The sequence below is a fragment of the Bacillus sp. ISL-41 genome (assembly GCF_018613235.1).
GTDB lineage: Bacteria > Bacillota > Bacilli > Bacillales > Cytobacillaceae > Mesobacillus.
On record NZ_JAGGQP010000029.1, the window covers coordinates 1 to 230,686 of the forward strand.

212 protein-coding genes, 1 tRNA gene, 1 other RNA gene, 1 riboswitch and 2 other annotated features (1 of these 217 cut by a window edge) are annotated in these 230,686 nt (G+C 43.2%); of the genes, 56 read left to right on the forward strand and 158 right to left on the reverse strand.

Annotation, left to right across the window (positions count from 1 at the left end):
• Positions 1 to 74 precede the first annotated feature (74 nt).
• Both J7I80_RS14170 and J7I80_RS14175 read right to left on the reverse strand, forming a co-directional pair.
• A complete protein-coding gene (locus tag J7I80_RS14170; protein WP_192470117.1) occupies positions 75 to 1,250 on the reverse strand; it encodes an acetyl-CoA C-acetyltransferase in 1,176 nt (391 codons plus the stop codon).
• A gap of 62 nt (positions 1,251 to 1,312) precedes the next feature.
• Positions 1,313 to 3,694 (reverse strand): 3-hydroxyacyl-CoA dehydrogenase/enoyl-CoA hydratase family protein, encoded by a 2,382-nt coding sequence (locus J7I80_RS14175; RefSeq protein ID WP_214739219.1) that lies wholly within the window; start codon positions 3,692 to 3,694, stop codon positions 1,313 to 1,315.
• A 240-nt stretch (positions 3,695 to 3,934) separates the two neighbouring features.
• On the opposite strand from J7I80_RS14175, the gene J7I80_RS14180 reads away from it, so the two are divergent.
• Complete coding sequence (locus J7I80_RS14180; protein ID WP_214738990.1) at positions 3,935 to 4,066, forward strand: YuzL family protein; 132 nt, start codon at positions 3,935 to 3,937, stop codon at positions 4,064 to 4,066.
• 56 nt (positions 4,067 to 4,122) lie between these two features.
• On the opposite strand, the gene J7I80_RS14185 is transcribed toward J7I80_RS14180, so the two are convergent.
• Positions 4,123 to 5,040 (reverse strand): proline dehydrogenase family protein, encoded by a 918-nt coding sequence (locus J7I80_RS14185; protein WP_214738991.1) that lies wholly within the window; start codon positions 5,038 to 5,040, stop codon positions 4,123 to 4,125.
• A gap of 217 nt (positions 5,041 to 5,257) precedes the next feature.
• Between J7I80_RS14185 and J7I80_RS14190 the strand changes: the two genes are divergently transcribed.
• Positions 5,258 to 5,542 (forward strand): hypothetical protein, encoded by a 285-nt coding sequence (locus J7I80_RS14190; protein ID WP_214738992.1) that lies wholly within the window; start codon positions 5,258 to 5,260, stop codon positions 5,540 to 5,542.
• Positions 5,543 to 5,568: 26 nt separating this feature from the next.
• Complete coding sequence (locus J7I80_RS14195) at positions 5,569 to 5,916, forward strand: spore coat protein (RefSeq protein WP_214738993.1); 348 nt, start codon at positions 5,569 to 5,571, stop codon at positions 5,914 to 5,916.
• Positions 5,917 to 6,574: 658 nt separating this feature from the next.
• Here the strand turns inward: J7I80_RS14195 and J7I80_RS14200 are convergent.
• The 5 genes from J7I80_RS14200 to J7I80_RS14220 are packed head-to-tail and all read right to left on the reverse strand — an operon-like array spanning position 6,575 to position 10,494.
• A complete protein-coding gene (locus J7I80_RS14200; RefSeq protein ID WP_214738994.1) occupies positions 6,575 to 6,817 on the reverse strand; it encodes a YusU family protein in 243 nt (80 codons plus the stop codon).
• 17 nt (positions 6,818 to 6,834) lie between these two features.
• Positions 6,835 to 7,596, reverse strand: a complete 762-nt coding sequence (locus tag J7I80_RS14205; RefSeq protein ID WP_214738995.1) for an IucA/IucC family C-terminal-domain containing protein — start codon at positions 7,594 to 7,596, stop codon at positions 6,835 to 6,837.
• Positions 7,593 to 8,414 carry an ABC transporter ATP-binding protein gene (locus J7I80_RS14210; RefSeq protein WP_251027773.1) on the reverse strand — a complete coding sequence of 274 codons (822 nt, stop codon included), beginning with the start codon at positions 8,412 to 8,414 and terminating at the stop codon, positions 7,593 to 7,595. Before J7I80_RS14210 ends, J7I80_RS14205 begins: the two co-directional genes overlap by 4 nt.
• 23 nt (positions 8,415 to 8,437) lie before the next feature.
• A complete protein-coding gene (locus J7I80_RS14215; RefSeq protein ID WP_214738996.1) occupies positions 8,438 to 9,493 on the reverse strand; it encodes a FecCD family ABC transporter permease in 1,056 nt (351 codons plus the stop codon).
• Positions 9,490 to 10,494, reverse strand: a complete 1,005-nt coding sequence (locus tag J7I80_RS14220; RefSeq protein WP_192470109.1) for a FecCD family ABC transporter permease — start codon at positions 10,492 to 10,494, stop codon at positions 9,490 to 9,492. The genes J7I80_RS14215 and J7I80_RS14220 overlap by 4 nt, the downstream gene beginning before the upstream one ends.
• A gap of 282 nt (positions 10,495 to 10,776) precedes the next feature.
• Between J7I80_RS14220 and J7I80_RS14225 the strand changes: the two genes are divergently transcribed.
• The 4 genes from J7I80_RS14225 (at position 10,777) to J7I80_RS14240 (ending at position 15,726) form a co-directional block, all read left to right on the forward strand.
• Positions 10,777 to 11,739 carry an ABC transporter substrate-binding protein gene (locus tag J7I80_RS14225; RefSeq protein WP_214738997.1) on the forward strand — a complete coding sequence of 321 codons (963 nt, stop codon included), beginning with the start codon at positions 10,777 to 10,779 and terminating at the stop codon, positions 11,737 to 11,739.
• A gap of 270 nt (positions 11,740 to 12,009) precedes the next feature.
• On the forward strand, positions 12,010 to 13,554 hold the full coding sequence (locus tag J7I80_RS14230) for a spore germination protein (RefSeq protein ID WP_251027774.1): 1,545 nt from the start codon (positions 12,010 to 12,012) through the stop codon (positions 13,552 to 13,554).
• Positions 13,555 to 13,576: 22 nt separating this feature from the next.
• Positions 13,577 to 14,665 (forward strand): GerAB/ArcD/ProY family transporter, encoded by a 1,089-nt coding sequence (locus J7I80_RS14235; RefSeq protein WP_214738998.1) that lies wholly within the window; start codon positions 13,577 to 13,579, stop codon positions 14,663 to 14,665.
• Entirely contained in the window at positions 14,662 to 15,726 is a 1,065-nt protein-coding gene (locus tag J7I80_RS14240; RefSeq protein WP_214738999.1) for a Ger(x)C family spore germination protein, read from the forward strand. The genes J7I80_RS14235 and J7I80_RS14240 overlap by 4 nt, the downstream gene beginning before the upstream one ends.
• A 36-nt stretch (positions 15,727 to 15,762) precedes the next feature.
• On the opposite strand, the gene J7I80_RS14245 is transcribed toward J7I80_RS14240, so the two are convergent.
• The gene (locus J7I80_RS14245) at positions 15,763 to 16,938 is read right to left on the reverse strand and encodes an FtsW/RodA/SpoVE family cell cycle protein (protein WP_214739000.1); all 1,176 of its coding nucleotides are present in this window, start codon (positions 16,936 to 16,938) and stop codon (positions 15,763 to 15,765) included.
• A gap of 611 nt (positions 16,939 to 17,549) precedes the next feature.
• On the opposite strand from J7I80_RS14245, the gene J7I80_RS14250 reads away from it, so the two are divergent.
• The 6 genes from J7I80_RS14250 (at position 17,550) to J7I80_RS14275 (ending at position 23,196) form a co-directional block, all read left to right on the forward strand.
• Complete coding sequence (locus J7I80_RS14250; protein ID WP_214739001.1) at positions 17,550 to 18,332, forward strand: undecaprenyl-diphosphate phosphatase; 783 nt, start codon at positions 17,550 to 17,552, stop codon at positions 18,330 to 18,332.
• A 703-nt stretch (positions 18,333 to 19,035) separates the two neighbouring features.
• A complete protein-coding gene (locus J7I80_RS14255; protein ID WP_251027775.1) occupies positions 19,036 to 19,950 on the forward strand; it encodes a substrate-binding domain-containing protein in 915 nt (304 codons plus the stop codon).
• Between the two features lie 4 nt (positions 19,951 to 19,954).
• On the forward strand, positions 19,955 to 20,815 hold the full coding sequence (locus tag J7I80_RS14260) for an ABC transporter substrate-binding protein (protein WP_214739002.1): 861 nt from the start codon (positions 19,955 to 19,957) through the stop codon (positions 20,813 to 20,815).
• Positions 20,816 to 20,875: 60 nt separating this feature from the next.
• Positions 20,876 to 21,574: an ABC transporter permease gene (locus tag J7I80_RS14265; protein WP_214739223.1), complete on the forward strand. Its 699-nt coding sequence runs from the start codon at positions 20,876 to 20,878 to the stop codon at positions 21,572 to 21,574.
• On the forward strand, positions 21,571 to 22,302 hold the full coding sequence (locus tag J7I80_RS14270) for an ABC transporter ATP-binding protein (protein WP_214739003.1): 732 nt from the start codon (positions 21,571 to 21,573) through the stop codon (positions 22,300 to 22,302). The genes J7I80_RS14265 and J7I80_RS14270 overlap by 4 nt, the downstream gene beginning before the upstream one ends.
• A 141-nt stretch (positions 22,303 to 22,443) precedes the next feature.
• Positions 22,444 to 23,196 carry a (S)-benzoin forming benzil reductase gene (locus J7I80_RS14275; RefSeq protein WP_214739004.1) on the forward strand — a complete coding sequence of 251 codons (753 nt, stop codon included), beginning with the start codon at positions 22,444 to 22,446 and terminating at the stop codon, positions 23,194 to 23,196.
• Between the two features lie 84 nt (positions 23,197 to 23,280).
• On the opposite strand, the gene J7I80_RS14280 is transcribed toward J7I80_RS14275, so the two are convergent.
• Positions 23,281 to 23,832, reverse strand: coding sequence for a PH domain-containing protein (locus J7I80_RS14280; protein ID WP_214739005.1), 552 nt, complete (start codon positions 23,830 to 23,832; stop codon positions 23,281 to 23,283).
• 151 nt (positions 23,833 to 23,983) lie between these two features.
• Here J7I80_RS14280 and J7I80_RS14285 point away from each other — a divergent pair, with 151 nt between their 5' ends.
• The 3 genes from J7I80_RS14285 to J7I80_RS14295 all read left to right on the forward strand — a co-directional run bounded on the left by J7I80_RS14285 (position 23,984) and on the right by J7I80_RS14295 (position 25,969).
• Positions 23,984 to 25,333, forward strand: a complete 1,350-nt coding sequence (locus J7I80_RS14285; protein WP_214739006.1) for a sensor histidine kinase — start codon at positions 23,984 to 23,986, stop codon at positions 25,331 to 25,333.
• 51 nt (positions 25,334 to 25,384) lie between these two features.
• Positions 25,385 to 25,687 (forward strand): hypothetical protein, encoded by a 303-nt coding sequence (locus J7I80_RS14290; protein ID WP_214739007.1) that lies wholly within the window; start codon positions 25,385 to 25,387, stop codon positions 25,685 to 25,687.
• Positions 25,688 to 25,813: 126 nt separating this feature from the next.
• The gene (locus J7I80_RS14295; RefSeq protein ID WP_214739008.1) at positions 25,814 to 25,969 is read left to right on the forward strand and encodes a hypothetical protein; all 156 of its coding nucleotides are present in this window, start codon (positions 25,814 to 25,816) and stop codon (positions 25,967 to 25,969) included.
• Positions 25,970 to 26,007: 38 nt separating this feature from the next.
• Here J7I80_RS14295 and J7I80_RS14300 read toward each other — a convergent pair whose 3' ends face one another.
• The 4 genes from J7I80_RS14300 to J7I80_RS14315 form a co-directional block, all read right to left on the reverse strand.
• Entirely contained in the window at positions 26,008 to 26,199 is a 192-nt protein-coding gene (locus J7I80_RS14300) for a hypothetical protein (RefSeq protein ID WP_214739009.1), read from the reverse strand.
• A gap of 84 nt (positions 26,200 to 26,283) precedes the next feature.
• Positions 26,284 to 27,201 (reverse strand): DUF7916 family protein, encoded by a 918-nt coding sequence (locus tag J7I80_RS14305; protein WP_214739010.1) that lies wholly within the window; start codon positions 27,199 to 27,201, stop codon positions 26,284 to 26,286.
• A gap of 106 nt (positions 27,202 to 27,307) precedes the next feature.
• Positions 27,308 to 28,684 (reverse strand): N-acetylglucosamine-specific PTS transporter subunit IIBC, encoded by a 1,377-nt coding sequence (nagE, locus tag J7I80_RS14310; RefSeq protein ID WP_214739011.1) that lies wholly within the window; start codon positions 28,682 to 28,684, stop codon positions 27,308 to 27,310.
• 294 nt (positions 28,685 to 28,978) lie between these two features.
• Positions 28,979 to 30,184 (reverse strand): membrane-associated sensor domain-containing protein, encoded by a 1,206-nt coding sequence (locus J7I80_RS14315; protein WP_214739012.1) that lies wholly within the window; start codon positions 30,182 to 30,184, stop codon positions 28,979 to 28,981.
• Between the two features lie 185 nt (positions 30,185 to 30,369).
• Between J7I80_RS14315 and J7I80_RS14320 the strand changes: the two genes are divergently transcribed.
• Positions 30,370 to 31,389: a YeiH family protein gene (locus J7I80_RS14320; RefSeq protein WP_214739013.1), complete on the forward strand. Its 1,020-nt coding sequence runs from the start codon at positions 30,370 to 30,372 to the stop codon at positions 31,387 to 31,389.
• A gap of 320 nt (positions 31,390 to 31,709) precedes the next feature.
• Here J7I80_RS14320 and J7I80_RS14325 read toward each other — a convergent pair whose 3' ends face one another.
• Positions 31,710 to 33,077: an FAD-binding oxidoreductase gene (locus J7I80_RS14325; protein WP_214739014.1), complete on the reverse strand. Its 1,368-nt coding sequence runs from the start codon at positions 33,075 to 33,077 to the stop codon at positions 31,710 to 31,712.
• Positions 33,078 to 33,146: 69 nt separating this feature from the next.
• Positions 33,147 to 34,175, reverse strand: coding sequence for a ThiF family adenylyltransferase (locus tag J7I80_RS14330; protein WP_483297706.1), 1,029 nt, complete (start codon positions 34,173 to 34,175; stop codon positions 33,147 to 33,149).
• A gap of 145 nt (positions 34,176 to 34,320) precedes the next feature.
• On the opposite strand from J7I80_RS14330, the gene J7I80_RS14335 reads away from it, so the two are divergent.
• Positions 34,321 to 36,162 (forward strand): aldehyde ferredoxin oxidoreductase family protein, encoded by a 1,842-nt coding sequence (locus J7I80_RS14335; protein ID WP_214739015.1) that lies wholly within the window; start codon positions 34,321 to 34,323, stop codon positions 36,160 to 36,162.
• 348 nt (positions 36,163 to 36,510) lie between these two features.
• On the opposite strand, the gene J7I80_RS14340 is transcribed toward J7I80_RS14335, so the two are convergent.
• From J7I80_RS14340 to J7I80_RS14350, 3 genes are all read right to left on the reverse strand, one after another.
• The gene (locus tag J7I80_RS14340; RefSeq protein ID WP_214739016.1) at positions 36,511 to 36,783 is read right to left on the reverse strand and encodes a MoaD-like domain-containing protein; all 273 of its coding nucleotides are present in this window, start codon (positions 36,781 to 36,783) and stop codon (positions 36,511 to 36,513) included.
• A 1-nt stretch (position 36,784) separates the two neighbouring features.
• Entirely contained in the window at positions 36,785 to 37,057 is a 273-nt protein-coding gene (locus J7I80_RS14345; RefSeq protein ID WP_214739017.1) for a ubiquitin-like small modifier protein 1, read from the reverse strand.
• An 88-nt stretch (positions 37,058 to 37,145) separates the two neighbouring features.
• Complete coding sequence (locus J7I80_RS14350; RefSeq protein WP_214739018.1) at positions 37,146 to 38,033, reverse strand: selenium metabolism-associated LysR family transcriptional regulator; 888 nt, start codon at positions 38,031 to 38,033, stop codon at positions 37,146 to 37,148.
• A gap of 164 nt (positions 38,034 to 38,197) precedes the next feature.
• Positions 38,198 to 38,439 (forward strand) — a binding site (T-box leader).
• A 96-nt stretch (positions 38,440 to 38,535) separates the two neighbouring features.
• On the opposite strand from J7I80_RS14350, the gene brnQ reads away from it, so the two are divergent.
• Positions 38,536 to 39,867 carry a branched-chain amino acid transport system II carrier protein gene (gene brnQ, locus J7I80_RS14355; RefSeq protein ID WP_214739019.1) on the forward strand — a complete coding sequence of 444 codons (1,332 nt, stop codon included), beginning with the start codon at positions 38,536 to 38,538 and terminating at the stop codon, positions 39,865 to 39,867.
• 47 nt (positions 39,868 to 39,914) lie between these two features.
• On the opposite strand, the gene J7I80_RS14360 is transcribed toward brnQ, so the two are convergent.
• Entirely contained in the window at positions 39,915 to 40,457 is a 543-nt protein-coding gene (locus tag J7I80_RS14360) for a GNAT family N-acetyltransferase (protein ID WP_214739020.1), read from the reverse strand.
• A gap of 214 nt (positions 40,458 to 40,671) precedes the next feature.
• Between J7I80_RS14360 and J7I80_RS14365 the strand changes: the two genes are divergently transcribed.
• Complete coding sequence (locus J7I80_RS14365; protein WP_214739021.1) at positions 40,672 to 41,304, forward strand: DsbA family oxidoreductase; 633 nt, start codon at positions 40,672 to 40,674, stop codon at positions 41,302 to 41,304.
• A gap of 63 nt (positions 41,305 to 41,367) precedes the next feature.
• Here J7I80_RS14365 and J7I80_RS14370 read toward each other — a convergent pair whose 3' ends face one another.
• From J7I80_RS14370 to J7I80_RS14380, 3 genes are all read right to left on the reverse strand, one after another.
• Positions 41,368 to 44,481 (reverse strand): MMPL family transporter, encoded by a 3,114-nt coding sequence (locus tag J7I80_RS14370; RefSeq protein ID WP_214739022.1) that lies wholly within the window; start codon positions 44,479 to 44,481, stop codon positions 41,368 to 41,370.
• A 1-nt stretch (position 44,482) separates the two neighbouring features.
• Positions 44,483 to 44,938, reverse strand: a complete 456-nt coding sequence (locus J7I80_RS14375) for a MarR family winged helix-turn-helix transcriptional regulator (RefSeq protein ID WP_214739023.1) — start codon at positions 44,936 to 44,938, stop codon at positions 44,483 to 44,485.
• 148 nt (positions 44,939 to 45,086) lie between these two features.
• Positions 45,087 to 45,515, reverse strand: a complete 429-nt coding sequence (locus J7I80_RS14380) for a cell wall hydrolase (RefSeq protein ID WP_214739024.1) — start codon at positions 45,513 to 45,515, stop codon at positions 45,087 to 45,089.
• Positions 45,516 to 45,772: 257 nt separating this feature from the next.
• Here J7I80_RS14380 and J7I80_RS14385 point away from each other — a divergent pair, with 257 nt between their 5' ends.
• Positions 45,773 to 46,039, forward strand: coding sequence for a DUF2188 domain-containing protein (locus J7I80_RS14385; RefSeq protein WP_483297707.1), 267 nt, complete (start codon positions 45,773 to 45,775; stop codon positions 46,037 to 46,039).
• 91 nt (positions 46,040 to 46,130) lie between these two features.
• On the opposite strand, the gene J7I80_RS14390 is transcribed toward J7I80_RS14385, so the two are convergent.
• The 3 genes from J7I80_RS14390 to J7I80_RS14400 form a co-directional block, all read right to left on the reverse strand.
• Positions 46,131 to 46,694, reverse strand: a complete 564-nt coding sequence (locus J7I80_RS14390) for an FAD-dependent oxidoreductase (protein ID WP_214739026.1) — start codon at positions 46,692 to 46,694, stop codon at positions 46,131 to 46,133.
• A 113-nt stretch (positions 46,695 to 46,807) separates the two neighbouring features.
• Positions 46,808 to 47,722, reverse strand: a complete 915-nt coding sequence (locus tag J7I80_RS14395; protein ID WP_214739027.1) for an ABC transporter permease — start codon at positions 47,720 to 47,722, stop codon at positions 46,808 to 46,810.
• A 217-nt stretch (positions 47,723 to 47,939) separates the two neighbouring features.
• A complete protein-coding gene (locus tag J7I80_RS14400) occupies positions 47,940 to 48,371 on the reverse strand; it encodes a DUF2935 domain-containing protein (RefSeq protein WP_214739028.1) in 432 nt (143 codons plus the stop codon).
• Between the two features lie 132 nt (positions 48,372 to 48,503).
• On the opposite strand from J7I80_RS14400, the gene J7I80_RS14405 reads away from it, so the two are divergent.
• Positions 48,504 to 49,226, forward strand: a complete 723-nt coding sequence (locus J7I80_RS14405; RefSeq protein WP_214739029.1) for a YwaF family protein — start codon at positions 48,504 to 48,506, stop codon at positions 49,224 to 49,226.
• A gap of 124 nt (positions 49,227 to 49,350) precedes the next feature.
• On the opposite strand, the gene J7I80_RS14410 is transcribed toward J7I80_RS14405, so the two are convergent.
• Entirely contained in the window at positions 49,351 to 49,893 is a 543-nt protein-coding gene (locus tag J7I80_RS14410) for a hypothetical protein (RefSeq protein WP_214739030.1), read from the reverse strand.
• 196 nt (positions 49,894 to 50,089) lie between these two features.
• A complete protein-coding gene (locus tag J7I80_RS14415; RefSeq protein ID WP_214739031.1) occupies positions 50,090 to 50,617 on the reverse strand; it encodes an RNA polymerase sigma factor in 528 nt (175 codons plus the stop codon).
• Positions 50,618 to 50,864: 247 nt separating this feature from the next.
• Here J7I80_RS14415 and J7I80_RS14420 point away from each other — a divergent pair, with 247 nt between their 5' ends.
• Positions 50,865 to 51,272: an LAGLIDADG family homing endonuclease gene (locus tag J7I80_RS14420; protein ID WP_214739032.1), complete on the forward strand. Its 408-nt coding sequence runs from the start codon at positions 50,865 to 50,867 to the stop codon at positions 51,270 to 51,272.
• 503 nt (positions 51,273 to 51,775) lie between these two features.
• Here J7I80_RS14420 and J7I80_RS14425 read toward each other — a convergent pair.
• From J7I80_RS14425 to J7I80_RS14505, 17 genes are all read right to left on the reverse strand, one after another.
• Positions 51,776 to 53,287 (reverse strand): TniQ family protein, encoded by a 1,512-nt coding sequence (locus J7I80_RS14425; protein WP_214739033.1) that lies wholly within the window; start codon positions 53,285 to 53,287, stop codon positions 51,776 to 51,778.
• A gap of 94 nt (positions 53,288 to 53,381) precedes the next feature.
• Entirely contained in the window at positions 53,382 to 54,539 is a 1,158-nt protein-coding gene (locus J7I80_RS14430; RefSeq protein ID WP_214739034.1) for an AAA family ATPase, read from the reverse strand.
• The gene (locus J7I80_RS14435; RefSeq protein WP_214739035.1) at positions 54,539 to 57,202 is read right to left on the reverse strand and encodes a DDE-type integrase/transposase/recombinase; all 2,664 of its coding nucleotides are present in this window, start codon (positions 57,200 to 57,202) and stop codon (positions 54,539 to 54,541) included. Before J7I80_RS14435 ends, J7I80_RS14430 begins: the two co-directional genes overlap by 1 nt.
• A 161-nt stretch (positions 57,203 to 57,363) precedes the next feature.
• Positions 57,364 to 58,692, reverse strand: coding sequence for a TniQ family protein (locus tag J7I80_RS14440; protein ID WP_214739036.1), 1,329 nt, complete (start codon positions 58,690 to 58,692; stop codon positions 57,364 to 57,366).
• A gap of 338 nt (positions 58,693 to 59,030) precedes the next feature.
• On the reverse strand, positions 59,031 to 59,351 hold the full coding sequence (locus tag J7I80_RS14445) for a hypothetical protein (protein WP_214739037.1): 321 nt from the start codon (positions 59,349 to 59,351) through the stop codon (positions 59,031 to 59,033).
• 72 nt (positions 59,352 to 59,423) lie between these two features.
• Positions 59,424 to 60,659 carry an MFS transporter gene (locus tag J7I80_RS14450; protein ID WP_214739038.1) on the reverse strand — a complete coding sequence of 412 codons (1,236 nt, stop codon included), beginning with the start codon at positions 60,657 to 60,659 and terminating at the stop codon, positions 59,424 to 59,426.
• Positions 60,660 to 60,714: 55 nt separating this feature from the next.
• Entirely contained in the window at positions 60,715 to 62,085 is a 1,371-nt protein-coding gene (locus tag J7I80_RS14455) for an NAD(P)-binding domain-containing protein (protein ID WP_214739039.1), read from the reverse strand.
• Positions 62,086 to 62,097: 12 nt separating this feature from the next.
• Positions 62,098 to 62,595, reverse strand: a complete 498-nt coding sequence (locus tag J7I80_RS14460; protein WP_251027777.1) for an arsinothricin resistance N-acetyltransferase ArsN1 family A — start codon at positions 62,593 to 62,595, stop codon at positions 62,098 to 62,100.
• A 16-nt stretch (positions 62,596 to 62,611) separates the two neighbouring features.
• Positions 62,612 to 63,064 carry a MarR family winged helix-turn-helix transcriptional regulator gene (locus J7I80_RS14465; protein WP_214739041.1) on the reverse strand — a complete coding sequence of 151 codons (453 nt, stop codon included), beginning with the start codon at positions 63,062 to 63,064 and terminating at the stop codon, positions 62,612 to 62,614.
• Between the two features lie 13 nt (positions 63,065 to 63,077).
• The gene (locus J7I80_RS14470) at positions 63,078 to 64,208 is read right to left on the reverse strand and encodes an NAD(P)-binding domain-containing protein (protein ID WP_214739042.1); all 1,131 of its coding nucleotides are present in this window, start codon (positions 64,206 to 64,208) and stop codon (positions 63,078 to 63,080) included.
• A gap of 237 nt (positions 64,209 to 64,445) precedes the next feature.
• Positions 64,446 to 65,396: a thioredoxin-disulfide reductase gene (gene trxB, locus J7I80_RS14475; RefSeq protein ID WP_214739043.1), complete on the reverse strand. Its 951-nt coding sequence runs from the start codon at positions 65,394 to 65,396 to the stop codon at positions 64,446 to 64,448.
• 43 nt (positions 65,397 to 65,439) lie between these two features.
• On the reverse strand, positions 65,440 to 65,868 hold the full coding sequence (locus J7I80_RS14480) for a protein-tyrosine phosphatase family protein (RefSeq protein ID WP_214739044.1): 429 nt from the start codon (positions 65,866 to 65,868) through the stop codon (positions 65,440 to 65,442).
• A 318-nt stretch (positions 65,869 to 66,186) separates the two neighbouring features.
• Complete coding sequence (gene arsA, locus J7I80_RS14485) at positions 66,187 to 67,956, reverse strand: arsenical pump-driving ATPase (protein ID WP_214739045.1); 1,770 nt, start codon at positions 67,954 to 67,956, stop codon at positions 66,187 to 66,189.
• Positions 67,957 to 67,971: 15 nt separating this feature from the next.
• Positions 67,972 to 68,325, reverse strand: a complete 354-nt coding sequence (gene arsD, locus J7I80_RS14490; RefSeq protein WP_214739046.1) for an arsenite efflux transporter metallochaperone ArsD — start codon at positions 68,323 to 68,325, stop codon at positions 67,972 to 67,974.
• 60 nt (positions 68,326 to 68,385) lie between these two features.
• Positions 68,386 to 68,805, reverse strand: coding sequence for an arsenate reductase (thioredoxin) (arsC, locus tag J7I80_RS14495; RefSeq protein ID WP_214739047.1), 420 nt, complete (start codon positions 68,803 to 68,805; stop codon positions 68,386 to 68,388).
• A 19-nt stretch (positions 68,806 to 68,824) separates the two neighbouring features.
• Complete coding sequence (locus tag J7I80_RS14500; RefSeq protein ID WP_214739048.1) at positions 68,825 to 70,120, reverse strand: arsenic transporter; 1,296 nt, start codon at positions 70,118 to 70,120, stop codon at positions 68,825 to 68,827.
• 15 nt (positions 70,121 to 70,135) lie between these two features.
• Entirely contained in the window at positions 70,136 to 70,480 is a 345-nt protein-coding gene (locus J7I80_RS14505) for an ArsR/SmtB family transcription factor (RefSeq protein ID WP_214739049.1), read from the reverse strand.
• A gap of 277 nt (positions 70,481 to 70,757) precedes the next feature.
• Here J7I80_RS14505 and J7I80_RS14510 point away from each other — a divergent pair, with 277 nt between their 5' ends.
• Positions 70,758 to 71,084, forward strand: a complete 327-nt coding sequence (locus tag J7I80_RS14510; RefSeq protein WP_214739225.1) for a YnfA family protein — start codon at positions 70,758 to 70,760, stop codon at positions 71,082 to 71,084.
• A gap of 14 nt (positions 71,085 to 71,098) precedes the next feature.
• Positions 71,099 to 71,299, forward strand: a complete 201-nt coding sequence (locus tag J7I80_RS14515; RefSeq protein ID WP_214739050.1) for a hypothetical protein — start codon at positions 71,099 to 71,101, stop codon at positions 71,297 to 71,299.
• A gap of 152 nt (positions 71,300 to 71,451) precedes the next feature.
• Here the strand turns inward: J7I80_RS14515 and J7I80_RS14520 are convergent, their stop codons facing one another.
• The 14 genes from J7I80_RS14520 to ltaS form a co-directional block, all read right to left on the reverse strand.
• Positions 71,452 to 71,682 carry a thioredoxin family protein gene (locus tag J7I80_RS14520; RefSeq protein WP_214739051.1) on the reverse strand — a complete coding sequence of 77 codons (231 nt, stop codon included), beginning with the start codon at positions 71,680 to 71,682 and terminating at the stop codon, positions 71,452 to 71,454.
• Positions 71,683 to 71,701: 19 nt separating this feature from the next.
• Positions 71,702 to 72,703, reverse strand: coding sequence for a permease (locus tag J7I80_RS14525; protein ID WP_214739052.1), 1,002 nt, complete (start codon positions 72,701 to 72,703; stop codon positions 71,702 to 71,704).
• Positions 72,696 to 73,067 carry an ArsR/SmtB family transcription factor gene (locus J7I80_RS14530; protein WP_214739053.1) on the reverse strand — a complete coding sequence of 124 codons (372 nt, stop codon included), beginning with the start codon at positions 73,065 to 73,067 and terminating at the stop codon, positions 72,696 to 72,698. Before J7I80_RS14530 ends, J7I80_RS14525 begins: the two co-directional genes overlap by 8 nt.
• A 120-nt stretch (positions 73,068 to 73,187) precedes the next feature.
• Complete coding sequence (locus J7I80_RS14535; RefSeq protein WP_214739054.1) at positions 73,188 to 73,835, reverse strand: response regulator transcription factor; 648 nt, start codon at positions 73,833 to 73,835, stop codon at positions 73,188 to 73,190.
• Positions 73,825 to 75,708, reverse strand: a complete 1,884-nt coding sequence (locus J7I80_RS14540; protein WP_214739055.1) for a histidine kinase — start codon at positions 75,706 to 75,708, stop codon at positions 73,825 to 73,827. The genes J7I80_RS14535 and J7I80_RS14540 overlap by 11 nt, the downstream gene beginning before the upstream one ends.
• Positions 75,705 to 76,628 carry a substrate-binding domain-containing protein gene (locus J7I80_RS14545; RefSeq protein WP_214739056.1) on the reverse strand — a complete coding sequence of 308 codons (924 nt, stop codon included), beginning with the start codon at positions 76,626 to 76,628 and terminating at the stop codon, positions 75,705 to 75,707. The genes J7I80_RS14540 and J7I80_RS14545 overlap by 4 nt, the downstream gene beginning before the upstream one ends.
• Before the next feature lie 135 nt (positions 76,629 to 76,763).
• Positions 76,764 to 76,958: a twin-arginine translocase TatA/TatE family subunit gene (locus tag J7I80_RS14550; RefSeq protein WP_023625864.1), complete on the reverse strand. Its 195-nt coding sequence runs from the start codon at positions 76,956 to 76,958 to the stop codon at positions 76,764 to 76,766.
• 14 nt (positions 76,959 to 76,972) lie between these two features.
• The gene (locus tag J7I80_RS14555; protein WP_214739057.1) at positions 76,973 to 78,049 is read right to left on the reverse strand and encodes a 4Fe-4S dicluster domain-containing protein; all 1,077 of its coding nucleotides are present in this window, start codon (positions 78,047 to 78,049) and stop codon (positions 76,973 to 76,975) included.
• A gap of 24 nt (positions 78,050 to 78,073) precedes the next feature.
• Positions 78,074 to 78,685 (reverse strand): TorD/DmsD family molecular chaperone, encoded by a 612-nt coding sequence (locus J7I80_RS14560; protein WP_214739058.1) that lies wholly within the window; start codon positions 78,683 to 78,685, stop codon positions 78,074 to 78,076.
• A gap of 19 nt (positions 78,686 to 78,704) precedes the next feature.
• On the reverse strand, positions 78,705 to 79,388 hold the full coding sequence (locus J7I80_RS14565) for a 4Fe-4S dicluster domain-containing protein (RefSeq protein ID WP_214739059.1): 684 nt from the start codon (positions 79,386 to 79,388) through the stop codon (positions 78,705 to 78,707).
• A 19-nt stretch (positions 79,389 to 79,407) separates the two neighbouring features.
• Positions 79,408 to 81,951 carry a molybdopterin-dependent oxidoreductase gene (locus tag J7I80_RS14570; protein WP_214739060.1) on the reverse strand — a complete coding sequence of 848 codons (2,544 nt, stop codon included), beginning with the start codon at positions 81,949 to 81,951 and terminating at the stop codon, positions 79,408 to 79,410.
• Positions 81,952 to 81,978: 27 nt separating this feature from the next.
• Entirely contained in the window at positions 81,979 to 82,929 is a 951-nt protein-coding gene (gene nrfD, locus J7I80_RS14575) for an NrfD/PsrC family molybdoenzyme membrane anchor subunit (RefSeq protein WP_251027778.1), read from the reverse strand.
• 86 nt (positions 82,930 to 83,015) lie between these two features.
• Positions 83,016 to 83,261 carry a helix-turn-helix domain-containing protein gene (locus tag J7I80_RS14580; protein WP_214739061.1) on the reverse strand — a complete coding sequence of 82 codons (246 nt, stop codon included), beginning with the start codon at positions 83,259 to 83,261 and terminating at the stop codon, positions 83,016 to 83,018.
• Positions 83,262 to 83,411: 150 nt separating this feature from the next.
• Positions 83,412 to 85,352: a lipoteichoic acid synthase gene (ltaS, locus tag J7I80_RS14585; RefSeq protein ID WP_214739062.1), complete on the reverse strand. Its 1,941-nt coding sequence runs from the start codon at positions 85,350 to 85,352 to the stop codon at positions 83,412 to 83,414.
• Positions 85,353 to 85,550: 198 nt separating this feature from the next.
• Here ltaS and J7I80_RS14590 point away from each other — a divergent pair, with 198 nt between their 5' ends.
• On the forward strand, positions 85,551 to 86,099 hold the full coding sequence (locus J7I80_RS14590; RefSeq protein WP_214739063.1) for a recombinase family protein: 549 nt from the start codon (positions 85,551 to 85,553) through the stop codon (positions 86,097 to 86,099).
• Positions 86,100 to 86,252: 153 nt separating this feature from the next.
• Here the strand turns inward: J7I80_RS14590 and J7I80_RS14595 are convergent, their stop codons facing one another.
• From J7I80_RS14595 to J7I80_RS14615, 5 genes are all read right to left on the reverse strand, one after another.
• A complete protein-coding gene (locus J7I80_RS14595; protein ID WP_214739064.1) occupies positions 86,253 to 87,059 on the reverse strand; it encodes an SIR2 family protein in 807 nt (268 codons plus the stop codon).
• A gap of 164 nt (positions 87,060 to 87,223) precedes the next feature.
• Positions 87,224 to 89,551 carry an RNA polymerase recycling motor HelD gene (gene helD / locus J7I80_RS14600; RefSeq protein WP_214739065.1) on the reverse strand — a complete coding sequence of 776 codons (2,328 nt, stop codon included), beginning with the start codon at positions 89,549 to 89,551 and terminating at the stop codon, positions 87,224 to 87,226.
• Between the two features lie 173 nt (positions 89,552 to 89,724).
• On the reverse strand, positions 89,725 to 90,144 hold the full coding sequence (locus J7I80_RS14605) for a universal stress protein (protein WP_214739066.1): 420 nt from the start codon (positions 90,142 to 90,144) through the stop codon (positions 89,725 to 89,727).
• 16 nt (positions 90,145 to 90,160) lie between these two features.
• Positions 90,161 to 91,609 carry a SulP family inorganic anion transporter gene (locus tag J7I80_RS14610; protein ID WP_214739067.1) on the reverse strand — a complete coding sequence of 483 codons (1,449 nt, stop codon included), beginning with the start codon at positions 91,607 to 91,609 and terminating at the stop codon, positions 90,161 to 90,163.
• Between the two features lie 165 nt (positions 91,610 to 91,774).
• Entirely contained in the window at positions 91,775 to 93,241 is a 1,467-nt protein-coding gene (locus J7I80_RS14615; RefSeq protein ID WP_214739068.1) for a SulP family inorganic anion transporter, read from the reverse strand.
• Positions 93,242 to 93,557: 316 nt separating this feature from the next.
• On the opposite strand from J7I80_RS14615, the gene J7I80_RS14620 reads away from it, so the two are divergent.
• The 4 genes from J7I80_RS14620 (at position 93,558) to J7I80_RS14635 (ending at position 98,331) form a co-directional block, all read left to right on the forward strand.
• On the forward strand, positions 93,558 to 94,169 hold the full coding sequence (locus tag J7I80_RS14620) for a class I SAM-dependent methyltransferase (protein ID WP_251009764.1): 612 nt from the start codon (positions 93,558 to 93,560) through the stop codon (positions 94,167 to 94,169).
• A gap of 940 nt (positions 94,170 to 95,109) precedes the next feature.
• Positions 95,110 to 95,280, forward strand: coding sequence for a hypothetical protein (locus tag J7I80_RS14625; RefSeq protein WP_214739070.1), 171 nt, complete (start codon positions 95,110 to 95,112; stop codon positions 95,278 to 95,280).
• A gap of 73 nt (positions 95,281 to 95,353) precedes the next feature.
• Positions 95,354 to 96,616, forward strand: coding sequence for an MFS transporter (locus J7I80_RS14630; RefSeq protein ID WP_214739071.1), 1,263 nt, complete (start codon positions 95,354 to 95,356; stop codon positions 96,614 to 96,616).
• A gap of 479 nt (positions 96,617 to 97,095) precedes the next feature.
• A complete protein-coding gene (locus J7I80_RS14635; protein WP_214739072.1) occupies positions 97,096 to 98,331 on the forward strand; it encodes an IS110 family RNA-guided transposase in 1,236 nt (411 codons plus the stop codon).
• A 394-nt stretch (positions 98,332 to 98,725) separates the two neighbouring features.
• Here J7I80_RS14635 and J7I80_RS14640 read toward each other — a convergent pair whose 3' ends face one another.
• Together J7I80_RS14640 and J7I80_RS14645 are read right to left on the reverse strand one after the other, a co-directional pair.
• Positions 98,726 to 98,983 carry a hypothetical protein gene (locus tag J7I80_RS14640; protein WP_214739073.1) on the reverse strand — a complete coding sequence of 86 codons (258 nt, stop codon included), beginning with the start codon at positions 98,981 to 98,983 and terminating at the stop codon, positions 98,726 to 98,728.
• 248 nt (positions 98,984 to 99,231) lie between these two features.
• On the reverse strand, positions 99,232 to 99,795 hold the full coding sequence (locus J7I80_RS14645) for a hypothetical protein (protein ID WP_214739074.1): 564 nt from the start codon (positions 99,793 to 99,795) through the stop codon (positions 99,232 to 99,234).
• 627 nt (positions 99,796 to 100,422) lie between these two features.
• On the opposite strand from J7I80_RS14645, the gene J7I80_RS14650 reads away from it, so the two are divergent.
• The 3 genes from J7I80_RS14650 (at position 100,423) to J7I80_RS14660 (ending at position 105,012) form a co-directional block, all read left to right on the forward strand.
• Positions 100,423 to 101,139 (forward strand): hypothetical protein, encoded by a 717-nt coding sequence (locus J7I80_RS14650; protein ID WP_214739075.1) that lies wholly within the window; start codon positions 100,423 to 100,425, stop codon positions 101,137 to 101,139.
• Positions 101,140 to 101,496: 357 nt separating this feature from the next.
• Complete coding sequence (locus J7I80_RS14655; RefSeq protein ID WP_214739076.1) at positions 101,497 to 104,067, forward strand: AAA family ATPase; 2,571 nt, start codon at positions 101,497 to 101,499, stop codon at positions 104,065 to 104,067.
• Positions 104,068 to 104,127: 60 nt separating this feature from the next.
• Positions 104,128 to 105,012 (forward strand): hypothetical protein, encoded by an 885-nt coding sequence (locus tag J7I80_RS14660; protein WP_214739077.1) that lies wholly within the window; start codon positions 104,128 to 104,130, stop codon positions 105,010 to 105,012.
• 694 nt (positions 105,013 to 105,706) lie between these two features.
• Here the strand turns inward: J7I80_RS14660 and ssrA are convergent.
• From ssrA to J7I80_RS14730, 14 genes are all read right to left on the reverse strand, one after another.
• Positions 105,707 to 106,042, reverse strand: a transfer-messenger RNA (tmRNA) gene (gene ssrA / locus J7I80_RS14665).
• Between the two features lie 156 nt (positions 106,043 to 106,198).
• A complete protein-coding gene (gene smpB, locus J7I80_RS14670) occupies positions 106,199 to 106,666 on the reverse strand; it encodes an SsrA-binding protein SmpB (RefSeq protein WP_023613945.1) in 468 nt (155 codons plus the stop codon).
• A 161-nt stretch (positions 106,667 to 106,827) separates the two neighbouring features.
• Positions 106,828 to 109,218, reverse strand: coding sequence for a ribonuclease R (gene rnr, locus J7I80_RS14675; protein ID WP_214739078.1), 2,391 nt, complete (start codon positions 109,216 to 109,218; stop codon positions 106,828 to 106,830).
• Positions 109,219 to 109,303: 85 nt separating this feature from the next.
• On the reverse strand, positions 109,304 to 110,050 hold the full coding sequence (locus J7I80_RS14680; protein ID WP_214739079.1) for an alpha/beta hydrolase: 747 nt from the start codon (positions 110,048 to 110,050) through the stop codon (positions 109,304 to 109,306).
• Positions 110,051 to 110,222: 172 nt separating this feature from the next.
• Complete coding sequence (secG, locus tag J7I80_RS14685) at positions 110,223 to 110,456, reverse strand: preprotein translocase subunit SecG (protein WP_102264285.1); 234 nt, start codon at positions 110,454 to 110,456, stop codon at positions 110,223 to 110,225.
• A 356-nt stretch (positions 110,457 to 110,812) separates the two neighbouring features.
• Complete coding sequence (gene eno, locus J7I80_RS14690) at positions 110,813 to 112,111, reverse strand: phosphopyruvate hydratase (RefSeq protein ID WP_214739080.1); 1,299 nt, start codon at positions 112,109 to 112,111, stop codon at positions 110,813 to 110,815.
• Between the two features lie 25 nt (positions 112,112 to 112,136).
• Positions 112,137 to 113,675, reverse strand: a complete 1,539-nt coding sequence (gene gpmI, locus J7I80_RS14695) for a 2,3-bisphosphoglycerate-independent phosphoglycerate mutase (RefSeq protein ID WP_214739081.1) — start codon at positions 113,673 to 113,675, stop codon at positions 112,137 to 112,139.
• On the reverse strand, positions 113,668 to 114,429 hold the full coding sequence (gene tpiA / locus J7I80_RS14700) for a triose-phosphate isomerase (RefSeq protein WP_214739082.1): 762 nt from the start codon (positions 114,427 to 114,429) through the stop codon (positions 113,668 to 113,670). Before tpiA ends, gpmI begins: the two co-directional genes overlap by 8 nt.
• Positions 114,430 to 114,602: 173 nt before the next feature.
• Complete coding sequence (locus J7I80_RS14705) at positions 114,603 to 115,787, reverse strand: phosphoglycerate kinase (protein ID WP_214739083.1); 1,185 nt, start codon at positions 115,785 to 115,787, stop codon at positions 114,603 to 114,605.
• Between the two features lie 128 nt (positions 115,788 to 115,915).
• The gene (gene gap, locus J7I80_RS14710; protein WP_214739084.1) at positions 115,916 to 116,923 is read right to left on the reverse strand and encodes a type I glyceraldehyde-3-phosphate dehydrogenase; all 1,008 of its coding nucleotides are present in this window, start codon (positions 116,921 to 116,923) and stop codon (positions 115,916 to 115,918) included.
• A gap of 49 nt (positions 116,924 to 116,972) precedes the next feature.
• Positions 116,973 to 117,998 (reverse strand): sugar-binding transcriptional regulator, encoded by a 1,026-nt coding sequence (locus tag J7I80_RS14715; RefSeq protein WP_214739085.1) that lies wholly within the window; start codon positions 117,996 to 117,998, stop codon positions 116,973 to 116,975.
• 123 nt (positions 117,999 to 118,121) lie between these two features.
• Positions 118,122 to 118,382, reverse strand: a complete 261-nt coding sequence (locus tag J7I80_RS14720; RefSeq protein WP_214739086.1) for a glutaredoxin family protein — start codon at positions 118,380 to 118,382, stop codon at positions 118,122 to 118,124.
• Positions 118,383 to 118,622: 240 nt separating this feature from the next.
• Entirely contained in the window at positions 118,623 to 119,966 is a 1,344-nt protein-coding gene (gene rpoN, locus J7I80_RS14725; protein WP_214739087.1) for an RNA polymerase factor sigma-54, read from the reverse strand.
• A 449-nt stretch (positions 119,967 to 120,415) separates the two neighbouring features.
• A tRNA-Arg gene (locus tag J7I80_RS14730) sits at positions 120,416 to 120,487 on the reverse strand.
• Between the two features lie 342 nt (positions 120,488 to 120,829).
• Here J7I80_RS14730 and clpP point away from each other — a divergent pair.
• Positions 120,830 to 121,435, forward strand: a complete 606-nt coding sequence (clpP, locus tag J7I80_RS14735) for an ATP-dependent Clp endopeptidase proteolytic subunit ClpP (protein ID WP_192470052.1) — start codon at positions 120,830 to 120,832, stop codon at positions 121,433 to 121,435.
• A 53-nt stretch (positions 121,436 to 121,488) separates the two neighbouring features.
• On the opposite strand, the gene J7I80_RS14740 is transcribed toward clpP, so the two are convergent.
• The 7 genes from J7I80_RS14740 to J7I80_RS14770 form a co-directional block, all read right to left on the reverse strand.
• On the reverse strand, positions 121,489 to 121,746 hold the full coding sequence (locus J7I80_RS14740) for an HPr family phosphocarrier protein (RefSeq protein WP_041967465.1): 258 nt from the start codon (positions 121,744 to 121,746) through the stop codon (positions 121,489 to 121,491).
• A gap of 23 nt (positions 121,747 to 121,769) precedes the next feature.
• The gene (gene whiA, locus J7I80_RS14745) at positions 121,770 to 122,717 is read right to left on the reverse strand and encodes a DNA-binding protein WhiA (RefSeq protein ID WP_214739088.1); all 948 of its coding nucleotides are present in this window, start codon (positions 122,715 to 122,717) and stop codon (positions 121,770 to 121,772) included.
• Positions 122,718 to 122,845: 128 nt separating this feature from the next.
• Complete coding sequence (locus J7I80_RS14750) at positions 122,846 to 123,829, reverse strand: gluconeogenesis factor YvcK family protein (RefSeq protein WP_214739089.1); 984 nt, start codon at positions 123,827 to 123,829, stop codon at positions 122,846 to 122,848.
• On the reverse strand, positions 123,826 to 124,719 hold the full coding sequence (gene rapZ, locus J7I80_RS14755; RefSeq protein WP_214739090.1) for an RNase adapter RapZ: 894 nt from the start codon (positions 124,717 to 124,719) through the stop codon (positions 123,826 to 123,828). Before rapZ ends, J7I80_RS14750 begins: the two co-directional genes overlap by 4 nt.
• A gap of 31 nt (positions 124,720 to 124,750) precedes the next feature.
• On the reverse strand, positions 124,751 to 125,209 hold the full coding sequence (locus J7I80_RS14760; protein WP_214739091.1) for an NUDIX hydrolase: 459 nt from the start codon (positions 125,207 to 125,209) through the stop codon (positions 124,751 to 124,753).
• Between the two features lie 507 nt (positions 125,210 to 125,716).
• Positions 125,717 to 126,667: a thioredoxin-disulfide reductase gene (gene trxB, locus J7I80_RS14765; protein ID WP_214739092.1), complete on the reverse strand. Its 951-nt coding sequence runs from the start codon at positions 126,665 to 126,667 to the stop codon at positions 125,717 to 125,719.
• Between the two features lie 222 nt (positions 126,668 to 126,889).
• Entirely contained in the window at positions 126,890 to 128,398 is a 1,509-nt protein-coding gene (locus J7I80_RS14770) for a tetratricopeptide repeat protein (protein WP_214739093.1), read from the reverse strand.
• A 392-nt stretch (positions 128,399 to 128,790) separates the two neighbouring features.
• Between J7I80_RS14770 and J7I80_RS14775 the strand changes: the two genes are divergently transcribed.
• On the forward strand, positions 128,791 to 129,762 hold the full coding sequence (locus tag J7I80_RS14775) for a nuclease-related domain-containing protein (protein WP_214739094.1): 972 nt from the start codon (positions 128,791 to 128,793) through the stop codon (positions 129,760 to 129,762).
• A gap of 43 nt (positions 129,763 to 129,805) precedes the next feature.
• Here the strand turns inward: J7I80_RS14775 and hisIE are convergent, their stop codons facing one another.
• From hisIE to hprK, 13 genes are all read right to left on the reverse strand, one after another.
• Positions 129,806 to 130,492, reverse strand: coding sequence for a bifunctional phosphoribosyl-AMP cyclohydrolase/phosphoribosyl-ATP diphosphatase HisIE (gene hisIE / locus J7I80_RS14780; RefSeq protein WP_214739095.1), 687 nt, complete (start codon positions 130,490 to 130,492; stop codon positions 129,806 to 129,808).
• A complete protein-coding gene (gene hisF, locus J7I80_RS14785) occupies positions 130,489 to 131,247 on the reverse strand; it encodes an imidazole glycerol phosphate synthase subunit HisF (protein ID WP_214739096.1) in 759 nt (252 codons plus the stop codon). Before hisF ends, hisIE begins: the two co-directional genes overlap by 4 nt.
• Positions 131,247 to 131,978 carry a 1-(5-phosphoribosyl)-5-[(5-phosphoribosylamino)methylideneamino]imidazole-4-carboxamide isomerase gene (gene hisA, locus J7I80_RS14790; protein ID WP_214739097.1) on the reverse strand — a complete coding sequence of 244 codons (732 nt, stop codon included), beginning with the start codon at positions 131,976 to 131,978 and terminating at the stop codon, positions 131,247 to 131,249. Before hisA ends, hisF begins: the two co-directional genes overlap by 1 nt.
• A complete protein-coding gene (gene hisH / locus J7I80_RS14795) occupies positions 131,978 to 132,616 on the reverse strand; it encodes an imidazole glycerol phosphate synthase subunit HisH (protein WP_214739098.1) in 639 nt (212 codons plus the stop codon). The genes hisA and hisH overlap by 1 nt, the downstream gene beginning before the upstream one ends.
• A 111-nt stretch (positions 132,617 to 132,727) precedes the next feature.
• On the reverse strand, positions 132,728 to 133,315 hold the full coding sequence (gene hisB, locus J7I80_RS14800; protein ID WP_214739099.1) for an imidazoleglycerol-phosphate dehydratase HisB: 588 nt from the start codon (positions 133,313 to 133,315) through the stop codon (positions 132,728 to 132,730).
• A gap of 20 nt (positions 133,316 to 133,335) precedes the next feature.
• The gene (hisD, locus tag J7I80_RS14805) at positions 133,336 to 134,601 is read right to left on the reverse strand and encodes a histidinol dehydrogenase (RefSeq protein ID WP_214739100.1); all 1,266 of its coding nucleotides are present in this window, start codon (positions 134,599 to 134,601) and stop codon (positions 133,336 to 133,338) included.
• Positions 134,602 to 134,679: 78 nt separating this feature from the next.
• On the reverse strand, positions 134,680 to 135,303 hold the full coding sequence (hisG, locus tag J7I80_RS14810) for an ATP phosphoribosyltransferase (protein ID WP_214739101.1): 624 nt from the start codon (positions 135,301 to 135,303) through the stop codon (positions 134,680 to 134,682).
• Complete coding sequence (locus tag J7I80_RS14815) at positions 135,300 to 136,475, reverse strand: ATP phosphoribosyltransferase regulatory subunit (RefSeq protein ID WP_214739102.1); 1,176 nt, start codon at positions 136,473 to 136,475, stop codon at positions 135,300 to 135,302. Before J7I80_RS14815 ends, hisG begins: the two co-directional genes overlap by 4 nt.
• Positions 136,476 to 136,996: 521 nt before the next feature.
• Positions 136,997 to 137,536, reverse strand: a complete 540-nt coding sequence (locus J7I80_RS14820; protein ID WP_214739103.1) for an acyltransferase — start codon at positions 137,534 to 137,536, stop codon at positions 136,997 to 136,999.
• A gap of 1 nt (position 137,537) precedes the next feature.
• Positions 137,538 to 138,182, reverse strand: coding sequence for a pyrophosphatase PpaX (gene ppaX / locus J7I80_RS14825; RefSeq protein ID WP_214739104.1), 645 nt, complete (start codon positions 138,180 to 138,182; stop codon positions 137,538 to 137,540).
• On the reverse strand, positions 138,172 to 139,116 hold the full coding sequence (locus J7I80_RS14830; RefSeq protein ID WP_214739105.1) for a nucleoside recognition domain-containing protein: 945 nt from the start codon (positions 139,114 to 139,116) through the stop codon (positions 138,172 to 138,174). Before J7I80_RS14830 ends, ppaX begins: the two co-directional genes overlap by 11 nt.
• 73 nt (positions 139,117 to 139,189) lie before the next feature.
• On the reverse strand, positions 139,190 to 140,002 hold the full coding sequence (gene lgt, locus J7I80_RS14835) for a prolipoprotein diacylglyceryl transferase (RefSeq protein ID WP_214739106.1): 813 nt from the start codon (positions 140,000 to 140,002) through the stop codon (positions 139,190 to 139,192).
• Between the two features lie 173 nt (positions 140,003 to 140,175).
• On the reverse strand, positions 140,176 to 141,111 hold the full coding sequence (gene hprK, locus J7I80_RS14840; protein WP_214739107.1) for an HPr(Ser) kinase/phosphatase: 936 nt from the start codon (positions 141,109 to 141,111) through the stop codon (positions 140,176 to 140,178).
• A gap of 242 nt (positions 141,112 to 141,353) precedes the next feature.
• Here hprK and nagA point away from each other — a divergent pair, with 242 nt between their 5' ends.
• The 4 genes from nagA (at position 141,354) to J7I80_RS14860 (ending at position 144,918) form a co-directional block, all read left to right on the forward strand.
• The gene (nagA, locus tag J7I80_RS14845) at positions 141,354 to 142,523 is read left to right on the forward strand and encodes an N-acetylglucosamine-6-phosphate deacetylase (protein ID WP_214739108.1); all 1,170 of its coding nucleotides are present in this window, start codon (positions 141,354 to 141,356) and stop codon (positions 142,521 to 142,523) included.
• A 27-nt stretch (positions 142,524 to 142,550) separates the two neighbouring features.
• Positions 142,551 to 143,276 carry a glucosamine-6-phosphate deaminase gene (gene nagB, locus J7I80_RS14850; protein ID WP_214739109.1) on the forward strand — a complete coding sequence of 242 codons (726 nt, stop codon included), beginning with the start codon at positions 142,551 to 142,553 and terminating at the stop codon, positions 143,274 to 143,276.
• A gap of 484 nt (positions 143,277 to 143,760) precedes the next feature.
• Entirely contained in the window at positions 143,761 to 143,988 is a 228-nt protein-coding gene (locus J7I80_RS14855) for a DUF2164 domain-containing protein (protein WP_214739110.1), read from the forward strand.
• A 189-nt stretch (positions 143,989 to 144,177) separates the two neighbouring features.
• Positions 144,178 to 144,918 (forward strand): N-acetylmuramoyl-L-alanine amidase, encoded by a 741-nt coding sequence (locus tag J7I80_RS14860; protein ID WP_353050116.1) that lies wholly within the window; start codon positions 144,178 to 144,180, stop codon positions 144,916 to 144,918.
• A gap of 33 nt (positions 144,919 to 144,951) precedes the next feature.
• Here J7I80_RS14860 and J7I80_RS14865 read toward each other — a convergent pair whose 3' ends face one another.
• The 21 genes from J7I80_RS14865 to J7I80_RS14965 form a co-directional block, all read right to left on the reverse strand.
• Positions 144,952 to 145,308 (reverse strand): phage holin family protein, encoded by a 357-nt coding sequence (locus tag J7I80_RS14865; RefSeq protein WP_214739112.1) that lies wholly within the window; start codon positions 145,306 to 145,308, stop codon positions 144,952 to 144,954.
• Between the two features lie 3 nt (positions 145,309 to 145,311).
• Complete coding sequence (locus J7I80_RS14870) at positions 145,312 to 145,503, reverse strand: PspC domain-containing protein (RefSeq protein ID WP_214739113.1); 192 nt, start codon at positions 145,501 to 145,503, stop codon at positions 145,312 to 145,314.
• A gap of 28 nt (positions 145,504 to 145,531) precedes the next feature.
• Positions 145,532 to 146,644 carry a DUF4097 family beta strand repeat-containing protein gene (locus J7I80_RS14875; RefSeq protein WP_353050113.1) on the reverse strand — a complete coding sequence of 371 codons (1,113 nt, stop codon included), beginning with the start codon at positions 146,642 to 146,644 and terminating at the stop codon, positions 145,532 to 145,534.
• A gap of 11 nt (positions 146,645 to 146,655) precedes the next feature.
• The gene (locus J7I80_RS14880) at positions 146,656 to 146,970 is read right to left on the reverse strand and encodes a magnetosome magnetite crystal formation protein family (protein WP_214739114.1); all 315 of its coding nucleotides are present in this window, start codon (positions 146,968 to 146,970) and stop codon (positions 146,656 to 146,658) included.
• A gap of 615 nt (positions 146,971 to 147,585) precedes the next feature.
• On the reverse strand, positions 147,586 to 150,465 hold the full coding sequence (gene uvrA, locus J7I80_RS14885; protein WP_214739115.1) for an excinuclease ABC subunit UvrA: 2,880 nt from the start codon (positions 150,463 to 150,465) through the stop codon (positions 147,586 to 147,588).
• 7 nt (positions 150,466 to 150,472) lie between these two features.
• Entirely contained in the window at positions 150,473 to 152,452 is a 1,980-nt protein-coding gene (gene uvrB, locus J7I80_RS14890; protein ID WP_214739116.1) for an excinuclease ABC subunit UvrB, read from the reverse strand.
• A gap of 258 nt (positions 152,453 to 152,710) precedes the next feature.
• On the reverse strand, positions 152,711 to 152,944 hold the full coding sequence (locus tag J7I80_RS14895) for a CsbA family protein (RefSeq protein WP_041966402.1): 234 nt from the start codon (positions 152,942 to 152,944) through the stop codon (positions 152,711 to 152,713).
• Between the two features lie 169 nt (positions 152,945 to 153,113).
• Positions 153,114 to 154,355: an EAL and HDOD domain-containing protein gene (locus tag J7I80_RS14900; RefSeq protein WP_214739117.1), complete on the reverse strand. Its 1,242-nt coding sequence runs from the start codon at positions 154,353 to 154,355 to the stop codon at positions 153,114 to 153,116.
• 121 nt (positions 154,356 to 154,476) lie between these two features.
• A complete protein-coding gene (locus J7I80_RS14905) occupies positions 154,477 to 154,884 on the reverse strand; it encodes a GNAT family N-acetyltransferase (RefSeq protein ID WP_214739118.1) in 408 nt (135 codons plus the stop codon).
• The gene (locus tag J7I80_RS14910) at positions 154,877 to 155,557 is read right to left on the reverse strand and encodes an HAD family hydrolase (RefSeq protein ID WP_251027780.1); all 681 of its coding nucleotides are present in this window, start codon (positions 155,555 to 155,557) and stop codon (positions 154,877 to 154,879) included. Before J7I80_RS14910 ends, J7I80_RS14905 begins: the two co-directional genes overlap by 8 nt.
• Positions 155,558 to 155,670: 113 nt before the next feature.
• On the reverse strand, positions 155,671 to 158,127 hold the full coding sequence (locus tag J7I80_RS14915; protein ID WP_214739119.1) for a S8 family serine peptidase: 2,457 nt from the start codon (positions 158,125 to 158,127) through the stop codon (positions 155,671 to 155,673).
• Between the two features lie 563 nt (positions 158,128 to 158,690).
• Positions 158,691 to 160,118, reverse strand: a complete 1,428-nt coding sequence (locus tag J7I80_RS14920; protein WP_251027781.1) for a S8 family serine peptidase — start codon at positions 160,116 to 160,118, stop codon at positions 158,691 to 158,693.
• A 180-nt stretch (positions 160,119 to 160,298) separates the two neighbouring features.
• On the reverse strand, positions 160,299 to 160,955 hold the full coding sequence (locus J7I80_RS14925) for a response regulator (RefSeq protein WP_214739120.1): 657 nt from the start codon (positions 160,953 to 160,955) through the stop codon (positions 160,299 to 160,301).
• Positions 160,930 to 162,789, reverse strand: a complete 1,860-nt coding sequence (locus J7I80_RS14930; protein ID WP_214739121.1) for a GAF domain-containing sensor histidine kinase — start codon at positions 162,787 to 162,789, stop codon at positions 160,930 to 160,932. Before J7I80_RS14930 ends, J7I80_RS14925 begins: the two co-directional genes overlap by 26 nt.
• Positions 162,790 to 163,020: 231 nt before the next feature.
• Positions 163,021 to 163,950, reverse strand: a complete 930-nt coding sequence (locus tag J7I80_RS14935) for a peptide ABC transporter permease (RefSeq protein WP_214739122.1) — start codon at positions 163,948 to 163,950, stop codon at positions 163,021 to 163,023.
• Positions 163,947 to 164,795, reverse strand: a complete 849-nt coding sequence (locus J7I80_RS14940) for an ABC transporter permease subunit (RefSeq protein ID WP_214739123.1) — start codon at positions 164,793 to 164,795, stop codon at positions 163,947 to 163,949. The genes J7I80_RS14935 and J7I80_RS14940 overlap by 4 nt, the downstream gene beginning before the upstream one ends.
• 36 nt (positions 164,796 to 164,831) lie before the next feature.
• Positions 164,832 to 165,347 carry a hypothetical protein gene (locus tag J7I80_RS14945; RefSeq protein ID WP_214739124.1) on the reverse strand — a complete coding sequence of 172 codons (516 nt, stop codon included), beginning with the start codon at positions 165,345 to 165,347 and terminating at the stop codon, positions 164,832 to 164,834.
• On the reverse strand, positions 165,334 to 165,816 hold the full coding sequence (locus J7I80_RS14950; RefSeq protein WP_214739125.1) for a hypothetical protein: 483 nt from the start codon (positions 165,814 to 165,816) through the stop codon (positions 165,334 to 165,336). Before J7I80_RS14950 ends, J7I80_RS14945 begins: the two co-directional genes overlap by 14 nt.
• Positions 165,817 to 165,926: 110 nt before the next feature.
• On the reverse strand, positions 165,927 to 167,333 hold the full coding sequence (locus tag J7I80_RS14955; protein ID WP_214739230.1) for an MATE family efflux transporter: 1,407 nt from the start codon (positions 167,331 to 167,333) through the stop codon (positions 165,927 to 165,929).
• A 106-nt stretch (positions 167,334 to 167,439) separates the two neighbouring features.
• A complete protein-coding gene (locus J7I80_RS14960) occupies positions 167,440 to 168,324 on the reverse strand; it encodes a hypothetical protein (protein ID WP_214739126.1) in 885 nt (294 codons plus the stop codon).
• Positions 168,325 to 168,348: 24 nt separating this feature from the next.
• On the reverse strand, positions 168,349 to 168,867 hold the full coding sequence (locus J7I80_RS14965) for a hypothetical protein (protein ID WP_214739127.1): 519 nt from the start codon (positions 168,865 to 168,867) through the stop codon (positions 168,349 to 168,351).
• Positions 168,868 to 169,074: 207 nt separating this feature from the next.
• On the opposite strand from J7I80_RS14965, the gene J7I80_RS14970 reads away from it, so the two are divergent.
• Entirely contained in the window at positions 169,075 to 170,607 is a 1,533-nt protein-coding gene (locus tag J7I80_RS14970) for a multicopper oxidase family protein (protein WP_251027782.1), read from the forward strand.
• A gap of 334 nt (positions 170,608 to 170,941) precedes the next feature.
• A protein-coding gene (locus tag J7I80_RS14975) for an IS3 family transposase (RefSeq protein WP_214739128.1) occupies positions 170,942 to 172,275 on the forward strand; the annotation gives its coding sequence in 2 pieces (ribosomal slippage) (positions 170,942 to 171,314 and positions 171,314 to 172,275; 1,335 coding nt in all).
• A gap of 291 nt (positions 172,276 to 172,566) precedes the next feature.
• On the opposite strand, the gene J7I80_RS14980 is transcribed toward J7I80_RS14975, so the two are convergent.
• Positions 172,567 to 173,193 (reverse strand): NAD(P)/FAD-dependent oxidoreductase, encoded by a 627-nt coding sequence (locus J7I80_RS14980; RefSeq protein WP_214739129.1) that lies wholly within the window; start codon positions 173,191 to 173,193, stop codon positions 172,567 to 172,569.
• A gap of 100 nt (positions 173,194 to 173,293) precedes the next feature.
• Positions 173,294 to 174,352: a YncE family protein gene (locus J7I80_RS14985; protein ID WP_214739130.1), complete on the reverse strand. Its 1,059-nt coding sequence runs from the start codon at positions 174,350 to 174,352 to the stop codon at positions 173,294 to 173,296.
• Positions 174,353 to 174,636: 284 nt separating this feature from the next.
• Here J7I80_RS14985 and J7I80_RS14990 point away from each other — a divergent pair, with 284 nt between their 5' ends.
• The 4 genes from J7I80_RS14990 to chrA are packed head-to-tail and all read left to right on the forward strand — an operon-like array spanning position 174,637 to position 177,615.
• Positions 174,637 to 174,945, forward strand: a complete 309-nt coding sequence (locus J7I80_RS14990; protein WP_214739131.1) for a PadR family transcriptional regulator — start codon at positions 174,637 to 174,639, stop codon at positions 174,943 to 174,945.
• Between the two features lie 50 nt (positions 174,946 to 174,995).
• On the forward strand, positions 174,996 to 175,631 hold the full coding sequence (locus tag J7I80_RS14995; protein ID WP_214739132.1) for an ABC transporter ATP-binding protein: 636 nt from the start codon (positions 174,996 to 174,998) through the stop codon (positions 175,629 to 175,631).
• Entirely contained in the window at positions 175,631 to 176,425 is a 795-nt protein-coding gene (locus tag J7I80_RS15000; RefSeq protein WP_214739133.1) for an ABC transporter permease, read from the forward strand. The genes J7I80_RS14995 and J7I80_RS15000 overlap by 1 nt, the downstream gene beginning before the upstream one ends.
• The gene (chrA, locus tag J7I80_RS15005) at positions 176,422 to 177,615 is read left to right on the forward strand and encodes a chromate efflux transporter (RefSeq protein WP_214739134.1); all 1,194 of its coding nucleotides are present in this window, start codon (positions 176,422 to 176,424) and stop codon (positions 177,613 to 177,615) included. Before J7I80_RS15000 ends, chrA begins: the two co-directional genes overlap by 4 nt.
• Positions 177,616 to 177,886: 271 nt before the next feature.
• On the opposite strand, the gene iadA is transcribed toward chrA, so the two are convergent.
• Positions 177,887 to 179,050 carry a beta-aspartyl-peptidase gene (gene iadA, locus J7I80_RS15010; RefSeq protein WP_214739135.1) on the reverse strand — a complete coding sequence of 388 codons (1,164 nt, stop codon included), beginning with the start codon at positions 179,048 to 179,050 and terminating at the stop codon, positions 177,887 to 177,889.
• A 110-nt stretch (positions 179,051 to 179,160) separates the two neighbouring features.
• Positions 179,161 to 179,376: a binding site (T-box leader), on the forward strand.
• A gap of 83 nt (positions 179,377 to 179,459) precedes the next feature.
• On the opposite strand from iadA, the gene J7I80_RS15015 reads away from it, so the two are divergent.
• The 4 genes from J7I80_RS15015 (at position 179,460) to J7I80_RS15030 (ending at position 184,678) form a co-directional block, all read left to right on the forward strand.
• Positions 179,460 to 180,800, forward strand: coding sequence for a sodium-dependent transporter (locus J7I80_RS15015; protein WP_214739232.1), 1,341 nt, complete (start codon positions 179,460 to 179,462; stop codon positions 180,798 to 180,800).
• Between the two features lie 121 nt (positions 180,801 to 180,921).
• Positions 180,922 to 182,430 (forward strand): spore germination protein, encoded by a 1,509-nt coding sequence (locus J7I80_RS15020; RefSeq protein ID WP_251027784.1) that lies wholly within the window; start codon positions 180,922 to 180,924, stop codon positions 182,428 to 182,430.
• Positions 182,431 to 182,445: 15 nt separating this feature from the next.
• Complete coding sequence (locus J7I80_RS15025; protein WP_214739136.1) at positions 182,446 to 183,564, forward strand: GerAB/ArcD/ProY family transporter; 1,119 nt, start codon at positions 182,446 to 182,448, stop codon at positions 183,562 to 183,564.
• Entirely contained in the window at positions 183,554 to 184,678 is a 1,125-nt protein-coding gene (locus tag J7I80_RS15030) for a Ger(x)C family spore germination protein (protein ID WP_214739137.1), read from the forward strand. Before J7I80_RS15025 ends, J7I80_RS15030 begins: the two co-directional genes overlap by 11 nt.
• Before the next feature lie 81 nt (positions 184,679 to 184,759).
• Here the strand turns inward: J7I80_RS15030 and J7I80_RS15035 are convergent, their stop codons facing one another.
• The 8 genes from J7I80_RS15035 to J7I80_RS15070 form a co-directional block, all read right to left on the reverse strand.
• Complete coding sequence (locus J7I80_RS15035; protein WP_214739138.1) at positions 184,760 to 185,788, reverse strand: GGDEF domain-containing protein; 1,029 nt, start codon at positions 185,786 to 185,788, stop codon at positions 184,760 to 184,762.
• A 65-nt stretch (positions 185,789 to 185,853) separates the two neighbouring features.
• Positions 185,854 to 185,940, reverse strand: a riboswitch (cyclic di-GMP riboswitch).
• 149 nt (positions 185,941 to 186,089) lie between these two features.
• Positions 186,090 to 187,283: a PDZ domain-containing protein gene (locus tag J7I80_RS15040; RefSeq protein ID WP_214739139.1), complete on the reverse strand. Its 1,194-nt coding sequence runs from the start codon at positions 187,281 to 187,283 to the stop codon at positions 186,090 to 186,092.
• Positions 187,284 to 187,926: 643 nt separating this feature from the next.
• Complete coding sequence (locus tag J7I80_RS15045; protein WP_214739140.1) at positions 187,927 to 189,381, reverse strand: S41 family peptidase; 1,455 nt, start codon at positions 189,379 to 189,381, stop codon at positions 187,927 to 187,929.
• Between the two features lie 201 nt (positions 189,382 to 189,582).
• Positions 189,583 to 190,893 (reverse strand): murein hydrolase activator EnvC family protein, encoded by a 1,311-nt coding sequence (locus tag J7I80_RS15050; protein ID WP_214739141.1) that lies wholly within the window; start codon positions 190,891 to 190,893, stop codon positions 189,583 to 189,585.
• 71 nt (positions 190,894 to 190,964) lie between these two features.
• Positions 190,965 to 191,858 carry a permease-like cell division protein FtsX gene (ftsX, locus tag J7I80_RS15055; RefSeq protein ID WP_214739142.1) on the reverse strand — a complete coding sequence of 298 codons (894 nt, stop codon included), beginning with the start codon at positions 191,856 to 191,858 and terminating at the stop codon, positions 190,965 to 190,967.
• Positions 191,848 to 192,534 (reverse strand): cell division ATP-binding protein FtsE, encoded by a 687-nt coding sequence (ftsE, locus tag J7I80_RS15060; RefSeq protein ID WP_214739143.1) that lies wholly within the window; start codon positions 192,532 to 192,534, stop codon positions 191,848 to 191,850. The genes ftsX and ftsE overlap by 11 nt, the downstream gene beginning before the upstream one ends.
• Positions 192,535 to 192,978: 444 nt before the next feature.
• Complete coding sequence (gene cccB / locus J7I80_RS15065; protein WP_214739144.1) at positions 192,979 to 193,293, reverse strand: cytochrome c551; 315 nt, start codon at positions 193,291 to 193,293, stop codon at positions 192,979 to 192,981.
• Between the two features lie 50 nt (positions 193,294 to 193,343).
• Complete coding sequence (locus J7I80_RS15070; protein ID WP_214739145.1) at positions 193,344 to 194,207, reverse strand: YitT family protein; 864 nt, start codon at positions 194,205 to 194,207, stop codon at positions 193,344 to 193,346.
• Between the two features lie 540 nt (positions 194,208 to 194,747).
• Here J7I80_RS15070 and J7I80_RS15075 point away from each other — a divergent pair.
• From J7I80_RS15075 to J7I80_RS15085, 3 genes are all read left to right on the forward strand, one after another.
• Complete coding sequence (locus tag J7I80_RS15075) at positions 194,748 to 197,324, forward strand: CoA-disulfide reductase (RefSeq protein ID WP_214739146.1); 2,577 nt, start codon at positions 194,748 to 194,750, stop codon at positions 197,322 to 197,324.
• A 743-nt stretch (positions 197,325 to 198,067) separates the two neighbouring features.
• Positions 198,068 to 198,754, forward strand: coding sequence for a nuclease-related domain-containing protein (locus J7I80_RS15080; RefSeq protein WP_214739147.1), 687 nt, complete (start codon positions 198,068 to 198,070; stop codon positions 198,752 to 198,754).
• Between the two features lie 722 nt (positions 198,755 to 199,476).
• Entirely contained in the window at positions 199,477 to 199,923 is a 447-nt protein-coding gene (locus J7I80_RS15085; protein ID WP_214739148.1) for a hypothetical protein, read from the forward strand.
• Between the two features lie 347 nt (positions 199,924 to 200,270).
• Here the strand turns inward: J7I80_RS15085 and prfB are convergent.
• The 9 genes from prfB to flaG form a co-directional block, all read right to left on the reverse strand.
• Positions 200,271 to 201,381 (reverse strand): peptide chain release factor 2 gene (gene prfB / locus J7I80_RS15090; protein ID WP_214739149.1). Its coding sequence is split into 2 segments (ribosomal slippage): positions 200,271 to 201,308 and positions 201,310 to 201,381, totalling 1,110 coding nucleotides; the frame shifts between segments, so codons are not numbered across the junction.
• A 154-nt stretch (positions 201,382 to 201,535) separates the two neighbouring features.
• Positions 201,536 to 204,049, reverse strand: a complete 2,514-nt coding sequence (gene secA / locus J7I80_RS15095; protein ID WP_214739150.1) for a preprotein translocase subunit SecA — start codon at positions 204,047 to 204,049, stop codon at positions 201,536 to 201,538.
• Positions 204,050 to 204,268: 219 nt separating this feature from the next.
• A complete protein-coding gene (locus tag J7I80_RS15100) occupies positions 204,269 to 205,111 on the reverse strand; it encodes a DUF1028 domain-containing protein (protein ID WP_214739151.1) in 843 nt (280 codons plus the stop codon).
• A 108-nt stretch (positions 205,112 to 205,219) separates the two neighbouring features.
• Positions 205,220 to 205,765 (reverse strand): ribosome hibernation-promoting factor, HPF/YfiA family, encoded by a 546-nt coding sequence (gene hpf, locus J7I80_RS15105; RefSeq protein ID WP_214739152.1) that lies wholly within the window; start codon positions 205,763 to 205,765, stop codon positions 205,220 to 205,222.
• 175 nt (positions 205,766 to 205,940) lie between these two features.
• A complete protein-coding gene (locus tag J7I80_RS15110; protein ID WP_214739153.1) occupies positions 205,941 to 206,330 on the reverse strand; it encodes a DUF8042 domain-containing protein in 390 nt (129 codons plus the stop codon).
• Entirely contained in the window at positions 206,331 to 206,675 is a 345-nt protein-coding gene (gene fliT / locus J7I80_RS15115; protein WP_214739154.1) for a flagellar protein FliT, read from the reverse strand.
• Positions 206,675 to 207,076, reverse strand: a complete 402-nt coding sequence (gene fliS, locus J7I80_RS15120) for a flagellar export chaperone FliS (RefSeq protein WP_214739155.1) — start codon at positions 207,074 to 207,076, stop codon at positions 206,675 to 206,677. Before fliS ends, fliT begins: the two co-directional genes overlap by 1 nt.
• Before the next feature lie 23 nt (positions 207,077 to 207,099).
• Positions 207,100 to 209,175: a flagellar filament capping protein FliD gene (gene fliD, locus J7I80_RS15125; RefSeq protein ID WP_251027785.1), complete on the reverse strand. Its 2,076-nt coding sequence runs from the start codon at positions 209,173 to 209,175 to the stop codon at positions 207,100 to 207,102.
• A gap of 12 nt (positions 209,176 to 209,187) precedes the next feature.
• On the reverse strand, positions 209,188 to 209,547 hold the full coding sequence (flaG, locus tag J7I80_RS15130) for a flagellar protein FlaG (RefSeq protein WP_214739156.1): 360 nt from the start codon (positions 209,545 to 209,547) through the stop codon (positions 209,188 to 209,190).
• 136 nt (positions 209,548 to 209,683) lie between these two features.
• Between flaG and J7I80_RS15135 the strand changes: the two genes are divergently transcribed.
• Positions 209,684 to 210,544 (forward strand): DNA endonuclease, encoded by an 861-nt coding sequence (locus tag J7I80_RS15135; RefSeq protein WP_214739157.1) that lies wholly within the window; start codon positions 209,684 to 209,686, stop codon positions 210,542 to 210,544.
• 392 nt (positions 210,545 to 210,936) lie between these two features.
• Here J7I80_RS15135 and J7I80_RS23745 read toward each other — a convergent pair whose 3' ends face one another.
• The 16 genes from J7I80_RS23745 to J7I80_RS15215 form a co-directional block, all read right to left on the reverse strand.
• On the reverse strand, positions 210,937 to 211,173 hold the full coding sequence (locus J7I80_RS23745; RefSeq protein WP_483297708.1) for a flagellin: 237 nt from the start codon (positions 211,171 to 211,173) through the stop codon (positions 210,937 to 210,939).
• 221 nt (positions 211,174 to 211,394) lie between these two features.
• The gene (locus tag J7I80_RS23535) at positions 211,395 to 212,927 is read right to left on the reverse strand and encodes a flagellin N-terminal helical domain-containing protein (RefSeq protein ID WP_214739158.1); all 1,533 of its coding nucleotides are present in this window, start codon (positions 212,925 to 212,927) and stop codon (positions 211,395 to 211,397) included.
• 141 nt (positions 212,928 to 213,068) lie between these two features.
• A complete protein-coding gene (csrA, locus tag J7I80_RS15150; RefSeq protein ID WP_214739159.1) occupies positions 213,069 to 213,287 on the reverse strand; it encodes a carbon storage regulator CsrA in 219 nt (72 codons plus the stop codon).
• 6 nt (positions 213,288 to 213,293) lie between these two features.
• Positions 213,294 to 213,728 carry a flagellar assembly protein FliW gene (gene fliW, locus J7I80_RS15155; protein WP_214739160.1) on the reverse strand — a complete coding sequence of 145 codons (435 nt, stop codon included), beginning with the start codon at positions 213,726 to 213,728 and terminating at the stop codon, positions 213,294 to 213,296.
• A 14-nt stretch (positions 213,729 to 213,742) separates the two neighbouring features.
• Entirely contained in the window at positions 213,743 to 214,333 is a 591-nt protein-coding gene (locus J7I80_RS15160; RefSeq protein ID WP_214739161.1) for a DUF6470 family protein, read from the reverse strand.
• A 45-nt stretch (positions 214,334 to 214,378) separates the two neighbouring features.
• A complete protein-coding gene (gene flgL, locus J7I80_RS15165; RefSeq protein ID WP_214739162.1) occupies positions 214,379 to 215,269 on the reverse strand; it encodes a flagellar hook-associated protein FlgL in 891 nt (296 codons plus the stop codon).
• A gap of 10 nt (positions 215,270 to 215,279) precedes the next feature.
• Positions 215,280 to 216,860 (reverse strand): flagellar hook-associated protein FlgK, encoded by a 1,581-nt coding sequence (gene flgK / locus J7I80_RS15170; RefSeq protein ID WP_214739163.1) that lies wholly within the window; start codon positions 216,858 to 216,860, stop codon positions 215,280 to 215,282.
• An 18-nt stretch (positions 216,861 to 216,878) separates the two neighbouring features.
• The gene (locus J7I80_RS15175; RefSeq protein ID WP_214739164.1) at positions 216,879 to 217,349 is read right to left on the reverse strand and encodes a flagellar protein FlgN; all 471 of its coding nucleotides are present in this window, start codon (positions 217,347 to 217,349) and stop codon (positions 216,879 to 216,881) included.
• Positions 217,350 to 217,555: 206 nt separating this feature from the next.
• Positions 217,556 to 217,825 carry a flagellar biosynthesis anti-sigma factor FlgM gene (flgM, locus tag J7I80_RS15180; RefSeq protein WP_214739165.1) on the reverse strand — a complete coding sequence of 90 codons (270 nt, stop codon included), beginning with the start codon at positions 217,823 to 217,825 and terminating at the stop codon, positions 217,556 to 217,558.
• A 78-nt stretch (positions 217,826 to 217,903) separates the two neighbouring features.
• Positions 217,904 to 218,308 carry a TIGR03826 family flagellar region protein gene (locus tag J7I80_RS15185; protein ID WP_214739166.1) on the reverse strand — a complete coding sequence of 135 codons (405 nt, stop codon included), beginning with the start codon at positions 218,306 to 218,308 and terminating at the stop codon, positions 217,904 to 217,906.
• 28 nt (positions 218,309 to 218,336) lie between these two features.
• Entirely contained in the window at positions 218,337 to 219,026 is a 690-nt protein-coding gene (locus J7I80_RS15190) for a ComF family protein (RefSeq protein ID WP_251027786.1), read from the reverse strand.
• A 14-nt stretch (positions 219,027 to 219,040) separates the two neighbouring features.
• Positions 219,041 to 220,387: an ATP-dependent helicase ComFA gene (locus J7I80_RS15195; protein WP_214739236.1), complete on the reverse strand. Its 1,347-nt coding sequence runs from the start codon at positions 220,385 to 220,387 to the stop codon at positions 219,041 to 219,043.
• Positions 220,388 to 220,771: 384 nt separating this feature from the next.
• Positions 220,772 to 221,611 carry a DegV family protein gene (locus J7I80_RS15200; protein WP_214739168.1) on the reverse strand — a complete coding sequence of 280 codons (840 nt, stop codon included), beginning with the start codon at positions 221,609 to 221,611 and terminating at the stop codon, positions 220,772 to 220,774.
• A gap of 626 nt (positions 221,612 to 222,237) precedes the next feature.
• Positions 222,238 to 222,399, reverse strand: coding sequence for a sporulation histidine kinase inhibitor Sda (gene sda, locus J7I80_RS23345; RefSeq protein ID WP_353050114.1), 162 nt, complete (start codon positions 222,397 to 222,399; stop codon positions 222,238 to 222,240).
• A gap of 138 nt (positions 222,400 to 222,537) precedes the next feature.
• Positions 222,538 to 223,221: a response regulator gene (locus J7I80_RS15210; protein WP_214739169.1), complete on the reverse strand. Its 684-nt coding sequence runs from the start codon at positions 223,219 to 223,221 to the stop codon at positions 222,538 to 222,540.
• 81 nt (positions 223,222 to 223,302) lie between these two features.
• Positions 223,303 to 224,445, reverse strand: a complete 1,143-nt coding sequence (locus tag J7I80_RS15215) for a sensor histidine kinase (protein WP_214739170.1) — start codon at positions 224,443 to 224,445, stop codon at positions 223,303 to 223,305.
• 421 nt (positions 224,446 to 224,866) lie between these two features.
• On the opposite strand from J7I80_RS15215, the gene J7I80_RS15220 reads away from it, so the two are divergent.
• Positions 224,867 to 225,505 (forward strand): YigZ family protein, encoded by a 639-nt coding sequence (locus tag J7I80_RS15220; RefSeq protein ID WP_214739171.1) that lies wholly within the window; start codon positions 224,867 to 224,869, stop codon positions 225,503 to 225,505.
• Between the two features lie 295 nt (positions 225,506 to 225,800).
• Positions 225,801 to 226,817: an LCP family protein gene (locus tag J7I80_RS15225; RefSeq protein WP_214739172.1), complete on the forward strand. Its 1,017-nt coding sequence runs from the start codon at positions 225,801 to 225,803 to the stop codon at positions 226,815 to 226,817.
• Positions 226,818 to 227,035: 218 nt separating this feature from the next.
• On the opposite strand, the gene J7I80_RS15230 is transcribed toward J7I80_RS15225, so the two are convergent.
• On the reverse strand, positions 227,036 to 228,094 hold the full coding sequence (locus J7I80_RS15230; RefSeq protein ID WP_214739173.1) for a glycosyltransferase family 4 protein: 1,059 nt from the start codon (positions 228,092 to 228,094) through the stop codon (positions 227,036 to 227,038).
• 615 nt (positions 228,095 to 228,709) lie between these two features.
• On the opposite strand from J7I80_RS15230, the gene secA2 reads away from it, so the two are divergent.
• Positions 228,710 to 230,686: the 5' portion of an accessory Sec system translocase SecA2 gene (secA2, locus tag J7I80_RS15235; RefSeq protein ID WP_214739174.1), read on the forward strand. The gene runs 381 nt beyond the window's last position; 1,977 of the gene's 2,358 nt are visible here — the first part of the coding sequence; its start codon is at positions 228,710 to 228,712; the stop codon falls past the right edge of the window.

Below are 230,686 nucleotides of genomic sequence, written 5' to 3' on the forward strand. Positions count from 1 at the left end.
AGGAGTCTTCGCGCCTTCCACTACAATCAACGAGTGTAAAACTATAACATCAAGCTCTAATAGAGCCCTACTCTTTATAAAAGTTCAAATACTCCAGCTGCGCCCATTCCGCCGCCGATACACATCGTAACGACACCGAATTGTTCATTTCTGCGTTTCATTTCATGGATTACTGTTAAAGTCAGCTTCGCACCAGTTGTTCCCAGTGGGTGGCCCAAGGCGATCGCTCCGCCGTTCACGTTGACTTTATCTTCATCAAGGCCCAACTCGCGGATGACCTGGATTGATTGTGAAGCAAATGCTTCGTTCAGTTCGAATACACCGATGTCGGAAACCTGCAGTCCGGCAAGCTTCAATGCTTTAGGAATCGCTACCACGGGACCGATTCCCATGATTTCAGGCGGTACTCCGCCAAGCGCGAATGACCTGAATTTAGCAAGAGGCTTCAATCCAAGAGATTCAGCCTTTTCGCGATCCATGACCATGACTGCCGCTGCTCCGTCACTAGTCTGTGAGGAGTTTCCTGCAGTTACTGTGCCTTTAATATTGAAGGCCGGGCGCAATTTCGCAAGTGTTTCCATGTTCGTATCAGGACGTACACCTTCATCCTGTTTGAATTGGATGGTCTTTTCAACAAGCTTATTGTCTTTTCCTACTGTACGGAGGGTTACATCGACAGGAACAATCTCATCCTCGAATTTGCCTTCCTGGATTGCCTTTGCCGCACGCTGATGGCTTCTTACTGCAAAAGCATCCTGATCTTCACGGGAAATGCCATACTTCTTGGCTACTTCCTCAGCTGTATGGCCCATTCCCATATAGTACTGCGGGGCGCTTTCAGCCAATTTTGAATTCGGGCGGACGACATGGCCCATCATTGGAACAAGGCTCATTGATTCCGCACCACCAGCGATAATGGTGTCTGCATGCCCAAGCATGATTCTCTCTGATGCATTCGCAATCGCCTGCAGTCCTGAAGAACAATAACGATTGATTGTGATCGCCGGCACTTCATGTGACAGACCGGCAAGTGCGCCGATATTACGCGCCATATTCAAGCCCTGCTCTGCTTCTGGCATTGCACAGCCGATGATTAGATCATCAATGTTCCCTTCATAATTGCCTGCTCTTTTTAGAGTTTCTCTTACTACAAGAGCTCCAAGATCGTCAGGCCGGACATTAGCAAGAGTTCCTTTTTTTGCTTTTCCGACCGGTGTCCGGGCTCCGGCTACGATTACCGCTTCTCTCATCTCATTCCCTCTCTTTCCTTGGATGTTGTTAAAATATATTTCACTGTGAAACTATCAATCTATTAGTTACGCAAAGGCTTGCCTTTTACGAGCATATGCTGCATGCGCTGCTGTGATTTCGGTTCTGCCACAAGGCTAAGGAACGCTTCTCTTTCAAGGTCAAGCAAGTATTGCTCATCTACTTCGGTTCCGTATGGCACTTTTCCGCCGGCGATAACATACGCAAGCTTCTTCGCGATTTTCAAATCATGCTCAGAAATGTAGCCTGACAGATGCATCGTTTGAGCACCCAGCAGCAGGGTTGCATATCCCGGTTCACCGGTTACAGGAACTTTCTTTCTTACCGGTGCCTTATAACCGCTTTCATATAAATTCAATGCAGCCTGTTTCGCATCATATAACAAGTGATCGCTGTTAACGCTGATACCATCTGCTTCATTCAGGAAGTTATTTTCACGTGCTTCCTCACCTGAAGTAGAGACTTTAGCCATTGCGATGGTTTCAAATACTTTATTCGCAACCTTTTGAAGGTCAAAGTCCACACCTTTTGGCAGGCCTTCAAGATGCTTGATATAAAGCTCCTTGTTTCCGCCTCCGCCAGGAATCAATCCTACACCAGCTTCAACAAGACCCATATAAGTTTCCATGGATGCCTGGATATGGGCTGCCGGCAAGCACATTTCAGCGCCCCCGCCTAGCGTCATTCCAAATGGAGCAGCTACGATTGGCTTTGAGCTGTATTTGATTTTCATCGTCGTCTGCTGGAATTGGCGAACGACCATATCAAGATCCCAAATGTTATCGTCCTGTGCCTCCATCAGGATCATGGCCAGGTTCGCACCAACTGAGAAGTTCTTGCCCTGGTTGCCAATTACAAGACCCTTATAATTCTTTTCTACTTCATCGATTGCGAAATTGATCATCTGGAGGATGTCAGGTCCGATCGAATTGCTGTGGGAATGGAATTCCAGAAGGGCGATTCCATCACCAAGGTCAATCAGGCTTGCGCCGCCATTCTTTTTAATGACACCCTTTTGCTTTTTCAAAAGCTTCAGGTTAATTGCCTTTGGATTTTCTTCTACAGCTACGTATTCACCATTATGGTAATAGCTCAGTCTGCCATCTTCTTCTTTGTAGAATGATGTGAAGCCTTTTTCGACCATTTCTTTTACCCAGACAGGAACAGTCTTGCCTTCAGACTCCATTTTACTGATCGCTTTTTCGACGCCCAGTGCATCCCAAGCTTCGAAAGGCCCCATTTCCCAGCCGAACCCCCATTTCATTGCACGGTCAATCGCGACGATATCATCGGCAATTGTGCCTAGTAAATCAGCTGAGTAAACAAGCACTGGGCTGAAAATATTCCATAAAAGCTCACCCGCGCGGTCCTTAGCATAAACAAGCGCTTTCATTTTATTGGCAAGGCCTTTTTCCTGCTTCGCCATTTCAGTAGACGCTGTTTTTAATTTTTTTCGAGGTCCGTATTCCAGAGTCTGCGGATCCAATTCAAGGATTTCCTTGCCCTGCTTCAGGAAGAATCCCTGACCTGACTTACTTCCAAGCCAGCCGTTTTCAAGCATCTTCTTCATGAACTCAGGTACTTCAAAGACTTCCTTTTCTTCACCGTCAACCTGGTCATACACGTTTTTCGCGACATGCGCGAAAGTATCAAGACCAACTACATCCAGCGTGCGGAATGTTGCGCTCTTAGGACGGCCGATCATTGGGCCGGTTACAGAGTCAACTTCACCAACACTGTAGCCGCCTTTCACCATTTCTCTTACTGTTACGAGCAATCCGTAAGTACCGATTCGGTTTGCGATGAAGTTAGGTGTGTCCTTCGCTTCAACGACACCTTTCCCTAGCTGGTCTTCACCGAAAGTCTTCACGAATGAAAGGACTTCTGGGTCGGTATCTTTGGTAGGGATCACTTCAAGCAGCTTCAGATAGCGCGGCGGGTTGAAGAAGTGCGTGCCCAGGAAATGCTTCCTGAAATCCTCAGAACGTCCTTCCGCCATTGCCTCGACAGAGATTCCTGACGTGTTAGAGCTGATGATGCTTCCCTGCTTGCGGTATTTATCTACATCAGTGAAAACTTTCTTTTTAATATCAAGATTTTCAACAACTACTTCAATAACCCAGTCAACATCCTTGAGTTTTTCCATATCATCTTCGAAATTGCCTGCTTCAATTAGAGCAAGATTCTTTTTGGAGGCCAAGGGTGCCGGCTTTTGTTTCAATAACTTTTGCAGTGCTCCTGCACTGATTCGATTGCGCACCTGCTTGTTATCAAGTGTCAGGCCTTTCGCTTTTTCCTGTTCCGTTAATTCCCGAGGTACAATATCCAGCAGCAATGTCGGAATCCCGATGTTTGCCAGATGTGCGGCAATCCCTGATCCCATGACACCTGAACCAAGCACCGCTGCCTTTTGAATTTGTCGCATCAAATTTGTCTCCCCCTTTGACTCTTTTTGAATGAATACTCATTCATTTTTGCACCAAAAAAAATATGCATATAAATGAGCTCTGTTAATTACTACTATAAAATATTTAAAAAATTTCCGCAATAATAAGGTGCGGAAAAAAGAAAATTTTTTGAATCTTTAATCCCCATGCTTATTTCTCCTCACTTGGGCACTCTATAAAGGCAGTACTTTTATCTTTGAAAACACGGAGGTATGAACATGGCTAGATTGAAAAAGGATCCATCCAAAGCTGGCGTCAGCGCTGCCAGTGTAAAAGGAGATGCCGGCCCGTCTATGGGTAAAGGCGGAGAAAGAAAGCAGAACAGCCAGAACAGCCAATATAAAAAGTAGTCAAATCGGCTAGATCTAAATAAAACAGGCTGACAAATTTGTCAGCCTGCTGATCATTATTTCTTTAACATTCCTTTTAAAACAAATGCAACGTTTGCCGGACGCTCAGCAAGACGGCGCATGAAGTAACCGTACCAGTCTGTTCCGAATGGAACGTAAACGCGCATTGTATAGCCTTCTTCGGCAAGCTGAAGCTGCCTTTCCGGCATGATTCCAAACAGCATCTGGAATTCGAACTGGCTTTTCGGAATATTGTTTGCCTTCGCGAATTCCTTCGTGAAGTTGATGATATTGTCATCATGTGAAGCAACAGCAGTATAGTTGCCGTTCAACAGGTGCATCTTGATGATTTTCTTGAAATTTTCATCGACATCCTTCTTCTCAGGGAAAGCCACTTCCGGTGACTCTTTGTAAGCTCCCTTTACAAGGCGGAGGTTTGGAGAATATTGATTCAGGTCCTCAATATCTTTTTCAGTTCTGTATAAATAAGCCTGGATGACCGTACCGATGTTGTCGTATTCGGATTTCAGCTGTTTGAAAATATCCAGAGTCCTCTGGCAGCGCTCGTAGTCCTCCATGTCAATCGTCACAAATACATTATTCTCTTTGGCGGTATCCATGATCCGGCGCATATTATTCATGACAACTTTCTCAGAAATATCAAAACCGAGTGAAGTCATCTTGACACTCATTTGGGCATTTAATTTTTCGCGGCCAATTGCTTTTATCATTGCAATCGAGCTTTCGGCTCTCTCATTCGCTTCTCTTTCATTGTCGACAAATTCGCCAAGAAAATCGACAGTTGCCGCAAGGTTCTTCCTGTTCAGCTCTTTAATGACTTCCACCGACTGCTCGACCGTTTCGCCGGAAACGAAACGTTTTGCCCCTAGACGAAGGCCGTATTTCTTGGCCATCTTCGTAAAAAATTTATTTTTCGATAGAAAAAGAAAGAAGTTCCTCATTAATTGTTCCATAGCTTTTCCTCCCCTTAATGAAAACGATTACAATACCCTTTAAAAAAATTGCTTCATCTATATCTATTTTGCAAAATTATTTTATCACTTTTTATTAGCTTTGAATATTACTTTCGTAGGAAAATGTTCTTTTTTGACGAATCTTGTCCTGCATACTTTATTTCGGCCCGGGAACGATAATATCCGTAGGAATGAACATAAAACAGGAGGTTCTAATATGCAGCAGCAAAACATGAATTTTCAAGGCCAACAGCAAGGGATCATGCAGACGCCGCCGTCGGTTGTATCCACCAAAGATTCTTTATACTTAACAGATATGCTTTCATGGAATTTACTTGCGATGAAAAAAGCACATTTCTTTGCCCAACAGTGCCAGGACCAGGAGCTGAAAATGGAAATCGAAAAGTGCGGCCAAATGCACCAGAGACACTACCAGAAAATCCTTACACACTTGAACAGCCCGCAAAACCAGGCATATTCGCAAACGCCAGGAATGCAATAATCGAACTAGACAGGAGGAAAAAGCGGATGAACCAGAACCAGAATCAGCAAAAAATCCAGAATCCAGAAACTCAGGTCCAGAAGACACCGCAGATGAATGACCGTGATTTCATCAATGACGTTTTAACGACTGAAAAATACATGACTCAAGGTTATGATACTGCTCTTAATGAATTAAGCCACGACCAACTTTATCAGGATGTTCTCGCGATTTATACTGAAACAGCCAATGCCCAGCGCGACCTTTATAACCTGATGTTTAAGAAAGGCTGGTATGGTGTGGAAGCGGCAGACGCGCAAAAACTTCAGCAGTCACACCAGCAATTCCAGGGGTACTCAAATCAATTTCCTTATGGCGGACAGCAGCTTCAATAATGGAAGCTGTCATTATGAAGAATCGGGCTTGCTCTCCCGGTTCTTTTTTTGACGGACACTTTGCTGCGAATTCCTCACATTTCTGTCCGATAGAGCTCTTCTAACGGACACTTTTCTGCGAATTCCTCATGGTTTTGTCCGATAGAGCCCTTCTAAAGGACACTTTTCTGCGAATTCCTCACATTTTTGTCCGATAGAGCTCTTCTAACGGACACTTTTCTGCGAATTCCTCATGGTCCTGTCCAATAGAGCTCTTCTAACGGACACTTTTCTGCGAATTCCTCATATTTTTGTCCGATAGAGTCCTTCTAACGGACACATTTCCTCGAATTCCTCACATTTTTGTCCGATAGAGCTCTTCTAACGGACACTTTGCTGCGAATTCCTCATGGTTTTGTCCGATAGAGCCCTTCTAAAGGACACTTTTCCGGGAATTTCTCATGGTTTTATCCGATAGAGTCTATTTTTTTGCAAGCGAACTTTTTTCCTCCTTTCCCAATCTTTTGTTGCATGTTCCTACTTTTAGTGGTGGCTCTTCCCTTCCTTTTCTAGCTCTTTTCACTAATGATGTTTTGTTAAAACTTCGTTTGCACATCTTTTCACATTCACCGACAAAATAGCCGCAAAAAAAACCACCTCGCTAAGAGATGGTTCTTCGTTATTTCTGGCGTTTTTGCTCATTCAGTTCTTTGACTTCTGCTATAACGTTCTTGATCTGTTCCTTGGCATCCGGATATTCTGTATTCCAGTGCTTTGCCAGCGGAGGCATCGACTTGGCGATATGGCTGTACAATATCCATGTTTTTACCTTCTCGATATTTTCAGCCGAGCCTTCACCGACCAAAAGTTCTGTATATTTTTCCAGCAATCCATCGATTTGTTCTGTAAAATTTTTATCCATTTGAACACTCCCTTGTTTTAAGATCCGCATGTCCGTGGACAGGTTTTGCAGTAACTGCCTTTTTCCTTTAGCAGATAGCTGTAACAACAGGTTTTTCGTATCCTGATATAAGAATCTGCCTCTTCCTGATAAACTGGTTCACTGTAATACCTGGCGATTGGGTTGTTGTTATAGCGTCCGAACAACTTTCCGGGGGCCGACTTAATCAGAAAGGAAAAGTCATCTTCTGCCCTCATCATCACCTCGTGATCCTCGATCTGGCTTAAAATCTTTTCATAAAGCCAAAAAATATAGACTGCGACATTTTCCCATAGTATCAATTTTGAGATTTTAGCAGATTTTGAGATGGCATCCATGACAGGAAACAGATTATCCACAAACAAATGCCTGACTGCTTCCTTCCTCCACTCTTCCCGTTGCCCATAAGGACACACGTCTGTGCTTTTGTTTTTCAAATAAAACCCAGGCAGCCAAAGACCATCCTTTATGGCATCTGCCAGAATAATATTTTCCGGTGAAACATCCAGCCTTTTGTTAAAAGCCGTCATGGAGTACAGATACAGGACGGCAAGAAAGGCATGCCGTTTCATGAAAACGGATGCCGCCGTTTTAGCATCCGGAGCCTTCAGCCCTTCATTGAACCTTTCCAGATAAAAGCCCATTTCCGATTCATCCGTAAGCGGCCTGAAATCGATCTGGACATCCTTTTCAGGCTCGGAAACGACAAAACGGTAGTTGGCGAGAATCCCTATTTCAGCTGCTGTCAGTTCCGCCTTCATACGGGAGCTCCCACTTTGTCCCTGATGATGCGGCGGCCTTTGCCATGTGGAATGCAGAGCGGCGTGCCGAACAACGGATCGATGGTCACTTCACAATCCATTCCAAAAACATGCTTCACAAGCCCGCAGTTAATGACAATTTCCGGTTTTCCCTGGTCAAAAATCTTCTGGTCCTTGATCGCGACGATATTATGCGCGTATCGGCAGGCAAGATTCAGGTCATGCAGTACCATGACAATCGTTCTTCCCTCGTTTTCATTCAATTCAAAAAGAAGATCAAGGATCTCGATTTGATGAGTCATATCCAAATAGGTTGTCGGTTCATCGAGCAGGATGATATCCGTATCCTGCGCAAGTGTCATCGCTATCCAGGCACGCTGACGCTGTCCCCCGGACAAAGAATCGACTGTGCGGTCCTTCAGATGGTCAATCCCTGTTGCCTTCAAAGCGTTTTCCACACTTCTTTCATCCTCCTCCGACCATTGCTTCAGCCAGGTCTGGTAAGGATATCTTCCCTGTTTTACCAGCTGCATGACCGTCAAGCCTTCCGGTGCTAAGGGGGACTGGGGCAAGATCGCCATTTTACGGGCGACTTCCTTCGTTGATAGCTTGGAGATCGCCTCGCCTTCCAGAAGAATCGCTCCTGCCTGCGGCTTTAGCAGCCTGGCGATTGAACGGAGCAAAGTCGATTTTCCGCAGCCATTTCCTCCGATAAAAACGGTAATTTCTCCTTTCGGAATTTCTATGTCCAATTCATTTATGATAATGGAATCTCCATAGGAAAGCGTCAGTTTCTCCGTTTCAATTGCCTGGTTCATGTCGATTCCCCTTTCTGTCAGGTTTAAGAATTTCTAGTTTTATATAGCAGGTAAATAAAATAAGGTGCGCCGATTCCGGCGGTGAAAACGCCCGCAGGGACCTCCAATGGCGAAAACATTGTACGCCCGATCAAATCAGCCAGCATGACCAAGATCCCGCCAATTATCGCTGATACTGGCAAAAGTGCCCCGAATGCTGAGCCGACAAGCCTTCTCGCCATATGCGGAGCCATCAGGCCAACGAAACCGATTCCTCCTGCAAAAGCGACCGAACTGGCAATCAATGCCGTGCTGACAAGCAGCAGTACAAATCGCTGCCTCTGGACATGACCTCCAACACCTGTGGCTATATCTTCCCCAAGCTCCTGAACATTGACATTCCTTGCAAAAATAAATGCAATCAATAGCATGATGACTGTCCAAGGAACAAGCACGGCGACATTACTCCAGGTGGATCCATAGACCGTTCCCGTAATCCAGATATTCGCCTGGCTTGCGCGATAAATCGGGCCCATGATCATCATCAATGTGGTCAATGCCTGCATCATCGCGGATATCCCGATGCCAATCAATACAAGGCGCACAGGCGATACACCATTTTTCCAGGAGAGAAAATAAACAAGGAAAGCTACAATGGAGGCACCCGCAAAAGCTGCTACCGGCATCCATTCTATGCTCACCGTCAGTGCATTATTATCTCCGCTGAAAATTGCCAGGAATCCGACAACTGCCACTGCTGCGCCACCAGTGATCCCGAGGATATCAGGTGAAGCAAGCGGGTTCCTGATCATCCCCTGCAGGATTCCACCGGCTACGGCCAAACTGATGCCAACCATCAGGGCGACGATGATTCTCGGCAAGCGGAAGGATTGCACGACCAGTCTCTCCATATCGCTTCCGCCGCCAAAAAATACCGCAATTACACTCAATGGGCTTATCGCCATATCGCCCAGGCCCGTGCTGATGACAAATACGGCTATTGCCACCAACAGCATTCCCAAAAAAATTCCTGCTGCCTTTTTATCTATCAAGAAAGATACTTTATCCTTAAAAATCCTTAGACTTCTATACTGGCTCATTTTCCGTTGAACCCCTTTCTCGCTATATAAATGAAAAATGGAGTTCCAATCATCGCTGTCATGACGCCGACAGGGATTTCCTGAGGCATCAGCACGTATCGGGCAGCGATATCCGCTGCTAATAAAAGCATTCCTCCAAAAATTGCTGAGAAAGGTATCACCCAACGGTGGTCGATGCCGACTACCGCCCTAGTCAAATGTGGAATGACAATCCCGATAAACCCAATTGGTCCGGCTACAGCCACGGCTCCGCCAGATAAAAGGACAATGATGATGCCTGCACCGAGCTTTACAAAGCCAGTATTCAAACCGAGACCTTTCGCAACATCTTCCCCCATGGACAGCACGTTCATTTTCGAAGAAATTAAAATTGCTGCCAGCCAGCCAAAACCTAAATACGGAAGAACACTGACAAGCGTTTCCAGCTTACGCCCCTGTACTGAGCCAGCAAGCCAGTAGAGTACCTGCTCAAGAGCCGCCTCATCAAGAACAAGAAGCCCCTGGGTGAAGGAGGAAAACATTGCTGTCATCGCTGCGCCAGCAAGTGTCAGTTTCATCGGTGTCAATCCTTCACGTCCGGCAGAGCCGATCACATAGACACTGACTGCTGCCACGGCTGCACCCAGGAAGGAAATCCAGGCAAAGGCCTGGAGGCTGCCGACTGAAAAAATAGTCACAGCCACGACTACTGCAAATCCGGCTCCGGCATTCACACCAAAAATCCCAGGTGAAGCGAGCGGATTTTTCGTTAACGTCTGCATCAGAACACCGGCAATCGCCAGGCTCGCACCGACAGCAGCCGCAATCAGCGCCCGCGGAAGCCGGACGGATTGAATGATAATATGTTCATTGGAACCATCATAATCGGTGAACGCATTGAAAGCTGTTCCCCATGATGTATCGGTATAACCGTAAACAATACTTGCACATATTAAAAATAAGATAAAGATGATGGCCGCTACTAGACCGATCCATCTTTGGCCATTGGATTTCAGAAGCATGCTGGTTACCTTTCTTTCTGCCGGGAATACTGTTATCTATTCTTTCTTCTCAATAGCATTGATCACAGCTAATAAAAGTATTTTAAAAAGTTGCTTATGTTGTTAATTTAACTTTACGTGAAAAGAAGTTCCTTTTCACCAGTTTGGCTGACAAGTTCACAAAATCGTCAATGATTATGAAAATCATTATCAATTAGTGTTGACATCTTACTCTATTGCATTTTATCATAAGGATGCAGTAATTGAAAACGATTATCAATAACATTCTAGGAGGAACTACATATGAAAGTTTCAAAACATTTACTGGCTCTTATAAGCATCTTCACCGTCCTGCTTTTGGCAGCATGCGGCAGCAACGAAGATGATGCAAAGAATACAGCAGAAGCACCAAAGGAAAAGGAAGAAGGATACACAGTTGAACATGCAATGGGTGAGACCACCCTGGAAAAGACTCCAGAAAAGGTTGTCATCCTGACAAATGAAGGTACAGAAGCACTTCTTGCCCTTGGAGTCACTCCAGTCGGAGCCGTTCAATCATGGACAGGCGACCCTTGGTACGACCATATTGCTGAGGATATGAAAGATGTGAAAGTAGTTGGTGTTGAAAGCCAGGTTAATGTAGAAGCCATCGCTGCGCTTCAGCCAGACCTGATCATTGGCAATAAAATGCGCCAGGAAGATATTTATGAACAGCTTAAAGCAATCGCACCTACTGTTTTCGCAGAGGACCTTCGCGGAAATTGGAAGAACAACTTCGAACTTTACGCAAAAGCTGTAAACAAAGAAGAAAAAGGCAAAGAAGTCCTTGCTGCATATGACCAGCGTATCGAAGACCTGAAAGAAAAGCTTGGAGATAAGTTAGATACAAAAGTATCGATGGTCCGCTTCATGGCAGGCGATGTACGTATTTACCACAAAGATTCATTCTCAGGCGTTATCCTTGAACAGATTGGCCTTGCTCGTCCAGAAAGCCAGGATAAGGAAGACTTTGCTGAAAAAGGTGTAACTAAGGAAAGAATTCCGGCTATGGACGGAGATATCCTCTTCTACTTCACATATGATGAAGGCGACGGCAAAGCAACCGAAGTCGAAAAGGAATGGATTGAAGACCCGTTATTCCAAAACCTTGAGGTAGCGAAAAAAGGTGAAGTTCACAAAGTGGATGATGCCATCTGGAATACAGCTGGCGGCGTCATGGCAGCCAACCTGATGCTTGATGATCTTGAAAAACATATGTTGAAATAGGCTATTTTCTCAAACTTTGTTGCTTTTGATTACAAAATAGGATTGAATGACAACAATATTTACGAAAGCAGTTTTTAAATAAAATCCCCCCAAGATTTTATTTAACTAATCCCCTTCCCCATATATATAACAGGAAAGCCCGCAGAATCTTGCGGGTTTTTCTTTTTGTCCCTTCCCACTTCACGTACAAATCAAATCAAGAAAACAATCTTCATAATCCTCCCATTTCCGGAAAGAATAAGTGTAAATCCAGATTGGCGGAGATTAACAATGAGACATCCATTCAAGAAAAAACTGATGCAAGAAATCGAGAAGGAAGCTGCACGACAAGATACCGAAGGACAAGAGCCAGAGCAATATCTAAATGAGCACGAATGGGAAAAAGCGCTTTTAAAGTCACATGATTTTAAAAAGACTTTTTATGTGAATCAAAAATCAGAAAAAAAATTCTGCTTCTCTTTTATGTCAACTTTAGTAGATGAAAGCATCCTTCAGAACAATGCCCTCCCCTATCTGCTGGAAGGCGAATTAACGGAAATCGAGGATGTTAAAAGCCTGATCCCCATTGCTGATGTCCAGGTTTCAGATAAAAATGAGGATATTGAGACTAAATTGTTTAATGGATACGTCCTTTTAACTCTGGAGGGTGAAGAAAAATATTTTGCCTTTATTGCTGCCCAAAAAGAGGTTGTCCGAACAGTCGCGCAGCCCGAGGTAGAGTTCAGTGTAATCGGACCAAAGGAATCTTTCGTTGAGTCCCTGGACCATAATCTCAATATGATTCGCAAAAGGGTCCCAGTGAAAGAGCTCGTCATTGAAAATTACACGGTAGGCTCCCTTTCCAAATCGGGTGTGGCGATCCTCTATATTGATGGGATTACAAACAAAGATAACGTCAATACTGTAGTTCAGCGGGTCAGAGATATCGAGTTTGATGAAATCACCGATAGCTCCTATATCGTCCAGCTGATTTCAGATAACCAGAACTCTCCTTTTCCGCAGCTGCTTGATACCGAAAGGCCGGACAGGATTGCGGCAATACTTGCAGAAGGTAAAGTTGCCATCCTTGTAGATGGTTCGCCGCACGCATTGATCGGACCAACGACCCTGGTTGAATTTTTCGGGTCTTTCGAAGACTATTTCCTGAATTATTTATTGTCTTCTTTTTTCCGGCTGATCCGTCTATTCGCCGTTGCGTTCTCGATCCTGATCACACCGATTTATGTAGCAGCCCTTTCCTATCATTATGAATTGATCCCGAAGGACCTGCTAAGTACATTGATTACGTCAAGAAGGGAGATTCCACTTCCTCCTATCCTTGAAGCGTTGTTCCTTGAGTTGACGATCGAGCTATTGCGTGAGGCCGGGGCCCGCCTGCCAACCAAGGTCGGCCAGACGATCGGTATCGTAGGCGGAATCGTAATCGGGACTGCTTCTGTTGAAGCAGGTCTGACGAGTAATGTCCTGCTGATCATTGTCGCACTGGCAGCGCTGGCATCTTTCACTACACCTGTGTACCGGATGGGCAATACAATCAGGCTGCTGCGGTTCCCGTTCCTGTTCTTCGCTGAACTTTGGGGAATGCTGGGAATCGTCGTTTCCTTTTCGTTCCTCCTGGCCCACCTGCTTCGCCTTACATCATTGGGCAGGCCTTTCCTGGAACCTTTGTATCCTCCTAGGGTGAAGGATTTCAAAGATGCAATCATTCGATTGCCTTTTACCATGCAGTATAATCGGCCACAATATTTAAGAACAGAAAATCCAGTCCGTTTTAGTGAAAAAAAGGCAAAGCAAAAAAAGGACATCGATGAGTGAGCATTGGAGGTTTTGAAATAGCATGCAGCAGCCAATACCTGAAAGATTGCAAGTATCACCATTTCTCGTTCTCTACTTAATCATGTCCATGCAGATCGGCATCGGGGTTCTTGGCTATCAGCGCATCATCGCGAAGAATGCAGGTTATGATGCATGGATTTCAGTTCTTGCTGCTGGCTTAAGCATTCATGTCATCGTTTGGATGATCTATAAAATTTGCGGTACAGTTGAAGGAGATATTGTAGCAGCCCATGCCTTTGTTTTTGGCAAAAAGATCGGCATTCTCCTAAATATGGTCTTCATTGTCTACCTGCTGATTTTTGCACTGGCTGTCTTAAGGACTTATCTAGAAGTCGTTCAGGTATGGATGTTCCCTGAAATCAGCCCTTTTTGGTACAGCCTAGTCTTTTTGATTCTCTCAGTTTATATCGTTTTTGGCGGTTTTCGAACCGTAACCGGTATAGCTTTTTTCTGCATCGTCCTTCCGAGCTATCTGCTGCTGACGTTTGGCTTTGCACTCAGCTATGCTGAATTCAGGAATCTGCTGCCGATACTCGATCATTCTTTAAAAGACATGGCGTTAAGTGCGTTCAATATGTCCCTTACGTATATCGGGTTTGAAATACCGCTATTTTTCTATCCATTTATCAAGGATGCACCTAAATCACAAAAATGGGCCCATCTAGGTGTTTTCTTAACCACCATTATCTATACAGTAATGGCGATTATAACTTTTACTTATTTTTCAGAAGCACAGCTGGCCAAATCCATCTGGGCAACACTTGAAATGTGGAAAATTGTCAGCATGCCCTTTGTTGAACGATTTGAATATATCGGCATTGCGAACTGGAATTTGATTATCCTTCCGAATATCTGTATTGCACTTTGGGGTGCCAGCATGATTTTAAAAAGATCTTTTAAGCTGCGGCAAAAAAAAGGAGTGATTGCCCTCGCACTCATTTGCTTGATCGCCATACCTTTTTTGGATACAAGGGCTAAAATAAACTTGCTGAATGACTGGGTCGCACGAATTGGATTCAGTGTAACCTTCATCTATGTCCCTTTTTTATTTATCGCAACATTGATTGCCAAGAAGGTGAAAAATAAATGATGAAAAGGATTTTGGTCGTACTTTCGTTTTTTTCCCTTTTGCTTACAGGATGTGTCGAAAAGGAAATTATTGATGACGTTAATATCGAAATGGGCGTGGGTTATGACCAGAAAGATGATGAAATTGAGGGCACGATCATGGTCCCTATTTTCAATCCCGATAAGAAAATTGGGAATTTCACCTTTTCCGCAACAGCTTCGAGCAACAGGGATTTATTTCAGGAGATTCAGCGAAGGTCAGCACAGCCCATCGTAACAGGCTCCCTGGAAATTGCCATCTTTGGTGAAGAAATTGCTAAAAAAGGAATCAGGGATTTCATCGATGCTTTTGAACGCGATCCAAGCATCGGTGCCAGGGTATATTTTGCCGTCGCAGATGACAAGGCAAAAGAAATTTTAACTGGAACATATGGAAATAGAGGAAATGCCATTCATTTATCACAGTTAATAAAACACAATACTGAAACTCGTAATTTGCCGGTTACGAACATGCATCTCTATTTGTTTGAACTATATCAGGAGGGAAAAGATCCCTATCTCCCTATCCTGAAAAAAGAGGAGCCTGAAGTAATTGATATTACGGGAATTGCATTATTCAAGGATGACAAAATGGTGAGTGAATTGCCTTCCGATAAAATGTTCTTCTTTAAGCTTCTTACTGATAAATTCAGCGAAGGCTCATTTAAACTGGAAGTGGATGACAAGGATGTCGCAGTTAAAGATTTGGATTCAAAGAATAAGTTCAAACTAAGGAAACGGAAACCCTATGTTATAGATTTAGAAATCGAGATTAATGGACTTATTCGTGAGTATACTGGAACAATTGTGACACCTGAAGTGATCAAGAAGATTGAAAAAGAATTCGAGGACCAAGTCAATAAAGAAGCCACCGCAATGATACAGGACTTTCAGGAAATGGGAATAGATCCAGTCGGATTTGGCCAGTTTATTAAAACCAAAACAAGAGGCTTCGATTTTAAAAGATGGGAAGATGAATATAAGAATTTAACAGTGAATGTTAAAACCGATGTGATCATAACTGAGGTAGGGATAGTTGAGTAAGTGAAAGAGGGTGTCAATGTGGCACCCTCTTTTGTTTTATGCAGTAGTTGAGAACATGTATTTCTTATAATGGTACCGTATCGAGAAAATCAAGCTTACCGCGAGCATATTGCCCATTAACGAGCTGCCGCCGTAGCTGATGAATGGCAAAGGGATACCCGTGATTGGCAGAAGGCCTATCGTCATGCCGATATTCTGGAATACGTGGAAAGTGATCATGCTGATGACGCCGACACAGATGTAAGTATAGAAATCGTTTTTTGTTTCCATGCCAATCTTGGTAATTTGATAGATGAGCAGGAAAAACAAGCTTACGATGATACTTGCTCCAACGAAGCCGAATTCCTCCCCGATGATGCTGAATATGAAGTCAGTATGGCTCTCAGGCAGATACACTTCCCTTGTGCCATAGCCCTTGCCCACTGTTTCACCTGAACCGATGGCCAGCAGCGACCTCGTCAGCTGAAACCCGGTCGTGCTCTGGTAATTATAAGGGTCAAGCCAGGAATAGATCCGGCCAAATTGATATTCCTTTACACCAAGATATTTTTCGAGAATTTCAGGCTTCCAGATCACAAAATAAAATATGATTGAAATGAGTGTCAGACCTGTCCCAAAAATAGGCACAAGCAGCTTCCAGGTGATACCCGAGATAAAAATCATCCCAAGCATGATGGCAATATAAACAAGCGATGTACCAAGGTCAGGCTGCTGCATGACGAGCAAGAGCGGCACCATCGTGACAATACCGATTTTAATCAAAAGCCAGAAGTCCGTTTGCATCGATTTCAGCCGATATTTCTGATGGTGGTCGACAATCACCCGAGCAAGTGCCAGGATGATGAACACCTTCACCAGCTCGGAAGGCTGAAGGGTACCCATTGCCGGCACTCTGTACCAGCTTTTCGCCCCATTGATGACAGGAGCGATGGATGACGGTGCAACGATCAGCCCTGCCAGAAGGACCAGACCAAAACCATACGCATACCAGCTCAATTTTTGCAGCTGATCGGAGTCAAGAGTGATGACCGCGGTAATAATGCCTGCACCTATTATGTACCAGATGATTTGCTTGATCAAAAAGTTTTCAGAGCCATACTGCCCCGTCGTCTGGGCACTGTAAATGGCAACGCAGCTTGACAAAAATAATAAGATCAATATCGTAACCAGCCCATAGTCGAGCCGGGAATTCGTTTTAGGATTCGAAGTCATTTTTATACCCCTTTTATATGAAGGCAGATTCCATCTGACATTTGAGTAAGCTTTTATTAAGGCATAGAATTGAGCCAAAAATGAAGAACTGTTCAATACTTCATTATATTTTTTTCGACAATAAATCACAACTTCTGACTATGAAATGGTTAATATTACATATCAAAATATCTTTATTCAGGCAATTCGGCGGAGGGAAATGGATGAGGTTTCCTTTTGATTTTTTGCAGTTTTATTTTTCTTATTCTTTTTTGATAAAGGAAATAGAATGACGGACAGTTTCTTTGATTATTCCGGGGGTTGTGTCCGTTATGGCCTTGATGATGGACATTTTTTCTATTTTTTCTGGGATTTTTGTCCGTCATTACCTTGATGATGGACATTTTTTCCGGGTTTTCCCGAATTTTTGTCCGTCATTACCTTGATGATGGACATTTTTTCCGGGTTTTCCCGAATTTTTGTCCGTCATTACCTTGATGATGGACATTTTTTCCGGGTTTTCCCGAATTTCTGTCCGTCATGTAGGCTGCTGTAAATTTTACGTGCATAGAGATGGGACATGTTTCATAGCTTTGTAAGGGACAAAGTCTTTGAAAAAGTGGGGATTCTGTATGCTATCAAAAATTGAAGCTTTCATCCTTGGGATTATCCAGGGGCTGACTGAGTTTTTGCCGATCAGCAGTACCGGGCACCTTTATCTTGGCAGAAATTTGTTCGGCCTTGAGGAGGCCGGCCTGCTGCTCGATACGATGCTTCATGTAGGTACGCTGTTGGCAGTGTTTGTGTTTTATAGATATGAGTTTATCAAGATTTTGAAAAATCCCTTTGGAAAGCTGACCTTCCTCCTTGTTGTCGGCACGCTGCCGGCTGTCGTGGTCGGATTGCTGTTTGAGGATTACTTTGATGAGATATCAAAAACCGGCGTGACGATTGGCTGGGAATTCCTGATTACCGGGACATTGATGTGGTTCGCCGACTCAATCAAAAATGGACGCAAAAAAATGGACGATATCAGCTATACAGATGCGCTGGTGATTGGCAGCTTCCAGGCAGCGGCGATTTTTCCGGCGATTTCCCGTTCCGGATTAACGATTGTCGCGGCTCTTTGGCGTAAGCTCGACCGCGAGACAGCAGCCTATTTCTCTTTCCTGCTTTCAACTCCCGCAATTCTGGGAGCGATTGTCCTGCAGGGAAAAGATCTTTTCAACGGCGGAAGTGAGACGATTTCAATCCAGGCATTGTTGATTGGAATCATTTCAGCAGCGATTTTCGGTTATATTGCGGTAAAATGGATGATTGGCTATTTGAAAAACCATTCTTTGAAACCTTTTGCGATTTATGTGTGGGTCATGGGGCTTGTTGTTCTGTATTTTCAGTATGCAGGGCAGTTCTAAAACTTTTTATAGCGGAAATTTTATAGCGAGTTTTTATTTTTTATAGCGATTTTCTCTGTTTTATAGCGAAAATCCCATTTTTATAGCGAACTGGAAATTCCCTTGGATTTTTTCCAGTCCAGTTCACAAAAATGCACACCAGCGTAAAAATGGTGTGCATTTTGCATTTTATCAGCAGCCGCCGTCTCCGCCCATCAGGACAAGACCTTCACGATACTCGTCATATTCAAGTGCCATACCTTGAGTATAGTCGACGATATTGGATTCGATTGCGACTTGGATTTCGTTGATTACTGTTACATGATCATCTTCTTCCGGCTCCTCCAGAGCCAGACCAATCTGCGGGCCTCCTCAGCCAAAGCCGCCGAAGTATACGCGAATACCTTCTGCGTTGCGCTCAGCGAGGATCTCTTTTAAAATGTCGCGCGCTTTATCTGAAATCTGCATTCTCCCTTTTCCTTTCTTCATCAAATCTGTCTAGTGCTTAGTTTACCATGGTATCAATAATAAATACACAATACTGCCCGGAGTATTTTGTGAAGGTTATATTTGGAAAAAACAAACTCCTCCGTCTTAAATTGTGAACAACATGTGATTAGAACACGACAAAACTAAACGAAACTTAACAAAACTAAACAAAAAGTATACCCATCTACTAAATATTCTATTATATTTAGTTTAGGTTGAAAAGGAGGGAAACCATTTGCAAATCTACACTCCAGATGAAATCGCTTCCATGCTGAAAATCTCCAAGCATACTGTCTATGAGATGATTAAGCGTGGGGATCTTGCAGCCTTTAAAGTAGGCAATAAAATGCGTATCGAAGAAAGTGAGTTTGAGAGATATAAAACCAGTATGTCAGCAAATCCAGCCAAAGCCCAGGAATCAAAGTCCCTTCATTCATTGCAGCTCGCAGGCAGCCATGATTTCCTTGTCGAACAGCTGGTAAAGTACATAGCGTCTGAAGGAACAGGACTTTCTGTCACTCCCTCCTACATCGGCAGTCTGGAAGGATTGATGATGCTTTACAGGGGCAGTGCCGACATCGCTGCGGTCCACTTGCTCGACCCGGCATCACAGCAATACAATCTTCCCTTCATCCGCCAGCTTTTTGTCCATGAGCCGATCACGGTGATGAGGCTTGCTTCCCGGGACCAGGGCTTGATTGTCGCAAAAGGAAATCCAAAGAACATCACCGGTGTCAAAGACCTGGCAAGGGTTGATGTCACAATCATCAATCGGCAAAAAGGAGCCGGAACCCGCTTCCTGCTAGATTCATTCCTGGCCAGTGAAAAACTTGAGCCAGCCGCAGTCAAGGGGTATGAAAATGAAGAATGGACGCACCTTGGCGCGGCGGCCCATATCAGCAGAGGAACTGCAGATGCTGCCTTCGGAATCAGATGCGCAGCAAGCCAGCTTGGACTAGATTTCATCCCGCTCACGAAGGAACAGTTTGATCTTGTATTCCGCTGGACTCCCGAAAACAAAGATGCTCTCAAACATTTGATTGACCTGATCCAGCTCACCAATTTCAAGGACAGCATCGCGGACCTTGATGGCTATGATGCTGAGGAGTTCGGAAAAATCATCTATGGAAACCATTTATCGGAGGCATAAAACAATGAAACTGAAAAAATTATTTTCTATCTTACTTGTTCTTATGTTAGCTCTTGTAACCGGATGTTCAGATTCTGATTCTACTGCCAATGACCCAGAAAAGACTCCAAAAGTAGAAACAACGGATTTAATTCTTGCTACTACAACCAGCACCCAGGACAGCGGGCTGCTTGATGTGTTACTGCCTGAATTCGAAAAAGAAAACAACTACAATGTAAAAACAATTGCGGTCGGTACTGGCCAGGCACTTGAAATGGGAACGCGCGGCGAAGCGGATGTTCTGCTTGTCCACGCTCCTGCAGCTGAAGAGGAATTAGTGAAAAGCGGCGATGCAATCAACCGCCAAAAGGTCATGTACAATGATTTCATCCTTGTCGGCCCTGCTGAAGACCCAGCGAAAATAAAAGGTTCACCTGTTCCTGAGGCATTGTCGAAGATCACCGAATCAAAAGCTTCCTTTGTATCCCGGAGTGATGATTCCGGAACACATAAAAAAGAACTAGAGCTTTGGAAGAAATCCTCTCTTGACCCAAAATCCTTAGGCGATGCCTATATTGAGACTGGCCAAGGCATGGGTGCAACACTTAATATTGCCTCTGAGAAGACTGGCTATACCCTTACAGATCGCGCGACATTCCTGGCGCAAAAGAAAAACATGCCTGATACGCTAATTCTGGTAGAAGGCGATGAGAGCCTGCTGAACATTTATCACGTTATGCAGGTCAACGATGACAAGCATGAAAAAGTAAATGCAGAAGGTGCGAAGGCATTCGTGGAATTCATGACTGCCGATGATACAAAGAACATCATCAAGGATTTCGGCGTGGATGAGTACGATGAGCCTCTCTTCTTCTTGTTCGAATAAGATCACTGGTAATGTATAATCGTATTATGCAGAAAATTTAGAAGGAAAGCCTGATTGCGCATGGAACTTTTAATAGAAGGATTAAAAAAAGCTATAGAGATGATTCTGTCGGGCGATCCGGAGATTCTTGAAATTACCTTGCTGACATTGAGGGTGTCAATTACTGCCGTACTTGTGAGCACATTGATCGGCATTCCAACAGGGATGTTCCTCGGTCTCGCCCGTTTTCCAGGAAGACGGTTCATCCTTGCCATCATCAATATTGGCATGGGCCTCCCTCCGGTCGTCGCCGGCCTGTGGATCACCCTTTTCCTGTGGCGATCAGGCCCGCTTGGCGATTGGTCCTGGCTTTATACGCCAACAGCGATCATTCTCGCGCAGATCCTGGTTTCATTGCCAATTGTCACCGCGCTGACAAGCACGGCCTTTCAGCAGATCAATCCGAAGTTGATCTTACAGGTGAAAGCACTTGGAGCGACGAAAATCCAGCTTTATTGGATCTTAATGAAAGAGGTAAAGCTGGCGATTCTTGCAGCCATCATCGCCGGGTTCGGCCGGGTCATTGCCGAAGTAGGAGCTGCGATGATGGTAGGCGGCAATATCAGCGGCGAGACGCGAATCCTTACGACCTCAATTGTCATGGAAGTTTCGAAAGGCAATTTTGATATTGCCCTGGCACTCTCATTCATCCTGATGACGCTGGCGTTCATCATTACATTCAGTTTGACTTATTTACAGCAAAGGAAGCGGAGCCTATGACCCCACTGATTACTGTGAAAAATTTAGAAGTGAGAGCCGGGAAGAAAACCCTGCTCTCCATCCGCCATTTTGAGCTTCAAGAGGGGGAAGTCCTTGGGGTCATGGGACCGAATGGCGCAGGAAAAAGCACGTTCATCAAAGCGTTATCGATGCTTGAAAAACCTGCCCATGGTTCGATTTTTTTAAAAGGCCGCGATATCACGGTTGACCTGACACTGGAGGCGCGGAGAAAATTCGCTGTCGCGATGCAGCAGCCTCTCCTTCTTGATACGACTGTTTTCCAGAACATCGCGGTAGGACTGAAACTGCGCAGCCTTCCCCGCCAGGAAGTGAAAAACAAAGTTGCATACTGGCTCGATAAATTCCACATCAGCCATCTTGCCAAAAAACAGGCTGCCCATCTGTCTGGCGGTGAGGCCCAGCGTGTCAATCTGGCACGAGCGATGGTGCTGGAGCCTGAGGTCCTGTTTTTGGATGAACCATTCTCAGCACTGGACTTCCCCACAAAAATCCAGTTATTGAAGGATATCAAGTCGATCATCCAGCAGACGAAAACAACGACCGTTTTTGTCAGCCATGACCTTATGGAGTTGAAATACCTGGCCGGAACGCTGGCGATCCTGATGGATGGCGAGTTGAAGCAGACCGGTCCGACAGAAGAAGTGCTGTCATCCCCCAACACATCGACTTCCACTTTTATAAATGATTGGAAAAGCCTTATCAATTAGATTGTTTCAAGCATGGCCGCGGAAAGCCATGCTGTTTTTTTGTTTTATGGAAATCAGAAAAGTCTATTATCCTTAGCTATAAAAATCCGGATATAGTATGATTCAATGCAAGCATAATTTTTACATAAAGGAGTGTATATAATGAAATATGCAATCATCACAGGTGCTTCAAGAGGGCTCGGAGCTTCTGCAGCACAGAAAATGGTGTCTGAGGGAATTCATGTGATTACCGTGTCCCGGAGTGAGAACAAATCATTAAAGCAGGCTGCAGAACAATCCGGGGCGGGATTTACCCATCACAGCTGCGACCTTAGCTCCGAGGACCAGGTCTTAAGTGTATTCGCCACAATTGCAGATGATGTTTTTAAAAAGGCGGAAGCAGTTTATGTGATTAATAACGCTGGAATCATCGAACCGATTGACGTTGCAGGAGAGCTCGATGCGTCTTTGGTGCAGAAAAATATCCAGGTCAATCTGACAGCACCAATTCTGATCAGTAATTTGTTTTTACAAAAAGCAAAGGAAGCCAACAGAAAGGTAGTGATCGCGAATGTGACATCCGGCGCTGCTGAGAGGCCAATCCAGGGGTGGAGCATTTATTGCAGCACGAAAGCCGCTGTCAATATGTTCACAATGACCGCAGGCCTTGAGCTCAAGAACAGCGAGAGCAGCAGCAAGGTCATTGCCTTCAGCCCAGGTCTGATGGATACCGATATGCAGATAACGATCCGCTCTTCTTCTAAAGAATCATTCGCCGATGTCGATACCTTCAGGAATTATAAAGAAAGCGGCAGTCTGCGCAGCCCGGATACTGTTGCCGAAGCACTTGTGAACCTTGTATTAGCCAATGACCTCGAAAACGGAAGAATTTATAAAGTGAATGATTTGCTTTAGTATTTAGCGCAAGTCCGCGTGGACAGTGGATATAGAAGCAGGAAGCCAAAAAGCGAAGGAGCACTGCTTCTTCGCTTTCTTCATTCACATATTCGTTTCCTTCGCCTGAAGTTGCTCTTCTCCATTAGATTCAATGAAAAAGGGAATATTCATTTCAAGCAAAAGGTCCAGCAGTTCCTGTTTTTTCTTAATATTGCTTAACCCGATATTGAAAGCGGGGAATCCTGTCCTGACATTCAATCTCGCCAGACGCTGTCCGCCTCTTGGCATCGAGTCAATGTACTTAGCTTCATCATTTAAGATGATGCCCAAAGTGGCATTATTATGTACCTCGTATGGCAGAATCCCTTCGATATCCTCCCATGGAATAAAACCAGGACCTGCTTTGCCTCGCAATGTCAGTCCTTTATCACTGATCGTCACATTCGCTTCTTTTCCAAAGAATGTTTTCCCTAAAAATAACAGGCTCCATCCCAGTATGATGTTCAGCGCACCAAATAGGAGCATCCCCATGCCATTCCCTTCCGGCTCGGACAGCATACTTATAAACCCGATGAAAGAACCAATGGTCATAAGGCAAATAACAGCAAAGAGAAATGCAATTCTTATCTTTGAAAAGTGAAAATCCCTCTCCATGTTTCCCCTCCTCCATAATATACACTTGGATAAATTACCCATTAAACACAAACGTAAACCAATTTATTCCATATATTAATCATTTATTCTGCTCTGTTTTTGGATACTTTTTTAGTATGATGGGGTAAGATTGATAATGGGAGTGGCGTAAATGGATCGGATTTCTTTTAAAATCGGGGCTGTTTTTTTCATAACGATACTGCTGGTCGAAGGTATCTTATTCTACTACCTTCATTCTTCTATCATCCATTCAAGGATTGACGAGGAGCTGGCTTCCCTGCAAACGCGCGGAAATAATCATCGTGATATCCTGGAAACTTCCTATAGCCTGGAAACCATCCACCATATTACGATCATGGAATCAAAGACGGATACCCATGTCATTATCACTGATCGAACAGGCGCAATTGTTTCTTCTTCAGTCCCGACCGATAACTCCATACAGGATATCATTAAAGAAACCCCTTCGGATGTACCGCGGACTGGCTTGATTTTAGAGGATGACTGGCAGGACAGGCAATATATAGCGTCAGTCAGTCCCCTGGAGAACAATGGTGCTGTTTATATGTTCAAGAACACCCAGCGCGTCCAGAGCCTGATTGCCAAGCTGAATAAACACTTCTGGCTTGCCGGTATCCTTCTGCTGACCTCAATGGCTGTGATTACCCTTTTTCTTTCAAGGTTCATCACCAAGCCAGTCATTAGGATGAATGAAGCGACTTCTAAAATTCGCCAGGGCGACTATTCCGTTACACTGCCCCGCCGTGGAAACGATGAATTGGGAGAGCTTTCAGAGTCGATTCAGGTACTGGCTGATGACCTGAGCCACATGAAAAGGCAGCGCAATGAGTTCCTCGCGAGCATTTCCCATGAATTGCGGACCCCTCTCACCTATATAAAAGGCTATGCGGACATAGCGGGCAAAGCAGGGACAGCAACAGAGGACAGAAGTCATTACCTGCAAATTATCCATGAAGAAGCAACGAAGCTTTCTGGTCTGATCAAAGGGTTATTTGACCTCGCCAAAATGGACGAAAACACTTTTACCATCCAAAAAGAACGTGTTGAGCTTTGTGAATTCATGCGTGGAATACACACAAGGCTGGCACCATCTTTTAACGAAAAAAATATCGCGCTTAATTTTGACTGTCCTGGGGAAGTCTATATCGAGGCCGACCCTACCCGCTTTGAACAAATCATCATTAATCTGCTTGATAATGCAAGAAAGTATTCTGATGAAGGTACTGCGACTTCAGTGCAGGTTCTTAAAAAGAATGGCGCAGTTCATATCATCGTGAAGGATGAGGGAAAAGGAATTCCTAATGAAGACCTGGCCTGGGTTTTTGACCGGTTTTACCGTGTCGACAAATCACGGTCAAGTGCTTTAGGAGGTTCAGGGCTAGGGCTTGCAATCGTAAAAGAGCTCGTGGAAGCGCATGGCGGAAAAATCATTCTCAGCAGCGAGCTTGGCAAAGGCACAACTTTCGAAATCATTATCTGATTGGTTTTAAAATCCTGAAACATGGAATACATAACTAGAGGGGTGATGTCATTGAAACAAGTTAATTCGTTGGTGGAAATTGTTGAAGCTGTAAAGAAAGACAGCAATGGCAATAGAGTTTTGCTCAATCAGCACGAAACCTCACGCTCCGCCGTCACTTTGGGTGACGAAGACACAGAATCCGGCACGAGGCTCCATGTGAAAGCAGTCCTTGACAACACGCTCTACTACTCAGAAGTATTTACCGATGACACACTGTATGAGGAAGCAAACGAACTGATACAGGAACTGAAAAGTCTCGCACAGGTTGAGTTGGTGGACGAGGAAGAGATTGACCGCATAATTGAAAAGTGAGTGATCATGGGCAGCTGTTTGCAGGCTGCCTTTTTATTATGCCTAATCTCGGTTAAAAAGTTTTTACATATTGCCCCCCTTTTACCGGGAAAACTAAAGTTGTACTCACTATAAGGAGGGCTTGTAATGACTAAAAAGTTCAATAAGGGCAGCAGAAACCAAAATTCTCCCAAGCTTGGGAACCAGATGGCCGAGTTTTCCGGCGAATTGGCAAGCGGTGACAACAGCAAGGGAAACAAACACAATAAAGATCAGAGCGACAAGACTGATCGTCACCATTAGTGTGACCATGGAAAAAGCCGGCAAACAAATGCCGGCTTTTAGTCCATATCTGTCAGGATGGCTGTCTGGTTATTCAGGTTAGCAGGATCGACTCCGTTGCTTTCATTTTCATCGTAAAAGGCCTCCTGAAGCTTCATGTTCGCTTCCGCCGTTTCCACTTGTTCTTGTTCAGAAACCGGATTTACAGGCTTTGCTTTTGGATCAATATTTACATATTTGTCCTTTTCCATGGTGTATCCCTCCTGATGTTAGTATCAGCCTTGGACTTTACTTTTACCCGGATAATGGCTGATGCGAACTTGAAAAATCAGGAATTATCTGCGGACAGAGGCTGCCATCCGGACATAAGTATGCCGTTTGCCGCGTACGACAATGGAATAGGCCATGATGTTCTCAGGTAAAGCGATGCCCGCTGCCCCGGCGTCCCCGATATGGTAGAGATCGGCTCCGGCCATCTTGCTGTTCAGGGCGATTTGTTTGATTGTTTGCTCATCCGCCCCCTCCTGGCTTGTACCTGTCGTCAGGATTGCGAGAGCTCCTTTTTGGTGGACAAGCTCCACTAGCTTAGCCGTCTTTTCAACCGTAAAACCTGGTACTGTACCTGGCGAAGGAATCAGGATTATGTCAGCACCTGCTTCGACAAACCTGTGCAAGGTTTCTTCCGTCATCATTGTGCTTCCCGTCTCACCAGCCACCCCTGCACCATGCATCTTTCCCGCAATGATCAAACCATCTGGGCCGAAAGCTGCCCTGGCTTTCTCAATCGCCTTCGTGATTTCGGCATTCGTCACACCTGTTTTGGGATTGCCTGTCAGGCAGACGAAATCAAAGCCAAGCTCCTTTGCTCTTTTGAGAGAAGCATCGGTAGCAATCCTTCCTTCAGGCAGCTGCTGAAGCGCCTCAAGTGTGTCCGCCTCGAGGTCAACCGGTTCAAGGTTCAAGCCAACAGGACGGCCAACCAGCTTCTTTAATTGCGCGACCACTTCCGACGGTTCTGCTTCTGGCAGGCTTTCCATCGAAGGGTTCATCACATCGAAGAAATTTAGCAGGATCAGATCAGCTCCGAATGCCGCCGCCAGTTCCGCATTCGTCACGGCAGGGTAAAGCGGCGAGAATGCCCCGATTACCTCAGCTAAAATCGTCCGTCCCTCTGAAGCAATGATTGCCTTTTTCAAATCCTGTCCAGTTATTTGTTCAAAATCTGATGCCGTGCAGTCCAGCAGACGTTTCACGATCATATCCCTCCATTTTATGTATAGGTTCTAGTTCACCAATTTCTCTATTTAGATAGCTTGTAAAAAAAGACCTGGCGGTGAAGTACCGCCAAGTCTCTCTATATTATTTCCGCTTCATCTCATTGGCCAAAAACTCTACATCGGTTCCAACAATGACTTGAAGGTCTGTTTTATTCAGTTTCAAAACGCCTTTGGCGCCCAGGCGCTTGAGCTCTGCTTCATTTACTTTTGTCATATCGTCGACTTTTAAACGCAAACGGGTTACACAATTATCCAGATCCTTGATATTGCCTTTGCCGCCTAATGCTGCAAGATAATGGTCTGCAAGCTCTGCGTAATTGCCTTTTGAAGCACCGCTGTCTGTGAACTCTCCTTCAACCTCGTCTTCTCGTCCTGGAGTCTTGAGGTCAAGCTTGATGATCAGGAAGTAGAAAATCACGAAATACAGAACTGCATAAACGAGGCCGACACCAAGCAGCAGCAATGGCTTTTGCGCGATTCCGTAGTTCAGCACATAGTCGATCGCACCGGCTGAGAATCCGAATCCATGGTGGATATCCAGCATGTAGGTGATGGACATGGACAAACCAGTTAATACAGCGTGAATTCCATAAAGGACAGGAGACAGGAACATGAACAAGAATTCAATAGGCTCCGTAATTCCTGTCAGGAAGGATGTGAAGGCCAATCCGATTAGCGCTCCGGCAGTAGCCTTTTTGCGCTCCTTTTTCGCCGCGGCAATCATCGCGAATGCTGCAGCTGGAAGTCCGAACATCATAACTGGGAAGAACCCGTTCATGAAGATACCAGCATCAGGGTCACCTGCGAAGAAACGGTTCAGGTCACCTTTTACAATTTCCCCTGCCGCATTCGTGAATTCACCAAACTCAAACCAGACAAGTGTGTTCAGAACATGGTGAAGACCCATTGGAATCAACAAACGGTTCAAGAAACCGAATACGCCTACTCCAACTGCACCCGCGCCAACAATCCATTCACCGACATTGTTGATGCCTTCCTGAATTGGTGGCCAAACATAGCCAAAAATACCGGCTAAAACGATCATCAGTAATGAAGTGATGATTGGAACGAAACGTTTACCGCCGAAGAAGCCGAGCCAGTCCGGCAGTTTAATATCGTGAAAACGGTTGTATAGCAAGCCGGCAATGACCCCGGATAAAATCCCGCCAAGCACAGCCATATTGATTTCTTCATTGACAGCACCTGCACCCTTTGTCAAAACAAAGTAGCCAATCGCACCAGCGAGACCGGCTGCACCGTGCCCATCCTTCGAAATACCAACTGCCACACCAATCGCGAATAATAATGCAAGGTTGGCAAAAATCGCGTCACCTGCCGCAGAAATAAAAGCAATATCCAATAAGTCCGGCTGCCCAAGACGCAGCAATAATGCAGCTGCAGGTAAAACAGCGATGGGAAGCATCAACGCCTTCCCGATCCTTTGTAAGAATCCTAGCATCTTCAACACCTCTTCCGTCAAAATTGTAAGTGCTTACATTTATACGTAGCCTTGTAGAAATTTGTAAACACATCCCCAGTTTAACACTTCGACTCCCTAAAGAATACCCCAAAAAAAGACTATTTTTAATGATGCCTTCCGGAATGATGAGTTCTCCTTTCTTCAGTTCGTCACCCTTGAAACTGGACAGGGCTGATACTAATAGCTTATTCGCTTATTTTTATAAAATTCCACGGTGCACCAGAGAGCTATTCACAAACAAAAAACCCGCATTTCTTCAAGTTCATCCCAATCTCACAAGGCATTTGCCTTTGTATTTCGTGAGCAGCGATCCAGCCGTGAATACCGGACTATTCCCATAACGGCTCCGGCAATCTCCACTACCTCGCCATTGTTCATAACAGGCATGAGCGAGATCGCATACGTATTTCCGCCGATTTCGATTTCAAAGACAATCTTCTCATTATTTTTCCAGACACAGTCATAGTATCGTTCAATTCTTCCCGCTTTTTCGGGCAGGAATTCACCAAGGGTCTTGTCATTGATATCATTCGGGCTGAAGCCTAGGTCATCCAGCAGCCCGCCGCCGACAATGTGGTGGATGAAATCATTTCCCTGCTTTGACAGTTTAAAAATGATCCCATAGTGTCTATGGATCATTTCCTCGGTTTCCCTCCATAACTTTTCGGGAGGGTCCTTCAGAAAGCTGTCGTCCGCAATCGCCGAAAAGTAAAAACCTCTCATGATGAAAAAGTAGCCAATCGCCTTGTATAAATGTCCAGTAAAATTATCGATATCATAAACGCTCTGGTAGATGGTGAACACGAGCTCAGATAAGAAAAGAAACGTGAATGCAAGCGCTACGTACAGATGCTGGCCGTTCTTGCCTTCGTTATAAAAGTAAAGCGATATGACAATAGAAATGAAATGAAGGAAACTTACACCGTATTCTATGAGGTTTTTCAAGATGGTTGTCCCTTTGCCTTCAATGACGAGCAGCGGAAGGCTTTGTTCATACTTGAAAATCGCGAACATGAGGACACCTATAACCCCTGTACAAATTGCCAGGCAGATACGCCTTGGATCCAGTTGCAGCTTACGTTCGGGCAACATGAGAACAAGCACCATCATCAATGCTTCAATGCTTCGTGCCGATACCCAGAACCAAGTCGCCTTCGCAATCGAGCTTTCGGTTATGAAAAAGGGCATCCCTTTGAATGTGAGTGTGTGCAATAAGTCGAGCATTCCGACTATGAAAAATAAAAAGCTCAGCATCAGGATTTTCCGGGATTTCGAAAGACCGAAAACTTTCCAGCCGTATGAAAAGATCGAAAAGGAAACAGCAATACTGAAAAATTCCAAAATCGTATGGATGGCAAGATAATTTTCTGGATTCAAATAGGACGAAAGGTCGGCATGATAGAGATGGATCAGCATCAAAAGCATGACCGCAGCTACAATATAAACGAGAAACCTTCCCTCCGACATGCTCTTCTCCATTTTGCTCACCTGCTTAGGGAGGATATAATTACCTTTATTATAAGCACCATCCGCGCCCCCTGCTTAGCGTACATATAGCCGTTTTGTGAATATTGACAATTCCGGTCAAATACATATAAGGGTTTTGCTATTTTTCTTTTATTCGGTAAAGTGGTAGTTGAATAGATTTGAAGGACGTGTAAATCATGAAAATGAAAGAACTTTTGCCCCGTTTTAGCTTGCCAGTCTTCAAAGGCATAGCCTTAACCCTGGCTCTGGCATTGGCAGCCCGCTTGATCGCTGGCCTTCCATTCTTTGCGATCCTGGGCCAGCTTGTCATTGCCATCATGCTCGGAATGGTCTGGCGGGCGTCTGTCGGAGTGAACAGCGGCCTGTTGGAAGGTGCCTCATATTCCAGCAAAAAGCTGCTTCGCCTCGGAATCATTTTGCTTGGATTCAGGCTGAATCTCTATGATATTTACAATGCCGGAACGACGGTATTTTTCATCGCATTCGCGAACCTTACCTTCGCTTTAATCGCTGTTTATGGATTAAGCCGGCTCTTTAAGGTCGAAAAAAGGCTTGGCATCCTGACTGCCTGCGGGACTGCGATTTGCGGAGCGGCGGCTGTCGTTGCGATCGCTCCAGTCATCAAGGCAAATGAAAAAGAAACGGCTGTCGGTGCAGCCAATGTTGCTGTGCTCGGAACGATTTTTACCATTCTTTATACCTTGATCTTCTCCTATCTCGACTTGAATGCGCTCGATTATGGTGTTTTTGCGGGAGGCACCTTGCACGAAATCGCCCATGTCGTTGCCGCTGCTGACCCTGCCGGCCAGGCAGCACTCGACCTCGCCATTATCGTAAAATTGACCAGGGTTGCGCTGCTTGTTCCAGTTGCTATATTGATAGGATTCCTTCTGCAGCGAAAAGAAAGCGGTGAAGCTGGTAAAAAAATGACGCTGGCTAACCTCCCGATCCCCTGGTTTATCCTTGGATTCCTTGCGGTGAGTGCGTTCAATACCACAGGAGTGGTCAGTGATGGCGCCGCGTCTGCTATCGTCAGCCTCGCCTATTTGCTCATCGGCATGGCCATGGCTGGACTCGGTTTGAATGTTGACTTTAAATCTTTCCGGCAGATGGGTGGAAAGGCATTGTCAGCAGGACTTGCTGGGTCAGTGCTGCTATCGTTGTTTGGGTATTTACTGGTCGTCTTTTTACTATAAAGGAGCATGAATATTATGCAAAAATCATTGTGGCTAATAGCCGTGCTGGGTTCACTTATCCTATTTGTTTTCCTTAAGTCAATTTGGAGCAGCCTGAGTTATTCAGTCCTGCTAGCCTTATTGTCGGGCAGTTTCCTGATCAATTTCTTGATTTCATTTAAAAATACGAAAAAGCAGCCAAAACCCTGATGTGGTTGGCTGCTTTTCCATTATGCAGAGCATTTCAAACGATAACGAGAAATTATCTTTCAGTACGAACAGAACTCTTTAAATACGTTAGCAAAAAGAAAAAAGCGGGGTAAATCCTCCGCTTAATCCTATTAATCTATAAATATCTTCCCGGGATTGAGGATTCCGTTCGGATCGAGGGTTTTCTTGATCGACTTCATGACATCATAGGCAGCGCCATGCTCTAATCGCTGATATTTTGCTTTCCCCAGGCCGACACCATGTTCTCCCGTACAGGTGCCTCCCCGCTTCAGTGCATAGTGGACGATTTCCTGATTGATCCGTTCGCCTTCTTTTACTTCAACAGGGTTTTCCTTGTCCATTAGCAGCAGAACGTGATAGTTGCCGTCACCGACATGGCCGACGATCGAACCTTCAATCGCAGAAGCATCGATCAATTCACGGGTATGGAGAATCGCCCCGGTCAATTCAGAAACCGGAACACTGACATCCGTCAGCATGATGCTTTTCTTGCCGGCTGTATGTTTGTAGGCGTAAAGCAGATTGTGCCTTGCTTCCCAAAGCTGGTTGCGCGCTTTGGAATCTGCCTCGAATTGGAAGTTCGAGCATCCGTGGTCCTGCAAAATTTCAGTGGCAAACTCAACATCCTGTGCCAGTCCTGCCTCGTTTCCGTGGAATTCCATGAACAGCGTCGTGCTTTCTTCATAATCTGTTTCCATGAACTCATTCACTTTTTTTACCGACTCTGCATCGACAAACTCAATCCGTGCCACAGGTATACCACCTGCTAAAATGCCAACCACGGCATCGACTGCATTTTTTACAGAAGGAAATACTGCCCGCCCCGCAGTAATCGCCTCTGGGATGCCATATACTTTCAGCGTAAGTTCAGTGATGACTCCAAGCGTTCCTTCCGAGCCGACAAACATGCCGTTTAAATGTATTCCTGAAGATGATTTGGCTGCAAGGCTCCCTGTATGGATGATGTCACCGTTCGCAAGCACAACCTCAAGGTCCCGAACCTGGTCACGCATGATACCGTAACGGACAGAGGTCGTGCCGCTCGCATTCGTTGCCGCCATCCCGCCAAGCGTCGCATCAGCTCCGGGGTCCACGGTAAAAAACAAGCCATACTTTTTCAATTCTTTATTCAGGACCGACCTCGTGACCCCAGGCTGGACTTTGACGAGAAAGTCACTTTCCTTCACATCGACGATGGCGTTCATCTGTGAAAGGTCAAGAGAAATTCCGCCATTCACCGGGATGACATGTCCTTCTAGGCTCGTTCCCAATCCGAAAGCCACGACAGGAATCTTCCGCTCGTTCGCGAATTTGAGCACCTTGCTGACATCCTCTTTATCCTGCGGGAAAACAACGACATCCGGCAGGCGCGGTTCGTGATATGATTCATCCCGGCCATGAAGCTCCAAAACCGTTTCATTCACCGTTACAAGGTCCTCACCTATGACTTTCTTCAACTCATCTATGTAGCCTGCCATTTCAATCTCCCCTTTTAAAAAAGTTATGAATATGGGAATCCCGCATATCAGAAACTTGCTTTTAACTGGTTACGAACCCAGGTATCGAGCATAATAGGATTTTGCTTTTACCGTATCATTCGTTCCATGGATGAGGACCCTTCCGTCCTGGAAAATGACCATGGTAATTTTCTCGTCCGGCATGAAGCGGAGCAAAAATGGATTGCCTTTGACCTCTCCATTATTTTTCAGGGTGCTGGCCAGTTTCTCCAGATCCTGTTTCGTTTTTTGCCGCGGATTGATCTGGATGGTGTTCCGGCCGCATAAGGATGCATAGTTAATTTGCTGGTCTGATGAACGATCTAGAAATTCGTAATTGTGGTGGACACATGCCGGGCATTCTGGATTGCGCCCCTGGCTGACGTCCATTTGCAAATAGGAGTTGTACCAGATATCCATCTGTTCAAGATTCGGATTTGACTCTGCCCCCACGAGCAGCTTGAGTGCCTCGACTGCTTCGAAGGATCCGATAATATCCGTAATCGGCGAAAGCACACCGATGCTGTCGCATGTCTCTCCCAGTCCAGTTGGAACAGATGGGAACAAACATCTATAGCAAGGAGTTTCACCTGGTTTGATGGCGGCGAACATCCCACGTGAACTGACAGCGCCTCCGTACACCCACGGAATGCCATGTTTGACGGCAACATCATTGATGAGATAGCGGGCCATGAAGTTATCGGTCCCATCGACAATCACATCAAAGCCTGCAAGCAGATCCTCTGCATTGTCGAGCGTCAAATCTGCGATGATCGGCTCTACTTTAATCGCAGAATTAATCTTTTTCAGCTTTTTTTCAGCGGCGATGACCTTCGGCAGGTTGTCGCGCGCATCATCCTCATCATAAAGAGTCTGGCGCTGGAGGTTCGAAAGCTCCACCAGGTCACGGTCGATGATGCGGACATGCCCGACACCTGATCGGACCAGATGATTCGAAATCACCGTACCCAGCGCGCCCATGCCGACGATGACAGCTGAGCTCTTCAATAGTTTCTCCTGGCCATCCCTTCCAATTGGCTTGAATAAAATCTGCCGTGAATAACGCTCCATTTCTATCATGCATATCCCCTCATTTCTATTTCATTATATCTTTAAATAAAGCTTTTTTTTAGGCTGAATTTTCACTATACTTAAGATTAAGAGGAAAATAGACCTCTTGTATTATTTTTTATCCATACTAAATGAAAGAGGTGGATTAGTTAAGATGATTTTTGGGGGATTTAAAAACAAAGAAGTAGTAGTTGACCTGTCAAATGGCACTGTCGATTACAGAGGCATCAATGAAGACGACGTGAAAAAGTATGTCGGCGGCCGCGGTCTTGGGGTTAAGTATGTTCTTGACAACGGGCCTGAAGTAGAGCCTTTGTCAGAAGAAAACATCCTGTGCATCATGACGGGGCCTGTAACAGGTTCACGTTCATCAATGAGCGGACGTCTTGCAGTGGTAACGAAGTCTCCATTGACAGGAACGGTTACTGACTCGCACATGGGCGGATGGACAGCAGCTCGTTTGAAGTGGGCTGGCATCGACAACGTTATTTTCAAAGGCAAAAGTGACAAGCCAGTGTACCTTTATATCGAAGACGGTAAGGCAGAGATCCGCGATGCTTCTCAATTGTGGGGATTGAGCACGCGCGCGACTGTACAGTCTTTGAAGGATGCACATGGCGAAGAAAACTTAAGCGTCATGACAATTGGCCAGGCTGGCGAAAACGGCGTACGTTTTGCCGGTTTCATGAACGAGCATGACCGTGCTGCAGGACGCGGCGGTACTGGTGCGGTTGCAGGCTACAAGAAGCTGAAAGCAATCGTCATCAAAGCTGCACAAAAAGGCAATATGCCTGAACCTGCACAGAAAGATGATTACAATCAGGCCAACAAGAAAGCGGTTAAAGCGATTCTTGAAGGCGGCCTGACGGCTCCTAACAAGGGCGGCTTATCCGTATACGGAACAAACGTCCTTACTAACTTGATCAATGAAGTGGGAGCGCTTCCAACGCGCAACTCTCAATTGACACACTGGGATGAAGCTGAAAAGCACTCAGGCGAGTGGGTAAACGAGCACATTCTCGTTGCCAACAACACATGCCACGCTTGCCCGGTTGGATGTAAGATTGAGGTTGAAGTCAAGGAAGGCAAATATAAGACTCGCGTAGAAAGCTTTGAGTTCGAATCTGCATGGGCACTTGGTGCGAACAGCGGATTGAGCGACTCAGAAGCGATCGCATACTTAATCGACATCTGTAACGAATACGGTATGGATACTATCGAGCTTGGCCACGCTATCTCTGTCACAATGGAAGCCTATGAAAAAGGCATCGTTGAGGAGAAGCTTGACTGGGGCGACGCAGACGGCATGATTGAAATCGCTCGCAAAATTGCGTTCCGTGAAGGGTTCGGCGGCATCCTTGCTGAAGGTCCTGCACGTGCAACTGCTGCATGGGGCGTTCCTGAACTGTCGATGTCAGTTAAAGGCCAGTCTATCCCGGCTTATGATCCACGCGGAATCCAGGGTATCGGCCTTGGCTATGCGACAAGTAACCGTGGTGCCTGCCACCTTCGCGGCTACACAATCGCATCTGAAATTGCCGGCATTCCTGAGCCAACAGACCGTACTGTAGCAGAAGGCAAAGCTGAGCTTCTGAATGTATTCCAGAACCTGCTTTCATTCTCTGACTCTATGAATATCTGTAAGTTCTCTTCCTTCTCTGAAAACGCAGAGCATTATGCTGAGCAATACAGCACAATGACTGGCATTCCGATGACAGCTGATGATGTCATGCTTGCAGGGGAAAGAATTTACAACCTTGAGCGTTACTACAACAACCTAGCTGGCTTCAACAAGCGTGAGGATGACTTCCTGCCAAAACGTTTCACGGAAGAAGGCGCTTCTGGAAACAGTGAAGGACTTGTTTCTCGCATGGATATCATGCTTGAAGACTACTATAATGTCCGCGGCTGGAAAGATGGCGTTGTTACTGAAGAAAAACTTCGCGAACTTGGCATCATCGGCGAAGAAACAGCACCAGCTACTGAAGAAGTTTAATATTTTGAGGAAACCAGGTGATTTCTCGCCTGGTTTTTTGTTTTGACGTAATTAAATGAGGCAAATAGTAGCGGATGAAGCAACTTGGTCGAATTAATTGGAAATGTGGTCGAATTATTTTAAAATCCGCCAAAAAAACTTGAAATGTGGTCGAATTATCGTGAAATCCGCCAAATAAATCGGAAATGTGGTCGAATTCATCTAAAGTGCACTCCTCCAAGATGTAGAACCCTTGCCTTTTGCGTAATCCACATTCAAGATAGGTGATTTTAACCGGGAAATTAGAGTTTTCACGTAAATTTCCACTCAAAATAAAAAGGCTCCGGCAATAAACTGCCGAAACCTTCGTTACCCGCCAACCCGGGTTGTTTTATAACGGTAATTTTTAATCAGCTGTTCGAGCTCATCCATGGTTTCCGCCTCAAAGCGGATATGTACAGCATTGACGATGAATGTTTTTGTAAAAGCAAGCTCATCCTCGCTTAAGATTTCTGCTCTCCATCCTTCCGCCTCATACACAAACGGGAAGGAGTCGGTCACGAGCCTGCCGCCCAGCTCTTCAAAATACATTCCAAGGTGATCCCTGTTGATTCCGCGGAATTCTAGTATTCTATCAACCATATCAGCCACCGGCAACCGGAGGAAACAGCGCGAACTGGTCGCTTTCTTTTACATACGTTTGAAGGTCCTGGTCATGGACGATGTTTCGGCCATTGATGTAGACATGCACAAATGGCTTGAGCGTCTTTTCTTCTGTAAAAATCTCTTCGTGCAAATCCGGGAACATTTCGCACATTTTATCAAGCACGTCCATTACCCGGTCTCCATCAGGCTTCACTTCGACTGTCACGCCTCCGCAAATCTCCCTGAGATTAGCAAATACCTTAACCTGCATCCTAAACGCCCCTTTCTCCTTACCTTAATAATAAATTGAAAAATGAAAAATGTCATTAGCTCTTTCAGCAGGGACTCTTCACTCTCAATTACGATTTTTGATTCACTATTTCTGAGAACTTGCTGATCATCGGAGTGTTTTCAGCATCTGCAAGGGTCACGAGATAAAATTCCCGTTCGTATGGTTCGAAAGTATCGTCGATTTTAATGCGGCCAGCTTTTTCTGCAGGCATAGCCGCCAGCCTGGAAATAAAGCTGATGCCCAGCCCTGCTTCAACCGCTGCGATGACAGATTCCGTACTACCGATCGATACGGCAACTTTCAAATCTTCAATCGACAGACCTTTTTCTGCTAAGTAACGTTCCATCATTTTGCGAGTGCCTGACCCTTCTTCACGGAGGACAAAATCATATTGTTGAATTTGTAGAAAATCTGCTGATTCCGTTTGGACTAATGGGTGGCCTTCTGGCGTAACTAAAACCAGCGAGTCCGTGGCAACCGTGGTGCTTTTTACCAATCGGGATTCGACCTTCATCCCGATGATCGCAGCATCAATCTGATGGTTCTGCAGTTTTTCAAGTATTTTTTTCGAATCGCCGATTTCGATTTTGACATCCACCTTCGGAAAAAGGCTGCGGAACCTTTTAACCCAGCCGGGAAGCAAATAGGTTCCTGGTATCGTGCTCGCACCAATTGTCAGTGTGCCTGTCAAGGTTCCCTGGAATTCTCCGAGTTCGCCCTCCAGCATCCTCCACCGCTTGGCAATGTCCTTTGCCGCTGTATACACAAGCATACCTGCAGGAGTCGGCCTGACTCCTGCCGCTCCTCTATCAAGCAGTTCAAATCCCAGCTCATCTTCCAGGCTTTTGATTTTCAGGCTGACAGATGGCTGTGAGCTCTTAAGCGCGGCCGCTGCTTCAGAAAAACTATTCTTTTCGACAACCATTATGAATGCCTCTAGCTTTTTTAAATTCATACTATTTACTCCATCTGCTGTTCGACTTTTTATTTATTCATTTTAATATATTTAGGGCCTGTATTGGGCAAGATATTTATTATCCTGAATTTTACTGTTAAAATAGTATTGACATAATATTATCTGAATATTAATATAGTTCTTGTAAATATATTTTACAATAATAAAAATCGATGACGAGAACACGTCCTTTATCGAACCTGATCCCCAGAGAGCCGGTGATTTGCTGCAAGCCGGTGTTCAGATTATAGAGGAACATCATCTCTGAGATGCAAAGCCGAACCTGATTCCAGTAAGCTTTGCCGGTTGGTCCGCCGTTAAATGGAACACGTATGGTGGTACGTTGATGAGAGCCGCATGTTTGTGCGGAATCAGGGTGGTAACGCGAGAACAACTCGTCCCTATTATTGGGGGCGAGTTTTTTGTTTTTTATTGTATAACATTCCGTTCCGAATTTCCTATACTCTCAGTGCCAAAACATTATATTAGGAGGAGAAAAAGGATGGGAAGCTTAAGGGGTAGAGAAACACTAACAATCGGTCTGATGTTATTTGCATTATTTTTTGGAGCAGGGAACCTGATTTTCCCGCCGTTCTTGGGACAGGAAGCAGGAGCGAATTTTTGGCCAGCGATGCTTGGTTTTGTTGTAACCGGAGTTGGACTGCCATTATTGACTGTTGTTGTCATCTCGATGGCTAAGGATGGTATAAAAGAAATCGGCTCTAAGGTACACCCAGTTTTTGCAATCGTTTTCAGCGCTGCAGTGTATTTGTCAATCGGGCCCTTCTTCGGCATTCCAAGGAGCGCCAATGTCGCTTTTGAAATGTCCGTTAAGCCGTTCCTTGGGGAATCCGGAGTGAATTCTCCAGTACTTTGGCTGTTTACACTAGTCTTTTTCGCACTCGTTTACTGGGTTACGTTAAATCCTTCAAAAATGGTCGAACGAATTGGAAGCATCCTGACGCCTGTTTTGCTTGCAGCGATCGTCCTGCTCGTGATTGGCAGCTTTTTTAAGCTGGAAGGTTCGTTTGGACAGGTATCTGAAAAATACACATCAGCTCCATTTGCTACGGGATTCCTGGAAGGGTACCTGACGATGGATACCATTGCTGCGTTGGCCTTCGGTATCATTGTGGTTGGGGCTATCCAGCAGAAAAAAGCACTGGAACGCAAGCAGGTTGTAAGGGAAACATTGAAGGCTGGCGTCATCGCTGGCATTGGATTAGCTTTTGTATATGTTACAGTCGGCCTTCTAGGTGCAAAAATGGCCTCAGTTGGTGAATACGAAAATGGCGGTGCCATTTTAACAGAATCGGCAAAGCTGATGTTCGGGGCGCCGGGGATGCTGCTGCTCGGTTTGATCGTAACGCTTGCCTGCTTCACAACGGCAGTTGGCCTTGTAGCTGCGACAAGCCAATTTTTCGCCAAAATGATGCCAAAGGTTCCATATAAAACTTACACACTCGTTGTGACAGTGATCAGCTTATTGATCGCGAATCTTGGCCTCAACCAGATCATTTCGATTTCGGTACCAGTGTTGATCGTTCTTTATCCGATCACTATCGTCCTTGTCATCCTCTCTTTCCTTGACCGTTTCTTCAAGGGAGCACGCGGAGTCTATGTGGGAGCTGTATGTGCAACAGCACTTGTGAGTGTAGTTGACGGTTTGAAGACATTCGGTGTTGAGTCAGAGGCACTTGGATCACTTCTAAAATCATTGCCGCTATATGCGGAGGGACTGGGCTGGCTGCTGCCAGCACTTGTTGGTGCACTTGCCGGCTGGGCCTTTGACAGGCTGGTGCCATCAAATGAGTTAAAGACAGCTTCAGAATAATAGGCATGAAATGGACCGGGCGTGAAGAATGCCCGGTCCATTATTATTTATATAGAGATAGCTTCCCACTCCGACCTTAGGATTCCCATATTGATTCGGTCGTAAATTTTGCCATCACGATGGACCCCTTGCCTCACCCTGCCTTCGATTTGAAAACCGGCTTTCTGGTAGGCACGGATTCCCCGCTCATTATATTCAATGACATCCAGGCCGACACGGTTCAGGTTCAGTTCATGAAAGGCATAGCGAAGAATGAGCTTCAGCGCTTCGGAACCATATCCTTTACCACGGTCATTGGCGTTGCCGATGCCCATTGCGAGCATCCCTGCCCTGTTATTCCATTCGATGCTGTGGATGACGATAAATCCAATCAGCCTGTCATCCTCGATCGTCCTTAAGCGGAAGTAAAAGCTGTTCGAACCAGGATCACCCTCACCTTCAAAATGCTCAACCGGGCGTGGTATCGCAATATCGGTGTCAACATTCCTCAGGTACTCAGGGTCTTCATCCCAGGAAGCGATGATTTCTGTATCCCCTTCCCTTTTAGCTGTAAGCTTTAGCATTTGTCCGCGAAAAAGATTCTTTGTCATTATTTTTTTCTCCTATTCTAGTATTAATTTCACCTCTGCATCTGAAAAAACCAAGTTATATATACGCAATATACTATCCCCTTTAAGTTTGATATTTCCATCTTATGGTTTCCGGACGCTTAAGGCAATAAAAATTATTGTAAGTTTTAGGTTCGATGTATAAAGGTATAATCCAAACAAAATCTAAATGATGAAAAGTGAACAGGAGGCTGCTATGACACTAAATATCAAAATCTACTCTGATTACGTTTGACCATTCTGTTTTTTGGCGGAGTTTCCGCTAATGGAAGCTATAAAGGGGAAAGATGTTGAACTAGAATGGATGCCTTTTGAATTGAGGCCTTATCCGAACAAAACACTGAAGCCTGAAGAACACTATCTGCAAAGCACCTGGAAGCAATCCGTCTACCCAATGGCTGAGCGGATGGGCATCGACATTGTCCTTCCGGATGTGTCTCCCCAGCCATATACGCATTTGGCATTCGAGGGCTATCAGTATGCGAAGGAGAAAGGGAAAGGAAATAAGTATAACGACCACATGCTCAGGGCTTTTTTCCAAAGGGGGCTGGATATTGGGGATGTCAAAGTATTGACGATGCTTGCGGAAGAGATCGGCCTGGATGAAATGGAGTATCGTGAAGCACTGGAAACTAGGAAATATAAAGAGGCACATCAGAAGGCTCTTCACCATGCGTATAATGAGGTTGATATAACCGCTGTCCCTACATTTATCATTGGTGACAGGGTCGTTCCGGGAATGAGGTCGAAAGAAGCACTGGAACAAATTATAGAATCAGAAATGGGAGATTCAGGTGATGGTTTAGCATGCGGTGTGGATGGATGTTAAAGCTAAAAAGGGCAGCCACAATGTGTGGACTGCCTCTTTTCATGTGTGTGCTATTTTTAAAAATTAACCCCTTTTAAACGGCCACCAGTTTGCTTCACCGAAGTTCTTCACCAGTACAGGGATGAACAAAGGCAGCATGATGAATGCGTATAAGAACAATCCAACAAGTAGGATTGATGCGATTTGCAGCAGGGACATCATTCCTGATGGCATCATCGCTGCGAATGTACCGCCGAGGATGACAGCCGCAGAAATAATGACTGTTCCCATCTTTTTCATCGACAGCAGCATAGCTTCAGAGATTGACAGATTCTTATATTCATTGAAACGGTCCATCAAGAAGATACTGTAGTCGACTCCAAGGGCAACAAGGATGACAAAGGCAAAGAACGGTACTGCCCAGCTGATGCCTGAGTATCCAAGGATATCAACATAGATGACCTCGTTGACAGCCATTGCCGTATAATAGGTTAAAATCAGTGAGCCGATAATGTAGATTGGCATGATGATCGAGCGGAACAGGAACACCAGGATAATCCCGATTCCCAGCAGCATCAAGATGACCGTCCGTGAGTAATCCTGGCCGGACATCATATCAAGGTCAGCGTTCGTGCTCGTGATGCCGCCAATTGCCATATCAGCGTTCTCTAGCTTTGTCCCTTTCGTCGCACGCTCAACTGCTTCCTCAATTTCAGCAACCTGAGCCATCGCTTCATTCGAGTAAGGATTTGCTTCGAAAATAACGTCCAGCGTCATGACTTTGCGGTCGTTTGACATATAAACATCAAACACCTTGGTGAATTCTTCACTTTCGAGTACATCAGCTGGCAAATAGAAGCCATTGGAATCAGAGTCAGCAAGGCCATCCAGATATTCCTGCGCAGAACCAAGACCTTCGGATACCTGGTTCAAGCCGTCCGTGCTCTGGCTGAGACCATCTGTAAGCTGGTCCAGCTGGCCTCCAAGACCGCCAAATCCTGCCAACAGCTGCTGCTGTCCAGCGTTGATTCCAGTCAGACCATTCGTCAACCTAGGGAAGTTATCAATAATCTGTCCCTGGCCTTCAGCGAGCTGATCCAATCCTGACTGCTGCTCCTCGATTCCATCGATGAGCTGCTGGAGACCTGGTCCGAAGTTTGCCTGCTGTGCCAGAGCATCGGCAAAGGCTTGATTTGCTTTTGCCATGCCACCTGTAAGCTGGGAGAGGCCGTCATTCAGCTGACTCAGTCCAGCAGATGATTGGGCTAATTGATTCTGCATATCTAAGAGATTAGTTTTAAGGGTTTTATATGTGTCATCATCTGCCCCGTATTCACTTTCAATGTGACTGAATAATTCGAGCTGTTTCTGTGATATACCTGCAGATAGTCCAGCAAGACCATCACCAATTCCTTTGTAACCAGCTTCAAGCTCTGCCAGACCTGTCTGCGCCTCAACATAGTTCCTCTGAAGCTCATTATATCCAGCGAGCAGTTCCTCGGCTCCCGCCTTAGCTTCTGCTAAGCCGGCCTGAATCTGGTCAGAGCCAGCAGATCCCTTGCGGATGCCGTTTTCGATTTTTGCCAGGTTGGTCTGGATCTCGCCAAGACCTGACTTAATTTCGGTCGTTCCATTGATTAACTGGTTGATTCCATCAGCAGCACCATCCAGTTCCGGAGCTGATTTGGACAGTTCAGATTCTGCTTCCTGAAGTCCTTCGCTGATTTTCTCAAGGCCTTCTTTTCCTTCTCCAAGTCCAGAACCGAGTGTTTCAGCCTGCTTGGACACGAAGAAATCTTGTATTGGTTCGCCGGTTGGTCTAGTCACGGAGCGAACTGTGTCAACGAGGTCGACCTTTTCCAATTCAGTGCTGATTCTCTCGGCCAGCTCGATGTATTCTGCTGAATCCATTCTTTCATCATTTTTCAAAATGACTTGGGTTGGCATGGATTCACCAGGTCCGAAGCTGTCGGCGATTGCGTTGAAGGCCTTGATTGAGTTTACATCCCCGCTGATTTCATCCAGTGAGTTATAGCTCAATTCCCCATCGTAGGAAAACAGGAATGGCACGCATACTGCCGCTACAATCAACAGGCTGAGGAATGGACGAGCCAATGAGAAGCTGCCGACTGTTCCCCATAGCTTGCTTTCACCATGTTCAGCGCTCTGTTTTGAAGGCCAGAAAATCTTTTGTCCTAATACCGCCATAAAAAATGGGACAATAGTGAATAATCCGAGCAAAAGCATTGCGACACCAATCGCTACGGCTGCAGCAGACTGATATAAAATAAATTGGGAGAATCCTATAGCGGCGAATCCGATCATGACCGCTACACCGCTGAAAAAGACTGTACGTCCCGCGTTCTTGTATGTTGCGACAATCGCAGCCGGGACGCTTTCATTAAGCGTCATCTCTTCCTTAAAGCGGCTGAGCAGCAAAATACAGTAATCCGTTCCAATCCCAAATAAGACGGCAACAAGGAAAATCTGCGTATAGTTCGAAAGCGGGAAATCGAATTGATCAACGAGCATCGCTACGATCGATTGCGAAACCAGATACGCCATACCTACTGTCAACAATGGAATGACAGGAGCGACGACAGACCTGAATACCAGCAAAAGCACCACGAGGATAAAGACCACTGTGATTCCTTCTGTCTTTTTCAAACCTTCTTCAGAGCTTGTCATCAAGTCTTCATTGATCAGCCACTGACTTGTGTAATAGTGGTCGACTTTGATATCTTCAATTGTTTCATAAAGCAGCTTGCTTACTTCAGAAGGCTCACGGTCATTCCAGCTGATCGTAACCGATGTCAGGATTGACTTGCCATCATCTGAGACAAGCTGTTCTTTAAGGCTCTCTTCATTGAAATGTGTCAGGATATCGGTGATCCCGATTTCTTCGCTGTGATTTTCAAGTGCGCGGATTGCTTTCTCCGCTTCCTTGATCTCATCCTGAGTCAATTTCTTTTCACTATGGAAAACAAGTGCGACCTGGGTATCATCCCCTCCGCCTTCTTGTTTCCTTACGTCGTCCATGATTTTTCCGGCCAGCGTCGATGAATATTCGTCTGGCACGGTAATCTGGCCTTTTTCCCGGACAAGTTCCGCCATATTCGGCGCAGCCATGAAAAGGCCTGCAGCCACAAAAATCCACGCAATAATGACAAACCATTTCTGCTTAATAATGAATTTCACGTTATTCCACCCTGCTCTTTCTTTCTGTTAAAATGTCATTCAACTTGTCGTAAGTCTTTAAAAACTGAACGATTTCATCCTGATCGAATTTTTCAATAAAGGATCCTACTAGAGCCTGAATCCTTTCCTCTGCCTTCTGGAATAATTCATTTCCTTTTTCAGTCAGAGACAGGTAGACTACGCGTCTGTCATTTTCATCCCGCTCCCGCTGGATCAGCCCTTTTTCCCACAGCCGGGTAATGATCGCCGTGATTGCACTCTTTTTGACATCGAAAACCTCAGCCAGCTCGGAGGACGTACAAGTGTCAACCTTATTGATATACCGCAGTGTATAGTGCTGGTCATTCGTCAGGTCAGAACTTATTTCTTCCTTGATGAGTCCCTCGGCAATTTTATTGACCGAAAAAGAAACATGGATATAATGGTCAACTAAATCCTTGATTGATTTATCACACATATTTATCTATTCACCTCGCTAAATAACTATTCTATCGTTTAACTGTTCAACTGTTTAACTATTAACCTTTTTAACTTTAATCCTAATCACTTCCTATGTCAATAAGAAAACAAAAAGACTGCCCAGGTTTATCAGGCAGTCCAGCTATTTAAAAGGTATTATAAATATTCGCACACTCTTCACCTGTTGGTTCATAAAAACAGTGAAGTTTAAATCGCCCGACATGCGGCTGATTGTACCATGTCGGCGGACAATCCCCTGAAGGACGGAAATACCACAGGCTGAATTTAGAAGGCCAAAGCCTCTCTCCTTTAAGTACACGCCTCGCAAGTCTTTTTTCGGACTCTCTTGCCCGCTGGTAAAAATAACCCTTTTGTGTTGCTTCAAAAGCATGTTCCTGGTAAATCATCTGCGGAACGGTCCTTAACCCCTTAAAATCGGAACAATTCGCACGTATCCGGTTGATCCCTACATTTCCCACCATCAGCATTCCCTGCTGGCCTTCTCCCTCTGCCTCTGCCCTTAACAATCGGGCCAACAGATCGACATCAGCCTCCGTATGCTTCACTACTGCCATGGCATAACCTCCACCATCGGATTCTCAATACATAGTTGAATAACCCTCCTGTTTCCGGGCTTCACTCCTTCACTTCTAATCCTATTATTCAAAAGCTTGGGCTATACAGGTTTCTTGATAAATTGGAGGGCAGACTCGAGAAACCTCTTGGATGAAACTGGATAAAAAGCAGAAATATTCTTGTTTTCTTAAACACAGCCTGGGTAAATTCATAATACCTTTATAAAGGGAATCCAGCATTCGAGGAGGTAATGAACATGGCAAAGAATAATGACAACAGAATGGAACGTGAAGATTATTTCAAGGACCGCGCTGGAACCAATGATGCAAGATTCCACGCTGTACCCCATGATGAAGAAGGCTGGGCTGTCAAAAGAGAAGGACAGGATGACCCGGAACTTACGACTGATTCAAGATCCGAAGCTGTGAGCGAAGCTAAGCGAATGGCGGAAGAAGCCGGCACGATGGCCTACATTCATGATGAAGATGGGAAGATTGAGGATCAGTACAATTATAGCAACTAATAGTGGCGGAGCTTTTAGCTAATAGCTGATAGCTGTTTCCGTCAAAAAAATAAAGCCTTGCAGATTGAGATTGCTGCAAGGCTTTAGTCTATTAAGCTTTTAAAACATCGTGATCGACATAACGCTCGCCGTTCAGCTCACTGATGACGTTGATGGCAACCTTCGCGCCATCGCCAGCTGTGATGATCGTGTGCATGCTGACGCCTGCGCAAGTGCCTGCAGCCCATACGCCTTCAACATTTGTTTTTCCAGCAGCATCGACATCGAAAATAGTCTTGATTCTTGGCTCAGTGCCATCTTTTGTGGCAAGGCCTGATGCTTCAGCTACATCCGTCATCATGCCTGACGCGATGATGACATGCTTTGCTTCATACTCGCCGTTTTCAGTTACGACTTTAACGCTGCTGTCTGTTATGCTGACAGAAGCCACTGTCGTTTCAACGAACTCAGCACCAAATTTTTTCGCTTGCTTGATTCCAGTTTCTACTAAGTCAGGACCTGCGATTTCTGGAGCACCATAGTGGTTCTCCATCCAGGCACGTTTCGTTACGCTTTTATTGTTGTCCAGCACGATTGTTTTCTTGCCAGCCTTCGCTGCGAAAATCGCTGCGCTCCCCCCTGCAGGGCCTGCTCCGATAATTGCTACATCATACATAGGAAAATTCCTCCTTTTCTTTATTTCAATATAATCATAACAGATATCCTTCTATATGCGAAAGTTTTAAAACTAGGAGTTTTATCACAAAAAAACTCACCTAAAAAGATGAGTTATTCCAGCTTAATTCGCGGGTCCACCACACCATAAAGGATATCGGCGATCATATTCCCCATGATCATGATGGTGGAGAACATCATCGTCAGATTCATCACCATCGCGTGATCCCGCATGTTAATCGACTTGATGAACAGCTGGCCGATTCCTGGATACGTAAAAATTGTTTCAACAATGATTGCACCATTCACGATGTTCACTAAATCAATCCCTAGAAAGGTGACGATAGGAATCAGGGAATTTTTTAAAATATGGACATTGTAGATCCTCTTTTCCGAAAGCCCAATGGATTTTGCCGTTCTGACATATTCCTTTCGGCTGTTTTCCACGATATCATCCCTCAGAAATTGTGTGTATGTAGCTGTCCCGACAATCCCCAATACAGCAGCCGGCAATATGAGATGATGAACCCTGTCAAGCCAGTATTCCCAGGTCCCTTCAGGTACAGTGATATCGACTGAGCCATTGGAGGGAAACCAGTTCAGCTCAAACGAGAAGAAATAGATCGAATAAACGGAAACAACAATCAACGGCAGAGAAAGCCCAGTGTAATTCAATCCGCTAATCAGCCTGTCCCCTAGTGTATGAGGGTTCCGGCCAGCGTACCTCCCCATGAAAAAAGACAGCACATAGGTGATCAGCAAGGAGGCGATTCCCAGAACAAGGGTATTGGTCATTTTTTCCCGAAGAATCAGCGAAACCGGCACACGATAATACGACGACATTCCCAGATCCCCTGTCAGAAAGCTGGCAATCCACCTCTTATATTCCAACCATAGAATCGCAAGGTCATAATCAGTCCCCATCACCCTCGGCATCATCATAAACAAAAAGAAGACAACCATGGAGGTCAGCAGCAAACTAGGAATGGCGATGATGATTCTTTTAAAGGAAAAGATCAATACTTTCATGGTAAACCCTCTCAAACATCAGCTGTTTTTGATCATAAAGAATTTGGAGCAGGGCTTCACCTGCTGGCTGCTCCAGATTCCTATATCATTACCTTTATTTTACTGATGAAATACATATTTTCATATAGTAAATGTTCTTTGGGCTAACTTATGAAAATATAATCCCTGCATAAAAATAGTCGGCCAGTTTGCCTGGCAGGCTATGACCGACATGCTATTAAGGTGCCTGTTGATATAGCAGCGCCTGGGCAATCCCGACAAAATATTCTGATTCCCGGATGATATGGTCCAGTACCACTTTGGCGGTTGGGTTATTTTTCACCGCTTCGCTTTCAGTTTTAATTTCCTCGCATAATTTGATAAAATCAAGACTTTGCTCCAAATAATAGGAGGTCAGCTTCAACACATGCTGATGAAGCTGGGCAGGTATGTAATTGGCAGACCTCGTCACCGTCTCGATGAACCTTAAAACTTGATGGCGGGTCTCCCCCAATACCTTTTCCCATTCCTTCAGTGCATTCACATATTCCTGTTCCAAGTCAGGAGTCAACTCCCTGATTACAACAGTATGCTCCTCCTCCTGATGCTTCCAGAACTCAGCTTCATCCAATATCCGCAAGGGCATCTGCTGGCCGTAATAAAACTGCATGTTCTCACCCTCCTCAAACTGTAATCGTATGAAATGTATGTTTTTCTAACCATATATATGCCAGCTGAGAATATGTTAAAGTAAGAGTGTGATTTGGAAAAAATGAACTATCAAACGATTGGAGGAGGGCTTATGAGGGAACTTTTTGAGCCAGGTACAGAAAATGTCTTTCAGCTATTTTCCAGTGTTCACCTGTCTACACTTGCGGCTTTCCTGCTTATGGTCATCCTGCTATTCTTGTTTCGTAAACCGTTGAGAAATCCTCGGATCAATTCTATTGCACGGGTTGGATTATTTCTCGTACTGATTATTTCTGAAATCAGCCTGCAGGCATGGCTTTGGTGGAGCGGCCATTGGAGCTACCAATATTCACTCCCCCTTCATCTGAGCAGTATTTCACTCATCCTATCCGCCATTTTACTTTTAACTAAAAGTTATAGATTATTTGAATTCACCTATTTCGTCGGGGTCGGCAGCGCGCTCCAGGCAATGATCACGCCGGACATCAGCCTGTATACCTTCCCACACTACCGCTATGTCCATTTCTTCATCTCACATGGCGGAACGGTGATTGCCAACCTGTTCATGGTATTTGTCGCAGGATACAGGCCGACCGGGAAATCCATCTGGAAAGCATTTATCTGGCTGAACGTCTATACTCTGATCGTCTTCATCGTCAATTTCCTGATTGAAGGAAACTATATGTACATCTCCGAAAAACCAGTCAATCCATCGCTGATTGACTATCTCGGACCATGGCCATGGTATATTTTTTCGCTGGAAGCCATTGCGCTTGTTACTTTCTTTATACTGTATTTGCCGTTCTGGGTAAATGGAAAGAAAGCAAAGCCATAAAGATGAAAATGGCGTGAAAACGGACATTAGTTGTAGCACACCATTTTTTGCATTAAAGTACACTTTTTAAAAGATATTAAATTAATTCTGTCCTAGAAGAAGGTCTGATAGTAGAACCAGACCTTTATCTTTCAACCTCAAAGTTAAACAAGTTGGCAAGTCTTACTAACTCCTCAGAATCACCCTGCTTTTTATTCAACAACCCCTGATTAGTCATATAGTATACATAATTTTTGGTAACGATATATAACGCAGCTGATCCATATTCTGTTGTAGGTTCATGTAAAAATGCCCTTTGACCTGAAACATTTATTTCCGTGACTTTTGTTCCGTAGAGGGGATGTTCGGGAAAGAAATACTTACTCATTTCTTCAACTGATCCCGTTTCATTCTTTGTATAATGTACGGAAATAAACCTTCCTTCTGAAGTCGGGTAAAAGGCCTGTGTAAATATTTCTTCTTTACTTCCTATATTTTCAACAGATACTGCAAGAAGTGGTTCTCCTGAGATTGTATTAATCTCCTTGTAGGCATCCATTGGATAAACGACATATTCCATCCCTTTTTCGGTTAAAACCGGTGTCTCTTTCCCGTTGATCACTTCCATTGTATACAGCTTTTCTTCTTTTGATAGCATTCCTGAGACAAATGAATCTTCATTCCCCAATTGAATAATAAGCAAAAAAAGAAAAGAAAAAGTGATACTTATAGATGATATGTACCCGAAAATTTTGAAAGCTCGAGATTTAACCTTTTCCTTATAAATTTGCCTCTCCAGTTTTCTCCTGACTAAATCGGCTTGCTCCTGACTCCATTCCAAATCATATTCTACTTTCTGAAGAGCACGATTATAAGTGTTCAATTCACTTTGTATGTTCATTTAACCCCGACTCCTTGCTTAATCTTTTTTCCAAAGCTAACATCCCACGATGCAAAGTGGACTTAACTTTACTTTCCGAACAATTCAATATTTCAGCTGTTTCGCTAATTGAAAAACCCTTGATCTTTCTAAGGATGATAACTTCCCGGTGAGATTGTTTAAGTGCACTTAATGCTTCGTGAATTTCCTTTGAACTTTCTTTAAGCTGGACTACATTTTCTGGCAATAGTTTAATGTCAATTTGAGGTTGGAATAACTCTTTAAAAAAGCGAATTGGCTTTTGTTTTCTCATGTGGTCAACAGTCACATTATGAGCGATACTGAACAACCATGTTTTTTCGCTAGAATTCCCTTTGAAAGTATGATGATATTTATAGGCCTTAAAAAATGTTTCCTGAGTTAAATCCTCAGCTTGTTGATAGTCTTTTGTAAGCATAAAAATAAATTTAAAGATTGTTTGATGATACAGATTGTACCACTCATGAATATCCTCTTCCCTGTAGTCAGCCATCTAAATTGTCTCCTTGTTAATTTTCTTAATTCTTAGACGTGCAGTAGCGAAAAAAGTTTTGGTTTTGGTTTCATATTTTTATTTATAGTTATATCGGCTAATTAATCTTAAAAAAGAGCTAATTATAGCAAGTTCTTCATTGGGGTGATTATACTCTAAAACTTTTAAAATACATTTGTGTTCACTGTGATTCAAGAAAATTATATACTATTAATAGAATATTTGTTCTTATTCGGAGGGTAGTTAAATGGAAATTTGGGAAGCGAGTTATATTGCAGGTGTAATTGACGGGGAAGGAAGTATAACGTTAACAAGAATGCATGAAAATGAACATCGTCGTCCAGTACTTACAATTGCTTCAACGGATAAAGAACTTTTAATCTATATTCAGTCTTTGACTGGAGGAATCATTACTAATAAAAGGAATTATAAACCTGGCACACATAAGGATTCATTTACATTAAGCATAAAAAGTAAATTTGAAGTACTGGCGACTCTTCAACGTATACATCCATATTTAAGAATTGAAAGAAAAAGACGCAGAGCGTTGTGGATTCTTGAGAGATATGATTTAGTTACTCCACGCAACGGCAAATATAGACCGGAAATGTTAAAAGCTAAAATAGAATTTGAAGACTTTTTCTTTAAGATTTAGGCTCTATTCTCAAACTTTGTTGCTATTGAATACAAAATAGGATTGAATGACTTATGTTTCTTCGCAAAGTTGACTCTTTTTATGAGAAAAGAGCATGCAAACTTAATACCGAACTGCAAAAGGGCTTTATATTACGTTAAAATCGGATTTCGATTTTAACAACAATCTTTACGAAAACAGCCAATATTTAATAATTTTAATTAAAGAAAACCTCTAATACAATAGAAAAAGCATAAGCCTGCCATATGGCAAACTTATGCTTATTTTTCATGTGACGTAAACCATATCTTTTCCAATAAATAAAGCATAAGGTTTCCACGCTTAGAGCCACTTAACTTTATGGCACTTTTCATCAGGTTCCCCGTGCTTTTTCATTATTTTCTTTCCGATTGAATTCAATTAAAAGATCCCTATTCATTTTTTTAGGAATGCTTATGCTTTATTTTTTTGTTCTAGGAAATTTTATGGTTTATTAAAAGATGTCATTATTTGTAGTGCCTAATCTACAAACTGTATCCCAATTGCAGAATCAATTTCTCCCAATATTCACGATACACAGGATTTCTAAATACCGCAGGTTGCTTTAAAGATCTTTGTACTAACTTTCTATATGGAAATACCCCTTGTTGATGAAGATCCAATATCACATCTTTGATTTCGTCTTTAATTCTCTTAGTCCTTTCGATTTTGCTCTGATCTTTATATTTTTTATACCTAAACACAATTTTATTACAAAGATTGGGGTAATATCTTTTAACTGTACTATGTGGGAAGCCATATTTTTTAATAAACTCAGATAAACTTAGGGGAATTTCTTGTGATAATTCTAATAGGAGCTTTTCTTCTATTTCAGCTAGAGTTTCATCCCAACAAGCTTTGTTATAATTTTTATATCTTTGGCTGACTTGTCCACATAAATCCGGAAACTGATCTCTAGCTGAATTTAGACTAAATCCTTTTTCATAAGCTATTTGCTTCAAACTCTTTGGTATACGCGAAGAAATTTCATTCCTCAAATGATATTCTGTCTCTTGCTTAGAAATATATTGATTTTTCCTACTGTTGTTGCTATCATCTAATTTTATTTTCTCTAGTCGAATATCATCATATATCAAATTATATATGGTGCTATTTATTTTCCAACCTATTTTTAATAAGCTTTCTGGCGAAGGGATATGTCTATTGCTAAGCCAACACGATAAGGTTGAAATACTAACGTTTAAAAACTTTGCAAAATTTGTGTTATTAAACTTTAAAGCAGTCATAATTTTGTATAATGATATACCGATAGACTCTTTTGTAGGTAAAACGTTTACTGAGGACGATTTTTCAATTAATTGTTTATAGCTGTCAATAATAAATTTTTCTTCATTAGTTACAGAATCGATTATTTTTCCTTCAAATTTATTACCTAAACTAGTTAAACAATACTGACACTGACCAACGATAAAGTTACCATGGATATAAGGCAACATTTTATTGCAGTTGGGACATTTTTCCTGTAATTCAACAATGTGTTTATCACACATGGTTATATCTGATATATACCATATAAGAGGTTCATATAAATCTTTGTTTTCATCTTCCCATTCTTTTAAACAAACAGGACACCATTTTCTATATTTACCGACAACATTTTTCGAAAAAATACCTGTCCAACTGCTCATAGTTAATTGTTGAAGATCACTACGAGATGTCAATCGTTCAAATACATCAACATATTCGGAACTTACACGACTATTTCCATTTATATATTGAGCTGTATCCCCAAAAATCCCCTGTGATAAGTTATTTTTCAAATACATTTTATTTGTAGTTTGAGCGAATACCCCTTTAATAAGAGAACTGATTGTTACATTATGTTTTAATGCTAGCCTAGAAATATAGCTAGTTAAACTTTCAACATAAGGAGTACCGATACCAATTGGTTCTAAGTTATATAAAGCACTTCTGGAAAAAAATAAACTGTTAAGTTTATTCTCATTTTCTATTATCCTATCAAATAAATAATTCAAGATTTAACCCCCTGATTTTTCTAATTGCTTTTAAAAAGAAAAAAATAATTGAGTGGACTAGATATTTTCCACTCAATTATTTTTTAATAATCCTTTATTGCCCTACAACATCCCTTTCAGGACTTCTATTTCCGGGAAGGGGATTTCTTTTTTGTTTTGTAGTTTTTTCTGCCCTTTCTTCTTTTTTCTCAGTACCTAAAAGAGACTTTAACTGAACTCTATCTTCTTCTTTTTCAATAAAGATTGATTCTCCAATTAATGCTTCCTCAGCTAATGTAAGCAATTTTTGAGTTTGTAATGCATTCTTTTTCAAATTATAAATCGAGATGGTTTTCTCATCATTTTCAATGGCATATGACAGGCATCTTTGTAGCCAATCTTTTAAGATTCCAGCACATCCCACACAGTTTTCATAAATAAATTCTTCATGTTCAGTGAGATTAGGCTCTTCATGGACAGGTAATAATTTCTGAAAAGTTACTAATACACTTCTAAACATTTTCTTATCTTGTTTATTCCTATAGTCGTATCTTGGAAAGTGAACTTCTTTTACCCTTCTTGACAGCTGGCCGTCAAGATTTATTACAGCATTTAAGGCATATGTTCCAAATAATACTATTTTGGTGTTAGCCATATTAGCAAGTGACTTCAATGAATTAAATTGTCTTGTTATAGCAACACCTGTACCGATATCAACACTTCTTCCATTTTCAATCTTGAAAAAATGTTGAGCCTCATCAATTAATAAAGCATTTGTTTTTCTATAATATAGAGCGTTCTCCAGCGATCTCCTTAGTTCGGGTGCTGTTTCACTTTTCCTTGTACTTATTCTATCCTTCGGAACTTGGTTGAAGAACTTTTGATAATCGACCTTATGATCAATCAAAGGCTCATTAAGTCCTGTAAGAACCCTGTAATAAAAGTCCTTCCAATTAAATTTACCTAGATCCGGATTTGGAAGTTCAATTCCCGTAATAGGGATAATACTTTTATCAGCTTCCATTTGTTCTGCCATATCTAGATAAACCGAATGTAGAGTTCTTTCAAATAATCTCGATTTACCAACCCCAGATGGTCCCACAATCAATATGACGTTGCAGTCCCCTGTATATATTTCTTTTTTTAATTCTTTTAAAACTAATCCCATCTTTGGGTGTGCTACAGTATAGTTTTTAAAGAATTCTACACGTTCTTCCTTTGTTTTTTCCAAAAGCTCTTCAGGGAATGCTCTTTCATGGTTACCGTTTTTCATTATATTAACTCCCCATAAATTTCTATTTCATCATCATCATTATCATCTTCCGATTCTTCTAAGATGATATTAGTAACATTTTTTGTGGCTTCATGATCAACAATCGTTAGATTCGGTTTAGTTTCAATCGGTTTGTACTTTTCCAAAGCAAGCATTTCTTCCATATTTTCTGATTCTAAAATAAATCCAGCAATCATCTTTGCTGTGATTATTCCATTAGTTGATCGAAGTTTCTTCTTTTGTCTAAGTTCTTCGGCTATTATTTTTAGTTGTTTTTCCGTCTTTCCATTGAAGAGTGAATATTCTTCGGACAGGCATTTCTCCCAAATATTATTTATCAATGCATATGCTACACCGATATTAAACGGATCGTACCTAACTTCTACTTCAGAATTTTCGACTTTTGGATCTCTAAATTTTGCAGACCAGTAATATGAATAAGTTAATTTTATTCCTTTCCCCGGATGAACCTTTCTAGTTTTTCCTGATACTGATGGTAGGGTCATTAAAATAAAGGTTTCATCATAAGGAATATACGTATTAGGACGGTTACCAGTTAATTCCAACGATTCTCTAAAGGCTTCTTTTGGAGTTTGATTCAACGATTCATTTTCTAAATTGTCATAAACCTCATTAATCCATCCTTCAAGTCTTTCATACAAACTTTCCATTGTCCAAACAGCATGATTTTTTGGATTCACTGTTTTGGTAACTTGACGAACATTTTTCATAATTTGTGTATTACCCTTTAAATTATGAAAGAATAGCTTATTCGCCACACCAAATAAACGCTCAACCACATTACCGAACCTTGCCTTTGCTGCTGGTCTCTCTTTCTTATGGACCCCATATGAAGCAAGTAGGGATTCAAAATAAATACTTCTAAATTCCTTACCACCATCAACCACTATATAATTTGGCAGTCGGTTATATTTTTTTACGCATTCTCTCAGCACCATCATACATGACCTATAAGATGGGGGTTCGAAGGTTAGATAAAAGGCAAGAATTCTTCTTGAATAAGCATCAACCATAAGAGTACACCACGGCTTTATAATTTCGTTATTATGAGCTACTAACTTAATATCCACTACAGTATGGTCAATATGGGCAGTTTCAAAGATTCGTTCCCCATGCCTTGGGGTAGTAAGTTCCAATTCCCAATAAAATTCTTCATGTTTATACGCAGCCCGGCTTCCTTCCCTATTAAAGGTCAATTCATATATACTACGATTTTTTATTGCTTTACAAAACGTTGGGTATGAAGGGGGATCAATATTTTTCTCTTCACATTTAACAACTAATTCACGATAAACAGCTTTTGCTGTCTTTAATTTATTCGTTGCATAACTGCCATCAATCATCTCTACCATTAACTCTAAGGTTTCAGATTTAATTCTTGCTTTCCGATTTCCTCTCTTCTTTGTATACGGCAATAAACCAAGATATCCGTTACCGTGTAATAATTCTGCATCTCTATATTTTTTGACCCAGTTCCTAACAGTTCTATCAGTTACATTATCAAATTCAATTTTTTCTCCGTTTAGATACTTTACTACAGGCTCGTATCTTGCATTTGCAGTGCTTAAATCAGATTCAGTTGCTTGGGATATTATTTTATAAATACTACTATTAGTTTCACTTTCAACAAATATACCTTTGATGTAACCATCTGAAATATAGCCTTCAAATATATGAATTGGTAAGGTAATTTGGTTGCGATTATCATCCGAATATAAAAAAATCTCTTTATTTCTTTGGTCATAATTTAGAATGGTCCATGGGCTTTCACCCCATAAAATCCTTTTACCACTTTCCAATTCAATCTTATTTATTTTGCGATCTTGCTTTTTTGATTGGGCTACAATCGTAAATCCTTTGCTTTGCTCTTTATTCAAAAAAACCTTTACGCTTTCCGGCTGAGTAATTACTGAATTGTACAGATCTATATAGATAAAATTTTTAGCAATTAAGGCATATATATCATCTGTTGAATATTGACCTTCTGCATATTGAATAAGTTCCATTAATGTCAAACCAGGTGTTGCTGATATAACATCCTTTATACGGGATATTTCCTGACTCGCTAAAGCATATTCTTTTACAATGTAGTCTTCCAAAAAAGTGAGATTCCGCTGGAGATTCCAATTAATATCCGCTGATGAACGGACTAAGAATTCTAGATTTAGTTGTTTTGCATAACTTATTCCTGGAGCAAACATCCAATGCCCGTCTTCTCTAAAATATCTATCGGGTCTTTCTTGTGACAACTTAATTAATTTTTCTTCTGTTTTCCATTCAACCCAATAGGCTCTTTTTTTTTCAATTACAAAATAGTCTGGAGTGTAAAGATAAGCTGCTTTCCTGTCTTTTCCATTTTTACTTTGAAAGTAAATTAATTTCAATGAAGGTGGTTGGTCATAATATTCTAGTACATCATCATTAAACTCCATCATATATACTGCTGGAAGTTCAACTTTGTGGCTTTCAAACTGTATAGTCAATCCCATTTTTCTACTACTATACTTTCCCGCTACATTATACTTCCCGCCTCCAACTCTTCTTGACGGCGGTGAATTCCTAATAAGTTGTATTTCTTTTTTTGCTTCTTCTGTTAAATTAAGTTGTACTGCCCACTGTTCAAATTCTTCTGGACTCATCATTATAAGTATCCTCCTTATCTGAAGTTAGAAATAAAAGTATGGAAAATTTCCTCTTGCGTCTGCTCTTTTTCGAAAATTCCCTCCAATTATTTTTCACAATGAATATTAAAGTATGGAAAATTTTCTCTTGTGTTTTTTCTTTTCCGAAAATATCCTCCTATTCATTCTTCAAATCCGTTCTTAGTTAATAAGGTTTTCCAATAGTCTTGAAGTACTCTTTCTTTTAACAATCCACTTTTATTTATCACTTGTTCCATTTTCCTGCGACTTGGATAAACCCCATCAGTTAATAATGTATTGAAGGCGATATTAATTTCTGTTTTTAACAAATCAATTCTTTGACTTGACTTTTCTTTTATAAAATCACTATATCTTTGAGAAATCTGTTTACAGTATTCATTAAAATTTCTGTATAAAACTCTTCTATCATGACCGACAATTTCTGCAGATTTTGACATTGAAATCGGAACTTCATTCGTTAATATCTCAACCAATTTGCTTTCTACTATGGAATAATCCATTGGTTTACGTATTATTTTCTTTGTATTTGTGGCAAGCGAGTCATTAATTTGAAATATCCTAACACCCAATGAATCATATTCGAATAGCAAATCTAAAATTTTTATGTTTAATTTAAAGCAAATTGTCAACAGACTTTCTAATGGTGGTTTATTTACTCCATTTATCCAATATCGCAAAGTAGTTTTGGGAACATTTAAAAATTTCGAAAAGCGTGTTAAATTCCCCGAAAAACTATTCTCCTTGATTGAAGATAAACTATCTGCTAATCCACAAGTATAGTTACCATTTAAGATTTCTAATTTATTCAAAGTCATTAAATCCTCAATATTCTTTAGAAAGAATTTTTGCAATTCCAATTCAACATCACTTATTTCACTTAATTGTGAGTTATCTAGTGGAGCAAAACAGTTAGAACAAAACCCCGTTATACTTTCTCTGCGCAATATATCCACCTTTTTATTACAAGCAGAACATTCACTTTCCAGTAAACATTTATGTTCAATACAAACAGTTACAGGTTGAATATGCCAAATAAGAGGATAATGTAAAACTTCCCGTGTCCTTTTCCATTTACTAATACACTTTGGACACCACGAAAGAGATTCTTTTAAAAGATTTCTAACTGGAATAAATTCCTTCAAGTTAAATAAGGTTAGGTTCACTAAGTCATTTCTTCCAGTTAGGGTTTCCATCACTTTAACTAAATCGTACGAATTCTCCAAAAACCCATTTATCGTCTTAGCTCCCTCGTATAATCGATTTCCTCCATACAAACTACTCCTTGTCAGGTACCCTTTTTTCAGTTGTGGAATAATTAATTTATTGAACAAATTCCCTAGAGTAATGTTATGTTCGTATGCTGTTCGCATCAAATAACTGGTAAAGCTTTCTACACTTTTAGTACCAATGCCTATAGGTTCTATATTGTATAAAGCAGTACTTCCACTTCCTGTTTTTTTATTCTCCACATAAACCTTCCCCTTCTTTTTTAGATATATTTCCATAAACACAAAATTTTTATCCATACTTTTCCAAAATTCACGCTAGCGTGAATTCTATAATGCTTTTGGCCAAACAAAAAAGCCTTATAACATTAGAAATCATTCTAGTGTTTTAAGGCTTTTACGGTCTAATAAGAAAAATGTAATTGGTTATTTCAAAAATAAGCATTTTCAGAATCAGGCAAATTGTTAAGAAACACATTTTCTTCTTGTTTTTGGCAACGTTTAGGTTTGTTTAATTAGGTGTGGAAAAAAAAATCAATTAAAAACAATCGCTATCAAAGGCAAAAGAAGAGGAAACCGTGTTAATCAAAGAATGGAATTTTTCCTTTTATTCTCAATCTAATCTCTTCGATCTCTTTCAGCAATTTGGTTGAGGACTCTTTAGCCAGATTAAAATCTTCATCTGTTGCTGTCCCCTCCCTAATACGATCTAACCAGTTATCTATATCACCAATTAAACTTTCTTGTTTCATCTTACTGCTTTCTATCTCTTCACTATTATACTTTTCATATGCTGCCAGAATTAATAATTTTTCTATATGGGTGTTAGTCACACTGCTTATCCAAGCTAACATTTCATACAGTGATTCATTCAATTCAACAGTGACTTTGCGATGACTCATAACCTCCTCCTTTCCAGGCTACTTTCCCCTCTCCCAAGTATAAAAGGTTATTAATACTTTTATTCAATAAATTTAAGAAGACTGATGTATCAAATTCTTTATGGAACTTACATTTCTTGAAAATAACCATACAACCGCAAGAAAGAAACACACCACTCCTGAAAACCCAAATAAATTAGTTAGCCCTATTTTTTGTTCTAGTGAATAACCAATAATCGGACCAAGTGCAGCACCCAAGTCTACGATTAATGTAAAAGAGGTCATGATAAATACTTTATTTATTACTCTTGATGAATAATCTGTGATAATAGCATCCATAATTGTAGTTAAAACGGAAGCAATTAAAAGATGAACAAGTAAAATTGGCATCCAAACGAGTAGCGGAACATTTTTTGGAATAATGAAATACAGCAAGGCTGCACATACCAGGAAGAAGGATAAAATTCGATTTTTTTGATTAGTTTTATCAAGCGCGGTTCCAATCTTCATTACAATGATTGGTGCGAGTCCCCACCTTAATGCCTGAATTAAGCCGGCCAGTGTTGCTGCACCTACAATTATTCCGAGTAGATTTATTCTATCAGTGTATTTAATCTCAATGATATGACTTAATGTTGCGGTTATCATCCCGTCTAGTAACATAACCAATAGGAATGCTGTTCCCAGGATCATAATAAGCCTACTATTTAGGAATGAATTAAAGTTTGTTAGAAGGGATAGCTTTTTCTCTGAAGCCTCATTGGTTTGAATAGTTCTGGGTATGTACTTAAATATGATAGGTATGCTTAAAAGTGCTGAGGTTCCTATTATGATACTTATTGCCTTAATCCCAAATAAATCCGCAAAAAAACCACCAATCAGCATCCCAACTAGACTTCCTAGACGATAAAGGCCGTTATAGGTACCAACGTAATTTCCACGATTACTGTCAGTAGCGAGTTGTAAAATTAATAAAAAGGCACCTAGTTTAAAAAGTGACCATGCCAATCCCCATATAGAACGCAGTATCACCCAAACAGTAAAATCCTGAGCAAACCCGTAACACACAGTCGTAATCCCACTTAATATTACAGCTAAAAGTATACCTGTTCGAAAGTTTATCCTCTTGTACATATAACCTATTAATGGGTTCAATGGCAGCCTTACAAAGCGGTTAACCGATAGGAGAATGCCAACTTGAACTAAGGAAGTTAAACCAGCTTCTTTCCAGTGTGTCGGCAAAACAATATAAAGCATTGCATCCCCAGCTAAAAAAATAGCTGTTATTAAAGAAATGGCAATAATCGTGTGTTTATTATTAAATTCCATTTTCCACCTCTATTTAAAAAAGACCAGTCTAAAATTGAAGACTGGTCTTCAGGAATCAGCAGCAAGAATTCTTTTTGATTTCAAACACCACAGGCTGCGGCCCACTGCAACATGAAGATGCTGCCGACTTTTCAGAATTGGTTTCTGAATCACAGCAACTTGAAGAAAAATCCGTCTTACATACTCCTGTTTCAGGCAACTCTAAATGTACTTCTTTAGCTCCCTTATAATCTCCTGTTAAGTAAGCTACAATTGATCTCACTTGTTCATATCCAGTGGCAAGCAAGAAGGTTGGAGCACGACCGTAACTTTTCATTCCTACAATATAAAAATCTTTTTCGGGTTGCCTTAACTCCGCTTCTCCATGGGGCCTCACAGTCCCACAACTGTGAATATTAGGATCAATTAGTGGCGCAAGGGCTTCTACACTCTCAACAGATGAATCTAGACTTAGCCTAATTTCATTCAGGAAACTAGTATCTGGCCTGAATCCTGTACTTACCACAATCTCATCAATCATACCAAATGTGGTTTCTTTTCCATTCAATTCACCCGATACGCTTATCTTCCCATCCGCATTGTTTACTTCATGAATATAAAAAGTAGTTATAACCTCTACTTGTTTCGTATCAACCAGCTTTTGTATCCGTGTACCTAGTTCACCCCGGGCTTGTAACCCATCATTTTCCTGACCTCCATAGGCTTCCCTTACATGTTTTTTTCGAAGAACCCAGTAAATGATTGTGTTAGGGTGCTTTTCTTTTAAAACTGCAAGGTCGAGGAGAGCGTTAATAGCCGAGTGGCCGCTGCCAACCACCATTACAGTTTTGTTCTTGTATCGTTCTTCTACCTCTTGAAAATTTGGAATTCCATAATAGATTCTTTCATTCAACTTTCTTTCAGAACTGGTCCAGATTCCATTAGAAAGTATCGGATTAGGATTTTCCCAGGTACCCGATGCATCCATTATTGCTTTTGCTTCAAAAACCTTTGTTACCCCATTAATTTCTACATACAATTGAAAAGGTACATTGTCTCTAGATTCTGTTTTAAGTTTGTCACGACCTTTTTTAGCAACACCGACCACTTTTGCATTTAAAAAGATGTGCTCTTTCAATATTGGCAAATTACTAAGCGGTAAAAGATAGTTTTCTACAATCTCACGCCCCGTTGGTAAATCAGCATCATCGGTTGAAACCCATCCAGCTTCTTTTAGTAATTTCTTGGCTTCTTTATCAACGTTATATTCCCATGGTGAGAACATTCTCACATGTCCCCATTTCAACATACTTGAAGCAATTGTGTTTCCTGCTTCAAACAGTACAAACTTTTCGCCATTATTAACGAGATGAGCAGCAGCTGCAAGCCCCACTGGACCTCCCCCTATGATTGCAACAGGAAGAGTTTCTTTTCGATTTGAATTCAAAGTATTTACCCCCTAATATATTAATTTTTCCATCGCAATTACATCGACGAATTTTCCATCTAGCATACCTTGGTTCTGAAATACACCTACTTCTCGATATCCTTTTTTTCTATATAGACCTTGCCCTAATTCGTTAAAAGCAAAAGTGAAAAGAACAATTTTATGAAAGCCATATTCTTTGGCCACTGATTCAATAAAAGTAATCAATTTGCAGCCTATCCCTTTGCCTCTATATTCTCTTTTGATGTAAACCGAAAGGTCAGCTACACCTTTGTAGGCCTCCCGGTTATTGTATTGATTTAAGCTAGCCCAGCCAATTACCTTCCCATCAAATTCAGCCACAATAACTTTATATCTGTCAGTATGTTTATTCAGCCACTCTATCATGTAAACTTGATCTTTTGCTGTAGTCTCCAATGTAGCGATACGGTCAGATATTCCTTCGTTATAGATGGTTAAGATCTCATCTACATCTTCTGGATTAGCTACTCGAATAACGGTTTCATTCAACTGTAATTCCCCCTGTTTAACAACTGCCACCATCTTTATTTGTACCGCAAAATACAGGTGAGCTTGTCATCACTTTCGCAACTAGATGAATAGCTCTTTGGACAGTTTCTCGCTCAAAGTCAGTCATTTGGTTAAAGATAGCTTCTAGATATTCATTAACCTGCCGATCAATTTCTTCTGCGACTTTTTCTCCCTTTTTAGTTAAAGCCAGAATACTGGACCTTTTATCTTCCTTCGATGGCAACTTTTTAACCAATTCCATTTTTACAAGTGTTTGAATCTGCCTGCTGAAAGTCGTAATATCAATACCTAGTAAATCTGCTACCTTCTGTATAGAGGGATTATCATTGACACTGATCTCATAAAGAATGTGGCTTTGAGCAGCATTCACATCCACTCCGTCAACAGAACAACAGGTTTTATTTAATAAACCAAAACTTCGAGTTATTTCTTGAAAGGATCTTCTCATCGTTTAATGCTCCTTAAATGTTCACAAAATTATTTTTCTTCGCCATTACCGAAGGAATAATAGAAAATGCGGTCTTCCTTAACCCCAGAATAAATCTAAATGTTGGTCCATGACTATGTGAAGATAATGGGCCCGCAAAATATAAACCTGACAAACTTGATTCGAAGGATTCGTTTAATTTAGGGAACTGAGAATAGCCATCTTCACGATCAATAATAGATAATAACTCCTCATCAAAAAATGGAACTTTATCTAAATCGATACGGAAGCCAGTTGCTGCAATAATATGATCCACAATTTTCTCGGTCCCATCTGATAGGACAATCCTGACCTCATCTTCATTTATCAGTTCAATTTGTTCAATCGAAACCCCTGTATTTTGAGGAACAATCCCTTCAACATATGGTTTTAAAAAGTGGGCAACACTTCCTGGAGATTGTCCCCAACCCTGTTTTTTTTCTTCAATTGGAAGTTGATAAAAGACATCTCCAACGTCTCTAAGTGCAATTTCATTTTCTCTACTGCCTGCGTAGTTAGGAGCTTCCTTGCGATATACCAATTCAACATTCGCCCCCTCTCTATGCAATAACCCAGCAGCCTCCCATGCGCTTTGACCGCTACCTAAAACAACTACTCTCTTACCCTTGAAATGAGAAAAGCTCGTGTAGCCTGATGTATGGGATACCAATTGAGACGGTAACTGTTTCAGGAAATCAGGAAGATACTTATAATGTTCCACACCTGTTGCTACTACAACATTCTTTGCCTTGTATTGTTCACCAGTTTCACTAGTTACTTCGTAGTACCCTTCCTGGTTTTCTACTTTGATGATCTTATTAGGAGTAAATTCAATACCTGATTTCTGTGCAAACCAGTTTGCATACTGAACAAAAATGGGCCTTGGAAGTGGTGTAACGAGTTCAATATCAGTTTCCAATGAAAATTGTTGAACAGTTAACTCATCCTTCGAGTCAGAAAAACTAACAAATTCATGTGGTGTTCGAATGAACATGTCTTGTGGCATTTGATTTTTCCAAAAATCCATTGGATAGCCAAACAGTTTGTATTCCAGATTGTTAGACACAGCATGAGAAGCTAACGAAATTCCAAATGGACCCGAACCAATAATAATTAAATCCAACATTCTAACATCTCCTTTTTATTTGCAAATTACAATCTTAATGGTCTGAAATTCAACAAAAATCAATTTAATTATAGTTAATTTATAACATTTATATTTGCATTTTACAACTAATATTCATCAATTTTTTTTGATTAATTTTAAAAATACCTTTAAGGCTTAACTTCAGGGTTGAATTGAAGTATGTGTATGGACAAAATGATAAAAAACCGCAAAGCCCATGTGGCTTTGCGGTCCTCATTAATTTTGTACCTTTATCTCTTCCAGCAATTCTTCTACATAATGCTGTGCTTGTTGAGCTGCGATACTGCCATCTCCAGTTGCTGTAACGATTTGTCTAAGTGTTTTTTCACGGATATCGCCTGCAGCAAATATTCCTGGTACCTTGGTTTCCATTAATTCATTTGTCTCTATATAACCGTTGGTATTCGTTATACCTAGCTTTTCAAATGGCTTAGTCAATGGAAGCATTCCGATATAAATAAATACACCGTCAGTATTGAAATCCATCTCTTCACCATTCTTAGTGGACTCTAGAGTTACACTGCCTACCTTGCCGTCTTTTTCATTGATCTGTTTAACGGTGTGATTCCAAATAAAGTCAATTTTATCATTTGCAAATGCTCGATCTTGGAGTATAGGTTGGGCACGCAGCTCATCTCTTCGATGAACGACTGTTACTTTTGTGGCAAATCTTGTTAAATAGACTGCTTCTTCGACAGCAGAATCTCCACCGCCAACTACTACAAGTTCTTTCCCTTTAAAGAATGCGCCATCACAAACTGCACAATAGGAGACTCCCCGGCCTCCAAGCTCTGCTTCACCTGGTGCACCTAACTTCTTATACTCTGCTCCTGCCGAGATGATTAGTGCACGCGCTTTGTATTGTTTAGCTCCAGCAACTACTGTCTTATATTCCTTGCCATCGATGATTTCTTTCACATCACCATAAGCATATTCTGCACCAAACTTTTTGGCATGCTCAAACATCTTTGTAGAAAGATCCGGTCCAAGTATATGGTCAAAGCCTGGGTAGTTTTCTACTTCTTCCGTGTTAACCATCTGCCCTCCAGGAACTCCGCGTTCAATCATAAGAGTGGATAGGTTGGCACGTGAAGTATAAACAGCTGCAGTCATTCCAGCAGGTCCAGCCCCGATAATGATAACGTCATATATAGTATCTACTGACATATTTTTCTCCTCCCAAATTAACTGTTATGAACCTTCGTTTCCCTTAAGCGTTCGGATAGATGTTCTTTAATGCTTCCTTCATCTCTGGTTTCACATTAATTTTTGGTCTAACTGACTTTGCTACTTCCTCTGCTGCGTCAATAGTATCAGCTATACCCAAATCGAGAAGTGTTCCAACTGCAACCGTCCCTGTGCGATTGCTGCCTCCCATGCAGTGAAAATAAATCTTCTTTCCTTCGTTGTAGGCATTCACAACTTCATTTATCGCCTTCTTAATAGCTTCCTCTTGACGCTCTTCATCGTCCACTATTGGACTATGAATACGGTTATAATCAGAAGCTTCTTCAGGGGCTTCTGCACGCAAATCGAAGATGACATCTACCTTTTCATTTTGCATTACGTCATGGACATCATCTGCACCGCCAATAAAAATACGATCCTTAATTAGTGCATGATAGTTTTTTTCACTCATTATTAAATCCTCCCTAATTAACAGCAATCACTTTCGTTTCCTAGCAAAACAAATGCATTTTTATCTTCTGACACATCTAATGTTAGACCCTCGATATGTTCTTCAATATTCAGGTCTATTGCAACCTTGATTTCATTTATAGTTACTACTTTATCCTCTGCTTCCGGCTCATCCAGAGCCAGACCAACCTGTGGTTTTCCTCAGCCAAAGCCCGCAAAGTAAACGCGGATGCCACTGGCAGCTTGATCCTGAAATACTTGATTCAAAAGATCACGCGCATCATTGGTGATTTGCATTATTTCTCAACCCTTCAAAAATTTATTTTAAGTAATTTTGCAAGTGTTTATAACCCGAATTATCTTGGTTAATAAGCGGAACAATTGCACATTTAACAGCTAGTTCCTTATCTACTTTCTCGATCCATTTTTCTTCTGATACAACTCTCCCACTTAAAACAGGATCAATAGTTTTAGTAGCATACAGACTTTGATTTACTACCCACCATTTAGGCTGAATGCCAGCACGCTTTAAATCTTCCTGTAAACGGCTCGCTTCCAGAACAGGTGTAGCTTCTGCCAAAGTGACGATTACTACACTCGTCTCTTGTGTATTTCTTAAGCGGGGCAAAAGCTTTTCCACGCTCTCTGGTACTTCACCTGTAGAACGTGCTAGTTCTTTATGATAAGACTGGGCAGCATCTAACAGCAGTAAAGTATGGCCAGTGGGTGCAGTATCAATAACGACGATTTCATCCTGTGAACAGTTCACAACTTCTGCAAACGCTCGGAAAATAGCGATTTCCTCTGTACATGGAGAATTCAAATCTTCTTCAAGATAAGCAATACCCGCTTCATCTAACTCTTCGCTGGCTCTAGAAAGAACTTCATTTTTGTAAGCTTCCACTTCATGCTTGGGATCAATTCTACTGATGGTTAGCAACTCATTAATTTTTTCATCCCGGAACATAAATTCAAGATGTGCCGCCGGGTCAGTGGTAGTTAAATGAACTTTCTTTCCCTCTTCCACTAGTCCAAGTGCAATTGTCGATGCCATCGTCGTTTTCCCTACTCCGCCTTTGCCCATGGTTAAAATAACCCTGGTCCCATTGATGGAGAAATCATTAATGACTTCTTTCAAACCAACTAGTTCATGCTTTTGCGTTGCAGAAAGTGTTTCTGAAGCTGGCATCGTATAATGTTTTAATAGAAAGCGAAGATTCCCAATGCCTGTTAGAGAATAAGAGACAAATGGCAAGCTGAAAGTTGGTACTTGCTTTAATGAATCGGGTAACATATTTAGTGCATTTCGCTGCTTTTGATAAAAAGAGGTGGAAACCTCATCACTCGGAACATAATCCTTCATCAGGCCATTGATAATAAGCAATTGTTTAGTTATCCCAATCTCTCTCAATTCTTGTGAGGCTCTATCAGCTTCGAATAAGGATGATTCATCCGGCCTTGTCACCATGATTAAAGTGGTTTTAGCAGGGTCTGATAGTGCAGCTACTGTCTTAGAGTAAATATCCTTCTTTTCTGAAAGCCCTGATAGAGGCCCCAAACAAGAAGCTCCATGTGTGCTCTCTTCTAGAAATCCTGTCCATGCAGTAGGAAGTTGAAGAAGTCTCAATGTATGTCCCGTTGGCGCTGTATCAAAAATGATATGGTCATACCCTTCTGCAATTGCTGGATCTGCAAGCAAACTAGTAAATTCATCAAAAGCAGCTATTTCAACTGTACAAGCACCGGATAACTGCTCCTCCATTGTTAATACAACAGAATCAGGAAGCTTCCTTCGGTATGGGCCAACCACTTTTTCTCGGTAAGTTTTTGCCGCCTCTTCAGGATCTAAATTACATGCAAAAAGATTATTTACACTTGGTATAGCTAATGGAGTATTTGATAATTCAATATCTAAAACATCTTGAAGATTAGATGCCGGATCTGTACTAACTAACAATACTTTTTTTCCTTGATCAGCTAAAAAAACGGCAGTCGCACATGCTGTAGATGTTTTCCCTACTCCGCCTTTACCTGTAAAAAATAGAAATGGGGTGTTAACCGCTACTTTAGGATTAAAAGGTTGGTACATGTTTTCACTTCTTTCTTACTTGAAATCAATTTTCTTAACGGATTTCTTTTCTTTAAGTTCAGAAATACTTAAACCTGACCATTCTGAGAGCTTTTCATTTGTAGGATACTTCCCTAATGCAATAATCTCTCCATCTAATAACGTAACTGGCAATGCATCTGCACCTTTTTCATGAAGTATTTTATTTACAGCCTCATTTTCCGCGAATTTTCCCGGCTCGTTTGCCAAGTTGTATCGAGAAATATCAAAACCCTTTTTTTGTAAAAGGAATACTGCAGAAGCCATCCTTGTTAATTCCGGATCAACACTTGGTCCACATACTCCAGTAGGACAACATAATGCAGGATCAAAGATTTCGACTTTTTTCATTCAAAAAACTCCTTTAGTTTTGAAAATAGCCAAGAGAATATACCTCTTGGCTAATAAGATTTACTTACCTGTTTTCGCAAATGTTTTGATTCGGTCTTTAATCTCATCACGTACACGCTGGAAGAAAGCCCATTTCTCTTCATCTGTACCTTCAGCTTTTGCTGGGTCATCAAAACCCCAATGCTCACGTTTTACGTGTGGTGGTGTCATTGGGCAATGCTCATCTGCATGGCCACAAAGAGTAACGACTAGATCAGCGTTATTCAGGATTTGAGGGTCAATCACATCAGATGTGTGGTTGGAGATATCTACTCCAGCTTCTTTCATCGCTTTAACTGCATTAGGATTTAAGCCGTGCGCTTCTAGACCAGCACTCTTAACTTCCCACTCATCTCCAAGATATTGTTTAGCCCAACCTTCTGCCATTTGGCTTCTGCAAGAGTTTCCGGTACATAAAAAGTAGAGTGTTTTTTTAGACATCGTTAATTCGCTCCCTTTGTTAGATAATTAGTAACCAAATATATAGTCCTACAAGTGTAATGAACAAAGTAGGAATGGTTAAAATGATTCCTGTTTTAAAATAAGTGCCCCATGAAATTTTTACGCCTTTCAAAGAAAGAACGTGGAGCCATAGTAGTGTTGCCAATGAACCAATCGGAGTAATCTTCGGACCCAAATCAGACCCAATGACATTTGCGTAAATAAGTGCTTCGCGGATTACTCCTGTTGTGTTAGTATCTGCAATCGCCAAAGCGTCTATCATGACTGTTGGCATATTGTTCATGACTGAAGATAAAATCGCTGCAATAAAGCCCATACCGATTGTAGCAACAAACAAGCCCTGATCAGCCGCAGCCTGGATAAAATCTGCAAGGATATTAGTCAAACCAGCGTTACGCAGTCCGTAAACAACTACGTACATTCCAATCGAGAAGAAAACGATTGCCCACGGTGCTCCTTTTACTACATTTGAAGTGTGGACTGCAGGGCTTCTTCTAGCCATTATCAAAAAGAAAATGGCAACAATACCGGCTATAAACGATACCGGGATGTTCAGGAATTCACTTGCGAAATAACCGACAAGCAGGATTCCCAATACAATCCATGATAAGCGGAACATTTTCATATCCTTGATTGCTTCTACCGGCTTCTTCAAATCAGACATCTCATAGTTCTTTGGGATGCTTTTACGGAAGAATAAATATAGAACCAAAATACTTGCTGCTAAAGAGAAGAAGTTTGGCACGATCATTCGAGAAGCATATTCGACGAATCCAATATCAAAGAAATCGGCGGAGACTATATTTACCAAGTTACTTACTACTAATGGCAATGAAGTCGTATCGGCAATGAATCCACTCGCGATGATAAAAGGGAACACCATTTTTTCTTCAAATTTCAGATTCCGCACCATCGCCAAAACAATTGGTGTCAAAATCAAGGCCGCCCCATCGTTCGCAAACAACGCGGCTACGGCTGCACCCAGCAGGGACACGTAAACAAACATCTTAATACCGTTGCCTTTTGCAGCTCGTGCCATGTGCAATGCAGACCATTCAAAAAATCCAATTTCGTCTAAAATGAGGGAAATAATAATGATAGCGATAAATGCTAGTGTCGCATTCCATACAATCCCGGTAACATCAATAACGTCCTGGAAATCGACAACCCCAAAGATTAGGGCCAAAATCGCTCCACCTACCGCTGACCAGCCAATTCCCAGCCCTTTAGGCTGCCATATTACCAAAGTCAGTGTCACAAGGAAGATAAGTGACGCTATAATTGCTAATGACAATTTCAAACACCTCCGTTATTCACAAGAAATTCGTTTACCTTGCTTTTCAAGTTCTGTTAATTTTTCTTCCTGACTAGGCAGTGCATTTAAAAGCAATTGTACAAAATCAAATTGCTCATACTCCTGATTAAGCGAGTAAAAGATCCATTGTCCTCTCCTGCTTTCTTTTACCAAACCAGCATCCTTTAATTTTCGGATATGCTGGCTGATAGCCGGCTGACTTGTATCGAAAATCTCTACAAATTCACAAACACAGCAATCATGGTCGGCTAGGATCTTCACCATAGTTAATCTTGTTTTGTCACCGAGAAGCTTTAGCAAAGCTGCAGCATGTTCAATATCTATACTTTGTTTTATCATCGCACATTACCTCCATCACGGAATCATAATATAATAATACACTTATATAATCAAGTGATTATATGTAAAATAAATATTAAGCTAATGTAAATTTTCTAATTGTTAGTTTGCTCCCAACAAACTGTTTTATGAACTTGAAAATTATTTAAAGAACTAAGATATAATTACATCATAAACATTTAAGCTATTGGTGTATTGTCGTCAGTTTTTATTGGAAGGATTAGTAGATACTTTAAAAGGAAAGCCAAAAAGTAAATTGGTTTAGGAAGTGATTAGAATTTTACATGCAATTATATTGTTTTTATTTGCTGGTTTAGCTGAAATTGGCGGAGGCTACTTAATTTGGCTATGGCTAAGAGAAGGAAAACCATATTACTGGGGATTAGCTGGCGGGATTGCCTTAGCTCTCTACGGTGTTATAGCGACATTTCAGACATTTCCATCATTCGGCAGAGTTTATGCGGCTTATGGTGGAGTGTTTATTGTCTTATCCGTTTTATGGGGATGGGGAATTGATAAAAAAACACCTTATTTATACGATTGGTTAGGTGCAGGAATATGTATTCTTGGCGTTTCAGTAATGTTATTTTCACCACGCCACTAGAAGGAGAATCTTTGATGGTCATACAAGCTAATATGTCACCAAGAGCAATTGTCGATGTTTGGGAAAATACAGCAGTTGTTTTTACAAAGTATAATATTCCTCTTGTAAATCAATCTTTGGAAACTCTGGTCAACAATGACCTTTTGGTTTTGCTGCTTCAAGAACTAAATTCTATTGTAGGAAGTTCTACTGCAACTTGTATTGAAGGGGGCTGACAAATGCCTTTAAAAGAAGAGTAGGTTACTCTTTACTTAACATCCTTAAAACAACGTCCACTTGATCCATAGTAGTAAAGTGAAAGAAAAGCGCTTAGAATTAGAAAAATTTAAGCGCTTTTTCACTATAGTTCTTTTTTGGTAGATTTAAACTAAGACAGCATCTTTTTCAATTCATTGATAGTAAGCAACTTCCCCGCGGAAACCACATTCCCGTCAATTACTAATGCAGGTGTGCTCATCACTTTGTATTTCATGATTTCCTTGATTTCCTCTACTTTTTCCACTTCAGCTTCCAACTGTAAATCTTTTACTGCTTCACGTGTGTTTTTTTCAAGCTCCTGGCATTTTTTGCATCCTGTACCTAGTATTTTAATATTCATCATTATTTCCTCCTCATAATTATAGAATTGCGTTAAAACCATACCCAATCAGGATGATTCCTGTGGATACAACGCCAACAAATACAGCAATCAGCTTTGGTTTGATAACCTTCCTAAGCAAAATCATTTCCGGCAGGGACAGGGCGGTGATGGCCATCATGAAGGCCAGCGCTGTACCTGCTCCTACACCTTTGTTTAATAATGCTTCGACTATAGGCAGGGAACCGACGGCATTAGAATAAAGGGGCACGCCTAAAATCGTTGCAATCGGAACCGCGAAGAAATTGCCTTCTCCGGCATATTTGACTAGCAAATCCTGCGGGGCATATCCGTGGATGAACGCCCCGATGCCAATCCCGATCAAGAGATAGAGCCAAATCTTCTGTACCGTTTCCACTACATTCCGGGCAGCGAAAGTCGTTCTTTCCTTAAGTTCATCCCAAGTGAACACTGCTTTAATTTTTTCAACAAACGTTTTGGTTTCTCCCTCTGGCATGTGAATTCGTTCCTGGCCAGCCGCGATTTCATAAACATATGATTCCACATGTTTTTCCATCTTCAGCTTGCCAATGATGGCACCCGCCACGATTGCCAGAGTCATACCGGCAAGCACATAAATCAATGCTACTTTCCAGCCGAAAATGGAAAACAGCATGACAAGCGAGATTTCATTAACGATTGGCGATGAAATCAAGAACGTAAAGGTGATGCCTAAAGGGATTCCTGCTTCGACAAAGCCGATAAATAAAGGTACCGTCGAACAGGAGCAGAACGGCGATAGCACTCCAAGAAAAGCCGCCATCACACTGGCTGCTCCCTTCCTTCTGCCTTCCAGCCATTCCTTTACTTTTTCAGGTGGGAAAAAGCTCCTGATGAATGAAATTGCGAAAATCATCACCGCGAGCAAAAATAAAATTTTCGTCGTGTCGTAAATGAAAAAGTGGAGTGCACCGCCAAGTCTTGAGGACAGCTCCATGTTCATGACATCGACGACCAACCAATTGGCCAGTTCATTAAACATTCAGATCGCCTTCTTTTATATACGGAATCAGAGGTGCCAGCCTTTCTTTATCCAGACTGTAGACAGTGAACTTACCTTCTTTTCTTGATTGGATGATCTTACCCTTTTCCATGATCTTCAAATGATGACTGATTGTTGAGGATGCTCCCGACAAGCCATCGACAATTTCACACATGCAAAGATCCTCGAACCATAACAAGCCCATGATTTTAATTCGGGTCTCATCTCCGAGCGCCTTGAAAAACGATGCCGTTCTTTCAAGCTCTTCCTCAGCATTCACGAGCGGGAATTCTTCCTTAACCCCATCAATAATTCTCTTCATGCTGTCAGACGATTTTAATTCCCATCCTGTTCTGCAAGTCATAAACTGCACCTCCCACTTTTATCTTATAACTATTTTTCTAGTTTTGTAGTTTTGTTTTTGAACACTTTATGACATGTAAAAGCCGGCAGCGATTTTTTCACTGCCGGCAATGGTATTGTCTCAATCATAAGAAATCAGGTTATGCTTAATCGCATATTTAACAAGGCCGGATCTTTTCGTTGCCCCAATCTTCTCCATGATCCTCGTTTTATAGGTTTCCACCGTTTTGATGGATACGAACAATTCCTCACTGATCTCCCTCTGCGTATAGCCCAGGGCAATTAATTTCAATACCTCAGTCTCACGCTGGCTAAGGTGGGGTTTATCCATTTCTGACCCTTCGACTTTCTCATCTGACTGCTTATAGAGATAAGGAATCAGGGTCGGATAAATATAATGCTCCCCGCTTAACACAATTCTGATTGCGTTGATCAGTTCTGTATCAACCGCTCTTTTTAAGACATAGCCCTGGGCACCGGCTGCCAGCCCTTCCTTCAGATAGGCTTCATCAGAAAACATCGTCAACAGCAGAATCTTAACTTTACTGTTTGATTTCCTGATTTCTTTCGTTGTTTCAATCCCGTCTTTCCCCGGCATGCTGATATCCATGACAATGATATCAGGCTCCATTTCATTCAGTTTTTGCAAAGCTTCTTCGCCGGACTGAGCCTCTCCGATAATCTCGAAGTCACTTTCACTCATCAGGATCGTTTTCAAGCCGGCGCGAAACACAGGATGGTCATCGACTATGAATAATTTAGCTGACATTGACTTCACTCCTATCCGTTAAGAGGGGAACCTTTGCTAAAATTGTCGTTCCCTCGCCAATTGCAGATTCAATATGAAGCGTCCCATTCAAAAGTGCAATTCTTTCATGCATTCCAAGCAGGCCAAGGTGTTCTTTGGAAGGATCATTTCCGAGTACAGACTGGGTATCAAAACCAACACCATCATCTTCAATGACCACCGAAACCTGCTGGCCAGATGAAAGGACAATGATGCTGACGTTTTCTGCTTTTGCGTATTTGGTGATATTGGTGAGCGATTCCTGTACAAGCCTGAAGATTGCTGTTTCCAGTCCCGGATTCAAGGATTTAAAGCTGCCGTTAATCACCAGGTCAGCATCAATATTCGTTGACTTTCTGAATTCCTCAACATACCGTTCAATTGCTACCTTCAGCCCAAATTTATCAAGAATGCTCGGCCTGAGCTGCCACGCCATATGATGGACTTCTTCAATCGTTTGCCGGACGAGCGATCTTAGCGTTTCAATCGTTCTTTGTTTTTGCTTTTCATCGCCTTCTTCCAACAGCTTCAATTCCACCAGCATCGAAGACAAGGAGTGACTCGTTTCATCATGAAGCTCCCTTGCGATTCTCTTCCGCTCATCTTCTTGTACATGAATGATTTTTTCCAATAACATTAGGCGGATTTCTTCTTTTTTCTTGACCTCTTTCCATAGCTCCAGGTTCTCAATTGCTACAGAAAGCTGAGAAGCTAGTGAGGTAAGAATTTTAAGAAATGTTTCATCCAGCCTTGAAGTGCTGCAGATGATGATTTTTCCGATGTCATTTCCTTTCCCTGTTTTCAGTTGGAAGGCGTATACTTCCTTCTCCGACCTTGAGCATGTATAAAGGTCAGAGTTGAAATGGGTGCAACGGATCGCACATGAAGAGGAATGATTAAAGTACCTCTCCTTCGTTTCCTTCCAGTCAATTTCGATGAACGCGCTTTTCAGATCGAGCTCCTGGACCAGCTGCTGAACAAATGACTGAAGCGTTGCCTCTAGCTGGACGTGCTCTTTGAGGTTCTGGGACAAACTATTCAATAAGGTAAGTTCCTTGTTTCGATTTTTTATTTTTTCGATATATACTTCTTTATCCCTTTCCGATTTCTGCAGAGAATCTAGCATTTTGTTGAATGAAGCAGTCAATTTTCCGATCTCATCTTTCGGATAGGTGCGAATCCTTTCTGCTAAGTTTCCCGAATAGACCTTATTGGTCAAATGAACAAGGTTTGAAATCGGGATCGTCAGTATCCTGGTCAGTCCAAAGACAATGATCCCAGATAATAACATGACTCCGATCATCGTGAAAATCATCTGGTTTGTTACCTTCATTAAAGCCTCTTCAAGAGATTGTTCAGTCAACCCCGCCCTAACCGTGCCGCCTAAGTCAGGGAAGATCGGTGAGGCAGAATCCAGGATTACACCCTTGTCAGTAGAAAGCTTCTTACTGCTGGTCTCAAGCATGGAACCTTCAGACTTCACTTGATTTACTTCGATTAGATCCTGGCTGATAAAACCTTTATCTTTAGAGTGGACCACCACTTCACCGTCTTTATTCAGAACGAAGATATATTCAATATCTTCATAGCTATTCATTGTGTCATTAATAAGACTCTGCAATGCGAAAATATTGTGGGTCAGCAGGGGATCCACACTTCTTGAGGCGATATCACTGCTGATCGATTTGGCACGGTCTTCAATTTGCATGGTCAGTGTATTGGATATTGAAATCCGTACGACAATCAGACTGATGACTGTCACCATCAGGACGACGATCAGGACCATTCCATAGATTTTAAGTTCAATCGAAACACTCGATAAAAAATCGATTAACCTTTGCTTTAGCTTTTTCATAGGCTTTCACCCAACAGATATAAATCCTGTCTGATTACTTGATAGTCCTGCTGATTGATTGGGACATACCGATCGACACCCAATTCCTTCAACAATTGCCTTCCCGTGGGGTGATTTGCCAAATTGAATAATATCTCAGAAAAAGTTTCAACTTTTTTGGGGTCGACTTTTTTTGAGGCCACAACCGGCGGCATACCTGCTTCATCTCCCGTTCCGATGACCCTGATGTGCGCACTCAATTCAGGTTCTGTCGCTAGCATCTGGTCAAACATGGCACCATCCACGCTTGCACCATCGACAATCCCCAATTCAACCGCCTTTACCGAATAGTCATGGCTGTAAGTAAAATAAGTTTTACCAAAAAAATGTTCTGAGGTTTCCCCCTTCTTATCCAATTGTCTTAACATACTCAATCTGCCTGTATAAGAATAGGGATCTGTATAAGCAAATCTCTTGCCCTTCAAATCATCCAAGTTCTGATAAGGACTGTTCTGATTGACGATCGTGTACGACTGATATAATGGCCTTCCGTTCACAACCGGCGCTGCTACATCCACAATATATCCTTTTTCCAGACCGATGACATAAGAAAGGGAACATATGAAGGCGAAATCCACTTCACCCCTCCTCAGCATGCTATCCACTTCCTGATATGTCTGCCGCTGGACAATCTCAATTTTCTCACCGATATGGGATTCGATATACTCAAGTAAGTAATCATACTTTGATAGTGAAGCTTTAGGAGATATGACTGAAGCAAGGGCAACAGTGATTTTTTCTTGGTGATGGTCGGTTTCTTTGTATGGAGAAGCTTCCGCTTTATCAGTGTACAGAGTGATGTTGGCTTGCTCGACTCCCTGCTGACAGCCGCTAATCAACAATATTAATAAAATAGGAATCATATAAGCCTTGATTCGCATGTTTTAAACCTCCATCAATGGTGTTGGATACGTTCGTATAAATTATATCGTGGCTACCTTGTGAAAGGAGGCTTCGTACGAAAACAACACAAAATAGACAAAAAAAACAGCCCCAAATTATGGCGCTGCCGGAGTTTATGCATGATCGGTTTTAGCTTCTTTTTTCACTTCTTCTATTTCATCTGCTGCCAGTTCTTTCGTCGCTTTCTTGAATTCCTTTAACGTGTTGCCAACGGCCCTGCCGATTTCCGGCAATTTTTTCGGTCCAAAAATCATCAGCGCCAGAACGAGGATGATAATCAATCCGGGGATACCGATATTCGAAAGCATTTTATTCACATCCTTTATACAGTAATGTTTCGTTCACAATCTTCACAGTATACCGAGGAACTCAAATGCTGCTCACCACATTGGCCACATTCCTTATATTTTCGATAAAATATGGTCTGCTCCTGATTCTCGAGGAATTGTTTTAGATCTATTTCGTCGTCGAGTCTTACCAGTCCTTTTATCCTGCACAGATCGATACATGATTCACAGCCATTGCAGAGCATCGGCTGAAACATAGCCTTGACGGTTACATCGTCCTCAGTAAATTTCAAAGCACCTGTTGCACAAACTCGGGAACATGCTCCACAGCCATTGCATGTTTCAGTAAATGCAAGTTGCATGGTCTTCAGGTTGTCAGAAGTTTGATAGGAATGCAAATCGTTCTTATTTTTATCCAGAATCCGATGATAGACAGTGGCCATTGGGCCTTTTTTTAAGGAAATCCTCAAATTTTCTATTTCCTCATCTTCTGGAATTAGCGGCGAAACAACCTTATTCGTCACCTTTTTCGAGAAAAAAGTGATCAGGTCCCTGCGGGTATAGCTTCTTTCCATTTTATCGCTTTGGCTTTTGTCGTTAAAAGTAACCTCGGCTTCATGAGTGCGCATGCTGTTGAAATTATGAATCGTTTCTTTAATTGAAGTCTTAAGATTAGCATCATACTTGCTGCACTGCCTGCACCTTTCTTCGCGGAACTGCACGTTCACGTGGCTGCTGTTTTTGAATGCGTTAATCAGCAGGCCCGAGTCGAGCTGAGCAAGGCACGAAAGCCTGATATATGACTCATTGCTTCGGTCTTGATCGCAGGAAAAGGAGATAACCTCCCTGCTTGGCATTTCATTGAAATAGGAAAGATATTTCTCATCGTATAAAGCTTCCGATGGACAGACGGACGTACATTTCATGCATTCTGTGCAAGCATCCTCCAACACGCTTAGCCCATTTTCTAGTGATATGGCAGAGACAGGACATACATCAGTGCATTTGCTGCAAGTCGAGAAGCGGTTCCTTGTGCGAACGCAGCGCTGCGAGTCAACCTTCAGTCGCTTTGCTTCAAGCCATTTTGTCATAAGATGATCCACTAATAACATTGTCCTGTCCCTCCAATCCATTTATTACAGTGATGAATAATCCAGCTGGATGAACCTTTCGGTAAGATTGCCGAGAAGTTTATAGATTGCCAGTTCAGCATGCTCTTGAATAGCGGCATTGAATTTCGGGATCCAATGGCTCAGGATTCTATACAAGAACTCTTTTTGCAATTCGAGATACTCTAAATCGCCTGTCTCGATCAGCTTGAAATTCAGATAATACATGAACTCAAACTGGATGCTGATATGATCTGCTGGTTTTGAATGCATCGCCTGGACACAAAGTCCGCCGCGCTGGTAAAACGATTCGATTGTTTGGGTGGACCTTCCCATGACCTCCCACTTATCCTCTAGATAGATAGAGGAGTAAGGAGGTGCCAGGAGTTTAAATGGTCCAACAAACAGTCTGGCGTATTCAATCTCGTAATTTGTAAGTTCCTGATTCCCATCAGCAAATATGCCCTTCATCTCAGCACTAACTTTCAAAAGATTTTCGTCATCACATTCCTTCAATGACTCTCTCAAAAGATGAACGAAAAGACTTAAGTCTTCGCCAGGTTCTTTATACATCAGCGAAAGCAATCGGTATATCTCCGCTCGCATTGAAATGAAAGTATCACTCTGCATCGTGACCATTTAAACCACTCCCTTGCTTTTATCCCCTTACATAAAATACTCTTGGCTTCGTACCTTTTTCCGGTTTCAACACTTGGCTGCTATACTGAGCCAACACCTTGTTGATGTCACTATTCGGATCGTCCAAGTCTCCGAATGTACGCGCATCAGCCGGGCAGGATTCAACACAGTATGGTTTTAAATTATCTTTGATTCTATGGTCACAGAAAGTACATTTCTCAACGATTCCCTTGCTTCTGATGCCTTCATAAGTAAAGGCACGATCCGCATTGTAGTAAGGTAGTTGCTGACCAGTTCTTTCCTGCAGCTCTTTACTGGTTGCGGTGCCGCCCTTGATGGCAGCTGCCGTTTCTTCCCAACGGCGATGAGGTTTGTTTTTATTGAAATTGATGACTCCGTATGGACAAGCTTGCATACAGCTTTTACAGCCAATGCACTTATCCGGGTCATGGAGTGTCAGTCCGTTCTCATCCTTGTACATCGCCTGCGTCGGGCAAACCCTTACACAAGCTGCATCTTCACAGTGATTGCAGAGAGTCGGGACATATTTGTAGTTTACGTTTGGAAAGCTCCCCTTCGTTTCATGGAAGTAATGAGCCCAAAACATTCCGGTATCTACGTTATTCTCATTCTTGCAGGCGATCGAACATCCAGAACAGCCTACACATTTATGCAAATCTATTACCATTCCGTATTTAGTCATTTTTCAAACCTCCAGCAGATTATATTTTCTCGATCTTGATTCGAGCCAGGCCGCCATGACGGGCAGTTGAACCGCTTAAATGTTCGTAATCACTTGGCAGGATTTCGTTATTATTGCCTCCACGGGCAATTTTTTTCTGGTAATCCATCGTCGCGATTCTTCCGTACGCCCAGTGTCCCTGGCCGTAGCACTTGACCGCAACTCCTGGCCGTGTTCCTTCCCACTCTTTTACCGTTACTTCTATGGAGCCCTGGACAGATGTCACCTTAACCTTGTCGCCAGATTTAACACCATATTTCTTACAATCTACTGGATTGATTTTGATAACGTCATCCCATTTTTCATCCCCTGGATCCGCATCCTTGAATTCCTGGTACCAAGTTGTATTAGCGGAGCGGCCTTCACGATTGAGTCGTGAACGGTGTTCCGTAAAGATAAGCGGGAATTCCTTTTCGTCACCATAACGGATCGGTTCTTCATAGTGAGGAACAAATGCAAGATCGCCTCTTGCTTCATACTTCATCGCTTCCATCACTTTGTCGATACTGGTGTTATGGCCCTTCGCATGCTCATCTAACAGGCCTTTCAATGTTTCACTGTAAAACTCGAATTTCGTTGATGCCGTTTCGAAGCCCTCTTCCCAGTGCTTCTTATAAGGTGTCCGTTTCGCGTTCCATACGCCCACGTCCACAAATTCCTGCCAGCTGCTGATTTGGTCACCCTTCTTCTCTTCGGATAGGTGCCAGAGTTTTTTTGATAAAAACTTCGTAGCAACTAAATTGAACTCTTTTTCATTCGTTGCCTTCTTACCTGTTTCCGGATCGACAAATTCATTTCTGTAATAATCGTAAACATTGGAGAAGCCTTTCTTTGCAAGGCTTTCTGCTATCAGCCAGCCAATTTCTGTCTCATCGACCTTGCAATCCCATAGTGGTTCGACCACTGGCTGTTGTATGGAACCGTACGCATTCATGTTTTGCTTGCTCTTTATAACACCCCATCTTTCGAAAAGCTGGTGGCAGGCAGGCAAAACAATGTCAGCATACTGTGTCATTTCCGCCGGGTTAACCGTAATATGGACATAGAACGGGATTTTTTCCATCGCCTTTTCCCATCGCTGTGCTCCGGTACAAGAGAAGACGAAGTTATTCCAATACCCAATTGCCATCTTGATGTCGTAAGGATCCTCATTCAGGATCCCATCGGCCACATTATTCGTGACAACGCCTTTGTGCAGTTCGCCTTTCGCGAAGGCAGGGAACTGAATCCGGCCACGCTGGTCAATTTTCTCGTATTTCTTACCCTTCTTGGCTATCTCGTCAAGATATGCATCCAGTTCCGGTATATCTTGTAATGGCACTTTTTCCCCGCGGTTCGTACCGCCGATATTCTCGATTGAACCTACAAGGGCATTTAACGCATGCGCTCCCATGGAAGTATAACCGCCGCGAATCTGCATCGCAGAACCTGGTGCAAGCCATGAGATGGCTCTTGGCGCTGCTTCGGCGAAGTCCCTGGCTACGCGGTAAATCTGCTCTGCTGGTACACCAGCAATTTCAGCAGCCCACTCAGGCGTGCGTTCCTTCAGTTCAAGATTCCACCATTTAACGATTCCGTATGTCTTGTTTTCAACAAATGATGCTTCATCAACGGCTGATCCTTTTGCGAATAGGTTTTCGCCGTCCTTGAAGTCACCGACAAATTCACGGTTCCAGATTCCTTCTTTTAAAATTACGTGGGCAATGGCTGAAACCAATGCTCCATCCTGACCTGGAATGACTGGCAGCCACTCGTCGGCCTTGGAAGCTGTTGCGGAAAGACGAGGATCGATGACAGCAACTTTTGCCTGATCCAGTACTTTTCCGAACATGCTGATGGCGTGTGGCACCTGTCTGTTTGATGATACTGGATCAGTGCTCCACATAATGACATATCTTGTGTGCTCTAGATCGTAATCACGATAGTCCCAGTAGGCTTCGGTAACATAAGGTCCCAACTTTTCCGCTTCTGCACAAATTGCGCTGTGTGAAATATTGTTCGGCGATCCAAAAATCGTCGGCAATGCTTTATAAAAAATATCAGCAGCGCCTGTATAACGTCCTCTGAGTAACGCAAATTTATGTGTTTCATGATTCTTGCGCAATTCCATCATTTTATCGGTAACCGCATCAATGGCCTCTTCCCAGCTGATTGGCACAAACTTCGGATCTTCGTTGCGGCCTTTTTTTGGATTGGTACGCTTCATCGGAACCTTGACTCGATCCGGATCATACAATTGCTGAATGGCCAGATGTGGTCTTGGACAGATTTTGCCGTGGTTACCTTTGGAGTTAGGATTTCCTCTTACCTTGATCGCCCTGCCATTTTCGACATACACCTGAACAGGACACCATGATGTACATCCCTGGCAGGTTGATGCCAGCCATTTTCCACTTTCAGCTATTTGCTCTTTTTTTTCTGTTTCAGAAAATGCAGTGAGCATTGGTTTATTCGCTGATAAACCCGTAACAGTAGCACCGGTTACTGCAGATGCTTTTATAAAACCTCTACGTGAAATTCCCATTTTGAAAGACCTCCTTTTTCAAATCGATTACAAACCAGCCAGCGGAATCTGGCCTGAATATAGGATGATATGCTTGAATGCATAGCTTCCGATTAAGACAACAGCAGTAAATGCCATCGCTGTATAGAAGTTCATTTTTATCTTTTTCATTGTTGAATAGCTGGCAATTGCAAGCGGGATAATTAGTCCGATCGTTATTACAAGGATCCACCAGTAAACCCCGAAGTGGCTGATTAAATTCTGGTAAGCGATGATTGCTTCTGTTCCAGCCGAGTTAAGGCTGATTCTCCAGGTTAGGATGAGCAATGCCTGAATGGCTACTAGTGAAACTAATAGTTTAGAGTATGTGAAAATCTGAGCATCTGATGATACAGCTGTTTCTGAATACACATCCTTGCTCTTGGTGATGATTGACCTCATGAAAACTGCTTCAGCAACCATCAGGACGCTGCTTCCGGATAGGATTGAGGATACCAGGAACATGACTGGAATCAAGCCGTTTGCCCAGCCAGCAACTCCAAGTGACATAAGCAGAAGTCCGTGATAGATCCCTACAGCCAGTGCAAATACCGAACCAGCAATTACTAATCCTTTAAAAAGTCCCATTTGATAGGCATTTTGTTTATACTTCCATACCACCAAAAAAATCACGAAAGACAGCAAGATGAATATCGTCTGAAGGAAACCTCCCCACGATGTAACGGACGTAGGATTGACATTGATGAATGTCGACAGCATCCGGAATGGCTTACCCAATTCAGTGAGAAGCGCGAACACTCCCAATCCAACTAATACCGGCGCAAGAATAAACCCCAGCCTAGTGACCTTTAATGACTTCTCCTTGAATACCAGACTGAAATAGGCTGCTAGCAGGAAAACTCCGATGCCAACACCGCCAAGAAACAAATCAAGCGCGACACGATAATCCCAATTTGCGTGAAAATCCATTTCCTTGACCTCCTTATCGATTAAATACATTGACTACACTCCTATCATCAGATATTTAGGGCAAAAAAAATATCAGTAAATCCCCTAATCTTTTGTAGGGAATTTACTGACAAAGTTTAGTTACTGCACTCATCGGGCTTTTCACACCAGATGCGCTCTTTTAGTTCATTAAAGGGGATATCCAAAGCATTAGAAAGCAATTCAATGTATTTATCACTCGGGTATACCTTGCTGGATTCAGTGTCTTGTATAAATTTGGGTGATGTCTCCGTTCGGAATGCTAATTCTTCTATCGACATTCCTAACCCTTCTCTGATTATCTGAATGATAAAGCCGTATTCCTTACAAGGATTCCTTAACATTTAATCCTCCTTGATTTTCATATAAGTTAATAATTATATATTAATGCATATTTATTAAGAATTGATTTCACGTGTGTAAATTGTCTGTGAATCACTTCGCCTAACTAGTAAGAAAGCCTGTCAAAATCACTTGACAGGCTTTGAGTCATACTATTCCTCATTTTCCCCTATCGGAGGATTATAGTTGTATTGTGAACGGTCAACTTCAATAAAGTCTTTAGGAGTGTAAAAGCGTAGCAAATCGCCATTTACGACTTTATCTGAGTTTGCCAGCTTTTGTTCTGCTACTTCTTGCAATCTTTTAGCTTCTTCTAATTTATCTTCTGCCAGCAACTGTCCCGTAGACGAGTCATAATATTTGCCATCCGCAGAAGTGATTGTCGGACTGACAAAATCTCCGTTCCTAAAAGGAACTAAATCATCATGCTGTTCTGATAGAATATCGGTACCAAAGTGCACATATTCTTTTGTGTTGATTCCAACCAGATGCAGCAGAGTCGGAAGGAGGTCAATTTGCCCTGCATATTCGTGGTTCACTCCACCTTCCATTCCTGGCACACGAATGAATAATGGAGTCCGCTGCAATCCCGCACTTTCAAACGGTGTAATTTCCTTCCCGATAACTTCCTTCATTGCCTTATTGTGATTATTAGAAATCCCATAGTGATCACCATACATTATGATAATAGAGTTATCATATAAACCCGATTCCTTTAAATATGAAAAAAATTGTTCAAGAGCTTCATCTGCATATCTAGCTGTCTGGAAGTAATTATCGACTATTTTATTACCTGTCGTGTGCTTCTCAAGTGTTGCCTCCTCCTGATCCATTGTAAATGGGAAATGGTGAGTAACCGTAATGAAATTAGCATAGAACGGCTGAGGCAATGATTCCAAATAAGGCGTGGATTGTTCAAAGAACGGTTTATCCATCAATCCATATTCAGCTAAATTAGTTGAGTCCATATCGAAATAACTGGAATCAAAAAACTTATCGTATCCCAAAGATTTATAAATTTCATCCCTGTTCCAAAAGCTCCCTGTATTTCCGTGGAAGACTGCAGATGTGTAGCCCTGCTTTTGGCTTAAGATTGCAGGAGCAGCTTGATAGGTATTTAAACCTTTCGTTGTAAAGGCTGAACCTTGAGGCAATCCATATAACGAATTTGCTACCATGAATTCTGCATCAGCTGTTTTACCTTGAGCTGTTTGATGAAAGAAATTATCAAAGTATAGTGTATTCTCTTCATTCGTTAAGGAATTTAAGAACGGTGTAACCTCTTCACCGTGCAGTTCGTAATCAATAAGGAAATTTTGAATCGACTCCATGTGTACATAGATAACATTCATCCCTTTCCCTGCACCAAAAAATTCAGGGTTTGGCTTAGCATAATTTGATTTTGTAAAGTTTATAATCTCCGTGCTATCATTACTGTCAGCCAAAGCCCTCTGTGCGTGGGCTTTAGTACTCTGGACAGCATCATACACAGTATAATTGTACATCCCTAAATATTTCACAATGTAATTGCGGTCAAATCCTCGGGTCAATAATTGAGGACGATCCATTTCTGCAATTGCTAGATTTATTCCTGATATACTCAAAGCAACCAACATTAACGCAGTTAACCTTCGCGGTGCTATCTTCTTAACTTCAATTCTCTTAAAATTAAATGAAATCAAAGCTAGAATCAATATTACATCCGCAAAAAACAAAACATCGGAAGGTCTTAAAAGTGTTCCAATACTGCCGCTGACATCCCCGAAGTTTTGAGTCTGGGTTAAAGTGGGCAGAGTGATGAAATCATTAAAAAAACGATAATATAAAGCATTGGCAAATAGTAGAACTGACAATAATAAATCAATTAGGATTAATGAAATATACTTTAGTCGTCCTTTAAATAAAAAAGCAAAACCTAAAAATAATATAGAAGAACCCAATGGATTTAAGAACAGCAAAAACTGTTGAATGCTATTTTCAATTCCTAAATTAAATTGTGTTAACTGGACAAAGTATGTCTTTAACCAAAGGAAGACCACTGCAGTTATGAAAAAGAAAGTAAACTTATTTGTTATCTTGTTATTTAACAGCATATTAATCTCTTCCCTTCATTCGGCCTGTGTGTTAAGTTAGTCGTCAAATTAAAAAGAGCAGATTCAATTTCAAAAAGCTTTTCAATAAAAGATAGTTTAACACGTATCTTCCCAAAAATGAACCATTTTGGTACTGGTAATTATCTATATGGTATCATGGTCATATTATTATCGTGGATAATGCGAGGAGTGATTTTAGTGCTAATTGGCTATGCGAGGCCGTATTCAAGTGATCCACACTGTGAAGAGCAATTTAAGCTTCTTACCAACATGAACTGTGACAAAATCATAAGGGATGATCATTTTACATCTAATCAGGGAAAGAATCTTAAAAATATGATGAATAGCCTTAATCCAGGAGACACAATCGTAGTTGTGAAGCTTTTTGCTTTTGCAGATTCTACACGTCATCTAGCAAAATTGTTAAGCGCAATCGAGGATAAAGGAGCTAAATTTTTATCCTTAAAAGAAGATATCGATACAAGCAAAGATATCAAGGGTTCCTTCAAAGACATTATTTATCGTATCGTTGAATTTGAATCAGATATCATTAGTGAAAAAACCAAGAAAGGCTTAAGTGAAGCAAAACAAAAAGGAATCATTCCCGGCAGGCCAAAAATTCCTGACGAAAATGTGAATAGAGCAATAGAAATGTATCAAAGCAAAGAGTACAGCTTATCAGAAATTAAAAATGAAACCGGAATAAGCAAAACTACTTTATACAGATATCTTGAAAAGAAACAATAAATAAGCCGTAAACAGCTAATCATGACCTTTACTTATGTGGTCAAATATTTATTATCTTATTTTGTTTATCATCTTGAGTTTTGCATTTGTTAATACCCGATAAGACGTTCTTTAAACTGAATATTAAAAGCTGCTCTCGCCTTTTTATAAGAGTTAAATCTTTTGCTTTAAATCTTTTAGGAACTGGACTAATGCTTCTCCTGGTTCCTCATTTTGATATACAATGGGGATGATTCCTCGTTCTTTTAATAGCCTTTCTTTAACAGGGTTTGGATCCACTAAAAAAATGTATGAGTTTGGGCGTAAAGATTCGTATCTCGATTCCTCCCATTGTTTTTGTAATTTATATAACATATACCTTATGTTGATATCGGATAAGCTATATCCAATAAACAAAATTGATTTTCCTAAAGAATCGGATCGCAGTTTAATATCTAAAGGTGATTCAAAATCCAGTCTATTAAAAAAACTGGATTCGGTTAAAACGATGGATGAATCGTGATCAAAGTCCCCATGAAACTTGATGATTTGAGGTATATTTTCTTTAATTCTTGCAATGTCCACCATATTTGTAATCTTTATATAGTCCTTTTTATAATAATCGTAAGCATATTCCAGCCATCTATCAAAGTTAGTCGTATAGATAATCGGAAACCCAATTTCTACAATGAGTTTATGAATTTCTGATTGCCCAATATCTATATTAGGATTATGCCACTTACGATCCATCCAACTTCTAAGTTCACCTAAAGAACCCTTTTGATGAAAGTAATATTCAGCTAAGATCAAAAAATCATTATTTCCCCAGGCATTAAGAACTTCTGGGTCGAATCCAAGCTGGCTGGCCATTTCATCAATCAATTCTCCATATGTTGGTAACCCCAAGTTTTTGGATATACCAGAACCCACGAATAGAATGACATTATTATCTTTTATTAAATGACCTAATTCATTTAGCATAAATACACCCCTTCATCAAAGATAATATATAAGAATAAATAAAACTCACAAGAAAGATAATCTACTTTGCGGTTGGGAAACTTCACACAAGCTATACGATGTGGTAAAGAAAAATAATGAAACAAGAAACTGAAAAGGTACCAAAAAACACACTAATTCATTGTTTAGTGTGTTTTTTGCATCGTTTCTTTTATCTCTATATGAATCGGATCCACCCGGTCAAGCAAGAAAGAAGAAGGGTTAGTTCCGTATAATAAAAGTCGATGCATCGGTCTTGTCATTCCTACATAAAGCAACTTTATATCCAGTTCTTTCTCCGAATAAGGTTCCTCGATAGATACCATTAAAACAGCATCAAACTCAAGTCCCTTTGACAAGTATGCGGGTACAATTGAAATTTGGCCTTTGATAAGATCTTCCTGCTCATTCAGGAGCTGAAATGACAAATCGCTTTTTTCCATGACCTTTTTTATCTTACTGCAATCACTTGCCGTTCGACCAATTATCGCAATGGAGTGTAGGTCCACTTCAACTAAGGCTCGAATATCTCTTTCAATCAGGCTTGCCAACTCTTCCTCGTGAGATGGGTTAACCTGTTGAAACACTGGTTTGGGCCCGCTCCTTACTACTGGTTCAACCTGGGGAAGATCTTCATCCATGATGGCCAGAATATCATTCGCAAGTTCCATAATTTCAACAGTGGTACGATAGCTTTTTTGAAGCGTTAAATAATTCGCTTCCGGAAAGATCTGCTCTGTCAGTGGCTCCCAGCTTCTTGTTCCCCGATACGCGTGGATTCCCTGAGCCAAGTCCCCGACGATCGTAAAGAGATTTGTATCAAACCCTTCTTTTAATGCCGCAAATTGAAAATAACTGTAATCCTGGGCTTCATCAATAAAAACACTTTTCATCTTATGCTTTTCATCTAAACCCATTAGCTTTGACTTTAAATAGAAAAGCGGGGCAAGGTCTTCAAGTTCATATGCTTTCTTTCCAAAAATACTTCTCGAATAATTCACGAGCTGTTTAACTTCCTCTTCCGATAAACCATCTGCATAAGTAGCCAATAATCCCTCGGAAGTCATCAATTCTTGATATAAAGTGTAGATATCCTTTTTCTCGAAGTAATTCATATACGTTTTGACAGCGTTCTTAATTGATGATTGAAGCTGCTCGCTTCTTTTTTCTTTTCCATCCATCAAAGAGACGACCTTCTGCCGCCTTTTATCATTATCTTTTATTCCGTATAATGCTTTCTCCAGTGCTTCTTCATACCTTTCCTCGAACCTTGTAAGAATCTGGACCTTTTTTACTTTTACATGGTTGGTTAAAAGCTGCTTTATTTTATCCACCCGGCTATAAACAGGCAGATACCGGTATTCCTTAAGAAATAGTCTTTTTAGTTTTACAGCCTTCATCAATCGGTATTTATCGACAAAGAAATCCTCAGTTGGGGCCAGTACCTTTTCTATATCTCTTATATAAGCATCAAGTACAGCTTTAAATTCCAGTGAACCTTTGAAGGTTGATATTCTGCTCATCAGTTCATCTTTTGCCTTTCCCTCCACTAATGCAAGCAGCTTTTTTTCAGGAGGAATGACCTTAATTTTCTTACCTAGAGCAGATCGAATATAATCCGTAAAAGTAGTCTGGTTGATTTTTCCTACACCTAATTCAGGTAGCACATCAGATATATAGTCAATGAAAAGTCTATTTGGCGCTAAAATCATTAGCTTTTCGGGTCTGAATCGCTCACCGAATGTATACAGAAAATATGAGATGCGGTGAAGGGCAATGGTTGTTTTACCGCTGCCGGCTGCTCCCTGGACAATAATCGGATGCTGAAGGGACGCACGGATGACTTCATTTTGTTCCTTTTGTATTGTCGTGACGATTTCCGTAAGCCTGTTGTCTGCTTTCCCTGACAATGATTTCTGCAGCAATTCGTCATGCGTAGTCAAATCTATATCATGGAAACCCTTCAGCTTTCCTTCCTGAATCTCATATTGCCGCTTTAGGGAAAGATCCCCCTTCCGCTGCTCGCCATTCACTTCATAGCTGACTTCACCCAATCGACCATCGTAATAAACATTTGCAATCGGCGACCTCCAGTCCACGATGATTGGCATCTGGTTTTCTCTATCGTATAAAGATGTTTTACCAATATACAGGACTTCTTCGACCTCATCATCCTGTTTTTTAAAATTGATTCTTGAGAAATAGGGCTTGTTCAATACGCTTTCTAATCGGTCTAACTCATTTTCCGCCAGCTCCAGGAACTTAGCATTCGTTAAAATGTTGATATAACTCAAACTGCTATCGAGGTAATCCAGGTCTTCAAATGCCTGTTTAATGTTTTCTGTAAAAGATTGTTTATTTTCCCTGGACGCTTCAAGGATTGTTCTGATATATAATTTCGTAAACTCCAGACGTTCTACCTCTTTCTGATAATCAGCATGCTTCAGAATTGAGGCTTTGCTTTTTTCAGACATTTGCGGCTCATGACCTCCATTCGTATACATTATTTTTATTGGTGATGTTTTGTTGTTACTGAAGAGAAAGAAGAAAATTGAGGTGTAAAGGGGTTTTAAAAACAACTCGACTATAACATAGTCAGGAATTAGCTGGCAAATCAAAAAAGAGCGCATAAAGCGCCCTTACATGTTTATTTCACGATCATTACTGGACAATTCGCCCTTTTGGCTACCTTATGGCTTACACTACCTAGCATCAGTTCTTGAAGACCATTAAGTCCTCTGCTTCCGATGACAACCAGATCAAATTTGTTTTGATTGGTGTATTCGACCATAGCAGGACCTGGCTCTCCATGAAGGATTTTGATTTCAAAATTAACACCTGAGTTCTTGGCTTTCTGCTCAATGTCCTTTAAACGCTCTTTTCTTTTATCGTTGATATCCGAGGAATTCCAATTGCTAAGGACATCAGACTTTGAGCTGTCACCATCCACCACATAGACGATTTCAATTTTTGAATCTCCCTGGCAATTCGCAATCATGATGGCATGGTCAGCTGCACGCTTGGAGTGTTCAGATCCGTCAGCTGCTAAAAGAATTTTTTGATACATTCCTATCACCTCTTTATTAATGTGAACCCAGTTTATTGGCCAGCTTCTCAGCCAATTCTGAGCTTTCCTGATTCATTCCGGTTACAAGTATCTTCTTTCCGTTTTCCTCAAACTTGTAAACGATTTTGTCGATTGCTGCTACTGCAGAGTCATCCCATAGATGCGATTTGCTCAAATTAATCTCTACAAATTCTACATCCTCTTTATAGTCAAACTTTTTAATGAGTTCCGTCACAGATGCAAAGAACAGTTCCCCTCGGACTTTGTAAATTCTGGTGTTATTTTCAAGGGTACTTTTTACTTCTACTTGGGAAATCTTAGATACAAAGAAGATCGCGCTTAAAAGAATTCCGGTAAAAACACCAATAGCCAAATTATGGGTCAAAACAACGGTCAATACTGTTACTACCATAACAATTGCATCAGTTTTTGGCAATAGATGGAGAGTTTTTAGTGAATTCCAGTCAAAAGTGCTAATGGAAACCATAATCATTACTCCTGCCAGCGCAGCCATCGGGATTTGTACCACTATATCTCCCAGTAGTACAATCAAAAGCATTAAAAAGACACCAGCTACAAAGGATGAAAGCCTTGTTCTTCCACCTGATTTAATATTTATGACAGATTGGCCAATCATAGCACACCCTGCCATACCTCCAAAAAATCCTGTAACAATATTCGCAATCCCCTGTCCTTTACTTTCTGTATTTTTCTCACTTTCCGAGTCTGTCATATCATCAACGATGGTAGCGGTCAATAAAGATTCGAGCAGACCTACTAAAGCAAGTGCAAGTGAGTACGGAAATATAATCATGAGCGTATCGAATGTTAAAGGGATATCAGGAATCAAGAAAATAGGAAGTGTTTTGGTTAAAGACCCCATATCCCCGACAGTCCTCACATCAATACCTATCAAAATGACGATTGCTGTTACAATCACAATAGCGACCAGCGTAGAGGGAATCGCTTTTGTTATGTAAGGTAATAGATAGATAATTAACAATGTTAAACCCGCTAACATATACACCATTATTGGTGCATCCACAAAGTTATCCAGTTGGGACGTGAAAATCAAAATTGCAAGCGCGTTAACGAATCCCACCATGACAGAGCGGGGAATGAATTTCATATATCTCGAAAGTTTAAATACACCAAATAAAATTTGAAGAACACCCGTCAAGATCGTCGCGGCCAATAGATATTGAAGACCATGCTCAGCTACAAGATCAATAAATAGTAAAGCCATAGCCCCTGTTGCTGCTGAGATCATCCCTGGTCTGCCCCCAACAAAAGCAATCACCACAGAGATGGTAAAAGAAGCGTACAAGCCCACCATCGGGTCAACTCCCGCAATGATAGAGAAAGCAATAGCTTCCGGTATTAAGGCAATGGCGACAACTAATCCCGAAAGTATATCTCCTTTAACATTTCCAAACCAAGACTGCAAATAGCTGTTATTTTCCATATCGGCTCCTCCTTCTGTCTTGTTATTTTGTGTATTAAACCAAAAACCATGAGATTAATGAGAAACCAAATTTTACTGCATTTACTCTTTCACTCAAAATGAACAAATTAAACCCCAAAATAAAAACCCAAGTTCGTCATATAGACAATCTTGGGTTTATCTATTTTAGTGACCGGAAAGCTTTGCTCCCGGCTTTTTATGAACTGCCATTTTATCAACTAAGTTCATACTTGCTTCATTTAAGCCAACTAAGCGAACGACCACGCCTGTTGCCCTTAATTTTAAAACGATTTTATCAATTGCTGCTACGGCTGAATCATCCCAAACATGGGCATGGGTGAAATCAATTTCCACCTCATTTACATTTTCATTGAAATCGATCGCATCGATTAGTGCATCAACAGAAGCGAAGAAAACCTGCCCTTTAACTGAATAGATTTTCTTATCTTCTTCCATCAAAGAATCCACATGAACATTTGATATCTTTGCTACAAAGAAAATGGCACTTAGGATGATACCCGCGAAAACACCTTTTGAAAGGTCATGAGTTGCCACAACGGTAACAACTGTTACAACCATTACGATTGAATCAGTAATTGGAGCTTTTGTGACACCTTTTAAAGAACTCCAATCAAACGTACCGATAGAGACCATAATCATAACACCCACTAGAGCTGCCATCGGAATTTGAACGACAATTTTGCCTAGTACAATGATTAAGAACAATAGAACAACGCCAGCCACTAAAGCAGAAAGTCTTCCTTTTCCGCCGGACTTAACATTGATTACGGACTGACCAATCATCGCACACCCAGCCATGCCTCCAAAGAATCCCGTTACAATGTTTGCAATACCCTGACCGCGACTCTCTTTATTCTTATCACTTGCCGTATCAGTCATATCATCAACAATTGATGCTGTAAGGAGAGACTCTAGCAATCCAACAATTGAAAGACCTAAAGCATACGGAAAGATAATGCTTAATGTTTCCATGTTAAAAGGAACATTCGGCATGAAGAAAGATGGCAATGCAGCAGTTAACTCACCCATGTCTCCAACTGACTTAACATCGCTCTTTGTGTAGATAGCAATTACTGTTATAACAATAATGGCAATCAGCGGAGATGGAACAGCTTTTGTCAATCTAGGTAATAGATAAATAATTGCTAATGTACCTGCTACCAGGGCATACATTTGCCATCCCGCACCCGTAAATTGCTCTAATTGAGCCATAAAAATAAGGATTGCTAATGCATTTACGAAGCCAATCATTACCGACCGTGGGATAAACTTCATAAATCTGGCCAATTTAAATACACCAAAAAGGATTTGAATGACACCTGTTAAGATTGTGGCAGCAAACAAATACTGTAACCCATGATCGGCTACTAAAGTGACCATCAATAACGCCATTGCTCCTGTTGCACCAGAAATCATTCCAGGTCTGCCACCAATGAATGCAATCACTACTGCGATGCTAAAAGAAGCATACAAACCTACCATTGGATCAACGCCAGCAATTATTGAAAATGCAATCGCTTCGGGAATCAATGCTAGGGCTACGACTATACCCGCAAGTATGTCTCCCTTAAGATTTCCGAACCACTGCTGTTTAATTGTATTAATGTTCAAAAAAACACTCCTTTATTATTTAAATTTTTAGTTGACTTTGAACTCTCATCAAAGTCTGGGCCGTTGAAAACAAGGTAATATTACCACATCTGAAGAAAGTGGCAACCCGACATGTAAGCGGTTATTTACCTTGTTCTCTCTCGAATTCGTCAATTATCGCGTTTTTACTATGATGATAGTGAAATTTCTCATTTTCATTTTGCATTTTTCTAAACAGGTGGGTGCTATAACTACAAACCCTCTGAAATCTTTGTTATACTGAGAATGTTCGTCGATATAATCAAATAAGCAAGGAGGAATGAAGGAGAGAACAAACTTGTTAGAATTTACTGGGGAGAGAGTCATCCCCGACCTTATGAAACCGGCCAATGCTTTATTACTTGAACACTTAGCACGTTATCAATTTAGTTCCTACCACCTCCGTGGAAGGGTACTTGATATCGCTTGTGGTTCTGGCTATGGTTCGCAAATGCTCGCCAAGCTTGGCAAGAAACGGATCAATGAATTAATCGCAGTTGATTTCGATCCCGTAACAATTGAATATGCTCATAAACGATATAACCATCCTCTGGTTAAATATCGTTGTGAAGATGCAACAGATCCCCTGCTTCCCCAAAAATTAGGCATGTTTGATGCCATCATTTCCTTTGAAACATTAGAACATCTAGAAGAAGAACGGCAATTTTTGGCCAATCTTTATAACATGTTAAAACCCGGTGGGACATTGGTCCTGTCTACACCTTTTGGAAAAGGAAGAGGAAAACCATGTGGTTCGCCATTCCATGTTCATCAGTTGACCGTTGACGAATTTAATGAGTTATTTCCGGAATACAAAGAAGTAAAGATGTACTACCAAAAGGGCGTATTAATCGAGCCACCCTACCCGGGCGTTAAATATCCGCTTGGAGTCGCGGTTTGTACCAAATAGAATTTTTTTAGAAAACTCTACTGAGTACTTGTATAAATGTAATAAGTTCCGTTTGATTACAAAATGAAACCGTAAGTAAGGTAGTAAACCATTATAATGCAAAATTACCCATTTATATGGGGGTGATTAAACTGGAAGAAATCCTTATTAAGTGTTTATCATCTGAAGATCTGCGGATTATCGTCCCATTAGAGGATCAGATATATTCACTTCATTTCGCCAAACATAAACAACAATCCTGGTTGGTGAAAATTAGTCATCTGGACGAAAACCCTGAAAACAAAATTATCTCTTGCTTATTCGATAAATTATTTGCAGACGAACATGTACGCCAAATATTTAATCAATTAATTATCATTTCTCAGGAACTGGAACTCCAATATAAATAGCTATAGGAAGGAGGAGTTTATGGCTATTAAGCTGATATGTGAAGAATGTAAAGGCGATGGTAAGGTTCCTTTCATAAAGCTTCTTAGATTAAAGAAAAGATGCAAGAGCTGCCAAGGAGAGGGTAAGAAAATTCAACGTATTATTAGATATTAACTTTGTTCCGTACAACATTATCTTCTTAAAGGGGTTCTGCTTTTGGTTAAAGCTGAATTTTAATACTCTATAACAATTCAACCTACAAGGTTTTATATGTGTACCCAACAGGCTATTGTGAGATCAAAAGAACTGACTCTGCCATTGTAGAATTTATTCATAGAAAAGACCTTAAAGCTTGTCCTTTGATTCTTGAGTCACAAGATTCTCCAGGAGGTGATTCACTTTGAATAAAGAATGCCCTCGTTGTTCCGGAAAAGGTTATTTATTAGTTAAATTTCCGAATGAAAAAGAAGCTTGCTTCCAATGCCAAGGGAGCGGCATTATAAATTCGACTCCTAATAGGAATTGAATTTCAAAGAATATGCAGTTTCATAAACTTTTAAGGAGGGCCATCATGAGAGAAAAGATGATTAGAGGAGTCAGTTTGCATACCGCTGGAGATTCCTTGCTATACTATATCCACTTTGACCATAAGACTTTAGAAGTTACCGAGAAGGAATTCGATAAAGCTATGACTGATTTGAAAGTGAGCAAACACCCTCTTACGATAATAGATCGTAATTAATGCTTCGCTGTAGCTAAGGTTTAGACAATCCATAACCACCTTTGCTAAGATTGGCGTTGGAGGTTATTTACCAATGAAATCACAAACAACTTCAACACCACTTCAAACACCATTCTATTATGGATGGATGATTGTCTTTATCGGGGCATTGGGCGTATTTTTTTCCGGTCCTGGCCAGACATACTCCATTTCGGTATTTATCGACCACTATATCGCTGACTTCGGGTGGTCCAGGTCTCAAGTATCCGGCATTTATTCCGCGGCTACACTAGCAGCTGGATTAAGCATGTTCTTTGTAGGCAGATATATAGATCTATATGGTCAAAGAAAAATGTCTGTCATCATTGGAATTGCCCTAGCCCTTGCTTGTTTTTGGAACAGTCTTGTCTCAAATTTCATCATGTTATTCATTGGCTTTTTCTTTCTAAGACTATTGGGTCAGGGATCTATGACCTTGATTCCCAATACCCTCGTTCCTCAATGGTTTATTGAAAAACGAGGTAAAGCACTTAGTCTAATGGCTATTGGTGGATTTACAAGTTCCGCTGCTTTCCCACCTCTAAACACATGGTTAGTCTCCAATTGGGGCTGGAGTTTCTCATGGAAGCTTTGGGGAATATTACTGTTATTTATTTTTGTACCCCTAGCATTCTTTTTAATTCGCAATAAACCAGAAGATGTTGGAATGCTTCCAGACGGTGAGGATCATAAAAAGCAAACTCCTTCTATTGGAGAACAACCAAAGAAGATATTAGAGATTAATTGGACTCTGCAGGAAGCAAAGAAAACAAGTGCTTTTTGGCTTTTGCTCGTATGTGTTAGTATCCCAGCACTTGTGAATACAGGACTAACATTTCACTTGATATCAATCTTTAAACAAAATGGACTTTCATCAGGCACCGCTGCAATAGTTTTAAGCCTCATGGCAATTATAGGATTCCCTATTTCATTAGCTGCCGGTTACATTTTAGACCGCGTAAAAGTGAACTATATTTTAGCAGGAATTTTTGCAGGTGAAATTATATTTGTCGTTCTGCTTCTTTTTGTAAAGTCTTACTTCCTCGCCATCGTTTTTGGCGTTCTGTGGGGGATAAGTGGGGGATTCGAAAGAATTGCCTTAAATTACGTCTGGCCAAGTTACTTTGGAAGGTTAGCACTTGGAAGTATAAAAGGAAGCGCAATGACTGTCATGGTACTTGGGTCCGCATTAGGACCACTCCCTTTCGGATTCGCCTATGACCTGTTTGGGGGATATGAGGAAATATTATTGCTAACCACCATCTTTCCTGTAATAGGAATAGCCTGTTCACTGCTTGCGAAGAAGCCTGTTAAGTAGCAGGCCATTTAATTTAGAATGTCAATATCAATCATAAGCTTGAGGAAAGTACCCTCAAGCTTAATAGTTATAAAATTAAATAAAATTCTCCATTAAACGTTTCACTCGGTGTATACCCATTAGTAATAACGGTTTAGGTTTACTTATTAAAGGAAAACCCTTTGACAGCTAACATTGGATTCAACATTTCTTACTCACCTTCTTATTGAACTATCCTGCATCGTTCGTATTATAAGGTCATCCAGATAAGAAAATATTTCTGGTTGACCTTTTTCTATATGGTCTTATTATAACGGTAGCCGGGGTAAAACGTAACTGCACGTGGGACCTGGATCCCGTCAACAAAACAGTTTGCCCCCTACTTGTAGAAACATGATTGAGGCTGGTTGGGACATAGATCTCGTATAACAAGCGAAGCTGTGACACTGCAAGGAGAATAAGGGGTACCGGCAGAATAAAAGATTAGGAGATGATATAGGATGAATCCAGTCGTTGGTCTGGATATTTCTAAGGGGGAAAGTCAGGTTCAAGCTTTTGTCGATAAAGGCAAACCATTCCGTAAGAGCTTTAAAGTAGCTCATACACTTCAGGGTCTTGATTCACTTGTAGAATTTTTAGAGGTAGTACAAAAAGAATCCGGTCTAAAACCTCCAGTTATTCTTGAAGCTACTGGACACTATCAAACAGCAGTAGTCCAATATTTAGAGGAACGTGGGTATTTATTAATCATTATTAACCCTTTGATTTCCTATAAGGCGAAAAGTTCAAGTTTAAGGAAAGTAAAGACAGATGCCGTGGATGCTTACCACCTCTGCGAGTTGTTTTACAAGGAGGAGTTAGAGCCGTATAAAAAGCGAGGGGTTCAGCTTTTAAACCTTCGTAACCTTACAAGACAACACGAGAATATTACAGGAGTCATGATTCAGACAAAGCTTCAGTTCCAGGCTATTCTAGATCAAGTATTCCCTGAATATCGAGGAGTGTTCGGTGATTTATATTCTGTGGTATCACTCTTAACATTAAAGGAGTTTCCGTCATCAGAAGACATTTTAGAGGCTAGTGATGAAACACTCTCAAATAGAATCAAGGAATTGTGTAAAAGTCGCTCAATCAGATGGGCCAATGAAAAAGCCTTACAACTAAAAGAGGCGGCAGCTCGCAATCCCTTTGAAAAGACAGTCTATCAGAGTCATATCTTAAGCTTAGGTATGTATATTAACATTATTCTTCAATACAAAGAGCACCTATCCACATTGGAGTCAGAGATAGATGCCCTCGCTAAAGAAGTTGAAGAATATAATATTATCAAATCTATCCCTGGTATCGGTGAAAAGATCGCGGCAACGATCATTTCTGAAATTGGGGAGATAGATCGATTTACTGATCCTAAAAAGCTCGTGGCTTTCGCTGGAGTAGACCCTAGTGTTTTCGAATCTGGCAAGTTTACTGCCACCAAGAACCGAATCACAAAAAGAGGATCCAGCAGGCTTCGTCACGCCTTATATATGGCTGTGCGTTGTGCGATACGTGACTGTCGCAAGAGCAAAACAAGCGATGAAATCATTCCTCGAAATAAGAAATTACGAGAGTTCTATGATAAGAAACGCGAGGAAGGAAAACCATTTAAAGTAGCAGTGATTGCTTGTGTAAATAAGCTCTTACACTGGATATTTGCCTTATTAAGAAACAGAACAACTTTCCAAGATATAGCATAGAAACAACATCTAACTAAATAACGAAAAACCTTCCAGTTCAGAGAATACGAAGGTTATTTGGTATACCCATTTTTAGTATATCACGATGAATTTCGATATTTTAATGAAAAATATTGACAAACTATTAGCTGGTTTTGTTTAATAAGGAATTCAACAAAAAGGCGGTTAATCCTTCTGGATCAACGCACCCGATAGTTTAAGTACGTTTATTCACAATCTTGCAGTCAGAAAAATACGAACAGTACCTAATTAATAATATCCACCAGAAATACAAAAACCTTTTGAGTTTTTTATCCAAAATAACTCTTTCTCCAGCAAAAATTTTCAACGGGCTTTTTTTATGCTACGTATTCCATAATAAAAAGTCACTTCAGTTAGAAGCGACTCTATCAGTTTATGGCGTATTCCAAAACAAAGTAGAGGCATACGGAATTACAACAGCCCACAAAAGCACAAGTGAATTCCCTATTACCCCCACTATTTTAAGAGATTTTTTCTTAGTAAAGAAGGCGGTGATTATTCCAATAATCGGCAGTACAACTGCTATTATCATTGCTGATTTAGAAAATAGGTCTTCGTTAAAGAACCACGCTCCATACACAATCAAAGAAATTAAAAAAGCTGCAACTGATATGATACCAGACTTCCTCATGTTCATCCCCCTATAAATTACCATTTAGTGTAATTTTACACTAAATGAATTCGTTAGTAAATACAAATGTTTCTAATATCCATATCAATCACAAAAATTTTCTTAAATAAAAGAGGTGCCGCAGCTAAAAATTTGTTAAACTATCCTGCTCCGTTTGTTAAATAAGGAAGTAAACAAAAAAGACTGCTATTCCTTCCAAAATCAACGCACCGCTTAGTTTAAATAAGTTATTCACATACTTTTAAAGGTTATAAAGTTACCGTTGTTTTTAAGCGTTTTTTAAAAGGAAATGTATTCCCTTCTAATTTTGCCTCTATGACAATTTTCTTGGTGATTTTTAATAGTAGTATGTCTGAAGAACTAAAACAAATCTTTAATTCTTTCTTAGCTAGCTCTTTAGGTTTACAGTTCAGAAAAGAAAGTGAGTCATATCGATATGCTCCAGCAGACATTCTGCCTGTTTCAATATCATTAAACTTTCCAGTATGTATTACTGCATTTGTATCATCAATTAACTGAAAATTTATATCGTTAATTGTTTTAACATTTTCTGCAGAATTATAAATATCAATTTCAAATTGTAAATCTGCATAATCAGCTTCCTCAAGCATATCAATAGGTGATCTTCCACCATAATCATCGGACTTATAATACTGAATGTCATATTCCTTTAATTTTAACGATACTTGACCTACATTCTTCAACCAATGTGTAACAAGTAATGTACTAATAGAACCTAAAACTGTTCCAAGAACAGCTCCGATCACACCATCGTATTCCTTTAATACAGAAAGTACTTGATTAACTGTCACCTAAAACATTCCCCCTTAATCAAACTTTACTCTTGTCGCTTTTGCCTGATGTGATGTATCTTTTGTATTTACTGTAAAGGAAGTTCGGTACCTCTGGCTTTTCCATCACACACTACAAAAAATATGTTTCTTTACTTCTAAACTTAGCCCAAGCCATACATCATTAACCTTTGTGAGTTTTGGGTCAGCAGTGTTAAACTTCTCCTTTTGTACAGTAAGAATCTCAATATAAGAGCACACTATTATGCGTCTTGGTAAATGCCTAATTTATCGAGGAATATCACCTGACATTCTTATAACTTTATTGCTTGGGAAAACAAGATGATACTTGCTAAGGTTACAGGCTATAAAGAAATTAAGGTTTAATTCCTTATTATTTCTTTAAAATAAACACTCTGAAAGCAATATATTTTTATTTCGTAAATACTGACTTTCTTATCCCATTTTTCTTTCTAATATCATTAATACTTCGACAAATTTCTTAATTTCCCCTCTAAATAATTTGGAAATATATTTACAATCCACTACCGATTTTCACTACAAAAAATTTCTTTAAAAATCATTAAAGTATTAAAATATAAACTTCTCCTAGTATAATATTTAAAAATTGTTTAGGGAGGATATTTTATGTTGTCATTTAGAGCAGTATTTAAAAATAACAATGAAAAGTTTAATACTGAATGGAATGAAGTGGATTTAACCTGGTATGATGATCCATCAGATGACCCTTTTGATTTCGAATATGTAGATGAGGAAGACAATACTACTTATGTAGCTTGGACAGAACATTTAATTAGATTCCATAATTGGGTGTTTGAATATTATTCCAAAGGGTACTCTCTTTTATTGTTGAGAATAAATATTTATCGAGATCATGATCAAACACAGGATGATATACTTTTTTCCATGTCACACTTTCCTGAAGACTATAACACCTGTGTTAAGCTAATCAAAGAAGCCCTTGGCAATTATTCAGAAGCTAGTAAAGAGGATTTAAAATTCATTCATTATTTAGAACAAAGCTTACCTTTATTCAATAGAATTATTCATTTTAATAGAAACATATCTAATTTTTTGGCTATTAACGATTGTAGTCCTAATGAAACTACTCAATATAATAGTGTTATTACAACAATTTTCGAATTACCGTATCTTCTTTATCAAGTAAATACGGGAGAAAGGGATAAAATCATTAATAATAACATTAATTTACTAAAGGAATATATAAAACACTTTAGTGTTAATAACAGCAATGATACTAAGAGAGCTAAGGATTCTACGCTCCTTTTAATAAACGAATTGACCAACACAATTTCTATTTCAGATGACCCTTTTTGTAATTAATTTTTCTAAAAATACAAATGGAATAATAATTTGAAAATTACATTGTCATTCAATATCAATAATTGGGGGCATTCAAAAGATGACCCCTTCAGTGATTTAATTACTACAATTTTGAACTTTATCTCTCATTGTATTTATATCTATGTATATCTTACCCATCGTTTGAGCTGCTTTAATTTTACGATCAAGTATTTCTTTAAAACTAAATAACCCTTCGACAACAAGTATTAAGTCAGCTCAATCGATTAATATTGAGCGCCTTACCTAATATAATTGTGTCATTTTTATTCATTTTCCAAAAATATATTGTCCTCTTTTGTAGTATGGTTTAAGTTATTGTCATAGGGAGGGAAATATATGGAATTTAATACTCATATTTGGGAATGGTCATCAGAGCTTCCTAAATGGCAAAATGATTTAATCAGAAGGCTGTATCAAAAATCTATGCTCGAAAATATTGACATAAAAGAAGTAATAGATAATATACTCCATGAGAATGGTTTTTCTGAGAGGGATTTGAACATCACTCCATTAGAAAAACATCATATCCCTAATAAAAATCCAATAGATACCATTAAGATAACTTCATTAAAAAACTTCAATAATATTGCCGCCATCGAACCAGAATATGGGCTTGAATTTTTACCTGATGGGTTAACGGTTGTGTACGGTGAGAATTCTGCTGGTAAATCTAGTTATGCTAAGGTATTAAAGCAGTCTTGCCGAGCTGTGGATGAAAAAACAAAGATTCACCCAAATGTCTATAAATCAAGCGGTTCAATAAGCACGGCTGACATTTATGTACAGCAAAATGGCACAGAATCAATTATAAATAGAGTTGTAAATACTGCACCTGAACAGCAGTTAACATCTATCAGTATTTTCGACACTGATTGTGCGAGAGTTTATGCAGAATCCGAAAACGAAGTTGTATTTATTCCTACTGAATTTAAAATCTTCGATGATCTTGCTCGGCATCAAACTGAAATAAAACAGAGGTTATTACAGTTAAAAGATGAGCTTTTAATAACATTGCCTTCATTCCATGAGTTAACAAGTCCTTCTAAAGTCAAAACTTTTGTTGAAACAATTTCTTACAAAACGAAAGAAAAGGACATTCAGCAGAATTGTATTTTTACAGAAAAAGATCATGAACGGCTTAATCAGATTACAAAAGATTTAAAGGTCCTTGTAGATTCAAATCCTGTTAAATTGATCCAGGAGCTTCAAAGGAACATAAATGATATTACAGACTTAAAAAACAATCTTCAACAAATTTGTAATGAATTATCTGTTGAAAAAGTTACAGAATATGTCTCATTACATCAACGATACCTTGATTCGAAAGCAACACTAGAAGTTTTAACTCGTGAAGCATTTGTTGAACAACCTTTAGATGGTGTTGGTAGTGATCCTTGGAAAAAACTATGGCACACCGCCAAGCAATATCATGAAATTGCATACCCGGGACAATCATTTCCATATGTCGAAAATGAAGCAAAATGCATATTATGCCAACAAGACTTGAAGGAAGAATCTCGAATTCGGTTAACGCGTTTTGAGGAATTTATGACTGACAACATCAGTCAAGAGGTAGCTCAGCTACACTCACAAAGGCAAGTTTTATTAACCAAATTAAAATCATTACCTTTCACAAAAGTGAAAGATTCGTCTGTACGTTCTTTCTTTTATCATGATTCACCTAAATTGGATATGCAAGCGGAATTGTTTATCCAATCAGCATTAAAGATTAGTACATTATTACAAAATGCCGAGACAGATATACACCTGTCCTTGGATGATATTCCGGAAATTGAATTACCACCTTTAAAAGAAATGGAAAATTGGTTAGATATAAAAAGAAGTGAATTGCAACATTTAAAGACACTAGCCCAAAAAGACAATTCAGGAGATTTACTAGCAGAACAAAACGAGTTGGTTTCAAAGGGGAAAATCTCCCAAAGAATAGATCATGTTTATAGTTTAGCAAAAATTCGCCTGGAAGTTGATAGGGTTGATAAAGCAATAAAATCGTTAGATACAACAAAATTGACAAGAAAATATAACGAATTATCCAGTTCATTTTTGACCGACAACTTTAAAGACGAAATCGAAAAAGAACTAGAGCAGCTAAGAAGGGAACACATTCTATTCAAGCTAAATAGCCGAGGAGTAAAAGGTAAAACCACAATAAAACTCGCTTTGGATTCCAGTTCAAAAATAAACATTAATGAAATCCTAAGTGAAGGTGAGCAAAAAGCATTATCAATAGCCTTCTTCCTTGCGGAAATTTCTTCTATACCATCAAATGGAGGAATTATACTTGATGATCCCGTTTCCTCTTTAGACCATAGCAGGAGAGAGTATGTAGCTAATCGATTGGTACGGGAAGCTAAGAAACGGCAAGTCATTATTTTTACACACGACATCGTGTTTCTACACACCTTACAAAAATATGCTAATTTACAAAACGTAAACGCATCCTATTGTTCTGTAAGGAGAAATGGTAACAGAGCAGGAATCGCAAAAACGGAAATGCCATGGATTACCCTAGCAACCAGTAAAAGAATCAAATACTTAAAAAATGAACTGCCAAAGCTTAAAAAGTTAGAAAGCCAATTAGATCCTGATTTATATATCCCGAACGTTAAAACATGGTACATGCTGTTGAGGGAATCTTGGGAACGAGCAGTCGAAGAACTGTTATTAAACGGTGTTGTCGAACGTTTCAATTCAAGTGTACAAACGCAAAGACTAAATAAGGTTAAGTTCACAGATGAGGTTGTCCAACTCGTAACAGAAGGAATGACAAAAGCATCCACATATGTACATGATGAATCTCATGCTATCGGTCGAATAATACCGAGTAATGAAGAAATGATTGAGGACCTTAATGAATTAGAAAAGTTCAGCAAACTTTTCAAATAATAACCAAGGGAACGTTTCACTATTTTACTTATTAGGAACTTTATAAGGGAGTTGGAAAAGTTGTTCATAGGTAAAGATTTAATAGAAAAACTGGGCTATGAAAGGTGGGTTTTGAGAGAATCTGTTTTAGCTGTTGAAAAGGGATATGGAATAACATCTGATTCCACCATGATATTTCATTTAAACGGGTTAAAGACTCATAAATTAGAAATGTATGAGGAGTTCGGATCAAATAATAGAATTGAAGTTCTCGAAAATTTAAGTCCATTACTTTTTGTTACATGTTATAAAGCTCTCGATATGATATTTGAGTGGATATTAAAAGAAAATGTGGATGATGTTCCGTTTCAGTTCGCTAAAAAAATTAATCTATACGATAGCAAATTTTCACAATTTAAATACCCCGCATCTCTCAATAATGAACAGCCGCTGATACGGGTATTTTTCGAACTTTATAAGAAACTTGCGATTTATAGAAATAAAATAATTCATGGAAACTGGGGTACCAATCATGGTGGGAACTTATTCTTTTCTTTTGAGGACCGAGGTAAACAATATGAGCTAAATGTTAGTTTTAAAGACATATTGCATTTATCTGAAGCTATCTCCCTTATGACAGATGAATTAATAACCCAATCTGTGGATAGCGAGTCTGTTTTTATGACAATAAAATTTTTGGTTGATAAACTGGATCACTTACACGAGGATACTCGCTTTAATATCTCTAAACCCAGACATTATAAAGTAGAGTATGAATTGGGGAATAAAACATTTATTGACATCGATGAAATTCGAAACTTTTTAATTGAACAAAGTTTTGGGATGCAAATATCTTTTCAATTATTGATCGTGTCAGAAATTAATAAATGGTTGTTCCCCTGGAACATAATTAGAAATTTGAATTTCATTGATTTAAGTGATGATTGGACAGAATACAAACTATAAATACATAGTTATATTCGCTAAAGAGATGTAAAAAGCATGGCATTCGCAATGCTTTTTCTTTACTCTTACTCTTACTCTTACTCTTACTAGATAAGTTTCTGACTTTTTTGTTTGGTTCCAGACTTTATTGTCCATCTACAAACACTATGTTGTAGATGGACAATTAATTTCACTGTAACTGACTTAGCCAGGTTGCATGGCCAATAAAGAGCATAACTTTAAGCAACTGACAGATATTATTACTCCGAGTTTTTTTTAAACTATAAGCTTGCCAATACCTTTTTAAAGACATTAGCATACGAAATCAAGCATAAAATTTCCTAAAAAAAAATAAAGCATAAAGTTTCCAAACGGAAATTTTATGCTTTACGTCACATTTCAAAATAAAAATCCACCAACATATGTATTGGTGGAGACGGTGGGACGTGCTATTCCATGCTTTCGTCATGGCACTGACTATATCTTGAACCTGTTTTACCAGGTCCTCCGGCGTATTATGCGAGATGTAGTTTTACCCGGACTCCCGGGTCGATCACGCATCCTAGTACTGCCAGGCTGGCAGCCTATAAGTCGATACATGGCTGTTGGATTGCTCCACATACCACTCGGCATTGCCCTATCGCTATCGCGACTTAGGTTTCACCGATAAAGCCGGATTTTCACTTGCATGTTGCCACGCAAGGCGACTAATTACTAATCGAACCCACGTCCAAAGATATTGGCACTTAAGCTTCTACGAGTGTAGTCGGCATATTGGCGCTTCGCTGGTCCTTTTGCCTACCGACAGGCGGCCGGCCAGCTAGCCTGGTTGTTCTCTTCCTTCATCCTCAGGCGGTGGAATCCGGCGTAGCCCACTTAGAGTGAGTCCGCTACCCTACCACATGGGCGATGGAGGGGCGAACCGCTATGCAGTATTAAGCTGCGAAAGCGAGGTTGTTGTTTTGTTTGCCAGTTATAGGCGTTGACGTTTTTACGAGGCCGATCCCCTCGACTCGCCACCTAAGCTCAAACTACCCCTGTCGAATCCGTAACGTCCCCATATAAAAGGTTGCTGTATCTAGGATACAGACGTTAGGAGAACTCGGTTAAGCCGAGCATTAAGTTATGTGTCACTCGTGGTGACAGTTATTATTATAACACACTGAGTACTTTTTTCAACTGGTACACTCTTCCTCAGCTGACAAGCTTACATTTTCTGGCGTTCGCGGAATGCACGCTCAATATCACGGCCTGCTTCCTTCTTCTTCAGCGTTTCACGCTTGTCATAGTTCTTTTTACCCTTACCTAAGCCGATTAAAACCTTCGCATAACCGTTCTTCAGATAAATCTTCAATGGCACAAGCGCATAGCCTGCTTCCTTCGTTTCACCAATCAGCTGGGCGATTTGCCGTTTGTGGAGCAATAGCTTCCTTGTGCGCAGCGGGTCATGGTTGTAACGGTTTCCCTGTTCATATGGGCTGATGTGAAGGTTATATAAGAATAACTCACCATTATGGACTTTTGCGTATGAATCCTTTAGCTGGACGCGTCCATTACGGATTGATTTAATCTCTGTTCCCTGAAGGACCACTCCGGCTTCATACGTTTCTTCGATGAAATAGTCGTGGTTTGCTTTTTTATTCTGTGCGACGACTTTTCCCTCACCTTTTGGCATAAAAACTTCCCCCTTCTTATGTTCTCTCATTTTAGCAAAAATAGCCTTCTCCCACAATGAAAAGCGCAAGCGCCTTGGTCAGCCCCGACAAGCGTTGGAGCTAGCTATGGCTGTTAGGACAACAGAGAGCCCCTTCAGCAGGAGCTCTCTTAATCAGTTGCCTATTTTCTCTTTTTTGATTTACGCTTTGCAGCGGGGGCATTCTCAAAGAACTTTTTCTTCTTGCTCTTTGGTTTTGAACCGGAGCCTGAACCGGAACCGGAGCCATTTCTGCCCCCTCCTGATCCTCTTCCACCGCCTGAACCTCTGCCGCCTCGCTTGCCTTCTTCTTCTTTACCGCGGCGCGGCTTTTTGTCGCTGCTGCCCGTCTTGAAGATCTTTGGCTGGGCGGGGCGCTCACGTCTTGGCGTGCCCTTCATGCCGACGATTTCAAAATCAATGGAGCGTTCATCTTTGTTCACCTTGATGACTCGAACAGTAATTTCATCACCGATTCGGAAGACATTTCCTGTTCGCTCGCCAATCATCGCCAGATGGCGTTCATCATAGCGGTAATAATCATCTGTCATGTAGCTGACATGTACGAGGCCTTCGATTGTGTTAGGAAGCTCGACGAACATCCCAAAGTTCGTGACGGAGCTGATGATGCCATCGTATTCCGTTCCAACCTTGTCTTCCATGTATTCCGCTTTCTTAAGCTCATCTGTTTCACGCTCGGCTTCAACTGCGCGGCGTTCCATGTTGGATGAATGCTCGGCAATATCAGGCAGCATCGCATTCCATTTTTCCTTCGTTGCCTGGTCGAGCTTGCCCTCGATCAAGTAGGTCCTGATCAAGCGGTGGACAATCAAGTCAGGATAACGGCGGATTGGTGATGTGAAGTGCGTGTAGAACTCTGTGGAAAGACCAAAGTGTCCGAGGCTTTCAGGATAGTATTTCGCCTGCTGCATCGAACGGAGCATGACAGTTGAAACCACCATTTCCTCCGGTTTTCCCTGGACTTCCTCAATGATTTCCTGCAATGCTCTTGGGTGTACTCCGTTTGCGGATCCTCTGACAAGGTATCCGAAGTTTGTAATGAAATCAAAGAATTTTCTCAGCTTATCCTCTTTTGGGTCTTCGTGAATACGATAGATGAATGGCACATCAAGCCAGTGGAAATGCTCAGCTACCGTTTCGTTCGCAGCCAGCATGAATTCTTCAATCAGCTTTTCAGCGACAGAACGCTCGCGCAAAACGACATCCGTTGGGTGTCCTTCTTCATCAACCAATACCTTTGATTCTTTAAAATCAAAATCGATGGCGCCTCTTTCCATCCTTTTTTTACGAAGGATAGCAGCAAGCTCTTCCATCACCTCGAACATTGGCACAAGAGATTCGTAACGTGAGCGTGTTTCTTCGTCCTGATCAACGAGAATCCTGTTCACATCGAAATATGTCATTCGCTCCGTCGTCTTGATGACACTCTGATAGATTTCATGATCTACCACTTGCCCATCTGGAGAGATCTCCATATTACAAGACAGCGTCAATCGGTCGACCTTCGGATTCAGCGAGCAAATACCGTTCGATAAGCGGTGCGGAATCATCGGGATGACCCGGTCAACCAAATAAACGCTCGTTGCGCGGTCTTCTGCTTCACGGTCAATCGGTGAATCCTCGGTTACGTAGTACGTGACATCGGCAATATGGACACCAAGTTTATAATTGCCGTTTTCAAGCCTTGTGACCTGGACTGCATCATCGAGGTCCTTTGCGTCTGCGCCGTCAATTGTAACGATGACTTCATCACGCAGGTCGCGGCGGTTCGCAATCTCACTCTCATTGATCTCGTCAGGCGCATCATTCGCCTGCTTAAGTACCTCATCTGGGAACTCCATTGGCAGTCCGTGCTTATGGATAACGGACAGGATATCGACGCCAGGGTCATTTTTATGACCGAGGATCGCGGTAACCTCACCCTCAGCACTTTTGCGTCCCTCTGGATAGCTCGTCAGTTTTACGACGACCTTATGCCCTTCGACTGCACCCATCCCTGCCTCTTTTGGAATGAAGATGTCACTCGTGAACTTTTTATCATCAGGTATCACAAATCCGAAGTGCTTGCTTTCAGTATAGGTACCAACGATTTGCGAGACACCTCTCTCAATGATGCGCACAACAGTGCCTTCACGGCGCTGCCCAGAGCTGTCTGATGAAACTCGAACAAGGACGGTATCCCCATTCATTGCATTGCTTGTTTCATTGGGCGGGATGAAGACGTCATCCATTCCCTGCTCTTCAGTGATGACAAAGGCAAATCCCTTGGCATGGGCACTGAAACGGCCGCGCACGAGGTTCATTTTTTCAGGAAGGCCGTATCGGTCACTTCTGGTCCTGACGACAAGCCCCTTCTCCTCCATGACCACTAGCGCTTTAACAAAATCCTTGAATGTCGAGGAGTCCTCGATCCCAAAGGCGCTTTCCAGTTCCTGAACCGTAAGAGGTTTGTAAGCTTCATCCTTCATATAATGCAACAGCCTGTCTATATGGCCTTTAATATTTTCATCCATTAATAAATCCCTCCTTTATTGGGCTATTTTCGTCATCTTGCCGCTCATGGTGTGAAAAACAACACAATAAATTTTTTATATGATTTTATTCTTTCCAATTTAATGACTCGAGAAACTCATAAACATCTTCGTGCAGTTGATCACGTTCTTTATCAAGAGTGATGACATGCCCTGATTCCTCATACCATTTTAACTTTTTATGTTCAGACTCGATGTTGTCATGGATGATATTCGCACTGTCAGGGTCAATGATGATGTCGTTCCTTGCCTGTACCACAAAGGTTGGCGTATAGATCAGGTCGATGCTTGCACGGACTTCCTTGATCAGTTCCTGGAGGTCTTTCAGAGTGGCCATCGATTTCTGTTCGAGGTCCTTTACCTCCGCTTCAATTTGCTCTTCAGGCTTGCCTTCCATCCTTTTATATTCGCGCGCATACTCAAGCACACCCCGGTACATCAACTCTTCCGTCTTAAGATGCATCGGTGCGCACATTGGCACGATTCCCTTTAGCGGCTTCGTATATCCGAGTTTCAGCGAAAGAACACCGCCCAGTGACAATCCAGCTACAGCAATTTCCTCATAGCCTTCGTTTTTAAGGAGTTCGTAGCCATCAAGCGCATCCTGCCACCAATCCTCAGGACCAGTATGTATCAGTTCTTCAGGCGGGACACCATGTCCTTTAAACACAGGTGCATGGCATGTATATCCTTTTCCTTCTAAAAATCGGCCCATCATCCTAACGTCTGCAGAATTGCCGGTAAATCCATGCAGCAGCAATACCGCTCTTTTTCCAGCTTTAAATGTAAAAGGTCTTGGCACTAACTTTCTCATTTTCCTACTCCCTCTATCAGATATCTTCCTTAGTTTTAACAAACAATCTTGTAACATTCAATTAAAAGCCTTTATATATGTAAATACCCATATTCACCAGAAATATGTGAGGTTTTTGCTTATGTAAACACAATAAAACCCGGCCTCTATTGAAGCCGGGTCATTGTGTGTATTATAGTTCGAAATAAGTAACGGCAATAGTCAAGACAAAGAATAAAACAGACAACACGATCGTAACACGGTGCAAGACAAGGTCAAGACCTCTTGCCTTCTGCTTACCGAACAATTGCTCAGCGCCGCCCGAAATCGCGCCGGACAGACCAGCACTCTTGCCTGATTGAAGAAGAACTACTCCAATAAGAGCAATGCTGACGATCACTAAAAGAACAACTAACAATGTATGCATGACGTACCTCCCGATAAAACTGCTAACAGTATTTTAAATTTATCACATTTTCGGGAATGAAACAATACTTGTCTGAATTGTTGAGGATTATTATATTATAATACCTGATAGAACAAGAACACCTTCATGAATTCCATCCCCTGGTTGTCCGATAAGGGTAGGGATCTTCTATCGGACACTTTCTTCGGTTTCTCGCTTCTGTTTGACTGATAGGAACCTTCTATCGGACACTTTTTTCGGTTTCTCGCTTCCGTTTGGCCGATAGAGGTACAAAAAAACACCGGCAGCATCGTCATGCCACCAGTGTCCTAGTATTACAGGGTTGAATCGCAACAAAAGCGATTTACCTCGTAAAATTACTTCTTAAGGTTGTAGAAAGATTTGATTCCGTTGAAGCGAGCTGTTTCGCCAAGCTGGTCTTCGATGCGAAGAAGCTGGTTGTACTTCGCTACGCGGTCTGTACGTGATGGTGCACCAGTCTTGATCTGTCCAGCGTTTGTTGCAACAGCGATGTCAGCGATTGTTGAATCTTCTGTTTCACCAGAACGGTGAGAGATAACAGCTGTGTAGCCTGCGCGCTGTGCCATTTCGATTGCGTCGAATGTTTCTGTCAAAGTACCGATTTGGTTAACTTTGATCAGGATTGAGTTGCCAACGCCTTGCTCGATACCTTGTGAAAGCTTCTTCGTGTTAGTTACGAACAAGTCGTCACCAACAAGCTGAACTTTTCCGCCAAGGCGCTCAGTCAATAGCTTGTGGCCTTCCCAGTCGTTTTCATCTAAGCCATCTTCGATTGAGATGATTGGGTATTTAGAAGCCATCTCTTCATACCAATCAACCATTTCAGCAGAAGTTTTAACTACGCCTTCACCAGAAAGGTGGTACTTGCCGTCTTCTTTGTTGAAGAACTCAGAAGATGCAGCGTCCATAGCCAGCATGATTTGCTCGCCTGGCTTGTAGCCTGCTTTTTCGATCGCCGTTACGATTGTTTGAAGTGCTTCTTCGTTTGAACCTAGGTTTGGAGCGAATCCACCTTCGTCACCTACAGCTGTGTTCAAGCCTTTTTCTTTTAAAACTGCCTTCAGGCTGTGGAAGATTTCCGCGCCCATGCGAAGTGCTTCACGGAAGTTTTCAGCGCCAACAGGCATTACCATGAATTCCTGGATGTCAACGTTGTTGTCAGCGTGCTCGCCGCCGTTTACGATGTTCATCATTGGAACTGGAAGCTGCTTGGAGTTGAATCCGCCAAGGTACTGATATAAAGGAAGGTCAAGGTAGTCTGCAGCAGCGTGTGCAACAGCCATAGAAACGCCAAGGATAGCGTTAGCACCCAACTTGCCTTTGTTTTCAGTACCATCTAACTCGATTAGCGCCATGTCGATTCCGTTCTGGTCTAGAACGTTGAACTCTTCGCCTATCAAGAATGGTGCGATGATCTCGTTCACGTTGTCAACTGCTTTTAAAACACCTTTGCCAAGGTAGCGGCCTTTGTCGCCGTCACGAAGTTCAACTGCTTCGTATTCACCAGTTGAAGCACCACTTGGAACTAGTGCGCGTCCGAATGCGCCTGATTCTGTGAAAACTTCTACCTCAACTGTTGGGTTACCGCGGGAATCTAATACTTCACGTGCGTATACGTCTGTAATGAATGGCATGGCAATCTCTCCTTATAGTTAAAAGTTATTTTTTAATTAATGATGTTCCAGTCATTTCTGCTGGCTTATCCAGGCCTAGTAATTCTAATATAGTTGGAGCAAGGTCGCCGAGGATTCCGTCTTCACGAAGCTTTGCGCCTTCCTTCGTCACAATGACAGGCACCGGATTTGTTGTGTGCGCAGTCATTGGATTTCCTTCAAGCGTCACGACTTCATCCGCGTTTCCGTGGTCAGCAGTGATGATCGCAGTACCGCCCTTTGAAACAATCAGGTCAACGATGCGGCCTAGGCATTCGTCAACAGTTTCAATAGCCTGGATCGTCGGCTCAAGCATGCCTGAGTGTCCAACCATGTCAGGGTTCGCAAAGTTCAATAAAATCGCGTCGAAGTTATCCGCTTCGATTTCCTTGATTAATGCATCTGTTACTTCATTAGCGCTCATTTCCGGCTGCAAGTCATATGTTGCAACCTTTGGCGAGTTGATCAGGATCCGCTTTTCGCCAGGGAATTCCTGCTCACGTCCGCCGCTCATGAAGAACGTTACGTGCGGGTATTTTTCCGTTTCAGCAATACGAAGCTGAGTCATTCCAGCCTGTGAAATTACTTCACCGACCGTGTTATCAAGGTTTGATGGCTCGAACGCCACATAACCGTCAACCGTCTCACTGAAGTGAGTCAAGCAGACGAAGTGAAGGTTCTCAGGATGCCCTTCGCCTCGATCGAATGAACGGAAATCTTTATTTGTAAAAGTGTTGGAAATCTGGATTGCACGGTCTGGACGGAAGTTGTAGAAAATTACAGCATCGTCGTTCTGGATCGTCGCAACCGGTGATCCATCCGGGCGCACAAGCACAGATGGGACAACGAACTCATCAAAGATTCCGTTATTATAGTTATCTTCGATTAGTTCCATAGGGTTCGAATAAGTAGGTCCGTCGCCGTACACCATTGAACGGTAGGATTTCTCCACGCGCTCCCAGCGCTTATCGCGGTCCATAGAATAGTATCGCCCAGAAATCGTCGCAAATTCACCGACGCCGATTTCGTTCATTTTTTCAAGTGCATGTTCGATATATCCAGGTGCTGTTTTCGGTCCGACATCGCGTCCGTCAAGGAATCCGTGTACATACACTTTTTCCAGACCTTCACTGGCAGCCAGCTTCAACAAAGCAAACATATGCTCAATGTGGCTGTGTACGCCGCCATCAGACAGCAGGCCCATTAAATGAAGGGCAGTGCCCTTTTCCTTTGCATGCTTGATCGCTGCAAGGAAGGTTTCATTTTTCTCAAACTCGCCTTCACGAATCGAAATATTCACGCGTGTAAGACTCTGGTAAACGATTCGGCCGGCACCAATGTTAAGGTGTCCAACCTCCGAGTTACCCATTTGGCCTTCTGGCAGGCCGACCGCTTCTCCGCTCGCAATCAGCTGCGCATGCGGATAATGGTTCCAGTAGCGGTCAAAGTTCGGCTTTTTCGCCTGGGCAACGGCATTTCCCATCCGTTCGCCACGCAATGCGAAGCCGTCCAGAATGATCAAAGCTGTTGGTGACTGTTTACTCATTACTACCTGCCTCCAATAACTGCAAGAAGGAATCTGTCTCAAGGCTTGCTCCGCCGACCAATGCGCCGTCGATATCAGGCTGTGACATGTATTCCTTGATGTTAGCAGGCTTTACGCTGCCGCCGTACTGGATGCGGACCGCTTCAGCCACTTCTGGTGAAAATTGCTCTGCAATTACCTTGCGGATGTGTGCGCAAGTTTCATTCGCATCTTCAGCTGTAGAAGATTTGCCTGTTCCAATCGCCCAGATTGGCTCATAAGCGATGACCGTTTGCTTAACCTGCTCGTCTGTCAGGCCATTTAGACCTGCTTTGATCTGGCCGCCAACAAACTCATTTGTTTCGCCGTTTTCACGCTGTTCAAGCGTTTCACCGCAGCAAACGATCGGAGTCAGGTCGTATTTGAATGCAGACAACGTCTTTTTATTGACTGTGTCATCTGTTTCATTGAACATTTCACGGCGTTCAGAGTGACCGATGATCACGTATTTCGCGCCGATGTCCTGCAATGCTTTCGGGCTGACTTCACCTGTAAAAGCACCGCTTTCTTCAAAGTGCATGTTTTGAGCCCCGATTTCAACATCTGAATTCTGTGTAAGCTCCACTAGCTGTCCTAAGAACAAAGCTGGAGCACAGACTACAGATTCAACCTTGTCCTTTGAAGGTACAAGTCCACTCACTTTTTCGATAAAATCCTTTGCTTCAGGCAGCGTTTTATGCATTTTCCAGTTACCTGCAATGATAGGTTTTCGCATGCTGACACTTCCTTTCAAGATTGCTGTTATTTACAGCCTTGTAATGCTATTAAAAAATTCCCTCTGGATGTTGGGCTTAATATTATCTTTAACAAGAGCGGCAGGACAGCAGGTGTCAGGATCCGCACCCTTACACTGCTGCTGGCACGCCTTGCTAATCTTTAAATCAAAATTTACTTATCGTTCAATGCCACTACGCCTGGCAGCTGTTTGCCTTCCATGAACTCAAGGGAAGCACCGCCGCCTGTGGAGATATGGCTCATCTTTTCAGCTAGGCCGAATTTTTCTACAGCCGCTGCAGAGTCTCCTCCGCCGATAACCGAATATGTATCATTAGCATCGGCTAAAGCTTGTGCAACAGCTTTTGTTCCTTGTGCGAACTTGTCTATTTCAAAAACGCCCATTGGTCCATTCCAGATGACCAATTTAGACTTTTGAATGACATCGCGATAGGTTTCAGCTGTCTTAGGCCCGATATCAAGAGCTTCCCAGTCTGCAGGAATTTCTTCAATCGCAACGACCTTTGTATTCGCATCAGCAGAAAAATCATCAGCAACAATTGCATCTACAGGCATGTAGAAGTTAACGCCTTTTGCCTTTGCTTTTTCCATGAAGCTTTTAGCCAAATCAATTTTATCTTCTTCTAAAAGTGATTTTCCGATTTCGTGGCCTTGTGCTTTTACGAATGTATAAGCAAGTCCGCCGCCGATGATCAGGTTGTCTACTTGTTCTAATAGGTTGTCGATTACGCCGATCTTATCTTTAACCTTCGCGCCGCCGATAATGGCTGTGAATGGGCGTTCAGGATTTGACAATGCCTTTCCAAGCACATCAAGTTCTTTTTGCATCAAGAAGCCTGATACAGCAGGAATGTACTTGGCGATGCCTTCTGTTGAAGCATGCGCGCGGTGTGCAGCTCCGAATGCATCGTTCACATATACATCTGCAAGCTCTGCAAATGCCTTTGCAAGTTCTGGATCATTTTTCTCTTCGCCTGGATAGAAACGGACATTCTCAAGAAGCAGGACATCGCCTTCGTTCATGCTGTCGATCTCGGATTTTACAGATTCGCCGTATGCTTCATCTGTTTTCTTAACATCCTTGCCAAGCAGCTCAGACAAACGCTTTGCTACTGGAGTCAAACGCAATTCTTCAACAGCCTGCCCTTTTGGACGGCCAAGGTGGCTTGCAAGAAGGACTTTAGCTCCCTGGTCAACCAGGTACTGGATCGTTGGAAGTGCTGCACGGATCCTTGTTTCATCCGTTACCTGTCCATCCTTCATCGGCACGTTGAAATCAACGCGGCAAAAAACTCGTTTTCCTTTTACATCCACATCTTTTACTGTCTTTTTGTTCAAGGCTAGAGACCTCCTTTAAAGTAGCGCAAATGCGCGATTAAGCAGAAAAAGAGGAGAGGGAATTACCCCGCTCCCCTTTTCATCCTACTACATTATAGTCAATAATGGATTGGTTATCCAATCTTAGCTTATAGACCTTTTTTAGCGATGAAATCAACTAGGTCAACTACACGGTTAGAGTAACCAGACTCGTTGTCATACCAAGAGATTACTTTTACCATGCTGCCTTCCATAACCATTGTTGAAAGTGCATCGATTGTAGAAGAGTATGCATTTCCATTGTAGTCGCTTGATACAAGCGGCTCTTCGCTGTATCCAAGGATTCCTTTAAGTTCGCCTTCAGAAGCTTTCTTGAATGCTGCGTTGATTTCTTCAACTGTTACGTCTTTGTCTAGCTCTGCAACAAGGTCAACTAGTGAAACGTTAGGAGTTGGAACACGCATAGCTCCACCGTTCAATTTACCCTTAAGTTCAGGCAGTACTAGAGAAACTGCTTTTGCAGCACCAGTTGTTGTAGGGATGATATTTTCCGCAGCTGCACGTGCACGACGGTAGTCTTTGTGCGGAAGGTCAAGAATTTGCTGGTCATTTGTGTATGAGTGAACAGTTGTCATCATACCACGCTTGATTCCGAAGTTGTCGTTCAATACCTTCGCGAAAGGAGCCAAGCAGTTTGTTGTACAAGATGCATTAGAAATTACGTGGTGGTTAGCTGCATCGTACTTGTCATCGTTAACACCCATAACGATTGTGATATCTTCGTCAGATGCCGGTGCAGAGATGATAACTTTCTTAGCGCCTGCTTCAAGGTGCTTAGCAGCGTCAGCGCGCTTAGTGAAACGTCCTGTAGATTCTACAACTACTTCTACGCCAAGGTCGCCCCAGCCAAGTTGTGCAGGATCTCTTTCAGCAAGTACCTTTACTTTGTGGCCGTCAACTACAAGGTAGTCTCCGTCAACAGTAACTTCTTTATCTAAAGTTCCGTGTACTGTGTCATATTTTAAAAGGTGAGCAAGCATGTTTGCATCAGTTAAATCGTTAACTGCTACTACTTCTACGTTAGGGTTGTTTAATGCTGCGCGGAAAACTACGCGTCCAATTCTTCCAAATCCGTTAATACCAACTTTTACTGCCATGAGTATTTCCTCCTTTGATTCCTATAAAGGTGTTGTTTATATTAAGGTGTTACCCTTGTAACAATGTTTTAGCGGCGCCCTCATCCGTGATCAGGATCGTTGAGGAAGGTGCCTGTTTCATATAGGCTCTGATCGCCTTTGCCTTTGATTCTCCGCCGGCAACTGCAATGACATCCCCTACATTTTTGAGATCGTCCATTTGGAGACCGATCGTCAGCACTTTGTGGACGATTTCCCCGGCTTCGTTGAAATAGTAGCCGAAAGCCTCGCCAACTGCATTTCCATTGAGAATCTTATGTAGATCCTCCGGGCTGGTATTACGACGTTCCGCCATTGTAATAGCGTCTCCAATACCATGTAAAACCATGCTTGCTGATTTAACTAAATTCCAAACCTCATAAATCAGCGGTTCTTTGATGAAGGACTTATATACCTCAGTGCTGACCTGATCGGGTACGTAGAATACCCGGTGCCGCGATTTCGTGTTATCGGCCATGATTGCGCAAATCGTGTTTGCCTGATTCTTGACGTCTTCACCAATACCGCCTCTTGCAGGCACAAACAGCAGGTCCTTCTCTCCGAAGTCGGGTGTCAACATATCCGCAACAGCCGCCATTGTCGATCCCCCGGTCACAGCAATTATATTTTTGCTTTGGAGAAGATCTTTCATGCAATTGGCTGTAGCCCGCCCCAGCTCACTTTTCACCCATGGCGACCGGTCGCTGTCCCCCGGGACAACAATCACTTTCCGGATGCCCATGCGCTCCTGAAGCTGACGCTCTAATGTGTTTATACCCATAATGTCCCGCATTACTCTTTCAAGACTTTCCAGTATATCTTTTCCCTCTTGAGTCAGTGTCATTCCCTGACCTGACATCGAGATCAGATTCTGGTCCTTCAAAAACTCCACCTCAGAACGCAAAACCCGTTCGGTCAAGTTCAGGCTGACTGATAGGTTTCTCCTGCCAACTGGCTGCATCACATTTATGTATTGGAGGATGAGGTATCGTTTTTGCATAACTTGCAATAAATCGGGCAATATTCTTTTTTGAATATCAATGAGAGAAAAGTCCATGTTGATATTCTCCTTTTCCATCGTTGGACTCAAAATGTCCCGCTAAGACATATTATGTCCCACTCGCGGTAAAAAAAATCACCCCTGCTACAAAACTCATTTTAACAGGAGTGAAAACCTTAATCAACTTTTAAATCCAGGGTTTTTTCGTGAAAACGCTTCACTTATGAACATTTTGTTAATGATGCCGTATTGGAGCTCTTCACCGTCCAATTCGATCACCGGAATCATGATTCCATACTTTTCGACGAGCTCGTCATCAAGGTCGATATTGATTTCTTCTATTGTAAAATTCCATTGCTGTTGTAAGTCTTCGAGAATCTCCCTGGCGTTCTCGCACAGATGGCAGCGCGGGCGGGAGTAAAGTTTGACTGTTTTTTGCATTTTGTTCTCCTTCGGCTGATCTCTAAAATTATTTTCCAATATTAATGTTCTGCTAATAAGTTGATTTCCACTCCAGGTTGCTTCGCTTTCCGCGGGACGTGCGGTGAGCCTCCTCAGCGCTAAAGCGCTTGCGGGGTCTCACCTGTCCCGCTGATCCCGCAGGAGTCTCGCACCTTCCGTTCCAATCAACTCATTTATAATATTTAGTGTTAAAACAATCAACTTGAAACAATTGAACCATTAATCAAATCTCTTCCGCTTTGAAGACGACGGTATGCCCAGCTGGTCCCTGTATTTAGCGACGGTTCTTCTTGATACGACCATGCCCTCTGTCTCTTCCAGCATCTCTACTAGTTTTTGATCTGAAATGGGCTTCTTTTTATCTTCCTCTTTAATATACTGCTCGATGGCTGCTTTTACATTTTGCGAGGAGGCCTGGTCGTTCTCTGTGGTAGCGATCGCGCTTGTAAAAAATGATTTCAATTCGTATGTGCCTGCTGGTGTCTGCATGTATTTTTCGCGAACCGTGCGGCTTACCGTTGATTCGTGGATTTCGAGCTCATCGGCTACTTCCCTCATTGTCATTGGCTTCAGGTGTGCAGGACCTTTTAAAAAGAAATCGGGCTGTTTTTCGATGATTTTCATCGAGACTTTTAACAACGTTTCCTTCCGTTGTTCAAGGCTACGCCTGATCCATTGGTAATCCCCCTGCTTTTCCTGGAGGAATTTATTGACCTCGGGGTCCCGGTGCGCAGACAGTTGCCGAAAGTATCCATCATTAAAAGAAACTTTCGGGATCAATCTATCAAACAGACTTACAGAGAGTTCGCGGCCTTCATGTTTGACCACTACATCTGGAACGATATAGGCAAGTTTTTCACGCTGAAAGGCAGCCCCTGGTCTAGGATTGAGCTTTTGTATCTCGTCATGGACTTTCTGGATATCCTTCGGTTCGACCCCCAGCATCTTCGCCAGCGCTTTCCACTTCTTCTCCGCAAAAAGAAGGAAGTGATCACGGATGATCGTCAGCGCCAGCTCATTTTCCGGCGTACGCTTTTGTCTCATTATTTGCAGCGATAGACACTCCTGCAGATCCTTAGCTGCAATTCCAGCAGGATCGAGTGACTGAAGCTTGAAGAAAGCTGAATCAATAAGCTCTTCCTCCACACTGAACCTTTTAACAAGGTTTTCTTTTTCAAGAGTCAAGTAACCGTTTTCATCTATGTTTTCAATTAATTCATGTAAAATCAGTTTTTCTACAGGACTAGCTTTTAGCAAGTTTAATTGTGATAGCAGATAGTCTTCGAGCGTATCAGTTGCTCCTCCGCCGATCTGCTCAATTAGATTTCTTTGGTCCCGTTCGAATGTTTTTCTTCTCGTTTTTCGCGTACTATCCATACTGGCATCAAAATTTGTGATGTTTTTAAAGTCTACTTGCATCAGGGGATTTTCCATTGATTTAGCTTCAAGAAAGGCCGCAAGCTCCTGTGCTGAGTATTGCAAGAGCGCGATTGCCTGGGTCAGCTCCTGAGTCATCGCCAATTTTAATGTCTGCTTTTGCCATAAACCAGCTTTCATATCCATCCAAATCACCCCTGCACTCATTTTACATGATAAACAGGCATTGGTGTATGGAAAGAATTTGGCATTGGACGGAAAAAGACACAGCCAATCTTAAAAAAGGTAACTGGAAAAATTATTCTCTTAATGCAACCCGGTAATTCCCCGAACACCGAGCATAATCTCCCAATCTAACCGAATAATCTCTCGAAAAAAGAACGGATTCTCCCAAACATCAGCCATAATCATGCCGTTATCCAAGTTTAGGAAGAAACGAAGAGGGAATATCACACTCAATAGTTGTTTCAATTAAAGAATTCTATTGCAGCTTACCAAAAAGCTCTGTACAGTGCCTTCTACTTTACGGAGACCTGCCAGCCTTAAAAGGATATAAAAAGGCTTTTGCAGCGACCGGACAAAACTTGGACAGTTTTATCTGATTACTCTCAAAAGCCATTTGAATTACGTATTTACGCCCTCGGCAGGAATCGAACCCACATCTCAAGAACCGGAATCTTACGTGCTATCCGTTGCACCACGAGGGCATGTTTGAAGTTGGCGTTACGCTTACCTATTATAGAAGAAGTTTTCCCGCTTTGCAAGGAAGTTTTTTTGGAAGCTCAGCCATTGCTCTTGTTTAAAAATGATAATCTTGGGTAAGATGGATACGGTACAGTAAATTGGAATATACATTAATGTCGAACAGTTTTTGCTGCTATTGCAAGCGATTCGTTTGACCTTTATTGACCATGCGTGTATCATGAAACTACATAAGTGCTCTGGCAAACGAACCAGTTTATGCCAGTTTGCAAAACTGCTTTTATAAGGACCGTAGTGCCTTATATCAAAGCAGTAAATGATCTTTACGTTAAAGGAGGAAAACAAACATGAACTTGATTCCTACAGTTATTGAACAAACGAATCGGGGCGAAAGGGCATATGACATTTATTCCCGCCTTTTAAAGGATCGCATCATTATGCTTGGAAGCGGGATTGACGACAATGTTGCCAATTCAATCGTAGCCCAGCTGCTTTTCCTGGAAGCTGAAAATCCGGAAAAGGACATCTCCATCTACATCAATAGCCCGGGCGGCAGCATCACTGCCGGCATGGCAATCTACGATACTATGCAGTTTATTAGGCCAGATGTACAAACAATCTGTATCGGTATGGCTGCTTCAATGGGTGCATTCCTTCTCGCTGCTGGCACAAAAGGCAAGCGTTACGCACTTCCAAATGCAGAAGTCATGATTCACCAGCCACTGGGCGGTGCTCAGGGACAGGCGACAGAAATCGAAATCGCTGCTAAGCGCATTCTTTTCCTTCGCGAAAAGCTGAATACCATCCTTTCTGAGCGCACTGGCCAGCCGCTTGAAGTCATCGCGAAAGATACGGACCGTGACAACTTCATGACAGCTGAGCGCGCGAAGGAATACGGTCTTGTTGACCAAATTATCACTCGCAACGTTCTTGAAGAAAAGAAGGATAAATAATCACAATGAAAAACTCGCCCCTAAATGGGAGCGAGTTTTTTTGTTTCAGAGAATTAGTTTTCTTTCTGGATATATTCAGCCAGCTTTTCCACTGCTTCTTCTTCATCATTGCCTTCGGCGATCAGGTTTACGGATGCGCCTGCGCTTACAGCAAGACTCATCAATCCCATGATGCTCTTCGCATTTACCTTTTTGCCATCCTTCTCTAAAAATATATCAGATGAGAACCTGTTAGCTTCCTGCACGAATAATGCTGCAGGGCGAGCCTGTAAACCAGTTTTTAATTTTACTTCCACCTGTTTTTCCACCATTGCATTTTTCCTCCTCTAACCCTCTATTTATTTATAATTTGCCCGGCACGCAGTTTATCCGCTATTTCATCGATCTTTCTCAGCCGGTGATTGATTCCTGATTTGCTGATTGTTCCCCCGCTTACCATCTCACCCAGCTCTTTAAGGGTGACATCCTGATAGTCGACTCGGAGCTGAGCGATTTCCCTCAGTTTATCCGGCAAAATTTGCAGGCCGACGGTATCCCGTATGTAGCGGATATTCTCTACCTGTCTTAGTGCGGCTCCAATTGTTTTATTCAAGTTAGCTGTTTCACAATTCACGAGACGATTAACCGAGTTTCTCATGTCGCGGACAATCCGGATATCCTCGAATCGCAGCAGCGCATTATGTGCGCCAACGATGTTCAGGAATTCAGTGATTTTTTCCGCTTCCTTCAAATAAGTGATGAATCCTTTTTTCCGCTCAAGCGTTTTGCTATTAAGCCCGAACGTATTCATCAGTTCACATAATGATTCATTATGCTCCTGGTACATCGAGGCAATCTCCAAATGATAGGAAGATGTCTCCGGATTGTTCACAGAGCCTCCCGCGAGGAAAGCGCCTCTTAAATAAGAACGCTTACAACATTTCTTTTTCACTAGTTCAGGCGAAATGTCATGGATTATTTCAAATCCTTCTCCTATAATCTTTAAATCCTCCAGAATTTCCCTGGCTGATTCCTTAAGGCGGACAATATAAACATTATTCTTTTTCAGCCGCATCTTTTTTCGCACCAGAAGCTCTACCTGAACCTGATAACTTTTCTTGATCAAGGTATAGATGCGCCTGGCAATCGCGGCATTTTCCGTCTGTATGTCTACGATGAGTTTGCGATTTGAGAAGGAAAGGGAACCATTCATCCGGATTAGAGCGGACAGTTCCGCGTCAGCGCAGCAGCCCTTTACGTCAATATTCGTAAGTTCCTTTTTGGTTTCCGAAGCGAACGACACCTTCTCACCCCCCTGGTTACACAGCACTGTCAAAAGCGCAGCAGCTGATTTTGTATTTTTGGCTGAGGCGCCCATTAATACCCTGAGCACCCATTTCCAAAAGAGAGACAAACGCTTGCATCCTATATTTACGCGTTATATCTCTTTTTGGTTTCATCTATTATCATAGAATATAAAATTTCTGAAACTTTTTTTGTATCATGCCTGATGACATTGCCGTCGAGCTCTGCGATTTCATCCTGGACGACTTCAATTCCAAGAGACATTAGCCGGTCAAGGTCAAAATGGACAGGCTTGGCAAGCTCTTCCTTATAGCGGAGCTCAACATCCGGCGGGATTGTCTCACTGTTGACAAGGATCGTATCAATAAACGCACAGTCCATGTGATCATAGATAGCCTTTATATGGTCACTGGCAGCAAAGTCATGTGTTTCCCCTGCCTGGGTCATGAGGTTGCAAATATACACCTTGCGCGCCTTCGCTTTGCACACTTCCTTGCCAAGTCTCTTTACGAGCAGATTCGGCAGGATGCTTGTATACAAACTCCCAGGGCCGATTACAATCAAGTCAGCTTCCCTGATGGCCTGGAGCGTTTCAGGCAAAGGCTTTACGCCTTCCGGATTCAAAAAGACCCTTTTAATCCTTTTTCCAGAGTAAGGTATCTTGGATTCTCCCCGGACAATACTGTCATCCTCCATTACTGCATTGAGCATGACACTCCTGTTTGCTGCCGGCAGCACTTTTCCGCGCACATTCAGGACCTTGCTCATTTCCTGGATCGCATGGACAAAATTGCCGGTAATCGACGTCATCGCAGCCAGGATTAAATTGCCGAGTGAATGGCCGGACAATTCATTGGCTGTATTGAACCGGTGCTGGAACATCTCTTCAATCAATGGTTCCACATCGGATAGCGCTGCGAGGACATTCCGGATATCACCGGGCGGAGGAATATGCATATCCTCCCGCAATCGGCCGGAGCTGCCGCCATCATCAGCAACCGTGACAATCGCAGTAATGTCGACAGGGTGCTTTTTCAAGCCCCTCAGCAGGACTGGGAGTCCGGTTCCACCCCCGATGATGACGATTCTTGGCAGTCCATCATTCATCATTTTAGAAGTCCCTGCCTTTTATCGATATCACGGTGGGTTACACGAGTATGATAGTCCTTCTCGAAAAACTTGGCGATATGTTCTGCCAAGGCCACGGAACGATGCTGGCCGCCTGTGCAGCCGATGGCGATGATGAGCTGCGCCTTTCCTTCCCGCTTATAGTGCGGGAGCATGAAACCAAGCAAATCCGTCACTTTTTCCAAGAACTTGGAAGTCTCATTCCATTTTAAAACATATGTCGACACGTCTTCATCAAGACCAGTTTTCGGTCGCATGTGCTCGATATAATACGGATTCGGCAAAAAGCGGACGTCAAAAACAAGGTCTGCATCGATCGGTATTCCATGCTTGAATCCGAAAGACATGACATTCACCGTGAAAATTGTCTTCTTGTTCACCGAGAACTCCTCAAGAATTTTTTCGCGGAGGTCCTTCGGCTTCATGCCCGTTGTTTTATAAATAAGCTGAGCCCTGCCCTTCAACTCCTCCAAAAGCTCACGTTCAAGCTGGATGCCTTCGAGCGGCAGTCCTGACGGAGCAAGCGGGTGTGAACGTCTCGTTTCCTTATAACGGCGCACTAGAGTAGAATCATCCGCGTCAAGGAACAATACCTGTGGTGTCACCCATGAAGTTTCAGCCAGTTCATCCAGCGCTTTGAATAAAGAATCAAAAAATTCGCGTCCTCGCAAATCCATGACGAGTGCCACTTTGTTCATTTTTGTGCCAGATTCCTTCATTAACTCCAGGAACTTAGGCAGCAATGTCGGCGGCAGGTTATCAACGCAGAAAAAGCCTAAGTCTTCGAAGCTCTGAATGGCAACAGTCTTACCTGCGCCAGACATACCTGTTATAATCACGAGCTGGGTATCAGTGCTTGAACTGGTACTCATTTCTCTTTCCCCCTGCAAATTATTTATGTCATCAATTTGGATCGAGCCTGTAGTTGATCAGCTCAAAATCCGGTGTATAAGTAAAAGTCCCATAGATAATTCCTTGTCCATGGACCATGTATTCCAGGATGTGATAATCTCCCGCAGCCATTGGCAGGTCTTTGATGCCGTCAAGCTCATGCCAGGAAATCGTGCCTTCCTCGGATTCATCAAGATTGATGCCATCTGCCTCAGTCGCGTAAAACGTGAACATCATCCATTCCGAGACGACTTGATCATCTTCCTTGATGACAAATGTAAAAATCCCTTTGATTTGCGGATTACGGAGATAAATCCCTGTTTCTTCACGGAATTCCCGGACACATGAATCCTTCACGGTTTCTCCTGGTTCCATTTTTCCGCCTGGAGCCACCCACCAATTTCGGCGCGGCTTTTGCAGCAGTAAAATTTTTTCATCTTTTACTAAAACACAATTCGTCACTCGCTGCATCAAATCCACCTCTTTATATGTGCTTGCGTAGGAGCAAGTTAGGCACTTTAAAAGTATTCCTGATCTATGCTGTTTTTCACACTGTTTTTATATTAAAAAGCTCCAATGCAAAAAAACAGACCTGTAGTTTAGCCGAACTTTTATTCTTTCCATTATACTATTTTTAGTTTTTCGCCACAATGAATACAAAGATGATATTTTTGTTAAGGATTAAGCGGGATTCAGCGAAATGGAATTTTAACTTTTTTATGGTGTTATAATCCTTTACAAAAGCCTGTTTCACTTTTATGAAAAAAAAAAGAGCACAGGATAACCTGTGCCGTCAAAGGATTATATTTTTAAAAGGGGGTCAATTTCTACTCCTATAATACCCCATGATTGTTTCACTACTGTTACAGTAGAATTAATAAATAATTACGTTTTGTTAATTTATGCCGAGACATGCTGTTTTTACCATCTGAATGGAAAAACCCGCTGAATCAGATCCAGCGGGTTTGGCTTTATACATTATGCGTTTGCTTTCAGTTCTTCGATCAATTCTTCGACATAGTGCTGTGCGTTTTGCGCCGCGATACTGCCATCTCCTGTCGCTGTAACAATTTGGCGAAGTGTTTTTTCACGGATGTCGCCAGCTGCGAAGATGCCAGGCACTTTCGTTTCCATCTGTTCGTTCGTTTCGATATAGCCATTGCTGTTCGTGATGCCAAGGCCTTCGAATGGCTTTGTTAGTGGAACCATACCAATGTAGATGAACACACCATCAGCCGCGAATTCCTGCTCAGCTCCGTCCTGTGTTGAAACAAGAGTCACGCTGCCGACCTTGCCATCCTTGTCGTTGATTTGCTTGACAGTATGATTCCAGATGAAATCTATCTTTTCATTGGCAAAAGCGCGGTCCTGAAGGATTTTTTGCGCACGCAGCTCATCACGACGGTGAACGATTGTTACTTTTGAAGCGAAGCGAGTCAAGTAAACGCCCTCTTCTACCGCTGAGTCTCCGCCGCCGACAACAACAAGTTCTTTGCCCTTAAAGAATGCACCGTCACAAACCGCACAGTAAGATACACCGCGGCCGCCAAGCTCCTGCTCGCCAGGAACGCCAAGCTTTTTGTACTCCGCACCTGCCGAGATGATGATGGAACGTGCTTTGTATTCCTTGTTGCCAGCCTTGATTGTTTTATATTCTTTGCCGTCGATGACTTCTTTTACATCACCGTAAGCATATTCAGCACCGAACTTTTTCGCGTGGTCGAACATTTTCGTGGAAAGTTCAGGTCCCAGAATGTGTTCAAAGCCCGGGTAGTTTTCAACTTCTTCTGTATTGGCCATTTGTCCGCCCGGCACGCCGCGCTCAAGCATCAATGTCGACAAGTTCGCACGTGAAGTATAAACAGCAGCCGTCATTCCAGCCGGACCCGCTCCGATGATAATGACGTCGTAAATTTTCTCTTCTGACATGGTGTACAACTCCTTTGAATATCATAATCCGTTAAATTTCGGTTTCATACCATAATTAGTATTTCCTGCCTAAACATATCCTATAAAACAAGTGGCGCATAGTCCAAAAATATGCTTAAGTTCACGGAATTGACATATAGTTTCACAATACCCTCTTTTGTATATTATAAAAACGAGAAAAGGGTAAACCTCGTCTCGATTGCTCGGACTTAGTCTACCCTCTTAAATGCTGTCTTCTTCATGAAGAAACTCGTTTGCCAAATTTATATATTTGGACAGAGTCGATACGGACAACCCGTATTTTTTCGCTACCGTCGCTTTTGAAGTCTTGATATTTCTCAGCTTATCCCAGAGATAATCAACCGCTGCGGCCCATGCTTTTTTATTCTTGAAGTCATAGCCAGCTTCTGATGCCTGCTCGAATACCGAGAACCACATAATGTATACCCCAGCTTCATTTTTGCCGATCGGCTGGTGGTGGTCATAAAGGAGCTTTGCCGTTTCATGGGCACCCTTTACTTCATCTTCCTTGCTGCTCAATTTGCCGGATGCCACATACGCAAGATATGATTTTTCCATTTCCGTCATTTTATCCGTTGACGTCTCCGCTGCGAGAATCTCCTTCTTTTTAGCGGATAGTGATGTAAGGAATAGCGCAAAAAGCCGTTCCTCCGGATAATCGCTGTTCAGCTGGTTCAGGATCGCCGAAACCTGCGTTTCGAACTTTACGCCCGGTTTGTCAGCCCAAGGCTCCATTCCCTCTTTTTCAGGACTGAACTCGAGCACCTTTTTCCAGGCAGACACTGCTGTATTTTCCCTGCCGGTAAAATAGGAAGCATGCGCCAGCCAGTAATAGAAAGCACCATCGCCTTCAAAACCTGTTTTTTGCAGCTTTTTCAGCCAGCGGTAAGCCAGTTCGTACTCGCCGACCAGCGCAAACGTGGCGCCAAGCTTGAACTGGTGTTCAACGTGGATCGGATGGATTTTTTCCAGAGAGTCCTTAAGATCCTGGCCTTCCTTCTCCTGTCCCTGATAGTGCGCAAACACAAGGGCATTGCACAATGCATGCAGATTGCCAGGGTTCCGCTCAAGCACATCATTCAGGATGTCACGTGCCTTGGTGGTCTCGCCAAGGTAAAAATATGCCAGCGCCAGATTATTGTAAGCTGACCAGTATTCAGGATACTCCTCGATGACCTCCTGGAAGATCTCAATCGCTTTAGGAAACTCGCCGGATTCCAGATGATTGCGGGCTTCCTCCTGCTTGACGATCAGGTCATCCTCTTCATAAAAATCTTCATCCATTTCTTCCGCTTCCATCGTAAGAAGTTCAAGCAGATCATTCGTATCTTCTGCAAACTCGCCGTCTTCATTCAATTCCAAATAAAGATTAGCATGCCTGAACGCATCCCGGAACAAACCCATATGTGCGTAGTTATTCGCTAAGAAATAATGGCACTCGGCCATGTTTTCATCAAGTTCTTCGAGGACCAAGTGCAATAGGCGGTTAGACTGCTGGTATTCACCAAGCTCCGACTGTACGATCGCCAGCTGGCAAACGATCATCGGCTCGCCAGGCTCAAGATGCATCGCGCGCTGGAAATACTTCTCAGCCTTTTTAAGGTCCCGCCTGTGGAAAGCCTTGACCCCTTTGGTGAAATAATACTCACCAGTAGGAACGAATGACAGCAATTGGCCTTTTTGCTTCATTGCTTTAGAGTCTTTTCCCATGTGATCCTCCATTTGTATTTTAGTAAAACTATATCCTTTGAACCCTTGAATTGTATAAGAATACACAAACAGTGTTATATCGAAGCAACTTTAACTAATGTAGTATAACATACGGACAGAGTATTCGAGAAGGTGTGGATTTGAATTTGTGTTTTGGGATATATCCAGTTAGCGAAGAACGTGTGGTGTTTTAGCGGTTGGTCGAATTATTGGGAAAAGTGGTTGAATAATCTTTAAATGTGGTCGAAAAAATTAAAAATCCGCCAAATTAATTCAAAAAGTGGTCGAATTAATATAATTTTCGCCAATATATTTATATCCAACTTAAACAAGAAGGTATTTTCGGTGATGAAATCGAATACAAGAGTAAAAATATTAAGGAGTGATAGAACTTGATAGGAAAAACAAGAGAATATCCTAAAGAAATCATGATTTTGGAAGCCATAGTAAGACGTTTTCCTCCTGATGACTTCAAAAAAGCAGAATTCGAGAAGAAACTTTATCGAAAACGTGCAGGTTATAAAGGAGAAAAGACGCTGGATTACTTTTTAGATCAAGTTGATCACACTGAGATGGTAATGTTGCACGATTTGAGAATTCCGATCAACAGTACTCACTTCCAAATCGACACCCTCATTCTTACCCCTTATTTTCTTCTCATTATCGATTCCAAAAATTACGCAGGCACACTCATTTTCCTTCCAGAATTCAATCAATTGATCAGAATTCAAAACGAAATAGAAGAAGTTTTTCCCGACCCGATTCTCCAAACAAAAATTCAGGCATCCCAGTTAAAAGCATTTCTTAAAAATCATCATATTTCAACTCCATCGATTGAAAATCTTGTTGCGATTAGCAATGCGCAGGCGATCATTAAGAATCCAACCAATGACAAGGAAGTCAGTTATAGGGTCTTCAGGTCATCGAATGTCGCTTTCAAAATCCCGACATTTTACAACAAACATCCCCAGTCACTTTTATCCAAAAATGACATGAAGAAAATCGCCAGACATTTAATTAAGGCGCATGAACCGTTGGTACCAGACCCGAAGTCGATGAACCTTCCGTTTGATAAAATGGTTCAGGGTGTGCAGTGTCCTTCCTGCGAAGCATTCGGTATGGACTACCATCAGGGCAAATGGACGTGTAAAAACTGCGGTCTAAAATCCCCGGATGCCCATTTTCAGGCATTAAAAGATTATTTCCTTATTTATGGCCCTTCTATGACTAGCAAGCAATTCCGCGAATTCATGAAAGTTGGGTCTCCTTCAACTGCGAAACGGCTGCTAGCTTCTATGAATTTGACGTTTGACGGCACAACCAAAGGACGAACCTACTTTCCAGGAAAAAGCTTCTTTGATTAAACGCTATTTAGGCAGCCTAAATGCAAATAAAACCCAGCGCAATCTATTCTTCTGCGCTGGGCTTCTTCCTTTTATTCAATATTGCCAGTACTTCTTTCAGCGGCAGTTTCTGTTCCTGCAGCAAGACCATCAGATGGTAGAGCAGGTCGGCGGCTTCCCACTTCAGCTCTTCGGGGTCGCGGTTTTTAGCGGCGATGATGACTTCTGCAGCTTCTTCGCCGACTTTTTTCAAAATCTTGTCGACGCCTTTTTCAAATAAGTAGGTGGTGTAGGCGCCCTCTGGCATGTCCAGTTCACGCTGGCGAATGGTTTTTTCTAACTCGAGCATGACGGCAAAATCACTCAGTGAAGCAAGCTGATCAGCGGAGCGCTCCAGTGGGTTTTTCAGTGAAGCAAGCTGATCAGCGGGATGCTCCAGCAGGTTTTCCGAAAAACAGCTGTCTGCTCCTGTATGGCATGCCGGTCCGGCTGGATTTACTAGCACGACAAGTGCATCCCCGTCACAGTCGTATTTAATCTCGATAATTTTCTGGGTGTTTCCGCTCGTTGCGCCTTTATGCCAGAGCTCCTGGCGGGAACGGCTGTAAAACCAGGTTTCCCGTGTTTCAAGCGACTTGCCAAGGGATTCTTCATTCATATAGGCAACAGTCAGGACTTCACGTGTCGATGCATCCTGGACGACAGCGGGAATCAGGCCATTAGCATCAAACTTTAATTCTTCGATTTTCATCGTACGGTCACTCCTTTTTCTCGGAGATAGGATTTTACTTCTTTTACAGAGGTTTCTCGATAGTGGAAGATTGATGCAGCTAGTGCGGCATCTGCTTTTCCTTCTTTAAAAGCATCAGCAAAATGGTCGGCGTTTCCGGCACCGCCAGAGGCAATCACCGGGACAGTCACCGCTTCGCTCACAGCACGGGTCAATGCCAGGTCAAAGCCTTTCTTTTCACCATCACTGTCCATGCTTGTCAACAGGATTTCTCCTGCTCCAAGGCGGACAGCCTCTTTTGCCCATTGGATCACTTCCCAATCTGTCGGCTTCCGCCCGCCATGGGTGTATACCCGCCATGATTCGAGATTAGGGTCGTACTTTGCATCGATGGCGACTACAATGCACTGGGCGCCAAAGAAATCAGAGCCTTCTGCGATAAGTTTTGGATTGTTGACAGCTGCGGTATTCAAGGACACTTTATCTGCACCTGAACGAAGCATCCTCTTCATATCTTCAAGTGTATTGATGCCCCCTCCGACTGTAAACGGGATGGCCAGCTCTGACGCTACTTCCCTGACCACCTCGACCATTGTCTTCCTTCCTTCAACGGAAGCTGATATATCAAGGAACACGAGCTCGTCGGCGCCTTGCTCATCGTAAAAACGCGCCAACTCTACGGGATCGCCGGCATCGCGGAGCTGGACAAATTGCACTCCTTTTACGACGCGGCCATCTTTTACATCAAGGCAGGGAATGATCCGTTTGCTTAGCATCAGGACACCCCCACTTCCAATGCAGATTTCACCGAAAAACGTCCTTCATAAATGGCTTTGCCGACGATCGCACCGCTGACACCATCTTCACGCAACTGTCGAAGGGCGGCCAAATCATCAAGCGAGCTCACGCCTCCTGAAGCGATGACACTTTTGCCCGTTTCCAAAGCAAGCTGGCGGGTTGCCTCGACATTTGGCCCTGTTAGGGTACCGTCCGTGGCGATGTCGGTAAAAATGAATGTTTCCGCTCCGGCATCGGCGAATCTTTTTCCAAGCTCGACAGCACTTACCTCGGAAGTGTTCAGCCAGCCATGTGTCGCGACGAAGCCATTTTTCGCGTCAAGGCCGATTGCAATTTTCTCACCATATTTCCTGACCATTTCCTCAGCGAACTCCGGATTGGAAACGGCAATGCTGCCAATAATGACACGGGTGACGCCATTATCAAGATAATGGTTGATATCATTTTCACTTCGGATGCCGCCGCCAATTTGGATGTTCACACCAAGATCCTTTGCAGCCTGGATGACAAATTTGTCATTGACCCGCTTGCCGTCCCTTGCGCCCTCGAGGTCGACCATATGAATCCACTTTGACCCTTCATCAGCGAATTTCTTCGCCATTACAAAAGGGGAATCTCCATAAACAGTTTCCTTGTCATAATCGCCTTGCAGCAGCCGGACACATTTCCCGCCTCGCATGTCGATCGCCGGATAGATTGTGAAATTCATTATTCAGACTTCCTTTCTGTTGCAAGGTTGGCAAAATTGCGAAGCAGTGCCATTCCCATATCACTGCTTTTTTCCGGATGGAATTGCATCCCGAAGATATTGTTCCTGCCAACAATGGCCGGCACTTCTACATCATAATAGTCGCCGACTGCTACCAGGACTTCCGGGTCGTTCGTTTTTACATAATAGGAATGGACAAAGTACACATAATCTTCTTCAAGTGATGCAACCAATGGCGATTCACCTGTAAAACGAAGCTTATTCCAGCCCATATGCGGAACTTTATAGTTTTCCCCTACAGCCGTCTGGCCGGTCAACCGCTCTACTTTTCCAGGCAGCAGGTTCAGCCCCTTCGTCAGCCCATTTTCGGTACTTTCTTCAAACAACAGCTGCATGCCCAGACAGATTCCGAGCACAGGCTTGCCGGTGGCGGCAAAAGCGTGAATCATTTCCGTCAAACCGGTACGGTTCAATACTTCCATCGCATCACGGAAGGATCCGACGCCTGGGACGAGCAGTGCATCTGCTTCCATCAAATTGCCCTTATATTGTGAGATAAAGTATGGCGCTTCCAGCCGTTCAAGCGCTTTGCTGACGCTGAACAAATTGCCCATGCCGTAATCGACGATGCCAATCATGAGTTAACTTCCTTCCTTTGCAGATTGCGTGTTCCCTTCCAAACCAGGAAGGTCACTGCCTCATCCTCGCTTCAAGTTCAAAGATTTCTTTGCACGCTGCAGTCTTATTCCTTACAGCATCCCCTTTGATGAAGGAACGCCTTTAACCCGCGGATCGATGGTCGTTGCTTCATCAAGTGCGCGGCCAAGGGCTTTGAATACTGCTTCGATCATGTGGTGAGTATTTTTTCCATAATGGACAATGACATGCAGGTTCATTCTTGCTTCTAGTGCCAGCTTCCAGAGGAACTCGTGAACCAGCTCCACATCGAAAGTGCCAACCTGCTGGGCAGGGAATTCTGCGCGCATTTCGAGGTGCGGGCGGTTGCTAAGATCGATGACCACCTGCGCCAGGGCTTCATCCATTGGGACAAAAGCGTTTCCGTAGCGTTTGATTCCTTTTTTATCGCCGAGTGCTTCGCGAAGCGCCTGTCCGATGCAAATGCCGATATCTTCGGTTGTATGGTGTCCATCCACCTCAACATCACCCTTTGCATCGACTTTCAAATCGAACTGGCCATGCTTGGCGAATAAATCGAGCATATGGGAAAGAAAAGGCACACCAGTTTCCAGTTCCGTTTTCCCCTCGCCATCGATGCTAAAATCAAGATCTATTTTTGTTTCATTCGTATATCGATTCACCGTTGCAGTGCGTTCCATCTGCGTTCCCTCCATCTTAACTATTTTAGTCTTGCCTCCACAGCCCGGGCGTGGGCTTCCAAGCCTTCAAGCCTTGCGAACTGAGCAATCTTTGCACCATTGTCATCCATCGCTTTCTTGCTGTAAAGGATGATGCTGGATTTCTTTTGGAAATCCTCGACACTCAGCGGGCTTGAAAAGCGCGCTGTCCCATTTGTAGGCAGGACATGGTTTGGTCCGGCAAAATAATCACCTACAGGCTCTGAACTGTATCTCCCGAGGAAAATCGCGCCGGCGTGCTTTATTTTTCCGAGAAGCTCCATCGGATTGTCCGTGACGATTTCCAGATGCTCTGGTGCAAGCTGGTTGATGGCGCTGACTGCTTCTTCCATATCAGCTGCCACATAAATTGCCCCGAAGTTTTCGATTGCCTGTGTGGCGATTTCTCTTCTAGGCAGTTGTGAAAGCTGCTTATACACTTCATTTTGCACGTCTTCGGCAAGCGTAAGGGATGTTGTCACTAAAACCGCACATGCCCGAGGATCATGCTCTGCCTGGGAAAGCAGATCGGCCGCAATTTCATTAGCACGCGCTGTTTCGTCAGCCAGGATGCCAATTTCGCTTGGGCCGGCGATCATATCAATCGCGACGTCCCCGAAGACCTCACGCTTGGCGAGGGCGACATAGATGTTACCCGGACCAGTGATTTTATCGACCGGCTTGATCGTTTCAGTCCCGTATGCCAGCGCGGCAATCGCCTGGGCTCCACCGACTTTATAGATTTCTTTTACCCCGGCAATATCTGCGGCAACGAGCACGCCTGCCGGAAGCTTTCCGTCACGTCCAGGCGGTGATACCATCACGATCCGCTGAACACCCGCGGTTTTTGCCGGAATGACATTCATTAAGACCGATGAAGGATAAGCGGCTGTTCCGCCAGGCACATACACACCGACTGAATCGAGCGGTGTCACCTTCTGGCCAAGCATGGTGCCATTTTCCTCCGTCGTCATCCAGGATGGGCGCAGCTGTTTTTCATGGTAGTTACGTATATTGTCAGCTGCCTCTGTGATGATGTCCACAAGCTGGCTGCTGACCGTTTTATAAGCATCTGAGATTTCCTCATCTGTCACCAGAAAATCACCGAGTGCCACTGCATCAAATTTTTCGGTAAAAGTCCTGAGTGCCAGGTCACCCGAGGCCCGGACTTCCGCGATTATGTTCTGCGCGGCTTTTCGCTGCTCTTCCGTTCCGCCATCAACGGTCCGTTTGAGCGACAGACTTCCATCTATCTGTAAAATTTCCATAGAGAATCAAATCCTTTCAGATTCACAATCCATATCATCTCGGCTGAATAATAGCATTTTTATCTCACTTCATTTACCCTATATGACTTCATCCAGCCGTTTGATCAGGTCGCTGATCCGCTCATCCTTGATCCGGTAGCTGACTGGATTGACAATCAGTCTCGATGTCACGCTTGTAATCGTTTCGTACTCTACCAGGCCATTTTCCTTCAATGTCCTTCCGGTTGAAACGATGTCGACGATCCTGTCAGCGAGCCCGATCAATGGCGCAAGCTCGATTGATCCATTCAGTTTGATGATTTCGACCTGTTCGCCCTGTTCGCGGAAATAGGCTGCAGCGATATTCGGGTATTTCGTCGCGATTTTCGGGGCGACATCATTCATCTTTGTATCCGGGAGACCTGCGACGGCAAGATAGCAGCCGCTTATTTTTAAATCGAGCAGCTCGTACACGTCCCGTTCTTCCTCAAGCAGGACGTCCTTGCCGGCAATTCCGAGGTCGGCGACTCCATGTTCGACGTATGTAGCCACATCCATTGGCTTCGCCAAGATGAAGCGGAAGTTTTCTTCTTCCACGTCAATGATCAGCTTGCGGGAATCATCAAATTCAGGAGGCAAATCAAAGCCAGCGTTCCGCAGCAGTTCAACAGCTTCGGTAAAAATCCTGCCCTTTGGCATTGCGATGGTCAGCTGTTCATTCATTGCACTCCCTCCTTCCCAACAAGATAAACGACATCAGTATAAGCGGCGGAACATGCATCTAGATTGCGTACGGCGCTGATGTCCTGGAGAATGATCCGTTCCCCATCTTCCCTGCGCTGTGCCGCCAGCTGGTATGCTTCCTTTCTACGTTCCTGGCTGAAAAGGATGCAGGTGACCGGCTCAGGTGCACCCAGATTGCCAAGGCTTTCAAGCAGGCGGTCGAGCCTGATCGCGAACCCTGTGGCTCCGGTTGATTTTCCGAATTTCTCGAGCAGCTTGTCATAGCGGCCTCCATTGCCGATTGGAAAGCCGACCATTCCTGCATAAACCTCAAATAAAATGCCTGTATAATAGCTCATATGGCTGACAATGGTTAAATCAAATTTAATCCGGCTGCTTTCACCGAAATCTTCGATGATTGCACAAAGCAGTTTCAATTCATCCAGAGCCCCCCTGCCTTTTCCGTTTTCGATGAGCTCGGAGGCCTTGCCAATCACTTCCGGACCCCCGCGCAAATCAAGGAAAGCGAGAAGCCTTTGTGAATCGATTGATGACAGCGGCAGTGATTTGACATGTTCGCGGTATCCGACATAATTCTTTTCATATAAAAATTTCGTCAGCTCCCTGGCTCGATCTTCTGTGCCAAGTATCTGTACAAACAACTCGTTGACGAAGCCAACATGGCCAACAGAAAGCTGAAACTGTTCCAGCCCGGCTTTTTTCAGCGAAGAAATCGCTAGTGAGATCATTTCGCCATCCGCGCTGACCGAATCGTCACCAATACACTCGACGCCAATCTGCTCGAATTCCGCCGGCCTGCCGCCTTCCCGCTGCTGGGCACGATAGACATTTGCCGAATAGGCCAATCTTAATGGAATCTGATCCTTATACAATTTGGAAGCCGCAACCCTGGCAATCGGTGCGGTCATATCCGGCCGCAGCACGAGTGTATGCCCCTGTTGGTCCAATAGCTTGAACAGCTGCTGATCCAGGATTGCTGATGCCGTTCCCACAGTTTCGTAATATTCGAGCGCAGGCGTTTCGATGAATTGGAAACCCCAATGCTTCATTTCTTTTTCAATAGAGCTTCGGACATTTTCCTTCGCTTCATGTAATTCCGGAAGTGTATCCCTCATGCCAAGCGGCTTTTCAAACATGAATAATCTGCTCATTGTTTTCACCCTCTTCGTTGCTGGTGTTATCTATCTTAATTATCCAAATCCTTTAGTTCGCTAATATGGTAACAAGATGAAGTTATATGTAGTTTATCGTTGATTCTATTATTCGTCAACCTTAAGCTGTTCATGTTTTGCTTTTTAAAATAGAGCTGGAAGATTGATGGCAACCAGAAATGCGGAAACACCTTGTCCAGTCCCGAAAAATGTTGGAGGGTCAGACAATAAAGTCGTTCTTAGACTTTATTAGGCGGACGCGACTCGAGGGGCTTGCAATGAAATCCGATATCCATGCCTATAAATACCTGCAAGGGGCAATTTCCTGTAAGATTGATTGTTGCCGGCAACCTTTTTCACTAAAAAATAATTTTATTGGCGAAAATCAAATTATATCGACCACTTTTCGAAATATATCAGCGGATTTTTGATTTTATCGACCACATTTTTAATTCTATCGACCACATCCTAATTTTTCCAATAATAAAAAAAGCGAAGCGGATCAGTGTCCGTTTCGCTTTTTAATTCGTTGTGTGCGTCCCATAGATTTCATCATCTGCCCAGCGTTGTGCAAGTTCTTCCTTTGTGTAGATCACACGCATCGGGTTGCCGCCGACAAATGCGCCGGCCGGGACGTCTTTGTGTACGAGTGTTCCGGCGGAGACGATGGCGCCGTCCCCTATCCGGATTCCGGGCATGATGGTGGAATTGGCGCCGATCATGACTTCGCTGCCAATCTCAACGTCGCCGAGGCGGTATTCCTTGATCAAGTATTCATGTGCCAGAATGGTCGTGTTATAGCCAATGACCGTATTGCGGCCAACGGAGATTTTTTCTGGGAACATGACGTCAAGCATGACCATCAGCGCAAAGGAGGTCTGGTCGCCGACTTTCATCCGCAGAAATGTGCGGTACAGCCAGTTTTTTATGCCGAGAAACGGCGTGTATCGTGCCACCTGGATGACGGCGAAATTTTTGACGACCTTCCAGAACGGGACGGTTTTATACACATGCCAGAGTGAGTTTGCTCCTTCTACTCGATAACGAGTCGTCCTTCTCATGTTATACTCCCAGGATTGGCAGGATGTCAGCCATGTTCTCTAACATGTAATCCGGGTTGTACTGCTCAAGATGCTCTCTACCCTTAATGGACCAGGCAACGCCTACTGTCTTCGTGCCGGCATTTTTGCCCCCGAGGATATCGTGGTGGTTATCTCCGACCATGATTGCACGTTCCGGTGAGGATCCAAGCATGTCCAATGCTTTTAAAAGCGGCTCCGGATCGGGCTTAGCTTTTTCAACGTGGTCAAGTGCGACGACAACCTCGAAAAACTCGTCCAAACCTGTCAACTTCAAGCCCATCTGGACTACATCAGATCGCTTAGTGGTGACGATTCCCATGTGGAAGCCATTTTCCTTCAACGTCCTGACCGTTTCATACACTCCCTCGAAACCTTTTACCAACAGGTCGTGGTTTGCCAGGTTGTATGTCCGGTAGGTGGTGATCATTTCTTCATAGCCTTCAGGATCCAGCTTTTCGAATGATTCTTTTAAAGATGGCCCGAGAAACGGAAGGACATCCTCCCGTTTGTATTGGCCGGGATAATAGGTTTCCATTGTATGGAGAAAAGATGAAATAATCAGTTCGTTCGTATCAATTAGAGTCCCATCAAGATCGAAAAGGACCGTATCTATTTTATTGCTCATATACTGCTTCCTTTCTTTTCGCGATATCCGCGCGGTTCCAGATGATCGCGACTGTTATCGTCAATAAAATTGCCACACCTAGGCGGATCAACAACAGCGGCAGCACCGGAATGCCAAGCGGAATGAAAATCAATGTATCCTCAACTACAGCGTGGCAGGCAACAAGGAAAATGAACGCCAGCGTGACATCCTTTTTGCTGACTCCGTCTTCCTGGACCGCCTGGATCATTACGCCCGCGCCATACGCAAGTCCGATCAGCAGGCCGGCTGCCATTGTCGTCGAGGTATTCTCCTTCATGCCGAGCGCTCTCGTAGCAGGTGCCATCCATCTTGAAAAAACGGCAAGCCACTGCTTATCCTTCATGATCTGCACAACCACCATCAGCGGGATGACGATGATAGCCAGCTGGAATATGCCAAGTCCTGCCTTCGTTATGCCTTCAAGCAGGATCGCTCCCCATCCCGAAACCTCTTCGCTTTTAGCAGGGACCATCCCATATTTTGCGATCTCAGACCCGCCATTCCAAACAAGATTGATGACCACTGCAGATATGAACGCAAGACCTAAACGGACGAGCACGATGATCCACAGCTTGACGCCAACTTTGATGGCTACACTCGATTCAACCAGCATATTATGCGAAAAGCTCAGCATCACGGCAATGATGAATACTTCTTTTACCGTCAAATCAAGCGTCAGGATAGCTCCAATGGCCGCGTATAAATTAAGGAAGTTCCCGATAACAAGCGGAATCGCAGCATCTCCTGACAAACCGAGCACCGACATCAATGGTGTGATCAGTTTGATTACCCAAGTCAGGACAGGGGTGTATTGAAGGATCGACACAATCAAGGTGACGGGAAAGATGACCTTCCCGAGCGCCCATGTTGTGTTCAAGCCAACCATCAACCCTCTTTTTAATGTAGAACCCATCGAAGCATCTCTCCCATTTTTTATACCTTGATTCATTTTATTTATTGGTTCTCACTTTTAGTAACCCGAAATTCTAGTTCTCTAAATATCGTACTTTCGAATAGCCTTTGACTCTTCTGAAAATCCATAAGCCGATCGCCAGTAGGATCAATGCAATTGAGATTGTCTGGGCAATCCGCAATGATTCTGTCAGCATCAGGCTGTCAGTGCGCATTCCTTCAACGAAGAAGCGGCCGATTGAGTACCAGATGACATAGCTGAGGAAAATCTCCCCGCGGCCCAGGTTGACTCTGCGCAATGACATCAGCAGGATGAAACCGAGCAAATTCCAGATTGATTCATACAAGAACGTTGGATGATAATATGTTCCATTGATATACATCTGGTTGATGATAAACTCAGGAAGGTAGAGATTCTCCAAAAAGGCTCTCGTTACTTCCCCGCCATGTGCTTCCTGGTTCATGAAGTTTCCCCAGCGGCCAATTGCCTGTCCAAGGATGATGCTGGGCGCAGCGATATCCGCAAGCTTCCAAAACGAAACATTCCGTGACTTCGTAAAGAAATACGCAGTGACAACGGATCCGATCAAAGCACCGTGAATCGCGATGCCGCCATTCCAGATTTTGAAAATCTCGCCTGGATACTGTGCGTAATATTCCCATTGAAAGATTACATAGTAAAGTCTCGCTGATAAGATCGCAATCGGTATGGCCCAGAGCATCAGATCCGCAAAAATATCTTTTGGCAGACCGCGGCGTTCACCTTCGCGCATGGCAATCCACAATGCAAGCGCAATTCCAAGCCCGATGATGACACCATACCAGTGCACCTGAATCGGACCGAGCGAAAAGGCAATCGGGTCAATCGGCTGAATATTTTTCTCCATGTTTTTTTCCCCTTTTTTATTAAAAAATCATTCGTACCAACACTTTGGCCGTTATTAATCAAACGTTTGATTAAGGCTTACTTCTTAAATCTGATTGTTTTCAAATCAAGGTTTTCAAGACCCTCTTGTAAAAGAGTTCCCGCTGCGTTCATGCAATTAGCTTTGTTTACTTCTTAATGTTCGTCATGGTCGCCGTCTTCAATGACATCTGACAGCCTGTTGGTGAATTGCTCTGCTGCATTGACTCCCATGCGCTTCAGCCTGAAGTTCATCGCTGCTACCTCGATGATGACAGCAAGGTTCCGGCCCGGGCGAACAGGAATCGTCAGCTTGGTTATATCGGTGTCGAGAATTTTCATCTTCTCTTCATCAAGGCCCAGCCTGTCATAGGATTTCTTCTGATCCCAAATCTCAAGATCAATGATCAGCGAAATCCGTTTATGTGAACGTACGGCACCAGCACCGAACAGCGTCATCACATTGATGATTCCTACCCCGCGGATTTCCAAAAGATGTTCAATCAAATCCGGTGAATTTCCGACCAGAGTCCCGATATCCTCCTGCCGGATCTCAACGCAATCATCCGCTACGAGACGATGTCCCCTTTTTACCAATTCGAGCGCTGTTTCACTTTTACCAACACCGCTTTTTCCGGTAATCAGGACCCCGATTCCATATAAATCGACCAATACCCCGTGGACAGCAGTCGTCGGTGCCAGCTTGCTTTCGAGATAGTTTGTCAGGTGACTCGAGAGCCTGGTTGTTTTTTGCTTCGAACGGAGAAGAGGTACCGATTCTCGTTCGGCTGCCTCGATCAGCTCAACTGGAACCTCCATGTCTCTTGTGACAATGATGCCGGGGGTAATATCTGTACAAAGCTTTTGCATCCGCTCGGTCCTGTCGCGAGGACTCAATTTTTCAAAGAAGGTCAGTTCTGTTTTACCGAGAAGCTGCAGGCGCTCCGCAGGATAATATTCAAAATAACCAGCGATTTCGAGTCCCGGCCTTGAAATGTCAGTAGTCGTAATCGGACGATTGATTCCTTCCTCTCCGCTTACCAATTCCATGTCGAATTTCTTGATGAGGTCTTTAGTACGGACTTTTGGCAAAGAAGTTCCTCCTTTATTAGGACGTTAATTTTCCACATGATAACAATACTTTTTATTTTAGCACTTTTTCATGAAGAACCAAATACAAGGAGTTAAAAAACAGCTTAGATTCGCAGAGACCTTTTGAAGTTGGCATTAGAAGAGAACGAGTGGTGGTCTATACAACCGCTGGCAGGCATTTGTATAATAAGAGTAACAAAGGGTAAAGAAAGAAAACAGGACATAACTTTCAGGTGATATAAATGAAGGATTTAATGCTGATCAATGCCAGTGTGTTAACACAAGAAGGCATGATTGAAAAAGGGTTCATTTTAGTAATGGATGGAAAGATTGCCGAAACAGGACCTTTAACCTCCCTCCCCCAACACCAGGCAGAGATCATCGAGCTTCCAGAGGACAGCACGATTGTCCCCGGGTTTATCGATGTGCACATTCACGGTGCAGGCGGAGCTGATACAATGGATGCGACTACAGAGGCGCTCATGACGATGGCATCAGTCCTGCCTGAGGAAGGAACCACAAGTTTCCTGGCAACGACAATCACCCAGGAGCAGAAGGCCATAATAAAAGCTTTGGAAAATGCTGCCGATTATATCGAGCATTATAACCAGCCGGGTAAAGCTGAGGTGCTTGGGCTCCATTTAGAAGGTCCTTTCATCAATGAATTACGCAAAGGGGCCCAGCCTGAACAGCACATCATCACACCGGATATCGAGCAGTTCATGAGACTGCAGAAAACTTCGGGAAACAATATCAGGCTTGTGACACTCGCTCCGGAAAAAGAAAACGGCAATAAGCTTATTGCCTACCTGGCCAAAAATGGTGTCATCGCCTCGGTTGGCCACTCGGATGCCACTTACGGTCAAATGGCTGAAGCAGTGAAAGCAGGAGCTACCCATGTGACGCATCTGTTCAATGGCATGCGCGGGATGCATCATCGAGATCCGGGAGTAGCTGGTGCTGCCCTGCTTTTTGATGAGTTAAAAATCGAAATGATTACAGATGGCATCCATGTCGTTCCCGAAATGGTCGATTTATCGATTCGCGCCAAAGGAACCGATGGTGTCATTTTGATCACCGACTCAATGAGAGCGAAGTGCCTTAAAAGCGGCACTTACGACCTTGGCGGACAGGAAGTCAGTGTCGCGGATGGGAAGGCACTTTTAGCTGATGGCACACTGGCTGGCAGTATTTTAAAAATGAAAGATGCGTTGAAAAATATGATGGAATTCACGGGCATCAGCCTTGAAGAAGCAGTGAAGCTTGCCAGCGAGAATCCAGCCAGGCAGCTAAAGGTTTTTGACCGGAAAGGAAGCATTGCTTCAGGCAAGGACGCCGACCTTGTCGTACTGGACCGTAATTATGAGGTTGTCATGTCGTTTTGCCGGGGAGTCGCCAGCTATACCCGTTAACAACAGCTTTGAAAGAGGTGAAGACGTATGAAATTGATTTCAACTTCAAACTACCAGGAGCTTAGCCAGAAAGCAGCAGAGGAAATCATCTCACGAATAAAGACTGAACCATTGCTGAACTTTGGACTTGCTACCGGGAGTACGCCGACTGGCCTCTATCGGGAGCTCATCAGGGACCATAAGCAGAACCAGACATCCTACAAAGAAATCAACACATTCAACCTGGATGAATACATTGGCATTCCCAAAAAAGATCGTAATAGCTATCACTACTTTATGTGTGAACATTTATTTGAGCACATTGATATTCCGCTTGACCAAACGCATATCCCAGATGGAACAGCGAAGAATTTGGAAGAGGAATGCATGCGCTATGAACAGTTCATCAACGAGCATGGCGGCATTGATCTGCAGATTCTTGGAATTGGACAGAACGGCCATATTGGTTTTAACGAACCAGGGACTCCATTTGACAGCAGGACGCATATCATTGACTTGGCAGAAAGCACACGGAAAGCAAACTCCAGGTTCTTTGAATCATTGGAGGATGTCCCTAAGCAAGCAATCACCATGGGAATTGCCTCAATCATGGATAGCAAAGAAATCTTTCTGCTTGTTTCCGGAGCCTCCAAGGCAAAGGCACTCGCTCGTTTGATCAATGGCGAAGTCAGCGAGCAATTCCCTGCTTCCGTTCTTCAAAAGCATGGAAATGTGACGATTTTTGCTGATAAGGAAGCGACAGCATTACTTTAACACTTTTATATGAAAATGCTCTTTTCACAAAAAGTATATAGAGACCCATTTAGGGTCTCTTTTAAAATAGACTTATGTTTAGTTCCACGCTAAGTTTAGAAATCCTGTTGATTGGAGGGGAAGGCGCGTAGACTCCTGCGGGATCAGACGGACAGGTGAGACCCCACAGGCGTCAACGGCGTCGAGGAGACTCACCGCCGGCCCCGCGGAAAGCGAAGCGCCTGGAACGGAAATCAACAGTCCCATTCCAGCACCTACCAAAAAAAGACTGTAAACAAACACGATTTACATCGAGTTTGTCTACAGTCTGAGAGACCCATTTAGGGTCTTGTTTAATTAGAAATGAGAGCTGATCTTCGTCAAATGTCGAAAAGGAAAATAAATCATTGCTTATTTCCACGGAAATAATCGAACCTGCCTGTCGAAATATTTGTCTTGGTCGCTTAAAATGAGGGTACTACATAAAACAAAAGGGGTAGATGTCATGCTGAAGAATTTCCAGATCGATGATCACACAAAAAACCAAATGACGGATGAAATAAAGAGATATTTCCTTGAAGAACGTGGTGAAGAGCTTGGGGACCTGGCTGCATTGCTGATCCTTGAATTTGTTGCCGATAAGCTCGGAACCCACTTCTATAACATCGGAATCCAGGATGCTCACGAGTTTATGTCGCAGCGGATTGAGGATATTTTTGAGTTGAATAAATAATGCTTAAATATTTTGGTTTTCGGAGGATATGTCTCCAAGTCTTTAAAAGATGTTGAAGGGTGATTAAGAGAAGCGATATTCAATTTAAAAATGGCTTTATCTGATGTCACTATGCCCTTTTTCTGCCTTTGGTCATATATATACTGATGAGGAAATCTTTTATCGGAAGGTGTGATAATCTTGAAGATCATGCTTGATGCTGGGCATGGCTACAACACCCCGGGTAAGCGAAGTCCTGATGGTATGAGAGAATATGAGTTTAACAGGGCTGTGGCAAATTACGCCAGACAGCTGCTGGCAAACTATAAGAATGTTACAGTGTATTTTTCTCATTCCGATCAGCGGGATGTATCATTGAAGGCTAGGACAGATAAGGCAAACAGCCTGAATGTAGATATATTTGTTTCGATTCATGCCAATGCTTTTGGCAGCGGCGGCTGGAGCAATGTCGGCGGTATTGAAACATTTGTCTATCCAACAAGGCCGCCTGTGGCTTATCAGTTAGCGCAAAAGATTCAACGCACTCTTGTTATCTCAACAGGCCTCGAAAACCGTGGTGTAAAAACAGCCGATTTCCATGTCCTGAGGGAAACAGAAATGGACGCCGTGCTAGTGGAATGTGGATTCATGACCAACCGGAATGAAATTAAATTGCTCCGTTCCGAAACATATCGCCGAACGATTGCGGAAGGAATTGTGAAAGCATTAGCAGAACAGTTCAGGCTGCAGCGCAAGACTAATGTTGCACCGGCACCGGGACCAAAGCCGGAATCAGCGCCTGCTCCGTCATCCGCCAAACCTACTGCGCCAGCCAACAAAGACGGGCTTTATAAGGTTCAGGTTGGAGCATTCGAAGATGAGGAAAACGCCCAGGAACTTGCACAACGATTAAGGAAAGCGGGCTTTGAGGTTTATATAGACAAAGAATAGACAAAGGCCGACACAAATGTGCCGGCCCTTTGTCTATTCTTTTGATTCACGCAAGAACGTGTTCTGGATGACCAGATTTGCGATAGACATGATGATTGCCGTAAGCAGCGCCATGCCAAAACTGGAGATCTCGAAAGAACTGCCCATTAAACTATCTGTCAGCATCAGCGTGATGGCATTGATGACAAACAAGAATAGTCCAAGGCTGAGCACAGTTACAGGAAGTGTCAGCAAAATCAAGATTGGCTTAACGAGAACATTCAATATGGAGAGAATGAAGCTTGCTCCCAAAGCGGCACCAAAGCCAGAAAGATAGATATCAGTCTCGAAATAGCCGGCAAGAGCCATGAAGAGAACAGCGTTAATGACAATCCCTAACAGCCACCTCATCTTTTAGTACCCTTCCCTGTTTGGCAGTACGAACACAAGTATAAGGTAGATCATAGCCATTGGAAAAAATGCAGTGCTGAACGTCAAGATTACAAATAATATGCGCAGCAGCCCCGGACTCATCCCAAAGGATTCGGCCATGCCTCCGAGCACGCCTGCCAGCATTCGATTTTTCCGTGAGCGGGTTAATTTCATTTCATTCACCCTTCCTGTTTTCACAATACTATTGGATTAATTTCTTAACGGCGATTGAGCCGGTTTTTGTATCCACATGGAGCCTGATAGCTTTTTGTCCGCTGTCGGCAGGCTTGAAACGCAGGTTCTTCTGGACCATATCGCTTTTCTCCTCAACGACCTGGATACCGTCGATTTCAATGGTAAAACCGCCCAGATTTGATTTCAGCTCTCCGCTGGCCGGTGTTTTCTCCGGCAGGAAGACCTCGATGCTTCCGGTAGTCGCCTTTACTTCCACACTTTCGCAATCTTGATTTTTCACAGTACACGTCACGTTACCATTGAAAGACTGAAGATCGACATGATCGAAAAAGCCATCCGCCTTAATGGCGCCATTGATCGTTTCAGCCTCCAGTTCCTTGATCGCGCTTCTGGTGATATTAATCTGGCCATTTGCTGTTTCAGTTTCAAGCTTTCCGCACTCAAGATTTCCAAGCAACACTTTCCCGTTCGCTGTTTTTGCACGGCAATCCTTCACTGTTAAGTTTTCACCTTCGATGGAGCCATTAAACAGGCGGATTCGAACATTTTCATATTCTTCTTTCGGGATATGGATGACCGCATCGACCTTCATCCACTTCTGCTGGACCGAAAAACGGAGCTTCTGGTTTTCAACTGTGAAAATGGCATCCTCTAAAAACTTCCTGCGCGCCTCATCCTGGTTTTCTACTCTGTATACTTTTGCGCTGCACTCAATCCTTACATCCTTTTGCTCCCATGGAACAATCTTCACAGATCCATTTGCCATATCGATATCTACCTGATTCAAATAAGCGTCGCCCTGCTGGAAAATATGCGTGATATCGACAGACTGGCCAAAATTAAGATCCAGATCAAAATCCTTTATTTTTTTGAATGCTGAATCAACAAAATCCAGCACCTTGTCTTTCATAATGTTGAATTTATAAGAATTGAAGTCTTCTTTTTTGAACTCTTCTTTTTTCTCCTCTTCAAATTTTACATCAGTTGATAATGCAGTTGATTTTTCATGGTGCTGTGTATTCCCGTCCTCCAGCTGCTCGATCATGAATAAAGCTTCATCAACTGTCAATTTTCCTTCTTCAACAAGCTTTAGAATCCTTTTCCGTTCTTCCTTCATCATTTCCATCCCCCTCAATTTATATTAAGCACTTTTATCCCTTTGACCAGATTCCAAATTAACACGATGAGACTCAATATGACCATTAATATAGCGCTGCTGAACATGAGCACAGGGAAATCCCCCGTTCCTCCGTTTATATCGATGAAAACAGCAATTAAGATAAGCGGCAGCGGGATCAGCGGAATGAGATGCGACAGCAGCGCCTTTTTCGCATGAACCTTAACATCCTCATCCTCTGATGCAAAATAAGCTACAAGAGGAAACAAAATCCCGGCAAACATAATACTGAAATAACACAAAGCAGACAGAATCCTTTTCGTATCCATCCTCTTCATCTCCTTAGAAATTAATACGCTCGGGAGTCCTGGAAGTTTCATTTCTTTATGAAATTAGTTCGACAAATTGCGATGTAACCCTTGTTTATCTTCAATTTCAGATGGTGAAAGTTATGTGAATGTTTTTTGTAGGGGATTTCCTTATTAGATTTCGTGCTAGTTTAAGGTTATTTGCTGGATATTGGGCAGAGTTTCTGGCTGGAAAAATTATTCTCTTACTTGAGCATACTAATTGCCCGATCATCGCGTGTAATCTCCAAAACAAACGGGATAATCTCCCGAAAGGCAACCGGAATTGCCCGAAAATCGGCAATAATCGTGCCGTCATCCTAATTCTGGAAAAAACAAGCTTATATAATCAAAGAAATAAGCTTCGAGAAACTGAAGAACCGATAATTTCACGAACTGGAAAAATTATTCTCTTACTCTTCATGCTTAATTGCACCGAAAATCCTCATAATTGCACGAAAATAGGTGTTAATTGCACGCTTGCAGGCCGTAATTGCACGGAAAACCTGAATTATTGCAACTTCTCCCTAATTTTGGTAAAAAATCACTTTTCACAAAGAAAAAACCCTTCCATAATCGGAAGGGCACGAATTACTATTACACATTGCTTGTGCTTTTTTCTTTTTCCTTTATTTGTTCTTTCATCCGTAGCCTGTCGCGTTCCAATATCGGCTTTAGATACCTGCCTGTATAGGATTCAGCCACTTCAGCGATCTTTTCTTGTGTTCCGGTGGCAACGATTGTGCCGCCACGGTCACCGCCTTCTGGTCCGAGGTCGACGATGTAGTCAGCTGCTTTGATGACATCGAGATTATGCTCAATCACCAGGACGGTATCGCCGTTTTCGACGAGACGCTGCAGGACTGTCAGCAGGCGGGAAATGTCATCGACATGCAAGCCTGTTGTTGGTTCATCCAAAATGTACAGCGACCGTCCGGTTGAGCGGCGATGCAGCTCGGAAGCCAGCTTCACTCGCTGCGCTTCCCCTCCGGAAAGAGTCGTCGCCGGCTGTCCGAGTGTGATGTATCCAAGTCCAACATCGTAAATCGTCTGTAGCTTGCGGGCGATCTTAGGAATGTTCGCGAAGAATTCCACCGCGGCTTCAACCGTCATATCCAGGATATCGGAGATGTTTTTGCCTTTGTACTTTACTTCCAAAGTCTCGCGGTTGTAGCGCTTGCCATGGCAGACTTCACATGGGACATATACATCCGGCAGGAAGTGCATTTCGATTTTGATGATGCCGTCGCCGCGGCATGCTTCACAGCGTCCGCCCTTGACATTGAAGCTGAAGCGTCCTTTTTTATAGCCGCGGACCTTCGCTTCATTTGTCGATGCAAATACATCGCGGATATCATCGAACACACCCGTATAAGTAGCCGGGTTCGATCTTGGTGTTCGTCCGATTGGCGACTGGTCGATATCGATGACCTTATCGAGATGCTCGACACCCTTGATTTCCTTGAACTCGCCTGGCTTGCTTTTTGCTCGGTGCAGCTGCATCGCCAGCGATTTATGAAGGATTTCATTGATCAGCGTACTTTTACCCGAACCGGAAACACCAGTCACAGCCATGAAGGTTCCAAGCGGGAACTTCACATTGACATTTTTCAGGTTGTTTTCCTTGGCGCCCTTAATTTCAATATAGCGGCCATCCGGTTTGCGGCGCTCTATAGGCAACGGGATGAACTTTTTACCGGAGAGGTACTGACCTGTCAGTGAATTGGAATCATCCATCACCTCTGCAGGCGTACCCTGGGAGATGATTTCCCCGCCATGGACACCTGCTCCAGGACCGATATCGATCAGGTGATCGGCCGCAAGCATTGTGTCTTCGTCATGCTCGACGACAATCAGCGTATTGCCGATGTCACGCATGTTTTTCAGCGTATCGATCAGCCTGTCATTGTCGCGCTGATGTAAACCGATGGACGGCTCATCAAGAATATATAGGACTCCGGTCAGGCGCGAACCGATCTGGGTTGCCAGCCTGATCCGCTGGGCTTCACCTCCAGATAGCGTTCCAGCCGAGCGGCTCATCGTCAGGTAATCCAATCCGACATTGATCAAGAAGCCAAGGCGTTCCGTAATCTCACGGAAAATCATATTAGCAATCTTCATTTCTTTTTCCGAAAGCTCTAGACTCTGGAAAAATTGGTGCGCTTCCTCAACCGACAATGAGGTTACTTCACCGATATGGCGGCCGTCTACAAGGACAGCTAGCGTTTCACGCTTAAGCCTGTAACCTTTACAAGTAGGGCATGCATGCTCGCCCATATACTTTTCCATCTGCTCGCGGATATAATCAGAGCCTGTTTCTTTATAGCGGCGCTCGATATTTTTCAAGACGCCCTCGAAAACAATATAGTTCTCACGGACCTGGCCCCAATCATTTTCATAACGGAAATAAATTCGGTCCTTTTCCGAGCCGTAAAGAATCTTGTCCATCTCGTGGTCAGGCAGGTCTTTTACGGGTACATCCATGTCGATGCCATAATGATTGCAGACTGCTTCAAGCAGCTGCGGGTAATACTGCGAACTTGTTGGTTCCCATGGAGCGATCGCATGCTGCTTCAATGAAAGCTCCTTGTTAGGGACGACCAAATCTACATCAACTTCAAGTTTCGCACCGAGTCCGTCACATTCCGGGCAGGCACCAAACGGGCTGTTGAAAGAGAACATGCGAGGCTCAAGTTCGCCAATCGAGAAGCCGCAAATCGGGCAGGCGTGGTTCTCACTGAACATCAACTCTTCTTCTCCGATTACGTCGATGAGGACATTTCCTTCTCCTAGCTTAAGCGCAGCTTCCAGTGAGTCCGCCAGACGGGCAGCAATGCCTTCCTTGACGACAATCCGGTCGATGACGACTTCAATCGAATGTTTCTTGTTTTTCTCAAGTTCAATTTCGTCGCCCAGGTCATGCATCTCTCCGTCAACACGGACTCGTACATAGCCTTGTTTTTTCACATCTTCAAGAACCTTGGCGTGGGTTCCCTTCCTTCCGGAAACAAGCGGAGCAAGGATTTGCAGCTTTGTCCTTTCGGGATATTCGAGCACTCGGTCGACCATCTGCTCGATTGTCTGTGAGGAGATTTCGATATTGTGAACCGGGCAGGTTGGACGACCTACCCTGGCAAATAGCAAACGTAAATAATCGTAAATCTCTGTCACCGTTCCAACTGTTGAACGGGGATTCCTGCTCGTTGTTTTTTGGTCGATGGAAATGGCCGGGGACAATCCCTCGATCGAATCAACGTCCGGCTTGTCCATCTGGCCAAGGAACTGGCGCGCGTAGGCAGACAATGACTCTACATAACGGCGCTGCCCTTCTGCGTAAATTGTATCAAATGCCAGTGAGGACTTTCCTGAACCGGAAAGCCCTGTCAGCACAACAAGCTTGTCTCTCGGAATGGTGACATCTATATTTTTCAAGTTATGGGCCCTGGCGCCTTTGACAATCAATTTATCCATAGCCATGGTATCGTCATCCTTCCGCTTTTAACTCAAGAATGAGGTCACGCAGCTCGGCTGCCCTTTCGAAGTTGAGGGCCTTCGCTGCTTCCTTCATTTCTTTTTCCATATTTAAAATCACTTGTTCGCGATCTTTCTTCGTCAATTTCTTCAGGCCTTCTGCCGGGCTGTACTCTTCCTGCTCCTCGGCAGCAATCGTCGCCCGGATCACATCGCGGATACTCTTCTGAATCGTTTGCGGCGTGATGCCATGCTTTTCGTTATATTCTTCCTGGATCTCACGGCGGCGCTTTGTCTCGCTGATCGCCTTTTCCATCGAATCGGTCATCCTGTCAGCATACATGATGACGTGACCATTCGAATTCCTCGCCGCACGCCCGATCGTCTGGATCAGCGACCTTTCCGAACGAAGGAAGCCTTCTTTATCGGCATCAAGAATGGTGACAAGGGATACTTCCGGAATATCGAGGCCTTCCCTCAACAGGTTGATCCCGATGAGGACATCGTATTTTCCAAGCCGCAGCTCGCGGATGATCTCGATCCGTTCGAGTGTCTTGACCTCAGAGTGCAGGTATTGGACCTTGATGCCGATTTCCTTTAGGTAATCGGTCAGATCCTCGGACATCTTTTTCGTCAAAGTCGTCACGAGTACGCGCTCATTCCGCTTCGTCCGCTCCTGAATTTCGCCGATCAGGTCGTCAATTTGTCCCTCGATTGGCCTTACATCAATCGTCGGGTCAAGCAATCCTGTCGGGCGGATGATCTGTTGGACCATTTCCGGCGTATGCTCCAGCTCGTAAGGCCCTGGAGTCGCGGATACGAAAACGGCCTGTTTGACATGGTCCTCAAATTCGGTAAATGTCAACGGCCTGTTGTCCATCGCGGACGGCAGGCGGAAGCCGTGGTCTACCAGCACCTGTTTACGTGCCTGGTCACCATTAAACATTCCCCGTATTTGCGGCAATGTAACATGCGACTCATCGACTACAATCATAAAGTCATCCGGGAAGTAATCAAGCAAAGTATATGGAGTCGCACCCGCTGGCCTTAATGTCAGGTGGCGAGAATAGTTTTCGATGCCAGAACAGAAGCCCATCTCGCGCATCATTTCAAGGTCATATCTTGTCCGCTGCTCGAGCCTCTGTGCTTCAAGCAGTTTTTCCTCGGCACGAAGCACTTCCAGGCGTTCTTCCAGTTCTTTTTCAATATTCTCAATCGCAATCTTCAGCTTCTCCTCACGGGTAACGAAGTGGGATGCCGGGAAAATCGCAACATGATCTCGTTCGCCGATGATCTCGCCAGTCAACGCATCAACCTCTCGGATTCGGTCAATCTCGTCACCGAAAAATTCGATCCTCATGCAGTGTTCATCACGGGATACCGGAAAAATCTCGACAACATCGCCGCGGACACGGAACGTCCCGCGCTTGAAGTCGATATCATTCCGCTCATACTGGACGTCAACCAGCTTGTGGAGGAGCTTATTCCGCTCAATTTCCATACCTGTCCGGAGTGACACGACCATGTCACGGTATTCATCCGGATTACCGAGACCGTATATGCAAGAAACACTGGCAATGATGATGACATCTTTGCGCTCAAACAATGAAGATGTAGCGGAGTGACGCAGCTTGTCAATCTCATCATTGATGCTCGCATCCTTCTCAATGAATGTATCCGTCTGCGGCACATACGCCTCTGGCTGATAATAATCATAGTAACTGACGAAGTACTCTACCGCGTTATTCGGGAAGAATTCCTTGAACTCGCTGTAGAGCTGGCCTGCAAGAGTTTTATTGTGGGCGATGACAAGCGTCGGCTTGTTCACTTCCTTGATCACATTGGAAATCGTGAACGTCTTCCCTGTTCCTGTCGCTCCAAGGAGTGTCTGATGCTTCTTGTTATCGCGGATTCCCTGCACCAGCTCTTTGATGGCCGCAGGCTGGTCTCCCTGCGGAGAATACTTCGAGACTAATTCAAATTGGTCCTTCACAGAAAAGCCTCCTGTAATTTTAAATTTCATCTATATACGCCTTACATAGTTGTCAAAAAGTCATATCCTCATTCTACCACAAAGAAGGTAAAACAAACCAACAAAAAGCGAACAAACATTCGAATTGACATGTTTGTTTTTAAAGATGATGAAGGGATCAGTCGAATAGTTGTTAATCAAACGTTTGATTAAAGCGGGGTTAGCCCTCATAGAATTAGAAAAACCCGCCGAACATAGTTCGACAGGCTTACTTGAAGTTTACGATTGCTTTTTGTTGCGCTTCATCATCCGGTTCGCCAGATAGAAGCCCACGGTCAATGAAAAAGCATCGACGACAATCAGCAGGAAAGAATCTGTGTACCCTTTATAAACAGAAGCCGCAATCAACGCGACCGTCAACACAAGCGCAAGGATGTGGTTATAGGCTACCCTGGTGAAAAACACGACCATGAAACCAGGCAGGAACAGTGCGGACAAATATTTCAGCACCAATTGATTAAACACCTCATTCAGGGAAAATAACGAAAATTTAAAAACCTACTAAAAATATAACTTTTTTGGCGCTTGGATACAAGAATCTTCCACTCTCTGATTGATGTTCTAAGGTATATTTCTTTTTCGTTATTAAATGAAAAAGCATGCGCATGCATGCTCAATAAAGTTATGGATTCACTTCGCTTAAAACCTTGGTGGCCCAGTCACTCGCTTCTCCATAGAGCCTGAATAGTTCCTCCTTTGGCATTTTAGTAGGATTGAACGTCAGCTCGAGGTCTTCGTGAAAGGAGTGTTCTATGTCTTTTAAAAATTGAAGCATAGCGTACTCATCGTTCTTTTCACCCGATAAGGCAGCCTTCAATTCATTGCTTAACGGCAGGTCTTTAAGGAGCTCCTCCATCGGATGGTGCAACAAGGAATCCATCAAGGAAAACATTCCGAGCAAGAAGTATTTTGACGCCAGCACTTCTCTGCCTACCTTCCTGCCGATCAATTCTCCCAGTTTCCCCCGCTTGAGAGATAACTCAATGATTTCCCGTTCCTTGGAACCTCCTGAACCTTTGTCGGCTCCCCTGATCGCCAGCACGTAAATCCATTTTTTGATTTCATTAAGGCCTAATAGAATGATGGCTTGCTTTATCGAGGAAACTTCATTTCTTGGCCTGAAAACCGGGTTATTGATCAGTCTCAGCAGCTTATAGGAGAGTGAAATATCCTTTTCGATAACATCCTTTATTTTTTCAATATCAGGATCCGGACTTTCGATCTCTTTTAAAATCTGAAAATACGAATGATAGTATGATGGAATATCATAGCTGTTCAGGATGACAGGCCTGCTGAAATAAAATCCCTGGAAGTATACGAAGCCGTCTTCTTTCGCCTCTATATATTCTTCAATTGTTTCGACTTTTTCAGCAAGAAACTTGATGTTCCGACCTTTTATAAAACGAATCATTTCCTGCCTGTCCGTCCGGTTCGTCGCTCGGAAATCAATCTTGATAATATCAATATAATCCAGGAGCTGGACCGTCAATTCGTTCCATTGCGAAACAAAAAAGTCATCGAGCGCAATTGTATAACCATTTGCCTTCAACTCTTTGCAAATCCCCAGGATGTCTTGATTCAGTTCCACTGTCTCGAGAATCTCCACAACGATGGATAATGGATTGAAATAAGACGGAACACCCAGTTTTAATAGTTTTTCAGTAAAATTTATAAAACAAGGCTTGCCGTTTGATAAGTCTTTGACACCGATATTCAAAAAACTATTAACAATCACATCTGTCGTGGCCTGGTCCCCATCAGTATGCTGATAATTATTGACCGAGCTGTTCCTGTATAGTAATTCATAAGCAACTGTCTCTTCATTTATATCAAATATAGGCTGTCTGGCAACATAAATATCCATATAGAATCCTCCCGGGGACTGAAAACGACAAACAGTTTCATTGTAGGAAAAATATACTATTATTTTACAAGTTTTACAAGGTGAATATTATGACCGAGGGGATTTTTTCATATAATAACAATTAGTACTTCCGGTACATCCCAAATGAATTAGGAAAAGTATAGTCAAAACCAAAATGTTCATACAGCTTGTTTGCCGGGGCATCCGCAATCAGACTGACGTACGAACCTTCATATGTATGTTTATCAAGGTACTTGATAAGCTTCCTCATCACAAGTTTTCCGAGTCCCTTCCCCTGATAGGTCGGCTTTACGGCAATATCAACTACTTGAAAAAAAGCCCCGCCATCGCCAATGATCCGGCCCATCGCCACCAAAGTTGTATCATCATAAACAGTGACAGCAAACAATGAATTCTCCAGCCCGATTCGCGCGGCCTCCAGTGATTTCCCGCTCATCCCTGCTTCAATACGAAGGTTGATATAGTCTGAGGGGCTAGGGGGGTTATATAAAACATTAAAATCAGTCATGGTCTTCAGCTCCTGTTTGAATAATTACGAACAATTCTTCCAGTTCCTCGATGGTATAATCCGCTTCCGCGCTGTGCCAATAGTCATCCCGCTTCCAAATTCCCATCATTCCAGCCCTTTTCGATGCGGCCACATCATTCTCAGGATGGTCGCCTACAAATATACTCCGAGATGCTGATACAGCAAGAGCTTCCAACCCCTTCTGAAAAATCTGGGAATCAGGCTTCCTTAATCCCACCGCTTCCGAAATCAAGATCGTATCAAAGTAACCCTCAATATCCAAAGCTTTTATATTGGCCATCTGGAAATGGGTTTTGCCATTCGAAATCATACCCATCTTCAAACCCATTTGCTTCAGTTTCCCGAGAACTTCGTGCAGGTTTTGGAATCCTGTACATGAATGCTTGAAATTCGTTATGTAATCCTCTAACAGCTTTTGCCATGTCACACCGGCTATGTTCATTTCCGCTAAAAGCTGGTTGTATACTTTGTCCTTCCACACGTATCCGCGGGCATCCAATTCAATGAATCTTTTTATATAAAGCTGCTTGTCTATCTCATTCAATTCAGGTTTATAACGTTCGTATTGTTCTTCAATGAACTTTACAAGAGATGCTTCTCGGTCCAGCAAGGTTCCGTCAAAATCAAAAAAGACTGCTTCTATATGTCTCAAGCTAACTCCCCCTCTTTAAAAATTGTTTCTATGGATTCTTCATTTCAGATCGTGTCGAGGTTTTTATTTGCTGCAAAAAAGAACAGACCATTTAGGCCTGTTCTCATTCTACCTTATTTCAAAAATGCGTTATAGTAGCGTGTCATGGCAACGGCAAAGTCGCCACGAGTATTTTTTACAGAAGGGTTGAAGCTTGCTGTTACCTTTGGTTTTAAATCATACGGACCCTGTGTTACAGCGAATTTCGCATTGAGGATGTTCAGGTTGAGAGCCACCTGGACATATCCTTTCAGGTGTTCATGCACCTCTGATGCATCAGAAATTGCGATTCTTTCAGTGTTATATAGTACTGTCAATTCACCGCTGAATTCTTCCGCCTCTTTTTGCAAACCTAATGCTTGAACCAGTGAGTATGCTAACTCTGCACGAGTCACACTATCCTTTGGCGCGAATTTGCCGTTTGCTCTTGGCAAAATGACCCCTTTCTGGATATGCTGCTGATCGCGGAATGAAGCTCCTTTTGCTGTTGCTGCTTCAACGAATGGAAGGTCTGCGCTTGAAACATCCGAGAAGCTCGGCGCTGCTGGCAATGATTGCTTAATCTCAGCACCCATCACCAGATATTTTGCCAGCTCTGCCCTTGTTAAAAGCGCATCTGGTTTGAAGGCTCCATTCGAGAAGCCATCGAATAATCGTTCACTCACACCCATTTTAATGGCATCTGCTGCCGGATGGCCGGCAATATCGTTCAATCCTGAGAACCCGCTGACCTTAGTGAATGCCATTTCACCTTTTACTGTTTCAGGCAAAGCCAGGCCAAGCGGATTGGCATCTGCACCGCGAAGTCCGCGGATCTCAGCCTTCCACGCCCCAGGTGCCGGAGAAGTCACCGATACCGTGCGGTCATAGTAAAGCGGGAACAGCAGGCTGACGCCTGAGCTATATTCTGTGCCATCCGGAGCGATCAGCACAAGATTGATCGGATTGCCCGTTTGTTCCATTAGGCCCGCCCCATCAACTTTTGCCACAAGGCTGGACATCCCTTCTTCGACTGTAAATTCGTATTGATTGTCAGAAATAAATGTCAGCGGATTGTAGTCAACAGAAAATCCTTTGCGTTCTGTTGATGATTTGACATTGCTGTAAAATGTCTGGGTTGAGTTCAGTGTTGCTCCATATGATGTATCATTGAATGCCTGATCAATCGCTGCATAGGCATTCACATAGCCTGCGCCAACTTCCCAGGTTTCATAGCCTGGCATATTCGTAGCTGTCTGTTCAAGAATCGACTTGACTTCAGCTGGCGACAACAGTGGATTTGCCTCTAGCATCAGCGCAACGATTCCCGCCACATGAGGCGTCGCCATCGATGTTCCGCTCATTGTTGTGTAATAAGGAAGGTACGCCGTTTCGATTGTTTGGGCATCCTGGTCGATTGCCAGGGTCGAAACCGGAGCGATGACTCGCGTAGATACGATATCCACTCCAGGGGCCGTGACGGTCGGTTCATCCTTCCAGCTCCATTCCTTTCCATCCATTGTAAAAGTACCGCCGACACCTTTTGTTCCTCTTGAAGAGAAATCGGCTAACTTACCATCCTTGACTCCAGCAGCCACTGAAATGACCCACGGAGCTTTTGCATATGGGTTATGAGTGTTCTCTCCAGGGCCTTCATTCCCTGCCGCAAAAAGAACCGTGATCCCGCGGTCGTGCGCTTTTTTGCTGGCAATATTGATTGGGTCATTAGGGTCAAAGTCTCCCGATGAACCCCATGAATTCGTGATGACGCGGATATTGTACTGTGACTGATGGGTAATCGCGTAGTCAAAACCGCCAATGCCATCAAGGACGAATAATGCCGCTCCTGAACCGTAACCAATCAAATCAGCTCCAGGGGCAGCGCCTTCATACTTGCCCCCAGACATCGCGCCAGTTCCACCGACCGTGCCGGCAACATGTGTACCATGCCCTGAATTTGTATCAGTATTGTGCACGTTTTCCTGGTAAGTGACTGGCAGCAAGCCTGGTGCCAGTGCATTCAGATTGGTGGAACCCATGACATTCTGGACAAGGTTTTTGCCAAATTCGTGGTCCTTATGTGTTCCGTCAACACCACTGTCGTTCACGACGACTCCGATTCCTTTTCCTGAAACAGGCAGCCCGCCGTTTGTCTTGCGGAAGCTGTCGTCCGTCCTCGCTTTATCGACGCCAGTGATTGCGGTCGCATCTGCGTTGAAGTAACTAAGCTTTCTGTTCATGTAGATCGACTGAACTTCCGGATTTGCCGCAAGCTTTTCAATTTGCGCTTTTGTCGCGATGACTCCGGCAATCGGCAGGGATTTCATGCTGATTCCTGTTTCGATGCCGAGCGTTTTTAACAATGATAATTGCGTGCTTGTTGGAGCGCTGTCTCCTTTAAATGTAACAATGACTTGCAGCGAGCTTGCAGTGTCAAGCGCCTTGCTGACAAGCGGATCGACAACAGCCAGGCTGCTCGCCTTCCCCTGTGGTGCAGCAAATACCGGAAAAATGAGCAACATAGCAAACAGCAGATACATAAAACGTTTCATCAAATTCCCCTCTCATCCAATAGAAAATTTTGAATATTCCTAACTTAATTATCATGAAATCCCCGCTGGAAAACTATTCTTCAAAGGTTATAAAATCGATTTCCGGAATATCTATTTCGACATCGTACAAAAGTTATAGATGGAGTAGTGCTTTCTAGGAGGTTATTTTCCCAAAATTAGTGCTTTCTAGGAGGTTATTTTCCCAAAATTAGGATGACGGCACGATTATCAGGATTTTTCGGGCAATTAACTTCATAGTTCGGGCAATTATTGTGATCAATCGAGAGATTACCGTGAAGTTTCGGGCAATTAACTCCGCTGAGTAAGAGAATAATTTTTCCAGCATTGAAAATGATGCCTTTTTCTCTTAAAAAAGTCCTTTAAAGTGGCAACCTCCTCTAAAAAAAACAATTTTGCAGACTCGGATTCTCGATCCCATTGAGAAAAAGAGGTTTTCGGTCGATTTCACGCTTCTTTCGTGAGTTTTTCACCTCATCACTGGAACCAACCATTGCAGCGGAGTAAAAATCTCCCTTGCCCAAGCAAGGGAGATCAACTCATTGTCATTTATGCTTTTTAAAAGCTGCATCTACTGCCCCATATGCATTCACATAGCCTGCGCCGACTTCCCATGATTCGTAATCCGTCATGGGTGTCGCCGTTTTTTCGAGGACCGATTTCACCTCAGAAGGCGACAGCAATGGATTCGCCTCAAGCATTAGTGCGATGATGCCTGCGACATGCGGAGCGGCCATCGATGTTCCGCTCATCGTCGTGTAATAAGGCAGATAAGCGGGCTCGATGTATTCAACATCCGCAGTCGCACCAAGCGCCACGAGCGGGCTGATGACCCTTGTTGAGACGATGTCCACTCCAGGCGACGTCACGGTCGGCTGATCCACCCAGTTCCATGTCTGCCCGTCAACTGTTACCGTTCCGCCACGGCCCTCTTCACCGCGGGAAGAGAAATCTGCGAGATTGCCAGACTTATCTCCAGCGGCTACGGTAACGACCCATGGAGCTTTTTTATAATTACCGGAAATCGTTTTAGCATCCGGACCTGAATTGCCTGCGGAGAAGACGGTTACGATTCCGCGGTCATACAGTTTTTTCGTTGCGATATTAATAGGATGATAGGGATCGAATTCGGTCCCGGCATCTCCAGTGTCTCCCCATGAATTGGTGATTACGCGGATGTTGTATTCCTGCTGATGGGTCAGCGCATAATCAAAACCGCCAATTGTATCAAGCATCGCGACTGCCGCTCCTGACCCGTAGCCAATCAAGTTCGCGCCAGGTGCGACTCCCTCATATTTGCCTCCTGACATTTCGCCAGTTCCGCCAACAATACCGGCTACATGCGTTCCATGGCCTGAACTTGAATCAGTGTTCGGGACATTTTCAACATAAGAAACAGGCAATAAGGCACTGAGCGCATTCAAATTAGTCGATCCCAATACATTTTGGACAAGGTGGCTGCCAAACTCCAGGTCTCGATGCGTCCCATCAACTCCGCTGTCATTGATGACGACCCCAATCCCTTTGCCACTTACCGGCAAGCCGCCATTCAGCTTTCTCATTGTGTCATCGGTACGAACCTGGTCCACCCCGGTGATGTCCGTTGCTTCGGCATTTTCGTATTCCAGGTTCTTGTTCAAATAGATGGAAACAACCTGGTCACTCTGGGCAAGCTGATCAATCTGTGATTTTGTCGCGAGAATACCCGCGATTGGCAGTTTGTTCAGTGTCAGCCCTTTCGTAATGCCAAGCGTCTTCAGAAGATTCACCTGCTCAGGCAGGACTCCCTCTTCGCTTTTAAAAGTAACAATTGCCTCAACCGGTGTGATGGTCGTCAAAAGCTTTTTCGTCAGCTCGGAGTCAACCACCGCGTTGACAGGCTCAACTGCCTTTGTAGTGGTCCCGGGAACGAGCGAAGCAAACACCGTCGCGGCCATCAGGATAAAAGATAAAAATGCAGCTTTAAACTTCATTCAATTTTTCAGCTCCTTAATATTTTTCTTAATATTCCCACAATATTTACATTGAAACTATTCTGCATTGGAATTAAAAAATAATAACCTCCGTACTAATCTTGGTTACTACTAAAGTAGTATCCAAGAAAACGATCGAAATGTTCTCATGAAAAAAAGCCCTCAATAGGAGGACTCTTCTTATGCCCCGCCGGATGTCGGCGGGATTGGCACGAGCTGGTGCTGGACGGCGTGAATGACAACCTGGGAGCGGCTTTTGACGTTCAGCTTTTTGAAAATTTTGCTGACATGGATTTTGACGGTTTTGTCGCTGATGAACAGGCGGTCGGCGATTTCTTTGTTGCTGAGCCCCTCGACCAGGCAGAGCAGCACTTCCTTTTCACGTTCTGTCAGGGCCGTGTCCTCCTGCTCTGTTTGTTTTTGCTGGTGGAAGGCGAGCAGCTTCCTCGTCATTGACGGATGGATCACCGATTCTCCGCCTGCGACGGTCCGGATGGCCTCGACGACCTGGTCGGAAGGCGCGTCCTTCAGTAAATAGCCGTCCGCCCCTTCACGAATCGCGGACATAAAGTATTCCTCATGGCTATGCATCGTCAGCACAAGGACTTTGATATGCGGGTATTTCTTTTTCAAAATGCCCGTGACTTCCACGCCATTTCTCATCGGCATGTTGATATCCATCAAAATCATATCCGGATTGCATTTTTCCACCTGCAAAAGGGCATCGTCGCCAGTAACCGCTTCGCCGACGACTTCGATATCTTCTTCAACCGATAGGATATTGCGGAGCCCGTCGCGGAGCACCGCATGGTCATCCACTAGCATGAGCCTGATCATTCGTATTTCCCCCCTCGATTCCCATTCTGGGAACGGTGATGCTGACTTCCGTTCCCGAGCCTTCCTTGCTGTCGATCTGCAGGGAAGCGTTGATTTTTTCAGCGGCATCGTTCATTTGCAGGATGCCGAAATGCGGCTGGTTCCTCGCCTTCAGCATCGCCTGGAACAGCGAGAACCCTTTTCCTTCATCCTTGACTTTTAAAAGGATATGCTCTGTTTGATAGCTTAAAAGAACTTCTACCTTCAGTGCCTGCGAATGCTTGATGGCATTGTGAAGGCTTTCCTGGAAAGTGTCGAACAGAACCTTTTCGACCATCGGGCTAAGCTCCTGCTCCTGCCCCCTGATCTCAAATTCGATATCCTGCCGGTATTCCTTCTGGACAGCTTCGATTTTTCGTAAAATCGCTTCTGCCAGTGTCGCTTTTTGAGTTGGGTATGGGCGCAGCGCGTAGATCGATTCGCGAACCTCCTTCAGGCTTTCCCTCAGGCCGCTGACACTTTCGTCCATAAGCTTCCTTGTTTCCTCGGGATTTTTAGCGAATTTCTTTCCCGCCGTTTCCAACTTCATGACTGCCCCGGCAAGTGTCTGGGCCACTCCGTCATGGATATCGCGGGCAATCCGATTCCGTTCCTCCAAGACAATCACCTTTTCTTTTTCGGTAAAAAGCATCCGTGTCTTGATGATGACGGCAAGCTGGTTGGCCAGCGTCGCGATTGATTGGACATCGTGGTCCTCGAAGCTTTTCGTCCGGCTTCGGGCAACAATGAACATTCCAATAGTCTCGTTTTCGATGACAAGCGGCGAGTATACGAACGCCTTCACGTCTTCTTCAAAACAAGCAGACGCCACACCGCCATCTTTTTTGCGGTCATTATAGACCACAGGGCTGCGCATTCCATCAAATTCAGCAAACGTCTCTGTTGTCAGTTCACATTTCGATCGCGCCCTTCCATCTTTGAAGCTAAGCTCCCAATCGCCATCCTTTTTGATCCATAATAAACTGGCCTCTGCACCGATCAATTCATTGAAGCTCCCTCTTAAAGCTGAAAGCCAGTCCTGCGAAGGAAGCATCTGGTTCAACTGTGAGGTGATCGAAAAAAGCAGTTTCAAACGATTCTTTTCTCTTTTCAGCCTGGCAATCGTCGCACTTAACAGCGAGATCCCGACAAGCGGCGAGAAAAAGAAGAAGTACGCAAAGACATCGATCTCACCGCGGTTCTGGCTGCCGACGACATACAGGGTGATTCCGTAAATTAAGGAAATACCCGCACTATTCAGTTCCGTGAGCGTCTTTTGTTTCCACATTTTAAAAGAATAATGCTGCGGCCTGATAAAAAGAACGAGGTCGACAAGCACGTTGTTGACCAACACATAGATGGCCAGCAGCAAAATATAATTCAGCATTCCCGCGATAATCGGTGTGGGTGCCAACTGATTCAGCAAAGGTTCCAGCAACGGCAGCATGATTGCGGCAGCGTAAAAACTGAGCACCAGCTGGGCAGGATTGAACAAAACAGTTCGGAGCGGTCGTCTGTGGATGAGGTTCACAATCAGGACAGCGCCTGCATACGCAATCGCAGTATACGAAAATCCATACAGCAAAAATAACACGTAGACAACCGGGAATGTGATCGCCGTATGCCCTCGCCAAACCGGCATCGGATAGTACTCGCTAATAAGCAGGAATAAAAATAATAGGGCTAAAACAACCGGTTCAGCAGGCGGTTCTAATTTTACAAAGGAAAAAAGGATGAGCACCCAGCCAATCAATGAGACACTGTTCATGAAAAGCTTTGCGGTCTTTTCCCTTCTTTGAGAAATCTTCTTTTCCAATCAGTCACCTCCCTCAAGTTTAGAATTTTCAGTTAATTAATTTTATACCGCATGCTCTTAAAAGACAAATAAAACCCACTCACTGGCCGAATGGGAGTGCCACTAGCCAATGAATGGGCCAAACTCACGAAGAGTTTTGTTGAAAACTATTATGACAAAATATTTGCGAGCAGACTATTCATCAAACGGGGTATTTTTATAGTACGAAAGTGTTATAGTGATCTACTCCCCCTACATTCCCCTGTTGTTCCTGACCATATCCTTATACTTGAAAAAGTCGCTCAGTGATTTATTGATCATTGCCACACTCAAGGCAGTCAATGCGAAAAACAGGATCGGTACATAGACAATCCACTCATATGCAAGCATAAAACGCTTGTTGAGACCAATCAATCCTGACCATTCATGTGTGACCGAGGACGGAGGACCCTCACCCGTGATCGTCCCTCCAAACAGAACTTGCAGGACGCCAAGGTGGATAAGGAGCGCCAGTACCTGCAAGAACTGCTGGCCAAACATCAAAATCCATTCTTCGTACAGCTGCGGAAGGACATGCTTGAAGTAAATATGCCGCTTGCTCCCGCCAAGCGTAATCGCCGATTCTATAAATTCTTCCTTCCAGACCCTGCGCTTTTGCTCGATCAGCTGGACGGTCAACGCCGGCAGCGCAATCACGACCAGAATGATAAACTCATAGACCACCCTGACCCATAAAGGATGATGGAAGCCGTGGATTGTATACATGACAACTGTGACCAGCAGGAAGTAGGCAATCAGCGTCTGCGGGAAAAAGGATAATGGTTCCGAGACCGTTTTTACCAGATTGAAAATCCGATCCGGCAACCTGAATAGAAAATAACTCAACACAATTGATAAGAACATCCTTAAAAAAGCGACAATCAACACAATGCCAATTGAATATTTTGCCCCTTCTATTATCGTGTGGAGCATATCATAGCCATACATATCCGAGCCAAACAGAAAAACATCAAACGGCGGGTATGGCGGCGCTTTTTCCAGCGTCCCATCTTCATTGTAGATGAACTGTACCTGTCTTATTTTCCCGTCATTCACAACGGTGTTCCAAATGCTCAGGGTCAGCAGGAGCGTCAGAAAAGATACTCCAAATATGAATTTTTTCGTTTTCAGCAATCTGATCATATCGATACCCTTCTAAAATCTATTAGTCTGTAAATCAGGAAAAAAGGCGTAAAGAACAGGATGCAGCTAAACACAAACAGCTCGACGGAAACATACTTGATATTGAACAGCATCAAACCATTCAGATTAAATATGTATTCGACCATGAACAGCGTCGAGAGCATCATCCAGACAATCGTCTTGAAGTGCCCTTTCAAATCCTGGCTGATATTCCGGACCACGTGGACATTCAGCATGTAAAAATAGGACAGGCCTTTCGCTTTCGCTAATAAAATGTATTGTTTATCCAGCTCTTCAAAGATTTTAAGGACGATAATCTGCGTCAAAAAAAGAAAAGTCGGCAGGCTCAGGCTGATAAGCGGAAGCAGGACAGCCTGATGATCACTTCCGAGCGAGGTCGTCTGGACGAATTTCACCCCGTATGTTTTAAAAACCCAAACCACTGCAGCCTGCAACAGGAACATCCATAACACATCAGGGATGGAACGGATGATTTCTATGAAGCTGAGAATATAGTCTTTTTTCTTTTCAAAAAAGAGTACGATTAAATAGGATAGCAGGAACGCCAGCGCTGTGGCAGCGAACAGAGCCATGCCCAATGTCTTCATCGAATAGAAGAAGCGGCCCAGCACTGCCGGCAGCATCTCGTGCCGGCCATCGTAAGTCAAATTGCTTAATGTGAAAATTTTAACGGCCAGATCGCTAATACTGTTAAAATAGCCTTCCGTGTCAAATGTCAAATCTCTTAGGAGGACGGGCAGGCTTCCAATGATAATAAACAGAAGCACGCCTGTTATGTACTGCAAAATAAATGCTATGAAACGCATTGCACTGCTTTTCACCATGACGAATCCCCTCAGCTCTACCATTAGTCCATAAAATTATAGTTGACTTCTCTGTTTATTTCCAGTTTTTTCATTTCGGACACTTAAGTGGTAGAACACAATGGTCATCGTCTGCGATAGCAGGTAGATAGGGAACGACCAATACATTTTAAATCCCTTGTCGTAATGGAATAGGCCGACCTGGAGCCCAATCCATTCCAGCAGCATCGAGAGCGCCGACCATAACAGGATATAGGGAATGATTTTAAGCTTCTTAATATTCCATTTAACATAAAAGTAGACAAAGAAATATCCATATGGACCATACATCACATAGCTCAGGAAATCGATGAACTGATAGGAAGAGTTGTCGTTGACGTCATAAAAATCCCATGGCTTGATTGAGATAGTATGATCGTAAAACAAGCCGATGTAGATCCCGAAAATATAGTACCCGACACTCTCCAGCTTGCTGAAAATTTTCGGGGTGAACCAGATCGCCAGATTCATGACGAGGATGCTGATGATCACGAACCATTCATTCTCATTGAACGCAGAGTCATAAACTTTCATTTTGGCGATTCTCCAATGTCTGTATGAATGATACCAGCTTCATAACACCTAAGGACGAGAGCAGGAAGCCGGCATTCAATAAAATCGTATAGAATAAGTTCCACTTGATATAGGTAAAGATATGAAATTGCACAGCAAGCTCATGCGTGCCAACCATCACTGCCAGCGAGATTAAGAAGGTCACTGCTTTATAAAATGGCGAGCCGGCGCGCACATAATAATTCGCAAAAAGCACAGTGACCATCGGAGTAAGTACATCCCGGCAAAGGATCAAACAAATGAACAGCCAATAATCCTCGGTCATTTTTAAAAAGTGCCATTCCAGCGCCAAAAGCGTCACGCATTGGCGGGTAATGATGGCAATTACCATAAAAACCAGCGCGTTCTGCAGGAAGTTCAGCGGCTTTTTTACATGATAAGCAAAATGCAGCATCAATATCGTAATCGTTATATAAATCGAGAGAGCCATAAAAACATCCTCAAATAAAATTCAGTTCATCATTCCTTACTTTGTCCATCTATGAGAATCCTAACCGTTTGAATTTGAATAAGCATACAGCCGGAACTGTATGCTTGTGGTCAATAATTATTGGCGCATGCGGACATATTTTCTTTTGTGGTTTGCGGGTGGCAGTGCGATTCTGGATCTGGTGCTTTTTCAAGAGCCATCCATTTCCCTCGTTTGAACTGGATAGCCAGGACAATGGCACGGAAAGCAATGTCGGCTCCAATCGCTATCCAGACGCCAGCAAGGCCCCAGCCGAGCTTGATTCCCAGGAGATAGACCAGCACCGTCCGGACAGCCCACATCCCGAATCCTGTCAGGTACATCGGGAACTTGGTGTTGTTCGCGCCCTGAAATGCGCCTGTCAGCACCATCAATACAGCAAGGAATGGCTGGAAAACTCCTGAGATTTTCAGTGCTGTACCAATGTTGTCGACAACCTGTTGATCTTCTGTAAAAAAGCTGCCGGCCCAGTCGCCGAGGAAGAATAGCAGAGCACCGAGTACAGTCATCGAGCCGACTGTCAGGTAAGTTGATAATCTGGCATAGTGCTTAGCCTCATCAAGATTCCCGGCTCCGATTTGCTGGCCGACGAGGATTGTCGCAGCAGTCGCAAATCCATACCCGATCATATAAGAAAATACCTCTACATTCCCGGCAATCTGGTGGGCGGCAAATGCATTTGTCCCGAGTGCAACCACGAAACCAAAGTAGACGATTTGCCCTGCGCGCATGACCAGCCTCTCCCCTGCTGCTGGAGCTCCAAGGGTTGTCAGTTCCATCAAATGAGTCTTGTCAATACTCCAGTAATCCTTCCGGAAGGTAAGTGTTTCTGTACGATTCACATAGTAAAATAACGCAATGCTGCCAATCAGTCTTGAGAATACCGTTGCCAATGCGGCTCCCATAATCCCCATTTCAGGTATGAACAAGAACCCGAAGATGAGAACATAATCCAATACAGCATTGATAATATTGATGACAATACTGACCTTCATCGGTGATGTTGTGTCGCCTGCCCCACGGAGTATTGCGCTTAAAACAAACATAAAGCTCATCACAATCGACGGAATTCCGACAATCCTGAAATAGAGAGCTCCTGCTTCGAGCACTTCGGCTTCTATACCCATAAGCTTCAGCAGCGGCTCAGCAAAAACCAATGTTATGATTCCTGTTAAAACACCAAAAATTGCAGCGAGGACAATGGATTGCTGTGAAATATGCCGGGCTTTTTCCGGCAGGTTCGCACCAAGGAAGTTCGCAATCCTTACATTGGCCGCTACTCCGATGGCCATGAACAAAGCAAAATAAATAGCGAGGACCGCATTGGTTACCCCGACTGCAGAGACTTCGGCTAAACCAATTTTTGAAACAAAGTAGGTGTCAACAAAACCGAGGATCGTCTGGAAAAAATTCTCGATAACCGCCGGGATTGCCAGCACAGTAATGATTTTCAGCCGTCCTTTGTTTGTTTGCGGCATGCTGATTTTCCCTTCAATGACTTTATCCTTCAACACATCCAACCTCCCTATCTAGGAACTAAAACAAAAGCACACTATGAAAGTGCGCATTTGTTTTTAGCATGGCCTACTCCTGGACCTCTATGACAAAAGGAGCGGTATATAGTTTCTCTTTATACTTGAACTGTCCCCAAATCTTATACAATCCTTTACGAGGGAAACTTGTCATATACTCTACTTCTGGGCCTTTCGTGTACTCGTCAGCTGGATGGACATGAAGGAATTCTTTCATATCCTCGCTTACAATCACCACATGCCCAGCAGATCCAAGATAAGGCTCGAGTTCCGTAATTGGGCTGCCATCCCTATCGCTGAGTGCGAAAATCAGTTTTAGGTGCTCATTTACCTTTGCTTCCGGGAGGATAAGCTCAATTTCAAGGTCATCTACTCTCTTTTTCAGAACCTTATCAGCGTCTATTTCTTCATTGGATTCTGCTCCAGTCACGACAAGCTCATGCGATGCCAGCTGTTGATTCACCCCTTCAGGCAGAAAGTCTGCATACAGTTTATATCTCCCTGCTTTTGGGAAAGTCGTCTTAACCTGGAACCTGCCCTTTCCGAGATATGCAGGGTGAAGGTGCAGGAACACAGATAAATCCTTTTTGATTGCCAGGAGGTGCATCTCCTTTTCATGGACTACAGAGAACCCCTCGACAGCCTGGCCAGCTGTATCCTTGATTTCCAGGAGGATTTCCGCTTCCTTATTGGTTTCGATTGTCACAGGGTTTGAGATCCATTCGACCTGCACTTCCGCTGTTCTCTTCTCCCCTGCAAGCTGGCCGTGTCCCTCGTGGCCGGCATGGCCAGCTTGGGAATCTTGCGTACCGTGTCCAGGATGATGTCCATGATTTTCATCCATAGAACCGCCTGCCTGGATTTTGTCTCCATGTAAGCCGTCTTGCTGAGAGTGGCTATGGTGGCTGCCACTGCCATGTTCCGGGTCACGATTCATCTTCTCAACCTCCGTTTTGTAAAGTTATTCTTCCATCATATGGCTGAAATGATTCACTACCTTCTTTTGTTCTTCCGGTGTACCAAGAGGCGTTACATCTGCTTCATTTTCCTGAAGGTACTCTGTGATCATATTGAGGAGCTGCACTTGCTGGAGGGCCATTTCAATATGTGTTTGCTTGACTCTTGGATCCTTCATTTTTAATGCTGACACGAAATTATCTTTTGCCATCGCCTCTGTTGAAGCCTTGATTTCCATGGCGATATGCCTGTCCATTTTCTGTGTTCCTCTCGTTGTGGTTTCTAATTGATCTTGCGGGACTTCATCGAAATCAGGCAGCTTCTCGAAGTCGCTTTTATCTGGATCAAGCATGTCCATCATGATCCGCACATGGCTTCTCATGATTCCAACTTTTTTATTAAGCAGCTCTATTAATTTTTCATCCTTTGTTTCTTTTGCCAAAAGCTTTACTTTCATGATCATGCCGTCATGGGCGGGTAAATGTGTCGTAATCAACCCTAAATCTGATGCTGGAAGTAACATATGATTTGCCTCCTTAATTTCCGTTGTCTCAAATTACAACTACCACTTTCAGGGAAGCCTAAACTCCACAGAAAATGCATATTTAGCTGATAGGGTCTTTATTGTTTGCAATGGAAATTCGGCGCTTATAAAATACTTTACGAGGTATATAAGGAAAAAATAAAGAAGCATCATAAAAGCGACCACAACTTCTAAGGAGGAGCAAAATTGAAAAAGATACTCATAGCAGCAATCATCATTCTTGTATTAGTCATAGCAGGCGGCTGGTTTTTCATGAGAAGCATGGGCGGTATGGGCGGAAATATGCCCGGCCAGGGCGGCGGCATGATGGACGGCGGAGGTATGGGCATGGGCGATGGAGGCATGATGGGCGGCAACTCCAGTTCGGTTGAGGATATGCGGAATGATTCGCTGGCAGAAGGAGAAAAACCGCTGCCGATTCCTCCACTCCTTGAAGATGAGAATCCCGATCCTGGCAAAGCAGAATTCACTCTTATATCGCAAAAAGGGTCGATGGAGTTTTTAAAAGGTAAAGCAACAGACACGTTCGGCTACAATGGGGATTATTTAGGGCCGGTCATCCGCGTGAAGAAGGGTGACGATGTCTCCGTCAAGGTGAAAAATGAGCTGGACGAGGCTACAACGCTTCACTGGCATGGACTAGAAGTGGATGGCGAGGATGACGGCGGTCCGCATAGCGGAATCCAGCCGGGTACCACATGGAATCCCGAGTTTACGATCGAGCAACACGCGGCGACATTATGGTACCACCCCCACCTGCTCCATAAAACAGGTGAACATGTATACAAGGGACTTGCCGGTTTATTTCTAATCGATGATGAGGAAAGTGAGAAGCTTGATCTGCCTGACGAATATGGAGTGAATGATATTCCGCTCATAGTCCAGGATAAACAGCTCGATGAAAATGGCCAATTTGAATATGATTTGAGTATGCATGATGTGATGATGGGCCTTCAGGGGGATACGATCATGGTCAATGGAGCCATCAACCCCTATGTAGAGGTTCCAAAAGGCAAAGTGCGTTTCCGGCTGCTGAATGGGTCGAATGCTCGTATCTATCAATTCGCTCTGAGCAACGGACAGGAATTTTACCAGATTGGGACAGACGGCGGGCTGTTGGAAGAACCGGTAAAGATGAATAGCCTAGTGTTGAGTTCGGCGGAGCGGGCAGAATTAATCGTCGATTTCTCAGGCTATGAAGAGGGAGAAAACGTTGAACTCACCGACCAGGGAATGCCGTTTATGAAATTTATTGTGACCGGTGAGGAAAAAGGGCCAAAAGAGATCCCTTCCCAATTGGTTGATATTCCGGGAGTGGATGAATCAATGGCCTCCAGGACGAGGGAATTTGTCATGTCAGGAATGGGCCGAAATGTCACCATCAATGGCAAACAAATGGACATGGACCGCATTGACGAGCAGCTCAAGCTTCATGATACAGAGATCTGGGAAATTTCAAACGAGGGAATGGGAATGATGGGCAACAACATGGGAATGGCCCACCCCTTCCACGGACACGGCACCCAGTTCCTGATTCTTGACCGGGACGGCAATCCCCCGCCAGCCAACGAACGTGGCTGGAAGGATACAATTTTGGTCGAGCCAGGCGAAAAAGTGAGGGCAATCGCAACATTCGATCATAAAGGACTGTTCATGTACCACTGCCATATCCTCGAACATGAAGATGCCGGGATGATGGGACAGTTTAATGTGGAATAATTCGCATACTACGTCTGAATCCGGCATCATTTCGGGCACATTCATGGCTCAAAGACGAGACTTTGTCCGAACCCGGCATCACTTCGGTCAAAATCATGAGAGAAACCCGAAAACCCATCAGAAATTGCTTTTAGCTCCGGTTTTGTACCGGAGTTTTTTTATAATTGATTGTTGATTTCACAGTGTTTGAAAAATAAACGGAAAAATTCCGCTTAAATTGGAAACGACCCTTGTTTTGAACTATACCCCGGATAGCGGACACTGATAAAATAGTGCCCCTATCCGGGGTTTTTTGTGTTTCAATAGATTTAATGAATATGGGCGGAGGATTATCATGAGTAAGAATATTTATAATGAATTCCAAATTAAAGAGCTTGAGAAGAATCCTAATGTACTGAGTGCTTCTGAAAGATCAATCTCATATAGTCCTGAATTTAAGCTAAAGGCAGTTAAGGATTACAAGAGTGGAAAAATACCATCGCAAATTTTTATTGAACAGGGCTTTGACCTAGACATGGTCGGTAAGGAACAACCCAAACGTTGTCTTAAGCGTTGGAGGGATTCTTATGAAAGGTTTGGAGAGGAAGGTTTCCTTACGGAACGCAGAGGCAAAGGAAGTACAGGACGCCCTTCTTCGAAGGAACTTTCTGTGGAAGAAAAATTACGAAAAGCTGAAGCAAGAATTAAATTCCTTGAGGCAGAGAATGACTTTCTAAAAAAGCTGGAAGAGCTAGAAAGGCAGGCGTTGAAGAAGAAACGATTTTAACGGCAGATGAGAAATTTTCCTTGATCGAGAAAACGATCAGAAAACATCAGTTGAATAAAGCTGTTTCCTACCTTTGCGAACTGGCAGGTGTCAGTAGAAGTGGCTACTATGATTGGCTTAAGGCTGCACCATTACGGGCACAACGTGACGAGCAGGATGAATTGGATATAGTCATCATCCAAGAAATATTCAAAAGCAAAAAAGAAAAAGTAGGTGCCCTCCAAATTAAAATGATCATGGAGAATGATTATTCAGCTGTAATGAATCACAAGAAGATTAGGCGTTTAATGACAAAATATAATCTTGTAACTAAGATCAGGAAAGCCAATCCATATCGTAAGATGGCCAAGGCAACCCAGGAACATCGAACCTGCCCTAACCTTCTTAACCGTGAATTCAATCAGGAAGTACCAGGAAAAGTTCTGCTTACTGACATTACTTATCTCTATTATGGAAAGGGCCAAAAAGCATATTTATCCTGCGTAAAGGACGGGGCTACAAAAGAAATTCTTGCCTACTACCTTTCCACGTCTTTAGAGATGGATATCGTTTATAAGACATTAAAAAGGTTAAAGGCAGCTGTTGGCAACGATTTTCATCCAGAGGCCATGTTGCATTCTGACCAAGGAATGCACTACACGCATCCTCTATTCCAAAGCAAAGTGAAAAAGCTTGGCTTAACTCAATCGATGTCCCGAAAGGGAAACTGTTGGGATAACGCGCCAATGGAAAGTTTCTTTGGACATTTTAAAGATTTGGCAGAGTATAAATCACTGGATAACATTAAGGATGTAAAGAAAGAAGTAGATCGTGTAATCGAAGAATATAATCATCATCGATATCAATGGGGCTTAAGCAAAATGACCCCGGTACAATACCGGGGCCACTTATTGGCTGCATAGGCGCTTTTTTTAAACTGTCCGTAAACGGGGGCACAGTTCATTTCTTAAAATAAGGGTCTTTTTTCCGGTTATTTAATCCAAATCGGTGGATTTTTTCAAATTTTTATTAGTTAACCGGAATATCTCCGCTAATTTCTGCTTCATAAGCGTCATCTATATACAATAGCCGGAAATTCTCGGTTATGAATTCTTATACCTACATCAAAATCAACAATGGGGCATAACAGAGCTTTTCAATAAAAAAAGCATAGGCTCTGCTGCCTATGCTAATTGCCTTCAGGATAATATTCCTTATTTTATAAGTTCAATTAACTCGGCTTTGCCAAACCGGTTGATGAATTTATGCATTTGCTCGCGCTTTCTTCCTTGCTCACTATAGATTTCGATCAATCTGTCTACCTTTTGATAAAGTTCGTCAGGTGTCAGCTGTTCGAATAACAGGGTTCCAGCCGCAGCATCCTGGCCCTTTGATTTTCCGCCAGCATACAGGCTGTAGCCGTCTTTCACTTTCATGATCCCGATATCGTTGATCAGCGGCTCTCCGCAGCCAACCGGGCAGCCGGTATAGGCTGGTTTCAGGGTAAAAGGAACAGGTTTGCCAGCAATCCTTTTGTTGAGTTGTATTGCGACCGGCATCCCTTCCTCCTCGGCTCCTTTGCAGAAGTTGCAGGTGCGCAGACTTTTCACGAAGCTTCCGACCGGATAACAGCTGAGCCCCGCCTGTTCAAATTCAGCTATTGCCGCATCTTTCCTGCTTTCAGGGATTTCGATATACAACTGCTGAAACGTTGTCAGCTCAAGCTCCTGGTCTTCATCCAGATATCTCGCCAGGACGAGAAGCTGTTTGGCGTTCAGCTTGGAGCCAAAATTTATGCCGCCGTTAACTGCCAGCTTAATTGTTTTTTCTGTTGCTTCCAATTACATTCATTCCTCCTTCACCGTTTTTGGGAATAAATTTATATCCATCATACCGTGAAAAAGTGGAGAATGTGTGGATTTTTTTTAAAGGACGATGTTATCAGTCCATTACAGTTATGCCATTAGGTATTTCCCCGACGCCAATCGTTTCTACGGTCTTGCTGTCAAGATCGATGATGCTGACCGTGTTGTCAAACATATTGGTTACATAGGCGAACTTCCCGTCTCCGCTTACAGTTACACCATGCGCCCCATTCCCTGTCTTGATCTCATCGACAACCGCCTTCGTCTCCAGGTCTACTATTGTCATTGAATTTGACGGTGATTCCTCGGTCCCCTGATTGGCGACATACGCATATTTGTCATCCGGCCCTATATAGACCTGTGCTGGACCTGTTCCAACTTCTACCTTGACCACTTGCTTCGTTTCCAGATCAACTACGGCCAGTGCATTTTCTGAGAAAAGGGTTACCGCCAGGGTCTTCCCGTCCTTAGTAACTCCTGTTGTAACAGGTGTATTGCCTGTTTTAATCCTTTCTTCTTTGAAAGTTTCGAGATTAATCGCACTTACTGTATCCTCACCCATATTGGCGATATAGGCAATTTTGCTGTCCGCTGAAACCCTGAATCCATGGGGGCCATTGCCCGTTGGAATAGTTTTGACCACTTCATATGTTTTGGCCTCAATGACTGAAACTGTGTCATCTTCGTTATTCGTGACGAGTACGTATTTCCCTTCTCCTGTGTACACAACATGTGCAGGATGGTTCCCTACTTCCACTTCTTTTAAAAGGTCATTTGTAAAGGCATCATAGAATAATACTTTTCCTGCAGCTTCTTCTCCGTGACCGCCGTGTCCGTGCCCGGTCTCCGGAACAAGAGTGGCCGCAACCACTTTGCCGTCAGGCGACAACTGGATATTGTGGACCACTCCATCAGCCTGGATGGTTTCAGTGATTTTATTGTCTTTTACACTGATCTTGCTGATGGTCCCGCCCTCATTTGCGGTAAAATAATATTTTTCTATCGTTTGTTCCTTTTTGGCCGCCTTTACTGCAGGCTTATTCTCAACCTTAGTAGCGGCATCCGATCCACACCCTGCCAGAACAATGCCAATAGATGCAAATATACTAATCATTTTTACACTTAAACTACTCATCTTGAGCCCTCCTTTATGGAAATCTACCGTTATGATAATCCGTTAATTCCTATTGGAAATGTTAACTTCATCACAAAATGAAGTATTTCGGTCAAAGGTTTAACAACTTTATGAAATCGATAAAATCTGCAAATCTGTTATGTAAAATTTACTTTTTGTTTTTGCAGAGTTTCTCTCCTCTATGGCTAAGATAAGGTTAAATAGTTGAATTATCTTTCAGATACGTTAAAATGATATCGGATTTCGTTATTGGATTTCGATATCAAGGAAAGAAGGAATTTTTCATGGAGGATAAGGTCCTCAGGAAACTTTTTCTCGGGTTCATCCAGATTCATATTTTGCATCATGCGAAGGAAGAGCCGATTTTCGGGCTATGGATGCTGGAGGAGCTTAAGGAGCATGGCTACACCATTAGCGCGGGCACCCTATACCCAATACTCCACAGTATGGAATCGGATGGCCTCCTTTTTAAAGAAGAAAGAAATGTGGAGGGGAAAATCCGTAAATACTACCGGACAACAGACAAAGGCAACAGCGTGCTTAAGGAAGCCAGGGAAAAGGCTTATGAATTATTCAGGGAAATCAAGGATTAAGTAAGTTTGAAGCGGTTTGAGTTAACCACGATTCATGGGAGGGACGCAGTTTGTTTGAACTTAAGAATGTACAAGTGGACGGAATCATTCTTATCGATGAGTTAACCATTCCATCCAATCAATTCACCTGTATCGTCGGACCAAGCGGCAGCGGAAAATCGACGCTCTTGAGATTATTGAACGATCTGTCGAACCCGGATGATGGAGAAATTCTTTTTAAAAGTAAATCCATCAGCAACTTGGATCCCCTGCAACTCAGGAGAACCGTCGTCATGGTTTCGCAGGCGCCGGTCATTTTTGATGGTAGCATTGAAGACAACCTGCAGATTGGCCGTTCTTTTTCCGAAAAAGAGCCGGCCAGTGCGAAGGAAATGGAAGGAATGCTGCAATTGTTTCTGCTTGATAAAAGATTGGATGAAGAAGCGGACCACCTTTCTGGTGGAGAAAAGCAGCGGCTTTCCTGGGCACGGGCGATGCTGCTTAATCCTGAAGTGTTTTTGCTGGACGAGCCGACCTCTGCGCTGGATGAGGATACAGCCCGTACAGTGTTAACGAGATTTTATGATTATGCTAAAAGTAATTTAAAAACAGTCATCATGATCACCCATTCGAAAGAACTTGCGGGCCTTGTCGCGGAGAATACAATTGACATGTCGCAATATTCAATTGAGAGCGGGGTGAGCTGATGGACGATGTAATGGATTTATCCTTTCTGCAGCTTGCAGCAGCATATATTTTCATCCTGATTTTGATCGTCATTGTCAGGGTCCGCGGGATTCCGCGAGAGAGAGAAATCCTGCTGGCGACCGTGCGCATGTCCCTCCAGCTGGTCCTGGTCGGGTATCTGCTCGTCTATCTTTTTGATAATCCGAATCCCTTTTATACGTTAGTGATCATTGCCATCATGCAGATCTTTGCGATTTATAATGTTTACAAACGGACAAAGCATCCTCTTGGCGGGGCGATGAAAAAGCATATTGCCTTTGCGATGGCAATTGGCATCCTGACGAGTCTGTTCTTTTTCATTCTCATTGTCCTGGATGTGACTCCTTGGTACGAGCCGCGTTATTTCATCCCGATTGCCGGGATGATCATCGGGAACTCGATGACAGGTGTTTCGCTCGGAGTAAACAACTTGATATCAGGATTCGCGGCGAACAAAGCACAAATCGAGGGGGCTCTGATGCTTGGGGCAACTCCGAAGCAGGCAGCCAAAAAAGTGGTCAACCAGGCCTTTGACGCCGCGATGCTTCCGACGATTAACTCGATGGTGGGCATGGGGATCATTTTCCTCCCCGGAATGATGACTGGCCAAATACTATCTGGCACCTCCCCCATCGTTGCCGTGGAATACCAGATCGCGATCATGCTCGGAATCGTCGGCAGCGTGTCACTGACGGTGATTCTATATTTGCAGCTGGCCTATAAATCGTTCTTCAATGAACGACTACAATTAGTTATGAAGGAGAAAAAGAAATGACAGAAAAGAGAAGTGTTACTTTCCAGTCGCTGCTGGAAATTCTGATGGTTTCCACCAGGCTCGGCCTGACATCATTCGGCGGGCCTGTTGCCCACCTTGGCTACTTCCATGAAGAGTATGTCCGCCGCAGGAAGTGGATGGATGAAAAAAGCTACGCGGATTTGGTGGCATTATGCCAGTTTCTCCCCGGCCCCGCAAGCAGCCAGGTCGGTATCGGCGTTGGTTTGATGCGCGGCGGATTGCTCGGTGGATTGTTCGCATTCCTTGGATTCACGCTGCCTTCCGTTTTGGCACTGATTATTTTTGCGATTATTTTACAGGAATTTGATGTTGGCGATGCAGGCTGGATCCACGGCTTAAAAATTGTCGCTGTAGCAGTAGTGGCCCACGCGATCCTCGGAATGGCGCAGAAACTGACTCCCGACCTGCCGCGAAAGACGATTGCATTATTTGCACTCGCTGCAACGCTGCTCTGGCAGACCGCGTTCACGCAAATCGGAGTTATTGTCGTCGCAGGCATTTTAGGATACGTTCTATTCAAGTCCCATAATGCCGCAGAGGATGACAGGATGACTTTTGCACTTTCCAAGTCGGTGGGCTATATCAGTCTTGCTTTGTTTTTCGGCTTGCTGATCCTCCTGCCGATTTTACGAGAGGCAACTTCATTGAACTGGATCGCGATGTTCGACAGCTTTTACCGTTCCGGCTCGCTCGTGTTTGGCGGCGGCCATGTTGTCCTGCCATTGCTTGAACGTGAATTCGTTCCGACAGGCTGGCTGAGCGAGGAAGCCTTCCTTGCTGGTTATGGTGCGGCCCAGGCTGTTCCTGGTCCATTGTTCACATTCGCTGCCTATATCGGGGCGATGATTAACGGCTGGCAGGGCGGATTGCTTGCGACAGCGGCGATCTTTTTGCCGGCGTTCCTGCTGATTCTTGGTACTCTGCCTTTCTGGGACGCGTTAAGGAGAAACAGCAAGATTAGCCGAGCGCTAATGGGCGTTAATGCAGCCGTTGTCGGAATCCTGATCGCCGCGTTCTACCACCCAATCTGGACGAGTTCAATCCTTGAGCCAATTGATTTTGTGTTCGCGGCCGTGCTGTTCAGCATGCTTGTGTATTGGAAGCTTGCGCCTTGGATTGTTGTTGTTACAGGAGCGCTTGGCGGATTGCTTTTATCGATGATTTTCTAAAATTAAACGGGGCTGATGTTCGGTTTATTGCTATTTATTGAAGATTTCATTGATACAGCCCCTTTATCTCGCCTAATTTTTCCAATAAAGTTGTTTTGTTTGGCGTAAATCAGATTTTATCGACCACATTTTTGAATATATCGACGGATTTTTGAATATATCGACCACTTTTACAGATATATCGACCACTTTTTCGAATATATCGACCAAGTGGATCAAATACACATTCATAGAGTAAAAAGAACCTTGACCACGGTCAAGGTTCTTCTAATTATTCAAATGTCCCTTTTACAACTGGAAGCTTATTCTCCACCATGACTTTCCCCATCGCAATGACAGTGTCAATCTCAAGACTGTCATCAAGCAGTACTAAATCTGCATCCCGGCCAGCCTCAATCCTGCCTTTTTGCGATAGTTTCAGGACTGCCGCAGGGTTTGCGGTAATGACACGGATGGCCGCTTCGAGCGGGATGCCCTCAGATAAAACAGCATCCTGGACCGCCTCGAACAAAGAGGAAACCTGGCCGATCTGCAGACCAATCAATTCACCATTTTCATCAAAATCTGGCAGGCTCGCCTGTCCATCGGAGGTGAAGGTGATTTGTCCGATCTCTACTCCTGCTTCAAGCATGCGTTTTAACCCAACGCTGCATTTTACCTCGCCTTCTTCAAGGAACTTCGGAATCGAACTTGTTGTAAAATCAACCCAGCCGCCTTTCTTCGCATATTCAATGCCTGCTTCGAACAGATGGTGATTGCGGTTGATATGGGTCGGATAAAACTGCCTGATTGGGATATCGGTATGCTCTACAACTTCCTCAATCAGCTTCAAATGGTCATAGCTGTCGCCGACATGGACATTGACGATCCCAGCCTTTCCGGCAAGCATCCCGCCAATCCGTGCAGCCGAAGCGATCTTCGCCAATTCTTCAGCAGTCGGCTGCGATGAGCGATGGTCGGCAATCGCGATCTCCCCGGCGCCGATGATTTTATCGATTAAAATGATATCGTCCTCGATTTTTCCGGTCAGCGTTTTGACCGGGACCTGATAGGAGCCTGTCTGAACATAGGTGGTGATCCCTTCTTCCTCAAGCGCCCTGGCCTTGGCAATCAGGTCGGGCATCGTCCGCGTCGTCCCATCGGTTCCGAGCACACCGACCAGGGTCGTGATGCCAGCGGTCGTTGCCTGTGTCAGCTGGATCTCCGGCGTCCTCGTGCGGAACCCGCCTTCCCCGCCTCCCCCAATCAGGTGGACATGGGAATCGATGAATCCCGGAACGATCTTCTTACCTGTCGCATCAATAACCTTCACGTATTTTTCAGGAAGCTCGATCCCCTCCTCTATGAACCCAATTTTCCGATCCACTATTAAAAAATCCTTTTTACCAAGATAATCCGGGGCAAAAACCTCTCCATTTTTTATCAGCGTGAGCATTTGAATTCCTCCATTTTTCGAACAATGTATCCTTATTATAAATTACAAAGACAGAATCTCTTGACACTTTTTTATTATCATACTATAATTTCAAAAAAACATTTTAATAAGTTGAAGCGTTGAAGAGAGTCTTATTAAGCCGGTCTCCCTGTTAATAGAGAATCAGTGGTTGGTGGAAACTGATACAAAGGCCAGGTGAATTTCGTTCTTGGAGCTTTTCCTTTTTTTAAAAAAAAGGAACGGATTTGGCCGTTATCCAGTAACTTGAGCGGGAAGCAGCATGCTTCCAAATAGGGTGGTACCGCGTGTTCAGCCACGTCCCTATCCAGATTGATGGATAGAGGCGTGGCTTTTTATTTTGCCGTGACATCAATCATCCAGCTGAAATAAAGAGAAAAAGGGAGAAATCATCATGGAGAAAGAACAATGGTCATCGAAAATCGGGTTCGTCCTGGCCGCTGCCGGTTCGGCAATAGGCATCGGAGCGATCTGGAAACTGCCTTATGTAACAGGAGTAAGCGGAGGCGGGGCATTTTTCCTAATGTTCATTCTATTTTCGTTATTCATCGGACTGCCACTATTGCTGGCGGAGTTTGTCATCGGCCGAAGTACCGGCAAGGAAGCGATCCGTGCCTACTTGGAAATCGCGCCGAAAAGCAAATGGTATTTGATCGGGATACTCGGTGTCGTCACCAGTTTTGTGCTGCTTAGCTTTTACAGTGTGGTCGGCGGCTGGATCAGCCTTTATTTTGTCAAAGGACTGGCGGGCGGAGTAATTGAAGAGGGAGCTGATTATGGGGAATTGTTCGGACTGACGATCAGCAGTCACTGGAGTGTGCTCGCAGCCCAGGCTGCCTTCTTATTGATCACGATTATGGTCGTGGCCAAAGGAGTGCAATCCGGGATTGAAAAAGCGAGCAAAATCCTGATGCCAGCTTTGTTCCTGCTTTTCATCATCTTGATCATCCGTTCACTGACGCTTGATAACGCGCTTGCTGGCGTGAAGTTTTTTCTCGCTCCTGATTTTTCAAGCATCACTTCGGAAAGCATCCTGTTCGCAATGGGACAATCGTTTTTCTCGCTGAGTGTCGGCGTATCGGTAATGGTAACCTACAGCTCATACCTACCGAAAAAAGGCAGCATCGTCCAGCCTGCACTATCGGTTGTCGGGATGAATCTTTTTATCGCCCTGCTTGCCGGGCTGGCGATCTTCCCTGCGGTTTTCTCGCTCGGGTTTGAACCGGCAGAAGGACCGGGGCTGTTATTCGTCGTCCTGCCAGCTGTCTTTGAAAAAATGGTTTTCGGGGAACTGTTCCTGCTGCTGTTCCTGGCATTGTTCCTGTTTGCGACACTGACCTCCGCTTTCTCGATGCTTGAAATTGTCGTTGCCACCCTTGCAAAAGGCAATCAGAAAAAGCGGGCAAAATTCGCATGGATTGCCGGCGGATTGATTTTCCTGCTTGGAATCCCTTCTGCCCTTTCATTCGGAACGATGGCAGAAGCGACGATATTCGGGAAGAATATCTTCGACACAGCCGATTTCCTTGTAAGCAACATTTTGATGCCGCTTGGAGTACTGCTGATTTCGATATTTGTCCCACTTAAAATCAAAAAGGAAGTACTGCGACAGGAGCTGCTGCAGCAATCAAAGGCCGGAAGTTGGCTCTTCAACCTCTGGTACAATGTGATGAGGTTTGTCGTGCCTCTAGTTATTATCATCGTGTTTCTTGATTCACTAGGAGTTTTATAATCGGAAGCTGACAATACGTCAGCTTCTTTTTTTCATACAATCACATAAAACTATCATCAGTATAATTTTTCCCTTTAATGCAAAACCTTTTGTGTAGGTGATTGCATCGGGAGGGATTTTGATGTTCTTTAAGAAAAAGAAAGCAGAAGCCGACAACAGCAGCAAGAATCAAAAAAACCTCGACGAAAAGGAATTAATCCCTGTAGATAAGGCCGAATTCATCCAAAAAATGAAGGAATGCCTTCATGATAGTGCGGATTTAAATATTAAGGAACTCCAAAATGGCTTTACACTGATTTTCTTGGACACATTAACGGATAAAAAGATGCTAAATGGAGACATTCTCGCTCGTCTTGAAGATGCGGAATCTTCCCCAAACGAGGCGCTTAAGCATATTACAGTATCCCGTACTTCCAAACATAAATATGTCGAAGATGTGGTTAATTCGATTTTACATGGAGCAGTGGTGGTCCATTCGCAAGGCCACCCTGTCATCATCAGCGCATTGGTTGGTACCCAGGAAAACCGGTCCTTGACCCGGCCGGAAAATGAGTCACAGGTTTTGGGGCCTCAAATCGCCTTTAACGAGAGTCTTGCAACCAATATATCTCTTATCCGCCGATTTCTTACAAATCCAAATTTATGCAATGAGAGCTTTTCTTTAGGAAAACAAACGAATTCAGCGATTTCGCTTCTCTATTTAAAGGGAATTGCGGACGATGATATGATCGATCGGATGCGTGAGCGGATCAAATCAATCGACATTGACGGGATCCTTGACAGCTCAATTCTGGTACAGCTGATTGAAGACAATTCATTTGCCATTTTTCCGCAGCTGCTGCTGACAGAAAGACCGGATCGTGCCTGCGCCTGGCTCTTGAATGGGAAAATGGTGGTCCTTGTTGATGGCAGTGTACAGGTTATCGGTGCACCGCAAACATTCATCGAGTTTTTCCAGAGTATGGAAGATGAAAGTGTCAGATGGCAGATCGCGACATTTCTCAGAGTCTTAAGGGTGTTCTCCATGGTTGTTTCGATTTTTTTCACGGCAATCTATGTGGCAGCTCTGACATTCCATTATGAAATTATCCCGCAAACACTGCTGATCCCGCTTGGTGAGTCGAGGTCACGCGTACCCTTCCCGCCAATAATCGAGGCATTATTGCTGGAAACGATGATTGAACTCTTGCGGGAAGCCGGAGCCCGACTGCCAACGAAAGTCGGCCAGACGATGGGTATCGTTGGCGGTATCGTCGTCGGAACTGCTGCCGTAGAAGCTGGATTCACAAGCAACATCCTGATCATCATCATCGCCGTTAGTGCACTCGCTTCGTTTACAACACCTAATTATATGATGGGCAACGTCATCAGGGTACTCCGTTTCCCATTAATCATACTTGCAGGATTCTGGGGATTTTATGGATTGATGGTTGGCTTTTGCTTCCTGCTGATCCATCTGCTCCGCCTTTCCAGTCTGGGAACACCGTTTTTGGCGCCTTTTTATCCGCCGAGAATTGAAGATTGGCGAGACAGCATCATACGCCTGCCTATCGGATGGACAAACAACAGACCGTTGCAGACTAGGCCAATGGACAGATTGAAGTATCAGAAACGAAAAACCAAAGAATAAGTTGTGGTGTTATAAATGAAAGTTCACATCGAGCCTAAGCCTCAAAACATGGTCAATACATTCCTGCTTATCTTCGTGATCCATTCTATGCAGGTGGGCGTTGGCATCCAGGGCTTCCAGCGGATCATCTATATGGAAGCAAGGCATGATGCCTGGATTTCCGTCATTCTTAGCGGGATTGCCACTGCCACCATAGGGTTCATTATGGTAAAAACATTAAGTTTATATGAGAATTCTGATATATATGGAATCCAATATGATGTGCTTGGAAAGTGGCTCGGCAACCTGATTAATATCTTGTTTGTCATCTATTTTCTTGGAGGTTTCCATATTATCGTTCGGAATTATGTCGAAGTTCTGCAGGCATGGGTTTTCCCTGAAGTCCCGAACTGGCTGATTGCTCTGACTCTCGTATACCTTGTTTACTATGGCTTGAATGGCGGGCTGCGGACAGTTGTGGGTGTCAGCTTTTTTAGCGTTATCCTATCTTTGTGGCTGATTCTGCTTCTCGCCTATCCCTTCCAGTTCACCAACTGGGATTACTTATTTCCGATGTTTGAAGCGAAGATAACTGAAATATTGAGAGGAGCAAAGCAAATGACATTCACGGTCATCGGCTTTGAGATCATTTACGTTATATATCCCTTTTTAAAAGAAAAAGACAAGGTCCATAAATATATGCAATATGGTCTTGTGTTCACGACCATCCTCTATCTTGCGCTCATGGTCGTCTCCCTGGCTTATTTCAGCGGCGGCCAGCTGGAACGGACAATTTGGGGTACGTTATCCCTTTTTAAAATCGTTCGCTTTCCCTTTATTGAACGCTTTGAATACGTGGCAATCACTTTTTGGGTCTTGCTGATCCTGCCAAACCTGATGCTCTATATGTGGGCAGCCACTCGGGGAATCTCAAGGATTTTCAATAAAAAAGAACAAAAAGTAAGCTGGGTTCTCTTACTATTCATTTTCCTGACCCTGCTTTATCCGCTCACCAGAGTCCAGATTAATCTATTTAACGATTATTTCGCGAGGGGTGCTCTCTATATTGTTTTTGCCTATCCGTTACTCCTGTTCGGCGTTGTTCTGATCAAGAAGAAATTTTTCCGTAAAAAGGATGAAGCCAATGCGCAATAAAAGCCATAAGCTCATGATCGCCATACTTGTCATTCTCGTTTCTGGCTGCGCAGAACAGAAAACACTCGAGAAGATGGGTTTGCTCACCACAGTTGGCTATGATCTGACAGAGGATAAGCAAATCCTAGCCACAATGGTTCTTCTCCAAATCGATCCGGAGGCTCCGCAAAGTTCTGTCATCCTGGCAGCAAAATCGGCAACCAGTAAAGGAGCAAGAAATGAAGCCGATCTAAAAAGCCCAAAAAAATTACAATCAGGGCAGCTGCGCGTAGCACTTTTCAGTGAAGAAGTTGTCCGTACCGGTCTTATCAATCTGGCAGATACACTCGCACGCGATCCATCGATCAGTGACCTTACCTATCTCGCGGTCGTTGAGGGAAGCACCAATAAGCTCCTTAACCAAAAAAATGAACAATTTTCCGATATCAGCCAGCTCATTTATAAGGAATTGGATCAAAACATAAAAGGTGAAAAAATCCCATCCTCCACCCTGCAGGAAGTATTGCATGATTTCTATGCACCAGGAATTGATCCCATCCTGCCAACTTTAAAAGGTGATAATGGCATCGTTAAAATTTCCGGGATGGCTCTAATAAAGAATGATAAAATGGTTGGCAAAATTAATCCAAAAGAAGCCTTTTATTTAAAATTGGTTAATGACCGCTACGAGGCAGGAGCCATAGAGCTTGAAATTGACAAAGAAGATTTTGATCTGCCCGAGTCTACTGAATCGCCCGTCAAACTCGCAGTAGTTCTTGACACAATCCATAGCAAAAGTGACATCAACCTGATCAGCAAAGAAAACCTGCAATTCGAACTGAATGTCAAATTACAAACAAGACTGCTTGAAGTCAATCAGGCACTGGACTTAAAAAACCCCAAAGAGCTTTTGCTGCTGGAAACCAAGATTAAAGAAAAAATTACCTCAGATATTGAAAAATTGATCAAAAAAGCACGGGAATCAGGGGCAGATCCATTCGGGTTTGGAGAGATCTATCGAAAGAGTGTCCGACAAGCCAACTTGACCACCGAGAAATGGCATCGCATGTACCCGGAAAGCAAAGTCGATGTGAAAATCGAGTTTGAGATTATGAGGACTGGAGTCGTGGAATAAAAGAAAAAAGCGGGAGCCCCGGTTTAGTGTGGTGGCTCCCACTTTGTTAAACAGAACCCGATAGAGGGGTATAAGCTACTTCTAAATCATTGTAACTCTATTCCGCCCTTCATGCTTTGACTGATACAATCCTCTGTCCGCCCGGCTTATTAATGTATCGACTGATTCACCCGCTCTAAACTCAGTCACCCCAAAACTTACTGTCTGTCTGCCAGCTGTTTTAAAAGGGTAGTCATTGATTTTCAAGCGCAGTTCTTCAGCCAGCATTAGTGCATTTTCACCGGATTGAGAGGAAATGATAATAAACTCTTCCCCTCCCCAGCGGCCAAATTGTTCATTGGGTGTAAGATTTTGTTTCACCAGCCCTGCTAATTCCTTAAGGACGGAATCCCCAACTTTATGTCCGTATGTATCATTAACAGCCTTAAAATGATCAATGTCGAAAAATAATATAGATACGGGCGCTTCCTTTGTTCCCGGCACTTTTTCATCCAGCCAAATGTCGATTTGATGCCGGTTCGCGATTCCTGTCAGTGCATCAGTATAAGCATTCTCTTTCATATTTTCAAAGTCTGAAAAAAGCTTAATTAAAAACCGGGAGTAATAAATAATCAGGATGTAAAAAAGGTAGGCTACATAAAACTGAATAACCGATATTAAATAATCCTCTGACATCTCAGGAAAATTCATTAAACCCATAACAAAGATGACCAAAAATACAGATAGGGAGAAGACAAGCCCCCGCCTAGCTCCGAGAATAAGAAAAAAGCTGAGAATCACAGCAGGAACCCACATTACTGTAACTCCAAATGCACCAGCTTTATCAGTGGCAATATAATTAAAAAAGCCATCGTATACTGTTCCTATATGCATAGCAGAAATAATTATTAATGTACCATACTCCACAAGAGGCATGAGCCTTTTGTGATATAACAGTATTAAACTGATGGTAAACCAGCAAGTCAGAACTACTGTAAGTATTAAATATTTTCCGTGCCCTGGCTGGTTGAATACGAAAAGCATGTAAGAGATCATAGCCAGCAGACTGGGAATGATCATACTTAGATAGACAGTCCGTTTAAAGTCCTTTAGAGAACCGAATTTCCCCATTATGTTTTCTCCTTTAAGTCAAAAGAGACCAATCAATTACCTGATTAGTCACATTAAATCTTGGAATCAGTAACTGGCTGACGCAGCCTTGGCCGGGCTTAGTTCCTTTAGTTTTGCTGCTTCATTTTCAAAAGAATTTGCCGTTATATCCAATTTTAATTATACTCAATTTTCAGCTGATAACTGAAGATAGTTTATATATAAAGGGACAATCTATAAAAATAGAAAGTCCTTCGAGACATTATCTCCAAGGACATTCCACCACGCCAATTAAACTTAATAAGCTTTCAAAGAAACAATATTAAACAACGGCACTGTCCCACTTCTTTTCACCCTGGACAAAAAGGATGCCAAGTTCGTGGTGATCGCCTTCATACAAAGCCCTCTGCACGAAGCGGATTTGCCCGTTCGTATCAAGGACTTCAAGCTTGCAATGCGCCCTGTTTCGCGACAGAGCTTCATAGAAGGTTTGTTCATCATGGACATTCGTGCCGTTGACCTTTGTGACAAGCTCGCCTACACCAAGAGCCATTTTATCGGCCGGAGATTCAGGCAGGATACCGAGAATCATCACGCCATGGTTCTTTTTCGAAAAATAAAACGGCCTGCTCTCTTCCTGCATCCTTTGCATGAGTGTCAAGGCTTCGCGTCCAATCATGGCAATTGCAACGGCTGCAATGGAAGCGATTGGGTACCAGTAACCCGCGGCGGCAATCAGCGCGATCAGAATACCGAGCCCAACGACACGGCTGCCCAATTGACTGACAGCTTCTTTTGGCATCATGCTCTGGATTTGCTGATGTAAACCGATCGCAAATGGAACGAGGATCAGTGAATATGTATTGTCTCCAAGTGCGAACACAGGCCACCACTCGAACGGCAGCGTCAGGATTTCGCCCGGAAGGAGCATGAATGCCGGAACAACCCAGAGCCTCTTCACCTCGTGGACACCAACCGTCTGGCCGCGCTTGCTCTTGATCAATTTAGGAGAAGTTCCCTTTTTTCCATTTCGTAAAATAAGGAAGCCTTCGCCAATCGTTAATAATGCTAACAAAATCGCAATCGATGGAAAGATTTTTTCATCAAGACTTGAAAATAAGTCGCCTGCTAACGGGAGATCGATTTGCCTTCCTGACAGGAAAATCAATGCAAAAAACGCTGCCCCGACTGTATATGCAGGAGAAAGCAGCCTGACCCTTGTTGTCAGACCCAACAGCAATGTTGCTGCAGCAACTGAAACCACCGCTGCGAATGGAATCGCGATTCCAGCGGCAATGGTTAAGATTGAGATGGAGAGCCCGACCAGCAATCCCAGCGGAAATAGCTGCCTGAGCTCAAAATAGGCATCCTTTGCCCTTACTGTAAAGTTTTTCCTCTCCCGCTTCACGCGCGAAACACCCAGGACAGCCGCCAAAAATAAAGAATAATAGAACACAGGGTGAAGCAGAAGCCTGCCCATCCCTTTCAAAAGTTCAATGAACCAATCCTGTGCCACCCCTATGTCACCAGCCTTCATAAATTACATGATATTAAGCTTATTCTATCAAATCTAAAGGTTAAAACCTATCAATAGTTGAGGAATATTGATGGGATTTTTTTCTTGTAGAGCTGTTTTAGGGCAGAATCTGGGGGTGGGGTCAGAAATTTGATGAAAGATAGGCCATTCTTTGGTGTAGTCAGGCATTAATTGCACTTTCTAGTATGAAATTCATCCAATTTTGGGTGAATTCATGGGGGTTCTTTTTAAAAAGGTAACTGGAAAAATTAATCTCTTAATCAGACGCAATATTCTCTCACTCATCTGCTTAAATTGCCCAAACAATCGGCAGAATTGCCCAAAATTCTGTCGGAATTGCCCGATCAGGGGCCAAAATCGTGCCGTCATCCAAATTCAGGAAAAAAACATCTGATATTTATGCTACCTCACAAAGGTTTTACTTAAAAAGGTAACTGGAAAATTACTCTATTAGATCAACCCGAAAATTGCACGTTCATCTTTAATAATTGCGCTGAGATGAAGGATAATTGCTCCGACATTAGCCATAATTGCACGTTCAGCCACACTAATTGCACGTTTATCCAAATAAAGGGAAAAAGCTGCATCCCATTTAATTAAATCAAATGAGATACAGCTTCTTTTATTGATTCGCCAACAGCCTTAAAGCTGTCTGCAGCTGGAGGTCGTTTTCTTCTTGTTTCATCGCTTTTCTGGCCGCATCCTCGAGTGCCGAGGCTGTTTTTGCATCAATGACACCAGTTACGGTCATGTCATTTTTGCGCTGGAATGCTTTGACGGCAATTTCAGTCATGCCGCTGAAGTATCCATCGGTACGGCCCGGCTCAAACCCGAGCCCAGCAAGGATTTCCTGGGCGTTTTTGACCTGCTCGTTATTCATATCCAGCTTGAGCGGTTTCTCGGCCTGGATAGGATGGGTATCATAAAGCGCCGGCTGATTGACCTCGACGGTTGGCTCGATGCCTTTTTTATGGATCCAGTTGCCATCGGGAGTCAGCCATTTGAACAGCGTCAGCTTGATATTGCTGCCATCCCCCATCGGCACAGCCTGCTGGACTGTCCCCTTACCGAAGGTCTTTTCGCCAATGACCGGATAGCCGCCCGCCTCCTTCAATGCCCCCGCCAAAATTTCCGAAGCGGATGCACTGCCATCATCCGTCAGCACAGCCACCGGATACTGCTTCGCTTTTTCCAGATTGGAGAAGTAGCGAGTCTTATCGCCGCTGCGTTCTTCGATTTGATAGAGCGGCTTCTCCTTGGAAATCAACTCTCGTAAAATTTCTTCGACACTGGAAAGCAGCCCGCCAGGATTGCCGCGCACATCGATCAGAAGCGCATCCATCCCTTCTTTTTCAAAAGCCTTAAGCTCCTTGTTGAACTCTTTGGAGGTATCTTCTGAGAACGAGGTAATCTCCATGTAACCAACCTTCTCTCCGTTTACCTTTTTCATGTCAGCATGGACGGTAATCTGCGGAATCTCGTCGCGAATCACTTTAACCTTCAGTGAATCCTTCAAGCCTTTACGTTCGATTTCCAGTACAACAGGTGTCCCTTTTTTGCCGCGGATTTTTAAAGTTGCCTCATATAAATCTAATCCCTCGATACTCTCGCCATCGACCGTTAAAATCTGGTCATTTGGCTTCAAACCCGCTTTCTCTGCTGGGGAATTTTTAAAAGGAGAAACGATCACGATTTTTCCATCGACCGTGCTGACTTCAGCACCAATTCCTTCAAAAGACGACTCCAGCGTCTCATTGAATTGCTTCGCCGTTTCCTTGTCCATATAGACGGAATACGGATCCTCCAGGGTTGAAAGCATCCCCTGAATCGCTCCTTCAACCAGCTTTTCTTCTTCTACCTTTTCAACGTAACTGTTAAAAATCAAACTGTATGCCTGCTCGACTTTATCGAGACTGCTTGCATCGCCTGCCTCTGCACCTGCATGGTCTTTCAAGGGCACAATCTGGCGTTCCAGGACACCTGCCTTGCTTTCGTACCATTGCATGCCGGCATATGTACTTCCCGCACCAGTCAGCAGCGAGCCCGCCATCAAAATGGCAATCCACTTACGCTCCATTGCCAAACTCCTCCCTGTTTACCGCATCAACTGCTCCTCTGCCGTAAAAATTTCTATGATTCCCATTATATGACGAACAGGGACAGGGTATGAAGGATTAATTTTGGATCGAACTTCCAAGTGGTTATATTTTACAAGTTTCTGAGACTATTCAGCGGGAAAAGAAAAAGGAAGAGACGTTGAGTCTCTTCCTTAGTAATTTTAATTAAAGTATGAAACTGGATTCACGGCATTCGATTTTGAAGCATTCCATTGACCTTTGTGAAGTTCAAAGTGCAAATGCTGACCGAAAGACTGTCCAGTATTACCCATTACACCAATTTGCTGTCCCTTTGAGACTACTGAACCATTACCGACGTGGCGGCTGCTCATATGGGCATAAACAGTGGTGTAGACTTGTCCATTAATAGAGTGAGCTATAAAAATGGCGTTTCCATAGCTTGATGAATAATATGAACGGATGACAACTCCATCAGCGGCAGCAACGATTGGCACGCCACTTGCTTTATTTGCGATATCAATACCCGCATGGAAAGAACCCCATCGAGCACCAATTCCAGAAGTTAACCTTCCATTGGCCGGCCACATGAACATGCCATTAGAGACTGGCGGTGCTGATTGTTCAGCGACAGTTTGAGTACTTCCCCCACTGCTCTTCTTTTTAGACTGTGCAGCTCTCTGACGCGCAAGCTCTGCTTGTCTGGCACGCTCTGCAGCAAGTGCTGCCTCACGTTCCTGCGCTAACTTAATGGCCTTCTGGATTGCAGAAGCCTGTGCAGCCAGGATTTCATTCTGCTCCTCCAATTTAAGGTTTTCCTTGTGTAATTCTTCTTCCTCATGCTTAAGCTGGCTCATGAGTTTATTTTTTTCACGGATCTTCGCGTTTAATCTTTCTTTGAGACCTACCAGATCCTGCTTCATTCGCTTAAGTAACGCAAGCTTTGATTCTACTTGCTGCTGCTTTGTTTCCAGCTCTTGCTTGTCCAACTGATGCTGCTCAATAATATCCTTATCTGCTTGTACAATTGTTGTCACAGCACTTACACGGTCGATGAAATCCCCGAAGCTTTGCGCTCCCAGCAATACATCCATATAGCTGACTGTTCCGCCGCTTAACTGAAGGGAGCGGGCACGATCCTTCAGCAATTCATTGCGTTTTGCAATACGATCTTCTAAAACAACAATCTCAGCTTTTAACGCTTTGACTTCTTCATCTGTCGCTTTGATTTCTGCATTTTTTGAATCGATCTTATTCAATGTATCTTCAACAGTCATATCAAGGTTTCGAATTTCCGCTTCAACCTGGCCCTGCTCACCTTGCAGTTCACCGATTTTATTGCTCTTCTGCTCAATTTGCTTGCTTACCCCAGATCTTTCATTTTGAAGCTTCTCCTTTTGCGCTTTCAAATCTGAAAGGCTTTCTGCTGAAGCTTGATTCACTGATAACGGGCTTAATAAGGAACCCAGGCTTAAAGTACTGACTAACGCTAGTGAGAGTATCTGTTTTTTCACTAGATCTTTCCCCTCTCATACTTATAGTTTCGTAACTTTATTTCTCTATCTATCGTCTATTGGCAATTTCTCTACACTTTCAAAAACTTGCGGACGGACATAAGACTTCCCCAGATTCCAATTGCAGCACCCATGATGATCAGGATCGCCGATAATTGATAAACAAACGGGTTAAATTCTAGCAATTTAATAAAGTGGTCTTTCAATCGATCGTTCAAGAAATCGAATGCATAATAATAGGCGCTGGAGACGACAGCGATTGGTATCACTGCCCCAAGTATGCCAAGCCATAAACCCTCTAAAAAGAATGGCCATCTAATGAAATTATTCGTTGCTCCTACAAGTCTCATAATCTCAATTTCTCGTTTGCGGGCCATGATGGTTATTTTAATCGTATTCGATATCAGGAACATCGCTGTGAACAGAAGGCCGACAATCAGTATAAGGCCGACATTCCGGCTTATTTTTATAAAGCTGAATAGCTGCTCTACCTTACCCTGGCCATATTTTACAGATGTTACATATTCCTGTTTTTCAATTAGCTTTGCGACTTTCATTGTATCGGTTGGGTTTTTCGTCTTTATGACGAACACATCATTCAACGGATTATCTTGTTCAAAAAGCTTGTAAGCCTCTCCTTCTTCACCCATGCTTTCGATGAGGGCTTCGAGCTCCTGCTCTTTAGAAGAATATTTTACGCTTTTGACTTCCGGAACCTGTTTGATTCTTTGTTCCAGTACCGCTTTATCTTTGTCGTTCGCTGCTACATCCACATGGACTCGGATTTCTACATCTTCCTCGATCGTGGTTGCGACTTTATTTAAATTCATCATAATGACGAAAAAGACACCGACCAAAAGCAGGGTAACTGTAACGGCGCTTACGGAGGCAAAAGTCATCCAGCCATTCCTGCCTAAGCTTTTAAAGCTCTCCCGGACATGGCGGCGAAATGTTCTAGCTTTCATATCCGTATTCACCTTTCATTTCGTCACGGGCAATCCTGCCATTCTCAATCGCGATGACGCGATGCGTGATTGTGTTGACGATTTCTTTGTTGTGGGTAGCCATGACGATCGTGGTTCCCCTTAAGTTAATTTCTTCGAAAATGTTCATAATTTCCCATGAAGTATCGGGATCAAGGTTTCCAGTGGGCTCATCGGCAATCACCACTTTCGGTGCGTTCACAATTGAACGAGCAATGGCAACACGCTGTTGTTCTCCTCCTGATAGCTCGGTAGGAAGCGCTCTCGCCTTATGCTTAAGTCCGACAAGTTCCAAAGTTTCCATAACGCGCTTTTTGATATATTGCGGCTGTTCCTCGATGACTTCCATCGCAAAAGCGACATTTTCATAGACTGAAAGAGTATTCAACAATTTGAAGTCCTGGAACACAACGCCAATATTCCGGCGCAGCAATGGTACTTTGCTGTCCTTCAACTTTGCTAGATTGACACCATTTATAATGATGGAACCTTTGGAAGGCTTGACCTCCCGGTACATCATTTTAATAAAAGTGGATTTTCCAGCACCGCTGGGCCCTACTACGTATAAAAATTCACCTGCATCTATATGAACATTAATTCCATTAGCGGCAACAATGCCGTTAGGATATGTTTTATAAACATCCTGCATATCTATCATTTTTGTATCACCTTAGATAGTTAGTCTTATCAAATCGGCTATTCTTCGACAATTTGTAACAAACCTATTATAGCATCTCCCTATAGTAAAAAAACCCTTTTAATTATTACAGTTTCTTTTCAAATCGGGCATTTTTTTCCACTAAATCCCTACAGTGGATATCCTATCTATTGATTTGACCGTTGTTCTGCTTCTCAAGCCAGCTATTAACTTAGTAAAATACTGGTATAATCCACTTTTTTATTTAGTAGAATTTTTAGTTTTATTACTGCAATGTAACAAGTATTTGTCGTAACATGTATGGACATTTTGTGAAGCTTGCTGAATTGCTAAATAATTTGGCGATTTTACGAAAATGTATAAAGACAGCAATTTCCCTATGGTTGTATTGGAAAGAACAGCATAAAAAAAACGCCCTGTAATCAGGACGTTTCCTTAAAACTCTTATTTTTTGTTAGCCAACCATTCAGCCACTGCTGAAGCATCGTCGCCTTCAAGCAGTTTTGGAGGCATTGAGCCCTGACCGTTTGCGATTACACTTTCAATTTCTTCTTGTGACAAACGTGAACCTACATCGCTTAGCTTAGGTCCAACTCCGCCTTCCAGGTCACCGCCATGGCAGCTAGAGCATTTTTGATTATAGAGCTTTTCTGGATCCGCACCAGCTGTGTCCCCACCGCCAGCTTCATCACCGCCGCCTCCGCAAGCTGCCAGTGCCAAGGAGGTTCCCATTAATAGAGCTAATAATTTCTTCTTCAACTTAACTCCCCCTAAGAAAATTTTGCATACACGACTATTTTATACCAATATTAGGCTCTTTTAAAACCCTCACCCAATACCTCAGAAGCATCCATTACAATGACAAATGCTGATGGGTCAATGGATTGGACCAATTGTTTCAATTTTGTGAACTCCGTCTGGTCCACGACACACATGATAATTGGCCGTTCCTGGTCCGTATAGCCGCCGTATGCTGATAGTTTTGTCACTCCGCGGTCTATTTTATTCAAAATTGCTTCACGAACTTCATCCTGCTGGTTTGTAATGACCATCGCCATCTTCGAGCGCCCGATGCCGACCTGCACAAGGTCAATCGTTTTGCTGGTCACATAAAGCCCGATCAACGCATAAAGACCGCGTTCAATATCGAATACAATTGCTGCAGATAATACAATCAGTCCATCAATCAACGCCACGCAGGTACCAAGCGACAGCCCAGTATACTTGTGGATAATTTGCGCCGCCAAATCAGTACCGCCAGTTGACGCGTTTCCTCTAAAAACAATGCCAAGACCAAGACCGACGCCAATTCCGCCGAACAATGATCCAAGTAAAGGATCCAGAGTCCATGGTTTTACGTCATTCGTCAGGAACACGACAAATGGAAGGAAAATGGTCCCTGCAAGAGTTTTATACCCGTATTGTCTCCCGAGTAAAACAACCCCCGCAATAAACAGCGGGATATTAAAAGCCCACTGCACATACGCCGGCTCCCAGCCAAGCGTCGCATCCAAAATCGTACTGATCCCGCTGACCCCGCCTGAAGCAACCCGGTTCGGCAGCAAGAACACATTGAACGAAATGGCCACAATCCCAGAACCAATCAACACATATACATATTCAATCAGCTTTTCTAAAGTTGGATTTATCGTATGATTTCGCCGTTTTTTCACAGTCCTATCCCCTTTTCCCTTTAATGCCGTCAGTGAGTATAGCACGTGTCGAATTTTCTGTAAACGCTAGCAGTGCGCCGTGTTAAAGGGGCAAAGTTGATTTTGAAACCTTCCCTGGTGTTGCGTTATTTGAGACTTATTTGATGTAAAAACGAATATTATCATTTTCACTAACACTATTACTGTCAAACAGAGCCTATATTATAGAAACAATTCGTCTAGTTTATTTTGCAAGCAAAATATTGTAGGAATTAGTTGTGTTTGTGAAATTATGAACAATTTTTGACGTTTCATCAAATACCCTTACCCCTAGTCGTACTTTGTGATATATTTCACGTATAAGGAGGCGGTCATATGATTAGTCTTTCCTGTAGAAAAGAAAAATACATTTTTTTAATACCTCACATGCTCACCATTACACATATTCGGGTCCAGCATCTGGCCAGACTGTAGATTACGGATTGTAAATAAAGAGCTTGTAAGTAACTGACCAATAACAAATCGAAACTATATAAATTTTTCAGAAAGAGGGTAATGAATATGGCTAAAAAAGTGGTAATCGTAGGTGGAGTTGCAGGCGGAGCTACAACGGCTGCTCGTTTAAGAAGATTGGATGAACAGACAGAAATCGTGATGATCGAACGAGGTGAATATATTTCTTTTGCAAACTGCGGACTTCCTTATTATATTGGCGGTGCGATTCAGGAACGAGACGCATTGCTGGTGCAGACAGTTGAAGGCATGTCCAAGAAATTCAACATGGACATCCGCAACTTGAGTGAAGTGACGCGCATTGACCGCGAACGAAAAGTAGTTGAAATCAAGAATCTTAAAACAGGCGAAACTTATGAAGAAAGCTATGATGTGCTTGTTTTATCACCAGGAGCAAGTCCAATTAAGCCGCCAATTCCGGGCATTAATGAAGCGGAAGCATTGTTCACGCTTCGCAATATTCCTGATACTGATAAAATCAAGGCGTATGTTGATGAGCAGCAGCCAAAGAAAGCGACAGTCATCGGCGGCGGCTTCATCGGTGTTGAAATGGCCGAAAACCTTTGGGAACGCGGTGTTGAAGTAACACTCGTCGAGATGGCTGATCAGATCATGGCGCCAATCGACTTTGAAATGGCTTCTATTTTACATCAGCACCTACGTGAAAAAGGTGTGAATCTTGTCCTTGAAGACGGCGTGAAATCTTTTGAAAAGAACGGACAAATCATTAACCTGAACAGCGGCAAGCAAATTGATACTGACCTCGTTATTCTTGCGATTGGCGTTGCGCCTGAAAATAAATTGGCTAAGGAAGCTGGGCTGGAGCTAGGACTTCGCGGTGCCATCCGTGTCAACGAACGCCTGCAGACGGCTGACGAAAGCATTTACGCAATCGGTGACGCAATCGAAGTGAAAGACTATATCAACGGACAGGCAACTCACATCCCGCTTGCATGGCCGGCCAACCGCCAGGGACGTATCGTCGCTGACCATATCAACGGCATCGACTCCAAGTACCAGGGCACACTTGGCACGTCCATCGCGAAGGTGTTCGACATGACCGTTGCAGCAACAGGTAATAATGAGAAGACTTTGAAGCGTCTTGGCATTTCGTACGATGTCGTGCACGTTCACCCAAGCTCTCACGCTGGATACTATCCAGGGGCCTTCCCGATCGCACTAAAATTGATCTTTGACCGCGAGACAGGAAAAATCTTCGGTGCACAGGCTGTATCTTATGATGGCGCAGACAAGCGCATTGACGTATTAGCAACTGCCATCAAAGGCGGCATGACGATTTTTGACCTGCCGGATCTTGAACTGGCATACGCACCGCCATATTCTTCTGCAAAAGACCCAGTCAACATGGCTGGCTATGCAGCGAAGAATTTAGCCGAAGGTCTAGTGGAAACAGTTCAATGGCATGAAATCAATGATATTTTAGCTGATGGCGGTTACCTGATTGACGTCCGTGAGCCAATCGAGCGCGATATGGGCATGATTGAGGGTTCTGTGAATATTCCACTTGGCGAGCTTCGCGACCGTCTGGGTGAGATCCCAACGAAAGAAGTGTACGTTTACTGCCAGGTCGGCCTTCGCGGTTACCTTGCTACCCGCATCTTGATGCAGGCTGGATTCAAGGTAAAGAACCTGGATGGCGGCTACAAGACTTACTCTTGCGTGTTCGAGCCAGATGCGAGCGAGAACTGTGGTACACCGATCAGCGACAATGGCGTTGCACAGCGTAATGCTGCGATGGAGGAAATCGCTGCTGGTGCTGCCCAGGCTAGTGTTGGATTGGCTGTTGAAGCCGCTCCTGTAGCCGCTGATTCTGTCGCTCCTGCCGTGGCAGCTGTACCGCCGACTGTAAAAACAACTCTTGATGCTTGCGGCCTGTCTTGCCCTGGTCCGATCATGAAAGTGTATAAAACTATTGGCGATATGCAGGACGGCGAAGTGATGGAAGTCCACGCAACAGACCCAGGCTTCGCGAAGGATATCAAAGCTTGGTGTGAGAAAACAGGCAACAAGCTGATCAGCAACAAGTTTGAGGATAAAAAGTTCAAAGCGCAAATCATGAAAGGCAATGTGGTCGTGCCTATGAATACGATGGTGGCTCCTGTTGAGGTTCCAACTGGCGTGCCGACTGCGGCTAAAAATGGCGCGACGATGGTCGTGTTCAGCGGCGACCTCGACAAGGCCATCGCAACCTTCATCATCGCATCCGGTGCGGCGGCGATGGGCAAAGAAGTAACCTTGTTCTTCACCTTCTGGGGACTGAACATCCTGAAGCGCAACGACGCACCATCAACCGAGAAAGACATGATGGCAAAAATGTTCAGCATGATGATGCCGAAGGGCGCAAACAACCTGCCACTGTCCAAGATGAACATGGGCGGCATGGGCTCCAAGATGATCAAGACAGTCATGGCCAACAAAAACGTCGACAGCCTTGAAACTCTGATGAAAAACGCCATGGACGCCGGCGTCAAGCTAGTAGCCTGCGGCATGAGCATGGACATCATGGGCATCGCAAAAGAAGAACTCATCGACGGAGTCGAAATCGGCGGCGTAGCAGCTTATCTCGGTGACGCTGAGGATTCTGGATTGAATTTGTTTATCTAATATTGGTTTGGAGGGCGGCCTTCCACGGCGGGAGGCTGCTTTTTTGGTGTTTTTTCGAGGTTGAATTTTCCAAATTTCGGATGAAGGAAAGAATATGGTGGATTTTCGGGCAATTATTGGTCAGTTTCGGGCAATTCCTCTCCAGTTTCGGGAGAATAGTTATAAAGATTGCTCAATTATCCCTTTGAATTAAGAGAATAATTTTTCCAGTTAAAAAATAGACCCATATATCAGCTGAATTTTATCAAAAACTCCTCTATCCCCCCTGATTTCTCCACTTCTACATGTTCTATTATTCAACTTTGGTGATCTGACGAGTCACTTATATAGAAAATTGATAAAAAGTTACCTCTTTCACTCCTTATTGGTCTGGTGCTTGCTTACTCGTTTGTGATTCATATCTATTTTGTCCTTCTTGCTTAGCGCGTGGGGTTGTTGAAAATAGGTAATTGAGGGGTGAACCGTTGTTTGATTGGAAGTTACCTTTTTTACTCCTTATCTGTTTTGTGCTTGCATACTTGTTTGTGATTCATATCTATTTTGTACTTCTTGCTTTGCACATGGGGGTGTTGAAAATAGGTAACTAAGGGTTTGAACCGATGTATAGTTGGGGGTTACCTTTATTACTCCTTATTTGTTTCGTGCTGGTTCTTATATGACCTGATATTTCTGTTTTTTCTATTCAGGATTTTTATCGAGAATTATCGAATATGTTGCTATTAACCTAAAGGAGTGAAGGCTTTTTGATAGCAAAAAGAAGAACGATCCCACTGAGAATACTCGTAAATGAAGCGTTGCTGCGCAGACTCCCTCTTGATCATCCCAAAAGGCAAGAAATTCTAAAAGATCTGTTGATTAAAAGAGCTGGTTTAAAAGGCGAGCAGGATATGGATTATTACATTAGCCTTTTAAATGAAAATGATTTTTCCATCCTCCAGGATCTCCGCATTCCACTTGGCACGAACTACTTCCAAATTGATTTCCTTCTTTTATCAACCAAATTTGCCCTGCTGATTGAAAATAAGAATATGCCTGGCATCATCGAATTCGACCCTGATTTTAAACAGGTGTTTCGCAAGTACAATGACAGCATGGAAGTATATGATTGCCCCGTCGACCAGGTGAAAAGGCAAGTCTATCAATTCAGGAACTGGCTGAATAAACATAATATCAACCCGCCTCCACTTGAGTTCCTAGTCACCTACAGCAATCATGGCTCTATCCTGCAAAATCCAAGTAAAAACCTAGAAATTTTTAACCGAGTTTGTAAAGGAGGACAATTGGTCTTTAAAGTAGATGAATATCAAAATCGTCACCAAAGAGAATTTCTTTCGATCAAGGATGTAAAAAAGTTAGCGAAACTGCTGATCAAGAGCCATGAACCTGAAAAGCAAGTATCAGCAAGTACAATATCTCCCCTTCTGAAATAACATCTGGCATCCTCTGTCCATCCTGCCACCGCTTCCACATGGAAAGAATCTCAAGGAAATGGTACTGCCCTCATTGCGGAACTACTTCGACCAATGCACATGAACAGGCTGTCTTCGATTACTTTTTACTGATTGGTCCTACAGTTTCGAACATGCAGCTAAGGGCCTTTCTGCATCTTCCATCACAGAAAGTTGCGAGTTACTTGCTTGGGATTATGGAACTCGAACATACCGGGAGTACGAAGAATCGGGTTTATTATCGAACATATATTGGCTAGTTTTTTTGAGTTGAAAAATTGAACTGCCTCTGGGGTATTGATTTACTTAAGTAAGAAATCCGATTGGTAAATAATTGTTAATTCCATTCTATTTAGAAGTAAATAATTATGATAAGCTAAAAAGAGACCAGATATTTATAGGTCAGCATGTTTTTAGAAAAGAACGGTGTGCATGTATCTATTCCAAGTTATTGAACCCATTAAAGAAAGTGATAGTTTATGGGTATATATCATGCCCCCTGCCATCTTACTACTAGCACTATTAGGTATATATTTTATTTCTATCGGTTTAAAGAGGAATAGAAATGACAGATTACAAAGGATTGAAGACAAGTTAGATACACTTCTATCGAAAAAGGGACATAAGGATAGTCAGAAACCAAAAGGTTGAGGATGGCTCAAATACATCTTTGCTTTAACTAAATTCTACGAGGTTTGATAATAATGAAGAAAAAAATCGTAATGCTATTAACTGCGGCTCTATTTTTCACAATTTTTGCTGCTTATCTTGTTGGGTGGAAGGATTCCAGGAAATTAAGAGTTATTGAATCAGAATACGCAGACCTTGAATGGTTTAACAAGCAGATACAACTAAATAATGAAGTACAAATTTCATATAGCCAAGGTGAGCTATCCAAAGAAACGGTTGAAGTTAGTTTGAGCTCGTTACAAAATGCCTACCAACTTTATTTGCCAAACGAGACAGAAAGATCGAAAGAAATAGATGAATTGTGGGCTAGATATTGGAGTGTTACTACTAAAGATAGAATGGCTGAATATGATTTATCAGTTTTACAGGACATTGGAACAGAACTAACTAAAATTGAAAGGGATATGGCAAGTGAGGTTTCTGTTTTAAGAGAAAAGCAGAACAATTATTGGTGGAAGTAAGCCTAGATATGACTTTAAATAGTAACGCTCTGAGTTTTCATCTCCTACTCAGAGCGTTTTTCTATTCTACTTTGAATATCCATCGAAATATTGCCCTAAGGATTAAACTCCACATCTCAACTTTACCAAAATTATGCAGACGGCACGATTATTTGTGTTTTTGGATTTATTATTGCTGTTTTTCGGGCAATTAAATCCGTCTTTCGGGAGATTCCGTCTTTGTTTCGGGAGATTATCAACATTTATTAAGAGAATAATTTTTCCAGGTCCCCAAACGGGCGAGTTTCCCACTAAAAAATCCCCCGCCAACCCGGCGGGGGACTCCCAAAACTCATATTCAGTTCGGTTTATTCACCCAAACTTAACTTAGACCTCAAATAAGCATCAATAAACATATCAATATCGCCATCCATAACGCCTTGGACGTTGCCGGATTCGGCGCCGGTGCGGTGGTCTTTTACCATGGAGTACGGGTGGAATACATAGGAGCGAATCTGGCTGCCCCAGCCGATTTCTTTTTGCTCGCCGCGGATTTCGTCCAGCTCGGCTTGCTGCTGTTCGATTTCACGCTGGTAAAGCTTTGCTTTCAGCATCTTCATCGATGTTTCACGGTTCTTGATCTGTGAACGTTCTGCCTGCGAGGAAACAACGACACCAGTTGGCAAGTGCGTGATCCGGACGGCTGAGTCAGTGGTGTTGATGTGCTGACCGCCGGCGCCGCTTGCACGGTACGTATCGATTTTCAGGTCTTCCGTACGGATTTCGATCTCGATTTCGTTGTTGAACTCCGGCATCACTTCGCAGGATACGAAAGAAGTATGGCGGCGTCCTGAAGAGTCGAATGGCGAAATACGTACCAGACGGTGTACGCCTTTTTCTGCCTTCAAATAGCCGTAAGCATTATGTCCGTTAATTTTCAACGTGACACTCTTGATTCCTGCTTCATCCCCTGGCAGGTAATCCAAAGTTTCTACCTTGAACCCACGCTTTTCCGCCCAGCGCGTGTACATGCGCAACAGCATTGAGCCCCAGTCCTGTGATTCCGTTCCACCAGCACCTGGGTGCAACTCAAGAATTGCATTATTTTTATCGTGCTCTTCACTCAACAACAATTGAAGCTCAAACTCACTCATGCGCTCCTTGAATTCCAAAAGCTCCTTCTCCAGCTCTTCCCGAAGGTCAGCGTCGTCTTCCTCTTTTACAAGCTCATAAGTTAGATCGAGATTTTCGTATGTCTCGTTCAGCTCGTTAAAAACATTAACCTGTTCCTTCAGCGCATTTGCTTCGTTGATGACAACCTGTGCCTTCTGCTGGTCATCCCAGAAGTCCGGCGCAAGCATGCCATCCTCTAGCTCAGCGATCCGCGCTTCTTTATTTTCAAGGTCAAAGAGACCCCCTGAAGTCCGCTAATTTCTTAGCTGTTTTTTCAAGCTCATTCCTGATATCCGCTAATTCCATATCATTCACCTCAAAAGAAAGTTAATTACTATTATACCTCATTCTATGCAGCAAGGAAAAAGAGAGCCGGTTACCCGCGCCCTCTTGGAGTCTCTTTAACGCATCACCGCACCGGGGGTCAGACCCCCGGTGCGGTAGTGCGGTGAAGCAGGTTTTATTCTGCTTTGCCGCAGCAGTTTTTGTATTTCTTGCCGCTGCCGCAGATGCATGGGTCATTGCGGCCGACATCCATTGATTTGACGACAGGCTTCTTCTTAACTTTACCGCCTTCGCCTTCTTTTGGATTCACCGCGTGGCCTTTCGCTACTTCCTGGCGCTCAAGGTTGCTGCGGATTTCAGCTTTCATGATATATTTCGCAACGTCGTCTTCGATGGAAAGTACCATGTTTTCAAACATCGCAAACCCTTCGTGCTGGTATTCGCGCAACGGATCGATCTGGCCATATGCACGCAGGTGGATACCCTGGCGCAGCTGGTCCATCTGGTCGATATGGTCCATCCACTTCGAGTCAACCGAACGCAGCACGATAACTTTTTCAAATTCACGCATTTGCTCATCTGTCAGCATTTCTTCTTTTTCATCATAGCGCTCTTTCACCTTCGCCATGATGGCTTCAATGATTTCATCCTGCTCTTTGCCGCGAAGGTCTTCGACAGTGATGTCGCCTTCGTGTAGCAGGTTGCCGTTTACGTAGTCCATGATGCTGTTCAGATCCCATTTTTCCATATCCTCGCCTGCTGGCGTATGGGCAGAGACATTGCGCTCCAATGCAGACCTAATCATTTTTTCAACGATGTCTCGTAGGTTGTCAGATTCAAGAACCTCGTCACGCTGCTTGTAGATGATTTCGCGCTGCTGACGAAGAACATCGTCGTACTGAAGCAACTGCTTACGAGCATCGAAGTTGTTGCCCTCAACACGTTTTTGCGCAGATTCAACGGCTCTTGAAACCATCTTGCTCTGGATTGGCTGGGTGTCATCCATGCCCAGGCGCTCCATCATCGATTTCATATTGTCAGAACCGAAGCGCCGCATCAGTTCATCTTCCATAGAAAGATAGAACTGCGTCACACCAGGGTCTCCCTGACGTCCGGAACGTCCGCGAAGCTGATTGTCGATACGGCGGCTCTCGTGTCGTTCTGTACCAATAACCGCAAGACCGCCAACTTCTTTAACACCCTCACCAAGCTTGATATCCGTACCACGGCCCGCCATGTTCGTCGCGATCGTAACCGCGCCTTTCGAACCGGCTTCCGCGATGATTTCCGCTTCACGCTCATGGTTTTTCGCATTCAGGACATTATGCTTGATGCCCTTTTTCGATAAAAACGCAGAAATGATTTCGGAAGTTTCAATCGCAACCGTACCAACAAGGACCGGCTGTCCAGCCTGATGGCGCTCAGCGATGTCTTCGGCTACCGCCTTGAACTTCCCTTCCATCGATGCATAGATTAAATCCGGACGGTCGTCACGCGCGATCGGACGGTTCGTCGGGATAACGACAACGTTCATATTGTAAATATTGCGGAATTCTTCTTCCTCAGTCTTCGCCGTACCCGTCATACCGGAAAGCTTTTCATACATACGGAAGTAGTTCTGGAATGTGATTGTCGCAAGCGTCATGCTTTCATTCTGGATCTCAAGGCCTTCTTTTGCCTCGATCGCCTGGTGCAAGCCTTCGCTATAGCGGCGCCCCTTCATCAGACGGCCAGTGAACTGGTCAACGATAACGATCTCGCCGTCCTGGACGACATAATCGACATCCTTGTGCATGCTCGCCTGGGCTTTCATCGCCTGGTTGATGTGGTGAAGCAATGTCACATGCTTGATGTCAAAAAGGTTCTCGATGCCAAAAGCCTTCTCGGACTTCGTGATTCCTTCCTCAGTCAGCTGGACACCCTTCGTTTTTTCATCATAAGTGTAGTCCTCTTCACGCTTCAGCGTGCGCACGAATGCATTCGCCTGAATGTATAGTGCGGCAGATTTTTGCGCAGAACCCGAGATAATCAATGGCGTACGCGCTTCATCGATCAAGATGGAGTCAACTTCATCGATGACACAGAAGTGCAAAGGACGCTGAACCTTCTGGTCTGAGTAAAGCACCATGTTGTCACGAAGATAGTCGAAGCCGAATTCGTTGTTCGTACCATAAGTGATATCAGCGCGGTACGCTTCCTGCTTCTCTTCCTTCGTCATGCTGTTCAGGTTGAGGCCGACAGAAAGGCCAAGGAATTCATACAGCTTGCCCATCTCAACGGCGTCACGGCTTGCCAAGTATTCGTTGACCGTGATGACATGCACACCGCGACCAGTGATTGCGTTCAGGTAAACCGGCATTGTCGCTGTAAGGGTTTTACCTTCACCAGTCTTCATTTCAGAGATATTCCCTTCATGGAGGGAAATACCACCCATCAACTGGACTTTATAAGGATACAAACCAAGGACACGCTTAGCACCTTCACGGACGACTGCGAACGCTTCAACTAGCAGGTCATCAGTAGACGCGCCGTTCTGGTAACGGGATTTGAACTCCTCCGTCTTTTCCCTGAGCTGATCGTCTGACAGCTTTTCCATATCACCTGCAAGCGCATCGATTTGGTCCGCCATTTTCGTCAATCTTTTGATATCGCGTTTATTCTGGTCGAAAATTTTCGTTAAAATCCCCATACAGACGCTCCTTTTATCTATTGAATCTCGTTGTATTTTATAAGTTGTTTGTCGTAAAAAATTGTTCCAAAGAAAAAAGATTCGCTGTTAACGCACCGAATCCCTTTTAGAAAAATTCGATTTATTTCTTCTTACTATTCTACCACTTACAAAAGGGAGTGACAACCAATCGGAAAAGGCGAAAAGTCCCACTGCCATCAGACAGAGGGACCCCAGGTATTATTGATTTTTCATAAAATCCAAAACTTCAAGGTCGATCTTGCCCTTCTCCTGCTCTCTTTCCTCGAAGTTTTCGGTGTGGATATAGGCAGTGAGCGCTTTGTGGAGTTCTTCGTCATCATCTGGATCCGCCTTAAGGTAATCAAGACGCTTGAGATGCTGGACGACTGTCGCCTTGACCTCTCCATCAACTACCACAATGTTCTCATGCTTTGCTTTTGCAAAATAAAGCTGCTGCAGTCCGTAGATGCGGATCAGTTCGGTGATAGGCTCCGGATGGTCATCGACACGCAAATCGATGTAACGGTCGTTGTAACCGCCATATCCGCCCTTCTCCTTGACGACAAGAAGTGCCGCCGACTGCTGGCCTCTGCTGTCGCCACCCGCTTGCTGGCCGGCGTTGAGTGCCTGAAGCAAACGGTGTGCGAGCGAGCCTTCCGTCGACTCAAATGTATCTGCCATAGCTTTCACAGTATTCTCATCAACTAAAATATTTCCCTGCGCCGCAAAATGCTTGCCAGTCATTCCTCCCGCCCAGTCATAGCAATATGTACCAGTAAAAGTTGCACCGTTTCCTTCTGCATCAATCAAGCCGACCTGGCGCATTTCCTTGTCGGGGTCGTCCTTCGTGATCAGCTCCATCACTTCCTCAGCAGATTTCCCCTGAGCCATCAGCTCCAGGGCCTGCGGGCCATATGCTGTATTCGCGTATGACTGAGTAGCCAGAGCTCCAACACCAGCCTTCGCAAACGGAACAACTGCCCCTACTCCAAGAAATTTAGATTGTACGGCAATTCCCCATTCTTTTTCCTGGTTATCATAACCTACGATTGAAAATGTCATATGTATCGCCTCCTATAAAAATATTTCGGCACTCGGCATAATATTTCCTTCAAAAGAACATATTAAAACCCACAGCCAATTTCTGACTGTGGGTAGAGTGTTAGATTATTATTGAGCTTCAATCAAACCATAACGGCCGTCGTTACGCTTGTAAACAACATTTGTTTGGTTTGTTTCAGCGTTTGTGAAGACGTAGAAGCTGTGGCCCAGCATGTTCATCTGCAGGATCGCTTCCTCGCTGTCCATCGGCTTCAGGTCAAAGCTCTTGGTACGGACAACTTCAAGATCCTCATCTTCTTCAATCTGCTCAACTTCTGTGAAAATTGGAGCGTAATCCTTAAGGCTTTCCTTTTCACGGAACTTGCGGTTGACCTTTGTCTTATGCTTGCGGATCTGACGTTCAAGCTTATCAGTGATCAAATCAATCGCAGCATACATATCTTCATGAAGCTCCTCCGCGCGAAGCACAAGGTCCTTCATCGGAATCGTAATTTCAACTTTTGATTTTTTATCCTGGTAAACTTTCAGGTTCACGTTCACATTGGCATTGGGTGACTCGGTAAAATACCGGTCAAGCTTCGCAACCTTCTTCTCTACATACTCTCTGATTGCTGGCGTTACCTCAATGTTTTCTCCACGAATGTTGTAGTTCATAGTGGACTCCTCCTTTGGGATATGACTATGTATTACTAATTCTATTTTACCCCAAAGAACTCCTGCAAAAACAGTCTGAAGATTTGACATTTTTATGTCTGTTTTTACCGTCGGAATAGTGGATAATTTGTAGAGGCTTGTCCGAATATGGGAAAACCGCCCGGGATTGGGCGGTTTAGTTGATGTAATAAGGCCTGAATTGTTTATTGATTTTCCTGGACCATTCGGAAAAAGCAGGATAAATACTCTCACCAATTACCTCTTCCCATATACTGTAATCAGAATGATGAAGTAATTGAGCCTTTTCCCATACATTCGTAAAAGAAGTGAATTGGATCAGGACTTCCGGTCGCTCCCCAAAATGCTCAGCCAGAACCTGGTTGGATAGATGGATTTGCCCAAACGCCAAACTGACATCATCCCACAAGTGATCAGCGTCCTCCAGCCTCAGTTTTTCAAGACAAAGAAAGATATGTCCAAATGCTTCTTCAATGGTATCCAGCAAACCGATATACTGCCTGACCAAGAGCATTTTCTCTTCATTTAACGCATTCAATCCATTCACCTATTTCCTCTTGTCGTAAAACATGCCATCTGTCGAAAGGTTTTGATATGGATTGACATATTTTGTGTTTGATTCTTTTTTCGCCTGCAGGTTCTTGATGTCTTTCTGAATCGAGACTTTTTCAGTTTTTAAAAACTGCTCAAGACTGGCGTTCAGTTCGACGATTTGCTTGCCCAGCTCAGCTTCCTCAGGAGTATAGGGAGGAACGATTTCTTTCATAAGGACCTCGCGCCTGTCCAAAAGCTCTTCCACTTTTGAAATCTTCTCATCCCGTTCTCCCTGATAACTTTGCAGAATCTGAATCAACTCAATTGTTGCCTCGTAAAAGTTCTTTACTGCACTCACTACGCCATGCCACCCTGGCTGTGCTGCTTCTGGCGGTTCAGCTGGATGACCTGCTTCCACGTATCACGGAATTCAGTAACCAGCCCTTCCACTTCCTCAAGAGCACCCAGATCATTCTTAATATTCGCATCGATCAAGCGGCGGTTCATGAAATCGTACAACGACATCATATTTTGCGAGACTTCAAGATCCATATTCAGCGTCACCATCAACTCCTGGACAATGTTCTGCGCCTTCTGGATATTCAAATTCTTCGCCTGGATGTCCTTCGACTGAATGCCTTGCTTCGCAAGATTGATAAACTTCAAGCATCCATTATATAACATCAACGTCAATTCCCCAGGAGATGCAGTATTAACAGAACTCTGCTGGTAAGACTGGTACGGATTATTTAGTGCCATTTAGAACGCTCCTTTTTTAAAACTTACATACTGAACTGCTGCATCAAATACATCGACTGGCTGTTCGACCGCTGGATTGCTTTTTCCATGGCTGTGAATTGGCGCCAGTAACGGTCCTCCACTTTAATCATTCGATCCTCAAAGCGGTCAATCTGTCGGTCAACATTATCGAGCTGGCGGCCCAGCAAGAACTGCTTTGTTGTAGAAAACGAGTTCCCTGCACGCTCCTTTAATTTATCCATTGCCCCATTGACTGTATCATAAAGCCGATGGACAATTCCTTGCTCGTCACTTGTTGTGCCTGTTCCGCGGAATAGATTTTCAACAGAAGCTGGATCGTTTTCAATCGCTTTTTTCAGCTCTGCTTCATTAATCTCAAGCTTTCCACCCTGCATATAGTTTGCGGTCGTTTTGATCCCAATGCTAGCAAGCTGATTCATCAATGGATTTACGGCTGCACTTTTAACTGGAGCATAAAAATTGCTGCGCATTCCGTTGAGGACTCCGGTTAAAATTGGATCTCTCTTGAGCAAGCCGCTCTTTGCCTTCTCTTCCCATTGCTCCTGCTGTTTATCTGATAATGACTCACGCTGTTCATCAGTTAAAGGTTTATAGCTCCGGTAATATTCCTCTGATGTCTTCTTTTGTATCTTATCAATCAATTCGTTATATTTATCAACAAATGCTTTAATATTGTCAAAGACCTTGTTTGAATCATTGTTAACCGACAAGGAAACCGCTGGGTCCGTGTCAGCAAATTTATTTCTTAATGTAAAAGTTACCCCGTTCATCTCGAATGTATTGGAACTACGGCTTGTCTGCATGCCGTTAATCTCAAAAACAGCATTGGTCCCATTGCTGTCACCAGCGGATAATTGCAGGAGTTCAGTAGCGAATAATCCTGTCGCTTTAATTTGGTTGACTGCAGGAACTCCACCACCAGAAAGTCTACCGTCATTAAAGTCCCCCGTCTCGGTTCTCGTTAGCGATAGCTTGTCCGCATACTGGTCATAAAACATCGTTACCCCGACATTCGAACTGTTCACCTTGTTCACAACCTGGTTAAGAGAATCGGTTGTGGAAATCAAAAAATTCTCACTTAGCCTACCTTTTGATGTTTCACTGGTTAAACTAAAGGAAGCATATTTTGGCGTATAAGTGACCTTTATTTCTTTTTCAGTCGCTAATGCCGGAACGAATTCCGTTTTCCCTGTTTCAAGATTGACTCTCCCGATTGAAGAACCATCATCTGCGACAAGGGCTTTAAAGCCAGCTGAATCAGGCTGGTCAGGGCTCAACTTGTAGGTAATTCCATCTACCTCCAGTGTAACGTTAGAAATTGGTGAGCCGATCTCCCAGGCAGATGTCCCTGACGAGAATTTCTTGGTTTCAATCTTTTCATTGAGGATGTAATCAAATTTGATTGTTGAATCCTTAGCAAGCGGACCACTGAAACGCAATTGTCCGTTTTCATCAACTGCAACTTGATTTGCTTCTAAAACAACGCCAGCTACATCCTCAACCAGTGTATAATTTTTCCCATTCACTTTCACTGACATTTCACTAAGGCTTGAAAGCTTAATTTTCTCACCATCATTTAAGTTTCCAGGAAATTGGCTTAGCACCCCGTCAGCCTTTACGGTTCTGCTTCCGATTGCCCCATCTGTCCATTGAAACTCCGAACCGCCAGACATTTTAGACTGTTGGCTATAGAGCGATTTCGAGGCGTCGACCTTATTGAGTGCATCCGTTGAGATACCTGAACTGACCTTTGTAGCCGCTGAGGCCATGCTCGTGACACTCTTAATCGTATATGAAGCCTGTGAAGCAGCGCTACTTGCAGTGGCTGATATCATGTTGGAGTTTGTTGATGTAACTGATCTCGCCCGGTATTGAGTTGTGAGTTTCATGTTTGTCAATTCAGTCCGAAAGCCAAGCAGCAAGCTATTCATTGAACGATAATCATCCCGCTGCCATTCAAGCACCTGTTTCTGTTGTTTCAATTTATCAAGCGGCATGCGCTCTGCCTTCATCAAATCGCCTACGATCTGGTCGATATCCATGCCACTCGCCAAACCGCCTATCCGCATATTAGACATACCCAATCACCTTCAAATCTTTTTATCCACCATCAGACCAATGAACTCAGTCATCGCCGCATAATAATCAAGCATCTTTTTCGGAGGAATCTCTCTTACTGTTTCTTTCGTTTTCTCGTCTACAATTTTTACGTAGTATTCATTAAGTTTTTCATGGAATTCAAACTTCAGCGCAGTAGGCGAATCCTCCATTAATTTATTCATGCCATCAACGATTTCTTTTACTTTCTCTTTTGGGAAATTCAGTGACTCATTGATATCATCTTTCTTTTCAACTTGTAAAACTTCTTCCTGTTTCTCAGTGGTTACATCAAAATTTTCGATGTTTCTAAGTTGTGAGGATAATTCATTGGATGATAAGCGTTCAATCATCTCCAATTCCTCCTGCACTATACGTTTTATAGTAGTTATATCGGAATAAATCAGGCTAAGTTTAATGTTTTTACATTTAATCTATTTCACATTATAATAGATACAGAACAAACGTTCCTGTTTAGGAGGTTTTTATATGAAGGAGCTTTTAGGTAAACTAACTTTGACTCAAGTGAATATTCTAATAGGGAGTATTATGGCAGATGGAGAAATCACAAAGATATACCCAGGAAGCAGGAGGAAAAATAATAGCTATCGAGAACACTTTAGTATTAACCAATTGGCCTATCGAGAATGGAAAGTTTCCATGTTGCCACAGCTGTTTTACTTACGCAGTTCTAAAGATTATTTAGTTTCAAAATCAAACAGCCTCTTCACAAAATTATATCCTCATTTTTATAATAACGAGGGAAGAAAGATACTCCCCGATGAATTACTGCCTCTATGTACTTTACCAGAATTTATTGCTGTCCTTTATTTAGACGATGGATCACTTTGTATATCAAGGAGGATTAATGTCCGCAAGAAACATATCTATTTAACTCCCCACATATGCTTATACTTACAAAGCTACCTCAAAGATGATTTAGAAATTCTTCAGAAACACATTGATGAAAATTTTAATATCAGCTTCTCATTAAACAAAAGAAAAGATGGATACGGGTACATATTAAAATTGACGAAGGTCAATGATAGCATGAGGTTTTTAAAATTAATTAAAAGTGCGGTTGAAGAATGTAAATTGGAGTACAAAACTGATTGGAAGAAAAGATTTGAGATTGAAAAAGAAAAGCTTCAATTGCAGTATCCTGATTTTAAAATCCTTTCTTCAGATTCGGAAAGATGGAAGAACTACACTGAACAAGAAGTAAAGACAATTATTACTCTTAAAATGGCTGATCAAACCGATAAAGCTATTGCACAACAATTAAATCGTTCCTACTGGTCAATTGTTTATAAAATCCGAGAATTAAGAAAGGATGGCCGTTTAGAATAACGGCCATCCCTTTTTAAATTAACGAAGAAGTTGTAGAACTCCTTGTGGTTGTTGGTTCGCTTGCTTTGCGACTGTACCTTTCAGTTACAGAATAGACTATATCTTCACCCTTGTCTTCAAGGGGCTGGGCACTTCGAACAGCTACTATTGCTGCCCTACGAGATTCATAGCCATAGCTTTTGCCTTAGACCGTGTTCTCTAGTCGTTGAACCTTCTCCAGAGTTTCCTCACAGGAGCTTGGCTGCTGATTATCCATTGTTTTATCTTCATCATTTTCATACCTTCACGCTGACCGTTTCCAGTTGCGTTGTGGTTGATAAAGCTTTAGGAAGTTCCAGCAATTCACCCAGTTATACTCTAGCTCGTTACCAAGCTAGACGCCCTTCAAATCTTTACCTTAAAAGTTGTAAAACTCCCTGAGGCATTTGGTTTGATTGAGCCAACATTGCTTGTGCTGCTTGAGAAAGAATAGAATTCTTAGTTTGGTTCATCATTTCTTTCGCCATCGTGCGAACATTTGCTTTCACAAATGACCAGACTATATCTTCACCCTCTAGCAATCTAGTAGGGGTCGGGCACTTCGGATTCACAATGCTGATGACCATTGTTTCACCTACGGATTTCATCATCATAGCTTTCGCCTTAGATGGTTTATCCTAGTCGTTGAACCTTCTCCACTCTTTCGAGACAGGAGCTTGGCTGCTGATTGCCCATATCTTCCTTCTTTTCAACCCATCACGTTTGCCGTTTCCAGCTCCGTTGTGGGGAAGAAAGCTCTAAGGGGTTTCCAGCAATTCACCCGATAATATTCACTAGCCGTTACCAGCCAGGACGACTGTGCTTGTCACTGTTAAGCAGCTAAAGCATAATCAACGTCACGGATACGAGATTCCGCAGCAGTTAGGTTTTCTGACGATGTATTCAAGTTGTTGATAGTGTGCTCTAAACGATTCTGAACAGCACCAAGGTTTGCACGTTCAGTAGAGACCGATTTAATTGCATCGTCTAAGGACTTAATTGCATTGTCTGCACCTTCACGAGTAGCGATATCAATATCTGCAACATTTAAACCACTTGTTGTCATGTCATTAATTTGCAGATTAATATTTTGCCCCTTATTTGCACCGATATGGAAGTCTAATCCGCCAGTATTTGAAGTTCCTGCGCCTGAAAGACCTAAAGCATCAGCAGCATCACTCTTAGCAAATTCAATAGTAACTGTATCTGCTTTATCGGATTCAATAACTAGCGAACCATCCTTAACCTTAACATCAACATTCCCAAAATCAGTACCAGTTAATTCTTCATATTTATCTAATGCTGCTTGAATATCTGTTTTTAGATCCTCAGATAAACTTCCAGTTCCAGACATCTCAGCATCAGTAAGATATGACGCAGCTTCAACAGTTTCTAGATCGACAGCGATTTTATTTCCATTTACACTCATAGTTAATTTGTCAGTCAATTCTAGATTAGTAATTGCAGTTGCAGCTTCAGCAGAAAGTTTTCCATCTGAACCTTCTGTCCAAGTTGTATCATCAGCTAACTTTGTAATCAGGTCGGTTGAAGCTGGTGCACTAGTATTACTAGCATCGTCTAGTATTTTGAATTCAATTTGTGATGAACTGCCTGTTGTTCCACTAGTAATAACGAAATCCATACTCGTCTCAGATTGGACATCTGAAATTTCAAATTTTGGTTTTGTTATTTGTGCATTTGGATTACTAGTATTATAAGCATCAATCGCAGAATTCAGGCTAGTTTCTAGATTTTGGAAAAACTCGAAGTGGTCATTACCTGTAACTCCACTTAGGTTAAATGTTTGACCATCTACCTTAACTTGAACTTCTTGCGAAATACTAGCTGTGATTGCATTTGAAGTTGGATCAAAATCATCAATTTTAATGGAAGCAGCAGTGGCAGTACCTAATTTGCTTCCAACTCCACCAACTTGACTACCAGATAAATCACCATTTAATAATTTCTTTGTATTAAATTCAGTATTATTACCAATTCTATCAATTTCACTCTTAAGCTGCTTTACTTCGTCTTGCAGCGCTTTACGATCATCATTAGTAGCAGTATCGTTTGATGCTTGCACAGATAGTTCACGCATACGTTGAAGGATATCATGTGTTTCATTTAGAGCTCCTTCAGCTGTTTGAATTAATGAAATTGCATCTTGCGCATTGCTACCAGCTTGCTCTAAACCACGTACCTGAGCACGCATTTTTTCAGAGATTGCTAGACCTGCAGCGTCATCTCCAGCACGATTAATACGAAGTCCAGAAGAAAGTTTCTCCATTGATTTTGATTGTGCACCTGAAGCACTATTCAACTGACGATAAGTGTTAAGTGCCGCAATATTATGATTAATTCTCATTACTAAATTTCCTCCTTGAATTTGATGTTCACATCCTTGTGAACAATGGTTGTATTTGTCTGAGTCGATAAGGTCGGCCGTCCCTTATTTTCTCTTACACTAGTTTTATCGTCTGGGGTTTTGGATTGTTTAATAGTGTTTTTAATTTTTTTTCATGAATTTTAGTAGAGAAGAAATGTCTTTTGATGCTTGCTTGTTTTCCGACTGAATTTGGTCCAGAATTTCTTTGCGGAAGATCTCGACGTTTTTTGGTGCTTTGATGCCGATTTTGACTTGGTCGTTCTTGGCTGAGACGATGGTGATTTCAATGTCGTCGCCGATTTTGATGGTTTCACCGTTTTTTCTTGTAAGTACTAGCATGTTTGGTCACCCCTTCGCTTCTGCTTTTTCAAAGATTGGGTGTTTTGTCTTGTATTGTTCGTCATGTAAGATAACTTGCTTTGCCTTACGGTTTTTTAGATTGATAATAATTGGCGCTTGCAGGTTTGCTGTTGTTTTTTCGAACGGATCCTGGACGGTTAGGATTGAATAAACAGCTACATCTTTTTCACTTTGCAGTCCTAGTTCCTCAACCGCCACCTCTTCCAACTGGAAATCATATGTTCTGAAGAAATGGAAAGGGCTTGATAAAATAAATGCTAGTCCTGGTGTGGCCACGGACTGCAAAACAAAGAAAGTTTCATCATCCGACAATGGCAACAGGACAAATTGTTTTTCCTCTACAAAGCCTGGTATCCCTTTTTCAAAAGTTAAAATCTCATCAACTTCCACTTCTCCATGGTACATCGTGTTTATTTTCATTTTGGATTCCTTCCTTAAATGGATTGTTCATAATTAATGCCGACATGCTTTAGGTTGGCAAAATCAATTTTCAATGATGGGTGCTGCTTCAGACTAACTTCCGCCTTGCCAGGTGTATAGTTAATGACCGGTTTATTGATCTTGCTTTCGATGACCGGCTTATTCGTTTTCCAGTTGATATCGACTTTGCCAGGGTCATATCCAAGCTTCACACCACCTGCTGACGGAATCCAACCAATATTAAAATCAAGCATCGGCGTCTCGCTGTTCCGCTTTGCCTGGTCTGCAATTGGTTGTCCGCCGTTCTCGATCATCATCAACTCATCACCATCCTGGGAAACGCGTGCCAGACCGGCGAGCCAATCCTGATATCCCTGTTGTGCAGCTTCTTCAATACGGCGGGAAACATGTTTTAAATCCATATCAGCACGAGCTTCGGTCTGATCAATCGTCAATTTTGCCGGCTTACGGTCGATATTCAGCTCGGCTGCCGGTTGCTGGATGCTTAACTCCGCCTTAGGCTGCTCCATTTCCAGCTGCGACGGCTGGGTACGGATTTCCGTCTGCGCAAAAGTCGATTGCAAACGTATTTGAGGAAATTGCATATTATATCCCTCCTAGAAAAAAAAGCTATTCCCAATGAGAATAGCTTATCTTAAAAAGTCTAATAGCGTCGGCTGAAGAATACGTGCCCCTACTCCTAACGCAGCGCGGTGCACGCTTTCCTGGGTCTTCAAATCGGTGATGACCCGCTCGATGTCCGCGTCTTCATTATCGGACAATACTCGATTTGCCATTACTTCCTGCTGGGCAATCCGGTCGTCAATCATCTCAAGACGATTGTATCTTGCGCCAAGCTCGGAACGCTCCGCCGAAAGATTGTCCATCACACCGTCCAATCGTTTCAGCAGCTCATCGAGATCGCCAGGTTTGTCATCATCCAAAGCGGTCTGGATTTCCTGCACAACGTCGAAAAGTTCCTGATTAAAGACGCCATTAGGATCAACATTCGCCCTCAATGAAACTCCGCGTGATATCTCCACCTTGTAAGTGTTAATATCAGGATTAGCTAGGTTTTCTGCAACCTTTGGGGGATTTGCAGTTGGTACCGGCGGATGATCTGTATCTGTCCCATGAAAAATATAGCGTCCGGAAACTTGAGTGTTGGCAACCTGAACCAAGTCATCCTTAATTTGTCCAACCTCTCTTGCAATCGCTTCACGATCGGTCGGGCTCAATGAACCCGTCTTACCCTGGATAACCAGTTCACGAACACGCTGCAAACCATTGTTTGCGTGCTCGATTCCCGCCTCAGAATTTTCCATCCACAAATAAAGCTCAGACAAGTTACGTTTGTATTGTTCTACCTCAGTCAAGTTAGAGCGATAGAACATTCCTTTCATCGCTACAACCGGGTCATCAGAGGGTTTAGTAATTTTTTTACCAGTCGAAAGCTGATCCTGGGACTGCCCCATTCGGCGGTAGCTTTCACTCAAATTTCTTAATGAATTGGAAGAAAGCATTGATTGTGTTATGCGCATTTCATTTCACCTATCTTCCTACGGTTCCCATGCCGTTGATGATTTTATCGAGCATCTCGTCCTGGAGGGTGATCATCCGAGCTGATGCGTTGTAAGCATGCTGGAACTGAATCATATTGGTCATCTCTTCGTCCAGCGATACGGAGCTCACTGATTTGCGGCGGTTGTCAACTGCTTCCCTCAATGAACCACTGTTTTGCGTCAGCCTGACCGCTTCCTGTGAAAGGACGGCCATGCCTCCAATGACACCCTCATAATAATTTCTGAAGTTCGATTTTTCAGAGTCCGATGCATTTTCTTTAAACTTATAAGGGGTTGTCAATACATTCGCAAGGTCAATTGCATTCGACGAATCCCCAACAGTAGCATCCACATACGGCTTGTTATTTTCATCATACATCTGTTTGCCTTTTGCGGTAGCTATATTATCAAGACTATCATGAATCGCCTTGGATAATTGAATTCTGCCTGCGAAACCATCACGAGCAATATCCGTTTTGCCCGGATCTACGAAAAACGAATTCTCAACCTTTACTCCAGTTGAGATTTCATTTGGACTGACTCCTGCCTCATGAATGGCATTGAAGTTAACAGCAAAGGTATACGCAAGGTTATCCAACTCATTCATCATTTCAGGATAAACACCAGCAACTTTGCTACTTTCCTCATACCCATATGAATCTACTAAAGCTTTAAGCTTTCCTGTTGAATTTAAATCTTTAAAGTCAAATTTTGAATTGCCGATCGAAACTGTCTTAACAGATTCGTTCGCACCATCAAAGTTTACAGTCACATTGTTATTGCGGTCACCGCTGACCAGGATTCCTAGCTCTTTTCCGCTGTCGCTGACCATCTTGATGACAGCCTGTCCATCGGCCATTTTAAGCGACCCGCCACCAGAGTTTGTATAATCAACTTTAATATTTACCAGTGACGCTAATTGATCTACTAAACGATCGCGCTCATCATATAAATCGTTTGGCAAATATCCATGTGGCTCAACATCTGCAATTTGACCGTTAATCTTACTAATCTGGTAAGTTAACGAGTTGATTTCTTTCTCGGTTACAGAGACCTCATTCTTCAAATCTCGTTGAATGGAAGATAGAGTATTGTGCAGATAGTTGAACGTTTCAGCTACTGCAATACCACGCTGGCGAACAACCGAACGCGCCCCAGGGTTTGTCGGGTTTACAGCCAAATCCTGCAAGGACTGCCAAAACTGGTCCATTGTCTTGGATAAACCTGACTCGGATGGCTCATTCAGTACTTCTTCCAGCTTGTTGTACGCTTCGGCCCTTGTCTCCCAATAGCCCAACTTGTTGTTTTCACCACGGTATTGAACGTCAAGGAAGCTTTCCCTCACACGCTGGATCGAACCTGCCTTGACACCTGTTCCAACTTGACCAGGTATCTGCGGGCGATTGAGCGCTGCGTTTGGATATGGTTCTGTCTGTTCAAAATTAATACGCTGACGTGTGTAACCAGGTGTATTGGCATTGGCTATATTGTGACCAGTTGTATGTAAAGCACTCTGCTGCGTGAACATTCCGCGACGTGCTGTTTCTAATCCCATAAAGGTTGAACGCATTTTTCGTTCCTCCAATTGTTATGCTTTTGAGTTGAACATTCCTGTCGATTGGCCAGGCTTTGCTTTCTTGCCGGCAGGCGGTCCGTAATTGAATTCCTTTTCCTGCGGCATCACAAGGCTTTTGGAAAAATTGATGAATTGCAGGGACTGATGGATCAATTGCTGATTCAGTTCATTTCGTTCCTTGATATCAGCAATGACATGCAATAATTCTTCTTTTACCTGTAAAAGCTGACCTTTTACTGCAGGATTCGCCTCAGCTATTTCCTGTAAAGATGCAGTAGGTGATATCGTACTTGATACTGCATTCCGCTCTTGTTCCAGCTTATTGATCGCCGCCACATGTGCTTGTTCATCTTTCAAGAGCTGATCGAGGGCAGCTGTGTCGCCTTTTTTCACGATTTCGGTCTTCTTTACAGTCAGCTCATAAAGGCTTTTATGCAATTTGAGCATCTTATTCATGATGGTTGTCAGCGATTCTGCAGACATGGACTGCCCTCCTTCTGTGAAAAGCGCAAGCACCTTGGTCAGCCCAGACAAGCGCTGGAGGACCGACCAGTGAAGTCGCTCTTTGACTTCATTGGGCGGGCCGAAGCGACTCGAGGGGCTAGGTGCTGGAGCTAGACACTACTCTAAGTTAAAAAGTTTACCTTTTCCGCATAAAGAAACACCCGTCATAAAGACGAGCATCTCTTCTATTTTTTATGATAGAAATTTAGTATGCTCTTTGCTGTTTCTTTTGCATCTAATTTATAAGTACCGTTTTCAACTTGAAGCTTCAGCTCTTCCACCTTTTGTTGGCGCTGAACGGATACTTGGGAAAGCTGCTGCATTTCTTTTGCGGTCGAAGAAATTTCAACCTTATCAGCCTTTTTGGTTTGCGTGTTCGCTGCTGCATCTAGCTTGTTCATCTGGCGTTTATAAGGATTGATCCCTGACGGACCTATATTATTGTTGATTTTCATCGTCTAAACCTCACTTTCAGAACGATTTCTACTATTAGTATCGGCAATCATCAGCCAATTTTTAATAATTCTTTTCACCTATTCTCGGTGTGTGTAAAAAGTCGCATGGTGTTGTGCATTTTCCTTCTTACGCTTCTCCTCTTTCTGGACGGTACGCAAGTCAGCCATAAGTTCCCCTGCGCACGACGCACAGATTCTGCCTTCTCGGATGACAGCACCGCACTTATCACAAGGATAACCGAAATTAGGGAATTGAGTCAGCTGAAACCGGCCAGTCCTGATGAATTTTAAGATCTGGTCTTCCGGGACACCGGTCGCTTCCACGACTTGCAAGACAGTTGCTGCTCTGTTCTCACGCTTTCTCATGAACTTAGCCACCGTATCATATGCTGACTCTTCCTCTTTCCAACATTTCTCACATACATCACGAAATTTATTTTTTACATAAAGCGAATCACATTTTGGGCAATTTTGAAGGTCCAATGTCCTTCCTCCTTCAATAATATCTCATCTAGCGCGCCAAAGTGAATGAATACACTTTCGCCGCTCCGTTTTCTTTTAGTATTTTGGCTGCATGCCTCAGCGTTGAGCCTGTAGTATATATATCGTCAATCAGCACAATTGTTTTACTGTTAAGATTTAGGTCTGTATCCAATTTGAATACCTGCTCCAGATGGATTCTTTCGGAGCGCGATTTTTTTGACTGTTTTTCGGTATGGAGTCTGGTTAAAAGGTGGGTCGACTCAAGGCCTGCCTTTGTGATGAGGGCTTCTGCCTGGTTGAAGCCTCTTTCGTAGAGTCGTTCTACACTGAGCGGGATGGGGACAATATAATCATATTGGAAAACTTGCAATGCCTGCCGGAGTTCTTCTGCAAAAATTTCCGCAAGTACATAGTCCCCTCGGAATTTGAATTTCGCCACCACCTCTTTTGTAAAATCGGTATAGCGATACAGAGAGCGGTTCTGATCGAGGCTTCCGCTCCAACGCTCGTCCTCCTCCCAGCGCTTGCAGTCGAAGCATAAATTTCCAACCCTATACTCGGCTTCCAAATAAGCAAATGGCCGTCCGCAGATTTCACATACTTCCCCTGTAATCGGTGAAAAGTTCTCTTTGCATTCTCCGCATCTCTTTGGTGCTTTTTCTTCCCCGAAAAGAGTTCTCCAGGTAAAAACAGATTCAATTTCTACATGGCATATCAAACAATGACTCCCTTTCATACATCAATCAATCCCTTCCTGATCCCCTCTTTGTTCATCATCACAATTTGACTGCGGGCACTAAGCATCGCTTCTGTTTTGCCATAATGGAAAAATGTCACGTCGCCTGTCGGATATTTGGCACTTCTCCCTGCCCGCCCGGCAATCTGCACAAGTGCGCTCTCGGTAAAAATCCTGTCATCCGAACCGATGACTGCAACATCAATATTCGGGATGGTTACACCCCGTTCAAGAATGGTTGTGGTCAGCAAGATGGGGATTTCTTTATTGCGGAACTTCATTACCTTTTCTTTTCTATCTGGATCTTCAGCATGGATGGATTCAATAAGAGGATGCAATTGTCGAAGGATGGTGAGAATTTTGTCCATTGCGGTTATTTTCGGGGCAAAAATCAATGCCTGTTTCCCGCTAGCTAATCTGGATCCTACCCATTTCAAGATATTTGGAGGAAGGTTCGCCTTAGAAAGCTTCTTCTCCCAGTTACCGGCCCATACAAACTGGGGTACCGGCAGAGGATGACGGTGGTAGCGGGCAGGAATCGTGACATAATCTCTTTTTCCCAGACGGCACTCTCTCTGCCATTGTTTGTTAGGGGTGGCAGTTAAGTAAATCAACGAGGACTTCAGTTTCCTCGATTGCTGGACTGCATATTGGAGAGTTTCGTCAATGGAATACGGGAAGGCATCGACTTCATCGACAATCATAACGTCGAAAGCTTTGTAAAAGCGAAGCAGCTGATGCGTTGTTGCGATGGTAAGCTGGGAATATTCTTGACGGTCTTCACTGCCGCCATAAAGAGCGGCAATTTTAATATCCGGGAACACTTTTTGAAAACGAGGGGCCAGCTCAAGAACCACATCCGTCCTTGGTGTTGCCACGCAAACCCGCCTGCCTGTGGATAAAGCCAGTGCAATCCCGGCAAATAATACCTCAGTTTTACCAGCACCGGCAACTGCCCAGACAAGGAGCTCCGATGAGTTTTCCACAGCTTCCGCAACTCGTGTAGAAGCAGCCTTCTGTCCTGCTGATAATTGACCTTCCCAATGAAGTGGTCCGGAAATTCTATTAAAATCCGGTTCCGGTCCCGCCCAACTGACAAGAGGCGTGCATTCACTCACTCTTCCCATCATCAGACACTTCCGGCAATAGAACTCTACACTCCCACATCGCGAACATGGGAATTCCGCAAACCAGGAGGGATCTGATGTGCCGCATCTTATACACGACAATCGCTCTCGGTTGATACCTTTTCGCAAAAGTACATAGCCATGTTCATAGTGCTTCTTTATTTCTGCCCTAGGGAAATGCAATTCCTCATGCAACAGTTGTTTTCCAGTCAGCATTTTTTGTAGTTGAGGATTGTATTGGAATGAATGATCTGTGGATAACGAGGGAAATCTGTCGGTGAATACCTGTTCATCAACAGTATGAATTGCGTTGGGGATTAAATTTTCTTCTTTTACCAAAGTTAATCACAGCCTTTTGTGGATTTTTATGTGGATAACATGGTTTTCATGTGGATGATGTGGGTTGTTTTGTTGATAAGTGTCTATTCAGAGTGATGTAAGCGGTTTTTGTTGTGGATAATTAGAGGTGGAATGCAAAAATCCTGTTAATAAGTGGACCGTTTTGTTGATAACTACCATATTTATGTGGATAAACAAATAAAGCGCCAAATCCACATACGGATCTGGCGCTTTAGCAATGTTGTAAGGACTCTTCCGTAATTATTTCTTATACCAGCCCATCCCCATCGAACCTTCTCCGAGATGGGTTCCAATGACCGGACCGAAGTAGCTTAACATGAATTCAACATTTGGAAACTGAGCTTCTAGCTCGCTTTTCCATTCAAGTGCCTCTGCTTCACGATTGGCATGGATGACGACCGCCCGGTACTCACCGCCGCCGTTCACATCTTCCGCAAGCAATTCAACGACACGGTTCATCGCCTTTTTACGTGTGCGCACTTTTTCAAACGGAACAATCTTTTTGTCCTCAAAATGGAGCAAAGGCTTCACCTGCAAGAGGCTCCCAATCAACGCCTGGGCACTGGACAACCGGCCGCCGCGCTGAAGATGGCTTAAATCATCCACCATGAAGTAGGCACGAATGGAGTGTTTCATCTCATTCAACCGCTCGATGATTTTCTCAGGTTCACCACCCTGCCCTGCCAGCTCTGCAGCTTCCAGTGCATAAAAACCCTGGACCATGGCGCTGATCTCAGAATCAAATGGATAAACTTTTATACCCTCAACCATTTCGCCTGCGCTCACCGCACCCTGGTACGTACCGCTGATCCCGCTGGACAAATGGATGGTGATGACCGAATCGTATTCTTTTGCCAATTTTTCAAAAAGCTCGACGAACTCGCCAATCGGAGGCATCGACGTTGTCGGAAGCTCGCGCTGCTTCACTTCTTCATAAAACTCTTCTGCGCTGATATCTATTTCTTCTCTATATGTCTCATGATCGAAAATCACGCTCAACGGAATCATGTGGATATTCCATTTTTCCCGTAACTCTTTCGGGATGTACGCAGTGCTATCCGTGATAACTGCCGTTTTCATTATTATATTACCATCCTTATGTTTTTCTCTACAGTTTGTACAATCCCATTTTATATGAACTTCATGCAAAATGCATTCTTTCGGGAAAACTATTTTGATAAAAAGGTTTGGAAATGTGGAATAACAATTTATAGTGAATAGTATTCTGCCCTTCAACAAACTCCTAAATGACATATTGGGAGCTGCATCTCTTTTGGGCATATACATAAGTTGAACTTAACAAATATTAATTTAATGAAGCGGAAGGTGCGTAGACTCCTCGAAAATGCTAACGCATTTCCTTCGTGCGTGGGCTTTTTCGAGGAAGCCAACCAATGTCCTGCGGGATGAAAGGTCAGTGGGAGACCCCGCAGGCGCTTACGCCGAGGAGGCTCCCGGGCCGCAAGGAAGAATTTGATGTTTGAAAAAGCCGGCAGTTGGGCTTTTTCATAATTCTTCCCCGCGGAAAGCGAAGCACCTGGAGCGAAATGAAAAGGTAAACTTTTTAGTTCAACTTATATAATACCTTTCTATTTGACCTTTTTTAGTTCTACCCCTCATTGTGGCTTAAAGAACTTGTCTATATAACCTTTTGGGGTCAGGAATAATAAAAAGACACTGGCAAGCGATTGCACAGTGTCAAAAATTTAAGAAACGTATTGGTTTTCTAAGCTATTTAATCCTCTGTTATTAATTTCTTCTATTAGCATTTCGATAAAGGTTTCATCCAAATTTAACAGAGTAGCCTTTTGGTATGCTTCTAGTAATTTTTCATCTGTTAGTTCCCATAGTGTAGAAATGTTGACCACCCCTTCGATTTACTTTCCCTCATTATATCGGAATTTATTAAGAAAATGTAAATCTCTGGAGGTTTTTTTGTCGTATTTTTCCACCAAAAACCGACAAAAAACCACATCCGCCATGTCGACAAATGTGGTTTCTTCGTTTTATCTCACTTCGACCCAGCCATTCTTGATGGCAACGACTACTGCCTGGGTGCGGTCGTTTACGTTCATTTTTTGTAAAATATTGCTTACATGGTTTTTGACTGTCTTCTCACTGATGAACAGTGCTTCGCCAATTCCTCTGTTGCTCTTTCCATCTGCTAACAGCTGAAGGACTTCACATTCACGGCGTGTCAGCAGGTGAAGAGGCCGGCGAATTTCCACCGGGGATATGTACTTGTCTGATCCGCCTTCATCAGCGGATAAACGGCGGTATTCTTTTACAAGGTTATGCGTTACGCGCGGGTGAAGGTATGAACCCCCGTCTGCCACTACTTTAACCGCTTCGATCAGTGCATCTGCATCCATTTCCTTCAGCAGATAGCCTGTCGCGCCTGTCCTTAGCGCGTGGGTAACATAATTCTCATCATCATGGATGGAGAGGATGATGACCTTTGACTCAGGATACTTTTCAATCAGTTCAGCTGTCGCCTCTACCCCATTTGTGGTTGGCATATTAATATCCATAATGACAACGTCTGGCTGATGCTGGTCTACCAGCGAGATAGCTTCGCTGCCGTCGTCACCTTCTGCCACTACTTCGAATGTTGGTTCAAAATCAAGGATCCGTTTTACCCCTTCTCTGAAAAGTTGATGGTCGTCAATAATGACAATCTTTGTTGTCATATCATTCGCCTCCCTTTACGGCTTCTATCTCTATTTTTTATCTTGGCAGCGGCTGTTTCCGCATTGGATACGCTGCTATTTTCATAGATTCATCGGTACCTGGATGATGACTAAAGTCCCTGTGCCCATTTTCGAGTGGATGTTCAGTTCGCCATTGAGCAGTTCCACCCTTTCCCTGATTCCAAGGATACCGAATGATTCAGGTTTGGCATCGTTGACATCAAAGCCTAGTCCATTGTCCTTTACTACCACCATTACCAGGTCCCTTTTTATATCCAGCTTAACCTGGATAATCGTAGCATTGGCGTGCTTCAGCGCATTTTGCACTGATTCCTGAATCATCCTGAACAGCGCAACTTCATACTTGGCAGGGAGTCTTTTATCCTCACCTATATTTGAGAATTCTATTTTTGTCGTCTTATGATAGTCTTCGATTGTCTGTAAGTATTTTTTGAGGGTAGGAACCAAGCCTAAATCGTCAAGAGCCATTGGCCTCAAATCGTAGATGATTCTCCTGACCTCATATAGTGCCGAACGAACCATCTTTTTCATCTCTTTGATTTCAATGATCGCTTCGCCTGCACTGCGTTCTTTATAGATTTTCTCTATAAGATCCGATCGCATCATCACATTCGCCAGCATCTGGGCGGGACCATCATGGATCTCCCGGGAAAGCCTTTTTCGCTCATCTTCCTGGGCTTCGATGATTTTCAGGCCAAAATCCTGCTTTTGCTTCGCAGTTTCAAGTGCTTCACCCATTTGTCTGATATCGCTCATCAAATAATTCATGACAACAGTTATTTGAGATACAAGGTGTTCAGCGCGTTCGATTGTTTCGGTTAACCCAAGGATTCTGCGTTCAAGGTCATCCCGTTTTTCGCGAAGCTGTTTTTCAATCTGCCTGTTCAGTGTCAGATCCATTTGCAGCTTATGGGCAACCTCATATGCCTCACGGACCTGCACTTCCGTATAATCCTTAAAATGCTTGCTTACTTCTGACAGCCTTTTTCTCGCTGCCCTTACCTGGGTATCAAGAAAGTCACCTTCATTGATCGTTTGGGCAACCTTTCGTTTAACTTCTCTTAATTCATCTGTAATTGACTCATAATCTAAACGGCATTCCTCGCCAATCCGAAAAATTTCGTCTTTACTTTCGCCAACGGTTTCAATCATTTTTTCAAGAATCATGTCAAGCGCTTTAGTGTCAAACATTTTAATAACCATTTAAATTCCCCCACGGGTGGCACACATAGATATTTTATCGTGAAACATGGATGGTTACTAATTTCAACAAGAAAATCATGCCAGTTTTGATAAAAATCGTCATAAAGACACAGAATCAGTTTACCATTCTAAGTCTTATATCCTATAATTTTAGGAAATAAACTCCACTTTGAAAATTAAAACATTTTTCCAAAAATATTAATCAGAGCCTTTCCTATTGGTAGGACCACTAAACATTATAACATCCATACATATTTACTGTATTAAAGTTATATTACAATCATAAGACATGAATTGTCCTATGTTGAGGTGTAAACTTATAATGAATTGTAGCACTAAAAACTACTAACGAAAATAAGCACTGTGTCAAAATGACCATATAGAGTATTGGGAAATTTTTAAAAGAGAGGAACGAACCTAATTGCTTCCAAATTACTATACAGTAAAAGGTTATGGAGAACATGAAATCGAGATTCAAAAATCCCGTTTCATAGCATATATAGATAGAGCGGAAACAGAGGAAGAAGCCCAAGAGTTCATCCAGTCAATCAAGAAAAAACACTGGAATGCAAATCATAATTGTTCTGCCTACCTCATCGGCGAGAATGACCTAATCCAGAAGGCCAATGATGATGGAGAACCAAGCGGAACTGCCGGGGTGCCAATCCTTGAGGTTTTAAAAAAGAAGCATTTAAAGGATACGGTTGTAGTGATCACGCGTTACTTCGGCGGCATCAAACTTGGAGCCGGCGGTTTGATTCGCGCTTACGGCAAATCAACTTCCGAAGGTTTGGCAGCCACAGGAATTGTCGAGCGAAAACTGATGCGAATCGTTCACACCACTGTTGATTACACTTGGCTTGGCAAAATCGAAAATGAGCTAAGAACATCTGTATATCAATTAAAGGAAATCCACTATCTCGATAAGGTGGAAATCGAAACATTTGTGGAAGAAGCACAGACTGAAACGTTTAAAGAATGGATGGTTGAATTGACGAGCGGACAATGTGAATTGCGTGACGGCGACATGCAATATTTGGAGGAGCCAGCTGAGGTTTAATCGAACTCAGTTCCTGCAAATGAAAAATTCAATTTACGAAACACCATAAAAATTGTAGAATAAAATGTGGCTTACTAGAAATGCGAAAGCGCCTTGGTCAGCACCAAAAAGCGCTGGAGGGCCTGACAGTGAAGTCGTTCTTTGACTTCTTTGGCAATACCGAAGCGTCTCGAGCTGCTCAAAGCTAACGCTTCTCGCAAGATACTCGGCGAAGCACAAGCCGAGATGAAAACTGCTAGGCGCTGGAGCTGGACAAAAAAAAGGTTGATAATTTTTTTACAGAAGGAGCTATCTTATGTCTGTTGAAAGACGTACTCTAATGAAGAAACGCAAGAAACGAAGAAGAGTCGTTTCCACCATATTGTTCGTAGTGCTATTCACCGTTCTCACTGCAGGTGGCTACGGTGCATTTTTATACAGTAAAGCACAATCCGTCATTGATGATTCTTATAAACCACTGGACCGCCAGTCCGATAAAAGGGATAAACAAGTAAATCCTGATGTTGATAACATTTCCGTCCTGTTTGTCGGAATCGATGACAGCGAAGCCCGTAATTTCGAATCCGCATCACGAACTGATGCATTGATGCTGGCAACACTTAATGAAAAAGACAAATCCATCAAGCTGTTAAGCATCCCTCGTGACTCGCTTGTCTATATCCCTAGCAAGGGGTATGAGGATAAAATCAATCACGCGTATGGTAAAGGCGGCATTACTTCTACTATTGAAACGGTCGAAGAATTGCTCGATGTACCGGTTGACTATTATGTCCAAATGAATTTTGAAGCTTTCATAGATGTCGTTGATGCCCTTGATGGCATTGAAGTTGAGGTTCCTTTTGAATTACGAGAAAAGGATTCAACTGACCGCAACGGTGCTGTTTACCTGAAACCTGGACTCCAGACACTTGATGGTGAAGAAGCATTGGCACTTGCACGCACAAGGAAGCTTGACAACGATATCGAGCGTGGCAAACGACAGCAGGAAATTCTTAAATCAATTATGAAAAAAGCAGCGTCCGCTAAATCGATCACAAAGTATTCAGACGTAATGGAAGCTGTTGGCGACAACATGCAGACTGACTTATCCTTCAGCGAAATGAAAGCATTAATCGACTATGCTACGGCTGGTTCAAGCCTGGATGTAGAAACAATGTCTCTCCAGGGTGCCGATGCGACGATTGACGGCGTATATTACTACCAGCTTGACGAAGAAGCATTGCAGCAAACGATGCTTGACCTCAAAACCCACCTGATGGTCTCAGGGCAAGAAGATACGCACAAACTTGCCGAAAAAGAAGACGAAGAATAACATTTACTGGACAGCATACAGCTGTCCTTTTTATTTTGTAGAAAACATTATGGTTTTATGTAGTGCCCTTCATCATTTATTGCAAAAGGACACTAAATCACACCTTGTTTTTTATATATCCAACAGCACTAAGAGTAAACATGTTTTTTGGGCATATTCCTAAACAATCCATTTTTCCCAACAAAAAAGCCGTTCCAATTCAGGAACGGCTTACTTCATTATGATCGATCTTTTGCTGTCGAGTAACGACGAACAAATTTTAATAATGGACGATGGTTCTTACCCATCAGGCCGATGCTTTCCGCTAACACTTCAATAAGCAGCAGCAGGCCAGCGATTACAAGGAATGAACCCCATACCTTTGCCTGGGAGAAAATCACAGCTGTTAATCCGAAAAAGGCTGCAAGAGCGTAAATCAAGATTACAGTCTGGCGATGCGAATACCCAAGTCTCAATAAGCAATGATGCAAGTGTGATTTATCCGGTGCCGATAACGGCTTTTTATTCACTACCCTTCTGATGATCGCAAAAAATGTATCAGATATGGGTACACCGAGGATAATAATAGGAACAATCAATGAAATGACTGTGACATTTTTGAATCCCAACAGGGAAAGGACAGCTATGATATAGCCTAGGAACAATGCTCCTGTATCTCCCATGAAAATCTTTGCTGGATGGAAATTGTAAAACAGGAAACCAAGTGTGCTTGCAAGCAATACTGCAGCGATAGCAACAACATAGAAATTACCCATAATCAACGCCATAAAAGCGATTGTGATCAATGCAATGGATGATACGCCTGCAGCCAGGCCATCCAGACCATCAATCAGGTTGATGGCATTGGTAATTCCGACAATCCACAAAATGGTCAGCGGGATACTCAAGTAACCGAATTCGATTACTCCGCCAAACGGCAGGTTAATAAATGATACGAGCACATCGCCCCAAACGACCACAACAATGGCTGCTGCCAATTGGCCAGCAAGTTTTACTTTAGCGGAAAGTTCGAACATATCATCGAAAATTCCGGTTAAAATAATGATTAAGCTGCCAAGTACCAGCGGCCAGTGGGTTGCACTGCTTGGCTGGAGTACGAGCAAGCCGACGATGAAGCTGATATAAATTGCTAAGCCCCCGAGTCGAGGCATGATTTTTTGATGGACTTTTCTTTGATTAGGTTTATCTGTCGCGCCGATTTTAATGGCAAACCTTTTTACCAGCGGCGTGATCAAAATGGAGGTGATAAAACAAATGAACATTGTAACATAAATCATGTTGGTCCTCCTTAATTAATAGCATAACCAATGCGGGTTTATTTTGAACATCTAATTGATGACTTTTCCGTTATAAATTGTCAGTGCACAATGCAGTTGTCAGAACTGTCTCCAGTGCATGTCTAAAGCCGAAATGAGCAATTGCTCAGATTACCACAAAAAGCATTATAGCATAAGTTAGTAAACTCTGAAACAACTAATATTCCTAACTATCGACAAATATCTTCATTTTACTAGTACATTTCCCAATTTCCCATTAAAGCAAACGCATTCCAGCCCCCTATACTTTTCGTAAATAACCTGATTATTTAGTGGGTACTCAACTCAATCTTTTATATAGACGTTGTGTAATACGAATAAGTTACCGAGAATAATAGAAAAATTTGTCACCTTGGCAAAACATACTATTATAAGGAAATAAATGATATACTACTATAAAAAGCGGAAGCGCCTCGTTCAGCCACGACAAGCGCTGGAGGGCCGCCCTATGAAGTCGTTCTTTGACTTCATAGGGCGGACCGAAGCGACTCGAGGGGCTAGGCGCTGGAGCTGGACACTACTCAAAGTGAAAAAGCTAAATAAAATATTCAAACATGATTAAGGGAGCGTTAATGGATGCTGTCGATTTTAAAGAAGAAATTTGGCGATTCGAATGAGAAGCGCCTAAAAAAATATAGAAATCTGGTCGAACAGATTAATCAACTTGAATCAAATATAGAAAAGCTGACTGATGATGAACTTAAAAATAAAACAGTTTACTTCAAGGAGCAGCTGGCAAATGGAAAAACGGTCGACGACATCAAGGTCGAGGCTTTTGCGGTCGTCCGCGAAGCGTCAAAGCGTGTGCTGGGGATGCGCCATTATGATGTGCAATTAATTGGCGGGCTTGTCCTAAACGAAGGCAATATCGCTGAGATGCCTACCGGAGAAGGAAAAACACTGGTCGCTTCTTTGCCCAGCTATTTGAGGGCTCTTGAGGGCAAGGGTGTCCATGTCATCACCGTCAATGATTACCTTGCGACACGAGACCGCAACCAGATCGGTAAAATTCACGAATTCTTAGGTCTGACAGTCGGTTTGAATGTTCCGGCGATGCAGCCCGAGGAAAAGCAATTTGCTTATAAAGCGGACATCACTTATGGGATCGGAACGGAATTCGGCTTCGATTATCTTCGTGATAACATGGTTGCCAGTGTAGCACAGCGAGTCCAGCGGCCATATCACTACGCAATCATAGACGAAATTGACAGCGTCTTGATTGATGAAGCGAAGACACCTCTTATCATTGCTGGTAAAATGAAATCCAGTGCTGATTTACATTACATAGGCGCGAGGCTTGCCAAGCGATTTGTGAAGGATGTTGATTACACATTCGATGAAGAAACTAAGGCAACTAGCCTGACGGATGTCGGAATCGATAAAGTCGAAAAAGCCTTCGGTGTCGACAACCTTTATGAACTCGAGCACCAAACCCTTTACCACTATATGATACAGGCTGTTCGCGCTCACGTGATGTTTGAACTGGATGTTGACTATATCATTAAGGATGGCAAAATCATGCTGGTTGACATGTTCACTGGCAGGATCATGGAAGGACGTTCGCTTTCTGATGGTCTTCATCAGGCGCTTGAAGCTAAAGAAGGTCTCGAGGTTACTGATGAAAATAAAACTCAGGCCTCCATTACTATCCAGAACTATTTCAGGATGTATCCTATCTTATCTGGTATGACTGGTACTGCGAAAACTGAAGAAAACGAATTTCGCCATGTATATGGAATGGATGTCATCCAGATTCCTACGAATAAACCAGTCATCCGGCAAGACATGGAAGATCTTGTTTTCGAAACAAAGGACCAGAAATACAAGGCAGTTACAAAAGAGGTAAAAGAGCGCCATGCGAAAGGCCAGCCAGTCCTGATTGGAACAACCTCCATTCTCCAGTCGGAAAAAGTGGCAGAATACCTTGATAACGAAAAAATGGAGTATCAGTTACTGAATGCCAAGACTGTTGAACAGGAAGTCCAGCTGATTTCCCAGGCAGGACAGCGTGGCCGTATCACGATTGCGACAAACATGGCTGGCAGAGGTACAGATATCCTTCTTGGCGAAGGCGTTGCCGATTTAGGGGGACTTCATGTCATTGGTACCGAAAGACATGAGAGCAGACGAGTGGATAACCAGCTAAAGGGACGATCTGGCCGACAGGGTGACCCAGGTTCATCCCAGTTCTTCATTTCCATTGAAGATGATATGTTCCGCCGTTTTGCCCAGGATGACCTGGAAAAACTGAAGCCTACCGTTATAGCGGATGAAATAGGCATCATTCAGAACAAAAAGATTCATGAGTTCGTTAATCGTACACAGCGTATTTGCGAAGGGTCAAACTTCTCAATGCGTGAGTATAATTTGAAGCTTGATGATGTCATCAATGAGCAGCGTAATGTCATTTATCATTTGCGCAACCGTGTTTTGACAGAGCAGAACCAGATTCCGATCATCTTGCCTCTTCTGGACCGAGCTGTTAACAGTTTGCTAGATAAATATTGTCTGGAGGATGAAATTCCGGAAAACTGGCACCTTGGTGAATTGAAA

Bases quoted from the DNA above. Each gene is read 5' to 3' on its own strand.
- J7I80_RS14170 (WP_192470117.1), bottom strand. From the start codon at position 1,250: ATGAGAGAAGCGGTAATCGTAGCCGGAGCCCGGACACCGGTCGGAAAA.
- J7I80_RS14175 (WP_214739219.1), bottom strand. From the start codon at position 3,694: ATGCGACAAATTCAAAAGGCAGCGGTGCTTGGTTCAGGTGTCATGGGA.
- J7I80_RS14180 (WP_214738990.1), top strand. From the start codon at position 3,935: ATGGCTAGATTGAAAAAGGATCCATCCAAAGCTGGCGTCAGCGCTGCC.
- J7I80_RS14185 (WP_214738991.1), bottom strand. From the start codon at position 5,040: ATGGAACAATTAATGAGGAACTTCTTTCTTTTTCTATCGAAAAATAAA.
- J7I80_RS14190 (WP_214738992.1), top strand. From the start codon at position 5,258: ATGCAGCAGCAAAACATGAATTTTCAAGGCCAACAGCAAGGGATCATG.
- J7I80_RS14195 (WP_214738993.1), top strand. From the start codon at position 5,569: ATGAACCAGAACCAGAATCAGCAAAAAATCCAGAATCCAGAAACTCAG.
- J7I80_RS14200 (WP_214738994.1), bottom strand. From the start codon at position 6,817: ATGGATAAAAATTTTACAGAACAAATCGATGGATTGCTGGAAAAATAT.
- J7I80_RS14205 (WP_214738995.1), bottom strand. From the start codon at position 7,596: ATGAAGGCGGAACTGACAGCAGCTGAAATAGGGATTCTCGCCAACTAC.
- J7I80_RS14210 (WP_251027773.1), bottom strand. From the start codon at position 8,414: ATGAACCAGGCAATTGAAACGGAGAAACTGACGCTTTCCTATGGAGAT.
- J7I80_RS14215 (WP_214738996.1), bottom strand. From the start codon at position 9,493: ATGAGCCAGTATAGAAGTCTAAGGATTTTTAAGGATAAAGTATCTTTC.
- J7I80_RS14220 (WP_192470109.1), bottom strand. From the start codon at position 10,494: ATGCTTCTGAAATCCAATGGCCAAAGATGGATCGGTCTAGTAGCGGCC.
- J7I80_RS14225 (WP_214738997.1), top strand. From the start codon at position 10,777: ATGAAAGTTTCAAAACATTTACTGGCTCTTATAAGCATCTTCACCGTC.
- J7I80_RS14230 (WP_251027774.1), top strand. From the start codon at position 12,010: ATGAGACATCCATTCAAGAAAAAACTGATGCAAGAAATCGAGAAGGAA.
- J7I80_RS14235 (WP_214738998.1), top strand. From the start codon at position 13,577: ATGCAGCAGCCAATACCTGAAAGATTGCAAGTATCACCATTTCTCGTT.
- J7I80_RS14240 (WP_214738999.1), top strand. From the start codon at position 14,662: ATGATGAAAAGGATTTTGGTCGTACTTTCGTTTTTTTCCCTTTTGCTT.
- J7I80_RS14245 (WP_214739000.1), bottom strand. From the start codon at position 16,938: ATGACTTCGAATCCTAAAACGAATTCCCGGCTCGACTATGGGCTGGTT.
- J7I80_RS14250 (WP_214739001.1), top strand. From the start codon at position 17,550: ATGCTATCAAAAATTGAAGCTTTCATCCTTGGGATTATCCAGGGGCTG.
- J7I80_RS14260 (WP_214739002.1), top strand. From the start codon at position 19,955: ATGAAACTGAAAAAATTATTTTCTATCTTACTTGTTCTTATGTTAGCT.
- J7I80_RS14265 (WP_214739223.1), top strand. From the start codon at position 20,876: ATGGAACTTTTAATAGAAGGATTAAAAAAAGCTATAGAGATGATTCTG.
- J7I80_RS14270 (WP_214739003.1), top strand. From the start codon at position 21,571: ATGACCCCACTGATTACTGTGAAAAATTTAGAAGTGAGAGCCGGGAAG.
- J7I80_RS14275 (WP_214739004.1), top strand. From the start codon at position 22,444: ATGAAATATGCAATCATCACAGGTGCTTCAAGAGGGCTCGGAGCTTCT.
- J7I80_RS14280 (WP_214739005.1), bottom strand. From the start codon at position 23,832: ATGGAGAGGGATTTTCACTTTTCAAAGATAAGAATTGCATTTCTCTTT.
- J7I80_RS14285 (WP_214739006.1), top strand. From the start codon at position 23,984: ATGGATCGGATTTCTTTTAAAATCGGGGCTGTTTTTTTCATAACGATA.
- J7I80_RS14295 (WP_214739008.1), top strand. From the start codon at position 25,814: ATGACTAAAAAGTTCAATAAGGGCAGCAGAAACCAAAATTCTCCCAAG.
- J7I80_RS14300 (WP_214739009.1), bottom strand. From the start codon at position 26,199: ATGGAAAAGGACAAATATGTAAATATTGATCCAAAAGCAAAGCCTGTA.
- nagE (WP_214739011.1), bottom strand. From the start codon at position 28,684: ATGCTAGGATTCTTACAAAGGATCGGGAAGGCGTTGATGCTTCCCATC.
- J7I80_RS14315 (WP_214739012.1), bottom strand. From the start codon at position 30,184: ATGGAGAAGAGCATGTCGGAGGGAAGGTTTCTCGTTTATATTGTAGCT.
- J7I80_RS14320 (WP_214739013.1), top strand. From the start codon at position 30,370: ATGAAAATGAAAGAACTTTTGCCCCGTTTTAGCTTGCCAGTCTTCAAA.
- J7I80_RS14325 (WP_214739014.1), bottom strand. From the start codon at position 33,077: ATGGCAGGCTACATAGATGAGTTGAAGAAAGTCATAGGTGAGGACCTT.
- J7I80_RS14330 (WP_483297706.1), bottom strand. From the start codon at position 34,175: ATGATAGAAATGGAGCGTTATTCACGGCAGATTTTATTCAAGCCAATT.
- J7I80_RS14335 (WP_214739015.1), top strand. From the start codon at position 34,321: ATGATTTTTGGGGGATTTAAAAACAAAGAAGTAGTAGTTGACCTGTCA.
- J7I80_RS14340 (WP_214739016.1), bottom strand. From the start codon at position 36,783: ATGGTTGATAGAATACTAGAATTCCGCGGAATCAACAGGGATCACCTT.
- J7I80_RS14345 (WP_214739017.1), bottom strand. From the start codon at position 37,057: ATGCAGGTTAAGGTATTTGCTAATCTCAGGGAGATTTGCGGAGGCGTG.
- J7I80_RS14350 (WP_214739018.1), bottom strand. From the start codon at position 38,033: ATGAATTTAAAAAAGCTAGAGGCATTCATAATGGTTGTCGAAAAGAAT.
- brnQ (WP_214739019.1), top strand. From the start codon at position 38,536: ATGGGAAGCTTAAGGGGTAGAGAAACACTAACAATCGGTCTGATGTTA.
- J7I80_RS14360 (WP_214739020.1), bottom strand. From the start codon at position 40,457: ATGACAAAGAATCTTTTTCGCGGACAAATGCTAAAGCTTACAGCTAAA.
- J7I80_RS14375 (WP_214739023.1), bottom strand. From the start codon at position 44,938: ATGTGTGATAAATCAATCAAGGATTTAGTTGACCATTATATCCATGTT.
- J7I80_RS14380 (WP_214739024.1), bottom strand. From the start codon at position 45,515: ATGGCAGTAGTGAAGCATACGGAGGCTGATGTCGATCTGTTGGCCCGA.
- J7I80_RS14385 (WP_483297707.1), top strand. From the start codon at position 45,773: ATGGCAAAGAATAATGACAACAGAATGGAACGTGAAGATTATTTCAAG.
- J7I80_RS14390 (WP_214739026.1), bottom strand. From the start codon at position 46,694: ATGTATGATGTAGCAATTATCGGAGCAGGCCCTGCAGGGGGGAGCGCA.
- J7I80_RS14395 (WP_214739027.1), bottom strand. From the start codon at position 47,722: ATGAAAGTATTGATCTTTTCCTTTAAAAGAATCATCATCGCCATTCCT.
- J7I80_RS14400 (WP_214739028.1), bottom strand. From the start codon at position 48,371: ATGCAGTTTTATTACGGCCAGCAGATGCCCTTGCGGATATTGGATGAA.
- J7I80_RS14405 (WP_214739029.1), top strand. From the start codon at position 48,504: ATGAGGGAACTTTTTGAGCCAGGTACAGAAAATGTCTTTCAGCTATTT.
- J7I80_RS14415 (WP_214739031.1), bottom strand. From the start codon at position 50,617: ATGGCTGACTACAGGGAAGAGGATATTCATGAGTGGTACAATCTGTAT.
- J7I80_RS14420 (WP_214739032.1), top strand. From the start codon at position 50,865: ATGGAAATTTGGGAAGCGAGTTATATTGCAGGTGTAATTGACGGGGAA.
- J7I80_RS14430 (WP_214739034.1), bottom strand. From the start codon at position 54,539: ATGAAAAACGGTAACCATGAAAGAGCATTCCCTGAAGAGCTTTTGGAA.
- J7I80_RS14435 (WP_214739035.1), bottom strand. From the start codon at position 57,202: ATGATGAGTCCAGAAGAATTTGAACAGTGGGCAGTACAACTTAATTTA.
- J7I80_RS14445 (WP_214739037.1), bottom strand. From the start codon at position 59,351: ATGAGTCATCGCAAAGTCACTGTTGAATTGAATGAATCACTGTATGAA.
- J7I80_RS14450 (WP_214739038.1), bottom strand. From the start codon at position 60,659: ATGGAATTTAATAATAAACACACGATTATTGCCATTTCTTTAATAACA.
- J7I80_RS14465 (WP_214739041.1), bottom strand. From the start codon at position 63,064: ATGAGAAGATCCTTTCAAGAAATAACTCGAAGTTTTGGTTTATTAAAT.
- J7I80_RS14470 (WP_214739042.1), bottom strand. From the start codon at position 64,208: ATGTTGGATTTAATTATTATTGGTTCGGGTCCATTTGGAATTTCGTTA.
- trxB (WP_214739043.1), bottom strand. From the start codon at position 65,396: ATGTCAGTAGATACTATATATGACGTTATCATTATCGGGGCTGGACCT.
- J7I80_RS14480 (WP_214739044.1), bottom strand. From the start codon at position 65,868: ATGAGTGAAAAAAACTATCATGCACTAATTAAGGATCGTATTTTTATT.
- arsA (WP_214739045.1), bottom strand. From the start codon at position 67,956: ATGTACCAACCTTTTAATCCTAAAGTAGCGGTTAACACCCCATTTCTA.
- arsD (WP_214739046.1), bottom strand. From the start codon at position 68,325: ATGAAAAAAGTCGAAATCTTTGATCCTGCATTATGTTGTCCTACTGGA.
- arsC (WP_214739047.1), bottom strand. From the start codon at position 68,805: ATGTCTAAAAAAACACTCTACTTTTTATGTACCGGAAACTCTTGCAGA.
- J7I80_RS14505 (WP_214739049.1), bottom strand. From the start codon at position 70,480: ATGATAAAACAAAGTATAGATATTGAACATGCTGCAGCTTTGCTAAAG.
- J7I80_RS14515 (WP_214739050.1), top strand. From the start codon at position 71,099: ATGGTCATACAAGCTAATATGTCACCAAGAGCAATTGTCGATGTTTGG.
- J7I80_RS14520 (WP_214739051.1), bottom strand. From the start codon at position 71,682: ATGAATATTAAAATACTAGGTACAGGATGCAAAAAATGCCAGGAGCTT.
- J7I80_RS14525 (WP_214739052.1), bottom strand. From the start codon at position 72,703: ATGTTTAATGAACTGGCCAATTGGTTGGTCGTCGATGTCATGAACATG.
- J7I80_RS14530 (WP_214739053.1), bottom strand. From the start codon at position 73,067: ATGACTTGCAGAACAGGATGGGAATTAAAATCGTCTGACAGCATGAAG.
- J7I80_RS14535 (WP_214739054.1), bottom strand. From the start codon at position 73,835: ATGTCAGCTAAATTATTCATAGTCGATGACCATCCTGTGTTTCGCGCC.
- J7I80_RS14540 (WP_214739055.1), bottom strand. From the start codon at position 75,708: ATGAAAAAGCTAAAGCAAAGGTTAATCGATTTTTTATCGAGTGTTTCG.
- J7I80_RS14545 (WP_214739056.1), bottom strand. From the start codon at position 76,628: ATGCGAATCAAGGCTTATATGATTCCTATTTTATTAATATTGTTGATT.
- J7I80_RS14550 (WP_023625864.1), bottom strand. From the start codon at position 76,958: ATGCTTTCGAATATCGGTATCCCCGGATTGATTATCATCCTCGTTCTG.
- J7I80_RS14555 (WP_214739057.1), bottom strand. From the start codon at position 78,049: ATGTTATTAGTGGATCATCTTATGACAAAATGGCTTGAAGCAAAGCGA.
- J7I80_RS14560 (WP_214739058.1), bottom strand. From the start codon at position 78,685: ATGGTCACGATGCAGAGTGATACTTTCATTTCAATGCGAGCGGAGATA.
- J7I80_RS14565 (WP_214739059.1), bottom strand. From the start codon at position 79,388: ATGACTAAATACGGAATGGTAATAGATTTGCATAAATGTGTAGGCTGT.
- J7I80_RS14570 (WP_214739060.1), bottom strand. From the start codon at position 81,951: ATGGGAATTTCACGTAGAGGTTTTATAAAAGCATCTGCAGTAACCGGT.
- nrfD (WP_251027778.1), bottom strand. From the start codon at position 82,929: ATGTATTTAATCGATAAGGAGGTCAAGGAAATGGATTTTCACGCAAAT.
- J7I80_RS14580 (WP_214739061.1), bottom strand. From the start codon at position 83,261: ATGTTAAGGAATCCTTGTAAGGAATACGGCTTTATCATTCAGATAATC.
- ltaS (WP_214739062.1), bottom strand. From the start codon at position 85,352: ATGCTGTTAAATAACAAGATAACAAATAAGTTTACTTTCTTTTTCATA.
- J7I80_RS14595 (WP_214739064.1), bottom strand. From the start codon at position 87,059: ATGCTAAATGAATTAGGTCATTTAATAAAAGATAATAATGTCATTCTA.
- helD (WP_214739065.1), bottom strand. From the start codon at position 89,551: ATGTCTGAAAAAAGCAAAGCCTCAATTCTGAAGCATGCTGATTATCAG.
- J7I80_RS14605 (WP_214739066.1), bottom strand. From the start codon at position 90,144: ATGTATCAAAAAATTCTTTTAGCAGCTGACGGATCTGAACACTCCAAG.
- J7I80_RS14610 (WP_214739067.1), bottom strand. From the start codon at position 91,609: ATGGAAAATAACAGCTATTTGCAGTCTTGGTTTGGAAATGTTAAAGGA.
- J7I80_RS14625 (WP_214739070.1), top strand. From the start codon at position 95,110: ATGAGAGAAAAGATGATTAGAGGAGTCAGTTTGCATACCGCTGGAGAT.
- J7I80_RS14630 (WP_214739071.1), top strand. From the start codon at position 95,354: ATGAAATCACAAACAACTTCAACACCACTTCAAACACCATTCTATTAT.
- J7I80_RS14635 (WP_214739072.1), top strand. From the start codon at position 97,096: ATGAATCCAGTCGTTGGTCTGGATATTTCTAAGGGGGAAAGTCAGGTT.
- J7I80_RS14640 (WP_214739073.1), bottom strand. From the start codon at position 98,983: ATGAGGAAGTCTGGTATCATATCAGTTGCAGCTTTTTTAATTTCTTTG.
- J7I80_RS14650 (WP_214739075.1), top strand. From the start codon at position 100,423: ATGTTGTCATTTAGAGCAGTATTTAAAAATAACAATGAAAAGTTTAAT.
- J7I80_RS14655 (WP_214739076.1), top strand. From the start codon at position 101,497: ATGGAATTTAATACTCATATTTGGGAATGGTCATCAGAGCTTCCTAAA.
- smpB (WP_023613945.1), bottom strand. From the start codon at position 106,666: ATGCCAAAAGGTGAGGGAAAAGTCGTCGCACAGAATAAAAAAGCAAAC.
- rnr (WP_214739078.1), bottom strand. From the start codon at position 109,218: ATGGATGAAAATATTAAAGGCCATATAGACAGGCTGTTGCATTATATG.
- J7I80_RS14680 (WP_214739079.1), bottom strand. From the start codon at position 110,050: ATGAGAAAGTTAGTGCCAAGACCTTTTACATTTAAAGCTGGAAAAAGA.
- secG (WP_102264285.1), bottom strand. From the start codon at position 110,456: ATGCATACATTGTTAGTTGTTCTTTTAGTGATCGTCAGCATTGCTCTT.
- eno (WP_214739080.1), bottom strand. From the start codon at position 112,111: ATGCCATTCATTACAGACGTATACGCACGTGAAGTATTAGATTCCCGC.
- gpmI (WP_214739081.1), bottom strand. From the start codon at position 113,675: ATGAGTAAACAGTCACCAACAGCTTTGATCATTCTGGACGGCTTCGCA.
- tpiA (WP_214739082.1), bottom strand. From the start codon at position 114,429: ATGCGAAAACCTATCATTGCAGGTAACTGGAAAATGCATAAAACGCTG.
- gap (WP_214739084.1), bottom strand. From the start codon at position 116,923: ATGGCAGTAAAAGTTGGTATTAACGGATTTGGAAGAATTGGACGCGTA.
- J7I80_RS14715 (WP_214739085.1), bottom strand. From the start codon at position 117,998: ATGGACTTTTCTCTCATTGATATTCAAAAAAGAATATTGCCCGATTTA.
- J7I80_RS14720 (WP_214739086.1), bottom strand. From the start codon at position 118,382: ATGCAAAAAACAGTCAAACTTTACTCCCGCCCGCGCTGCCATCTGTGC.
- rpoN (WP_214739087.1), bottom strand. From the start codon at position 119,966: ATGGATATGAAAGCTGGTTTATGGCAAAAGCAGACATTAAAATTGGCG.
- clpP (WP_192470052.1), top strand. From the start codon at position 120,830: ATGAACTTGATTCCTACAGTTATTGAACAAACGAATCGGGGCGAAAGG.
- J7I80_RS14740 (WP_041967465.1), bottom strand. From the start codon at position 121,746: ATGGTGGAAAAACAGGTGGAAGTAAAATTAAAAACTGGTTTACAGGCT.
- J7I80_RS14750 (WP_214739089.1), bottom strand. From the start codon at position 123,829: ATGATGAATGATGGACTGCCAAGAATCGTCATCATCGGGGGTGGAACC.
- rapZ (WP_214739090.1), bottom strand. From the start codon at position 124,719: ATGAGTACCAGTTCAAGCACTGATACCCAGCTCGTGATTATAACAGGT.
- J7I80_RS14760 (WP_214739091.1), bottom strand. From the start codon at position 125,209: ATGCAGCGAGTGACGAATTGTGTTTTAGTAAAAGATGAAAAAATTTTA.
- trxB (WP_214739092.1), bottom strand. From the start codon at position 126,667: ATGTCAGAAGAGAAAATTTACGACGTCATTATCATCGGAGCGGGTCCG.
- J7I80_RS14770 (WP_214739093.1), bottom strand. From the start codon at position 128,398: ATGGGAAAAGACTCTAAAGCAATGAAGCAAAAAGGCCAATTGCTGTCA.
- hisIE (WP_214739095.1), bottom strand. From the start codon at position 130,492: ATGAAAATCGAAGAATTAAAGTTTGATGCTAATGGCCTGATTCCCGCT.
- hisF (WP_214739096.1), bottom strand. From the start codon at position 131,247: ATGCTAAGCAAACGGATCATTCCCTGCCTTGATGTAAAAGATGGCCGC.
- hisA (WP_214739097.1), bottom strand. From the start codon at position 131,978: ATGAATTTCACAATCTATCCGGCGATCGACATGCGAGGCGGGAAATGT.
- hisH (WP_214739098.1), bottom strand. From the start codon at position 132,616: ATGATTGGCATCGTCGATTACGGCATGGGCAATTTGTTCAGCGTCAGC.
- hisB (WP_214739099.1), bottom strand. From the start codon at position 133,315: ATGGAACGCACTGCAACGGTGAATCGATATACGAATGAAACAAAAATA.
- hisD (WP_214739100.1), bottom strand. From the start codon at position 134,601: ATGGAAATTTTACAGATAGATGGAAGTCTGTCGCTCAAACGGACCGTT.
- hisG (WP_214739101.1), bottom strand. From the start codon at position 135,303: ATGAATGAACAGCTGACCATCGCAATGCCAAAGGGCAGGATTTTTACC.
- J7I80_RS14815 (WP_214739102.1), bottom strand. From the start codon at position 136,475: ATGAGCAGATTATTCATGTTTGAAAAGCCGCTTGGCATGAGGGATACA.
- J7I80_RS14820 (WP_214739103.1), bottom strand. From the start codon at position 137,536: ATGAGAAGGACGACTCGTTATCGAGTAGAAGGAGCAAACTCACTCTGG.
- ppaX (WP_214739104.1), bottom strand. From the start codon at position 138,182: ATGAGCAATAAAATAGATACGGTCCTTTTCGATCTTGATGGGACTCTA.
- J7I80_RS14830 (WP_214739105.1), bottom strand. From the start codon at position 139,116: ATGGGTTCTACATTAAAAAGAGGGTTGATGGTTGGCTTGAACACAACA.
- lgt (WP_214739106.1), bottom strand. From the start codon at position 140,002: ATGGAGAAAAATATTCAGCCGATTGACCCGATTGCCTTTTCGCTCGGT.
- nagA (WP_214739108.1), top strand. From the start codon at position 141,354: ATGAAGGATTTAATGCTGATCAATGCCAGTGTGTTAACACAAGAAGGC.
- nagB (WP_214739109.1), top strand. From the start codon at position 142,551: ATGAAATTGATTTCAACTTCAAACTACCAGGAGCTTAGCCAGAAAGCA.
- J7I80_RS14855 (WP_214739110.1), top strand. From the start codon at position 143,761: ATGCTGAAGAATTTCCAGATCGATGATCACACAAAAAACCAAATGACG.
- J7I80_RS14860 (WP_353050116.1), top strand. From the start codon at position 144,178: ATGCTTGATGCTGGGCATGGCTACAACACCCCGGGTAAGCGAAGTCCT.
- J7I80_RS14865 (WP_214739112.1), bottom strand. From the start codon at position 145,308: ATGAGGTGGCTGTTAGGGATTGTCATTAACGCTGTTCTCTTCATGGCT.
- J7I80_RS14870 (WP_214739113.1), bottom strand. From the start codon at position 145,503: ATGAAATTAACCCGCTCACGGAAAAATCGAATGCTGGCAGGCGTGCTC.
- J7I80_RS14875 (WP_353050113.1), bottom strand. From the start codon at position 146,644: ATGATGAAGGAAGAACGGAAAAGGATTCTAAAGCTTGTTGAAGAAGGA.
- J7I80_RS14880 (WP_214739114.1), bottom strand. From the start codon at position 146,970: ATGGATACGAAAAGGATTCTGTCTGCTTTGTGTTATTTCAGTATTATG.
- uvrA (WP_214739115.1), bottom strand. From the start codon at position 150,465: ATGGCTATGGATAAATTGATTGTCAAAGGCGCCAGGGCCCATAACTTG.
- J7I80_RS14900 (WP_214739117.1), bottom strand. From the start codon at position 154,355: ATGGATATTTATGTTGCCAGACAGCCTATATTTGATATAAATGAAGAG.
- J7I80_RS14905 (WP_214739118.1), bottom strand. From the start codon at position 154,884: ATGACTGATTTTAATGTTTTATATAACCCCCCTAGCCCCTCAGACTAT.
- J7I80_RS14915 (WP_214739119.1), bottom strand. From the start codon at position 158,127: ATGAAACGTTTTATGTATCTGCTGTTTGCTATGTTGCTCATTTTTCCG.
- J7I80_RS14920 (WP_251027781.1), bottom strand. From the start codon at position 160,118: ATGAAGTTTAAAGCTGCATTTTTATCTTTTATCCTGATGGCCGCGACG.
- J7I80_RS14925 (WP_214739120.1), bottom strand. From the start codon at position 160,955: ATGATCAGGCTCATGCTAGTGGATGACCATGCGGTGCTCCGCGACGGG.
- J7I80_RS14935 (WP_214739122.1), bottom strand. From the start codon at position 163,950: ATGATCAGATTGCTGAAAACGAAAAAATTCATATTTGGAGTATCTTTT.
- J7I80_RS14940 (WP_214739123.1), bottom strand. From the start codon at position 164,795: ATGGTGAAAAGCAGTGCAATGCGTTTCATAGCATTTATTTTGCAGTAC.
- J7I80_RS14945 (WP_214739124.1), bottom strand. From the start codon at position 165,347: ATGAAAGTTTATGACTCTGCGTTCAATGAGAATGAATGGTTCGTGATC.
- J7I80_RS14950 (WP_214739125.1), bottom strand. From the start codon at position 165,816: ATGGCTCTCTCGATTTATATAACGATTACGATATTGATGCTGCATTTT.
- J7I80_RS14955 (WP_214739230.1), bottom strand. From the start codon at position 167,333: ATGCCGCAAACAAACAAAGGACGGCTGAAAATCATTACTGTGCTGGCA.
- J7I80_RS14960 (WP_214739126.1), bottom strand. From the start codon at position 168,324: ATGAATCGTGACCCGGAACATGGCAGTGGCAGCCACCATAGCCACTCT.
- J7I80_RS14965 (WP_214739127.1), bottom strand. From the start codon at position 168,867: ATGTTACTTCCAGCATCAGATTTAGGGTTGATTACGACACATTTACCC.
- J7I80_RS14985 (WP_214739130.1), bottom strand. From the start codon at position 174,352: ATGAGTAGTTTAAGTGTAAAAATGATTAGTATATTTGCATCTATTGGC.
- J7I80_RS14990 (WP_214739131.1), top strand. From the start codon at position 174,637: ATGGAGGATAAGGTCCTCAGGAAACTTTTTCTCGGGTTCATCCAGATT.
- J7I80_RS15000 (WP_214739133.1), top strand. From the start codon at position 175,631: ATGGACGATGTAATGGATTTATCCTTTCTGCAGCTTGCAGCAGCATAT.
- chrA (WP_214739134.1), top strand. From the start codon at position 176,422: ATGACAGAAAAGAGAAGTGTTACTTTCCAGTCGCTGCTGGAAATTCTG.
- iadA (WP_214739135.1), bottom strand. From the start codon at position 179,050: ATGCTCACGCTGATAAAAAATGGAGAGGTTTTTGCCCCGGATTATCTT.
- J7I80_RS15020 (WP_251027784.1), top strand. From the start codon at position 180,922: ATGTTCTTTAAGAAAAAGAAAGCAGAAGCCGACAACAGCAGCAAGAAT.
- J7I80_RS15025 (WP_214739136.1), top strand. From the start codon at position 182,446: ATGAAAGTTCACATCGAGCCTAAGCCTCAAAACATGGTCAATACATTC.
- J7I80_RS15030 (WP_214739137.1), top strand. From the start codon at position 183,554: ATGCGCAATAAAAGCCATAAGCTCATGATCGCCATACTTGTCATTCTC.
- J7I80_RS15035 (WP_214739138.1), bottom strand. From the start codon at position 185,788: ATGGGGAAATTCGGTTCTCTAAAGGACTTTAAACGGACTGTCTATCTA.
- J7I80_RS15045 (WP_214739140.1), bottom strand. From the start codon at position 189,381: ATGGAGCGTAAGTGGATTGCCATTTTGATGGCGGGCTCGCTGCTGACT.
- ftsX (WP_214739142.1), bottom strand. From the start codon at position 191,858: ATGAAAGCTAGAACATTTCGCCGCCATGTCCGGGAGAGCTTTAAAAGC.
- ftsE (WP_214739143.1), bottom strand. From the start codon at position 192,534: ATGATAGATATGCAGGATGTTTATAAAACATATCCTAACGGCATTGTT.
- J7I80_RS15075 (WP_214739146.1), top strand. From the start codon at position 194,748: ATGGCTAAAAAAGTGGTAATCGTAGGTGGAGTTGCAGGCGGAGCTACA.
- J7I80_RS15085 (WP_214739148.1), top strand. From the start codon at position 199,477: ATGAAGAAAAAAATCGTAATGCTATTAACTGCGGCTCTATTTTTCACA.
- secA (WP_214739150.1), bottom strand. From the start codon at position 204,049: ATGGGGATTTTAACGAAAATTTTCGACCAGAATAAACGCGATATCAAA.
- J7I80_RS15100 (WP_214739151.1), bottom strand. From the start codon at position 205,111: ATGACATTTTCAATCGTAGGTTATGATAACCAGGAAAAAGAATGGGGA.
- hpf (WP_214739152.1), bottom strand. From the start codon at position 205,765: ATGAACTACAACATTCGTGGAGAAAACATTGAGGTAACGCCAGCAATC.
- fliS (WP_214739155.1), bottom strand. From the start codon at position 207,076: ATGGCACTAAATAATCCGTACCAGTCTTACCAGCAGAGTTCTGTTAAT.
- fliD (WP_251027785.1), bottom strand. From the start codon at position 209,175: ATGTCTAATATGCGGATAGGCGGTTTGGCGAGTGGCATGGATATCGAC.
- flaG (WP_214739156.1), bottom strand. From the start codon at position 209,547: ATGATTGAACGCTTATCATCCAATGAATTATCCTCACAACTTAGAAAC.
- J7I80_RS15135 (WP_214739157.1), top strand. From the start codon at position 209,684: ATGAAGGAGCTTTTAGGTAAACTAACTTTGACTCAAGTGAATATTCTA.
- J7I80_RS23745 (WP_483297708.1), bottom strand. From the start codon at position 211,173: ATGATGAAATCCGTAGGTGAAACAATGGTCATCAGCATTGTGAATCCG.
- J7I80_RS23535 (WP_214739158.1), bottom strand. From the start codon at position 212,927: ATGAGAATTAATCATAATATTGCGGCACTTAACACTTATCGTCAGTTG.
- csrA (WP_214739159.1), bottom strand. From the start codon at position 213,287: ATGCTAGTACTTACAAGAAAAAACGGTGAAACCATCAAAATCGGCGAC.
- fliW (WP_214739160.1), bottom strand. From the start codon at position 213,728: ATGAAAATAAACACGATGTACCATGGAGAAGTGGAAGTTGATGAGATT.
- J7I80_RS15160 (WP_214739161.1), bottom strand. From the start codon at position 214,333: ATGCAATTTCCTCAAATACGTTTGCAATCGACTTTTGCGCAGACGGAA.
- flgL (WP_214739162.1), bottom strand. From the start codon at position 215,269: ATGCGCATAACACAATCAATGCTTTCTTCCAATTCATTAAGAAATTTG.
- flgK (WP_214739163.1), bottom strand. From the start codon at position 216,860: ATGCGTTCAACCTTTATGGGATTAGAAACAGCACGTCGCGGAATGTTC.
- J7I80_RS15175 (WP_214739164.1), bottom strand. From the start codon at position 217,349: ATGTCTGCAGAATCGCTGACAACCATCATGAATAAGATGCTCAAATTG.
- flgM (WP_214739165.1), bottom strand. From the start codon at position 217,825: ATGAAAATCAACAATAATATAGGTCCGTCAGGGATCAATCCTTATAAA.
- J7I80_RS15195 (WP_214739236.1), bottom strand. From the start codon at position 220,387: ATGCTGACTGGAAAACAACTGTTGCATGAGGAATTGCATTTCCCTAGG.
- J7I80_RS15200 (WP_214739168.1), bottom strand. From the start codon at position 221,611: ATGAAAACGGCAGTTATCACGGATAGCACTGCGTACATCCCGAAAGAG.
- J7I80_RS15210 (WP_214739169.1), bottom strand. From the start codon at position 223,221: ATGACAACAAAGATTGTCATTATTGACGACCATCAACTTTTCAGAGAA.
- J7I80_RS15215 (WP_214739170.1), bottom strand. From the start codon at position 224,445: ATGGTTATTAAAATGTTTGACACTAAAGCGCTTGACATGATTCTTGAA.
- J7I80_RS15225 (WP_214739172.1), top strand. From the start codon at position 225,801: ATGTCTGTTGAAAGACGTACTCTAATGAAGAAACGCAAGAAACGAAGA.
- J7I80_RS15230 (WP_214739173.1), bottom strand. From the start codon at position 228,094: ATGATTTATGTTACAATGTTCATTTGTTTTATCACCTCCATTTTGATC.